At 63.0% G+C, this 223,635-nt stretch carries 224 protein-coding genes, 3 tRNA genes and 1 pseudogene (2 of these 228 cut by a window edge); 113 read left to right on the plus strand and 115 right to left on the minus strand.

What is annotated here, in order from left to right:
* Nucleotides 1–84: the 3' portion of a glutathione S-transferase gene (locus EP376_RS07765; protein ID WP_203330975.1), read on the plus strand. It extends 627 nt beyond the left edge of the window; 84 of the gene's 711 nt are visible here — the last part of the coding sequence; the start codon falls outside the window, past its left edge; its stop codon occupies nucleotides 82–84.
* Between the two features lie 75 nt (nucleotides 85–159).
* Nucleotides 160–1,665 carry a YifB family Mg chelatase-like AAA ATPase gene (locus EP376_RS07770; protein WP_127654997.1) on the plus strand — a complete coding sequence of 502 codons (1,506 nt, stop codon included), beginning with the start codon at nucleotides 160–162 and terminating at the stop codon, nucleotides 1,663–1,665.
* A 9-nt stretch (nucleotides 1,666–1,674) separates the two neighbouring features.
* Here EP376_RS07770 and gshB read toward each other — a convergent pair whose 3' ends face one another.
* The 3 genes from gshB to rsmI all read right to left on the minus strand — a co-directional run bounded on the left by gshB (nucleotide 1,675) and on the right by rsmI (nucleotide 3,992).
* Entirely contained in the window at nucleotides 1,675–2,616 is a 942-nt protein-coding gene (gene gshB, locus EP376_RS07775) for a glutathione synthase (RefSeq protein WP_127654998.1), read from the minus strand.
* 84 nt (nucleotides 2,617–2,700) lie between these two features.
* Nucleotides 2,701–3,096, minus strand: a complete 396-nt coding sequence (locus EP376_RS07780) for a YraN family protein (RefSeq protein ID WP_127654999.1) — start codon at nucleotides 3,094–3,096, stop codon at nucleotides 2,701–2,703.
* Nucleotides 3,097–3,131: 35 nt separating this feature from the next.
* The gene (gene rsmI, locus EP376_RS07785) at nucleotides 3,132–3,992 is read right to left on the minus strand and encodes a 16S rRNA (cytidine(1402)-2'-O)-methyltransferase (RefSeq protein WP_127655000.1); all 861 of its coding nucleotides are present in this window, start codon (nucleotides 3,990–3,992) and stop codon (nucleotides 3,132–3,134) included.
* Nucleotides 3,993–4,106: 114 nt separating this feature from the next.
* Here rsmI and EP376_RS07790 point away from each other — a divergent pair, with 114 nt between their 5' ends.
* Nucleotides 4,107–5,294, plus strand: coding sequence for a penicillin-binding protein activator (locus tag EP376_RS07790; RefSeq protein ID WP_127655001.1), 1,188 nt, complete (start codon nucleotides 4,107–4,109; stop codon nucleotides 5,292–5,294).
* The gene (locus EP376_RS07795) at nucleotides 5,257–8,076 is read left to right on the plus strand and encodes a [protein-PII] uridylyltransferase (RefSeq protein ID WP_127655002.1); all 2,820 of its coding nucleotides are present in this window, start codon (nucleotides 5,257–5,259) and stop codon (nucleotides 8,074–8,076) included. Before EP376_RS07790 ends, EP376_RS07795 begins: the two co-directional genes overlap by 38 nt.
* 18 nt (nucleotides 8,077–8,094) lie before the next feature.
* Here the strand turns inward: EP376_RS07795 and EP376_RS07800 are convergent, their stop codons facing one another.
* Nucleotides 8,095–9,060: an endonuclease/exonuclease/phosphatase family protein gene (locus EP376_RS07800; protein WP_338068384.1), complete on the minus strand. Its 966-nt coding sequence runs from the start codon at nucleotides 9,058–9,060 to the stop codon at nucleotides 8,095–8,097.
* A gap of 60 nt (nucleotides 9,061–9,120) precedes the next feature.
* Between EP376_RS07800 and murJ the strand changes: the two genes are divergently transcribed.
* Nucleotides 9,121–10,686 (plus strand): murein biosynthesis integral membrane protein MurJ, encoded by a 1,566-nt coding sequence (gene murJ, locus EP376_RS07805; protein ID WP_127655003.1) that lies wholly within the window; start codon nucleotides 9,121–9,123, stop codon nucleotides 10,684–10,686.
* Here the strand turns inward: murJ and EP376_RS07810 are convergent, their stop codons facing one another.
* Nucleotides 10,687–11,370, minus strand: coding sequence for a rhomboid family intramembrane serine protease (locus EP376_RS07810; protein ID WP_127655004.1), 684 nt, complete (start codon nucleotides 11,368–11,370; stop codon nucleotides 10,687–10,689).
* A gap of 106 nt (nucleotides 11,371–11,476) precedes the next feature.
* Between EP376_RS07810 and trpS the strand changes: the two genes are divergently transcribed.
* The 19 genes from trpS to EP376_RS07905 all read left to right on the plus strand — a co-directional run bounded on the left by trpS (nucleotide 11,477) and on the right by EP376_RS07905 (nucleotide 29,583).
* Complete coding sequence (trpS, locus tag EP376_RS07815; RefSeq protein WP_127655005.1) at nucleotides 11,477–12,496, plus strand: tryptophan--tRNA ligase; 1,020 nt, start codon at nucleotides 11,477–11,479, stop codon at nucleotides 12,494–12,496.
* A gap of 251 nt (nucleotides 12,497–12,747) precedes the next feature.
* On the plus strand, nucleotides 12,748–13,623 hold the full coding sequence (locus EP376_RS07820) for a branched-chain amino acid aminotransferase (protein ID WP_127655006.1): 876 nt from the start codon (nucleotides 12,748–12,750) through the stop codon (nucleotides 13,621–13,623).
* A complete protein-coding gene (locus EP376_RS07825; protein ID WP_127655007.1) occupies nucleotides 13,620–14,675 on the plus strand; it encodes a hypothetical protein in 1,056 nt (351 codons plus the stop codon). Before EP376_RS07820 ends, EP376_RS07825 begins: the two co-directional genes overlap by 4 nt.
* The gene (locus EP376_RS07830) at nucleotides 14,672–15,736 is read left to right on the plus strand and encodes an AbrB family transcriptional regulator (protein ID WP_127655008.1); all 1,065 of its coding nucleotides are present in this window, start codon (nucleotides 14,672–14,674) and stop codon (nucleotides 15,734–15,736) included. The genes EP376_RS07825 and EP376_RS07830 overlap by 4 nt, the downstream gene beginning before the upstream one ends.
* 70 nt (nucleotides 15,737–15,806) lie before the next feature.
* Nucleotides 15,807–16,262 (plus strand): universal stress protein, encoded by a 456-nt coding sequence (locus tag EP376_RS07835; RefSeq protein ID WP_127655009.1) that lies wholly within the window; start codon nucleotides 15,807–15,809, stop codon nucleotides 16,260–16,262.
* 117 nt (nucleotides 16,263–16,379) lie between these two features.
* Nucleotides 16,380–16,940, plus strand: a complete 561-nt coding sequence (locus EP376_RS07840) for a NifU family protein (protein WP_127655010.1) — start codon at nucleotides 16,380–16,382, stop codon at nucleotides 16,938–16,940.
* Nucleotides 16,941–17,066: 126 nt separating this feature from the next.
* A complete protein-coding gene (gene tsaB, locus EP376_RS07845; protein ID WP_338068385.1) occupies nucleotides 17,067–17,918 on the plus strand; it encodes a tRNA (adenosine(37)-N6)-threonylcarbamoyltransferase complex dimerization subunit type 1 TsaB in 852 nt (283 codons plus the stop codon).
* Nucleotides 17,836–18,168, plus strand: a complete 333-nt coding sequence (locus EP376_RS07850) for a GNAT family N-acetyltransferase (RefSeq protein WP_338068386.1) — start codon at nucleotides 17,836–17,838, stop codon at nucleotides 18,166–18,168. Before tsaB ends, EP376_RS07850 begins: the two co-directional genes overlap by 83 nt.
* 168 nt (nucleotides 18,169–18,336) lie before the next feature.
* On the plus strand, nucleotides 18,337–19,332 hold the full coding sequence (locus EP376_RS07855) for a BMP family lipoprotein (protein WP_127655012.1): 996 nt from the start codon (nucleotides 18,337–18,339) through the stop codon (nucleotides 19,330–19,332).
* 69 nt (nucleotides 19,333–19,401) lie between these two features.
* Nucleotides 19,402–19,770 (plus strand): nuclear transport factor 2 family protein, encoded by a 369-nt coding sequence (locus tag EP376_RS07860; RefSeq protein WP_127655013.1) that lies wholly within the window; start codon nucleotides 19,402–19,404, stop codon nucleotides 19,768–19,770.
* Complete coding sequence (locus tag EP376_RS07865) at nucleotides 19,767–21,371, plus strand: ABC transporter ATP-binding protein (protein ID WP_127655014.1); 1,605 nt, start codon at nucleotides 19,767–19,769, stop codon at nucleotides 21,369–21,371. The genes EP376_RS07860 and EP376_RS07865 overlap by 4 nt, the downstream gene beginning before the upstream one ends.
* A 73-nt stretch (nucleotides 21,372–21,444) precedes the next feature.
* A complete protein-coding gene (locus EP376_RS07870) occupies nucleotides 21,445–22,545 on the plus strand; it encodes an ABC transporter permease (RefSeq protein WP_127655015.1) in 1,101 nt (366 codons plus the stop codon).
* A 4-nt stretch (nucleotides 22,546–22,549) separates the two neighbouring features.
* Nucleotides 22,550–23,686 carry an ABC transporter permease gene (locus tag EP376_RS07875; RefSeq protein WP_127655016.1) on the plus strand — a complete coding sequence of 379 codons (1,137 nt, stop codon included), beginning with the start codon at nucleotides 22,550–22,552 and terminating at the stop codon, nucleotides 23,684–23,686.
* Between the two features lies 1 nt (nucleotide 23,687).
* The gene (locus tag EP376_RS07880; RefSeq protein ID WP_127655017.1) at nucleotides 23,688–24,488 is read left to right on the plus strand and encodes a purine-nucleoside phosphorylase; all 801 of its coding nucleotides are present in this window, start codon (nucleotides 23,688–23,690) and stop codon (nucleotides 24,486–24,488) included.
* A 74-nt stretch (nucleotides 24,489–24,562) separates the two neighbouring features.
* Nucleotides 24,563–25,474 (plus strand): sulfite exporter TauE/SafE family protein, encoded by a 912-nt coding sequence (locus tag EP376_RS07885; RefSeq protein WP_127655018.1) that lies wholly within the window; start codon nucleotides 24,563–24,565, stop codon nucleotides 25,472–25,474.
* The gene (locus EP376_RS07890; RefSeq protein ID WP_127655019.1) at nucleotides 25,474–26,232 is read left to right on the plus strand and encodes a TIGR02186 family protein; all 759 of its coding nucleotides are present in this window, start codon (nucleotides 25,474–25,476) and stop codon (nucleotides 26,230–26,232) included. Before EP376_RS07885 ends, EP376_RS07890 begins: the two co-directional genes overlap by 1 nt.
* A 273-nt stretch (nucleotides 26,233–26,505) precedes the next feature.
* Nucleotides 26,506–27,273, plus strand: coding sequence for a helix-turn-helix transcriptional regulator (locus tag EP376_RS07895; protein WP_127655020.1), 768 nt, complete (start codon nucleotides 26,506–26,508; stop codon nucleotides 27,271–27,273).
* 102 nt (nucleotides 27,274–27,375) lie between these two features.
* Complete coding sequence (locus tag EP376_RS07900) at nucleotides 27,376–28,011, plus strand: acyl-homoserine-lactone synthase (RefSeq protein WP_127655021.1); 636 nt, start codon at nucleotides 27,376–27,378, stop codon at nucleotides 28,009–28,011.
* 42 nt (nucleotides 28,012–28,053) lie between these two features.
* Nucleotides 28,054–29,583, plus strand: coding sequence for an ATP-dependent DNA helicase (locus EP376_RS07905; protein ID WP_127655022.1), 1,530 nt, complete (start codon nucleotides 28,054–28,056; stop codon nucleotides 29,581–29,583).
* A 6-nt stretch (nucleotides 29,584–29,589) separates the two neighbouring features.
* Here the strand turns inward: EP376_RS07905 and ccrA are convergent, their stop codons facing one another.
* On the minus strand, nucleotides 29,590–30,870 hold the full coding sequence (gene ccrA, locus EP376_RS07910) for a crotonyl-CoA carboxylase/reductase (RefSeq protein WP_127655023.1): 1,281 nt from the start codon (nucleotides 30,868–30,870) through the stop codon (nucleotides 29,590–29,592).
* Between the two features lie 121 nt (nucleotides 30,871–30,991).
* Nucleotides 30,992–32,392, minus strand: coding sequence for a 1-acyl-sn-glycerol-3-phosphate acyltransferase (locus EP376_RS07915; protein WP_127655024.1), 1,401 nt, complete (start codon nucleotides 32,390–32,392; stop codon nucleotides 30,992–30,994).
* A gap of 174 nt (nucleotides 32,393–32,566) precedes the next feature.
* Between EP376_RS07915 and EP376_RS07920 the strand changes: the two are divergent.
* From EP376_RS07920 to EP376_RS07935, 4 genes and pseudogenes are all read left to right on the plus strand, one after another.
* Nucleotides 32,567–34,552 (plus strand): annotated as a pseudogene (locus EP376_RS07920) (methylmalonyl-CoA mutase family protein); the annotation flags it as partial.
* A gap of 133 nt (nucleotides 34,553–34,685) precedes the next feature.
* A complete protein-coding gene (locus EP376_RS07925; RefSeq protein WP_127655026.1) occupies nucleotides 34,686–35,027 on the plus strand; it encodes an H-NS histone family protein in 342 nt (113 codons plus the stop codon).
* Between the two features lie 4 nt (nucleotides 35,028–35,031).
* A complete protein-coding gene (gene deoD, locus EP376_RS07930) occupies nucleotides 35,032–35,736 on the plus strand; it encodes a purine-nucleoside phosphorylase (RefSeq protein ID WP_127655027.1) in 705 nt (234 codons plus the stop codon).
* A 227-nt stretch (nucleotides 35,737–35,963) separates the two neighbouring features.
* Complete coding sequence (locus EP376_RS07935) at nucleotides 35,964–36,299, plus strand: hypothetical protein (RefSeq protein ID WP_127655028.1); 336 nt, start codon at nucleotides 35,964–35,966, stop codon at nucleotides 36,297–36,299.
* Nucleotides 36,300–36,371: 72 nt separating this feature from the next.
* On the opposite strand, the gene EP376_RS07940 is transcribed toward EP376_RS07935, so the two are convergent.
* The 12 genes from EP376_RS07940 to EP376_RS07995 form a co-directional block, all read right to left on the minus strand.
* Nucleotides 36,372–37,151 carry a succinate dehydrogenase iron-sulfur subunit gene (locus tag EP376_RS07940; protein WP_127655029.1) on the minus strand — a complete coding sequence of 260 codons (780 nt, stop codon included), beginning with the start codon at nucleotides 37,149–37,151 and terminating at the stop codon, nucleotides 36,372–36,374.
* Between the two features lie 136 nt (nucleotides 37,152–37,287).
* Nucleotides 37,288–38,058 carry a methyltransferase domain-containing protein gene (locus EP376_RS07945; protein ID WP_127655030.1) on the minus strand — a complete coding sequence of 257 codons (771 nt, stop codon included), beginning with the start codon at nucleotides 38,056–38,058 and terminating at the stop codon, nucleotides 37,288–37,290.
* Nucleotides 38,058–38,351: a hypothetical protein gene (locus EP376_RS07950; protein WP_127655031.1), complete on the minus strand. Its 294-nt coding sequence runs from the start codon at nucleotides 38,349–38,351 to the stop codon at nucleotides 38,058–38,060. Before EP376_RS07950 ends, EP376_RS07945 begins: the two co-directional genes overlap by 1 nt.
* Nucleotides 38,348–39,076: a class I SAM-dependent methyltransferase gene (locus EP376_RS07955; RefSeq protein WP_164744890.1), complete on the minus strand. Its 729-nt coding sequence runs from the start codon at nucleotides 39,074–39,076 to the stop codon at nucleotides 38,348–38,350. The genes EP376_RS07950 and EP376_RS07955 overlap by 4 nt, the downstream gene beginning before the upstream one ends.
* A gap of 17 nt (nucleotides 39,077–39,093) precedes the next feature.
* A complete protein-coding gene (sdhA, locus tag EP376_RS07960; RefSeq protein ID WP_127655033.1) occupies nucleotides 39,094–40,902 on the minus strand; it encodes a succinate dehydrogenase flavoprotein subunit in 1,809 nt (602 codons plus the stop codon).
* The gene (locus EP376_RS07965) at nucleotides 40,902–41,336 is read right to left on the minus strand and encodes a hypothetical protein (protein ID WP_127655034.1); all 435 of its coding nucleotides are present in this window, start codon (nucleotides 41,334–41,336) and stop codon (nucleotides 40,902–40,904) included. Before EP376_RS07965 ends, sdhA begins: the two co-directional genes overlap by 1 nt.
* Nucleotides 41,333–41,704, minus strand: a complete 372-nt coding sequence (gene sdhD, locus EP376_RS07970) for a succinate dehydrogenase, hydrophobic membrane anchor protein (RefSeq protein ID WP_127655035.1) — start codon at nucleotides 41,702–41,704, stop codon at nucleotides 41,333–41,335. Before sdhD ends, EP376_RS07965 begins: the two co-directional genes overlap by 4 nt.
* A gap of 13 nt (nucleotides 41,705–41,717) precedes the next feature.
* Complete coding sequence (gene sdhC, locus EP376_RS07975) at nucleotides 41,718–42,101, minus strand: succinate dehydrogenase, cytochrome b556 subunit (RefSeq protein ID WP_127655036.1); 384 nt, start codon at nucleotides 42,099–42,101, stop codon at nucleotides 41,718–41,720.
* Between the two features lie 221 nt (nucleotides 42,102–42,322).
* Nucleotides 42,323–43,357, minus strand: coding sequence for a MaoC family dehydratase (locus tag EP376_RS07980; protein WP_127655037.1), 1,035 nt, complete (start codon nucleotides 43,355–43,357; stop codon nucleotides 42,323–42,325).
* The gene (locus tag EP376_RS07985) at nucleotides 43,354–43,557 is read right to left on the minus strand and encodes a DUF1737 domain-containing protein (RefSeq protein WP_127655038.1); all 204 of its coding nucleotides are present in this window, start codon (nucleotides 43,555–43,557) and stop codon (nucleotides 43,354–43,356) included. The genes EP376_RS07980 and EP376_RS07985 overlap by 4 nt, the downstream gene beginning before the upstream one ends.
* A 3-nt stretch (nucleotides 43,558–43,560) precedes the next feature.
* Nucleotides 43,561–44,106 carry an NnrU family protein gene (locus tag EP376_RS07990; RefSeq protein ID WP_127655039.1) on the minus strand — a complete coding sequence of 182 codons (546 nt, stop codon included), beginning with the start codon at nucleotides 44,104–44,106 and terminating at the stop codon, nucleotides 43,561–43,563.
* Nucleotides 44,103–44,945 carry an HpcH/HpaI aldolase/citrate lyase family protein gene (locus tag EP376_RS07995; protein ID WP_127655040.1) on the minus strand — a complete coding sequence of 281 codons (843 nt, stop codon included), beginning with the start codon at nucleotides 44,943–44,945 and terminating at the stop codon, nucleotides 44,103–44,105. Before EP376_RS07995 ends, EP376_RS07990 begins: the two co-directional genes overlap by 4 nt.
* A 283-nt stretch (nucleotides 44,946–45,228) precedes the next feature.
* On the opposite strand from EP376_RS07995, the gene EP376_RS08000 reads away from it, so the two are divergent.
* From EP376_RS08000 to EP376_RS08055, 12 genes are all read left to right on the plus strand, one after another.
* A complete protein-coding gene (locus tag EP376_RS08000; RefSeq protein ID WP_127655041.1) occupies nucleotides 45,229–45,552 on the plus strand; it encodes a hypothetical protein in 324 nt (107 codons plus the stop codon).
* Nucleotides 45,553–45,716: 164 nt separating this feature from the next.
* Entirely contained in the window at nucleotides 45,717–46,679 is a 963-nt protein-coding gene (gene mdh, locus EP376_RS08005; protein ID WP_127655042.1) for a malate dehydrogenase, read from the plus strand.
* A 143-nt stretch (nucleotides 46,680–46,822) separates the two neighbouring features.
* Nucleotides 46,823–48,025, plus strand: coding sequence for a hypothetical protein (locus EP376_RS08010; RefSeq protein ID WP_127655043.1), 1,203 nt, complete (start codon nucleotides 46,823–46,825; stop codon nucleotides 48,023–48,025).
* A 160-nt stretch (nucleotides 48,026–48,185) separates the two neighbouring features.
* A complete protein-coding gene (gene sucC, locus EP376_RS08015; RefSeq protein ID WP_127655044.1) occupies nucleotides 48,186–49,379 on the plus strand; it encodes an ADP-forming succinate--CoA ligase subunit beta in 1,194 nt (397 codons plus the stop codon).
* Between the two features lie 205 nt (nucleotides 49,380–49,584).
* Entirely contained in the window at nucleotides 49,585–50,919 is a 1,335-nt protein-coding gene (locus EP376_RS08020) for a hypothetical protein (RefSeq protein ID WP_127655045.1), read from the plus strand.
* 77 nt (nucleotides 50,920–50,996) lie between these two features.
* Nucleotides 50,997–51,881, plus strand: a complete 885-nt coding sequence (gene sucD / locus EP376_RS08025; RefSeq protein WP_127655046.1) for a succinate--CoA ligase subunit alpha — start codon at nucleotides 50,997–50,999, stop codon at nucleotides 51,879–51,881.
* A 75-nt stretch (nucleotides 51,882–51,956) separates the two neighbouring features.
* Nucleotides 51,957–54,911, plus strand: coding sequence for a 2-oxoglutarate dehydrogenase E1 component (locus tag EP376_RS08030; RefSeq protein ID WP_127655047.1), 2,955 nt, complete (start codon nucleotides 51,957–51,959; stop codon nucleotides 54,909–54,911).
* A 1-nt stretch (nucleotide 54,912) separates the two neighbouring features.
* Complete coding sequence (gene odhB / locus EP376_RS08035; RefSeq protein WP_127655048.1) at nucleotides 54,913–56,127, plus strand: 2-oxoglutarate dehydrogenase complex dihydrolipoyllysine-residue succinyltransferase; 1,215 nt, start codon at nucleotides 54,913–54,915, stop codon at nucleotides 56,125–56,127.
* A gap of 83 nt (nucleotides 56,128–56,210) precedes the next feature.
* Nucleotides 56,211–56,600: an MAPEG family protein gene (locus EP376_RS08040; RefSeq protein WP_127655049.1), complete on the plus strand. Its 390-nt coding sequence runs from the start codon at nucleotides 56,211–56,213 to the stop codon at nucleotides 56,598–56,600.
* Nucleotides 56,601–56,694: 94 nt separating this feature from the next.
* Nucleotides 56,695–58,083, plus strand: a complete 1,389-nt coding sequence (lpdA, locus tag EP376_RS08045; protein ID WP_127655892.1) for a dihydrolipoyl dehydrogenase — start codon at nucleotides 56,695–56,697, stop codon at nucleotides 58,081–58,083.
* A gap of 914 nt (nucleotides 58,084–58,997) precedes the next feature.
* Entirely contained in the window at nucleotides 58,998–60,077 is a 1,080-nt protein-coding gene (locus EP376_RS08050) for a sensor histidine kinase (protein ID WP_127655050.1), read from the plus strand.
* Complete coding sequence (locus EP376_RS08055) at nucleotides 60,074–61,681, plus strand: HD domain-containing response regulator (protein WP_127655051.1); 1,608 nt, start codon at nucleotides 60,074–60,076, stop codon at nucleotides 61,679–61,681. Before EP376_RS08050 ends, EP376_RS08055 begins: the two co-directional genes overlap by 4 nt.
* Nucleotides 61,682–61,767: 86 nt before the next feature.
* On the opposite strand, the gene EP376_RS08060 is transcribed toward EP376_RS08055, so the two are convergent.
* The 6 genes from EP376_RS08060 to EP376_RS08085 all read right to left on the minus strand — a co-directional run bounded on the left by EP376_RS08060 (nucleotide 61,768) and on the right by EP376_RS08085 (nucleotide 67,765).
* Nucleotides 61,768–62,781, minus strand: coding sequence for an ABC transporter ATP-binding protein (locus EP376_RS08060; protein WP_127655052.1), 1,014 nt, complete (start codon nucleotides 62,779–62,781; stop codon nucleotides 61,768–61,770).
* 10 nt (nucleotides 62,782–62,791) lie between these two features.
* A complete protein-coding gene (locus EP376_RS08065; RefSeq protein ID WP_203330977.1) occupies nucleotides 62,792–63,823 on the minus strand; it encodes a zinc-binding dehydrogenase in 1,032 nt (343 codons plus the stop codon).
* Between the two features lie 21 nt (nucleotides 63,824–63,844).
* Entirely contained in the window at nucleotides 63,845–64,663 is an 819-nt protein-coding gene (locus EP376_RS08070) for a carbohydrate ABC transporter permease (RefSeq protein ID WP_127655053.1), read from the minus strand.
* Complete coding sequence (locus tag EP376_RS08075) at nucleotides 64,660–65,520, minus strand: carbohydrate ABC transporter permease (protein ID WP_127655054.1); 861 nt, start codon at nucleotides 65,518–65,520, stop codon at nucleotides 64,660–64,662. The genes EP376_RS08070 and EP376_RS08075 overlap by 4 nt, the downstream gene beginning before the upstream one ends.
* 76 nt (nucleotides 65,521–65,596) lie before the next feature.
* The gene (locus EP376_RS08080) at nucleotides 65,597–66,877 is read right to left on the minus strand and encodes an ABC transporter substrate-binding protein (RefSeq protein ID WP_127655055.1); all 1,281 of its coding nucleotides are present in this window, start codon (nucleotides 66,875–66,877) and stop codon (nucleotides 65,597–65,599) included.
* A 66-nt stretch (nucleotides 66,878–66,943) separates the two neighbouring features.
* The gene (locus tag EP376_RS08085; protein ID WP_127655056.1) at nucleotides 66,944–67,765 is read right to left on the minus strand and encodes a sugar phosphate isomerase/epimerase family protein; all 822 of its coding nucleotides are present in this window, start codon (nucleotides 67,763–67,765) and stop codon (nucleotides 66,944–66,946) included.
* A gap of 268 nt (nucleotides 67,766–68,033) precedes the next feature.
* On the opposite strand from EP376_RS08085, the gene EP376_RS08090 reads away from it, so the two are divergent.
* A complete protein-coding gene (locus EP376_RS08090; protein ID WP_127655057.1) occupies nucleotides 68,034–69,809 on the plus strand; it encodes an ABC transporter substrate-binding protein in 1,776 nt (591 codons plus the stop codon).
* A gap of 97 nt (nucleotides 69,810–69,906) precedes the next feature.
* On the opposite strand, the gene malG is transcribed toward EP376_RS08090, so the two are convergent.
* The 4 genes from malG to EP376_RS08110 form a co-directional block, all read right to left on the minus strand.
* On the minus strand, nucleotides 69,907–70,797 hold the full coding sequence (gene malG / locus EP376_RS08095; RefSeq protein ID WP_127655058.1) for a maltose ABC transporter permease MalG: 891 nt from the start codon (nucleotides 70,795–70,797) through the stop codon (nucleotides 69,907–69,909).
* Nucleotides 70,798–70,808: 11 nt separating this feature from the next.
* A complete protein-coding gene (malF, locus tag EP376_RS08100) occupies nucleotides 70,809–72,338 on the minus strand; it encodes a maltose ABC transporter permease MalF (protein ID WP_127655059.1) in 1,530 nt (509 codons plus the stop codon).
* An 87-nt stretch (nucleotides 72,339–72,425) separates the two neighbouring features.
* Nucleotides 72,426–73,586 carry a maltose/maltodextrin ABC transporter substrate-binding protein MalE gene (gene malE, locus EP376_RS08105; protein ID WP_127655060.1) on the minus strand — a complete coding sequence of 387 codons (1,161 nt, stop codon included), beginning with the start codon at nucleotides 73,584–73,586 and terminating at the stop codon, nucleotides 72,426–72,428.
* A 27-nt stretch (nucleotides 73,587–73,613) separates the two neighbouring features.
* Complete coding sequence (locus EP376_RS08110; RefSeq protein ID WP_127655061.1) at nucleotides 73,614–75,254, minus strand: alpha-amylase family glycosyl hydrolase; 1,641 nt, start codon at nucleotides 75,252–75,254, stop codon at nucleotides 73,614–73,616.
* A 152-nt stretch (nucleotides 75,255–75,406) separates the two neighbouring features.
* Between EP376_RS08110 and EP376_RS08115 the strand changes: the two genes are divergently transcribed.
* The 3 genes from EP376_RS08115 (at nucleotide 75,407) to EP376_RS08125 (ending at nucleotide 78,729) form a co-directional block, all read left to right on the plus strand.
* On the plus strand, nucleotides 75,407–76,456 hold the full coding sequence (locus EP376_RS08115) for a substrate-binding domain-containing protein (RefSeq protein ID WP_127655062.1): 1,050 nt from the start codon (nucleotides 75,407–75,409) through the stop codon (nucleotides 76,454–76,456).
* The gene (locus EP376_RS08120) at nucleotides 76,447–77,526 is read left to right on the plus strand and encodes an ABC transporter ATP-binding protein (protein ID WP_127655063.1); all 1,080 of its coding nucleotides are present in this window, start codon (nucleotides 76,447–76,449) and stop codon (nucleotides 77,524–77,526) included. Before EP376_RS08115 ends, EP376_RS08120 begins: the two co-directional genes overlap by 10 nt.
* Nucleotides 77,527–77,928: 402 nt before the next feature.
* On the plus strand, nucleotides 77,929–78,729 hold the full coding sequence (locus EP376_RS08125; protein WP_127655064.1) for a hypothetical protein: 801 nt from the start codon (nucleotides 77,929–77,931) through the stop codon (nucleotides 78,727–78,729).
* A 724-nt stretch (nucleotides 78,730–79,453) separates the two neighbouring features.
* On the opposite strand, the gene EP376_RS08130 is transcribed toward EP376_RS08125, so the two are convergent.
* The 3 genes from EP376_RS08130 to EP376_RS08140 form a co-directional block, all read right to left on the minus strand.
* Nucleotides 79,454–79,530, minus strand: a tRNA-Arg gene (locus EP376_RS08130).
* Nucleotides 79,531–79,595: 65 nt separating this feature from the next.
* Nucleotides 79,596–80,231 carry a hypothetical protein gene (locus EP376_RS08135; protein ID WP_127655065.1) on the minus strand — a complete coding sequence of 212 codons (636 nt, stop codon included), beginning with the start codon at nucleotides 80,229–80,231 and terminating at the stop codon, nucleotides 79,596–79,598.
* Nucleotides 80,232–80,353: 122 nt separating this feature from the next.
* Nucleotides 80,354–80,665, minus strand: coding sequence for an ETC complex I subunit (locus EP376_RS08140; protein WP_127655894.1), 312 nt, complete (start codon nucleotides 80,663–80,665; stop codon nucleotides 80,354–80,356).
* A gap of 238 nt (nucleotides 80,666–80,903) precedes the next feature.
* Between EP376_RS08140 and uvrB the strand changes: the two genes are divergently transcribed.
* Nucleotides 80,904–83,087, plus strand: a complete 2,184-nt coding sequence (gene uvrB / locus EP376_RS08145; RefSeq protein WP_127655066.1) for an excinuclease ABC subunit UvrB — start codon at nucleotides 80,904–80,906, stop codon at nucleotides 83,085–83,087.
* 65 nt (nucleotides 83,088–83,152) lie between these two features.
* On the opposite strand, the gene EP376_RS23590 is transcribed toward uvrB, so the two are convergent.
* The 3 genes from EP376_RS23590 to EP376_RS08160 all read right to left on the minus strand — a co-directional run bounded on the left by EP376_RS23590 (nucleotide 83,153) and on the right by EP376_RS08160 (nucleotide 84,343).
* The gene (locus EP376_RS23590; protein ID WP_164744891.1) at nucleotides 83,153–83,404 is read right to left on the minus strand and encodes a hypothetical protein; all 252 of its coding nucleotides are present in this window, start codon (nucleotides 83,402–83,404) and stop codon (nucleotides 83,153–83,155) included.
* A gap of 22 nt (nucleotides 83,405–83,426) precedes the next feature.
* Complete coding sequence (locus EP376_RS08155) at nucleotides 83,427–84,017, minus strand: rhodanese-like domain-containing protein (protein ID WP_127655068.1); 591 nt, start codon at nucleotides 84,015–84,017, stop codon at nucleotides 83,427–83,429.
* Nucleotides 84,018–84,112: 95 nt separating this feature from the next.
* Nucleotides 84,113–84,343 (minus strand): TFIIB-type zinc ribbon-containing protein, encoded by a 231-nt coding sequence (locus EP376_RS08160; RefSeq protein WP_127655069.1) that lies wholly within the window; start codon nucleotides 84,341–84,343, stop codon nucleotides 84,113–84,115.
* 117 nt (nucleotides 84,344–84,460) lie between these two features.
* Here EP376_RS08160 and EP376_RS08165 point away from each other — a divergent pair, with 117 nt between their 5' ends.
* Both EP376_RS08165 and EP376_RS08170 read left to right on the plus strand, forming a co-directional pair.
* The gene (locus tag EP376_RS08165) at nucleotides 84,461–84,895 is read left to right on the plus strand and encodes an excinuclease ABC subunit B (protein ID WP_238928694.1); all 435 of its coding nucleotides are present in this window, start codon (nucleotides 84,461–84,463) and stop codon (nucleotides 84,893–84,895) included.
* A 58-nt stretch (nucleotides 84,896–84,953) separates the two neighbouring features.
* Nucleotides 84,954–85,631 (plus strand): hypothetical protein, encoded by a 678-nt coding sequence (locus tag EP376_RS08170; protein WP_127655070.1) that lies wholly within the window; start codon nucleotides 84,954–84,956, stop codon nucleotides 85,629–85,631.
* Nucleotides 85,632–85,637: 6 nt separating this feature from the next.
* Here the strand turns inward: EP376_RS08170 and EP376_RS08175 are convergent, their stop codons facing one another.
* The gene (locus tag EP376_RS08175) at nucleotides 85,638–86,360 is read right to left on the minus strand and encodes a c-type cytochrome (RefSeq protein ID WP_127655071.1); all 723 of its coding nucleotides are present in this window, start codon (nucleotides 86,358–86,360) and stop codon (nucleotides 85,638–85,640) included.
* 173 nt (nucleotides 86,361–86,533) lie between these two features.
* Between EP376_RS08175 and EP376_RS08180 the strand changes: the two genes are divergently transcribed.
* Nucleotides 86,534–87,445 (plus strand): MBL fold metallo-hydrolase, encoded by a 912-nt coding sequence (locus EP376_RS08180; protein ID WP_240652444.1) that lies wholly within the window; start codon nucleotides 86,534–86,536, stop codon nucleotides 87,443–87,445.
* Nucleotides 87,446–87,515: 70 nt separating this feature from the next.
* On the opposite strand, the gene hemA is transcribed toward EP376_RS08180, so the two are convergent.
* The 13 genes from hemA to EP376_RS08245 all read right to left on the minus strand — a co-directional run bounded on the left by hemA (nucleotide 87,516) and on the right by EP376_RS08245 (nucleotide 99,100).
* Nucleotides 87,516–88,745 (minus strand): 5-aminolevulinate synthase, encoded by a 1,230-nt coding sequence (gene hemA, locus EP376_RS08185; protein WP_127655072.1) that lies wholly within the window; start codon nucleotides 88,743–88,745, stop codon nucleotides 87,516–87,518.
* Nucleotides 88,742–89,170, minus strand: a complete 429-nt coding sequence (locus EP376_RS08190) for a DUF302 domain-containing protein (protein ID WP_127655073.1) — start codon at nucleotides 89,168–89,170, stop codon at nucleotides 88,742–88,744. Before EP376_RS08190 ends, hemA begins: the two co-directional genes overlap by 4 nt.
* A 62-nt stretch (nucleotides 89,171–89,232) precedes the next feature.
* On the minus strand, nucleotides 89,233–90,501 hold the full coding sequence (locus EP376_RS08195; RefSeq protein ID WP_127655074.1) for an NAD(P)/FAD-dependent oxidoreductase: 1,269 nt from the start codon (nucleotides 90,499–90,501) through the stop codon (nucleotides 89,233–89,235).
* Nucleotides 90,502–90,523: 22 nt separating this feature from the next.
* Complete coding sequence (locus tag EP376_RS08200) at nucleotides 90,524–91,183, minus strand: c-type cytochrome (RefSeq protein ID WP_127655075.1); 660 nt, start codon at nucleotides 91,181–91,183, stop codon at nucleotides 90,524–90,526.
* A 1-nt stretch (nucleotide 91,184) separates the two neighbouring features.
* Nucleotides 91,185–92,456, minus strand: a complete 1,272-nt coding sequence (locus EP376_RS08205; protein WP_127655076.1) for a c-type cytochrome — start codon at nucleotides 92,454–92,456, stop codon at nucleotides 91,185–91,187.
* A complete protein-coding gene (gene soxC, locus EP376_RS08210) occupies nucleotides 92,440–93,705 on the minus strand; it encodes a sulfite dehydrogenase (protein ID WP_127655077.1) in 1,266 nt (421 codons plus the stop codon). Before soxC ends, EP376_RS08205 begins: the two co-directional genes overlap by 17 nt.
* A 26-nt stretch (nucleotides 93,706–93,731) precedes the next feature.
* On the minus strand, nucleotides 93,732–95,426 hold the full coding sequence (gene soxB / locus EP376_RS08215; RefSeq protein ID WP_127655078.1) for a thiosulfohydrolase SoxB: 1,695 nt from the start codon (nucleotides 95,424–95,426) through the stop codon (nucleotides 93,732–93,734).
* A gap of 78 nt (nucleotides 95,427–95,504) precedes the next feature.
* Nucleotides 95,505–96,362: a sulfur oxidation c-type cytochrome SoxA gene (gene soxA / locus EP376_RS08220; protein ID WP_127655079.1), complete on the minus strand. Its 858-nt coding sequence runs from the start codon at nucleotides 96,360–96,362 to the stop codon at nucleotides 95,505–95,507.
* A 25-nt stretch (nucleotides 96,363–96,387) separates the two neighbouring features.
* Nucleotides 96,388–96,717 carry a thiosulfate oxidation carrier complex protein SoxZ gene (gene soxZ / locus EP376_RS08225; RefSeq protein ID WP_127655080.1) on the minus strand — a complete coding sequence of 110 codons (330 nt, stop codon included), beginning with the start codon at nucleotides 96,715–96,717 and terminating at the stop codon, nucleotides 96,388–96,390.
* A 23-nt stretch (nucleotides 96,718–96,740) separates the two neighbouring features.
* Nucleotides 96,741–97,160 carry a thiosulfate oxidation carrier protein SoxY gene (gene soxY / locus EP376_RS08230; protein WP_127655081.1) on the minus strand — a complete coding sequence of 140 codons (420 nt, stop codon included), beginning with the start codon at nucleotides 97,158–97,160 and terminating at the stop codon, nucleotides 96,741–96,743.
* A gap of 23 nt (nucleotides 97,161–97,183) precedes the next feature.
* Nucleotides 97,184–97,669: a sulfur oxidation c-type cytochrome SoxX gene (gene soxX, locus EP376_RS08235; RefSeq protein ID WP_127655082.1), complete on the minus strand. Its 486-nt coding sequence runs from the start codon at nucleotides 97,667–97,669 to the stop codon at nucleotides 97,184–97,186.
* A 94-nt stretch (nucleotides 97,670–97,763) separates the two neighbouring features.
* Complete coding sequence (locus tag EP376_RS08240; RefSeq protein WP_127655083.1) at nucleotides 97,764–98,333, minus strand: thioredoxin family protein; 570 nt, start codon at nucleotides 98,331–98,333, stop codon at nucleotides 97,764–97,766.
* A 20-nt stretch (nucleotides 98,334–98,353) separates the two neighbouring features.
* Complete coding sequence (locus tag EP376_RS08245) at nucleotides 98,354–99,100, minus strand: cytochrome c biogenesis CcdA family protein (protein ID WP_127655084.1); 747 nt, start codon at nucleotides 99,098–99,100, stop codon at nucleotides 98,354–98,356.
* Here EP376_RS08245 and EP376_RS08250 point away from each other — a divergent pair.
* The 4 genes from EP376_RS08250 to EP376_RS08265 all read left to right on the plus strand — a co-directional run bounded on the left by EP376_RS08250 (nucleotide 99,099) and on the right by EP376_RS08265 (nucleotide 104,013).
* Nucleotides 99,099–99,569 (plus strand): thioredoxin domain-containing protein, encoded by a 471-nt coding sequence (locus EP376_RS08250; protein ID WP_238928695.1) that lies wholly within the window; start codon nucleotides 99,099–99,101, stop codon nucleotides 99,567–99,569. The genes EP376_RS08245 and EP376_RS08250 overlap by 2 nt on opposite strands.
* A 21-nt stretch (nucleotides 99,570–99,590) precedes the next feature.
* Nucleotides 99,591–99,974, plus strand: coding sequence for an ArsR/SmtB family transcription factor (locus EP376_RS08255; protein ID WP_238928696.1), 384 nt, complete (start codon nucleotides 99,591–99,593; stop codon nucleotides 99,972–99,974).
* A 57-nt stretch (nucleotides 99,975–100,031) separates the two neighbouring features.
* Nucleotides 100,032–101,084 (plus strand): YeeE/YedE family protein, encoded by a 1,053-nt coding sequence (locus EP376_RS08260; RefSeq protein ID WP_127655085.1) that lies wholly within the window; start codon nucleotides 100,032–100,034, stop codon nucleotides 101,082–101,084.
* A 322-nt stretch (nucleotides 101,085–101,406) separates the two neighbouring features.
* The gene (locus EP376_RS08265) at nucleotides 101,407–104,013 is read left to right on the plus strand and encodes an ATP-binding protein (RefSeq protein ID WP_127655086.1); all 2,607 of its coding nucleotides are present in this window, start codon (nucleotides 101,407–101,409) and stop codon (nucleotides 104,011–104,013) included.
* Nucleotides 104,014–104,325: 312 nt separating this feature from the next.
* On the opposite strand, the gene EP376_RS08270 is transcribed toward EP376_RS08265, so the two are convergent.
* Nucleotides 104,326–104,401, minus strand: a tRNA-Ala gene (locus EP376_RS08270).
* A 113-nt stretch (nucleotides 104,402–104,514) separates the two neighbouring features.
* Nucleotides 104,515–104,841 (minus strand): TIGR02300 family protein, encoded by a 327-nt coding sequence (locus tag EP376_RS08275; protein ID WP_127655087.1) that lies wholly within the window; start codon nucleotides 104,839–104,841, stop codon nucleotides 104,515–104,517.
* 146 nt (nucleotides 104,842–104,987) lie between these two features.
* On the opposite strand from EP376_RS08275, the gene EP376_RS08280 reads away from it, so the two are divergent.
* Nucleotides 104,988–105,677 (plus strand): M48 family metallopeptidase, encoded by a 690-nt coding sequence (locus EP376_RS08280; RefSeq protein ID WP_127655088.1) that lies wholly within the window; start codon nucleotides 104,988–104,990, stop codon nucleotides 105,675–105,677.
* A gap of 32 nt (nucleotides 105,678–105,709) precedes the next feature.
* Nucleotides 105,710–106,360 carry a GntR family transcriptional regulator gene (locus tag EP376_RS08285; protein ID WP_127655089.1) on the plus strand — a complete coding sequence of 217 codons (651 nt, stop codon included), beginning with the start codon at nucleotides 105,710–105,712 and terminating at the stop codon, nucleotides 106,358–106,360.
* Between the two features lie 26 nt (nucleotides 106,361–106,386).
* Here EP376_RS08285 and EP376_RS08290 read toward each other — a convergent pair whose 3' ends face one another.
* On the minus strand, nucleotides 106,387–107,292 hold the full coding sequence (locus EP376_RS08290; RefSeq protein ID WP_127655090.1) for a LysR substrate-binding domain-containing protein: 906 nt from the start codon (nucleotides 107,290–107,292) through the stop codon (nucleotides 106,387–106,389).
* 116 nt (nucleotides 107,293–107,408) lie between these two features.
* On the opposite strand from EP376_RS08290, the gene EP376_RS08295 reads away from it, so the two are divergent.
* Nucleotides 107,409–108,353 carry a homocysteine S-methyltransferase family protein gene (locus tag EP376_RS08295; RefSeq protein ID WP_127655091.1) on the plus strand — a complete coding sequence of 315 codons (945 nt, stop codon included), beginning with the start codon at nucleotides 107,409–107,411 and terminating at the stop codon, nucleotides 108,351–108,353.
* A gap of 6 nt (nucleotides 108,354–108,359) precedes the next feature.
* Here the strand turns inward: EP376_RS08295 and EP376_RS08300 are convergent, their stop codons facing one another.
* Nucleotides 108,360–109,625: a glycerate kinase type-2 family protein gene (locus EP376_RS08300; protein ID WP_127655092.1), complete on the minus strand. Its 1,266-nt coding sequence runs from the start codon at nucleotides 109,623–109,625 to the stop codon at nucleotides 108,360–108,362.
* A 135-nt stretch (nucleotides 109,626–109,760) separates the two neighbouring features.
* On the opposite strand from EP376_RS08300, the gene EP376_RS08305 reads away from it, so the two are divergent.
* A tRNA-Met gene (locus EP376_RS08305) sits at nucleotides 109,761–109,837 on the plus strand.
* 41 nt (nucleotides 109,838–109,878) lie between these two features.
* Here EP376_RS08305 and EP376_RS08310 read toward each other — a convergent pair.
* The 3 genes from EP376_RS08310 to hemC form a co-directional block, all read right to left on the minus strand.
* Nucleotides 109,879–110,283: a hypothetical protein gene (locus EP376_RS08310; RefSeq protein ID WP_127655093.1), complete on the minus strand. Its 405-nt coding sequence runs from the start codon at nucleotides 110,281–110,283 to the stop codon at nucleotides 109,879–109,881.
* 29 nt (nucleotides 110,284–110,312) lie between these two features.
* On the minus strand, nucleotides 110,313–111,716 hold the full coding sequence (gndA, locus tag EP376_RS08315) for an NADP-dependent phosphogluconate dehydrogenase (RefSeq protein WP_127655094.1): 1,404 nt from the start codon (nucleotides 111,714–111,716) through the stop codon (nucleotides 110,313–110,315).
* Nucleotides 111,717–111,788: 72 nt separating this feature from the next.
* Nucleotides 111,789–112,727: a hydroxymethylbilane synthase gene (gene hemC, locus EP376_RS08320; RefSeq protein ID WP_127655095.1), complete on the minus strand. Its 939-nt coding sequence runs from the start codon at nucleotides 112,725–112,727 to the stop codon at nucleotides 111,789–111,791.
* A 91-nt stretch (nucleotides 112,728–112,818) separates the two neighbouring features.
* Between hemC and hemE the strand changes: the two genes are divergently transcribed.
* Entirely contained in the window at nucleotides 112,819–113,853 is a 1,035-nt protein-coding gene (gene hemE / locus EP376_RS08325) for a uroporphyrinogen decarboxylase (RefSeq protein ID WP_127655096.1), read from the plus strand.
* Nucleotides 113,854–113,936: 83 nt separating this feature from the next.
* Here hemE and hemF read toward each other — a convergent pair whose 3' ends face one another.
* Complete coding sequence (gene hemF, locus EP376_RS08330) at nucleotides 113,937–114,824, minus strand: oxygen-dependent coproporphyrinogen oxidase (RefSeq protein WP_127655097.1); 888 nt, start codon at nucleotides 114,822–114,824, stop codon at nucleotides 113,937–113,939.
* A gap of 100 nt (nucleotides 114,825–114,924) precedes the next feature.
* Between hemF and EP376_RS08335 the strand changes: the two genes are divergently transcribed.
* Nucleotides 114,925–115,308, plus strand: a complete 384-nt coding sequence (locus tag EP376_RS08335) for a hypothetical protein (protein ID WP_127655098.1) — start codon at nucleotides 114,925–114,927, stop codon at nucleotides 115,306–115,308.
* A 9-nt stretch (nucleotides 115,309–115,317) separates the two neighbouring features.
* Here EP376_RS08335 and EP376_RS08340 read toward each other — a convergent pair whose 3' ends face one another.
* From EP376_RS08340 to clpS, 3 genes are read right to left on the minus strand one after another with little or no spacing between them, the layout of a single operon-like run.
* Nucleotides 115,318–116,127 (minus strand): SDR family NAD(P)-dependent oxidoreductase, encoded by an 810-nt coding sequence (locus tag EP376_RS08340; RefSeq protein WP_127655099.1) that lies wholly within the window; start codon nucleotides 116,125–116,127, stop codon nucleotides 115,318–115,320.
* A 10-nt stretch (nucleotides 116,128–116,137) separates the two neighbouring features.
* A complete protein-coding gene (locus EP376_RS08345; RefSeq protein WP_127655100.1) occupies nucleotides 116,138–117,133 on the minus strand; it encodes a class I SAM-dependent methyltransferase in 996 nt (331 codons plus the stop codon).
* A 25-nt stretch (nucleotides 117,134–117,158) separates the two neighbouring features.
* Nucleotides 117,159–117,497 (minus strand): ATP-dependent Clp protease adapter ClpS, encoded by a 339-nt coding sequence (gene clpS / locus EP376_RS08350; protein WP_127655101.1) that lies wholly within the window; start codon nucleotides 117,495–117,497, stop codon nucleotides 117,159–117,161.
* Between the two features lie 96 nt (nucleotides 117,498–117,593).
* Between clpS and EP376_RS08355 the strand changes: the two genes are divergently transcribed.
* Together EP376_RS08355 and EP376_RS08360 are read left to right on the plus strand one after the other, a co-directional pair.
* Nucleotides 117,594–118,286, plus strand: a complete 693-nt coding sequence (locus EP376_RS08355; protein WP_127655102.1) for an HAD family hydrolase — start codon at nucleotides 117,594–117,596, stop codon at nucleotides 118,284–118,286.
* A 252-nt stretch (nucleotides 118,287–118,538) separates the two neighbouring features.
* On the plus strand, nucleotides 118,539–120,056 hold the full coding sequence (locus EP376_RS08360) for a serine hydrolase (protein ID WP_420837121.1): 1,518 nt from the start codon (nucleotides 118,539–118,541) through the stop codon (nucleotides 120,054–120,056).
* Nucleotides 120,057–120,065: 9 nt separating this feature from the next.
* Here EP376_RS08360 and EP376_RS08365 read toward each other — a convergent pair whose 3' ends face one another.
* From EP376_RS08365 to EP376_RS08385, 5 genes are all read right to left on the minus strand, one after another.
* A complete protein-coding gene (locus EP376_RS08365; RefSeq protein WP_127655103.1) occupies nucleotides 120,066–121,670 on the minus strand; it encodes an ABC transporter ATP-binding protein in 1,605 nt (534 codons plus the stop codon).
* 46 nt (nucleotides 121,671–121,716) lie between these two features.
* The gene (locus EP376_RS08370) at nucleotides 121,717–122,895 is read right to left on the minus strand and encodes an ABC transporter permease (protein ID WP_127655104.1); all 1,179 of its coding nucleotides are present in this window, start codon (nucleotides 122,893–122,895) and stop codon (nucleotides 121,717–121,719) included.
* Complete coding sequence (locus EP376_RS08375) at nucleotides 122,895–123,974, minus strand: microcin C ABC transporter permease YejB (RefSeq protein WP_127655105.1); 1,080 nt, start codon at nucleotides 123,972–123,974, stop codon at nucleotides 122,895–122,897. Before EP376_RS08375 ends, EP376_RS08370 begins: the two co-directional genes overlap by 1 nt.
* Nucleotides 123,975–123,983: 9 nt before the next feature.
* Complete coding sequence (locus tag EP376_RS08380; RefSeq protein WP_127655106.1) at nucleotides 123,984–125,900, minus strand: extracellular solute-binding protein; 1,917 nt, start codon at nucleotides 125,898–125,900, stop codon at nucleotides 123,984–123,986.
* A 203-nt stretch (nucleotides 125,901–126,103) separates the two neighbouring features.
* Nucleotides 126,104–126,622, minus strand: a complete 519-nt coding sequence (locus tag EP376_RS08385; RefSeq protein ID WP_127655107.1) for a c-type cytochrome — start codon at nucleotides 126,620–126,622, stop codon at nucleotides 126,104–126,106.
* A gap of 118 nt (nucleotides 126,623–126,740) precedes the next feature.
* Between EP376_RS08385 and EP376_RS08390 the strand changes: the two genes are divergently transcribed.
* Entirely contained in the window at nucleotides 126,741–127,580 is an 840-nt protein-coding gene (locus EP376_RS08390; protein ID WP_127655108.1) for a prephenate dehydratase, read from the plus strand.
* 6 nt (nucleotides 127,581–127,586) lie between these two features.
* Here EP376_RS08390 and EP376_RS08395 read toward each other — a convergent pair whose 3' ends face one another.
* The 3 genes from EP376_RS08395 to nudC form a co-directional block, all read right to left on the minus strand.
* Entirely contained in the window at nucleotides 127,587–128,783 is a 1,197-nt protein-coding gene (locus EP376_RS08395; RefSeq protein ID WP_127655109.1) for an alpha/beta hydrolase, read from the minus strand.
* Between the two features lie 99 nt (nucleotides 128,784–128,882).
* Complete coding sequence (locus tag EP376_RS08400; RefSeq protein WP_127655110.1) at nucleotides 128,883–129,359, minus strand: SRPBCC family protein; 477 nt, start codon at nucleotides 129,357–129,359, stop codon at nucleotides 128,883–128,885.
* 65 nt (nucleotides 129,360–129,424) lie between these two features.
* Nucleotides 129,425–130,396, minus strand: a complete 972-nt coding sequence (nudC, locus tag EP376_RS08405) for an NAD(+) diphosphatase (RefSeq protein ID WP_127655111.1) — start codon at nucleotides 130,394–130,396, stop codon at nucleotides 129,425–129,427.
* 124 nt (nucleotides 130,397–130,520) lie between these two features.
* Here nudC and EP376_RS08410 point away from each other — a divergent pair, with 124 nt between their 5' ends.
* The 4 genes from EP376_RS08410 to EP376_RS08425 all read left to right on the plus strand — a co-directional run bounded on the left by EP376_RS08410 (nucleotide 130,521) and on the right by EP376_RS08425 (nucleotide 136,493).
* The gene (locus EP376_RS08410; RefSeq protein WP_255519446.1) at nucleotides 130,521–132,380 is read left to right on the plus strand and encodes a 5'-nucleotidase C-terminal domain-containing protein; all 1,860 of its coding nucleotides are present in this window, start codon (nucleotides 130,521–130,523) and stop codon (nucleotides 132,378–132,380) included.
* Complete coding sequence (locus EP376_RS08415) at nucleotides 132,331–133,023, plus strand: HAD family hydrolase (protein WP_164744892.1); 693 nt, start codon at nucleotides 132,331–132,333, stop codon at nucleotides 133,021–133,023. Before EP376_RS08410 ends, EP376_RS08415 begins: the two co-directional genes overlap by 50 nt.
* Nucleotides 133,024–133,110: 87 nt before the next feature.
* Nucleotides 133,111–134,124, plus strand: a complete 1,014-nt coding sequence (gene deoC / locus EP376_RS08420; RefSeq protein WP_127655114.1) for a deoxyribose-phosphate aldolase — start codon at nucleotides 133,111–133,113, stop codon at nucleotides 134,122–134,124.
* A 29-nt stretch (nucleotides 134,125–134,153) separates the two neighbouring features.
* Nucleotides 134,154–136,493, plus strand: a complete 2,340-nt coding sequence (locus tag EP376_RS08425) for an aldehyde dehydrogenase family protein (protein ID WP_127655115.1) — start codon at nucleotides 134,154–134,156, stop codon at nucleotides 136,491–136,493.
* A 44-nt stretch (nucleotides 136,494–136,537) separates the two neighbouring features.
* On the opposite strand, the gene EP376_RS08430 is transcribed toward EP376_RS08425, so the two are convergent.
* From EP376_RS08430 to EP376_RS08470, 9 genes are all read right to left on the minus strand, one after another.
* On the minus strand, nucleotides 136,538–137,167 hold the full coding sequence (locus tag EP376_RS08430; protein WP_203330978.1) for a DUF1523 family protein: 630 nt from the start codon (nucleotides 137,165–137,167) through the stop codon (nucleotides 136,538–136,540).
* A gap of 22 nt (nucleotides 137,168–137,189) precedes the next feature.
* A complete protein-coding gene (locus EP376_RS08435) occupies nucleotides 137,190–137,450 on the minus strand; it encodes a hypothetical protein (RefSeq protein ID WP_127655116.1) in 261 nt (86 codons plus the stop codon).
* Nucleotides 137,451–138,848 (minus strand): DUF6638 family protein, encoded by a 1,398-nt coding sequence (locus EP376_RS08440; protein WP_127655117.1) that lies wholly within the window; start codon nucleotides 138,846–138,848, stop codon nucleotides 137,451–137,453. It lies immediately after the preceding gene.
* A 118-nt stretch (nucleotides 138,849–138,966) separates the two neighbouring features.
* Complete coding sequence (locus EP376_RS08445) at nucleotides 138,967–139,302, minus strand: hypothetical protein (protein WP_127655118.1); 336 nt, start codon at nucleotides 139,300–139,302, stop codon at nucleotides 138,967–138,969.
* A gap of 34 nt (nucleotides 139,303–139,336) precedes the next feature.
* Nucleotides 139,337–139,690, minus strand: a complete 354-nt coding sequence (locus tag EP376_RS08450; protein WP_127655119.1) for a hypothetical protein — start codon at nucleotides 139,688–139,690, stop codon at nucleotides 139,337–139,339.
* The gene (locus tag EP376_RS08455) at nucleotides 139,687–140,346 is read right to left on the minus strand and encodes a hypothetical protein (protein ID WP_127655120.1); all 660 of its coding nucleotides are present in this window, start codon (nucleotides 140,344–140,346) and stop codon (nucleotides 139,687–139,689) included. Before EP376_RS08455 ends, EP376_RS08450 begins: the two co-directional genes overlap by 4 nt.
* A 37-nt stretch (nucleotides 140,347–140,383) precedes the next feature.
* The gene (locus EP376_RS08460; RefSeq protein WP_127655121.1) at nucleotides 140,384–142,327 is read right to left on the minus strand and encodes an ATP-binding protein; all 1,944 of its coding nucleotides are present in this window, start codon (nucleotides 142,325–142,327) and stop codon (nucleotides 140,384–140,386) included.
* Nucleotides 142,328–142,471: 144 nt separating this feature from the next.
* Nucleotides 142,472–143,602 (minus strand): hypothetical protein, encoded by a 1,131-nt coding sequence (locus EP376_RS08465; RefSeq protein ID WP_203330979.1) that lies wholly within the window; start codon nucleotides 143,600–143,602, stop codon nucleotides 142,472–142,474.
* Between the two features lie 168 nt (nucleotides 143,603–143,770).
* Complete coding sequence (locus tag EP376_RS08470; protein WP_127655122.1) at nucleotides 143,771–144,052, minus strand: hypothetical protein; 282 nt, start codon at nucleotides 144,050–144,052, stop codon at nucleotides 143,771–143,773.
* A gap of 39 nt (nucleotides 144,053–144,091) precedes the next feature.
* Here EP376_RS08470 and EP376_RS08475 point away from each other — a divergent pair, with 39 nt between their 5' ends.
* A complete protein-coding gene (locus EP376_RS08475; protein ID WP_127655123.1) occupies nucleotides 144,092–144,370 on the plus strand; it encodes a hypothetical protein in 279 nt (92 codons plus the stop codon).
* A 135-nt stretch (nucleotides 144,371–144,505) separates the two neighbouring features.
* Here EP376_RS08475 and EP376_RS08480 read toward each other — a convergent pair whose 3' ends face one another.
* Together EP376_RS08480 and EP376_RS08485 are read right to left on the minus strand one after the other, a co-directional pair.
* Nucleotides 144,506–145,582 (minus strand): coiled-coil domain-containing protein, encoded by a 1,077-nt coding sequence (locus EP376_RS08480; RefSeq protein WP_203330980.1) that lies wholly within the window; start codon nucleotides 145,580–145,582, stop codon nucleotides 144,506–144,508.
* A 102-nt stretch (nucleotides 145,583–145,684) separates the two neighbouring features.
* Nucleotides 145,685–146,251 (minus strand): DUF1285 domain-containing protein, encoded by a 567-nt coding sequence (locus tag EP376_RS08485; RefSeq protein WP_127655125.1) that lies wholly within the window; start codon nucleotides 146,249–146,251, stop codon nucleotides 145,685–145,687.
* 81 nt (nucleotides 146,252–146,332) lie between these two features.
* Here EP376_RS08485 and EP376_RS08490 point away from each other — a divergent pair, with 81 nt between their 5' ends.
* Genes EP376_RS08490 through EP376_RS08505 form a run of 4 tightly spaced genes read left to right on the plus strand, consistent with a single transcriptional unit; the run spans nucleotide 146,333 to nucleotide 153,176 of the window.
* The gene (locus tag EP376_RS08490) at nucleotides 146,333–147,340 is read left to right on the plus strand and encodes an AAA family ATPase (protein ID WP_127655126.1); all 1,008 of its coding nucleotides are present in this window, start codon (nucleotides 146,333–146,335) and stop codon (nucleotides 147,338–147,340) included.
* Complete coding sequence (locus EP376_RS08495; RefSeq protein WP_240652445.1) at nucleotides 147,337–148,212, plus strand: DUF58 domain-containing protein; 876 nt, start codon at nucleotides 147,337–147,339, stop codon at nucleotides 148,210–148,212. The genes EP376_RS08490 and EP376_RS08495 overlap by 4 nt, the downstream gene beginning before the upstream one ends.
* A gap of 43 nt (nucleotides 148,213–148,255) precedes the next feature.
* Nucleotides 148,256–151,069 (plus strand): DUF4159 domain-containing protein, encoded by a 2,814-nt coding sequence (locus EP376_RS08500; RefSeq protein WP_127655127.1) that lies wholly within the window; start codon nucleotides 148,256–148,258, stop codon nucleotides 151,067–151,069.
* Between the two features lie 37 nt (nucleotides 151,070–151,106).
* Nucleotides 151,107–153,176 (plus strand): hypothetical protein, encoded by a 2,070-nt coding sequence (locus EP376_RS08505; RefSeq protein ID WP_127655128.1) that lies wholly within the window; start codon nucleotides 151,107–151,109, stop codon nucleotides 153,174–153,176.
* 8 nt (nucleotides 153,177–153,184) lie between these two features.
* On the opposite strand, the gene EP376_RS08510 is transcribed toward EP376_RS08505, so the two are convergent.
* Nucleotides 153,185–153,556, minus strand: a complete 372-nt coding sequence (locus tag EP376_RS08510) for a hypothetical protein (RefSeq protein WP_164744893.1) — start codon at nucleotides 153,554–153,556, stop codon at nucleotides 153,185–153,187.
* A gap of 146 nt (nucleotides 153,557–153,702) precedes the next feature.
* Here EP376_RS08510 and EP376_RS08515 point away from each other — a divergent pair, with 146 nt between their 5' ends.
* The 6 genes from EP376_RS08515 to EP376_RS08535 all read left to right on the plus strand — a co-directional run bounded on the left by EP376_RS08515 (nucleotide 153,703) and on the right by EP376_RS08535 (nucleotide 159,249).
* Nucleotides 153,703–155,154, plus strand: a complete 1,452-nt coding sequence (locus EP376_RS08515; protein ID WP_127655129.1) for an FAD-linked oxidase C-terminal domain-containing protein — start codon at nucleotides 153,703–153,705, stop codon at nucleotides 155,152–155,154.
* A 2-nt stretch (nucleotides 155,155–155,156) separates the two neighbouring features.
* The gene (locus tag EP376_RS08520; protein WP_127655904.1) at nucleotides 155,157–156,284 is read left to right on the plus strand and encodes an FAD-binding protein; all 1,128 of its coding nucleotides are present in this window, start codon (nucleotides 155,157–155,159) and stop codon (nucleotides 156,282–156,284) included.
* Nucleotides 156,281–156,409 carry a hypothetical protein gene (locus EP376_RS23515; protein ID WP_255519445.1) on the plus strand — a complete coding sequence of 43 codons (129 nt, stop codon included), beginning with the start codon at nucleotides 156,281–156,283 and terminating at the stop codon, nucleotides 156,407–156,409. Before EP376_RS08520 ends, EP376_RS23515 begins: the two co-directional genes overlap by 4 nt.
* A 1-nt stretch (nucleotide 156,410) precedes the next feature.
* Entirely contained in the window at nucleotides 156,411–157,727 is a 1,317-nt protein-coding gene (glcF, locus tag EP376_RS08525; protein WP_127655130.1) for a glycolate oxidase subunit GlcF, read from the plus strand.
* 78 nt (nucleotides 157,728–157,805) lie between these two features.
* Complete coding sequence (locus EP376_RS08530; RefSeq protein WP_127655131.1) at nucleotides 157,806–158,618, plus strand: trypsin-like serine peptidase; 813 nt, start codon at nucleotides 157,806–157,808, stop codon at nucleotides 158,616–158,618.
* A 160-nt stretch (nucleotides 158,619–158,778) separates the two neighbouring features.
* Nucleotides 158,779–159,249: an Hsp20 family protein gene (locus EP376_RS08535; RefSeq protein ID WP_127655132.1), complete on the plus strand. Its 471-nt coding sequence runs from the start codon at nucleotides 158,779–158,781 to the stop codon at nucleotides 159,247–159,249.
* Between the two features lie 264 nt (nucleotides 159,250–159,513).
* Here the strand turns inward: EP376_RS08535 and EP376_RS08540 are convergent, their stop codons facing one another.
* Entirely contained in the window at nucleotides 159,514–159,786 is a 273-nt protein-coding gene (locus EP376_RS08540) for a hypothetical protein (RefSeq protein WP_127655133.1), read from the minus strand.
* A 102-nt stretch (nucleotides 159,787–159,888) separates the two neighbouring features.
* Between EP376_RS08540 and EP376_RS08545 the strand changes: the two genes are divergently transcribed.
* Nucleotides 159,889–160,800: a LysR family transcriptional regulator gene (locus tag EP376_RS08545; RefSeq protein WP_127655134.1), complete on the plus strand. Its 912-nt coding sequence runs from the start codon at nucleotides 159,889–159,891 to the stop codon at nucleotides 160,798–160,800.
* A gap of 41 nt (nucleotides 160,801–160,841) precedes the next feature.
* Here the strand turns inward: EP376_RS08545 and polA are convergent, their stop codons facing one another.
* Nucleotides 160,842–163,640, minus strand: coding sequence for a DNA polymerase I (polA, locus tag EP376_RS08550; RefSeq protein WP_127655135.1), 2,799 nt, complete (start codon nucleotides 163,638–163,640; stop codon nucleotides 160,842–160,844).
* 194 nt (nucleotides 163,641–163,834) lie between these two features.
* Between polA and EP376_RS08555 the strand changes: the two genes are divergently transcribed.
* Nucleotides 163,835–164,350 (plus strand): hypothetical protein, encoded by a 516-nt coding sequence (locus EP376_RS08555; protein ID WP_127655136.1) that lies wholly within the window; start codon nucleotides 163,835–163,837, stop codon nucleotides 164,348–164,350.
* Between the two features lie 41 nt (nucleotides 164,351–164,391).
* Here EP376_RS08555 and EP376_RS08560 read toward each other — a convergent pair whose 3' ends face one another.
* Nucleotides 164,392–164,862 carry a GNAT family N-acetyltransferase gene (locus EP376_RS08560; protein ID WP_127655137.1) on the minus strand — a complete coding sequence of 157 codons (471 nt, stop codon included), beginning with the start codon at nucleotides 164,860–164,862 and terminating at the stop codon, nucleotides 164,392–164,394.
* A complete protein-coding gene (locus tag EP376_RS08565; RefSeq protein ID WP_127655905.1) occupies nucleotides 164,859–165,056 on the minus strand; it encodes a zinc-finger domain-containing protein in 198 nt (65 codons plus the stop codon). Before EP376_RS08565 ends, EP376_RS08560 begins: the two co-directional genes overlap by 4 nt.
* Nucleotides 165,057–165,193: 137 nt before the next feature.
* Between EP376_RS08565 and EP376_RS08570 the strand changes: the two genes are divergently transcribed.
* Nucleotides 165,194–166,135, plus strand: coding sequence for an ABC transporter ATP-binding protein (locus EP376_RS08570; protein WP_127655138.1), 942 nt, complete (start codon nucleotides 165,194–165,196; stop codon nucleotides 166,133–166,135).
* A 98-nt stretch (nucleotides 166,136–166,233) separates the two neighbouring features.
* Here the strand turns inward: EP376_RS08570 and EP376_RS08575 are convergent, their stop codons facing one another.
* Together EP376_RS08575 and EP376_RS08580 are read right to left on the minus strand one after the other, a co-directional pair.
* Nucleotides 166,234–166,599: a histidine triad nucleotide-binding protein gene (locus EP376_RS08575; protein WP_127655139.1), complete on the minus strand. Its 366-nt coding sequence runs from the start codon at nucleotides 166,597–166,599 to the stop codon at nucleotides 166,234–166,236.
* Between the two features lie 11 nt (nucleotides 166,600–166,610).
* Nucleotides 166,611–168,188: a DUF5928 domain-containing protein gene (locus EP376_RS08580; protein WP_127655140.1), complete on the minus strand. Its 1,578-nt coding sequence runs from the start codon at nucleotides 168,186–168,188 to the stop codon at nucleotides 166,611–166,613.
* A 155-nt stretch (nucleotides 168,189–168,343) separates the two neighbouring features.
* Between EP376_RS08580 and EP376_RS08585 the strand changes: the two genes are divergently transcribed.
* Nucleotides 168,344–169,162 carry a sulfotransferase family protein gene (locus EP376_RS08585; RefSeq protein ID WP_127655141.1) on the plus strand — a complete coding sequence of 273 codons (819 nt, stop codon included), beginning with the start codon at nucleotides 168,344–168,346 and terminating at the stop codon, nucleotides 169,160–169,162.
* 102 nt (nucleotides 169,163–169,264) lie between these two features.
* Nucleotides 169,265–169,966, plus strand: coding sequence for a hypothetical protein (locus EP376_RS08590; protein WP_127655142.1), 702 nt, complete (start codon nucleotides 169,265–169,267; stop codon nucleotides 169,964–169,966).
* Here EP376_RS08590 and EP376_RS08595 read toward each other — a convergent pair.
* Together EP376_RS08595 and nth are read right to left on the minus strand one after the other, a co-directional pair.
* A complete protein-coding gene (locus EP376_RS08595; protein ID WP_127655143.1) occupies nucleotides 169,959–170,951 on the minus strand; it encodes an adenosine kinase in 993 nt (330 codons plus the stop codon). The two genes, EP376_RS08590 and EP376_RS08595, sit on opposite strands and share 8 nt — an antisense overlap.
* A complete protein-coding gene (nth, locus tag EP376_RS08600) occupies nucleotides 170,948–171,592 on the minus strand; it encodes an endonuclease III (RefSeq protein WP_127655144.1) in 645 nt (214 codons plus the stop codon). Before nth ends, EP376_RS08595 begins: the two co-directional genes overlap by 4 nt.
* A gap of 87 nt (nucleotides 171,593–171,679) precedes the next feature.
* On the opposite strand from nth, the gene EP376_RS08605 reads away from it, so the two are divergent.
* The 3 genes from EP376_RS08605 (at nucleotide 171,680) to EP376_RS08615 (ending at nucleotide 174,171) form a co-directional block, all read left to right on the plus strand.
* Complete coding sequence (locus EP376_RS08605) at nucleotides 171,680–172,513, plus strand: methylated-DNA--[protein]-cysteine S-methyltransferase (RefSeq protein WP_127655906.1); 834 nt, start codon at nucleotides 171,680–171,682, stop codon at nucleotides 172,511–172,513.
* A gap of 124 nt (nucleotides 172,514–172,637) precedes the next feature.
* Nucleotides 172,638–173,294 (plus strand): YiaD family glycine zipper/OmpA-like lipoprotein, encoded by a 657-nt coding sequence (locus EP376_RS08610; protein ID WP_127655145.1) that lies wholly within the window; start codon nucleotides 172,638–172,640, stop codon nucleotides 173,292–173,294.
* 103 nt (nucleotides 173,295–173,397) lie between these two features.
* Complete coding sequence (locus EP376_RS08615; protein WP_127655146.1) at nucleotides 173,398–174,171, plus strand: FadR/GntR family transcriptional regulator; 774 nt, start codon at nucleotides 173,398–173,400, stop codon at nucleotides 174,169–174,171.
* An 82-nt stretch (nucleotides 174,172–174,253) separates the two neighbouring features.
* On the opposite strand, the gene EP376_RS08620 is transcribed toward EP376_RS08615, so the two are convergent.
* From EP376_RS08620 to EP376_RS08640, 5 genes are all read right to left on the minus strand, one after another.
* The gene (locus tag EP376_RS08620; protein WP_127655147.1) at nucleotides 174,254–174,817 is read right to left on the minus strand and encodes a F0F1 ATP synthase subunit B; all 564 of its coding nucleotides are present in this window, start codon (nucleotides 174,815–174,817) and stop codon (nucleotides 174,254–174,256) included.
* Entirely contained in the window at nucleotides 174,814–175,386 is a 573-nt protein-coding gene (locus EP376_RS08625) for a F0F1 ATP synthase subunit B' (RefSeq protein WP_127655148.1), read from the minus strand. Before EP376_RS08625 ends, EP376_RS08620 begins: the two co-directional genes overlap by 4 nt.
* An 80-nt stretch (nucleotides 175,387–175,466) precedes the next feature.
* Nucleotides 175,467–175,703, minus strand: coding sequence for a F0F1 ATP synthase subunit C (locus EP376_RS08630; RefSeq protein ID WP_127655149.1), 237 nt, complete (start codon nucleotides 175,701–175,703; stop codon nucleotides 175,467–175,469).
* A gap of 43 nt (nucleotides 175,704–175,746) precedes the next feature.
* On the minus strand, nucleotides 175,747–176,505 hold the full coding sequence (locus EP376_RS08635) for a F0F1 ATP synthase subunit A (protein WP_276317300.1): 759 nt from the start codon (nucleotides 176,503–176,505) through the stop codon (nucleotides 175,747–175,749).
* Complete coding sequence (locus EP376_RS08640; RefSeq protein WP_127655150.1) at nucleotides 176,495–176,845, minus strand: AtpZ/AtpI family protein; 351 nt, start codon at nucleotides 176,843–176,845, stop codon at nucleotides 176,495–176,497. The genes EP376_RS08635 and EP376_RS08640 overlap by 11 nt, the downstream gene beginning before the upstream one ends.
* 231 nt (nucleotides 176,846–177,076) lie before the next feature.
* Here EP376_RS08640 and EP376_RS08645 point away from each other — a divergent pair, with 231 nt between their 5' ends.
* Nucleotides 177,077–177,418: an ArsR/SmtB family transcription factor gene (locus tag EP376_RS08645; protein ID WP_127655151.1), complete on the plus strand. Its 342-nt coding sequence runs from the start codon at nucleotides 177,077–177,079 to the stop codon at nucleotides 177,416–177,418.
* Here the strand turns inward: EP376_RS08645 and EP376_RS08650 are convergent.
* Entirely contained in the window at nucleotides 177,415–178,323 is a 909-nt protein-coding gene (locus EP376_RS08650) for a DMT family transporter (RefSeq protein WP_238928697.1), read from the minus strand. The genes EP376_RS08645 and EP376_RS08650 overlap by 4 nt on opposite strands.
* Nucleotides 178,320–179,195 (minus strand): LysR family transcriptional regulator, encoded by an 876-nt coding sequence (locus tag EP376_RS08655; RefSeq protein WP_127655152.1) that lies wholly within the window; start codon nucleotides 179,193–179,195, stop codon nucleotides 178,320–178,322. Before EP376_RS08655 ends, EP376_RS08650 begins: the two co-directional genes overlap by 4 nt.
* A 246-nt stretch (nucleotides 179,196–179,441) precedes the next feature.
* On the opposite strand from EP376_RS08655, the gene EP376_RS08660 reads away from it, so the two are divergent.
* From EP376_RS08660 to trmD, 13 genes are all read left to right on the plus strand, one after another.
* The gene (locus tag EP376_RS08660; protein WP_127655153.1) at nucleotides 179,442–179,795 is read left to right on the plus strand and encodes a DoxX family protein; all 354 of its coding nucleotides are present in this window, start codon (nucleotides 179,442–179,444) and stop codon (nucleotides 179,793–179,795) included.
* A 196-nt stretch (nucleotides 179,796–179,991) separates the two neighbouring features.
* On the plus strand, nucleotides 179,992–181,494 hold the full coding sequence (ffh, locus tag EP376_RS08665) for a signal recognition particle protein (protein WP_127655154.1): 1,503 nt from the start codon (nucleotides 179,992–179,994) through the stop codon (nucleotides 181,492–181,494).
* A 100-nt stretch (nucleotides 181,495–181,594) separates the two neighbouring features.
* Nucleotides 181,595–182,188, plus strand: a complete 594-nt coding sequence (locus EP376_RS08670) for a GNAT family N-acetyltransferase (protein WP_164744894.1) — start codon at nucleotides 181,595–181,597, stop codon at nucleotides 182,186–182,188.
* On the plus strand, nucleotides 182,185–182,688 hold the full coding sequence (locus EP376_RS08675) for a GNAT family N-acetyltransferase (RefSeq protein ID WP_127655156.1): 504 nt from the start codon (nucleotides 182,185–182,187) through the stop codon (nucleotides 182,686–182,688). Before EP376_RS08670 ends, EP376_RS08675 begins: the two co-directional genes overlap by 4 nt.
* The gene (locus tag EP376_RS08680) at nucleotides 182,685–183,194 is read left to right on the plus strand and encodes a GNAT family N-acetyltransferase (RefSeq protein ID WP_127655157.1); all 510 of its coding nucleotides are present in this window, start codon (nucleotides 182,685–182,687) and stop codon (nucleotides 183,192–183,194) included. The genes EP376_RS08675 and EP376_RS08680 overlap by 4 nt, the downstream gene beginning before the upstream one ends.
* Nucleotides 183,191–183,715: a GNAT family N-acetyltransferase gene (locus EP376_RS08685; RefSeq protein WP_127655158.1), complete on the plus strand. Its 525-nt coding sequence runs from the start codon at nucleotides 183,191–183,193 to the stop codon at nucleotides 183,713–183,715. Before EP376_RS08680 ends, EP376_RS08685 begins: the two co-directional genes overlap by 4 nt.
* On the plus strand, nucleotides 183,712–184,230 hold the full coding sequence (locus EP376_RS08690; protein ID WP_127655159.1) for a GNAT family N-acetyltransferase: 519 nt from the start codon (nucleotides 183,712–183,714) through the stop codon (nucleotides 184,228–184,230). The genes EP376_RS08685 and EP376_RS08690 overlap by 4 nt, the downstream gene beginning before the upstream one ends.
* A gap of 41 nt (nucleotides 184,231–184,271) precedes the next feature.
* Nucleotides 184,272–184,808 (plus strand): GNAT family N-acetyltransferase, encoded by a 537-nt coding sequence (locus tag EP376_RS08695; RefSeq protein ID WP_164744895.1) that lies wholly within the window; start codon nucleotides 184,272–184,274, stop codon nucleotides 184,806–184,808.
* Entirely contained in the window at nucleotides 184,805–185,101 is a 297-nt protein-coding gene (locus tag EP376_RS08700; protein WP_127655161.1) for a chorismate mutase, read from the plus strand. Before EP376_RS08695 ends, EP376_RS08700 begins: the two co-directional genes overlap by 4 nt.
* 43 nt (nucleotides 185,102–185,144) lie before the next feature.
* The gene (gene rpsP, locus EP376_RS08705; RefSeq protein ID WP_127655162.1) at nucleotides 185,145–185,519 is read left to right on the plus strand and encodes a 30S ribosomal protein S16; all 375 of its coding nucleotides are present in this window, start codon (nucleotides 185,145–185,147) and stop codon (nucleotides 185,517–185,519) included.
* Between the two features lie 60 nt (nucleotides 185,520–185,579).
* A complete protein-coding gene (rimM, locus tag EP376_RS08710; protein ID WP_127655163.1) occupies nucleotides 185,580–186,086 on the plus strand; it encodes a ribosome maturation factor RimM in 507 nt (168 codons plus the stop codon).
* Nucleotides 186,087–186,146: 60 nt separating this feature from the next.
* Nucleotides 186,147–186,962, plus strand: coding sequence for a hypothetical protein (locus EP376_RS08715; protein WP_127655164.1), 816 nt, complete (start codon nucleotides 186,147–186,149; stop codon nucleotides 186,960–186,962).
* A 64-nt stretch (nucleotides 186,963–187,026) separates the two neighbouring features.
* Nucleotides 187,027–187,848 (plus strand): tRNA (guanosine(37)-N1)-methyltransferase TrmD, encoded by an 822-nt coding sequence (gene trmD, locus EP376_RS08720; protein ID WP_127655165.1) that lies wholly within the window; start codon nucleotides 187,027–187,029, stop codon nucleotides 187,846–187,848.
* 4 nt (nucleotides 187,849–187,852) lie between these two features.
* Here trmD and EP376_RS08725 read toward each other — a convergent pair whose 3' ends face one another.
* On the minus strand, nucleotides 187,853–189,148 hold the full coding sequence (locus EP376_RS08725; protein ID WP_127655166.1) for an FAD-dependent oxidoreductase: 1,296 nt from the start codon (nucleotides 189,146–189,148) through the stop codon (nucleotides 187,853–187,855).
* A 251-nt stretch (nucleotides 189,149–189,399) separates the two neighbouring features.
* On the opposite strand from EP376_RS08725, the gene rplS reads away from it, so the two are divergent.
* The 3 genes from rplS to EP376_RS08740 all read left to right on the plus strand — a co-directional run bounded on the left by rplS (nucleotide 189,400) and on the right by EP376_RS08740 (nucleotide 191,265).
* Nucleotides 189,400–189,792: a 50S ribosomal protein L19 gene (rplS, locus tag EP376_RS08730; RefSeq protein WP_127655167.1), complete on the plus strand. Its 393-nt coding sequence runs from the start codon at nucleotides 189,400–189,402 to the stop codon at nucleotides 189,790–189,792.
* A gap of 11 nt (nucleotides 189,793–189,803) precedes the next feature.
* Nucleotides 189,804–190,025 (plus strand): 50S ribosomal protein L31, encoded by a 222-nt coding sequence (gene rpmE / locus EP376_RS08735; RefSeq protein ID WP_127655168.1) that lies wholly within the window; start codon nucleotides 189,804–189,806, stop codon nucleotides 190,023–190,025.
* 277 nt (nucleotides 190,026–190,302) lie between these two features.
* Complete coding sequence (locus EP376_RS08740; protein WP_127655169.1) at nucleotides 190,303–191,265, plus strand: acetyl-CoA carboxylase carboxyltransferase subunit alpha; 963 nt, start codon at nucleotides 190,303–190,305, stop codon at nucleotides 191,263–191,265.
* A 15-nt stretch (nucleotides 191,266–191,280) separates the two neighbouring features.
* Here EP376_RS08740 and EP376_RS08745 read toward each other — a convergent pair whose 3' ends face one another.
* Genes EP376_RS08745 through EP376_RS08760 form a run of 4 tightly spaced genes read right to left on the minus strand, consistent with a single transcriptional unit; the run spans nucleotide 191,281 to nucleotide 194,254 of the window.
* Nucleotides 191,281–191,880 (minus strand): pyridoxamine 5'-phosphate oxidase family protein, encoded by a 600-nt coding sequence (locus EP376_RS08745; RefSeq protein WP_127655170.1) that lies wholly within the window; start codon nucleotides 191,878–191,880, stop codon nucleotides 191,281–191,283.
* A 40-nt stretch (nucleotides 191,881–191,920) separates the two neighbouring features.
* Entirely contained in the window at nucleotides 191,921–192,655 is a 735-nt protein-coding gene (locus EP376_RS08750; protein WP_127655171.1) for a lysophospholipid acyltransferase family protein, read from the minus strand.
* 22 nt (nucleotides 192,656–192,677) lie between these two features.
* The gene (locus EP376_RS08755; protein WP_127655172.1) at nucleotides 192,678–193,583 is read right to left on the minus strand and encodes a cell division protein FtsX; all 906 of its coding nucleotides are present in this window, start codon (nucleotides 193,581–193,583) and stop codon (nucleotides 192,678–192,680) included.
* The gene (locus EP376_RS08760; protein WP_127655173.1) at nucleotides 193,580–194,254 is read right to left on the minus strand and encodes a cell division ATP-binding protein FtsE; all 675 of its coding nucleotides are present in this window, start codon (nucleotides 194,252–194,254) and stop codon (nucleotides 193,580–193,582) included. Before EP376_RS08760 ends, EP376_RS08755 begins: the two co-directional genes overlap by 4 nt.
* A gap of 159 nt (nucleotides 194,255–194,413) precedes the next feature.
* On the opposite strand from EP376_RS08760, the gene EP376_RS08765 reads away from it, so the two are divergent.
* Nucleotides 194,414–195,277 (plus strand): zinc-ribbon domain-containing protein, encoded by an 864-nt coding sequence (locus tag EP376_RS08765; RefSeq protein WP_127655174.1) that lies wholly within the window; start codon nucleotides 194,414–194,416, stop codon nucleotides 195,275–195,277.
* A gap of 13 nt (nucleotides 195,278–195,290) precedes the next feature.
* Here EP376_RS08765 and EP376_RS08770 read toward each other — a convergent pair whose 3' ends face one another.
* The 5 genes from EP376_RS08770 to argH form a co-directional block, all read right to left on the minus strand.
* Nucleotides 195,291–197,888 carry a TIGR02302 family protein gene (locus tag EP376_RS08770; RefSeq protein ID WP_338068387.1) on the minus strand — a complete coding sequence of 866 codons (2,598 nt, stop codon included), beginning with the start codon at nucleotides 197,886–197,888 and terminating at the stop codon, nucleotides 195,291–195,293.
* 52 nt (nucleotides 197,889–197,940) lie between these two features.
* The gene (lysA, locus tag EP376_RS08775) at nucleotides 197,941–199,206 is read right to left on the minus strand and encodes a diaminopimelate decarboxylase (RefSeq protein WP_127655175.1); all 1,266 of its coding nucleotides are present in this window, start codon (nucleotides 199,204–199,206) and stop codon (nucleotides 197,941–197,943) included.
* 69 nt (nucleotides 199,207–199,275) lie between these two features.
* On the minus strand, nucleotides 199,276–200,451 hold the full coding sequence (locus tag EP376_RS08780) for a sugar-transfer associated ATP-grasp domain-containing protein (RefSeq protein ID WP_127655176.1): 1,176 nt from the start codon (nucleotides 200,449–200,451) through the stop codon (nucleotides 199,276–199,278).
* 128 nt (nucleotides 200,452–200,579) lie between these two features.
* Nucleotides 200,580–200,897: a DUF2834 domain-containing protein gene (locus EP376_RS08785; RefSeq protein WP_127655177.1), complete on the minus strand. Its 318-nt coding sequence runs from the start codon at nucleotides 200,895–200,897 to the stop codon at nucleotides 200,580–200,582.
* 106 nt (nucleotides 200,898–201,003) lie between these two features.
* The gene (gene argH, locus EP376_RS08790; RefSeq protein ID WP_127655178.1) at nucleotides 201,004–202,398 is read right to left on the minus strand and encodes an argininosuccinate lyase; all 1,395 of its coding nucleotides are present in this window, start codon (nucleotides 202,396–202,398) and stop codon (nucleotides 201,004–201,006) included.
* 27 nt (nucleotides 202,399–202,425) lie between these two features.
* Here argH and EP376_RS08795 point away from each other — a divergent pair, with 27 nt between their 5' ends.
* Nucleotides 202,426–203,025: a TlpA family protein disulfide reductase gene (locus EP376_RS08795; RefSeq protein WP_127655179.1), complete on the plus strand. Its 600-nt coding sequence runs from the start codon at nucleotides 202,426–202,428 to the stop codon at nucleotides 203,023–203,025.
* A gap of 2 nt (nucleotides 203,026–203,027) precedes the next feature.
* Here the strand turns inward: EP376_RS08795 and EP376_RS08800 are convergent, their stop codons facing one another.
* The gene (locus EP376_RS08800) at nucleotides 203,028–203,585 is read right to left on the minus strand and encodes a YqgE/AlgH family protein (protein ID WP_238928698.1); all 558 of its coding nucleotides are present in this window, start codon (nucleotides 203,583–203,585) and stop codon (nucleotides 203,028–203,030) included.
* A gap of 116 nt (nucleotides 203,586–203,701) precedes the next feature.
* On the opposite strand from EP376_RS08800, the gene EP376_RS08805 reads away from it, so the two are divergent.
* Complete coding sequence (locus EP376_RS08805) at nucleotides 203,702–204,499, plus strand: protein-disulfide reductase DsbD domain-containing protein (protein WP_127655181.1); 798 nt, start codon at nucleotides 203,702–203,704, stop codon at nucleotides 204,497–204,499.
* On the opposite strand, the gene EP376_RS08810 is transcribed toward EP376_RS08805, so the two are convergent.
* The 4 genes from EP376_RS08810 to EP376_RS08825 form a co-directional block, all read right to left on the minus strand.
* A complete protein-coding gene (locus EP376_RS08810; protein ID WP_203330981.1) occupies nucleotides 204,496–207,867 on the minus strand; it encodes an efflux RND transporter permease subunit in 3,372 nt (1,123 codons plus the stop codon). The two genes, EP376_RS08805 and EP376_RS08810, sit on opposite strands and share 4 nt — an antisense overlap.
* 3 nt (nucleotides 207,868–207,870) lie before the next feature.
* On the minus strand, nucleotides 207,871–209,346 hold the full coding sequence (locus EP376_RS08815) for an efflux RND transporter periplasmic adaptor subunit (RefSeq protein WP_127655182.1): 1,476 nt from the start codon (nucleotides 209,344–209,346) through the stop codon (nucleotides 207,871–207,873).
* A gap of 106 nt (nucleotides 209,347–209,452) precedes the next feature.
* On the minus strand, nucleotides 209,453–209,995 hold the full coding sequence (gene moaB / locus EP376_RS08820; protein WP_127655183.1) for a molybdenum cofactor biosynthesis protein B: 543 nt from the start codon (nucleotides 209,993–209,995) through the stop codon (nucleotides 209,453–209,455).
* A gap of 36 nt (nucleotides 209,996–210,031) precedes the next feature.
* On the minus strand, nucleotides 210,032–210,847 hold the full coding sequence (locus EP376_RS08825) for a uracil-DNA glycosylase (protein WP_127655184.1): 816 nt from the start codon (nucleotides 210,845–210,847) through the stop codon (nucleotides 210,032–210,034).
* 136 nt (nucleotides 210,848–210,983) lie between these two features.
* On the opposite strand from EP376_RS08825, the gene EP376_RS08830 reads away from it, so the two are divergent.
* The 5 genes from EP376_RS08830 (at nucleotide 210,984) to EP376_RS08850 (ending at nucleotide 215,147) form a co-directional block, all read left to right on the plus strand.
* Nucleotides 210,984–211,958, plus strand: a complete 975-nt coding sequence (locus EP376_RS08830) for an aspartate carbamoyltransferase catalytic subunit (protein ID WP_127655185.1) — start codon at nucleotides 210,984–210,986, stop codon at nucleotides 211,956–211,958.
* A 128-nt stretch (nucleotides 211,959–212,086) separates the two neighbouring features.
* Nucleotides 212,087–212,647, plus strand: a complete 561-nt coding sequence (locus EP376_RS08835; protein ID WP_127655186.1) for a hypothetical protein — start codon at nucleotides 212,087–212,089, stop codon at nucleotides 212,645–212,647.
* Nucleotides 212,648–212,750: 103 nt separating this feature from the next.
* A complete protein-coding gene (gene pyrC, locus EP376_RS08840) occupies nucleotides 212,751–214,043 on the plus strand; it encodes a dihydroorotase (RefSeq protein ID WP_127655187.1) in 1,293 nt (430 codons plus the stop codon).
* Entirely contained in the window at nucleotides 214,036–214,647 is a 612-nt protein-coding gene (plsY, locus tag EP376_RS08845; RefSeq protein ID WP_127655188.1) for a glycerol-3-phosphate 1-O-acyltransferase PlsY, read from the plus strand. Before pyrC ends, plsY begins: the two co-directional genes overlap by 8 nt.
* The gene (locus EP376_RS08850) at nucleotides 214,644–215,147 is read left to right on the plus strand and encodes a hypothetical protein (RefSeq protein ID WP_127655189.1); all 504 of its coding nucleotides are present in this window, start codon (nucleotides 214,644–214,646) and stop codon (nucleotides 215,145–215,147) included. The genes plsY and EP376_RS08850 overlap by 4 nt, the downstream gene beginning before the upstream one ends.
* A gap of 27 nt (nucleotides 215,148–215,174) precedes the next feature.
* Here EP376_RS08850 and EP376_RS08855 read toward each other — a convergent pair whose 3' ends face one another.
* From EP376_RS08855 to EP376_RS08870, 4 genes are all read right to left on the minus strand, one after another.
* Nucleotides 215,175–216,545 (minus strand): glutamate--cysteine ligase, encoded by a 1,371-nt coding sequence (locus EP376_RS08855; protein WP_127655190.1) that lies wholly within the window; start codon nucleotides 216,543–216,545, stop codon nucleotides 215,175–215,177.
* Between the two features lie 111 nt (nucleotides 216,546–216,656).
* Nucleotides 216,657–217,187 (minus strand): hypothetical protein, encoded by a 531-nt coding sequence (locus EP376_RS08860; RefSeq protein WP_127655191.1) that lies wholly within the window; start codon nucleotides 217,185–217,187, stop codon nucleotides 216,657–216,659.
* Nucleotides 217,180–218,019 carry a GNAT family N-acetyltransferase gene (locus EP376_RS08865; protein ID WP_127655192.1) on the minus strand — a complete coding sequence of 280 codons (840 nt, stop codon included), beginning with the start codon at nucleotides 218,017–218,019 and terminating at the stop codon, nucleotides 217,180–217,182. The genes EP376_RS08860 and EP376_RS08865 overlap by 8 nt, the downstream gene beginning before the upstream one ends.
* Nucleotides 218,016–218,753 (minus strand): 16S rRNA (uracil(1498)-N(3))-methyltransferase, encoded by a 738-nt coding sequence (locus EP376_RS08870; RefSeq protein WP_127655193.1) that lies wholly within the window; start codon nucleotides 218,751–218,753, stop codon nucleotides 218,016–218,018. Before EP376_RS08870 ends, EP376_RS08865 begins: the two co-directional genes overlap by 4 nt.
* 12 nt (nucleotides 218,754–218,765) lie before the next feature.
* Between EP376_RS08870 and ubiA the strand changes: the two genes are divergently transcribed.
* From ubiA to EP376_RS08885, 3 genes are read left to right on the plus strand one after another with little or no spacing between them, the layout of a single operon-like run.
* Complete coding sequence (gene ubiA, locus EP376_RS08875; RefSeq protein WP_127655911.1) at nucleotides 218,766–219,728, plus strand: 4-hydroxybenzoate octaprenyltransferase; 963 nt, start codon at nucleotides 218,766–218,768, stop codon at nucleotides 219,726–219,728.
* A 56-nt stretch (nucleotides 219,729–219,784) separates the two neighbouring features.
* Nucleotides 219,785–221,704, plus strand: a complete 1,920-nt coding sequence (locus EP376_RS08880) for an OmpA family protein (protein WP_127655194.1) — start codon at nucleotides 219,785–219,787, stop codon at nucleotides 221,702–221,704.
* A 22-nt stretch (nucleotides 221,705–221,726) separates the two neighbouring features.
* Complete coding sequence (locus EP376_RS08885) at nucleotides 221,727–222,056, plus strand: hypothetical protein (RefSeq protein ID WP_127655195.1); 330 nt, start codon at nucleotides 221,727–221,729, stop codon at nucleotides 222,054–222,056.
* 22 nt (nucleotides 222,057–222,078) lie between these two features.
* On the opposite strand, the gene EP376_RS08890 is transcribed toward EP376_RS08885, so the two are convergent.
* Nucleotides 222,079–223,038: an L-threonylcarbamoyladenylate synthase gene (locus tag EP376_RS08890; RefSeq protein WP_127655196.1), complete on the minus strand. Its 960-nt coding sequence runs from the start codon at nucleotides 223,036–223,038 to the stop codon at nucleotides 222,079–222,081.
* 158 nt (nucleotides 223,039–223,196) lie between these two features.
* Here EP376_RS08890 and EP376_RS08895 point away from each other — a divergent pair, with 158 nt between their 5' ends.
* A protein-coding gene (locus tag EP376_RS08895) for an acyl-CoA dehydrogenase (RefSeq protein ID WP_127655197.1) crosses the window boundary here: on the plus strand, nucleotides 223,197–223,635 show its beginning. Its footprint extends 1,265 nt past the window's final position; 439 of the gene's 1,704 nt are visible here — the first part of the coding sequence; it begins with the start codon at nucleotides 223,197–223,199; the stop codon falls past the right edge of the window.

Raw genomic sequence — 223,635 nt, forward strand, 5'->3', positions numbered from 1 at the left:
CTGAGCGTCTATGATCAACCGTTCGAGGCCGGGCCCTTCCCTGCGCCCGCATCGATTGCGGCCCGCGATGTCGAGACCCGTTAACCCTCTCTCACCGCTGTTAACCATTCGCTAACCACGCGGGCGATACACCGGACGCAAGAGTTAGCGGAGAGGGCGATGGGGTCGCAATCCTATACCGTCGCCTTCGAAGGCGTCGAGGCGCGGATCGTCGAGGTTCAATGCGCCGTCAGCCCCGGTGTGCCGGCTTTTTCGATCGTGGGGCTACCCGACAAGGCCGTGTCCGAAGCCCGCGAAAGGGTCAAGGCCGCGCTGAATGCCCTTGCGATCGCGCTTCCGTCCAAGCGGATCACCATCAACCTCGCGCCCGCCGACATGCCCAAGGAGGGATCGCATTTCGATCTGCCGATCGCGCTGGCCCTGCTGGCAGCCCTCGATATCGTTCCTCACGAGGAGGCGGCCCGCACGGTCGCGCTGGGGGAATTGTCGCTCGACGGAACGATTCAGCCTGTTCTGGGCGCCCTGCCCGCCGCCATGGCCGCCGCCGAAGAAGACCGCATGCTTCTGTGCCCCCGCGCCTGCGGCGCCGAGGCGGCATGGGTCGGCGCGGCCGAAGTCATTGGCGCGGGCAGCCTGTCGGAGGTGATCCGCCACTATACGGGCGCGCAGATCATCCTGCCCGCCGCGCCGGGCGAGATCACCGCCGATCCCGGCGCGCGCGACCTGCGCGACGTGAAGGGGCAGGAACGGGCCAAGCGCGCGTTGGAGATTGCCGCGGCAGGGCGTCACCACATGATGATGGTGGGCTCTCCCGGGTCGGGAAAATCGATGCTGGCGGCGCGTCTGCCGGGGCTCTTGCCGGAATTGTCACCGGCGGAGGCGCTGGAAACCTCGATGATCCATTCGCTTTCCGGCCTGATCGAGGATGGCGGGATCAGCCGCCTGCGGCCATTCCGCGAACCCCACCACACCGCGTCGATGGCCGCGATCGTGGGCGGCGGCCGGGGTGCGAAACCGGGGGAGATATCGCTGGCCCATAACGGGGTTCTGTTTCTTGACGAATTGCCGGAATTCTCACGCACGGTGCTCGAGACACTGCGCCAGCCGATCGAGACCGGCGAGGTGATGGTCGCGCGGGCGAATGCCCATATCCGCTATCCCTGCCGGTTCATGCTGATCGCAGCGGCCAATCCCTGCCGCTGCGGATATCTGGCCGATCCCGCCCGCGCCTGCGCCCGCGTTCCGCATTGCGGCGAGGATTACCTCGGGCGCATCTCCGGCCCGCTAATGGACCGGATCGACCTGCGGGTCGACGTGCCGCCCGTCTCTTATGCCGACCTCGATCTGCCGGCGTCGGGCGACGATTCCGCGACCGTTGCCGAACGGGTCGCTGCGGCCCGCGCGCGCCAAACCGAACGATATGGTGAGATGGGCCGGGTCCGGTTGAATTGCGACGCGGAAGGCGGCCTTCTGGAAGAGGTCGCGCGCCCCGACAGCGAAGGACGCGACCTGCTGACCCGCGCCGCCGACCGGTTCGGCCTGACGGCGCGCGGCTATCACCGGGTCATGAGAGTGGCGCGCACGATCGCCGATCTCGATGGCAGCGACGCGGTCCTGCGGCCCCATATCGCCGAGGCGATCAGCTACCGCGTGACCGGCGAATAGGCCTCTGCCCTATGCGCAACGGGCCTCGATCGCCTGCCAGATCTTTTCGGCCACGTTGATCCCATCAAAGCGTTCAAGCTCCTGGATCCCGGTGGGGGAGGTCACATTGATCTCGGTCAGCCACTGGCCGATCACATCGATCCCCACGAAAATCTGCCCCTTCTCCCGCAGAAGAGGACCGATCCGATCGCAAATCTCGCGGTCGCGGTCGCTCAGTGCGATCTTTTCCGGACGGCCACCAACATGCATGTTCGACCGTGTTTCACCGCTGGCGGGCACACGGTTGATCGCGCCGACGGGCTCCCCATCGACCAGGATCACGCGCTTGTCGCCGGCCGAGACGTCGGGCAGGAATTTCTGGACGATCAGGGGTTCGCGGTTGATGCCCGAGAACAACTCGTGCAGCGAGGCGAGGTTGCTGTCGGAATGGGCCAGCTTGAACACCCCCGCGCCACCATTGCCATACAGGGGCTTGAGAATGATGTCGCCATGCCTGTCGCGGAAGGCGCGCAGCGTGGCCAGATCGCGGGCGATCGCGGTGGGCGGCGTCAGGTCGGGGAAATCGAGGACCAGCAGCTTTTCGGGATAGTTCCTCACCCAGAACGGATCATTGACCACCAGCGTCTTGCCGCGCAGCCGATCCAGAAGATGGGTCGTGGTGATATAGCCCATGTCGAACGGCGGATCCTGACGCAGCCACACCACGTCGAAATCGGCCAGATCGACCTCGGTTTCGGGGCCGAGCGTCGCGTGATCGCCCTTGACCCGGCGCACCTCGAGCGGCCAGCCACGCGCCACGATCCGGCCCTCGACATAGGCGAGCCGGTCGGGCGTGTAGTAGAACAGGGAATGCCCGCGGGCCTGCGCCTCTTCGGCGATGCGGAACGTGCTGTCGGCCTCGATGTCGATCGGGCCGATCGGATCCATCTGGATGGCAACGGAAAGCGGCATGAAGGTCCCCTTCTGGGCAGGTCTGATGCTGCCCTAGATGGCCCAAGGCCCCGCCCGTTGCAATCCTGCCCGACGCGGCATCCCTCAGTCGTGACCGATCGCGTTCTCCAGAATGCGGACCTGACCCGATTGGTTGACGAGGCCCACATCGAACCGCATCGGCGTCAGTTCACCCAAGGGCTCCGTCCCCGCGAATTCCGCGGCGGCGGCCAAAATGCGGGCGGCCTGACGCGGGGTGAGATGCCGGGCAGCACTGTCGAAGGAGCGGCTTTTCTTGACCTCGACGAAGATGAGTTCGTCCCCGTCACGCAGGACAAGGTCGATCTCTCCGCCCTGCCCGCGCCAGCGCCGCGCACAGACAGCGATGCCGCGCCGCGCATAGTCGCGTTCCACGATGTCCTCGGCGGCAAGGCCCGCCTGATATCCAACGCGGCCCCGGTCAACGCGCGATCTGTGCCTATGGTCCTGCTCGATTTGCATCCCCGAACCATGCGCGATCCGGAGTTAAGCGCGGCTTAATCCTTCTTCGAGAGTTCGAGCGCCATCTGATAGACATCGCGTCGGGGAACTCCCATCGCGCCGGCGACCATGTTGGCCGCATCCTTGACCCGCATCGTGCGCAACGCGTCTTTCAGGGCTGCGCGCAGATCGTCCTCGCCCGTGACCTCGGTTTCGCCTTTTCCCAAAACGATGACGTATTCACCCCGGGTCTGACCTTCCGCGAGTTGCGTGGCCAAGGTGCCGATCGGTCCGCGGATCACCTCTTCGAATTTCTTGGTCAGCTCCCGGCAGATCGCGGCAGGCCTGTCGGGGCCGAGGATCTCGGCCATCCGGGCGACTGTTGCCGCCACGCGATGGGGGGATTCGTAAATGACAAGCGTCATCGGCAAATCGCGCAATTCCGTGATTTCCCGGTCACGCTGCGTGGCCTGGGAAGACAGGAACCCGATGAAGGCGAACCGGTCGGTCGGAAGCCCCGCGACGGCGAGGGCGGCCAGCACGGCCGAGGCGCCGGGGGCCGCATGAACAGGCACCTCCGCCGCGATCGCCGACCGGGCAAGCGCATAGCCCGGATCGGCAACAAGCGGCGTGCCCGCCTCGGAGACATAGGCCACCGACTGGCCTTCGGACATGCGCGAAACAAGGTCATCGCGCACCGAGGGAGCGGAATGATCGTGATAGGCGACGAAGCGGCGCCCCTTGACCGCGACACCGTGGATTTCCATCAGTCTCCGGGCCGTTCTGGTATCTTCGGCCGCGACGATATCTGCGCCCGCCAGAACATCCAGGGCCCGCAGGGTGATATCGCGCGCCGTCCCGATCGGCGTCGAAACGAGATGCAGACCGGCGGAAACAGGCTTGGTTTCTGGAATCATATCTGGACCCGGGCTGCCTCCCGTTTATGATGCGGAAGTTGTGAACGGGCCTGAAGATGCCCGGTGGCGGGACAACAACGAGCCCGCTGCGTCACCTAAGGGGAGTGATTGTACATGTTTGCCCGATTGATTGGCCGCCGCAAGGTCACGGCCCGACTTTTCGCCGTTTTGTCGCTTGCGTGGATCAGTGCCTGTGCGCCCGTCCCGATTGCCGGGACCGGAGGCAACGAAGGCCCGCGTATCGACCCGGGCGCGCCGGTGCGCGTCGCGCTGATGGTGCCGGGCGGCACCGGGGATGCGACAAACGATTTCCTCGCCAAGACACTCGAGAACGCGGCCCGGCTGGCGATTTCGGATCTGCAGGGCGTCCAGATCGATCTGAGGGTCTACAACACAGGCCCCGATCCGCAGCAGGCGACCGATGCGGCGTTGCTGGCCCAGTCCGAAGGCGCGCAGATCCTGCTCGGCCCCCTGTTCGCCGATGCGGCCAATGCGGCAGGCCTTGCGGTTGCGAATTCCGGGATCAATGTTCTGGCCTTCTCGAACAATCCCACGATCGCCGGTGGCAACGTCTTCATCCTTGGGCCGACGTTCCGAAACACCGCGGCACGGCTCGTCAGCTATGGCCGGACCCAGGGGATCAACTCCTATGTGATCGCGCATTCCGATGATCTTCAGGGCAATATCGGCCGGGATTCGATCTCGGCCGCGATCAACCAGGCCGGTGCATCGCTCGCTCGGGTGGAAAGCTATCCCCTGAGCCAGGACGGTATCCTGTCTCGGGCCAGTTCGATCGCAGCAGCGGCCAATGCGTCGGGCGCGGACGCGATCTTTCTGACGGCAGGCGTCAACGCCGATCTTCCGATCCTTGCAACCGCGCTTCCCGAAGCCGGTCTGAACCCCGAGGTGGTGCGCTATGTGGGCCTGACCCGCTGGGATGTCGCACCGCAGGCGCTGGCCCTGCCGGGCCTGCAAGGCGGGCTTTTCGCGCTGCCCGACCGGAACATGGCGGCGAATTTCGCGGCCCGTTATGGTCAGGCCTTCGGCGAGGCGCCGCATCCTCTGGCAGGTCTCGCCTATGACGGGATCGCCGCTATCGGGGCGCTTGTCGCGCAGGGCAATGCGAATGCACTGACACGCTCGGCCCTGACGCAGGGACAAGGGTTCCAAGGCACAAACGGGATCTTCAGGCTCTTGCCAGATGGTACCAACGAACGCGGCCTCGCGGTTGCGACGATCCAGAATAACCAGGTGGTCATACTTGATGCAGCCCCTCGAAGCTTCGGCGGCGCCGGTTTCTGAAACCGGCCCCTCGGGCAACCCGCAAGACCTGTTCGCGCCGGATAGCCTGATCTGTCCGGCGCAGGACATTTTCGACACCGTTGCAACCGCGGCGGAGATCGAAGCAGCCCTTGCCGATACGTCCGATCCGGCCGAGATTCGCCGCGCCGTCGTGTCGATCATATCGCGGGCGCGCAAATCCGGCATGGCGGCAATCGCCGAGGCCTTTTCCGCGGATCCGACAACATCGCGACGCGCGACCAGCTCGTATTGCTGGCTCACCGACCGGATCGTCGAGACCGTATTCAACTGCGCAACGACGCGACTGCACCCGATCCATAATCCGACGCAGGGCGAACGGCTCGCCCTTGTGGCGGTGGGGGGCTACGGACGTGGCGAGATGGCGCCGTCATCCGATGTCGATCTGCTGTTCCTGACGCCCTACAAGGTGACGCCCTGGGCAGAAAGCGTCGTGGAGTCGATGCTCTACATGCTGTGGGACCTTCGGCTGAAGGTGGGGCACGCGACCCGGACGGTGAAGGATTGCCTGCGCCTTGCGGGCGAGGATTACACGATCCGGACCAGTCTGGTGGAATACCGATACCTGCTGGGCGACCGGGCTCTTGCGACGGAGCTGAAGGACCGGCTCCGCAAGGACCTTTTTGCCGCGTCGGCGGGCGATTTCATCGAAGCCAAACTTGCCGAGCGGGCGGAACGGCACCGCAAGCAAGGCGGCCAGCGCTATGTGGTCGAGCCCAACGTCAAGGAAGGCAAGGGTGGCCTGCGCGATCTGCAATCGCTCTACTGGATCGCGAAATACATCTATGGCGTCGAAAGTGCCGCCGAACTGGTGGGACAAGGCGTCTTCCGGCCCGACGAATACGACACGTTCCGCGAGGCGGAGGATTTCCTCTGGGCAGTCCGGTGTCACCTGCACCTGATCACGGGGCGCGCCACGGATCAGCTGACCTTCGACATGCAGGTCGAGGTGGCTGGCCGCATGGGCTATGCCGACAGCGGCGGGCGCCGCGCGGTCGAGCATTTCATGCAGGATTACTTCCGTCATGCCACGCGGGTGGGTGAACTTACGCGGATCTTCCTGACCGCACTCGAGGCCAATCACACCAAGTCGGAGCCGATGCTGACCCGGCTGTTCACCCGGCGCAAGAAGGCCAAGCCGCCCTACGCGATCAAGCAGAACAGGATCACGGTCGAGGACGAGAAGGAATTCCTGTCCGATCCGCTGAACCTTCTGCGCCTGTTCGAAGAGGCGCTGCGCACGGGCACGCTGATCCACCCGGATGCCATGCGTCTGCTGTCGGCCAACCTCGACCTGATCACGCCCGAGGTGCAGAACGACCCCGAGGCCAACAAGATATTCATCGGGCTGCTGCTGAAACACGGCAACCCCGAGCGCGCCCTCAGGCGGATGAACGAACTGGGGATTCTGCCGGCCTTCATCCCCGATTTCGCCCCGATCGTGGCGATGGTGCAATACAACATGTACCATTCCTACACCGTCGATGAGCATACGATTCAGTGCATCTCGAACCTCAGCCAGATCGAGAGGGAGGAACTGGTCGAGGAATTGCCGATTGCCAGCGGTATCCTGCGGGCCGGGATCAATCGCCGCGTGCTTTACGTGGCGCTGTTGTTGCACGACATCGGCAAGGGCAGGCCCGAGGACCACTCGATCGTGGGCGCCCGGATCGCACGCAGGCTCGGGCCCCGGCTGGGCCTGAACAAGAAGGAATGCGAAACGGTCGAATGGTTGATCCGCTATCACCTGTTGATGTCGGATATGGCCCAGAAACGCGACATCGCGGAGCCGCGCACCGTCCGCGACTTTGCCAAGGCAGTGAAAACCCGCGAACGGCTCGACCTGCTGACCGTGCTGACGGTCTGCGATATCCGGGGCGTCGGCCCGAATGTCTGGAACAACTGGAAGGCGGCACTTCTTCGCGCGCTGCATCGCGCAACGGTCCATGCGCTGGAAAACGGGCTTGAGGATATCAATCGCGAAGCGCGCGAGGTCGAAGCCAAGAAGGCCCTGCGTGATAGGCTCGAGGATTGGGATCCAAAGGATCTGCGGCAGGAGACGTCACGCCATTACGGCCCCTATTGGCAAGGCCTGCCGCTTGAGGCGCATGTGATCTTTGCCGGTCTTCTGAACGGGATCAGCGACACCGAAGTGCGCATCGACCTCAAGCTCGATCCTGACCGCGACGCGACGCGGGCCTGCTTTGCCATGGCCGATCATCCCGGGCTGTTCAGCAGGCTGACTGGCGCGCTGGCGCTGGTGGGTGCGAATATCGTGGATGCCCGGACCTATACATCCAAGGATGGGTTCGCGACCGCGATCTTCTGGATCCAGGACGCCGACGGCGCCCCGTTCGAGGAATCGCGCCTGCCGCGTCTGCGCAAGATGATCCAGCGCATCCTTGCCGGAGAGGTCATCGCCAAGGAGGCGCTCAAGGATCGCGACAAGATCAAGAAACGCGAGCGCGCTTTCCAAGTCCCCACGTCGATCACGTTCGACAATGACGGATCGGAGATCTACACGATCATCGAGGTCGACACGCGCGACCGCCCCGGCCTTCTGTATGATCTGACCCGCACGCTTGCCGATGCGCATGTCAACATCGCCTCGGCCGTCATCGCGACTTACGGCGAACAGGTCGTCGACACCTTCTATGTGAAGGACATGTTCGGCCTGAAATATCATGCGGAATCCAAACAGAAATCGCTTGAACGCAAGCTGCGTGATGCAATCTCGCGCGGGTCCGAACGGGCGCAGGAATAGGGCGGCGGGACACGCGCCTCAGCGCGGCAGCGACACATCCACCAGAACGGGATAGTGATCCGTCGGCCATTCGCCCTGAAACTGGCGGCGCAGAACAGCCGGCGGTTCGGGGAATGTCAGCGGCGGCGTCGCACCGATATGATCGATTGCGCCAAATAGGTTGATACCCCGATCGAAATGGTAGGTCGCCCCGTCAACCGGTGCGAATTCCAGACCGGCGCGGCTCAGTATCTCCTGTGTTTGTGAACCGTGGCGGGCATTGAGATCGCCCAGCAGGATCACCGGCAGGCCTTCGTCGAGGAATGGTTGCAACCTTTCCACCACGAGTTCCGCTGACAAGAGCCTGTTCGACCGGCTGGAATACTCGAAATGGACATTCATCACGAGGAATTCGGCGCCATTCGTCTCGCGGAACCTCGCCCATGAGGCGAAGGCCGGAAACGAGCCGTTGAAGGTTCGCGAATAGATCACGTCGGGCGTGTCGGAGAAGAAGAACCAGCCCTGATTCAGCATCGTCAGCCGGGCCGTCCTGTAAAGGATCGGCTGGGTGGACGGAAACATCGATGGATCCCCGACTGCGGCCGCCGCATAACCCGGGTTCTGATCCAGCAGGTAGGTCAATGTCAGGTTCTCAGAGCTTTGATGCCCGCCCCCAAAACTCTCCATTTCCTGAAACCCGATCACGTCGGCATCGACCGTCTTGAACGCCTCGTCGAGCGGCGCCTTGCGCCGTTCCCAGTCACCGAGCGACCACGGCCCCGTATCCCGACGCACCACGATGTAATGCACGTTATATGTCGCCACGCGCAGCGACCCAGGCGCCGGATCGGGAACCGGATCATCCCCTGAATTCGAGATATGCAGCGCACAGGCGACGACCGAAAGCAGGGCCACCAGAACGAAAAAACCGCGGAACAGCCGCCTGAGAAGAACCATCATGGCCCCGTGATAGCGGATCGGACGATCCAAGCCCATATTGGCCATAGAGCTTGGCTGTCGAGACGAGTAAGGTCTGCGTGAACGAGCAGGCAGGCCGGTAGGCACGTGAAACCCATTTCTCTGATTCGTGGATTCGTGACCGTGGGCGTCTGGACGCTGCTGTCACGGATCCTTGGCTTCGTGCGCGACATCATGATTGCCGCGTTTCTCGGCGCGGGTCCGGTGGCCGAGGCGTTTCTCATCGCCTTTTCGCTGCCCAACATGTTCCGCCGGTTTTTTGCCGAAGGCGCCTTCAACATGGCGTTCATCCCGATCTTTTCGAAGAAACTCGAAAAGAATGACGGCGCGGGCGAATTCGCGCGGGATGCCTTTGCCGGGATGGCGCTGCTGCTCACCGGCTTTACCGCGCTTGGCGTGATCTTCATGCCCGGGCTGGTCTGGCTGATGGCCAGTGGCTTTGCCGAGGACAATCGCTTCGACCTTGCGACGCAATATGGCCGGATCGCGTTTCCCTATATCCTGTTCATCTCGCTCTCGGCCCTGATCTCGGGCGTTCTGAACGCGACGGGGCGGTTCATGGCGGCGGCGGCGGCCCCGGTCCTGCTGAACGTGATCTTTATCACGGCCGTGATCGCGGCGATCCTGACCGGCGCGTCCGAGGCCGCGCATCCCGATCGGGTCATCGGCATGACGCTGGCCTGGGCCGTGCCCGTCGGCGGGATCGCCCAGTTGGCCCTTGTCTGGCTGGCCGCGCGTCGCGCCGGATATGATTTCAGGCCCCGACGTCCCCGTCTGACGCCCGACCTGAAACGACTTGCGGCAATCGCCGCCCCCGCCGCGCTGGCGGGCGGGGTGGTGCAGATCAACCTTCTGATCGGCCGGCAGGTCGCCAGCCATTTCGATGGCGCGGTCGCATGGCTCAGCTATGCCGACAGACTCTATCAACTGCCGCTGGGCGTCGTAGGGATCGCGATCGGTGTGGTCCTCTTGCCTGATCTGTCGCGCAGGTTGGGTGCAAACGACACTGCGGGCGGGCGCGACGCGTTCAACCGCGCGGCCGAAGTCACGCTTGCCCTGACGATCCCCGCCGCGGTCGCGCTGATCGCGATCCCGGTGCCGCTGGTGTCGGTCCTGTTCGAACGGGGCGCCTTTACCTCTGACGACACCGCGGCCACCGCTCTGGCCGTCGCGGTCTATGGGCTGGGGCTTCCGGCTTTTGTTCTGCAAAAGGTTCTGCAGCCGCTCTATTTCGCGCGCGAAGACACGAGGCGGCCGTTCTTTTTCGCCGTGGTGGCGATGCTGATCAACGCGGCCCTCGCCGTCGGGCTGGCCTCGGTGATCGGCTATCTTGGTGCGGCCTTCGGCACGACGCTCGCAGCCTGGGCGATGGTCGTGCTGCTTTGGCGGGGGTCGCGGGGCATGGGGGATGCGGCGGTCCTGGACGATCGGTTCCGTCGCCGGTTCTGGCGCATCCTGGTGGCCTCGGCGGTCATGGGTGTCGTCGTCTGGTGGCTTGCCGCGGGCATGACGCTCCTGCTGGGCGCGGCCACGATCCGCTACGCCGCGCTCCTGTTCCTGGTCGTCGTCGGCATCGTCACCTATTTCGGGGTCGGCCAGCTTGTGGGCGCGTTCCAGATCTCGGAATTCCGATCGGCCATGCGTCGGCGCTGATCACCCGCGCTGGCGCAATCGGGCCAAGAGCGCGGGCCAGCCGCCGGGCGCCACCATCGGGCACAGGATCAGGCCGGTGACAAATCCGGTGACATCGGCGATCCAGGTCGGGCTGCCCCCGAAGAGAAGCCCGAACAAAAGCTGCAGGAACAGCAGGAACCCGATCAGGCGGAACGCCATCCACTGGTTCTTGCCCGCCTGCCCCAGCCGCAGCCAGAGCAGATAGGTAAAGGCCCCGATCAGGCCATAGATCGCGGGGTATGCCCCCACCAGCGTCAGGTTCGGGGTCACGACCCAGCCATAGACGAAAGCCCCCGCCACCGACGACGCGACAAACAAGGCGAGCACGCCGGCATAATGCACGGTTTCGCCCACGAATTTGCCCAGCGCCAGCAAGAGAGCCGCGGCAAACAGCGCATGGGTGAACGTCGCATGAACGAAAGCATAGGTCAGGAACCGGCGCCACAGGTCGGGATCGCGGGCCCCGCGTTCGATCGTGTATTCCCAGACCCGCGGCGAAAACCCGTAATCCGAGATGGCGTTGATCCGCCACCCGATCCCGGTTTCGCCGCCGAGGATCCCCCGATCGGCAAGGCTCAGGACAATCTCGATCCCGAAGAGCGCGACGGCAAGGATCACGACAACGGGCGGCAAGGGGTTCACCGGGCTGATATCGTCGTCCATCACACTCTCCTGCCTGCCTTGCCCCGCCGGTTGACGGGCCTTTGGCCTATGGGTATGCGAGCCGGGTTGCAAGTTCCAGAACCTTGGCATGAACGGAGCCAAAACCATGACCGCCCCGCAATTCACACCTCGCGTCTTTTCCGGGATCAAGCCCTCGGGCGGGCTTACCCTGGGCAATTATCTCGGCGCCATCAAGCGGTGGTCGGACATGCAGGACGACGGGTACGACAGCACGATCTATTGTGTCGTCGATCTGCACGCGATCACGGTCTGGCAGGACCCGGCCGATCTGCGCGATGCGACCTATGAGGTCGCGGCCGGTCTTCTGGCGTCGGGCATCGATCCGTCGCGGTCGATCCTGTTCAATCAAAGCCAGGTTCCAGAACATGCGGAGCTGGGATGGATATTCAACTGCGTGGCGCGCGTTGGCTGGATGAACCGGATGACCCAGTTCAAGGAAAAGGCTGGCAAGAATGCCGAAAAGCAAAGCCTTGGTCTTTATGCCTATCCGTCGCTGATGGCTGCAGACATCCTGTTGTATCATGCGACCCATGTGCCAGTGGGCGAAGATCAGAAGCAGCATGTCGAACTGACACGGGACATCGCGCAGAAGTTCAACAATGACTACGGCGTCGACTTCTTTCCGCTCACCGAGCCGGTCATCGAAGGCCCTGCAATGCGCGTGATGAACCTGCGCGATGGCACCAAGAAGATGTCGAAATCGGGCGAGTCGGACATGGAGCGGATCAACATGCTCGACGATGCCGACACGATCTCCAAAAAGTTCAAGAAGGCGCGCACCGATCCCGAGCCGCTGCCAGAGACGCTCGAGGGGCTGAAGGACCGCCCCGAGGCGCGCAACCTGGTCGATATCTATGCGGCCCTGTCCGACACCACGCCCGAGGCCGTCATCACCGAAAATGCCGGCGCGGGCTGGGGCCAGTTCAAACCGGCGCTCGCCGATCTGGCGGTGGCCAAGCTGGGCCCGATCTCGGACGAGATGCGCCGACTGATGGATGACAAGGCCGAGATCGAGCGGCTCCTGCGGACCGGTTCCGACAAGGCACGCGAGATCGCATCGCCCATCCTCAGGCGGACCTACGAGATCGTGGGCCTCGTCCGGTAACAAGACATCGGCGCCCGCCCCCGGGGCGGCGTCATACCGATGTTACGGGAATCGGTGAATGAGGCGAAGGTCCATGCCCCGGACCAGCCGGCGTCTCCCCAGTTACCGTGCCGGCATGACGGCTGGTCCGCACCCCACTGTCCCGCGTTGCGGGTGCGGACCATTTCCCGGCAAAGGTTGATCGCCGGGTCTGGACGTTGGCGCCGCCCTCGCCTAGCTTCGCCCGGTTCCCAAAGGGCAGGAGGCACGGGATGGCAACAGGCCAGAACATCCGCACCTATTTCGAGGGTAGCTGGATCGAGGGAGACGCCCCGATCATGCGGGCGGCCGACCACGGAAGCTGGCTGGGCAGCTCGGTGTTCGACGGAGCCCGCTGCGTCAACGGCCTTGTCCCCGACCTTGAACCCCATTGCGCGCGCGTCAACAGGTCAGCCGAGGCGCTGATGCTGCGGCCAACCGTCTCGACCGACGAGATGGTCGAGATCGTGAAAGAAGGGCTGGCTCTCTACCCCAAGGAAGCTGCGGTCTATATCCGGCCGATGTACTGGGGGATCAATGGCGACGTGACGGCCATCGTGCCGCAACCCGACGAGACGGGCTTCGCGATCTGTCTCGAGGAAATCCCGATGGCACCGACCGAGACCGCAGCCACGCTCGGCCGGACGAGGTTTCGCAGGCCCGTTCTCGAGGATGCGGTCGTCAATGCGAAGGCGGGCTGCCTGTATCCCAACAATGCGCGCATGCTGGTCGAGGCGCGATCGCGGGGCTTTACCAACGCACTTGTCGCCGATGCGATGGGCAATGTCGCCGAAACGGCGACGGCCAACATCTTCATGGTGCGCGACGGGGAGGTTTTCACGCCGATCCCCAACGGCACCTTTCTGGCCGGCATCACCCGGTCGCGACACATCGCGAACATGGCCGCCGATGGCATCGCCATTCATGAAACCGTCCTGTCGTTCGAGGATTTCGAAACGGCCGACGAAGTCTTCATGACCGGGAACATGAACAAGATCACCCCGATCAAGGCATTCGAAGACAACACCTATGATGTCGGCCCCAACGGCAATCCCATGACCCGCCGTCTGAGAGAGATGTACTGGGACTGGGCTGCCTCCACCGCGTGATCGCGCGGGCCGCGCGCCTTGCCCTGCGCACCGTGCCGACGGGGCTGAGCGTTCTGATCCTTGTCTGGGTCATCTCGACCAACCCCTTCGCCCGGCCGATCGCCGATGCGACGACTGATCAGGTGATGCGCTCTCTGGACCTTGCGATGCAGGGCACGGTGACAGGCGACTGGTTCGACAGGGAACTGGCATTGGCGCTGGACGCAAAGGACCTCGACCGGGTGGATATCGTCACCATATCGGCGACCGGGCAGGGCATCGCCCCCACGCCCGAGCAGGCCCGAGCCATCGATGCGCTGCGGGCCGAAGAGGGCGGCTTTCTGGCCCAGTCGCGCGATTGCCTGATCTGCATGGCCGATATCGAGGAGTGTCCGTCTGTCCGGCTGATCGCGATCTGCGCGATCCCGTTCGAGCTGACACCGGGCGGCGATATCAACGCGTTGCGCAGGGTCGCCGTCGATTATGCGGCCGGCGAGGATGTCGACCGGATCGAGCTGTCCCTCGCTCTTGTCGGATTGGGGGCGACGAGCCTCGTAATCGCCACGGGCGGCAGTTCCCTGACGATCAAGGCGGGCGCGACGGTGCTTCGGCTGGGGCGCAAGCTGGGCTCCCTGTCGCCGGCCTTTCTGGCGCGGCTGCGCGATCTGGCGGATATCCCGGTGCGCGTTTCCGCCGTCCCGGGTCTGATCTGGGGGACACGCACGTTGGACGATGTCACCGATACTGCACGTCTGGCCGCGCTGGGTGCCGTAGCCGCCGATATTGGCCACGTCGCGAGCCAGACCTCGCTGTCCGATACGATCCTGCTCTTGCGCCATGTGGACACGCCCGGGGATGCCACGCGGCTGGCGAAGCTCGCGGATGCCGCCGGCCCCGAGACCCGCCAGATCGTCGATGTCATCGGGCCGGGGCGTGCCATGCGCGCCACCCTCAGGCTGGCGGACGAGGCGATCGGCGCGGCCGTCGCGCTCTGGCTGGCCGCAGGGCAGCTTCTGGCTTCGCTCGGCGCGATGCTGGCCCGGCCCCTGTTGCGACGGATGATCCGGCCATGACGCATGACTGGCCCATCGCAGCCCGGCTCGCACTTCTCTTCGCGCTGACGGCGCTTGGCTCGGGCGTGGGCATCCTGATCAACCTGCCGGTTCCATTGCTGACGGGATCGGCACTGGCCACCACGATCGCCTGCCTGATCCGGCTGCCGGTGACCTTTCCGAACCGGCTGCGCGATGCGGTCTTTCTGGTCACCGGTGTGACGATCGGGGCGGGTGTCTCGCGCGAATCGCTGGCGGCCATCGTCACATGGCCTCTGGCCTTCGCTCTTCTGTGCCTCACGCTTCTGGCGATGATGGTGGTGGGGCAGAAGGCGCTGGCCTTCACGCTGGGAACAACCCGGGCCCCGGCCCTTCTGGCCAGCGCACCGGGTCATCTGAGTTTTGTCATCGCCTTGGGCGAGGAATCGCGGATCGACACGCGGCAGATCGCCATCGTCCAGACCGTGCGCGTCCTGTCCCTGACATTGATCGTGCCCTTCGCGGCGCGGATGGGCGGGATCGAGACGGGGATCGGCCTGACCCCGGTCGGCACGGACCCGGTCGAGATGAGCCTTGTGCTGACCGCGATCTGCATTGCGCTCGCCCTTGTGTTCAGCCCTGTGCTGCGCCGCATCCATGCGCCGGCCCCCCTGCTGTTGTCGGGCATGATCGTAGGGGCCATCGCCCGGGTATCGGACGTGGCGCCGGGCGGGCTTTCGCATTTCATCGCCTATCCGGCGCTGGCGCTGATCGGGGCGCTGATCGGATCGCGGTTCACCGGGATCACGTTCCGCGACCTGGGCCGCACCGGCCTGTCCGGACTGACGATCACCGTGATCACGGCGGGCTTTGCGGCGGTTGCCGCCGTCATTGCCGCGCCGATCGTGGACATGCCTCTGGCCCATGTTCTGGTCGCTTTCGCGCCGGGGGCGCTGGAAACCATGGCGGTGATGGGCGCCGCGCTTGGGGTCAATCCCGGTTTCGTGGCGGCCGCACATGTCCTGCGGCTTCTGTTTCTGTCGGTGGCGGTTCCGATCATGCTGTCCCGCGCCCGACGCCGCGATGCCGTCTCCACGGCATAGCAGGTGCAATGCCCGTTGCGGGACGCCCCCTCATCGGCCAGAGTGAGCTGTGCAGGAGTGTGGAGGGATCATGCGGAAATTCCTGGTCGTTCTGGATGACAGCAGGGAGTGCCTGAACGCGATGCGGTTCGCCGCCATGCGCGCGGCCCGGACCGGCGGCGGGGTTGCGATCCTGTCGATCATCCCGCCTGACGAATTCAACCACTGGATCGGCGTTGGTGAGGTCATGCGCGAGGAATCTCGGGAACGGATTCACGCCCATTACGAGGTCTTCGCCAAGTGGATGCGCGACAAGCAGGGGGTCGATCCCGAACTGGTGATCCGCGAGGGAGAAGCCGTCGACGAGATCATCGCCCATGTCGGCGAGGATTCCGAGATCGGCGTGCTGGTTCTGGGTGCCGGAACCGGCCGCAAGGGTCCCGGACCTCTCGTGACGCAGCTGACCAAGAATGCCGGCGCGCTTCCGATCCCGATCACGATCGTGCCGGGCGACCTGAGCAAGGAACGGCTCGAGGCGATCACCTGACAGGCACGGCTGCGGCGCTGGCTATTGACCCACGCTTAGTTTAGAATAGTTCCAAGTCTTGACGCAGCGCCGTCTCGGGCGCATATTAGTTTCCTGACAAAAACGCTAGGGCACCTCATGTTCATCCAGACCGAATCCACGCCGAACCCGGCCACGCTGAAGTTTCTGCCCGGTCAGACCGTTCTTGAAATGGGAACCGCTGATTTCGCCTCTGCCGAAGCTGCCGCCCCGTCCCCGCTGGCGCGGCGCATCTTTGCAGTCAACGGTGTCGAAGGGGTCTTTTTCGGGACCGATTTCGTCACGGTGACAAAGGCCGATGCGATCGACTGGGATCATATCAAGCCCGCCCTGCTGGGGGCGATCATGGAGCATTACCAGTCGGGCCAACCCGTCATCGAGGGTGAACAGGCGGCCTCTGGCCACGCCGATCACAGCGGCGAAGACGCCGAGATCGTCACCCAGATCAAGGAATTGCTCGACACGCGGGTCCGCCCGGCCGTGGCGCAGGACGGTGGCGACATCACCTTTCACGGCTTCGATCGCGGCGTCGTCTATCTGCATATGCAGGGGGCCTGCGCCGGTTGTCCATCGTCCACGCTGACGCTCAAGATGGGGATCGAGAACCTCTTGCGCCACTACATCCCAGAAGTGGTCGAGGTGCGGCCCGTCGCCGCCTGACCCTCTCGCGCTGAAACTCATGCCATGGGCCATCCGTCATCGGGTGGCCCTTTTCATGTCGGGGCCCCGGCACGGGAAGAACAGGTCCCGTTGCGCGGCGAGGCAAGTCCCGCCATAAGCCTGCGCATGATCCTCGCCTTCGACACTTCCGGCCAGTATTGCGCCGCGGCCTTGCTGCGCGGTGAGGACGTCATGTGCTCCGTGAGCGAAGACATGTCACGCGGTCAGGCCGAGCGGTTGATCCCGCTTCTCGAGGAGTGCCTCGCGACGGCCGGGGCAGAATGGAGCGGTCTGAATGCGCTCGCCGTAGGTATCGGGCCGGGAAACTTCACGGGAACGCGGATCGCAGTCTCGACAGCGCGGGGGCTGGCGCTGGCGCTTGGTATCCCTGCCGTGGGCGTCTCGATGTTCGAGGTGGTGGCGCTGGATCAGGACGCCGAGGCGTCTCTCGTTCTCCTGCCTGCCCCACGCGACCGGGCCTATGCGCAGCTCTTGATTCGAGGGGAGCCCGCCAGCGATCCCCTGCTGATCAATCCCTCGGAGCCGCCGGACGATCTGCCGATGGGCCGCGCCAAGACAGTCGTTGGCCACCGCGCATCTGAGCTTGCACGTCTTCTGGAACTGGATGCCATCGACGTGGAACCGACGAACATGCCTGACCGGGCCGACCGAATCGCCCGGGTGGCGGCACGGCGGCTATCGGACGGAACGGTCAGCGTCGGACGACCGGCCCCGCTCTATGTCCGGCCCGCAGACGCAGCGCCGCCATCGGACCCCCTCCGGTCATCCTCGACCCATGACGCCCGAGGCGATGTCAGAGCTGCATGGACGGGCCTTCGCTTCAGAACGGGGATGGTCGCCCGACGAGTTCGCGGCCCTCCTGTCAGGGCGCGGTGTGCATCTTGTCACCCGCGACGGTGCGTTCCTTCTGGGCCGCGCGATCGCGGGCGAGGCCGAGATACTGACACTGGCGACTGATCCGCGGTCCCGCCGCAAGGGATTGGCCCGGGCCATGTTGCGCGATTTCATGGACATAGCCCGTGACGCGGGCTGCGACCGGCTGTTCCTCGAGGTGGCGCGGGACAACGGACCGGCGCTTGCGCTCTATGCGGGCGAGGGCTTCGCCCGGATCGGTACACGGCGGGGATATTTCTCACGGGACGGGCGCGCGCCCGTCGATGCCATCATGATGGAACGCGTCATCGGCGCTGAAAGCGAGTGCGAATGATGAATACTTCCGCAAGGGCAGCCCCGTGACAGCCAAGAATCGGTTGACCCCCCTGCCCCACCATTGCCTTATTCAGACATGGACTGCCGCGCGGCCCCGGCTGCGAACAAGGCAGGCTTGAAACAGCGGGGACAAGTCCCCGTTTACCGAAGTCCTTGGGAGACACACATGAGCCTTATGAAGACATTCCTCGGCGCATCTGCCGCGCTGGCCCTGACCGCCGGTGCCGCGCTCGCCGACCCGGCCGTCATTTTCGACCTTGGCGGCAAGTTCGACAAATCGTTCAACGAATCCGCTTTCAACGGCGCAACCCGCTGGGCCGAAGAGACCGGCGGTTCCTTCGCCGAGGTCGAGCTTCAGTCGGATGCACAGCGCGAGCAGGCCCTGCGCCGCTTTGCCGAGGCCGGCAACAATCCGATCGTGATGGCGGGCTTCTCCTTCGCGACGCCGCTGTCCGAAGTGGCAGGCGATTATCCGGATACCAGCTTTGTCATCATCGACGGTGTGGTCGACGCGCCGAACGTGCGTTCGATCATCTTCTCCGAACATGAGGGCTCCTACCTCGTGGGCATGATGGCCGCGATGGCCTCCGAGACCGGCACTGTCGGTTTTGTCGGCGGCATGGACATCCCGCTGATCCGCAAGTTTGCCTGCGGCTATGCCCAGGGCGTTGTTGCCGTCAACGGTGACGCCACCGTCATCGCCAACATGACGGGCACCACCCCCGCGGCCTGGAACGACCCGGTCAAGGGGTCCGAACTGACACTGAGCCAGATCAGCCAGGGCGCCGACGTCGTCTATGCCGCCGCCGGCGGCACCGGTATCGGTGTGCTTCAGACGGCCGCCGACGAAGGCATCCTGTCGATCGGTGTCGACGCCAACCAGAACTACCTGCATCCGGGTCAGGTTCTGACCTCGATGATGAAGCGCGTGGACAACGCCGTCTATGACAGCTTCTCCGCTGGCATGGACGTGCCCACCGGTCTTGAAGTCTGGGGTATCGCGAACGAAGGCGTAGGCTATGCGCTGGACGAGTTCAATGCCGATCTCGTGACTGCGGAGATGCAGACAACCGTCGACGAGGCCGCCGCGGCCATCGCCGCGGGCGAACTGTCGGTTCACGACTATACCTCCGACGAAAGCTGCCCGGCCCTGACCTTCTGATCGGGCCACAATGACGCAGAGACTGCGCCGGGCGACCGGCGCAGTCTTGTTTCGGGAAAGACCGATGCCATGACGACCGCCATCCACACCTTCTTTTCGGCCTGGGCCATGAGCGATGACACGGAACGCGGTGCCGCGATCCACGCGGCCCTTGCCGAAGATGCGCGGTATGCGGATCCTCGGTCGTCGGGCGTCTTGACGGGACCGGACGAGATCGGCGCCTATGTCGCCGCGTTCAGTGCGAATGCGCCGGGCTGGTCGGCGCGGGTCGTCGCCTCCAGCGCCACGGCCGACATGGTTCGCGCGACGGTCGCATTCGGCGGCACGGGGCCGGACGGGTCCGACATGGTGCAACACGGCCAGTATTTCGTCCGCGTCGACGATGCCGGCAGGATTGACGAAATGGTAGGTTTCGCCGGCATGGGAGCCCCTGAATGAGCGCAGCGCCAGCCATCGAGCTGAAAGGCATTTCAAAGGCTTTCGGCCCAGTTCAGGCGAACAAGGACATTTCGATCCGGGTCATGCCCGGAACCATTCACGGAATCATCGGCGAGAACGGCGCCGGAAAATCGACGCTGATGTCGATCCTTTACGGGTTTTACAAGGCCGATGCGGGCGAGATCTTCATCAATGGTCAGAAGACCGAGATCCCCGACAGCCAGGCCGCGATCGCATCCGGCATCGGCATGGTGTTCCAGCATTTCAAGCTGGTCGAGAATTTCACCGTTCTGGAAAACATCATCCTCGGCGCCGAGGACGGCGCGCTTTTGCGTCCGTCGCTGGCCAAGGCACGGGACGAGCTGAAATCGCTGGCCGAAGAATACGGGCTGAACGTCGATCCCGACGCGGTGATCGAGGATATCGGCGTCGGCATGCAGCAGCGGGTCGAGATCCTCAAGGCGCTCTACCGGCAGGCGGATATCCTGATCCTGGACGAGCCGACCGGCGTTCTGACACCGGCAGAGGCCGATCAGCTGTTCCGCATCCTCGAACGGTTGAAGACCGAGGGGAAGACCATCGTCCTGATCACGCACAAGCTGCGTGAGATCATGGATATCACCGACACGGTCAGCGTCATGCGCCGGGGCGAGATGACGGCAACGGTCAAGACGGCCGACACATCGCCACCGGAACTGGCCGAGCTGATGGTCGGGCGAAAGGTTCTTTTGCGGGTCGAGAAAGTGCCGGCAAAGCCCGGTGAAAAGGTCCTCGAGGTGCGCAACCTCAACGTCACGGACGACAAGGGCGTGCACCGGCTGAAGAACGTGAGCTTTGACGTTCGGGCCGGCGAAATCCTCGGCATTGCCGGCGTGGCGGGCAATGGCCAGTCCGAATTGCTCGAGGTGCTGGGCGGATATGAGGAGGCCACCGGCACGATCCGCGTCAACGGACAGGAAATCGACCTGTCGGGCGCGCATTCCGATGGCCAGTCGCGCCGCGCCCGGGGCATCGCCCATGTCCCCGAAGACCGGCAGCGCGAAGGCCTGATCATGGATTTCTTCGCATGGGAGAATACCGCCTTCGGCTATCACCATGATCCGGCCTACCAGCAATCCCGTCTTCTGATGGACAACAACGCGATCCGCGAGGAAACCGCCGCGAAGATGGAACGCTTCGACGTGCGCCCCCCCAATCCCCAACTCATGGCCAAGAGCTTTTCGGGGGGCAACCAGCAAAAGATCGTGCTGGCCCGCGAGATCGAGCGGAACCCCGACCTCCTGCTTGTGGGGCAACCGACGCGCGGCGTCGACATCGGGGCGATCGAATTCATCCACCAGCAGATCGTCGCGCTGCGTGATCAGGGAAAGGCGATCCTGTTGGTCAGCGTCGAACTCGACGAGATCGTGTCCCTGTCGGACCGGATCGCCGTGATGTTCGATGGCCAGATCATGGGCGAACGCCTGCCCGAAGAGACCAACGCGCAGGAGCTGGGCCTCTTGATGGCCGGGATCACCGATACCGACCGGCCTCACAGCGTCGCGGAAATCGAGGAAAACCTTGCCAATGCCGGCGTCGGCCGCGCCGAGGTCGGAGATTGAAGATGATCATGTTCCCTGAAATCCAGTGCCGAAACCGACAGGACATGCGTCTTGCCATGGGAGCCAAGTCGTAATGCAGAAAATGCCTGCCTGGGCCGATGTTGTCCTGATCCCGCTGATTTCGGTTCTCCTGGCTTCGATCATCTCGGCCATCGTGATCCTTGCGATCGGGGAAAACCCCTGGGCCGCGCTCAAGCTGATGGTGTCGGGTGCGGTCGGCTCCTCCTACGGGTGGGGCTATACGCTGTATTACGCGACGAATTTCATCTTTACCGGGTTGGCCGTCGCAGTCGCCTTCCACGCCCGTTTGTTCAATATCGGGGGCGAGGGGCAGGCCATGTTGGGCGGCCTTGGTGTCGCCCTGATCTGTCTGTACATTCCCTGGCCGCACTGGACGCTGGCGCTGTTGTTCGCAACCGCCTCATCCGCGCTATTCGGGGCGTTGTGGGCCGCGATCCCGGCCTATCTTCAGGCGACGCGAGGCAGCCATATCGTCATCACGACGATCATGTTCAACTTCATCGCCTCGGGGCTTCTGAACTACCTTCTGGGCAACCAGCTGAAACCCTCGGGCCAGATGGAGCCTGCAACGGCCAGCTTTCCCGAACCCGCCCATCTTCCGACGCTCAATGATATCGCCGGGCTGTTCGGATCGGATCTGTTCCGGTCCACCCCGGTAAACGTGACGCTTCTGATCGGGCTGGTGGCCTGTGTTCTGGTCTGGTTCCTGATCTGGCGCACCCGGCTGGGATATGAAATCCGCGCCTATGGCCATTCCGAAAGTGCCGCGCGCTATGCCGGGATCAGCCCCAACCGGATCATCATGATTACCCTTCTGATCTCGGGTGGGCTTGCCGGCATGATGGCGATCAACAACGTGATGGGCGAGGCCGAACGGTTGGTCCTGAACGCGGTCGAGGGGGCGGGGTTCATCGGGATCGCCGTGGCCCTGATGGGCCGAAACCACCCGGTGGGCGTTCTGATGGCCGCGATCCTCTTCGGGTTCCTCTATCAGGGCGGCGCAGAGCTTGCGCTCTGGACCTCGATCCCGCGCGAATTGATCATTGTGATCCAGGCGCTGGTGATCATGTTCACAGGCGCGCTCGACAATCTGGTGCGCTGGCCGCTGGAGCGGGTCTTTGCCGCCACCCGATCGACGAGGGGGGCGGAGTAGGATCATGGAGTTCCTGACGATCATCCAGATCGGCGATTCGACCATCCGTCTTGCCATTCCTCTTCTGCTTGCCTGCCTCGCGGGGCTGTTCTCGGAACGTGCGGGCATCTTCGACATCGGCCTCGAGGGAAAGATGCTGGCAGCGGCCTTTCTTGCGGCCGCGATCTCCTTCGTGTCTGGCTCGGCATGGATCGGGCTCTTGGCGGGGATCACGATCTCGATCCTGTTGTCGATCATCCACGGGCTTGCCTCCATCACGTTCCGGGGCAATCAGCTGATTTCAGGGGTTGCGATCAACTTCCTTGCCGCAGGTCTCACGGTTGTCGTGGCGCAAAGCTGGTTCAGCCAGGGCAGCCGGACACCCCAGCTTTCGGGGTCCGCACGGTTCGAGCCGATTGTCCTGCCCGGCGCCCTGTCGCGGATGCGCGAGATCATGGAAGCTTCGCCCATGGCGCAGCTGTATTCGGAGCTGATCTCGGGCCACACGATCATCGTCTATATCGGCTTTCTCGCCGTTCCGCTGAGCTGGTGGATCCTCTACCGAACCCGGTTCGGCCTCAGGCTTCGGGCTGTGGGTGAAAACCCGGCCGCCGTCGATACCGCCGGTATTTCGGTCGTGCGGCTGCGCTTTGCCGCGGTCGCCATCGCGGGCATCCTGTGCGGCATCGCCGGTGCGTATCTGTCGACCGCGCTTCAGGCGGGCTTTACCAAGGACATGACGGCAAACCGGGGCTTTATCGCGCTGGCGGCGCTGATCTTCGCGAAATGGCGGCCGTGGTATGCGATGGGCACCTGCCTGTTGTTCGGCTTCTTCTTCGCGATCGACAACCGGTTCCAGAACATCCAGATGCCGGCCCTGTGGTTCGTGATCATCTGCGTGGCGCTGGCCGCGGGAATGCTGTTCTACGCCATCCGGCGGACCCGTCTGGACATGGTCGTTCTTGGCGGTTTCGCCGTCGTGCTTCTGGCCGTGGCCGTTGCGGTGGTCTTCGGGACCGAAAGCCTTTCGGCGGGCATCAAGCTGCCCACGCAGCTGACCCAGTCGCTGCCCTATATCCTGACGGTCGTCGTTCTGGCGGGGTTTGTCGGCAAGGCGATCCCACCGCGCGCCGGTGGCGAAGCCTATGTGAAGGAACGCTAGAATGGATGTCCACGAGCTTGTCGCGACGATACGCGGGCGCGCGGGCGACGCGCCCGTCCGGATCGGGATGATCCTTGGGTCAGGGCTGGGGCATCTGGCCGACGCCGTCGACGGAACCGCGATCTCTTATGCCGATCTGCCGGGCTTTCCCCATGCAGGTGTTTCGGGGCACAACCCGAACCTTGTCGTCGGCACGTTAGAGGGCCAGCAGGTCGCCGTTCTGGGCGGTCGCGCGCATTACTATGAAAAGGGTGATCCGACGGCGATGCGCCGGCCTTTGGAGGTTCTCAAGGCGCTGGGGGCGGAGATACTGATCGTGACGAATGCGGCGGGGTCGATGCGACCCGACATGCCGACCGGGTCGATCATGTGCCTGAACGATCATATCAACTTCTCTGGTCTGAACCCCCTGATCGGGGAGCCCACCGACAACCGCTTTGTTCCGATGACCGAGGCCTATGACGCCGATCTGCGCCGCAGGCTGCACGCTGCGGCTCAGGCTGCGGACGAGACGCTCCATGACGGGGTTTATGCGTGGTATTCCGGCCCGTCGTTCGAAACACCGGCCGAAATCCGAGCGATCCGGATGCTGGGCGCGGATGCGGTGGGCATGTCGACCGTGCCCGAAGTGATCCTCGCCCGGTTTCTGGGCCTGCGCACGGCGGCGATTTCGACCATCACGAACATGGCCGCAGGCATGAGCGACGAGGCCATCAGCCACGAGCATACCAAGGCGATGGCACCGATCGGTGCAGCCCGGCTCGAAAAGGTCCTGCGCGGCGCGCTTCGCGATCTGGACTGATCAAAAACTCCGGACTGGGGGCTGGACCTCGCGGTCATGGGGTGTTTCTTGGGAAGGAAGGAACGGGAAACCGAATGCAAATCTACCTGCCCATTGCCGAAGTATCGGTAAACGCCTTTCTTCTGTTTGGCTTGGGCGGACTGGTGGGCATCCTGTCGGGCATGTTCGGCGTGGGTGGCGGATTCCTGATGACCCCGCTTCTTTTCTTTGTCGGTATCCCGCCCGCGGTCGCAGTTGCGACCGAGGCGAACCAGATCGTGGCTTCGTCATTCTCGGGCGTTCTTGCACATTTCAAACGACGAACGGTCGATCTTCGGATGGGCACCGTGCTTCTGATCGGGGGCCTGTTCGGAGCGGCCCTTGGCGTGGTGGTGTTCAACTACCTCAAGTCTCTGGGACAGGTCGATCTGCTGGTGCGCCTCTGCTACGTCGCCTTTCTTGGCATCGTGGGCGGGCTGATGTTTCTCGAAAGTCTGCGGGCCTTGCGCAACACCGCGCGCGGCGGTGCGCCAAAGCGCCGGCGGCACAACTGGGTCCACAACCTGCCGTTCAAGATGAAGTTCCGGGTCTCGGGGCTTTATATCTCGGTCATCCCGCCGCTGCTGGTCGGAGTTCTGGTGGGGATACTTGCCGCGATCATGGGTGTGGGCGGCGGCTTCATCATGGTGCCCGCGATGATCTATATCCTCGGCATGCCGACGAAGGTCGTGGTCGGAACATCGCTGTTCCAGATCATCTTTGTCACCGCCTTTACCACACTGCTGCACGCGACCACGAACTATACCGTGGATATCGTTCTGGCCGTCCTGCTTCTGGTGGGGGGCGTGATCGGCGCACAGATCGGAACGCGGATCGGGTTGCGGCTCAAGGCCGAACAGCTGCGCATCCTCTTGTCCGGGATCGTTCTGGTGGTCTGCGGAAAGCTGGCGCTTGATCTGCTGATCCAGCCGCAGGAGCTTTATACTCTGGGGGCTTCGGATCACTGATGCGCCTGATCGCGATCATGTGTCTTCTTCTGGCGACCCTGCCCGCGCGGGCCGAACAGGTCGTCCTCGGGCTGAGCCAGGACGAAGTCGCGATCACCGCCACGTTCGAAGGCGACGAGATCCTGATCTTTGGTGCGATCCAGCGTGAAACGCCGATCGATGCGGAAAGACCGCTTTCGGTCGTCATAACGGTCGAGGGCCCGTCGTCGCCTATCGTTGTGCGCCGCAAGGAACGGCGGTTCGGCATCTGGGTGAATACCGATGCGGTCGAGGTCGATGCGGCCCCGAGTTTCTATGCGGTGACGACATCGGGCCCGCTGGACGAGGTCCTCACCAATACCGAGAACCTCCGCCACAACATCACGATCGATCGTGCCGTCCGGTCGCGTGGCGCACCGATGAACATCACCGATTCAGAGGCCTTCAGCGAGGCGCTGATCCGGATCCGCGAAAGATCGGGGCTCTACAAGCTGATCGAGAATGGCGTCGACCTTGAGGAGCAGACGCTTTTTCACACCAATGTATCGCTGCCGGCCAACTTGACCGAGGGTCACTACGAGGCCCGCATCTTTCTGACCCGCGAAGGCGAAGTCGTCGATGTCTACAGGACACCGATCGAAGTGCGCCGTGTCGGGATCGGCCAATGGCTGTTCGCATTGTCGCGCAGCCAGCCGCTCCTCTACGGGCTCATGTCGCTGGCCATCGCGATCGCCGCAGGCTGGAGCGCGTCGAAGGTGTTTTCAGCGCTCAAGCGCTGAGATGCCCTGCCCCCCCAGATCCGGTGGGAAGAATTGCGCGAAGAGATCCTTTACACCCAAGATGCTACCATAGGTTGTTAATACTTCATTAACTTTCGAAGCAGAGAGTGAACATGGGACATAGATGGATGATCGACGTACTCGACGACCTGCGAACCTACGCGGTCAAGAACGACCTGCACCGCCTTGCGGAGCATATCGGACAGACCGTGCAGGTCGCACTCGAAGAGGCGGGACCGGTGAAGGAGGGAGCCCCCGTCGGGCTATATGTGAATGGCGCTGGACCTCGAAGGCTACCTGATCGACGTGGAACGCGCCCGGGGGCTTGAGGATATCCAGACGCTGATCCTCCACCTTCGGGATCAGTATGGCGTCGATCACATCGTCTATCACTGGGTGTCGTCCGACGGTGAGCAGTATGGCTGCGGCACATACAGCCCCGAATGGGCCCAACGCTATGTCGACAAGGACTATCTTCGTGTCGATCCGGTCGTGATCGGCTGCTTTCAGCGGTTCCACCCGGTCGATTGGCGCAAGTTGGACTGGTCATCCAAGGCAGCCCGCGCCTTTCAGGCAGAGGCCCGGGACTACGGTGTCGGGCGACAGGGCTTTTCGATCCCCGTCCGCGGGCCGAACGGCCAGTTCGCGCTTCTCACGGTGTCGCATGATTGCGACGACGAGGCATGGGATGCCTTCACGCTCGCCCATCAGCGGGAACTCATCCTGATCGCGCATTACTTCAATCTCAAGGCGCTGGAACTGGAACACGCCCGCGCGCCGGAACCCATCAAATCCCTGTCTCCCCGAGAGGTGGATACGCTGACATTCCTCGCGATGGGATACAGCCGCGGTCAGGTGGCCGACATGCTGTCAATCTCGGAACATACGCTGCGCGCCTATATCGAAAGCGCCCGGTTCAAGCTGAACGCCGCCAACACGACACATGCGATCACCCGGGCCATAACCGAAGGTCTGATCGTCGTGGGCGGCACGTCGAGGGCCGCCGACGGCGGTTGGCCCGGGCGCCGCACCCCAAGCTGAATCCCGCCTTCCCCGACGCGCAACACGCTGTGCATTCGCAGGCTGTTAACCTAGCCGAACCTACCGTTCCCCTGCTTAACGCGTCGAACAGGGAGCGATATCTTGCTGCGCTATGTCTATGGGTCGGACCTGTCTGACCACCCCCGGCTTACCGACACTATGTTCCGCGATCGGGCGACCCAGTTCCGCGACCGGCTGGGCTGGGAGGTGACGGTTGATCCGAATGGCTGGGAACAGGACGAATATGACGGCCTCGACCCCCTCTATGTGATCTGGGAGACGCCATCCGGCCGACACGGCGGGTCGATGCGCTTTCTGCCGACGACCGGCCAGACGATGATCAACGATCATTTCCTCGGCCTGACCGACGGCGCCGCGATCCAGAGCCCGTTCATCTGGGAATGCACGCGGTTCTGTCTTGCCCCCGAGGCGGGCGGCCGGATCGCGGGCGCCCTGATGGCCGGCGGGGGGGAGCTGATGCGCGCCTTCGACGTGACCCATTTCGTTGGTGTCTTCGATCAGAGGATGAAACGGATCTACCGCATGATCGGCTCTGCGCCCGACATTCTGGGCGAGGCCGGTTCAGGGCGCGACAGGATTGCCGTCGGCCTGTGGGAATACGATGCCGCCGACCGGCTGCGGGTGCTGGACCGTGCCGGTCTCACACCCGAGCAATCCGAACGCTGGTTCGAGCAGAGCTTTGGCCGAAAGGTCAGGGAAATGGCCCTGACAGGCTAGCACCGCTGGCCTTGGACCGTGGGGGCGGCTAGGGTCGCGCCCATGAATATCGCGCTGTCTCCCACCCTGTCCGACGACCAGGCCGAAGCCTGGGATATGGCGACCTCGGCGCTGCGCGAGGCGGGCATCGATCTGGATGACAGCCTTCTCAGTTCACCCCGGACCGGCAAGCAAAGCACCATGGCCATCATCGGCAAGGCCGGGTCGGGCAAGACCATGCTTCTGGCGTCTTTGACCAAGGCCCTGAGCGAGGCAGGCGTCGATATCGTCTCGGGCGACTGGGAGGGACGGCGCAAGAAGGATCGCCGCACGCTGGCTGTTCTGGCGCCCACGAACAAGGCGGCTTCCGTCCTGCGGGGCCACGGCGTTCCGGCCACGACGATCCACCGCATCCTTTATACGCCGGTCTATGACCCGGAATACGAAAAGATCGCCGAATGGCTGGCAGGTCAGGGCGACCGGCCCGAGATCGAGGGCCTGACCGACACCGCGCTCGACCGGGCCTGGGCCTCGTACCAGATCAACACCTCGGTGCCGGCAGCTCTGGCCGCGGCGGGACTTCGGGGATCGGATTTCATCACCGGATGGAAACGGCGCGAAGAGCCTTTGGACGTGGGCTTCATCGATGAAAGCTCGATGCTGGATGCGCGCCAGTTCGAGGATCTTCAAGAGATTTTCCCGACCCTGATCCTGTTTGGCGATCCGGCCCAGCTGCCACCCGTTCAATCCGAAGGCGGCATGGTCTTTGAAACGCTGCCCGACAGCCGAAAGATCGAGTTGCATCGCGTGCATCGACAGGCGGCTGACAACCCGATCCTCGATCTGGCGCATGCGCTGGCCGATCCCGCGCTCGATTTCGCCGGGTTCGAGGATATGGTCCGCGATATCGCGACCCGGGATGAGCGGGTGCAGGTCGCCCAGCGGGTCGAGGCCGACCTGATGGCCCGGTCCCCGGTTCTGGTCTGGCGCAACGCCACGCGGATCCGCCTGATCCATGCCTTTCGCGCGGCCTATGACGCGCCGTCGGACGAATTGCTGCCGGGCGAGCCCCTGATCTGCGACGGGATCGAATTGCCCCTGAAACACCGCAAGAAGCGGCTCGACCTCGAGGCGCGGGGCCTGATCAAGGGGGCGCAAGCGATCTATCTGGGGCCCGGGCGCAAGCCTGGATTCTCGAGGCTTCATGTCTTTGGCGCCGAAGACCCGCAGATATCGGCAGCCTCGATCGTCAAGATCGAACAGGAAGCCGACGAAGAACCCTTCATTCCATTCGCCGCGCGGATGGGGGCCACGTTCCTGCACGGCGCGGCGGTCACGATCCACAAGGCGCAGGGCTCTCAATGGGGTGTGGTGCAGGTCTTTGCGCCCGACATCTATGCCGCGGCCCGGATGGGACGGGTAGAGGCCGGTCAGCCGTTGTGGAAACGGCTGACCTATGTGGCGATCACCCGCGCGGAACGGGAATTGCGCTGGGTCGTGCGATCCATGCTGGCCAAACCGAAAGAGCCGCTGACAATCGATGATCTGTCGGCGCCGGCAGCCCCCCTCACCCTTTCGGCCGAGGAGGGCTGAGGGGCGTCAATTGCCTTCGGCGATCGCGTCTTCGAAGGTCCGCAGCCCAACCTTGGGCGACTGCACCAGAACGGCCATGTTGCCCGGCTTGTGTTCATTGCGACGCATCTTGGTATGGGCGGCGGGGATCTGCGCCCATTCGAAGACCTCCGACATGCAGGGATCAAGGCGCCGCTCAAGCATCAGCTTATTGGCGGCGCTGGCCTGCTTGAGATGCGCGAAATGGCTGCCCTGAAGGCGCTTTTGATGCATCCACATATAGCGGACGTCGAAGGTGCAGTTGAACCCGGTGGTGCCTGCGCAGATCACGACCATGCCGCCCTTCTTGCACACGAAGGTCGAGACGGGGAACGTGCTTTCGCCGGGATGTTCGAACACCATGTCGACGTTCACGCCCTTGCCGGTGATGTCCCAGATCGCCTTTCCGAAGCGGCGGGCCTCGTCGAACCATTCCTTGTATTCTGGCGTGTTGACCGTGGGCAGCTGGCCCCAGCAATTGAAATCACGCCGGTTGATGACGCCTTTCGCGCCCAGACCCATCACGAAGTCGCGTTTGTCCTCGTCCGAGATGACGCCGATCGCATTGGCACCTGCCGTATTGATCAACTGGATCGCATAGGATCCCAGTCCGCCGGAGGCGCCCCAGACCAGAACGTTCTGACCCGGCTTGAGGTCATGGGGTTCGTGCCCGAACAGCATCCGGTAGGCAGTGGCAAGCGTCAGCGTGTAGCAGGCGCTTTCTTCCCATGTCAGATGCTTGGGCCGCGGCATGAGCTGCTGTGCCTGAACACAGGTGAACTGTGCGAAAGAGCCGTCCGGGGTCTCGTAGCCCCAGATCCGCTGCGAGGGCGAATACATCGGGTCGCCGCCATTGCACTCCTCGTCGTCGCCATCGTCCTGGTTGCAGTGGATCACAACCTCGTCGCCAACCTTCCAGCGCTTGACCTTGTCCCCGACGGCCCAGACGATCCCGGACGCATCCGAACCCACGATCGCATAGGGCGCCTTGTGGACATCGAAGACCGAGACGGGCTGACCCAGCGCGGCCCAGACGCCATTGTAATTGACGCCCGCGGCCATGACCATCACCAGCACTTCGTGGCTGTCAGGCTTTGGCACGTCGACCTCTTCGACCATGAAGGCCTGTTCAGGCTCACCGTGGCGTTCGCGACGGATCGTCCAGGCGTGCATCTTGGCCGGTATATGGCCCAGCGGCGGCATTTCACCGACCGCATAAAGGTCTTTGATCGCGGCGGTGGGCTGCGGGATGTCTTGATCGAGGGCCATGTCAGTCTCCATTGGGTCCACCCTGTGCGGCGTGCTGCGGTGCAGAATCGGGTTCGTTGCCACGGTGATATAAATCACTTCGCAACTTTGCAATAGATGTGAGGCTCAAAACGTAATAAAATTACTTTGCTGGCGCAGAAAGTCGCTGAGGATCGGCGGCAGGGCCGGGTTCAGGCATGTGCTGCGCGATCGAAGCCGCATAGAAATCCACGATATCGTCGGCCCCGTCGGCAACGAAGATGGCCGCGCCGTCGCGGCGGATCAGGCCCCGATCCGACAGGATCCGAAGCGCATCATCCTTGATTTCACCAACCTCTCGCTGAGGGAGATTGGCTTGGGTCTCTTTCAGGCGCTCCAGCAGGGCCGCGAGCTTCTCTTCGATTTCCTGGTCGGTGAGGCCCGGGTGCGCGCGCAATATGGTGCAGACAAGGGGCACAGGCAGGACAGGGACCACGCGTTTGACCTCCTGCATCAACTCGGTGCCGAGCGTTTCGAGCGAAACCGGGCCATCGGCCATCAGCGCAGACAGGGAGACAGGCCGCCCGAACCCGACCGACGCCGTGCCGAACCCCCGAAAGCGGCCGGTCAGCCGTTTGGCAAAGTGCCCGCCAAGCCCACGAAGCACCGTCCCGATCGGTGGGCGAAAACGGCGCCTTCCACTCTTGCCGGCGGCGATAAGGAACTTGTCCTCCAGCACGTGATCGTAATTCAGCGCGACGGGCACAAAGATCACGTCACGGCCGTCCGGGCTCCAGCCTTCGACGATATAGCTCAGAAGACCAAGCTTGGGCTCTGCGGTCCGGCCATCGAGGCTTAGCCCGCCTTCCGGGAAGAACGCCTGCGTCACGCCGCCTCGGACCGCCATCTGAACATATCGCGCAAGAACCCGGCGATAGAGCGCCGAACGGTTGCGGCGCCGGATGAAGTAGGCGCCCATGGCCCGGATGACGCTGGACAGCGGCCAGACACGCGCCCATTCGCCGACGGCGTAGGACAGGGCTGACGACCGACTGACCAGATAGGTCACCAGAACATAGTCCATGTTCGACCGGTGGTTCATCACGAAGATGACCGCCGCGTCCCGGTCAACCCCGTCCATGCTGGTTCGGTCGAACTGCCCTAGCCGGATGCGGTAGAGCGATTTCGACAACCACCGTGCGAGCCGTGTGCCGATGGTGAAATAGGCGGTCGCGGAAAAGGACGGCACGATCTCGCGGGCATAATCGCGCGCCTTTTCAAAGGCGACATTCTCGGGCACACCCTTTTCCCGCGCATATTCAACGATCGCTTCGGCGACAGAAGGATCATAGATCAGGCGTTGGATCATGTCGTGCCGGCGGGCCAGCTTGAACGGCTCGAGCGGTCGGTCCAGCCGTTCGTTCAGACGGGCCACCAGCCGCTCTGCCCGCTTGCGGAAAAACCACCGGACAGAGGGAAACAGAAAGTGCGACGCGAAGGTCACCGCGGCGAAAAGAAGGATCAGGATCAGGAGCCAGAGCGGCAGGGTGACACTGCGAAACATGTCCCGACGCTTGCAGCATTCCCATCAGTGGTAAAGACCGAAGCGGCGCGGCTTGCACGGCTGTTGTGGCAAGTCGGTGTCTCATTTCCACAACGCCGCAGCGCAGCGAATTGACAGCGGCACAAAATTTCCCTAGGGCTTCAATCCGAGTAATAAAATTACCCTCCGCTCTTTCGAGGTAGGACAATGACTGAACGCGACCGCCCCTGGCTTATCCGGACTTATGCCGGCCACTCGACCGCAGCCGCCTCAAACGCGCTGTATCGGTCAAACCTCGAAAAGGGGCAGACCGGGCTGAGCGTGGCCTTCGACCTGCCGACCCAGACAGGCTATGACAGCGACCACATCCTCGCGCGTGGCGAAGTCGGCAAGGTTGGCGTGCCGGTGGCGCATCTGGGCGACATGCGGACCCTCTTCGATCAGATCCCGCTCGAGAAGATGAACACCTCGATGACGATCAACGCGACGGCACCGTGGCTTCTCGCGCTTTACATCGCGGTGGCCGAAGAACAGGGCGCCGATATCTCGAAGCTTCAGGGAACGGTTCAGAACGATATCATCAAGGAATACCTCTCGCGCGGCACATATATTTGCCCGCCAGAGCCTTCCTTGCGGATGATCACCGACGTCGCCGCCTATACACGGGTGCACCTGCCCAAGTGGAACCCGATGAATGTCTGTTCCTATCACCTGCAGGAAGCCGGCGCGACGCCGGAGGAAGAACTGGCCTTCGCCCTCGCCACGGCACAGGCGGTGCTTGATGATCTTCGCGGCAAAGTCGATGAAGCCGATTTCCCGGCAATGGTGGGCCGAATCTCGTTTTTCGTGAACGCGGGCATCCGTTTTGTCACCGAGATGTGCAAGATGCGCGCCTTTGTCGAGCTTTGGGAAGAAATCTGCGAAACGCGCTATGGAATCACCGATCCGAAGTTTCGCAGGTTCCGTTACGGCGTTCAGGTCAACTCCCTCGGGTTGACGGAACAACAGCCGGAAAACAACGTTTATCGCATCCTGATCGAAATGCTGGCCGTTACGCTTTCAAAGAAAGCGCGGGCGCGGGCTGTGCAATTGCCGGCATGGAACGAGGCCCTTGGCCTGCCCCGGCCATGGGATCAGCAATGGTCTATGCGGATGCAGCAAATTCTGGCCTATGAAACGGACCTTCTGGAATACGACGACCTTTTCGATGAAAATCCGGCGGTCGATCGCAAAGTCGCGGAGTTGAAAGCCGGGGCCCGGGCGGAACTGGCGCAGATCGATTCCATGGGCGGCGCCGTCGGCGCGATCGAATACATGAAGTCGCGCCTTGTCGAAAGCAACGCCGCGCGCATTTCCGCAATCGAAAACGGCGAAACCGTCGTGGTCGGCGTCAACAAATGGCAGGCCGGAGAAGCCTCTCCTCTGGTCACGGGGGACGGTATCGCAATGGCGGCCGACCCCGAGGCCGAGGCCGATCAGCTTGGCCGCCTGTCGGCGTGGCGCGAGGCCCGCGACCCGGCCGCTGTGGCCAGCGCCCTTGGGGAATTGCGGGCAGCCGCGCGCGATGGACGCAACATCATGGAGCCGTCGATCCTTTGCGCCAAGGCCGGCGTGACAACAGGCGAGTGGGCGGGCGTCGTGCGGGCCGAGTTCGGCGAATACCGTGCGCCGACCGGCCTCAGCCCGAATCCATCGAACCGGACAGAGGGGCTCGAGGAACTGCGTGAACGTGTCGATGCCGTCAGCGCCCGACTTGGCCGACGCCTGACGTTCCTGATGAGCAAACCGGGCCTTGACGGACATTCCAACGGAGCCGAACAGATCGCAGCCCGCGCGCGCGATTGCGGAATGGACATTTCCTATGACGGAATTCGCCTAACTCCTGAAGAAATCGTGGCTCGCGCCAAAGAGGTGAGACCTCATGTCATCGGCGTTTCGATACTTTCGGGATCGCACATGCCATTGATCCGCGACCTGATCGCGGCACTTAATTCGGCGGGTTTGTCGGACATTCCGGTCGTGGCCGGCGGGATCGTTCCGGAAGCAGATGCCCGAGAATTACGCAAGATGGGCATTTCCGAGGTTTACACACCGAAAGATTTCGAGTTGAACACCATAATGGCCGACATTGTATCTCTGGCCGATCCGGATCGCCCGACCGAAACCGTGGCCGCCGAGTAAGAAGGCGGACGTTTGTTAGAGGAAAGTCATTTTTAGGGCTCGCCGGCGCTGGGATTCACGGCCTTCTTTAGAGGCGGAGCATGCGGGCTATGTGAACCTGCAGCCCGTCAGTGAAACCAGTGGAGTAGTGGGAATGTCTAAAGACCTGAATGCATTGACGCGCGAAGAACTTATGGATCACAAGAAATCCCTCCAGAAGGAAATGAAAGCCGTAGAAAAAGCGCTTTCGACCCTGAAGGATCGCGAAAAGAAAGCAGCCCTCGCCGCGGCGGAAAAAGCTGCGGCCGAACATGGCTTTTCTCTTGCGGAACTTGCTGGTGTCGGTGGACGCGGCGGGAAAACAAAGACGATCTCGGCGCCGAAATATCGCAATCCAGCCAACCCCGACCAAACGTGGACGGGCAGGGGCCGCCGCCCCGATTGGATCCGCGATGCGATCGACAATGGTGAAGATCTCTCGAAGTTCGAGATCTGATCCTGTGACGATCCATATCGGCGCGAAGGCCGGCGAAATCGCCGAGACTGTTCTGATGCCCGGCGATCCCTACAGGGCGCGCTGGGCAGCACAAACGTTTCTCGACGATGCAAAGCTCGTCAACGAAACCCGAGGAATGCTGGGTTTCACCGGAACATGGCGGGGCCACAAGGTCACGATCCAGGGGTCCGGGATGGGTATGCCGTCGCTGTCGATTTATGCAAACGAGCTGATCCGGGATTACGGCGCGCAGACGCTGATCCGGATCGGCTCATGCGGCGCAATGCAGCCCTCTGTTGCCCTGCGCGATATCATCCTTGCGATGACGACCTCGACCGTCTCGACCCCGTCTCTCGGCATCTTTCGGGAATTGAACTATGCGCCGCATGCGGATTTCGACCTTCTGCGCAAAGCCGCCGAGGCTGCCGCGAGGATCGGGGTGAAAACCCATGTCGGGGGCATCTATTCCTCCGATACATTCTATGACGAGCGGCCGGACCTCAACGACCAACTCACCCGTCACGGTGTATTGGGCGTCGAGATGGAGGCCGCGGAACTTTATACCCTTGCTGCACGCTATGGCAGGCGCGCATTGGCGGTTCTGACCGTAAGCGATCACCTGGTCACGAAAGAAGAGCTTCCCGCGGAAGACCGGGAACAAAGCTTTGGCGACATGGTCGAAGTCGCGCTGAGCGCTGCCTTCGGCTGACCTCGCGGTACGTTTGCCAACGCCTGTTTCAAGCAGGTGCGAGGCACCTGTGCTCAAGACGCCACGCTGTCCCGCGCATCTGTCGTCAACCCCGCTGCGGGTCAAAGGTTTCTCAAACCATCGTGACTGATCGGGGGGTTTTCTGTTCCACGATGGACCACAGATCTGGGTCATCGACGGCGGGCATGTCCCGCCAGACGAAACCAAGACAACGAAGGAGGTCCTTCATGTCCATCAAGATTCTTACCGCCGCCGCAGCACTTGCCGCGTCGACCGCAACGATCGCATCCGCTGACGTCAACTATTTCAGCGTGGTGACCGATCTTGATTCCGCCAATACGCTTGAACTCGGCACCGTCCGCGCCGAAGCCGATGGTACGGTCGAAGTCTATGACTTCCGGGCGGGCGAACAGCGTGATCTGCTTGGCAGCACCGAGGTCTTTGCCGGTGCCAACAGAGACGTGCGTGTCGAGGTTCCGGTGGCACCGATGTTCGACGTTCTCGCCGTGCTCAAGGTAAACGGCGAAGTCGTTGACATGCAGGTGATTGACATCAACAGCTGACCCAAGGTTCAGCTGACCGAAGGGCCCGCCTTATCGGCGGGCCCTTTTTCGTTTCGCCCTTCGATCTGTCCGTCAGACGACGCGTTCTATCATCATCTTCTTGATGTCGGAGATCGCCGCCGCGGGGTTCAGGCCCTTGGGACAGGTCTTGGCGCAGTTCATGATCGTATGGCACCGGTAGAGCTTGAACGGATCTTCGAGATCGTCCAGTCGTTCACCCGTCGCCTCGTCGCGGCTGTCCACAAGCCAGCGATGTGCCGCCAGCAGGGCCGCCGGACCAAGATATCGGTCGCCGTTCCACCAGTAGCTGGGACAGGAGGTCGAACAGCAGGCGCAGAGGATGCATTCGTAGTGGCCATCCAGCTTTTCGCGATCAGCGACGGACTGGCGCCATTCCTTGGCCGGCGGGTTTGTCTTGGTCTCGAGCCATGGCTTGATCGAGGCGTGCTGCGCATAGAAATGCGTCAGGTCGGGGACAAGATCCTTGACGACAGGCATGTGCGGCAAGGGATAGATTTTGATATCGCCCTTGATCTCGTCCATGCCGTAGATGCAGGCCAGCGTGTTGATCCCGTCGATGTTCATCGCGCAGGATCCGCAGATGCCCTCGCGGCAGGACCGGCGGAAGGTCAGCGTCGGATCGATCTCGTTCTTGATCTTGATCAGCGCATCGAGAACCATCGGACCGCAGGTTTCCATGTCGACGAAATAGGTGTCGAGCCGGGGGTTCTTTCCGTCATCCGGGTTCCAGCGATAGATCTGCACCTTGCGCAGCTTTGTGGCCCCTTCGGGTTTGGGCCATGTCTTGCCGGTCGTCATCCGGCTGTTCTTGGGCAGCGTCAGTTGGACCATTTCAGGCTCCTTCCATCGTCTCTGGAGTGATTTGCGAGGGTCGGACCGATCGCCATCGGCGCCGGGGCGACCCTGCCTGCAATTTCATCGATGCGTTCGGCCGGGCGGTGTGCCAGACCATGGGCTATGCGAAACGTCATTTCTTGTGGCCCTCCGGCTTGGTGGCGACAAAGATCGTCTCGCCCCGCATGAGGCCGTATCTCAGCACATCGGGTTCGACGGCCGTATATTCGGCAAGCTCGAATCCTGCGGCGCGGATCCTGTCTCTCAGGTCGCGGCCATACATCCGGACGTGGTCACCCTGGCCGAAATGCAGAATCCGGTCCGCGGATGTCGTGACATCGGGGTTCTCATAGGTGCGTTTCCATCCCTCGACGATCGGCGTCATGAGGATGACGATCCCACCCGGACGGGCAAGGCGAAACATCTCGGCCAGAGCCTTGGCATCATCGACATGCTCGATCACGTGGCTGCAGATGATTCTGTCATATCGCGCGCCATCAAGGCCGGTGTCTTCGATGTTGACGTGATGCATGACCTTGCGACGCGGGCTCAGGTCAGCGGTTTCATAGCTGCCGACCATGTCGCGCAGATATCCCGACAGCTGCACCTCGGGCGCGAAGTGCAAGACGTTGTGCGACGGTCGGAACAGATCGAACCGTTCGGCAAAAAGGTAGAGCAGCCGGTGCCGTTCAAGCGAATTGCATTTCGGGCACCGTGCGTCGATGCGCGGCGGGTTTCCGAACGCGGTGAACATCCCGAAATACCCGCACAGAGGGCAGTCGCGCGGGGTCACGCCGCGGGCGGCCTTCCGGAACCGGTTGATCTGTTTCATCGCGGCGGTGTTGATCGCCTCCTGAAACTCGTCCGTCTGATCGACCTTTTCGGTCTGCACCTTGTCCTGCATCACAGCTCCGGCGGCCTGAATGGCGCCTGCCCCGTCAGGTTCCAGACACAGTCGGAATACACCGCAAGCGGATCCTTCCCGAGGAGGAAATCGCTCGTGATGCCGATCTCGAGGCCGGCAAAACCGCCGGTGTTCGAGTTCACGCCAGCCGTCACCGTGCCCGTGGGCCCCTGTGCGGCGCGGGCGCGTTCCTCGCATTCGCGGGCGGCCTCCTCGGGATCGACGGGGACGGGCGTGCAGGCGGCTGCAAGAGCCAGCAGGATCATCATCGCGCTCAGACGAGAAAAGCTCATGCCACACCACCCCAAAGATCAAGGAATCGTTCTGCCGGCTGCATGTCGAGCGTCTCCTTCAGATCCTCTCGCCGGGCCGGATCAAGCTCGGTCGTGAGGTAGGCATCGACGATGGCGTCGTAATCCGAGGCCAGACGATCGGACGTCGGATCAAGCCCGCGCACGATGGCAAGGCCGGTAGGCCGGGCATCAAGGATATCGACCGTTAGGTCGGGGCGACGGTCACGCAGGATTTCGGTCATCTTCCAGACATCACCCGTCCAGGCCCGGGTCTTCGACTTGTCCCATTCGCGGGCGGACGACGCCACACCGATGGGCACCACGTCATGCAGGATGATGACCCCGTCGCGGGACATGATCCGTTCGACATTGATGAAGTCGCGCAGCACGAATTCGAACAGGTGCATCCCGTCGATGAAGGCCAGATTTATCTTGGCGCCCAGCGACGCAATCTCGCCAGAGGCAAAGACGTCATCGCTTGTCTGCCGAAACAGGTGCAGCGCAGGTTTGTTGTCCCAAACAGGTCCGGCGATCTTGAAATCGGGGTCGATGGCAATCGACCGGCAGGTGGCCAGCGCAAGGCTTGCGCCCCGATCCGTCCCGATCTCCAGATACCAGTCGGGAGCCACGAGCGTCTGAAGACGCTCGAGGCAATCGAGGTAATGCGCCCCGGCAGGCGCAGGCCACCCCTCTTCGGGGACGGGGCCCCTGGGGGTCTTGTCCATGCCGGGTGCCGCCTGCATCAGTAGACCCGCGCCTTCGGGGCGATTTTCTTCAGGTCGATCCCCCCCTCTTCGGTCTTGGTCAGCGGATCAAGATGGACCGGCCGGTAGGTCAGCGTTGTCTTGGTGTCATCGACAACGGCCAGCGAATGCTTGCGCCAGTTCTTGTCGTCGCGATCGGCATGATCCTCGTGCGCATGGGCCCCGCGGCTTTCCTTGCGGGCCTCGGCGCTCACGATGGTGGCAAGCGCGTTGGGCATGAGGTTCGTCAGCTCAAGCGTTTCCATCAGATCGGTGTTCCAGACAAGGCTCCGGTCGGTGACCTTGATGTCGGCCATCTTGCCGGCGATCGCCTCCATCTTCTCCTTGCCTTCGGCAAGCGTCTTGTCGGTGCGGAACACGGCGGCGTCCTGCTGCATGGTCTTCTGCATCTCGAGCCGCAATTCCGCCGTCGGCGTGGCGCCATCGGCATGGCGCAGCGCATCAAAGCGGGCAAGCGCCTTGTCGACGCTGGCCTGGTTCGGGGTGGGCACGGCGCTGTCGGGATCGACGACCTCGCGCGCACGGATCGCGGCGGCGCGGCCAAAGACGACAAGGTCGATGAGGCTGTTGGACCCAAGGCGATTGGCGCCGTGCACGCTTGCACAGCCCGCCTCGCCAACGGCCATCAGACCGGGTGCGATGGCGTCGGGGTCCTTGTCGGTCGGGTTGAGAACCTCACCCCAGTAATTGGTCGGAATGCCGCCCATGTTGTAATGCACGGTGGGAAGCACCGGGATCGGTTCCTTCGTCACGTCGACGCCGGCAAAGATGCGCGCGGATTCCGAGATGCCCGGCAACCGCTCGGCCAAGGTGGCGGGCGGCAGATGGTTGAGGTGCAGGTGGATGTGATCGCCATCCTTGCCCACGCCCCGACCTTCGCGGATTTCCATCGTCATGCAGCGCGAGACGACGTCGCGCGAGGCGAGGTCCTTGTAGGTGGGCGCATAGCGTTCCATGAACCGCTCGCCCTCGGAATTGGTGAGATAGCCTCCCTCGCCCCGTGCGCCTTCGGTGATCAGGCAGCCCGCGCCGTAGATACCGGTCGGGTGGAACTGCACGAACTCCATATCCTGCAGCGGCAGGCCCTGACGTGCGACCATGCCGCCGCCATCGCCGGTGCAGGTATGGGCGGAGGTGGCCGAGAAATAGGCGCGGCCATAGCCGCCTGTCGCCAGAACCGTCATCTTTGCGGCAAAGAGGTGAAGCGAACCGTCATCCAGCTTCCAGCACAGGACACCCTGGCAGACACCATCTTCGCCCATGATCAGATCGATGGCGAAATACTCGATATAGAATTCGGCCTTCTGCTTGACCGACTGACCATAGAGCGTGTGCAGGATCGCATGGCCGGTGCGGTCGGCCGCAGCACAGGTGCGCTGAACCGGCGGGCCTTCGCCGAATTCGGTCGTGTGCCCGCCGAAGGGACGCTGGTAGATCTTGCCCTCTTCGGTCCGGGAAAACGGCACGCCGTAATGCTCCAGCTCATAGACCGCCTTGGGCGCCTCGCGGGCGAGGTATTCCATCGCGTCGGTGTCGCCCAGCCAGTCTGACCCTTTGACGGTGTCATACATGTGCCATTGCCAGTGGTCGGGCCCCATGTTCGACAGGCTGGCCGCGATGCCGCCTTGCGCCGCAACCGTATGTGACCGGGTCGGAAACACCTTGGAGATACAGGCCGTCTTGAGCCCCTGCTCGGCCATCCCGAGCGTCGCCCGAAGGCCGGCGCCCCCGGCCCCCACGACAACGACGTCGAAGGAATGGTGTTCGATCGGATAAGCTTCCGTCATCAGTTCTTCCCTATTTGCGAGGCCATGGTGCTCATCGCGCTGCATATTTCCAGATCGGTCTCGAGCGCGGTCGATCCCGCGATGATCTCTCCGGAGGCTGCGAAATTGCTTTCGAACCGGGCGATGTAATCACCCGAAGCAATGGCCGAGAATTGGTAGGCCGCTGTCAGGCCCATCTCCATGTCGGCGTCATCCGCGGCGTGGGCCACGGCGGACGCGAGGATCAGGTCTTCGTAGGCGGTGTTGATCTGCGCCCAGGCCTGCGCCCCGAACTCGGCCTCGGATCCGCGCCCCATAAGCGCCTCGTAGAAGCCGGCACAGGTGCCGAACGCCTGGCTCCATGCGTCTTGCTCGATCAGCTGGGGCAGAGGGTCAGGCTGCTGGGCCACAACGGGGCTCGCCACGAGGCAGAGAACCGCACAGATGTGCTTCACAATGCGATCCTCGCCAGAGCAAACACACCGGTCGCGGCCGCCGCATAGCTGAGGCAGGTCATGCCGATGATCAGCGCCTTGCGGGCAAAGCCGTGAACGTAATCCTCGATCAGGACCTGCACACCGCCCTTGAAGTGGTAGAAACCGACGAGGATGGTCAGGATCGCCACGACTGCCGGAAACGGGCGGGCATAATAGACGAGCGCCTCGTCGTAGCCCATGCCCAGCGCCCGGCCGAAGGTGAAGATGAAAAGCGGGACAAGCCCGACCAGAGCCACCGAAGACACGATCATGTGCCAGTGATGCATGGTGCCGGATTTCGCGGACCCGAGCCCCGAGGCGCGTTTGCGGTCGGTCATATACCTCATGCTGCGTTCCCTTTCACAAGACGATGACGACGAAGATCGTCAGCAGGACAGAGGCGATCACGCCGCCCATCGCAAACCGCTCGGACGCTTCGACATCCAGCATCCGGCCTGAATCCCAAATCAGGTGCCGGACGCCGAAGATCAGGTGATACCAGACGGCCCAGACGCTCAGGAACATGACCAGATCGCCGAACCAGCTGCGCACGAAGCCATCGGCCCGGGCGAAAGCCTCGGGCCCCGTGGCCAGCGCGATGAACCACCAGACCACCATCAGCGCCGCCACGATCAGTGCGTTGCCCGTCAGTCGCGTGACGATGGAGGACATAGACGTCCATTGCGGGCGATAAATCTGCAAGTGCGGAGATAGAGGGCGATTGCCCCTGTTTACATCGGCCATCTGAATTCCCTTTGTCGCGGTCGGCTAACCGCCCTGTCAGGTTCCCTGTGCCGTTTTGTTATCATCTTTTGAAGCCATGTCACACGATCCGGCGCCTGAAATCTGCGCCGAATTGTCCTGATTTTGCAGAAAATTGCCGATTGTGATCACACAAAACTTTTCCGTGATCACAAAATTTGGACACCCGTGATCGACTCGCTTTTGCATGCACCGGCGCGGCATCACAAAGGCATCAGCGCCCAGTAATCGAGGTCGAGCAGAACTTCGGGCAGGTATTTCCCGTCGTCACCGCGAAGAGCAAAGGGCGTGGCCCCATCCTTCACGGCGACAAGGCGCAGGCGCAGCGCACCGACGCCCGGAGCCGGCGTTTCGGCCTTGTCGAGGACTTCGGACCACGCGCGCACGGTGTCGCCCGCGAAACAGGGATTGGCATGGGCCCCGGCATTGAGCCCGACGATCATCTGCGCATTGGCCAACCCGTTGAACGACAACGCGCGGGCCAGGCTGATCACATGGCCACCATAGATCAACCGCTTGCCGTCGGGCCGGGCGGTGGCGTCGAAATGGACCTTGGCCGTGTTCTGCCACAGACGCGTGGCCATCATGTGTTCGGCCTCTTCGATGGTGACGCCATCGACATGGTCGATCTTTTCGCCGATCTCGTAGTCGGCCCAGCGGTGCGGCTCTCCGGCGAGGGTGAAATCATAGGCGCTGAAGTCCAGCTTGGGCGGAATGGCCAGCGCGTCGGGCGCAACAACGGGGGCAAGGTCGGGAACCACGGGCGCGGGCGCGGGGGCATCCGGATTGGCTTTGCGGACCATGACCCAGCGCACATAGGACAAAAGCTCCTCGCCGCGTTGATTGCGGCCCGTGGTGCGAACCCAGACAACGCCGGTCTTGCCGTTCGAGTTCTGCTTCAGGCCGATCACCTCGCTTTCCGAGGTGATGGTATCGCCCGGCCAAAGGGGTGTGAGCCAGCGACCCTCGGCATAACCGAGATTGGCGACGGCGTTCAGCGACACATCCGGCACTGTCTTGCCGAAGACCGTGTGAAAGGTCACGAGATCATCGAGCGGGCTGAACGGCAGGCCGCAGACCTGTGCGAAGGCATCCGAGGAATGAAGCGCGTGCCGCGCGGGATAAAGCGCATGGTAAAGCGCGCGCTCCCCCATCTTGATTGTGCGCGGCACGGCATGGCGGATCACCTCGCCCAGCCGGTAATCCTCGAAAAAGCGGCCCGGATTCGTCTTGCTCATTGCTGCCCCAGCTTCATGTCGGGGCTGTATGCGCCCTCGATCTCCTTGGTAACGGCCTGACCGCAGCGCATGACCCCGTTGGCGTGATCATAGGCGTATTGCGGATCGCCATGAAGAACCCAGCCTTTCGACAGGGCCTCGCTGACCTTGTGGCAAAAGGCCGAGGTGTCATCCTCGGTCAGGAAACGATAGATTTGCATCCCCTACCCCCAGGGCCGGTAGCCAAGCCAGTTGTGGATCAGCATCACGATCACCACGACAACGACCGTGGCGACGATCGCCTTGATCTCGGACGAGGCGGGAATGTCGTGGGCCGGCGTCCAGTCCGGTTCGGCCCGGTTGATGAGGATCACCTCGACGACCGCCCATGCCAGAAGCCCGCCGAACAGGATGAACGAGGCCAGATCGCCATTCACCAGCAGATGCGCCACGGCAAAGGTCTTGACCGCGGTCAGCTGGGGGTGGCGGATCTTCGTCGTGATCCATGTCTTCGATCCACTGGCTGCGAACAGGTAGAACGCAAACAGCATCAGCAGATTGTTGATCCCGACCAGTGCCGGGCTGCGGCCCCACCAGAACGGCCCGTCGGCCATCCGGTAGCCGATCACCATCAGGACGACACTGGCCAGAAGAATAAGGGCGATGGGGCCCCTGCCCTTGTCGCCCATGCGGGCACGGGCATCCGGTGCGACCCGCTTGAACAGATGCGCAGCCGACCAGAGAAGAACACCGAGAATAAGGAGGATCATGACGCGTCCAGTTCTGCAATTGCTTGAGCTTTGGCAAGCGTCGCCCGCGCGGTGACGATATGCAAGTTCTCTACGATCTTTCCGTCGAGGACGGCCACGCCCTGCCCTTCGGCCTCGAACGCTGCGATCTGCCTGCGGGCAAGGTCGATTTCTTCGGCGTCCGGGGCGAATGCAGCATTCGCGATGGCAAGCTGCGCCGGGTGGATCAGCGTCTTTCCGTCGAAGCCGAAGTCCCTGCCCTGCGCGCATTCAGCGCGCAGACCCTCGTCATCCTTGAAGGCGTTGTAGACCCCATCAAGCGCGACCACGCCGCCCGCCCGCGCTGCAAGCACACAGGTCTGCAAAGCGGTGATCAGCGGCCCGCGATCGGCGGCACCGCGCACACCCAGATCCTTGGCAAGGTCATTGGTCCCGACCACGATCCCGTCGAGACGCGGATGCGAGGTGATATCGAGCGCGTTCAGGATGCCGCGCGGCGTTTCCATCATTGCCCAGATGCCGATATCGGGAAGCAGGGCCGCGACGGCTTCGATCTCGTCCGGGCCATTCACCTTGGGCAGTAGAACCGCGTCGCAATCCATCTCGGCCACCGCCGTGATATCATCGTCGCCCCATTCGGTCTCCGATCCGTTGACCCGCACGATCCGCGCCCGCGCTCCATAGCCGCCCTTGTAAAGCTCGGCCGCAAGCGTGGCGCGGGCCGCTGCCTTTTCCCCAGGGCTGACCGCATCCTCGAGATCAAAGATGATCGCGTCAGTCGACAGGCTGCGCGCCTTGTCAAGCGCGCGAGGCTTTGAGCCGGGAATATAGAGAGCGGAGCGATAGGGACGATTGGTCATTCTGGGCCTCGAAATAAACTTGCGCGGAAAAGGCCAGAAATTCCCGGATGTTTCAAGCTCAATCTCGCCGCATCGCAGCATCAAGACGGCAGGCCGGTGTTGCGCAGGACCTGACGCACGGAGCGTTAACCATTGTTTGGCAGGCTGCGCGGACAGTTTGCCAAACAGAAAAGCCGCGTCGACAGGCCTCCGACTGAGGATGGTGAAAGCGGTTTCGCCGAAGTCCTCCGACAACTCCTGTGGCCGCATCCGCGTGATTCGGCCCCGACAACCGAGGTTTCTCATGATTGTCTCGCGAATTGCCCGCCCCCTGTCTGCGCTGGTCCTCCTTGGCCTCGCGGCGTCCCCCGCGCTTGCCCAGCAGACCAACCGAAATTGCGCGCCCCATGCCATGGTGGTCGAGCGACTGGCCTCTGGTTACGGCGAATCCCGTCAATCCATCGCGCTGGGGGCCAACAATGCCGTGGTCGAGGTCTTTGCCTCGCTCGAGACCGGCACCTGGACGATCACGGTTACCGCCCCGGGTGGGCTCACCTGCCTCGTGGCCTCCGGCCTTGCCTATGAGCAGGTCGCCGAAGGTCTGCCAAATACCGATCAGGGTGCCTGAAAAGACGATGCTTTTCGCCCCTCCGCCCAGCCCTGCCGGGCCGGGAGGCCACCGTCTGGCCGGACAATGCGCCGTGATGCTGCAGCGCAGCAGGCTTGCGCGACCGCGTCGCAGGGTTTAGGAGCAGGCCCGATCCAGTATGCAAAGGATAGGACCTTTTCACCATGGCCAGACCCAAGATTGCCCTGATCGGCGCCGGTCAGATCGGCGGCACGCTCGCCCATCTTATCGCCCTGAAAGAACTGGGCGACGTCGTCCTTTTCGACATCGCTGAAGGAATTCCGCAGGGCAAGGCGCTCGACATCGCCGAAAGCGGCCCTTCCGAAGGCTTTGATGCGACCCTCAAGGGCACCAATGACTATGCCGATATCGCGGGCGCCGACGTGTGCATCGTCACGGCCGGTGTGCCGCGCAAGCCGGGCATGAGCCGGGATGACCTGCTGGGGATCAACCTCAAGGTCATGAAGGCCGTGGGCGAAGGCATCAAGGCCAACGCACCCGACGCCTTTGTCATCTGCATCACCAATCCGCTGGATGCGATGGTCTGGGCCCTGCGCGAATTTTCGGGCCTGCCGCATTCGAAAGTCTGCGGTATGGCCGGCGTTCTCGACAGCGCCCGGTTCCGCCATTTCCTGAGCCTTGAATTCAACGTCTCGATGAAGGACGTGACGGCCTTTGTTCTGGGCGGCCACGGCGACACGATGGTGCCGCTGACCCGGTATTCGACGGTTGCGGGCATCCCGCTGCCCGATCTGGTCGAGATGGGCTGGACAACGCAGGACAAGCTCGATGCCATCGTTCAGCGCACCCGCGACGGCGGCGCCGAGATCGTGGGCCTTCTCAAGACCGGGTCGGCCTTCTACGCGCCCGCCACCTCGGCGATCGAAATGGCCGAAGCCTATCTGAAAGATCAGAAGCGGCTTCTGCCCTGCGCCGCCTATGTTGACGGTGCCTATGGGCTGAACGGCTTCTACGTTGGTGTGCCCACCGTGATCGGTGCCGGAGGCATCGAGCGTGTGGTCGAGATCAAGATGGACAAGACCGAACAGGCGATGTTCGACAAATCCGTCGACGCCGTGAAGGGCCTTGTTCAGGCCTGCCAGGGGATCGACGAGTCACTCGCCTGATCCTGACCAGACGCTTACGAGACAAGGCCCGGCACCTCGATGTGTCGGGCCTTTTTCGTGGCCCGACCCCGGCCCGGCAAAGCGAGACTTGCCAAATCCTCGCGCGGGGGCGAGGCTTGGGGCACGAACGAAAGGACGCACACATGGTTCGCACCGCTGCCCTTGCCCTCGTCGTCTCAGGCCTTCTGTCCACCCAGGCCGCCGCCCAGTCCGACATCAGCGACATGATCGCCACCGATGGGCTGGCCCGGACCGAAGACGTTCTTGCCGCCTTGCCATCGCCGACCCCGACCGAGCTCTTCGCGCTTGGGGGCGTCCGGTTCCTGGGCGGGATCGAGGCCGCTCTGCAGGCGCGCTGGCAGGTGGGGCTCGACAGTGACCTGTTGCGATCCCTTGGCATTCCGCTTCTGCGCCTGCCGATTGCGCCGAATCCGTCGCCGGATGTCTTCCGGCCCGAGATGATCGACGCCATCTTTGCCGCGGCCTCCGCCGACATGACCGAGGCCGCCCGGACGCTGGACGGGCTTGAGGGCGAGGTTGCCCTGCCGATCGACATCGCCGACCTGTGGTTCGATGTGAACGCCAACGGGACAAGAGACATGGGCGAAGGCGTGATCGAGATCGCGGGCTTCGCTTTGGGCGGCGGCTTCGGCGCGGCACCGGAAGCCGTGACCATTCGCTTTGATACCGCCGACGTCTCCTGGCTGCGCGCCTATGCGCATCTGCTGGCCGGTATCAGCGACACGATCGGCGCAATCGGCCCCACCGATCCGATCGCCCGGGTGATGGAAACGGCGGAGGGGTTCTTCGCGGTTGCCGGCCCGCCGCAGCCGTTGGTGCCCTACAGCATCGCCGCCTACCAGACCGAGGTGGATCTTGTCGCGATGATCATCTTCGCGCTCGAGCAGACGCCTGATCGAACGCTGTCGCAAAGTGCCCATGGCCATTTCCTAGCGATGATCGAGGACAACCGGCAGTTCTGGAGCGAGGTTGCCCGCGAGACCGATGATGACGCCGAATGGATCCCGAACAAGAGCCAGGCATCGGCCCTCGGCCTGCCCTTCCCGCCCGAAACCGGGACCCGCTGGCTTGCCGTTCTGGCCGATGCCGAACGGGTCCTGAAGGGGGAATTGCTGATCCCATATTGGCGGCTCGGCCCCGGGGCCGGGCTGGATCTGGGCGCCATGTTCATGGACCCGCCGGCCCTCGACCCCGTGGGCCTGATCCAGGGCGAAACCCTTCTGCCCTATGCGCGGCAGGGCCCTCTGGCCAACATGGCGTCGCTGCGCCAGTTCGAGGCGATGATCGGCGGAAACGCCGGTCTCTACATGGTGATGCTGAACTGAAGGGTTCGAAACGAATCGCTCCCAAGGAGAATGTGATCACACATTTTCGGGGCGTGATCACAAATGTCGGTTTTTCGGGCGAAACGGGAAAAGACCGTTTTGCTGTTGCTTTGCGTTGTGATTGAACGGGCGAAACCCAAGTCACAACCGAGGCTCCGATATGAACATCCACGAATACCAGGCCAAGGCCCTGCTCCGCTCCTATGGTGCCCCGGTCAGTGACGGTCGTCCCGTCATGCGCGCCGAGGAAGCCAAGACGGCTGCGGGCGAACTCGACGGGCCGCTCTGGGTCGTGAAGGCGCAGATCCATGCCGGTGGTCGCGGCAAGGGATCGTTCAAGGAGGAACGCGCCGGAGAGGCGGGTGGCGTTCGCCTTGCCAGATCGGTCGAAGAGGCCGCTGACGAAGCCAAGAAGATGCTGGGTTCGACCCTTGTGACCAAACAGACCGGTCCGGCCGGCAAACAAGTGAACCGCATCTATATCGAGGACGGATCGGGCATCGAGACCGAGATGTATCTGGCCCTTCTCGTCGATCGTCAGACCAGCCGCGTCTCGTTCGTCGCCTCGACCGAAGGCGGCATGGATATCGAGGAGGTCGCGGAATCGACACCCGAGAAGATCCTGTCGTTCAGCGTGGACCCCGCGACGGGCTACCAGCCCTATCACGGCCGCCGCATCGCATTCTCGCTCGGGCTCGAAGGTCCGCAGGTCAAGCAATGCGTCGCGCTGATGGGCACGCTTTACAAGCTCTTCACCGACAAGGACATGGAGATGCTGGAGATCAACCCGCTGATCGTCACGGACAAGGGTGACCTGAAATGCCTCGATGCCAAGATGGGCTTTGACGGGAACGCGATCTACCGCCACGCCGACATCGCCGCGTTGCGGGACGAGACGGAAGAGGATTCCAAGGAGCTTCAGGCCTCGAAATACGACCTGAACTACATCGCGCTCGATGGCGAGATCGGCTGCATGGTGAATGGCGCCGGCCTTGCGATGGCCACGATGGACATCATCAAGCTCTATGGCGCCGAACCTGCCAACTTCCTCGACGTAGGCGGCGGCGCGACCAAGGAAAAGGTCACCGAGGCCTTCAAGATCATCACCTCGGATCCGAACGTGAAGGGCATCCTCGTGAACATCTTCGGCGGCATCATGCGTTGCGACGTCATCGCCGAAGGCGTGGTCGCCGCCGTCAAGGAAGTGGGCCTGAAGGTGCCGCTCGTCGTCCGGCTTGAGGGGACCAACGTCGAAGAGGGCAAGGCCATCATCAACAATTCCGGCCTCGACGTGATCGCGGCCGACAACCTCAAGGACGGCGCCGAGAAGATCGTGAAAGCGGTCAAGGGCTGAACATGACTTTCGGGACACTCCTGATCGGCCGCCTTAACCCGCGATTCAGGCGGGATGGACAAGGATCGGGGCGGAGGCAATCAGCCTCCGTCCTGTTTCGCGCTGAAGGAGTTTCCGATGCCATCAAGAGTGTTGCGGCTGTCAATCACAACCTGTCTTCTGGGGCTGGCGGCAGCCTGCGGTCCTGCCCCAAATTACGAGGCGGATGCCAATCGGGCCGCCTGTTCACCGGATTACGGGAGCTTTTACGACGCAGCCGGCAATCTGCCGGTACGTTGCTCGGCGCAGACGATCTTGCCCTACTAAGCCGGACGGAAGGGGGTGCGCCATGACCGCCCCCGCCCGTCAGCCCGGCCCCCGCAAGGCAATCGTTCACATCGGGATGCCCAAGACAGGGACGACCTCGATCCAGTCCTGGCTTTACGGAAACCAACGAGAACTATCCCGTCAGGGATTCTTCTTCCAGCGGCTACCTCTTACCCGGGCGCGACCAAACGAGCATGCTGAAGTCGTCGTCTGTCAATTCGACAGGGCGGGCATTCTCATGCCGAACCGGATCCTGCGATACATCTACCAGATCGATACGATCGAGGATCAGCGCGCCGTCGCGACAGAATACACCCGAATATTCGGCAAGGCCGTTTCGAGCGCTGATGAGCAGACTGTCATTCTTTCTGTGGAAGATGTGGGCGGGATGACCCGGACCGAGGCTGAGGTCAAAGGGCTCGAAGACTGGCTGGGTCAGTTTTTTGACGAGATCAGCTACGTCATCTATTTTCGCCGGCAGGAAGATTGGCTTGTCAGCGCCTACTCGCAGCATGTGAAAACGGGCGGCACACAAACGCTCCGGAAGTTTTTCGAGAAGCATAAGAGGCGGAACTACTTTCGGCTTCTTCGGCCCTGGATTGCGGTCGTCGGCCGCGATCGGATAAAGGTTCGGCTCCTTGAGAAGGACATGCTCTATCAATGCGACCTTCTGGCCGATTTCGCGCAGGTCGTGGGGATCGATCCCACGAGCATGAAACCCGTGCCAAGGAGCAACGAAGCGCTTGCCCGAGCGCCGGCAGAATACCTCCGTGTGCTTAATTCCGATCTCAAGAAGAGCGGCTCGAAATACCCGCTTAACGAGCCAGTCTACCACGGCCTGATCAGGTTCCTGAACGACAGCTTCAGCGACGGTGACAAGATCTGCCTGTCTCAGGAACAGATCGAGGAGATACGCACCCTCAACGCGAGGTCGAACGAAAGTCTGCGGGCGACATTCTTCCCCGACAGGGCCGATCTATTTCCACCACGCGCGGCAGCACCGAACAGGATACCCCCCGTCGCGGCGGAGGATGTGGCGCGCATTGGTGTCGCTATCCTGAGGGCCAAACATGATGGCAAGCTGAAGCGAAGAGGCGATCTTCGCCGCCAGTCGGATCGCGACGTGCGCGGCAAGCCCCGGCTCTATCAGCGGGCCTGGCGGCGTCTGAAGGAACGTCATCCGGCGATTGCCGCACGCATCGCACCGATCATTGGGCGCGAGGTCAATCAATGACCGGGTTCGCAACGCCTAACGAACAAGTCCAGTCCACCGCCCCGAGCGGCACAGAATAACGAAGGAAACGCATCCGCATGGCCATTCTCATCGACGAAAACACCAAAGTCATCTGCCAGGGGTTCACTGGCAGCCAAGGCACCTTCCATTCCGAGCAAGCGATCGACTACGGCACCAAGATGGTGGGCGGCGTGACACCCGGAAAAGGCGGGCAGGAGCATCTGGGCCTTCCGGTCTTCAACTCCGTCCATGAGGCGGTGGCGGTCACCGGCGCGAATGCCTCGGTCATCTACGTTCCGCCGCCCTTTGCCGCCGATTCCATCCTCGAAGCGGTAGACGCTGAAATCCCGCTGGTCGTGTGCATCACCGAAGGCATTCCCGTGCTCGACATGATGCGGGTGAAGCGCGCGCTTGAAGGATCTGCCACGCGGCTGATCGGGCCCAACTGCCCCGGTGTCATCACGCCCGGCGCCTGCAAGATCGGCATCATGCCCGGCCACATCCACAAGCGCGGCTCGGTTGGCGTCGTGTCCCGCTCGGGCACGCTGACCTACGAGGCCGTCAAGCAGACGACCGACAGCGGGCTTGGTCAGTCGACCGCCGTGGGCATCGGCGGCGATCCGATCAAGGGGACGGAGCATATCGACGTGCTCGACATGTTCCTCGATGACGACGAGACCCAGTCGATCATCATGATCGGCGAGATCGGCGGCACCGCCGAGGAAGAGGCCGCCGAATTCCTCGCTGAGCAGCGCAAGAAGGGCCGCTGGAAGCCCGTTGCGGGCTTTATCGCGGGCCGCACGGCACCCCCGGGCCGTCGCATGGGCCATGCCGGTGCCATCGTCGCAGGCGGCAAGGGCGATGCGGAATCGAAGATCGAGGCCATGAAATCGGCCGGCATCATCGTCGCAGACAGCCCCGCCACGCTGGGCGAAGCGGTCCTGGAAGCGATCGGAAAGTAAACGATGGGCGCCGCCCTGCGGGGCGACACCTTGCACCAACGCGGGAATGACCACGCATTCACTGGAGGTCCACTCATGACAGATCAAAGCCCCAACGACGTCTTCCACGCCTCCTCGTTCCTGCAGGGGCACAATGCCGATTACATCGAGGCGCTCTACGCGAAATACGCCGACAATCCCGGTGCGGTGGATGAAAGCTGGCGTCAATTCTTTGCCTCTCTGGGAGACAGCGCGGCCGACGCCAAGGCAGAGGCCGCGGGCCCGTCCTGGGCGCGGGCCGACTGGCCGCCGGTTCCTTCGGATGAGCTGACCGCGGCGCTTGATGGTCAGTGGCCGACCGAGGCCAAGGCCGCCGGCGACAAGATCAGGTCCAAGGCCGAAGAGAAGGGTGTCACCCTTTCGGAGGAACAGGTCCGGGCGGCGGTGCTCGATTCGATCAGGGCGCTGATGATCATCCGCGCCTATCGGATCCGGGGTCACCTTGTGGCCGATCTCGATCCGCTGGGGATGCGCAACAACGCCCTGCATCCCGAACTCGATCCCGCGTCCTATGGCTTTACCAAGGCGGACATGGATCGGCCGATCTTCATCGACAACGTCCTCGGGCTCGAGGTTGCGACGATGAACGAGATCGTGGCGCTTGTCCGGCGCACCTATTGCGGCACTTTCGCGCTCCAGTATATGCATATCTCCGACCCGGAGCAGGCCGCCTGGCTCAAGGAACGGATCGAGGGCTATGGCAAGGAGATCCAGTTCACCAAGGAAGGCCGGAAAGCCATTCTGAACAAGCTGGTGGAGGCCGAGGGCTTCGAGAAATTCCTGCATGTCAAATACATGGGCACCAAGCGGTTCGGCCTTGATGGCGGTGAGGCGCTGATCCCCGCGATGGAACAGATCATCAAGCGCGGCGGCGCGCTGGGTCTGAAAGAGGTCGTGATCGGTATGCCCCACAGGGGCCGCCTGTCGGTTCTGGCCAATGTCATGGGCAAGCCCTACCGCGCGATCTTCAACGAATTCCAGGGCGGCAGCTTCAAGCCCGAAGATGTCGATGGATCGGGCGATGTGAAGTATCACCTAGGCGCATCGTCGGACCGTGAATTCGACGGCAACAGCGTCCACCTGTCGCTGACCGCGAACCCGTCTCACCTCGAGGCCGTGAACCCGGTTGTCCTTGGCAAGGTCCGGGCCAAGCAGGAGCAGCTGGCCGATCACGATCGCAAACAGGTCGTGGGAGTTCTGCTGCACGGTGACGCGGCCTTCGCGGGGCAAGGTGTGGTGGCCGAGGGCTTTGGCCTGTCCGGCCTCACGGGGCACCGCACCGGCGGGACGATCCATATCGTGGTCAACAACCAGATCGGCTTTACCACCGCCCCCGCGTTCTCGCGGTCGTCGCCCTATCCGACCGATATCGCCCTGATGGTCGAGGCTCCGATCTTCCACGTCAACGGCGACGATCCGGAAGCCGTGGTGCACGCGGCCAAGGTCGCCACCGAATACCGCCAGAAGTTCGGCAAGGACGTGGTCATCGACATCATCTGCTATCGCCGCTTTGGCCATAACGAGGGGGATGAACCGATGTTCACGAACCCCGGCATGTACAAGCGGATCAAGTCGCACAAGACGACGCTGACCTTGTATACCGAGCGTCTGGTGAAGGACGGACTTATCCCCGAGGGCGAGATCGAGGATATGAAAGCCTCGTTCCAGGCCACGCTCAACGATGAGTTCGAGGCCGGCAAGACCTACAAGCCCAACAAGGCCGACTGGCTCGATGGCCGGTGGTCGCATCTGGACCGGGAAAAAGACAAGTATCAGCGCGGCCAGACATCGATCTCGCCCGAGACGATGGCCGACATCGGCCGCGCCCTGACCCATGTGCCGGACGGGTTCAACCTGCACCGCACGGTGAAACGGCTGGTGGATTCGAAAGCCGAGATGTTCGAAAGCGGCAAGGGGTTCGACTGGGCAACCGGTGAAGCCCTCGCCTTCGGCTCTCTTCTGACAGAAGGATACCGTGTCCGCCTGTCGGGTCAGGATTCGACGCGCGGCACATTCTCGCAGCGGCACTCGGCCTTCATCGACCAGGAAAACGAGGCGCGGCACTATCCGCTCAATCACATCCGCGAAGGTCAGGCGCATTACGAGGTCATCGATTCGATGCTTTCGGAATACGCGGTGCTGGGTTTCGAATACGGCTATTCGCTGGCCGAACCCTCGGCGCTTGTCCTGTGGGAGGCGCAGTTCGGCGACTTCGCCAACGGTGCACAGATCATGTTCGACCAGTTCATCTCGTCGGGCGAGTCGAAATGGCTCCGGATGTCGGGCCTCGTGTGCCTGCTCCCGCATGGCTATGAAGGTCAGGGTCCCGAGCACAGCTCCGCCCGGCTGGAACGGTTCCTGACGATGTGTGGCGGCGACAACTGGATTGTGGCCAATTGCACGACGCCTGCGAACTATTTCCACATCCTGCGCCGGCAGCTTCACCGCACCTTCCGCAAGCCGCTGATCCTGATGACGCCGAAATCGCTTCTGCGGCACAAGCTCGCGATTTCGGATGCCGACGATTTCACCACCGGGTCGAGCTTTCACCGGGTTCTGTGGGATGATGCGCAGAAGGGCCATTCCGATACCCAACTGAAACCCGACGATCAGATCCGCCGCGTGGTGATGTGTTCTGGCAAGGTCTACTACGACCTGCTTGAGGCGCGCGACGAGGCGGGGATCGACGACATCTACCTGATGCGGATCGAGCAATATTATCCCTTCCCGGCGATCAGCCTCGTGAAAGAGCTGGAACGGTTCAAGAGCGCCGAAATGGTCTGGTGTCAGGAAGAGCCCAAGAACCAGGGCGCGTGGTCGTTCATCGAACCCAATGTCGAATGGGTGCTCAGCCGGATCGGCGCGACGCATCAACGGCCCACCTATGCCGGGCGGCCTGCTGCCGCCTCCCCCGCCACAGGCCTTGCCTCGCAGCACAAGGCCCAGCAAACCGCGCTCGTCAACGATGCGCTCGATCTTGAAGGAAACTGAAATGAGCACCGAAGTCCGCGTCCCGACGCTCGGGGAAAGCGTCACCGAGGCCACCGTTGCAACCTGGTTCAAGAAGCCCGGCGATAGCGTGGCGGCCGACGAAATGCTGTGCGAGCTGGAAACCGACAAGGTGACGGTCGAGGTCCCCTCGCCCGTCGCCGGCACCCTGAGCGAGATCGTCGCAGGCGAAGGCGAAACGGTGGGGGTCGACGCCCTGCTGGCGCAGATCGCCGAAGGCGAGGCCGCACCCGCGCCGGCCGAGGAAGCCCACGCAAAGGAAGAGGCGCCAGCGAAGGAAACCGCACCGGCCGCCGATGCATCGGCCCGCGACGATGTGGAAGACGCGCCATCGGCCAAGAAACTGATGGCCGAGAACGACCTCAAGGATGGGGACGTTCAGGGCACCGGCAAAGATGGTCGGATCATGAAGGAAGATGTGCTCAAGGCGCTGTCGCAGCCCAAGGCCGCCGAAGCCCCGGCGCCCGCTCCGCGCGCGCCCGTCGCAGCCTCCGATGCCGACCGCGAAGAGCGGGTCAAGATGACCCGTCTGCGCCAGACCATCGCCCGACGCCTGAAAGAGGCGCAGAATACCGCCGCGATGCTGACCACCTATAACGAGGTGGACATGACCGGCATCATGGAATTGCGGAACGAATACAAGGACCTGTTCCTCAAGAAGCATGGCGTGAAGCTGGGCTTCATGTCGTTCTTCACCAAGGCCTGCTGCCACGCCCTCAAGGAAGTCCAGGACGTCAATGCCGAGATCGACGGCGATCACGTCGTTTACAAGAACTATGTCCACATGGGCATTGCCGTGGGCACGCCGACCGGGCTTGTCGTCCCGGTGCTGCGCGACGCCGACCAGAAAAGCTTTGCCGAGATCGAGAAGGAAATCTCCGATCTCGGGATCAAGGCGCGGGACGGCAAATTGTCGATGGCCGATATGCAGGGTGGGTCGTTCACGATCTCGAACGGCGGGGTCTATGGCTCGCTCATGTCCTCGCCGATCCTGAACCCGCCGCAATCGGGCATCCTCGGCATGCACAAGATCCAGGAACGGCCGATGGTCGTGAACGGTGAGATCGTGATCCGTCCGATGATGTATCTTGCGCTGAGCTATGATCACCGGATCGTCGACGGCAAGGGCGCCGTGACCTTCCTCGTCCGCGTCAAGGAGGCGCTGGAAGATCCGCGCAGGCTGCTGATGGATCTGTGAACGGGGCGCGGCGGGGTATTCCACCCCGCCCTACCCCCAAACTCTTGGTGCGGGTGTAACCCCGCCCTCCGGCAGGAATTCGTATGACTCCCGAGCTTACCGCCCTTGTTTTCGCAACCCTGCTGCAGGTTGTGCAGTTCACGATCTATTCCGTTCTGGCCAACCGTCAGGTCGGGAAAGAGACGGCGCTTGGCCCGCGCGACGAACCCATTCATCTGAAGGGCTATGCCGGCCGCGCGCAGCGGGCGATGAACAACCACTTCGAAGGGCTGACGCTTTTTACCATTGCCGCGATCGTGGTGTCCTACGCCGACAAGGGAACGGGGCTCACCGCGGCCTGTGGCTGGATCTACGTGGCAGCCCGGGCGCTGTATGTGCCGGCCTACATCTTTGCGCTGGCGCCCTGGCGCTCCTTGATCTGGTTCGTGGGCTTTGGCGCGACCCTGCTCATGCTCCTCTCCACGCTCATCTGAAACCGACAACCACTTGCCACTCGACGCATGCTGCGTTCGAATGACCGCCGACAATGGGCAGACCCAGCGGCAGAACACGAAGGGAAAGACACTCATGGCCAATTACGACCTTATCGTCATCGGCTCGGGCCCGGGCGGATATGTTTGCGCGATCCGCGCCGCGCAGCTCGGGCTCAAGGTTGCCTGCGTCGAGGGACGCGAGACGCTGGGCGGCACCTGCCTGAACGTGGGCTGCATTCCGTCAAAGGCATTGCTGCACGCCTCTCACCAGTTGCATGAGGCCGAGCATAATTTCGCGGCGATGGGGCTCAAGGGAAAGGCGCCCACCGTCGACTGGAAACAGATGCTGACCTACAAGGACGACGTGATCGGCCAGAATACCAAGGGCATCGAGTTTCTGTTCAAGAAGAACAAGGTCGACTGGATCAAGGGCTGGGCCACGATCCCCGCCGCGGGCAAGGTCAAGGTCGGCGACGACACGCATGAGGCCAAGAACATCGTGATCGCCTCCGGGTCCGAGGCCGCCTCGCTTCCGGGGGTCGAGGTCGATGAAAAGACGATCGTCACCTCGACAGGTGCGCTCACGCTGGGCAAAGTTCCGAAAACGATGGTCGTCATCGGCGCAGGTGTGATCGGGCTCGAGCTTGGCTCCGTCTATGCGCGGCTGGGTGCCGAGGTCACGGTCATCGAATATCTCGACGTGATTACCCCCGGCATGGACAACGAGGTTCAGCGCAGCTTCAAGCGTATCCTCGAAAAGCAGGGCCTGACCTTCGTGATGGGCGCCGCCGTGCAATCGGCGACGACCAAGGGCGGCAAGGCCACCGTGACCTACAAGCTGAAGAAAGACGACAGCGAGGCCACGATCGAGGCCGATGCCGTCCTGCTGGCGACGGGTCGCAAACCCTATACGCAGGGGCTCGGCCTCGACGATCTGGGTGTGAAGATGACGGATCGCGGACAGATCGCGACCGATGGGCACTACGCCACCTCCGTGGCCGGGGTCTATGCGATCGGTGACGCGATCGAGGGACCGATGCTGGCCCACAAGGCCGAAGACGAGGGCATGGCCGTGGCCGAGATCCTCGCCGGTCAGGCAGGCCATGTGAATTACGGCGTGATCCCCGGCGTGATCTACACCCATCCCGAGGTGGCCAATGTCGGCAAGACAGAGGAACAGCTCAAGGAAGACGGCCGCGCCTACAAGGCGGGCAAGTTCGCCTTCATGGGGAACGGGCGCGCCAAGGCCAACTTCGCGGCCGACGGCTTCGTCAAGATCCTCGCCGACAAGGAAACCGACCGCATCCTTGGCGCCCATATCATCGGCCCCGCGGCCGGCGACCTGATCCACGAGATTTGCGTTGCCATGGAATTCGGCGCCGCGGCCGAGGATCTGGCCCGCACCTGCCATGCGCATCCGACCTATTCCGAAGCCGTGCGCGAAGCCGCGCTCGCCTGCGGCGACGGACCGATCCATTCGTGATCGACAAGCGGGGCGGTCCTGCACCGCCCTGCCTGATTTCCGGCGGGAATGACTGGCGATCCGGGAGGGTCTCGAACCCTCAGCCCGCTGGCTGGAACGGGCCAGTCGTCGGCTGTCCTTCCGTCCCCGCAAGTTTCCTATACGGGGACCGATGTTTCCTGACTATCGAAGCCTTCAGCGGTGCCACCCGCGTCGTGAAACATCAGTGGGCGCAAGAAACTTCTTCGAACCCAACGAGCGAAAGAAGCCAGACTGACGAGTTTCGATCGATACTCTTGATCCCCCGGGGCAGGGCCTAAGCGGTCCGGACTGAGGTTCCCAGAGTTCCTCTTCCCATTCATCCAACGCGTCGCACTGCATCGTCGAGGTCCCTGTCCCTTTCGGGGAAGATGGACAGGATGAAAACCTCAGACGCGAAAGATACACTGCTCCTCCAAAGGATGCAGCCCCTCCATCTTACTCAACAATACAGTAATCAAGCGCGAAATTCTCATTTCGTGATCCACCGGAGACTTCTTTGGCGCTCAATACCCAAATGCTCCAAAGAAATGCCGAGGCCAGTCGTCAAAACACCCTGCCGCCGAGAAAGCTTTCGGACCGCTGTTTCCCGAAAACACTCCGGGACCCGCGGCAAACTCAACACAAACTCGACGACCGCTTTCCCTAGACAGCGAACGGCCGCCGGCTCCGCCACACCCTCAAACTGCGCAAAGAACAAGCCTGTTGCCTTGCGGCTCAAAAAGGCTATTTCGTCGCCTCTTAGAAAAATACTACTCCAAAGAGCAGGAAAAGTCGTTGCAGGTCCCTCTGATAGTCAGCCGCACTTCCCGGGAACCACTCCCGGAGTCTGAGCGCAGAGCTTCAAAAACACTCGAACGAAGCAAATCTCTTGGCTTTGCCCCGATCGATCCGATATGAAAATGAACGACGCAATTTCTAAAATCGACGGTCGATCAATATTCTTGATCGATGCGTCCGGCAAAATCCTTGGTACAAGCAAACCGGCACATGACTCTCTTGCTAATTTTCGGCACTCAGTAAGCACTATACATACGGTTTTTCCGGGAGTTGTGGACGAACTTTTCAAGGCATTGGCAGATAGCACTGGATCAGACGCCACCGTAACAAGAACCGATGAAGAGTTCTGGATCGTCGATCTGCACAACAAGACCTACTGGCTTGAACGCAAAGATATAAGCGCACATCGTTCGAGAGAGATCGAGCTCTTGCAACTGAAGAAATTGATTCGTAAGGTCGAAGAGTTAGCATCGCTGGGCGATATGGTGGCACAGATTTCCCATGAAATTAATACGCCGCTGGGGATCTGCATAACGAGCACCTCACACCTCGCGGATAAGGTGCAATTCTTGGAAGAAGAATTCTCCAAAGGCTCCCTAACACAAAGCGGAATGCGCGACGCATTGGCGACAGCCCAAAAAGCGATCAGGTTGACCAATTCGAACCTCGCACGCACTTCCAAGATTATCAACGGCCTCAGGAGCCTTTCGCAAGACACACGTCGTCACGACAAAGAAAAGCTGGTTCTGCATCAATATGTGGACAATGTAACATCACAGATCAATCCTCTGCTCGAAAAAGGGCGAGTTGACCTGGAACTCTCCATACCAACAGATATCTGGATTTATGAAAGCCCGAGCACCTTATCTCAGGTCTTTTCAAATTTGATTGTCAATTCACTACGACATGGCTTCGCGCAACGCCCCGCAGATTTGCAACCCAAAATCTCCATTTCTGCCAAAGCGCAGAACGAATGGGTCGAGGTGACATATTGCGACAACGGGTCTGGAGTCCCCGATCATGTTCGCCCCCATATATTCGAACCTTTCGTAAGCGGTGGGCTGGATAGTGCATCGACGGGCCTGGGTATGTCGATCATTCGTGAAATCGTCCACGATAGATTTGGCGGTGAGGTTGACTTGCCCGAGAGTTCGGACGGCTTCAAGTTTCGGTTTACAATGAGGCGATATCTATGAGCGACGAACTTGTCTCATTTGCTCCGGATCGGGGCTCTGAGGAAACTCACATATACAAGCCTTGGAAAGTCTTGATCGCCGATGATGATGACGAAGTTCATACGATTACAAAATTAGCATTGAGCGATTACCGATACCTCGGTCAGCCAATCGCCTTCCTGGATAGTTACAACAAGCAACAGACGGTGCAAATTCTTCGAAGCAATACTGATATTGCGTTGGTTCTCCTGGATGTTGTGATGGATGGGCCAAGTTCGGGTCTGGAAATTGTAAAATACATCAGGGAAACTTTAGGAGATTTCACGACACGTATTGTTCTCAGGACCGGGGAGCCGGGTTCTGCGCCAGAGAAGGAGGTCGTGACAAAATATGATATCAATGATTATAAAGAAAAGACGGAACTGACGGCAACAAAACTCTTTACGACCGTTCACACTTCAGTACGAAATTACTGCAATATCCGCACGATTTCCGCCAGCAGGGCCGGTTTTACGAAGATTATCAGCGACGCCGCAGACCTTTACCGCCTCAATGAACACCGCGCCTTTATACAAACGGCGATTGCGCAATTTGTTAATCTCATGCAGGCCAATCCAGACGTTGTCTTGTTGAAATCAGATGGCGCTCCTGACGCTGCGGCGTTTTGCCTGGACTTTCCCAGAACAGATATCAAGTCCATTGCCGGCACCGGCCGCTTCAGCGGACTTCCCGAGGATCACGCGGAAACGCTGTTGACTGACGCTCAGTTGAACACTGTGCTGACAGCATCGGTTCAGAACCGGACCATAATCGAGGACGGTTCGCTTGCATGCGCATTCACGTCTGAGCGATTGGGCACGTTCGTCCTCTTCTTCGAAGGTTTGGGAATTCTGGAGAACTTCGACCATTCCGTTGTGAACGTTTTTCTGAGTCACATCTGCCGCGCCATGGAGCATTCGAATCTGCAGAATGAGCTCAATGAGACGCAGGCAGAGATCATTAACAAGTTGGGTGAGGTCGTGGAGTTTCGCTCTGCCGAGACGTCCGTTCATGTTTCTCGGGTGTCTCGTATCACCAGAATTCTTGCCACTTCGCTCGGGTGGTCGCATGACGATGTTCATGACATGAGCATTGCGGCAGTTCTTCATGATGTGGGCAAGATTGCGATCAGAGACCACATCCTGACAAAGCCGGGAAAGTTAACTCCCGAGGAATTCAAGGAAGTCATCCAACACACGACGAATGGACATGCTCTTTTGCATGAATCTTCTCGTGCTGTCATGCAGCTGGCCGCAAGAATCGCACTTGATCATCACGAAAAATGGGATGGCACCGGCTATCCGAATGGCAAGATGGGCTCAGATATCTTCCAACCTGCGCGGATAGTTGCGGTTGCAGATGTTTATGACGCGCTGCGCTCTGAACGCGTTTACAAGGCAAGCTGGAGCCGGAAAGAGGCGTTTGAACACATTGTCTCCAATAAGGGTAAGCATTTTGATCCCCTCGTTGTTGAGCACTTCATTCTTAATGAGGAAGTCATCAACTCTCTGTTCTCTTCCGATGACGACTCCTGGAAAGCTTTGCAGTGGAGTCGAAATGGTGTGAGCCTAAGACCCGAAGGCTAGTGTCCATCCGGGTTGGAGCGCCAGTTATTAATTGACGACTGCCGGGCGAGCGTTGGCTCGGGTGCGTAGCTGTCATCATGATCGCGCTAGGCTTGTTCGACCATTGCGCGGCCAGTGGCGTCGAAGCGGTGAACCCGCCCCGCGACAGGGACGACTGAGACATTGGTCTGAGCGGGCAAGTCCTTCTCCCCGTCAAGACGAACGGTCAAAGGCTCTTCCTCGCCGATATCGACGTAGAGAAAGCTGTCCGCGCCGAGTTGCTCGGAATGAATGGCTGTCCCTGTCCAATCACCTTCCGAAGAACTGAGCCTCAGATGTTCAGGCCGGACGCCGATTGTCTTGGCTCCATATCGGGCGGCGTGTTCACCATGTAGGACGTTCATCGTCGGTGACCCGATGAACTGGGCCACGAAGAGGGTCGCGGGCGAATGATAGAGGTCCATCGGTGCGCCGACCTGCTGCACTTCACCGTCCTTCAGCACCACGATCCGGTCGGCCATTGTCATCGCCTCGACCTGATCGTGTGTGACGTAGATCATCGTCGTTCCGGGCAGTTCGTCCTTCAGCCGCGAGATCTCCAGCCTCATGCGAAGCCGCAGTGCGGCGTCGAGATTGGAGAGCGGCTCGTCGAACAGGAACACCTTCGGGTCCCGCACGATCGCCCGCCCGATCGCCACGCGCTGGCGCTGTCCGCCGGACAGCTCCCTCGGCTTGCGGTCGAGGTAGGGTTCGAGATGCAGCATCTTGGCTGCCGCCTCGACAAGTCTCTCGCGCTCGGCCTTCGGGCGTCGGGCAATCTTGAGGGAATACCCCATGTTCTGCGCGACCGTCATATGCGGGTAGAGCGCGTAGGTCTGAAAGACCATGGCGATGCCCCGCTTTGACGACGGCACATCGTTCATGCGCTGACCGTCGATTTCGAGGCTGCCCGCGGTGATGCTTTCAAGCCCCGAGATCACCCGGAGCAACGTCGACTTGCCACAGCCTGACGGGCCGACGAAGGCAACGAACTCGCCGGAACCTATCTCGAGGTCGACGTTCTTCAGCACGTCGGTTGCGCCGAAGCTCTTGCAAAGACCCTTGATGCGAATGTCGGACATCGGCTCGGCCTCAGCGCAGGAAGACGGCTTTTTCCGTCTCCCGGTTGTCGAACATGCGGAATGCGGTCTCGGCCTCGGCAAGATCGAAGGTATGGGTGGCCAGCCGTTCAAGATCGACATCATGGGTCCGGATGAGCGAGAGGATATCGTCGTATTCGTCGATCGAAAAATACCACGAGCCGAACACGGTCAGCTGTTTTCGGATCATGTGGTCCGACGTGCGGATGCGGGTTTCGGCGTTCTCACCGACCAGAGCTATCCGGGCCATCGGCGCGGCACAGTCGAGCGCCATGTCATGCGCGGCGGGCTGGCCGGAACAGTCGATCGCACCCGTCAATCCCTCGCCGCCCGAGAATTCACGGATCGCTTCGGCTGCGTTCCTGTCGCGCGGATCAAGGACAAGGTCCGCCCCGAGGTTACGTGCAAATGTGCGCCGCTCCTCGATCGGGTCGAGGGCCACGACGCGGCCACCCATCGCCTTGGCCGCCAGCGTGCCAGCCGCGCCCATCGGCCCGAGGCCCCAGATGCCAACGGTGGACAGGCCAGTGACACCGACCTTGCGGCAGGCCGAGAACAAGGTGCCGAAGGCGTCGGTGGATATTGCGGCGGCGAGGTGAGACATGCCCTTGGGCGTCTTGAGCAGGTTCCTCGCGGGGACCTTGAGGAATTCGGCATTGCCGCCGTCCATCGTGAAGCCGAGGCACTTCCACTTGCGGCAAAGGTAGAAGTGGCCGGTGCGACAATGCTGGCAGGCGCCGCACCCGACCCCAAGATAGACGGCCACGTTATCGCCCTCGCCAAATTCGGTCACCGCCTCGCCGACTTTCACCACGGTTCCCGCCGGTTCGTGGCCGCAGATGAACTGGTTACTGTCACCGCCCGAGATGACTGCGTCGCCGTAATAGAGCGACAGGTCAGAGCGGCAGATACACGAGGCGTGGATTTCGACCAGCACCTCATCGGGGCCGGGCTCGGGCACCACGACGGTGCGAACTTCGACTTGCTTGTTTCCAGGAAGGAAGACGGCGGTCATCTTGGCCATGTAGGGAACTCCGGGTTCGGGTTATTTGACTGCGCCGGCCGACAGGCCGCGCACGAAAGAGCGCTGGAGGAGAAGGAACAGAAGCACTAGCGGCGCGAATGCGATGAGGCCCGCCGCAGCGATCCCGCCATAGTCGACGCCATAGCGCCCCTGCAGGCTTGCCGCGCCGACGGTGATGGGCTTCAGCGTCTCGGTCTGAAGCACGACGAGGGGCAGCAGGTATTCCTGCCATGAAAACAGGAACACGATCAGCATCAGCGACATCAGGCCGGGGCGAACGACCGGCAATACCACGCCCACGAACGTTCGGATCAGGCTGGCCCCGTCCATGGTGGAGGCTTCGATCAGTTCGTCGGGGACGTCCTGCATCACGGTGCGCATCATGAAGACGGAGAACGGCGTCAGCAGCGCAGCCTGCGGCAGGATCACGCCCAGCCGGCTGTCGATCATCCCGAGCGCCTGAAGATTTCCATAAAGCGCGACGATGACGGAAGGGGCCGGGACTACCAACCCCGCCAGGAACAGGGCGAACAGCACCTCGCGCCCGCGGAACCTTATCTTCGCGAAGGCGAAGCCCGCCAAAGGTGCGGTCAGCAGAACGATGATGGTGACGCTGACCGAGATCACCACAGAGTTCCAGAAATAGGTGGAAAAGCCGCTTTCGGACCACACTCGACGGAAGTTTTCGAGATTGAGCGGCCAGGGCAGCGTCAGCGGTCCGGCGAACAGGTCCGCCTCGCTGCGCATCGAGGCGAGCACGACGAGGTAGACCGGGGCAAGCGAATAGATCGCAAAGATCGCGAGGACGAGGGTCTGGATTGGGCGGGTGGTGGGTTTCATCTCGACCTCAACAGCCAGAAGCTCAGCGAGGCAAGGCTGAGCACGATGACGAGAAGGACGACCGACAGGACGGCGGCATAGCCGAAGTCGCCAACGAGGAAGAAGGTCTTGTAGACATGCGTGGTCAGGACCTCGGTCGCGTAGCCGGGACCGCCCTGCGTGGTCACCCAGATCAAATCAAAGAAGCGCATCGCCTCGATCGCGGCATAAAGCCCGAGAAAGAGCGTCGAATTTCGCAGCAGCGGCACGGTGATATCCCGGAACTTCGCGCCCCAGCCCGCGCCGTCGATATCGGCCGCCTCATAGAGGGAGGGGTCGATGGACTGGATCGCCGCAAGGTAGATCACGACGCAGAAGCCGAAGAACGTCCAGGCGCCGACCACGTTGAGCGAGAACAGAGCCGTCGACTCCTCGGCGAGCCACGCATGGGCGAACTGGCCGAGGCCCAGGATGTCCAGACCGTAATTCAACAGGCCGAAGATCGGATTGTAGATCCAGCCCCAGATGATCCCCGCAACGACGAGCGGGATGGTCCGCGGTATGAAATAGATCGCAGCAAGCGCGCGCACAGTGTTCGGCCGCCGCTCGGCGAGGATCGCGGAAAGCAGCAGACCGGCAAGAAGAGGAAAGGCAAGCGTCAGGACAACCCAGACGGCGTTGTGCCACAGGGCAGCCCAGAACACGGAGTCGGTTCCAAGGCGCGCGAAATTTGCAAACCCGACGAATTGGTCGAGCTGACCGCTGTCCCACGAAAAGAAACTGTAGCCCACGACCTGGGCGATCGGCACGGCCACGAAGGCGAGATAGAGGATTAGCGCGGGCGCGAGGAACCAGTAGGCGGTGCGGGGCGAGTGCATGGGTCTTCCTCGTACGGACGAATTGGGCGGGCGGACAAATCCTGGCGGGCCGGACGCGCCGGCCCGCCAGGATTGCTCAGGGTATCCAGCGATCCCCGTTGGCGACCGCGGCCTCCCATGCGCTCTGCATCGCCTGCAGGAACTCTTCGGGCGTCGTGTCGCCACCGGCGAGGCGCTGCAGCTCGGGATAGAGAACCTGCGTCACGCTTTCAGGCAGCGTCGTGTGAAGGTCGTAGAAGTTGCTCTCAGGCGTCGCGAGGCCCTGCTCGAAGAAGGAGTGGACCACCGGGTGGGCACCCCATTCGGCAAGTTCCTCGGGCGTGGTGCCGATCGGCACGGTATAGCCCTTTTGCACCCAGACCCGCTGGCTTTCGTCGCTGACCAGACAATCGAGATAGGCCGCCGCCGCTTCCCTTGTGGCCTCGTCGGCGCTGGCCGAGAGCTGCCATTGCGACCCTTCACCCCACATCGTTCCGGGCGCGACGCCATCCGCGATCGGCGGCAGCATGAACACCCCGAGCGCGATGTTGTCCGACCCGCGGATCATGTCCTGGATCACCCAGGTCCCCGTTATCGTCATCGCGGCGCGGCCCGACAGGAACAAGGCGTTCGCCTCGTCATAGCCGACGCCGTTGAAACCGCGGGGGAACCAGCCGTCTTCGGCCCAGTCCTGAAAGACCGTCGCCGCCTGAAGGAACGCCTCGTTCGTCCAGGGCGTATCGCGGAAGAAGACGTCCTCTTCGACCTGCTTGCCGGCGGTGAGGCCGAGGATCAGCGAAAAGGTGTTGGTGGCCGGCCAGCGATCCCGATTGCCGAACGCGATGGGGACGACGCCGGCCTCCTTGAACGCGTTCGCCGCTGCGACGAATTCATCGTAGGTCGTCGGGACCGCGATGCCATGCTCTTCGAACAGAGCCTCGTTGTAATAGACCCCCATCAGGTCCTGCTCCATGGGCACGCCATAGAGGCTCCCGTCATAGGAGTTGCGCCCGCGATAGAAGTCGTTGACATGCTCCCAGCCATATTCGGCATAATATTCGTCGAGCGGCGCCAGTGCGCCGGTGCGTGCATAGCCCGACAACACCGATGCGGCGGGCCACGTATAGGCAAGGTCGGGCGTCTTTCCTGCCGCCACGGCGAGCCGGTAGCTGTCCCGGATGCCGATCGACGGTGCGACGGTGCGCAGGATCTCGGCGCCGCCCAGCGCTGGCGCGCATGTCTGGATCAGTTCGTCCATGGCGGGTCCGGCGGCGGTGATGCCCGCCTGCGAGAACTGGTCCCACTGCGTGACGACCGTCTCGGCCGCAACCTGGGTGGCCGAAAGGCCGATCGTTGCCACGACTGCAATTCGTTTCATGTCTCTCTCCCTTTTGGGTTGGTTTCCTGCAGCCCCGCCCGGCACGCACCGGGAGGGGCCGTGATCTCAAAGGATGGTTTTGAGGTAACTGAGCGCGCGTCGGGCCAGATCGTCAGGCTCGACGTTGCGGCGGTTGAAGCCGATCTCCATCGTGAGATAGCCCTCGTAATCGTTGGCCTTGAGCGCTTCGATCAGGGACGGGTAGTCCACAACGCCGCTCCCGGGCGGTTCGCGGTTCACGTCTGCAAGGTGGATGTGTTTCAGCCGCGACCCGAGACGATGGACGTAATCGGTGGGCACTTCGTTGCGGTAAAGCGTGTGATAGGTGTCGAACATCGCGGCGACGTTCGGGCGGTCGACCTGCTCGATGATCTCGATGAGGTCGTCACAACTGTCGATCAGGTTGCTGTCGGACGAGGTCGGCTCGACGGCAATCGTCAGGTCCTGTCCGGCGTGGTCGGCGATCTGTTCCAAAGCGGCGGCGCTCCAGGCCCAGGCCTGCCGCCGGTCGGTGCCGAAGATCTGCCAGCCCGCGACATACATCAACGTCGGTGCGCCCCATGCGTGGCAAAGGTCGGCAACCTTCTTGTACTGATCGATCGCGGCTGCACGCTCGGCCAGGTCGGGCGAGGCGACGTTGAATCCGGGGCCACCACCCGGCGCCGGCAACATCGACGAGCAGGCGATCCCGTTGTCGTCCAGCAGCAACCGGATTTCATCGATCCGGTCACGGGTGAGGTAGTCCGGAAACGCATGCGGCGCGGCAGCCCCGATCTCGATCCCGTCATAGCCGATACGCGCGAGACGCCGAATGACCTCGTCAAGCGGGTAGGCAGGAACCCAGACCGGAAAGCTCGAATAGACCCAAGTGTTGAACGACAGTTTCATTCCTGCTCCTTTCAGTCGGCAAACGTCTGGCCGCGCTCCCGGGACGGAAGCAGCGTCGAACGTGCCCCTGGAAGGCCGCTCGGAACGTCAGCGTCGATGCGATGCAGCAAGAAATATGGATCCAGCGGGACGCGCATATCCCGCAATTCGTCCAGATTGGACAGTTGTCATGCCTCGGGGCCATTGCCTGCGTCCAAAGTAGACCTGTAGCTTGGAAGGGCAGACAAGCTGGGCCCGGTCAGCTTGTCCGATCTGGACGGAGGCCACAGTGAAGAAGGTCAGCAACCCACCCACTGCCGCGTCTCTTCCGCCCGAAGGGCCCTACGAGATCGACGGCACGACGGAACCGCAGCGCGTCCGGGACGAACAGGTGCGCTTCGCCGAATTCGTCGACCGCTTCCATTCCGAAGCCGAGAGCATTCTCAGGCTCGGCGCCGGACAGAAAGAGATGCGGATCGTTCTGCATCTGGTCACCTCGCACTTCGATGGCAAACTCGTCACCACCTCGTCCCTCGCGGCGGCGTCCGGCATGTCATACGGCACCGCCCTGCGCACCATCGACGCGATGACAGGGCGTGGCATGATCGTGCGACGGGAGCGGACGGCCTCGGGTCGATCCCATTCGCTGCATCCTTCGAGTGATCTGCTCCGGTGCTGGCGCGAGTTTGCCTTTCGCGGCGAGAAGCTGATCAAGACGGCCCTTCTGGACGACCCGCCTCCCCGGGCCAACCGCAGCCGCTCGGAAGATGCGCTGCTGCTGCCGCCTCCGGCTGTGCTGACTTCGAAGCTCCAGCTTGGCAAGGGCTTGCGCGTCCTCGTGCATTCCGACCCGACCTTCATGGCAATGCTCAATCTCAAGCGGCAGTTCGAAATGATCCTCGGGACGAGCATCGAAAGTCGCGCCCTTTCAATCGACCGGCTGCGCGAGGAACTCATTCGCAACAGCGAGCGCGCGGTGTCCATGTATGACATCGTCGCCGTCGATCTGCCTTGGATTGGCGAGATGGCGGAAGAAGGGCGGCTCCTGCCGCTCGACCGGTTGCTGGAGGATTCGGACTTTGACCAATCCGACATCTATTCCGACGCCTTGGCCAGCTCTTGCTGGAAGGGGCGACAGTACGGCGTCCCCATCATGGTCTCGGGGGAACTGCTGGTCTACCGGACCGATCTGCTTGCCGAAGCCGGTCTCGCTCCCCCGCAAACGACCGACGAATTGCTGGAGGTGGCCCGGGCGCTCCACCAGCCGGCGGCGGGACGCGCCGGGATCGCATGGAACGGCGGCCGCGGCACAGCGCTTGGCCACACCTTCCTGATGCTCATGGCCGCCTTCGGTCAGCCCGTTCTGGACCTTCCGCGAACGGACGAAGGCTTCGACTATGCTGCGGCCGAAGGTGCATTCCTTCGCCCGATGTTCGACAGCGAAGCCGCGGCGCGGACGGCGGAATTCCTGCTCAGCCTGCGCGATGTCGCGCCGGACGACGTCCTTCGGATGACCTGGTATGACCGCGCGAAGGCCTATGCCGAGGGCCGGACGGCCATGGCCTATTCTCACTCTCTGCTGGCTCCGGTCTACGAACTGGATCGCTCATCGCCCGCATACCGGACGACCGGCTACGCAGCGCACCCGACTTTTGCAGAGAGCCGACCGATTGTGCCGATGGGGGGCTACTCACTGGCCATCCCGTCGAACATCTCTGCAAGAAGGGTTGATGCGGTCTGGCAAGCATTGCAGGCGATAACCACCGCCTCGGCGGCCAAGATCTACATGACCAACGGGAGCCTGGCGAGCCCACGACGCTCGGTCAGCCTTGACCCGGAGGTTGCCGCCCTCTCGCCAATGATTGCGACCGTCGACCAGATGGAAGCTCAGGGTTACCTGAAGATGTGGCCTCGCGCTCCACTGCCGGGCATTGCGGAGATCATAGCAATCGCGGGTGAGGAATTCCACGACATGCTGCTCCAGAAACAATCGAGGGCCGAAGCAACCCGCGCGGCCCAACGGCGCGCCGTGGATGCCTTGGCAAGGGTGCGCCCGCAAGTCTAGCGCCTGATCATGTCAGAACGCTGGTCGGCCCTCTGCCCTGCCTCAAGCCGGGTTTGTCTGTCAGGACCGGATGACCCAGGTTACCGGGGCCTGAGCTTCACCCCTTGACCGCTCCTTCGCTGAGTCCTCTGACCAGGTAGCGCTGAGCTATCAGGAACACGACCGTGATTGGCAGTCCCGACAGGATGGCGGCGGCGGCAAAGTCGCCCCAGAGATACCGGAACTCGTTCAGGTAAAGCCGCGCTCCGACGGCGAGCGTCATCTGACTTTCCGAGCGGATCAGGACCGAGGCCACGGGATAGTCGTTGATGAAGCCAATGAAGGACAGAACGAACACCACAGCCATGATCGGCACGGCGAGCGGCAGGAATACATAGCGGAAGGTCTGCCACGGCGTCGCCCCGTCGATTGCCGCAGCATTGTCGAGCGCGCGGTCGATGGAATCGAAATATCCCTTGATCGTCCAGATATGGAGGGTCACGCCCGACAGGTAGATCAGGATCAGCGCCACGTGGCTGTCGAGCCCGAGGATCGGCGCGACCTCGCCCAACGCATCGAAGATCGCGAAGATCGCGACCAGCGCGAGCGTCGTGGGAAACATCTGGATCAGGAACAGACCGTCGAGCATCGCGGCCTTCCCCCGCATACGGATCCGGCTGAACGAATAGGCCGAGATCGTGGCTATGGCCAGAACGCCAAGCCCCGCTATCACACCCACCTTGATAGAGTTCCACATCCACAGAAGAACAGGGTACGGCGGCGAGATCACCTGCCCGTCGGCCCGTCTGTAGTCGAAGCCGAAAGCCAGCACCCAATGTTCAAGCGTCGGGTTCTCGGGGATGAGGGAACCGACCGAGAAATTGCCTTCCCGAAAGCTGATCGACAGGACCATCAGGAACGGGAACATGATCAGCGTCAGGAAGATCAGCAGGAATCCATGTGCGAGGATCTTCTTGATCCGGAGGTCGCGGGGGCGTTCGACGATCATGATCAGGGTCCTCAGGCGGGCTGGCCCGACCGGCGCGAGGCCGCCCGGCGCATGGCCACGAAATTGGCATAGCTGATGACCGCGACCACGATGAAGATGATCAGCGTGATGGCACCTGCGAGCCCGAATTGCTGCCCCGCATTGTCGAAGGCGAGCCGGTAGGTGAAAGAGGCCAGGATATCGGTCTGTCCAGCGGGGATCACCGTTCCGGGGATATCCGGCAGCCCCCGTGTCAGCAGGAAGATCAGCACGAGATTGTTGAAGTTGAACGCGAAGGCCGCGATCAGCAGTGGCAGGAAGGGCGGAAGGATCTGCGGCAAGGTGATGGTGAAGAACACCCGCACCGAGGAGGCCCCTTCGAGGGCCGCTGCTTTCTTGTGATCCTCCGGCACGGCCTGAAGAAAGCCCATCGCCAGCAGCATCATGTAGGGATAGCCAAGCCAGACATTGACGATGACCACCATTGTCCGGGCCAGGTTTGCATCGGTGAACCAGTTGGGACGGATGCCGAACAGCGCCTCGAGGATCAGGTTGATCTCTCCGAAATTCTGGTTGAACAGCCCCTTGAAGACGAGGATCGAGATGAAAGACGGCACCGCGTAGGGCAGGATCAGCAGGACCCGATAGACAGGTTTGAAGCGCAGATGCTCCCACTGGAGGATCACCGCGAGGAGCAGACCGACCGAAAAGCAGAAGAAGACCGAGAGCGCGGCGAAGGTAAAGGTCCAGACGAAGATCGACAGCGTCGGACCCCGGATGCCTTCGGAAGTGAAAATCCGTTCGAAATTGGCGGTGCCGATATTCACCCGCCAGCCGGGCGGAACCTGATCACCCTCGGGGGTCTCGAAGAAACCGGTGTCGTGGTTGGCGGTCAGGACAGTGCCGTCACTGCGGGTCAGTTCGCCTTCTCCGGTCTGGACAAACTCAGGAACCACAGAGGCGAAGGTGCGCACACCGGCATTGCGGATTTGCTGGCCTTCGGGCGTCTCGAGTATCAGTTGGCCAAGGCCCTCGCGCAGCTGGATCGCCTCGCGCCGTTCGAGGAGAGCATCGGGCTCCGGCGCAGGCGACAAGCTCACCGTCGCTTCCTCGGTCAGAGAGACAGGCTCCGACAGTAGCCCGCTTTCCGGCAGCCAGATCCGGTATGCGTCACCATCCGCCGCGACGGCAAAGGGCTGCTCGGTCGATTGATCGACCGTGCTACGGGATGTCAGCACCTCGACGGTGCGCTCATACGTGAGCAGGTTGAACGAGCTGTAATTCGTGAAGCCGATCCAGATCGTGTAGACGACGGGAAAGGCGATGAAGATCAGAACCGCCGCGATGCCCGGCAGAATGAACCGGGTTCCGTAGAACCTCTCGGAACCGAAGACCAGCGCGAAGGCCCCGGCCAACGCAAGCAGGATGGCCCCGAACAGGGGCTGCCCGAGCGTGTAGAGCGAGAATGCCGCCCACAGGAGGCCCGCCGTGATCACAGCGACAATACCGAACCGAAGCCATGGGCGCGGCGCGGGCGGGGCAGAGAATTCGGCGGTGGTCATCTTCAGGCTCCGTCTGCGGGCCGGTCCCGGCACGCTTGGTCACCGGGGCCGGTTGGGCGGCGGCCGAAGCCGCCGCGCAGCGATGGATCAGTTCTCGCCCAGAATTCGGGCAGCAGCGTCGTTCAGCGCCGTCTCGGGGTCTTGCGCGCCCGAGGTGATGTTGGTCAGCGCGGGGCCCATCGCGGCCCAGAATGCGCCCATCTCGGGGTTGGACGGCATTGGAATGCCCGAGGCGGCGACCTCAAGCATGCCGCTGATATTGGCATCGTCCTGTGCCGACGCAGCCGAGGCATCGGCCAGTGCACCCAACGCACCATTCGCGTTCCAGGTGGCAAGCCCATCGTCCACGAGAAGGTAGTTCTCGAGAAGTTCGGCCGCGAGATCGGCATTGGGCGAGGCCGCATTGATCGCCATCGCCTGAACACCGAGGAAAGGCGGGGAGCCTGCACCATCAACCGACGGGATCGGCGCAACCGCGAAGTTGATGCCCGAGTCCTTCAGGCCACCCCAGGCCCAGGGCCCGTTCAGCACCATCGCGACTTCGCCCTTGTTCATCGCGCCGTCCATGACGCCATAGTCGACGCCAGCAGGCATCACGCCCTCTTCGATCAGGCGCTCGAGCATGGCGGCGCCAGCGATGGCGCCCTCGTTGTTCACTCCGGTGGCGGAGCCATCATAGCTGCCATCCACCTTTTCGAAGGCAAAGCCGCCATTCGCCATCAGAAGGGGCATGGTGAAATAGGTGTTGTTGTAATCCCAGAGGATCTTCTGCCCGTCGAAATCCATTGCCAGCAGCTCTTCGAACGAGGCGGGGGGCGTCTCGATCAGGTCTGTGTTGTAGATCAGGTGCACGGCCTCGACGCTGACCGGATAGCCCCATGTCGCGCCATCGAACGTCACCGCATCCATGGTGGTGCCGAGAACGCCGTCAGCCCAGGCGGCCGAAGGCTGAACCTGCGCGATCAGGCCGCCCGAAGCCCATTCGCCGAACCGGTCATGCGCCCACATCACGATATCGGGGCCATCGCCGGTCGAGGCCGCCTGCTGGAATTTCTGCGGCAGGTCGGGATCGACGACCTCGACTGTGACCTCGATGCCGTAATCGTCGACAAAGGGTTGCACCGCCGCTTCCAGAGCGGCCTTGTCGCGGTTTGCACCGGTCCAGATCAGGAGCGTGCCGTCTTCGACGGCATAGGCGGGCATTGCAGTGCCCAGAAGCAGGGCCGCAATGGTGATGGTCTTTTTCATGTGGGTCTCCTCCCGGTGGTAGTGTCGTCAGTTCGCGGCGACGGCCGCTGTTGGCCGCAGGGACAGATCCCCTTGGTGTTGAAGATAGGCGTAGCCGTTTCCCGGTAGGCTCAGCCCTTCTCCATCGAGCGTGGCTTGAGATGGTCCGACGATCTCCGCCGCCCCCTCGAGGTCGAAGCGGGCGCCGTCCTTCGAGAGGTTGAAGATGCAGGTCAGGCTCTGGTCGGGCGCGTCCCTGCGGAACGCAAGGAAGGGTTCCGGCAGGTCGATGAAGGTCGTCTTTCCTTCGGTCAGGGCGGGGTTCGCCTTTCGAAACGCGATGATCTCGCGGTAGTAATGCAGGATGCTGTCGTTCTGCGCCTGTTGCAGGTCGACCGCATGGGCGAGCTGCGGTTCCTTGACAGGCAGCCAGGGCGTGCCGGTGGTGAATCCACCGTTGGGCGCTTCGGCCTCCCATGTCATGGGGGTGCGACAACCGTCCCGGCCCTTGACCGCGGGCCAGAAGCGGATCGCGGGCGGGTCGGTCAGCTCGTGATATTCCATTACGGTCTCTTCCTGGCCCAGCTCTTCGCCCTGATAGATGCCGATTGTGCCCTCGAACGCCATCAGCATCGACGCCGACATCCGGGCCATGCTGTCGTGATCGACGGCGTGGTCAGCCCAGCGGGACGGATGGCGTGGCACGTCATGGTTCGAGAATGACCAGTAAGGATGCCCGTCGGGCGCCCCTCTCTGAAAACCGTCAATGCAGCCGCGGAAATGCCCGGCGCTGAAATCGGGGCCGAGCATGGCGAAAGAATAGCACATATGCAGCCGCTTCGTGCCGGCGGTGTACTCAGCCATGATCTCGATCGAGCGATCGCCCATCTCGCCCACTTCGCCGACCATCATGATGTCGTCATACTGATCGGTCAGCGCGCGCAGGCGCTCGAGGAAGCCGAGGTTCTCGGGTCGGGTCTTGTTATAGATGTTCCTCTGCATCCCGTAGAGATCGGTCGCCATGACCTGCGGCCGGGTGTTGGCCGGCGGGTTCGAGCGCAGTTCCTGATCGTGGTAGTAGTAGTTCACCGTATCGAGCCGGAACCCGTCGAGCCCCCGGTCGAGCCAGAACTTGCAGGTATCGAGGATCGCATCCACCACGTCGGGATTGTGGTAGTTGAGGTCGGGCTGCGAGGCGAGGAAGTGGTGCAGGTAATACTGCCCGCGGCCTGCGTCGAATTCCCAGGCCGGACCGCCGAAATGGCTGTGCCAGTTCGTGGGCGGGCTGCCATCGGGCAGCGGATCGGCCCAGACATACCAGTCGGATTTCGGGTTGTCGCGGGAGGCGCGGCTTTCCGTGAACCACGGATGCTGGTCGGACGTGTGGCTCAGCACCTGATCGGTGATCACCTTGAGGCCTAGATCATGAGCACGGGCGATCATCTCGTCGAAATCGTCCAGCGTGCCGAAGATCGGATCAACGTCGCAGTAATCCGACACGTCATAGCCCATGTCACGTTGCGGCGACTTGAAGATTGGCGACAACCAGATGCAGTCGACATCAAGGGAGGCAACGTGCGGCAGGCGGCTGGTGATCCCCTTCAGGTCGCCCACGCCATTGCCGGAGGAATCCATGAAGGAGCGTGGATAGATCTGATAGATGATCGCGTCGCGCCACCATTCCCGCATGTCGACTACTCCCTCTCGGTACGATTCGGCGAGACATATAGCAGCGGTTCAAATATTTTCAAAACGATTTAATTTGACATTTCCACTGTATTTCGCAGATTAACCGGCCTATAGAAAATCGAGTCTCGGCAATTGCTGCAAGCGATTTTGGAATGATCACGCTCAAGGACATCGGGGATGAGCTGGGGTTGTCGCCCGCCACCGTCAGCCGTGCGCTGAACGGCTTTCCGGAAGTGTCGCTCAAGACCCGCGAGCGGGTGCAGGAAGTGGCCGAACGGATGGGCTACCGGGCCAACCGCTCGGCCCAGCGGCTCGTGACGGGGCGTTCGGGCATGGTCGGCATGATCGTGAAGACGAGCCCCGATCTCCGCGCCGACCAGACCTTCATGGAAGTGCTGGTTGGCATGTCGGCGGCCCTTGCCGCCCGGGATACGGACCTCGTTCTTGCCGTCGATCAGGGACACGATCCGATCGAGGCCTATCGCCGGATGCTGAGCCGCGACATGCTGGACGGTTTCATCCTTAACGCGCCAGTGATGGACGACCCCAGGGTCAACTTTCTCAAGGCCGAAGGTATCCCTTTCGTCGTTCACGGGCGGGATCGGCTGGATGCGGATTACCCATTCTACACCATCGACAATTACGCGGTCGCCGCCGAATCCGTGCAGCTTCTCGCAGCGCTTGGCCACAAACGCATCGCCTATCTGAACGGGGCGGAGCCCTACAGCCACGTTGCGCGTCGACGTGCCGGATATCTGGGTGCGATGGCTGCCGCCGGACTGCCCGTCATCGACGGGGCACACACCAACGACGCGCCATCGGAGGCGGCGGGCTACAGGCAGGCACTCTCGCTCCTGGCGGGACAGCGCGGCACGCCGCCTACCGCGATCATCTGCAGCTCGACCTTGCTTGCCGAAGGCGTGATGCGCGCCGTGCGCGATCGCGGCCTTTTGGTGCCGGGCGACCTCTCGGTCATGGCCCATGACGATGATCTGCCCTTGTCGCGGGCGATCAGTTTCTCGCCGGCGCTTACCGTCACACGGGCACCTTTGCGCGATGCCTGCGTTCCTTTGGCCAATGCGCTGGTCGACCTCATCGGCGGGGGAAACCCCCTGTCCCTGCAATCCCTCAACAGGGCCGAATTGATCGTCCGTGATTCCACAGGCCCGGCACCAGCAAACGGAACAGACCCTTGGCCCTAGATTCCCCTGCCCCCGCCACTGCGCTGTCGACCCTCGACCTCGTGAAATCCTACGGTGCCGTCGATGTCCTGCACGACATCAACATCACGATGCGACAGGGCGAATTCCTTGTTCTCGTCGGCCCGTCCGGTTGCGGCAAATCTACGCTCCTCAATTGCATCGCAGGGCTGGAGGAGATCACGTCCGGCACGCTCTCGATCGCGGGCCGCGATGTGACGAACGAGCCCCCGAGGGATCGGGATATCGCGATGGTTTTTCAATCCTACGCGCTCTACCCGACAATGAGCGTCAGAGAGAATATCGGCTTCGGCATGAAGATCCGCGGCGTTCCGAAGGCGCAGGCACAGGCCAAGATCCAAGAGGTCGCCCAGCTTCTCCAGATCGACCACCTTCTCGACCGAAAGCCCAGCCAGCTCTCCGGCGGGCAGCGCCAGCGGGTCGCGATGGGCCGCGCGCTGGTCCGTGACCCGAAGCTCTTTCTCTTCGATGAGCCGCTGTCGAACCTCGATGCGAAACTGCGGGTCGAGATGCGGGCCGAGATCAAGCGACTGCACCGCACGACGGGCGCCTCGATTGTCTACGTGACCCATGACCAGATCGAGGCCATGACGCTCGCCAGCCGGATCGTGGTGTTGAAGGGCGGATACGTCCAGCAGATCGGTACACCCGCCGAAATCTACGACACGCCCGCCAATACATTCGTCGCCGACTTCATGGGCAGCCCACCGATGAACCTGTGCCCGGGCACCGTTGCAGGCGGGGCTCTGCACCTGGGGGACGACAGGATCGATCTGGGCGATCTGGCTGCGCGGTTGCCGGCCAATGTCATAGCAGGTATCCGCCCCGAGCATCTGTCGCGGAGCGAGACGCCCGATCTGAGCGTCACGCCGATCATGATCGAGAACACCGGTTCCGAATGCTATGTCCAATTCGAGTTGGCGGGGAAAACGCTGACGGCCAAACTGCCGGGGCGTCTCGACGAAGAGAGCATGGCCCCGATCGGCCTCGCATTCGACCGCAGCAGAATGACCTTCTTCGACACCGAGACCGACGCTCGGATCGAGGTCTGAGAATGTGCGCAGTCAATGACCAACCCGGAACAGGACTGTGCCGAAGTGGTCTGCGCACCACGCAAAACGGCCCTCGGCCTCGACATCAAGGCCCTCGGATCGCGGAACTTGGGCTTAGGGCTGGGCCCTATCGTCACCCAGAAAACGGATTATCTTTGCGGGGCAGTCACAGTGCTAGAGTTAGTGAGCCAAATACCGGTGGTCGCGCTACGCATGAGGCACTCCGGGGATAGCCATAACTACCGGCTATCGTTGGGGTTTCGAATCCAGAAGTGAGCAGCAAGAAGGCGCATAATTCTGACAATCCTCTCTTGGATCAACTTTAGAAAGGAGATCGAAGCGGAAGAATTTTTGAACCGGACCCCCGTCGGCTCATTTCGCCAACCAGATAGGGAGTTTCTAATGACTGCAAAAACAATCCTCACTGCCGTTTCCACTCTGGTTCTGTTGTCTGCATGCGTTAGCTCCGGAGGCGGAGAAACGGATACCTCAGTCGAGGCGGGCGATGTGATCGACGCAACTGGCACTGGGCTGATAATTACAATTGATCATGCCTATGATACGGGAGCAGTCCTCGGCTCTTTTGAAAATGAAAATGGCTATGGTCAAACCTACCGGAGCGACCCTCAAGATATCGCAGCAGATCCGGGCTCGACGCGCGGTGCGGGCATTACAACCGGCAATCGGACAGACTATGCCGTGACGGCGAGCTCTGCTGATTTCGACAGGGTTGGCACGAGGTATCAGATTTCGATCAACGATGGGACAGAGGCCGCATCTTCCCAAATAAAATATGACGTTGATGGTCCCAACTTGGATATCGCGGTTTTCGGGAGCCCGCTGACAGATATCCCATCCGGAACCATCGTATACGGCGAGTCGGCGGATAATGCGGCGTTCCTCCATCTCGGCGACGAGACTGTAGATATGGCGTTTACATTCACAGCTGACCTGGATGGGGGAACAGCAACCCTATCCGCCGATAACGGGAGCCATGTAATCGACGGCGGGGTGATCGAAATCGACGCGGCTTCAGGCATTTTCTATGGAACCGATGCTGAGCTAGGTCCGACAGGTGAAACCGTATCTGGTGTCGTGAGTGGAGCCCTATTCGGGACGGAGGCAGCCGGTGTGGCTGGCATGGTGTTTAGCACCGATGAGGCCGCACCCTCCGTCACTGCCAATTTCGTTGGGAATTACTAATCACAACGAAGCTAGTAACCGCTGGCGCCATAAGACCAACACCCAAGGGCCAATCAGCAGCGACGCCCCCCCCTTGTTGGGGGGCATCAGGCCAATGATCCGCGGCACAGCACTGAAAAGCCTAGGAGGTCCTTGCCAGTGCGCGATGAGAGCAATTCTTACTTCGGCGACGTGGCGCGCGATACCCCCAAAGCTAATGGTGTCATTGGACCGCGGTTCGCGCTTGTTGCGTCTTGATCCTTGAACCGGTGGCCCTAACCCGCGAGCGCTGTCCCGAAGACGAGGCCTGAACCTCCTTCAGCATCTTCGATGAGGAAGAACGTGGACCTATGGCATCAAGTCTTGGACCTTTGGACACGCACCTCCGAGCGATTGGCACTGACCTTGGACAGCCCTGCCATCAGGCAAGCAAACCGAAACGAAATCACCAAGCGCTGCCTGCAAGCTTCAAAACAGTAGAGGTCGAACGTCATGCCGCAGGGGGTGGTTTCAGGGGGATGGAGGCTGGTTCTTTGACCGCGGACCGAAGACGAAAGGCTCAAGGAACCCCCTTGAAACATATGGCATCTCTTCGATTCTACTTAGTCTGGGAGATTTGATCTTGCCATCAAAACCAAACGTTATTCCCGCTTCGGTGGAAGCTAAGTGAAAGCCAGACATCACACTAGGCTAGCGAAATTAATCGCGCTACCTCTTCTAGATAATGGTCTTGATACGGTTTCTCTGGCGATCCGGGAAGGACTCGAACCCTCAGCCTGCTGATTAGAAGTCAGCTGCTCTATCCAGTTGAGCTACCGGACCGCTGGCAGGGTTTTTGCGCGACCGGGTGGCGAGGCGCAAGTCAAATGTATCGTTTCCGCGGACTCTCAGGCTCGCAGGGCCACCCGCTCCAGCCGCGCAGAGACGATCCGGGCGGCCTCGCTCTGCCCGTCGGGCAAGTCGGGATCGGTGGCCGAAATCTCGAGCATGTTTCGCAGGGACGTACCTTTCAGCCAGTTGAGCAACGCCGTGCGCTGGGTCTCGGGCGCTGCCCGGAACGGTGGCAGATCGAGCAGATCGACACCGCCAAAGCTACGCAGCAGGGCCTCGGAGAAGGCCCCGACTGTCGCCGGTTCGTCGAACAGGTCCTCAACACCGGTCAGGATCGCCTCGGCCCGTATGCCACCCGCCAGCAGGAGCACGAGCGGATACAGCAGGTCCGCCTCTGACGCGTCTGGGTTGGCGGCAACCGGCCAGGCCCGCAGCAGGGCCATTGCCCAAAGCTCGTATGCTGCCTGTTGCTCGGGCGACAGGAAATCAGGATGCCCGGCGATCGCCGCGCCGAAACGGCGCAACTCGCTCACGGCGCGGAAATCGTCGACCGGTTCGCCGGAAGCGAGGAGTTCCATGTACCGGGGTAGCAGGGCCCGAAGGTCAGCAAGGTCGCCCGGAATGTCGTGGGTGGGATGGGTGTATTCGCGGATCAACCACGCCGGCATTGCATCGCAAGGTGTGGCGATCATCCGGGCGCGCGCCTTGGGCGACATGCAGACAGGGCAGATGCAGACCTCGAAACGCGGTGAGAGCCGCGATCGTCCGAACGCCTTTCAGGCGTCGGCGACGGCGTCTTAAAGCGCGCCGGAAATCAGTGCGTCCAGGCACCACGACGGTTGGTGGCGAAGTTCTCGCCATAGCCACCGGGGCGGATATTGGGCTTGCGGGTCTTGGGCTCGGACACGATCGCGTCGATCCCGTGATGCTCTGCATATTCCAGCGCGGCCTCCTTGGTGGAGAAGGTCATCTTCACCTGAGCCTGCGTGTCGGCAGAAGAGGTCCAGCCCATCAGCGGATCGACTTCGCGGGCCGTCTGCGACGGGAATTCCAGAACCCAGTCATCCGTCTTCGCGGTGCCGGATTGCATCGCTGTCCGGGCCGGTTTGTAGATTCGCGCGCGCATCATCCATCCTCGTCATCTGACCACCTGCCTTATCGGGGATTTCGCCCGCCCCGGCAAGGGGCGGGGCACCCGGATCAGGCCATCGGGTCGGCCCTGCCCTGCAGATATGGGGACACGATCGCGGACTGCAACGGCCCCCAGACAGGGCTGTCGGCCTGCTGACAGGACGATGTCAGCAGGCGGGGTTGCACCGGGGCAGTATTGCGCCATCTATGAAGGCGCAGGAAGGAATCGTCCCATGCACAACAATCGCCCCGATCACATGCCCGTCATGAACGCCGCCCCCGGACGGCGCGAAAAGCTGGAAGGCGGGCGCAGGTTCAAGATGGTGACCGAATTCAACGCGGCCGGCGATCAGCCCATCGCGATCACCGAACTGGCCGAGGGCATCCTGAGCGGCGAGCAGAACCAGGTTCTTCTGGGGGCAACGGGGACGGGCAAGACCTTCACCATGGCCAAGGTCATCGAAGAGACCCAGCGCCCGGCAATCATTCTTGCGCCCAACAAGACGCTTGCCGCCCAGCTTTACGGCGAATTCAAGGGCTTCTTCCCCGACAACGCGGTCGAATACTTCGTCAGCTACTACGATTACTACCAGCCCGAGGCCTATGTCCCGCGGTCGGACACCTATATCGAGAAGGAATCCCAGATCAATGAACAGATCGACCGGATGCGCCATTCGGCGACCCGGGCGCTTTTGGAACGGGACGACGTGATCATCGTGGCCTCGGTTTCGTGCATCTATGGTATCGGCTCGGTGGAAACCTATTCGGCCATGACGACCGACCTGATCGCCGGAAACGAATACGATCAAAGGGCGGTGATCGCCGATCTGGTGGCGCAGCAATATCGGCGCAACGATCAGGCGTTTCAGCGCGGCTGTTTCCGGGTCCGTGGCGACAGCCTCGAGGTCTGGCCCGCGCACCTTGATGATCGTGCCTGGCGGCTGTCGTTCTTTGGCGAAGAACTGGAGGCGATCACCGAGTTCGACCCCCTGACAGGGGAAAAGACGGACCGGTTCGACAAGGTGCGCATCTACGCCAATTCGCACTATGTCACGCCGCGCCCGACGATCAAGCAGGCGATCATCGGCATCAAGGAAGAACTGCGAAAGCGGCTTGATCAACTTGTCTCGGAAGGCAAGCTGCTTGAGGCGCAGCGTCTTGAACAGCGGACGAATTTCGATCTCGAGATGCTCGAGGCGACAGGCGTGTGCAACGGGATCGAGAACTATTCCCGATACCTGACCGGCCGCGCGCCGGGCGAGCCACCGCCCACGCTTTTCGAATTCATCCCCGACAATGCGATTGTCTTCGCCGATGAAAGCCATGTGTCCGTTCCGCAGATCGGCGGCATGTATCGCGGAGACTACCGGCGGAAATTCACACTGGCCGAACACGGTTTCCGCCTGCCCTCATGCATGGATAACCGCCCTCTCAAGTTCGAGGAATGGGATGCGATGCGACCGCAATCGGTGTTCGTCTCTGCGACGCCCTCGGCGTGGGAGCTGGAACAGGCGGGCGGTGTCTTCACCGAACAGGTCATCCGGCCCACGGGCCTGCTTGACCCGGTCATCGAGATCCGGCCCGTCGAGACGCAGGTCGATGACGTCATGGATGAAATCCGGCGGGTCTCGGCCGCGGGCTACCGGACGCTTGTCACGACTTTGACAAAACGCATGGCCGAGGACCTGACGGAATACCTGCACGAACAGGGCATTCGCGTGCGCTACATGCATTCGGATATCGACACGATCGAAAGGATCGAGATCCTGCGCGACCTGCGGCTTGGCGCCTTCGATGTGCTGATCGGGATCAACCTGCTGCGGGAGGGCCTCGACATCCCCGAATGCGGTCTGGTGGCGATCCTCGATGCCGACAAGGAAGGGTTCCTGCGATCCGAGACGTCGCTGATCCAGACCATTGGCCGGGCCGCGCGGAATGCCGACGGTCGGGTGATCATGTATGCCGACCGGATCACCGGATCGATGGAACGCGCGATGGGCGAAACGGACAGGCGCCGCGCAAAGCAGATCGCTTACAACAAGGAACATGGGATCACGCCCGCCACAGTGCGCAAGAATGTCGAAGACATTCTGGCAGGCCTCTACAAGGGCGATGTCGACATGAACCGCGTGACTGCCAAGGTCGACAAACCGATGGCGGGGGCAAATCTGCAGGCCGTTCTCGAAGGCCTCAGAACGGATATGCGCAAGGCGGCGGAGAACCTCGAATTCGAGGAGGCCGCCCGGCTCCGGGACGAGATCAAGCGGCTTGAAACCGTTGATCTGGTCGTGGCCGACGACCCCCTCGCCCGTCAGCAGGCGGTGGAGAAGGCCGTGGAAGACAGCGCCAAGGCTTCAGGCCGGTCAACCGCCGGTCGTGCCGGGCAACGCGGCGGTGTCAAACGACGCAAACGCTAGCGTTTACTCCGCTTTAACCAGCACGGTGCAGAATTTCGGTCATGTTGGATCGAAACTCGCCCCTGTCACCCGAGAATTGGCTTTCTGATCTGTTTGAGTCCAAGGCCGTGCAGCAAGGGGCGGTGATCCGGCGCAAGGCGCGAGACGTAGAACGGTTTGCCGGTATGGACCGGTTTCTTGCCGAGATCGATCGGCGCGGTTTCCAGGTTCTGGAAAATGCCGGTCAACTGGTGATTTTCTGCAACCGTGCGCCGATCCGCCGGATCGCTCCGAGGGAGACGCTTTCTTGAAAAGAAAGCGCGTCGAAATCTTTTCAAGATTTCGGTCCCCTATCTGGCGTCACTCACCTCCGGTGATCGTCAGGCCAAGCATCTGCCAACTTTGCATTCCGCCCCGATAGTAGCTGATGTTTTCTGCGGGAAAGCCCGCCTCGATCATATTCCGCGCCGCGGTCGGCGATTGCCCGCACCATGGGCCGTTGCAGAACAGAACGACCTGGGGCAACGCGCCTTCGCAAATCCAGCCGTCGAAATCGATCTCGCAGCCGAGCTCTCCCAGACGATCGGCCGCCTCGTTATAGGGCACCGAAATCGCACCGGGAATTGTCCCGGCTTCGAATTCCGGACGGACCCGACCATCGATCACGAGGGTTTCGGGGTCCTGAAGCGCGGCGATCACTTCCAGTTCACCAACCGGCGTCACGCCTTCGGCCGGGACCATCGGCTGGATGCAGAAATTCGGACAGGGCCGCGCGATACGGGCGAATTCGCCCTCGATCACCGCGTCCTGATCCTGAATGCGCGAGATCTCGACTTCGCCGCTGGGCGTCTGCACGACGGCAGAGGCCATGTCGCGCGTGATGTTCACATCTTCGGCTTGAGCCGCACCGGTGAGCCCGAGAACCAAAATGCTTGTTGCGAATGTCTTCATGATGAGTGTCCTCCTCGCACGGCCCATCGAACCAGACGGACATCGCGCTAAATTACATGAACACATTCGCATATGTTTGTTGTTCTCGCAACAGGTCAGAAGTCGAACAACTCATCCAGAAACCCGCCGCGCTTCTTCTTGCGGGGACGCTCGTCGTATCCACCGCGATCCTGCGGGGGCGGAGGCGGCGCCTGAACACTCCTCTCGATGATCTTGTCGAGTTCACCACGATCGAGCCAGACGCCACGGCATTGCGGGCAATAGTCGATCTCCACCCCGTTTCGATCCGCCATGACAAGGGTTGTTCCATCGACCGGGCATTGCATCGTGACATCTCCTTTGTGTGATTCACTTCGGAGATGGGAATGTTTTCTGCGCGATCAAGACGGCGCCCGGCAGGGCGGCATCTGGTCACAGGTCGACAGGGCACTAGGTTCACGGTGATGAAGATGATGGCCGCCTTTCTTGTCTTGACGCTTTCGACCCCGGCATCGGCCTGGGAATTCCGGGCGATCCCGATCTGCACCCTCGACCATGCTACGGATCAGGCACAGGTCAGGGTCACGTTCGACCCGTCGATCCCCGAGTACGCGATTGAACTGACCCTGACCGACAGGCCCTGGCCCGATACATCGCCTTTCGGAATCCGGTTCGAAGGGTCGCGCCCCAACCTTATCATGACCGACCGACATGCCCTGACGGATACCGGGCGCACCCTGACTGTGCGCGACAGCGGGTTCGGGAACGTCCTCGACGGGCTGGCATTCAACGACGTTGCTATTGCCCTGATCGGAGACGAAGCCGTTGCCATCCCCCTTGACGGAGCGGCAGAGCCTGTCGCCGCCTTTCGCGCCTGCATCGCCGCGCCAAGCGTCTGAACCCCGGCCTCTCGACAGTTAACGAGATGTTAACCATGCTCGGCAAGCGTGGGACAACATGCGACGGTTCGCCTTTCTCATTGCCATATTCTGCCTTTGGGTTGCCGGCGGAAAGACGTCGCTCGCCGGTGCCTGGCCACGTGAGGAGGGCACATTCTTTGCGGCGGCGGGTGGCAATGTGGTTCTTTTCGGGGATGCGGCGCGGCCGGTCTATTACGATCCGACGCTCTATCTGGAATACGGGCTTACACCGCGTATCACGCTCGGCATTGATGGCTACACCGCAGACAAGGGCACGGCGGGAAGCCTGCTTGGATTTGCACAACTCAGCTTTGGCTCGCTCGACCGTCCGTCCAGAACCGCGGTATCCGTGGCCGCGGGTTTGACAAGGATACCCACCGGCGCCACTGACCAGACCTTCCGGTTGGGGCTGCACTGGGGGCGGGGTGCGGATTGGGGCTGGGTGTCGACAGATTACGCCATGACCTTCGGCTCCACCATCGGCAAGTTCCAGGAGAAATTGACCCTGACCTCCGGCTATCGTTTCAACGACACGTGGACAGGTCTCCTGAGCGCCGAAGCCGGCCTTGGGCTCGAGCTTGATTTCTATGCCAAGATCAGCCCCTCTGTCGTCTATCACCTGAATGATCGCGTCAGCCTACGGGCCAGCTATACGCAGGCCCTGACTGGCGATGGTGGCGGTGCGGCCGGCCTGCAGGCATGGTTCAACTTCTGACCCGGGCTATTGAGCCTGCGCAAAGTATTCGGCCAAAGACACGATCTCCTCGTCAGACATGCGGGCGACGGCAAGCTGCATCTGGGCATTGGTCCGCGCCCGCGCACGGTATTCGAACAGAATCGTGATCATCCCATCCCGGGGCCAGCCGTTCACACCCGTCCCGCCGGCGTCCCACGCGCCCTGGTGACAGCCCGCGCATTCGAAGGACAGAAACTCCCCATAGGCCAAGTCCCCCTCCATCGCGAGAACCGCCTCGGGCACTTCGACTTCGCCGATGGCGGGTGGCGGAGGCAGGGTATGTGTCCGCAGGAAGGTCAGCAGATCATTGCGATCCTGTTGGGCGGCAACAACCGGGTGTTCGACTGCATATCCGGGAAACAGGGACACCGGGTCGGAAAGATAGGCGTGCAATGTCTCTCTTTCCCAGATCGTGCCCTGGGCGCCCGCCTGCAACAGCAGGTCGGAATAGTCGAACCCCTCGACCGAGGCGATTGTCCGACCGAACATCTCTTGCAGATGGGGTCCGGTCGTATGTTCGGCATCTACGCCGATCTGGTGACAGGCGGTACAATTGTCGAACAATTCCCGGCCCGCCACTGCATCGCCGCCGCATTGTGCCGCGATCTCGTCGGGGTCGGTGATTGTGAGATCAAGCTCCTGCGCCTGCGCCGGGACAGACAGGACCGAGATCGCACAAGCTGCGACCAGACCGGTAACAAAACGCATATCAAACTCCAGAATACCAAACGTGCAATGAACTTCAGGAGCCGTTCTAGCGCATCTGCCGCGATTTCAAACTACCGGATTTCCGGCGGGTCGTCCCGGGCAGGGCGAGGTTCGGATTGCGTTCGGGAACGCAACAACATATTCTCATTACATAATGTGAATGGGAGGAAGACGTGAACAGACGCCGCTTCATGCAAACGGCCCTCGCTGGTGCACCTGCCCTGGCACTGCCCTGGCTCCCCACGAAGACCGTGGCCCAGATGATGGTTGGCGGGGGAACGCTGACGACAGTTTCGGATGGCTATCTCGCCTTGCCACGCAGTTTCGTCATCGGCGACCTGTCCGAAGACGATGCCGTGCCGATCATCGAAGAGGCCGGGTATTCGATGGAGGATTTCCGCAGCCCCTGCAACCTCGCGGTCTGGCAGAAGGATGACATGACCGTGCTGTTCGACGCAGGATCGGGCCCCGATTTCATGCCGTCGGCCGGCACGCTGTGGGACTCGCTCGATGCCGCGGGGCTGACGCCCGATGACATCACCCACGTCCTGATGACCCATGGGCACCCTGACCACATCTGGGGCATCATCGACGATTTCGACGAGCCGACGTTCTATTCCGCCCAACATTTCATGGGCGGCAGGGAACATGACTATTGGATGGATCCGAACACCATCAACACGATTGGTGAGGCCCGTCAAAGCTTTGCCGCCGGCGCGCTGCGCCGGTTGGATATCATCGGCTCTGACATGGCGCTTTTCGGCGACGGAGACGAGGTCGTGCCCGGCATAACGGCCGTTGCGACGCCGGGGCACACGCCCGGTCACATGGCGTTCCGGATCGCGGATGGCGGTCAGACCGCCCTCGTCGTGGGCGATGCGATCGGCAATGGTCATCTGGCCCTTGCCCGCCCGGAATGGGTCTCGCCCGCAGATCAGGATGGCGCAACGGGGATTACCACCCGCATGACCCTGCTCGAGGAGCTTTCGGCAAGCGGAGAGACGATGGTCGGCTTCCATCTGCCCGAGGGTGGGATCGGCAAGATCGCATCCGTGGCGGAGGGCTACACCTTTACGCCCGCCTGACAAGTTCTGGCCAGAACGAACAAGGGCCCGCCATCGGCGGGCCCTTGTTTCATCGGGGCAAACCCTAAACCTATTGCGCCGCCATCGGCACACGGGCCAGCTGACATTGCTCCCAAAGCGCGCCCAGCACGGACAACAGATGGGCGATGTCCGCCTCGGAATGCACGGGCGACGGCGTGATCCGCAGCCGTTCGGTGCCCTTGGGCACGGTGGGATAGTTGATCGGCTGGATGTAGACCCCGTGATCGCGCAACAGCACGTCCGAAATCCACCGGCATTTGACCGGATCTCCGACCATGACAGGGATGATATGGGAGGGGTTCTCGATATGCGGGATGCCCATGCGATCCAGCCCGGCACGGACCTCGGCGACCTTGGCCTGCTGTGCCGCGCGCTCGGAGGCCGACGCCTTGAGGTGCCGCACGCTGGCCAGCGCGCCTGCAGCCACCGCCGGGGGCAGCGCCGTGGTAAAGATGAATCCGCTTGCGAAGGACCGGACGAAGTCGACCAGCGCGGCGGACGCCGCGATATAGCCGCCGACCACGCCGTAGGCCTTGCCCAGCGTGCCCTCGATGACGGTCAGCCGATGCATCAGCCCTTCGCGCTCGGCCACGCCGCCGCCTCGCGGACCATACAGGCCCACCGCGTGAACCTCGTCGAGATAGGTCATCGCGCCGTATTTGTCGGCCAGATCACAAATCTCGGCAATCGGGGCGATATCGCCGTCCATGGAATAGACCGATTCAAAGGCGATCAGCTTGGGCGCCTCGGCAGGAAGCGCGGCAAGGTGCCGCTCCAGATCGGCAAGGTCGTTATGCTTCCAGATGATCCGGTCCGCCTTGGAATGGCGGATGCCTTCGATCATCGAGGCATGGTTGAGACTGTCAGACAGGATCACGAGACCGGGGATCTTCGCCCCCAACGTGCCCAGCGTCGCCCAGTTCGACACATAGCCGGAGGTGAACAGCAAGGCCGCCTCCTTGCCATGCAGATCGGCCAGCTCGGCCTCCAGTTCCACATGGGCGTGGGTCGTGCCGGAAATATTGCGCGTCCCGCCAGCGCCGGCGCCGGTCCGGTCAAGCGCCTCGTGCATCGCGGCCAGAACATCGGGGTGCTGGCCCATGCCGAGATAATCGTTCGAACACCAGACCGTGACATCGCGTTCATTATCGCCATCGCGGTTGAGCGCGCGCGGAAAGGCACCCCGCTTGCGTTCCATATCCGCGAAATGGCGATAATTCCCTTCGTCTTTCAGACGATCCAGCTCGGCACGGAAATATGCGTCAGGCGTAAAGCTCATTCTCCGATGGCCTCCATTACGATTTCTTCCAGCAGGTCTTCGACGACCTGCATGGCACCATCGGGATAGTCCCGGTGCCCGATCAGCACCTCATCGCCCATCTCTGTGACGAAGATTCCATAGGGGCAATGCTGAATGTTCATGGGATCGGCTTCCATCACTTCGCGGCTCACGACAGCCGAACAGAAGAGAAAGACATCCGCCTGGGAAAAAATCATCTCATCCGAACCGACATCCTCACCGGTCCGGTTGAGCATCTCGCCCACATGGCTGGTATAGTCGATGACGAGCCCTCTGCCGATAATGGCATTCTCCACGGCAAAGGTTGCATCGTCGAACGCCCCGTCAAAGGCATGGATGATCGGGTCATCCGCGAAAGCCGGACCGGACAACAGGCAGAGCGCTGCGGCGAGATGGATTTTCATGTCATGCTCCCTTTCACTTCGGGCATTACGGGCCGGGTTTCCCCGGCCCGCCATGATCTAGATCAACCGAACATGTCGCTGACGATCGCGTCGTACCAACCAAGGCTTTCCTGATAGGTCTGGGCGCGCACTTCCGCGGTCTCGTCGGTCTGGCTGACAAAGCCGCCGGTGCTGGCGATCTTTTCTTCGGTCGGCTCGTAGGCCGCGCCGACCTTCACACCGTCTTCGGTGTCGATCAGCGACCAGCAGGTGTTCGAGAACCGCGCCGGGAAGACCCGGCTGCCGGTCAGTTCACCCACCACGGCATTGGCACAGACCTTGGCCTGGCTGTTGGCCGAGAAGCCGGATTTCGGCATGTCGCCCTGCGCCGCCGAATCGCCCAGCACGTGAATCGCCGGATCCATCTTCGAGGTCAGCGCGAAGGCCTCGACAGGGGCCCAGTTGCCATCGGTCACGCCGGCATCATGGGCGATCTTGCCCGCCCGCTGTGCCGGGATGACATTGCAGACATCGACATTCTCGACCACGCCGTCGATCGTCACGGTCATCGCCGCCGGGTCGACCTCGACATTGGCACCGCCGAAATCCGGGCCGATGCGTTCGATCATCCCCGAATAATGCCGTTCCCAGCCCTGCTCGAAGAGGCCCTGCTTGGAAAAGCCTTCCTTCGGATCGACGATCAGGATCTTGGCCGTCGGGTTGGTCTGCTTGAGTTGGTGGGCCACCATAGACACCCGCTCATACGGTCCCGGCGGGCAGCGATAGGGGTTCGGCGGCGCGACCATGCAATAGGTGCCCCCCTCACGCATGGACATGACCTGCGCCTTGAGCAGTTCGGTCTGCGATCCGGCCTTGTAGGCATGCGGCATCGCGTTCTGCGCCGAGACGTCCCAGCCGGGAACAGCGCCGTCGACAAAATCGATGCCGGGGCTGAGGATCAGCTTGTCATAGGGCACCGACCCGCCACCTGCGAGCGCGACGGTCTTGGCGTCCCGGTCGACGCCGACCGCCCAGTCATGAACCACGTTGATCCCGTATTCGGACGCCAGCGTGCCATAGGAATGGCCAAGGCTCTCCATCGTGCGGAAGCCGCCGATATACAGGTTGGAAAAGAAACAGGTGTAATACGTGCGCGTGGGCTCGATCAGGGTGACGTTCACCTGATCGCCACCATCACGGGCGATGTAACGTGCCGCCGTCGCACCGCCTGCGCCGCCACCGATCACGACCACGTTTGGCGTGCCATGAGCGGCCCCCATTACCATCGGCGCCGACATCACACCGACGCCGGCTGCTGCCGAACCTATGAAACTCCGTCTGTTGATTTTCACATGAACCTCCCGGTTTTAGCCTTCATTGGGCCTTTTGAAAAAACACGGCGAGCGAGGCGATTTCCTCGTCCCCCAACCTACCCGAAACCATTTCCATCACCTGATGCGTGCGCTCTCCGGACCGGTACTCCACCATAGCAGTAACAAAGAGCTCAGGATCAAGTCCTTCGATCTTCGGTATTCCGGCGTCCCCCGCCGCATGGCAGGCGGTGCATTCCGCTGACAGGTATTCTCCGTAGGCCATGTCCGGCGCAACGGCGAGGACGGCCGCAGCTTCGGGGCTCAGCTCAAAGGGGATGGCCACTTCCTCCGCCTCGAAACTGGCCAGATAGGCAATGAGATCAGACCTTTGCTGACTATCAGCCATCCCCCGATAAGCCATCCGCGTGCCGGGCATAGTACCTTGCGGATCCTCGATATAGCGGCTGAGCATATCGACATCCCAAACCAGCCCGGAGGCACCGATCGCGGACGAATAGCGGAACCCCTCGATCGCGCCTGCGGCCCGACCAACGATCCCGGTAAGGTGAGGGCCCGCCCGGTTGCGGGCCCCTTCTCCGATTTCGTGGCATGTGGCACAGGCCCTGTAGAGTTGCTCTCCAGCTTCGGGATCACCCATCGGCTGGGCGATCGCCATCGCTGGGATGAACCCGAATAACCCGGTCACAAGCGCCAAACGCATATCAGCCTCCTTCGGCGGTCAGATAGGCGATGAGGGCCGTGATCTCCTCCTCGCTCCGCAGACCGGCGAAGGCCATCTTCGTCCCGCGCATGTAGCCGCGCGGATCGGCGAGGAAGGCGGCCATCTCGTCTTCCGACCAGACACGCCCCTCTGCACCGGCCTCCGCCATGACATTTGAGTAGCGGAAATCCTCCATCACGCCAATGCCGCGGCCCATGATGCCGTTCAGATGCGGACCGGTCCGGTTGACCGCACCCTCGCCGATCTGGTGGCAGGACGAGCAGCGGCGGAACACGCCTTCCCCTTCGGCGACAAGAGCCGGATCGACAGAAGCGGTCGTCACCATCTCTTCCGCCGGGGCCTCTTCGGCCTCGGCCATCTCGGCCTCGGGTTCCGCGGTAGCCTCGGTCATCGGCTCGGCGGCGGTTGGCGTGACATTGGTCGGATCGTCCGGCGTCACATCGAGAACCATGGCGCGTGCCGTGATCTCGACGCTGTCCTTGCAGTTTTCCATGCAAGGCTCTGCCGTGAAGGCCGGGTATTCCGCCTCGGCCCGGTCATCCATGAAGAACCCGCCCGCGTTGGGCATCACCACTTCGGTGAAGTTCTCGTTCGACAGGGTGAAGTCGTCATCAACCACGTAGTTGGAATAGAGGATATAGGCGACCAGCGCATAGACCTCGTCATCCGTCAGGCTCTGTGCTTCGCCAAAGGGCATCGCCCGGTGGACGTAATCCCAGACGGTCGAGAGGTAAGGCCAGTAGGAACCGACGGTCTTGACCGGATCGTCCGAGGCAAGACTGCCCTCGCCGCCCGCGATGACTGGCCAGCGGCCCACGGCCTCACCGAAATCGCCGTGACAGGCGGCGCATTTCTCGATCCAGATTTCCTCACCCGTCCAGACATCGCCCGAACCGACAGGCAGACCCTGACCATCGGGGCGAATATCGATATCCCAAGCGCTTACCTCTTCCGGCAGGGCCTCGCGGCCCAGCGCATAAGAAACACCGAGCGGTGCGGGGGCACCGCTGTCCGACGGGCCCGCTGTCGCGGCGACCGCTTGCAGGGCCGCGATCTCTTCGGCGGCACGGGCAGCCTCTTGGGCGATGCGCTCCTCTGCGGCGGCGGCGCGCGCCTCGGCCGCGGCGGCCTGCTCCATGGCAAGGGCCGCTTCCTGAGCGCGGTAGTTCTTCATCGGGATCGCGTAGGCTGCGCCCAGGACCAGACCGACCCCCCCAATGGCAGGCGCGAAGATGTTAAGAAATTTCGACATTTTCAGCGACTCCCTGCTCGTTCACGTACCAGGTCTGGATACCGTTATTGTGGTAGATCGAATTCTCGCCGCGAATCTCGCGCAGCATGTCCTTGGTGGGCTGCACATATCCGGTGGAATCATGCGCCCGGCTTTGCAGCAGAAGAGGCGAGCCGTCCCACTCGAATTCGAAATAGAAGCGGTGCATCGACTTGGTGAAGCTGGGCCCCGACATGCGCGCCATGTGCCAGTTCTTGCCCCCGTCGATGGTGACATCGACGCGCGGGATGGTGCCCCTGCCCGACCATGCGACGCCGGTGAGAACCGTCGGCCCCGGCCCGTGGGTGAGCGGCGCCTGAGGGCTCGGATTGGTGATGACGGACTTGGCGTCCATCTCCCATGTGAACCGCCGGGCCTGCCCGTTTTCCAGCAGGTCGGTGTATTTCGAGGTTTCCTCGCGGTGGTGCCACGGCTCGTCGCCCACTTCGATGCGGCGCAGCCATTTGACCCACATGTTGCCTTCCCAGCCCGGCACGACCAGCCGGACGGGATAGCCCTGTTCGGGGCGCAGCGCCTCGCCGTTCATCTTGAAGGCGACAAGGCAGTCGTCGAGCGCCTTTTCCATCGGGATCGACCGGGTCATGCCGGCGGCGTCTGCGCCTTCGGGCAGGATCCATTTTCCGTTCGTCTTGACTCCGGCCTGTTCCAGCAGGATGCGCAGCGGGATGCCCGTATACATGACGTTGTGGATCATGCCGTGGGTGAACTGGCAGCCGTTAAGCTGGGCGCCGCGCCATTCCATGCCCGTGTTCGCCGCGCATTCAAGGAAGTAGGCATGGTTCTCCCGCGGGAAACGCATCAGATCCTCGAGCGTGAAGACAAGAGGCGTGTCCACCAGACCATTGATCATCAGCCGGTACATGCCGGGATCGACCTCGGCCACACCACCATGGTGCCGTTCGAAGCACAGGCCATTGGGCGTGATGATGCCGTCAAGCTCGTGCAGCGGCGTGAAGTTGATCGACGACACAGTGTCGGCGGTCAGCCATTCGACGTTGCGGCGGACCACATGCGCCTCGTGCGGCGACGGCACGCCGTAGGGGGCTGCATCCACGCCCGGGCCCAGGTATTGCGACCAGGGTTGCTGGCTTATGTCCGTAATCGCGGGATCGCCCGCTTGCGCCGCCACCTTTGTCGCGGCCACCGCACCACCTGCGGCCAGCGCTCCGGTCAGGAACCTGCGGCGGGACGGATCGGTTCTGTCTGTCATGTCCGGTCTCCTCGTCCTGTGGTGGCCTAGCCCGCCACCACCTCGACACTTTGATTTGGATCGATATTCACTGTGCCCTGCTTGCGGATGTGGTTCTCGACCACCTCCCAGATGGGCGGGCCTTCGGTGCCCTCGTTCACGCTCGCCCAGCCAGAGACGATATACGTCTTGCCCGGATCGATCCGTTCGCCTGTCTTCAGCAGCGTCATCTCGGTGATGCGTTCGCCCTGCGGCTTGGAGATATCGATCCGGTAGCCCATGCCGCCGATGCGGACCATGTCGCCGCCCTGCTGATAATAGGGATCGGGGTTGAACAGGTTGTCGGCCACGTCCTCGATGATCGTATGGAGGAATTCGCCCGTCATCTCGGACCGGTAGGCGTTGGGATAGCTCATCGCGGTGGCGTTGAAGATATCCTCGCGGGTGATGTCGCTGTCGGGCATCACGGTCGGACCCCAGCGGAAGCCCGGGCTCAGCGCGATGTCGGCCTCGCGTTCCTCGATCAGCGCATTGCAGATCAGGTCATCCCATGTGCCGTTGAAATTGCCGCGCCGGTAGAGGAGCGATCCGCTTTGTCCGATGACCTCGGACATTTCGTCGGCGAAGGGCGCGCGGATCTCATTCACGAGTGCGGTCATCTCCGGGTCCGGCGCGATCACGTCCGAGAAGATCGGGATCAGCCGGTGGGTGATGCCTTTCATCCCGCCGTCACGCACATCGAGGTCGATGCGGGAGACGAACTTGCCGTTGCTGCCCGACGCAATCAGGAAGGTGTTGTTCACCTGAACGGGCTCGGGGATTGCGTCATGGGTGTGGCCGGTCAGGATCACGTCGATGCCATCGACATTGCCGGCCATCTTGCGATCGACGTCAAAACCGTTGTGCGACAGGACCACCACAAGTTCCGCCCCGGCGCCCCGCGCCTCGGCCACAACCTCGGCCATGCGCTCCTCGCGCACACCAAAGCTCAACCCCGGGAACATCCAGCCCGGATTGGCGATCGGCATATAGGGGAACGCCTGTCCGATCACCGCGACCTGCACACCGCCGCGTTCGAACATCTTGTAGGGTTCATAGGCAGGCTCGTCCCATTCGGCGTCAAAGATATTGGCGCCGAGGAAGGGATGGTTCAGCTCGTTTTCGACGATCTGGGTCAGCCGGTCGATGCCGAGCGTGAATTCCCAGTGGGCCGTCATTGCATCGGTGCCGAGCGCGTTGAACAGGCGGACCATGTCCGCCCCTTCCGTGCGCAGAGCCGGGAGAGAGCCCTGCCACGTGTCGCCACCGTCGAGAACAAGGGCATCCTCGCGCTCGGCCTTGATCGCCTTGACGACGGTGGAAATCCTGTCGAAGCCGCCCATCTTGCCGTAGCCGCGGGCCAGTGCGACGAAATCGTCATAGGTCAGCGCGTAATCCATCGCGCTGCCCTTTTCGATGCCGAACATCTGCCGGAAATCGGCTCCTGTCACGTGGGGCGGTTTGCCCCCCACATCGCCCACGCCGAGATTGATCTCGGGTTCGCGGAACCAGATCGGCTGGGTCTGGGCATGAATGTCGGTAATATGGACAAGCGTCACGTTGCCGGGGCCACCCGTTCCGATCAGGTCATCCTGCGTGAGGGCCTGTTGGGCGGACAGTCGGGACCAGTTGCCAAAGCCGGATGCGCCATACAGCGCAGAAGCAGCGATGGAAGCCTGCAGGAAATGACGGCGGGAAATCATGGCGTTCTCACATTCCTTTGTTTGAATGCGTAAGAGGGTAAAAGGCCCGCGTGCCTTGCGGAACGCGGGCCTTCAGGATCAGTTGCGGACGGCGGGGCCTTCGACGGACAGACCGTTGCCACGCGACATGACATAAAGCTCGAGCGCGACGAATTCGGGGCTGCCAACCGCATAGGTTTCGGCCCGTGTGTCGCGGATGCAGCCGCGGAACCGCGAATGAACCGAGACAAGCCGCGCATCCTTGAGCCGGTAGGTCGGGAAGCCTGTCAGCATGCCCATGCTCAGGTGGTCGGCGCGGATGTAGTTGTCATAGTTGTCTTCGTGACAATTCGCGCAGCTCAACTCGAGCTGACCGGTGCGGGTGTAGTAGAGGTCCTTACCCATTTGCCACGTCTCCTGAGCCGGACCGTCGATCGCGATGTCGACGATCTCGCCCCGGCCGGCCCACGAAATCAGGCCCGACATGTTGATCATCTCGGTGGAATTGTAGCCCCACGGCTCGGCGCCCATCCGTTCGGTGATGCATTCGTTGACCTGCATCTCGACGGTCTGGACCTCGCCATGTTCCTCGTCCCACTGGGGATAGGTGGCCCGCACGTTCGACAGGCTTTCGGGCCCGTCATGGCAAGAGGCACAGCTTTCGCCATCGGCCCCCATCGCGGTCGTGAAGTCGCTCATCGCGGATTCGACGCCCAGCATGCCGGGGTTGTCGAAATCATCCATCTGCATGGCCTGCGTCTCGGTCGAACGGAATGTCCAACCCGACCGGACGACCGACATGTAGTCGAGGTGATCAGCCGCAGGGGCCTGTGTCACGATGTTCAGGTCGCCATTGATGACCAGTTCATCGTTGATGATGTCCTGCGCCTGCGCAAGGCCGGCGACAAGCACGCCTCCCGTGGCAAGAAGCCCGGCGAACAAGGTTCTTTTTGTCATTGCTTTCCTCCCTCCCTGTGCCGGATCAGCCGACGGCGATATCCTTCGCATCCTCGTAGACAGACCCGTCATCGTCGTACCAGGTGAACGTCATGGTGCCCGATTCGGGGATCAGGGCCTGGAACTCGAAATAGGGATTGGTCGAGATCGCGGGCTCCATCGTCACGTCGATGATCGTCTCGCCGTTATAGGCGGCCACGAAGCGGTTGATGATCGAGCGGGGGATCGTGTTCCCGTCACCGTCACGGCGCTGGCCGCTTTCCATCGGGTGGCTGATAAGCGTCTTGATCGATACGACTTCGCCAGCTGCCGCGGAATCCGGAACGCGAACGCGGGGTCTCACATTGTCTGCCATTGTTCTGTCTCCTCTGTTCTCGTTCAGCCGCCGCAGCCGCCGATGGTCACTTTGACTTCCTGACGGGCCTGCACGAAGCTGCCATCAGACATCCGGGCGATAGCCATCACATCCTGGGTTCCGGCAAGGCGGATCCGGGTGGAGGCAAATTGCTCTCCGGCCATCGGTCCGAAATTGATGGTCGCGACACCAGGTGTCGGGTTACCGGTCGCGAGGATCACGATCGCCTCGGCGCCCGGGGCGCTGACTTCGATCGGAACCGTGTTGCCGTTCTCGGCGATCTCGGGCGCGGTCAGCGTGATGCCGCCTTCGCCCATATCCGCACCACCGGTGAAGGCCGCGATGGCGTCTTCGGTCGCTGCATGAACGATCTTCGGCAAGAACATTCCCGCCGTAAGCGCACCCATGCCGAGCACGAGAGAATCTCTGCGAGTAAGGGTCATTCCTTCTCTCCTCCTTGGGAAAATCAGTCGTAATACGTGTCGAGCGTCATCAGGTAGGCGATGACATCTTCGATATCCTGGGCCGACAGAAGCGGCGGAAGTTCACCGTCGGCAGCCTTGCCGGTGAAGGCATCGCCGGGCCGGATATAGGGGCCCACATGGTAGAAGGCGGGCATGATCGAATCCGGGAACGTGTTCTTGGCGTTGACCATGATCCCGCGAAGCTGCTCCGGGCTCCAGCGTGTCGCGACGCCGTCAAGCGACGGTCCGACCTCACCGTGGAACGGATGATCCTGCAGGTCGGTGACCATGTGGCATGCGATGCAATTACCAAGGCCGCGATTGGTCATCACTTCGACGCCACGCTCGGGGTTCCCTGCAACGCCGGTCAGCGACTGGGCTACCTCGCCGTATTCATCGAAGACGACGGCCGCCGGCGAAACGGTTTCCGCAAGAACCGGAGCGGCCAATACGATCGCTGCCACAGCAAATGTATGCTTGATTTTCATTTCTCCTCCCTCAGAGCCGTTTTCTGGCCTCGGTCCGAGGATAAGCACAGCATACATTTGCATGCAACATAATATTTGCTTTTATGAATGTATATCAGTCCGACGCGGTCCGCTCCGCCAGCACGCGCGCGAGGTACTTCTGAAACGGCTCGTCGGTGAGGTACAATTCCTCGTTGACCCATGTCAGAAGGCTCAGCGTCGTTCCCTTCTCGAAGGCCCCGGGCATCGTGGCGACAGAGGCCTCCGCCGCTGTAAGCCCCTGATCTACCTCGTGTGGAAAGAACATGATCGTAGGCGTGAAGAGTGCGCCCCATCGGCGAACGATATCCTTTTCCGCCATGACCTCGCCGTCGAAGTCGGTGACCTCGAGATCCCCAAACATATTGAGCTGAACGACGAAGAAATTTTCCCGGATGTAGGCGTCGATCGCGGGGTCTGGAAACACCTCTTCGTGCATGCGGGTGCAGTAGATGCAGCCGCGCTGTTCGATGATGACCATCATCCGGAGGCCCTGTGATTCGGCCTCGGCGAGGTCCTCTCGCAGATCGAGGAACGTCTCGCGCAGCCAGTCGGGCTTGTGCAGGCCGTCGTCACCCAGCTCGGTCGCGCCCGCGGTCACGGCCCAGCAGGCCGTCAGAATGGAAAACAGAACGGTTCGGATCATGTCGCGTCCTTTCAGGAGGTTCAGCCGATCCGCATAAAGATCGGGAAGGTCTCGATCATCCATTGCGCGATGGCATTGATGGAGTTGGTTGCAATCAGAAGGCCGAAGGTCACCAGAAGCACGCCCGTCACCTTTTCGACGACACCCAGATGGCGGCGAAACCGCGCCATGAAGGATTGGAACGGGCCGACGAACATGGCCGCCAGGATGAACGGAAGCGTCATTCCGACGCCATAGGCGAACAGAAGCCACGCCCCCCGTGAGGCGGTCTCGGTCCCTGCGGCCGTGAACAGGATCGCGGCAAGGACCGGGCCGACGCAGGGCGTCCAGCCGAAGGCGAAGGCAAGACCGACGACATAGGCCATGGGCAGGCTCAGCGCCGCGGTATCGCCCGGTTCGGCCCGGAATTGCCGGTAGAGAAACCCGATCCGCAGGATGCCAAGGAAATGCAGGCCCATCACGATGATCAGCCCGGCGGCGACATAGCGCAGGACATCGAACCAGTCGCGCAGCGCCTGCCCCGCGAGCGAGGCCGAAGCGCCAAGCGCCACGAAAACGGTGATGATCCCGGCCGCGAAGAACATCGCCCCGAGAATTGCGCGCCCCTGGATGAAGGAGCCGGTCCTTCCGGCGCCACCCCCGGCAACCTGGGCGGTGCCCGTCCCGGCGAGATAGCCAAGGTAGAACGGAACCATCGGAAGGATACAGGGCGACAGGAACGACAGCAGACCCGCAAGAACGGCACCGCCAAGAGTGACGTCAAACATGCGATCCTCCCTCAAGAAACTTGTATATTCAAATATTCATTTTATCATAAGTGTGGTGGTTCACGTCAATCAAAATAAGGCCGATCCGATGCGGCGCCTTTTCAGGACACTGGTCCTTGCGCTTGGTCTTGCCCTGTCGGCCGCCGGGATGGCGCGCGCCGAATTTCGCCTTCTGATGATCGAGGAGGCGGGCTGCATCTACTGTCAGCGCTGGAAGCAGGAGGTCGGACCGGAGTTTCCGATCACGCCCGAGGGGCAGGCCGCACCGATCAAGATGATCGATATCAGGTCGGACGAGATCGATACCTATGACCTTTCATCTCGGCCACGCCTGACGCCCACTTTCATCCTTGTGCAAAACAAAGTGGAACTTGACCGGATTGAAGGCTATCCTGGAGAAGACTTCTTTTGGGGTTTGCTCGGTCTGATGTTGGAAAGAGCTGAAATCGACCTAAGTCCCCAAGGGTAAATCCTACAGATCGAGACGGTTATGACTGCTACCTCCGCCACCGACGTCGACATGGATTTCCGTGCGGATTCGCTTCCTGTCATTGACGACGGAACGAGCGAGGAAGACCTTGATCGCATGGCGCAGGAGGCCTGCACTGCGGCAGATTTCCTGAAGGCGCTCGGCCATGAAGGACGACTGATGATCCTGTGCTACCTTTGCACGGGTGAAAAATCCGTCAGCGATCTGGAGCGTCTGCTCTCTGCCCGGCAGGCCGCCGTGTCGCAGCAATTGTCGCGTCTCCGGCTGGAAGGTCTGGTCGATGCGCGCCGCGACGGAAAGAATATCTACTACAGCTTGACGGATCATCGCGCACGTCAGATCATTTCACTCGTCTATTCGCTTTTCTGCAACGCCGAGAAGTGATGGATAACCCGGTAGAGGCGCCTTAGCCAACCTGCCTCCCGGGTCAGGGAGGAAGACATGATCGACGTATTCGGCGAAAGCTGGACCCTTGTGCTGTTCGGATTTCTGAGCGGCCTCGCCCTTGGCGTTGCGGCCAGAGCCGGCAAATTCTGCACCTTGGGTGCACTTGAAGACTGGCATTATGGCCGCTCGTCCACCCGGTTGCTGATGTGGGGAGCGGCGCTTGGCTTTTCCATTCTGACGGTGTTCGCCCTTGCCGATGCCGGTCTCATCCGGATCGAGCAGAGCCTCTATCTGACCACGACGTCCGGTCTGCTGGCCGCAATCCTCGGCGGGCTGACCTTTGGCGTCGGGATGGCGCTATCGGGCAATTGCGGATACGGCGCGCTGGCCCGCCTGGGCGGCGGCGAAATGCGATCATTCCTCATCGTGATCGTCATGGGGCTAGCCGCGATGGCCACGATCTCGGGACCGCTGGCGCCGCTGCGCGTCGCGCTTTTTCCCCTTCAGCCGATCGATCCCGCGTCAGCGGGGATCGCGCATGGGATGGCCGCGCGGACAGGTGTGGACATCGAACTTCTGGGCATGACCATCGGGGGCCTTGTGCTTGCGGCATCGGCCTATCTTGCCCCTGACAAACGTGTCTTGTGGGGTCTGGTCGTTGGCGCCGCGATCGCCGCCGGCTATGCTGGCACGTCCTATGTGGCGACACACGGGTTCGATCCCGTCGAAATCCGCTCTCACAGTTTCGCCTCGCCGGTGGGCGAATCGATGATCTACCTCATGTTGTCGAGCGGGCTGACACCGGGCTTCGGCATAGGTTCGGTCGCGGGTGTCGTGACCGGTGCGATCCTCGGAAGCTTCGGGATGCGCAGTTTTCGGTGGGAAGCCTGTGACGATCAGCGCGAATTGCGCCGTCAGCTGACCGGGGCGGCGATGATGGGCGTGGGCGCCGTCGTCGCAATGGGCTGCAGTATCGGTCAGGGTCTATCGGCCTTTGCCGTGCTTGGCGTCACCGCGCCTGTGGCCCTTGCGTCGATGTGGGTCGGTGCCTTTCTAGGATTGCGCTACCTCATCGAGGGACGGATTCTGCCAACCGCAGCCGAGTAATCCACCCCGGCGGTCCGGGTCTCCGAATCAGACTGACAAGGGCCGTGGCGAGAGGACGGCGGGGCTTATCTGTCCAAAAATGGCCCTTGAACGCGCCGCCTTCCGCTGCCATGCAATCGTTTGTGTCATGGGCTTATACTTTCGTATCATTCCGAGGCAGATGTGGTGATCGAAACCATACCAGACGAACGAATCGGTTAAGTCCTATGTGCAAGACTATCGCAGCCCATGGCACAGGAGGGTTTGAATAGTGAAAGCCGAAAGCGAAATCCCCCTAGACGGGCCCCAATCGCCAGCCCGACAAGACAGGTGATCTCGCGCGATGCTGGACAGGTTCATCGCGAATTTCGACGCAATCAGGCGGCTCATGGCCTTCTTGGCCGTGATGATGATCCTTGCCATCATCTATTTCGCCGACGATGTGCGGGAACAGCTTAGTCTGTTGGCAACCGCCTCCTCCGACAATGTGCAATGGACCCTGTCGCAGGCCGAAGTCGAAGCCAAGGCCCTCGAGACAGAGGCCGCGGTTCAGCACCTCGCCGAGGAGCCTGATCTGTCAGAGGTGCGCATAAGATTCGACATCCTCTACAGCCGCGTCGCCACGCTGAAGGAAAGCGCGGTCTATGCCAGCCTCCGGGTCGATCCCCGTGTGGAAAGTTCGACAGAACGGCTTGATGCATTTTTCGAACGGACCATTCCGATCATCGACGGTCCGGATGCCGACCTGAGGGAGTTCCTTCCGGAACTTGCCATTTCCGCAAATCAGGCACATGCGGATTTGCGCCAGTTCGCCATCGCCGGGATCGAGATTTTCTCCCGACTCAGCGATGACCGTCGCCGCAGCGTCTCAGGCACATTGATCGATATCGCCCTCTTGTCGGCGATGCTGTTCCTGGCCTTCATCCTTCTGATCTATCTGCTCCTCAGCGTCCTTGAACGCATGGAAGTCACCGCGAACAACCTGCGCCTTACCAAGGATCGCATGCAGACCATCGTGGACAATTCGCTCGACGCGATCGTCGTCACGGATCTTGAGGGGCGTATCGTCGAATTCAACCGCGCAGCAGAACGCATCTTCGGCTATTCACAGGAGACGGCTCTTGGTCGCCCGATGGGGGAACTGATCGTTCCCGAACACCTGCGCGACATGCATGAACGGGGGATGGCCCGCTACCTTGAAGGGGGAGAACGCCATGTGATCGGCAAGGGTATCGTCCAGCTGGACGCCCTGCGCGCCTCGGGCGAAGTCTTCCCCGTCGACATCGCCCTTGCCGCTGCCGAATCATCGGATGATCACCTGATCATCGGGTTCATGCGCGATATCTCCAAACGGCTAAAAGCCGAGACCGAACTTCGCGAGGCGCGCGACCGTGCCATCGCCGGGGAGAAATCCAAGGCCGAGCTTCTTGCGGTGATGAGCCACGAAATGCGGACACCGCTCAACGGGATGCTGGGCACGCTCGAACTGATCGACGCGGACGGGCTCGATGATGCGACGCAGCACTACCTCGAGATCATTCGCAAGTCGGGCAACATGCTTCTGGGTCACGTGAACGACGTTCTCGAAATCTCGCGCCTCGACGCCGACAAGTTGCGGATCGACGCCCGCCGCTTCGACCTTGTGGCCCTTCTGCGCGAAGTCATCGACAGCCAGGATGCCCGCGCCCGGGAAAACGGCAATGTCATCACGCTGACCCCTCCGGATTCGAGCCTCCACCATGTCTGGGGAGACGAGGGCCGCATACGCCAGATCATGGTCAACCTTGTCGGGAACGCGGTGAAATTCACGGCAAACGGAACGATCACGCTCGAGGCCGAATGCCACGACGGACTGGACGATGTGGAAATCCGCGTCATCGACAGTGGAATCGGAATTCAAGAAGAGGATATCGACCGCATCTTTCAGGACTTCGTCACGATCGACGCCTCTTACGGGCGGTCCTCGGGGGGCACCGGGCTCGGTCTGGGCATCTCTCAGCGACTTGCACGGGCTTTGGGCGGTGAACTTGGCGCCGAAAGCGAACCGGGCGATGGCAGCGTGTTCTGGCTGCGTCTGCCACTGGCCCCCGACAGCGCAACGCAGCTGTCCACCAACGCCGCTGAACATGTCGAGCCGGAGGCGGCCCCGGCCGCGCCGGCGCTGCCGCCGCTCCGGGTCCTGCTGATTGAGGATAACCCCATCAACAGGCTCGTCGCGCGCGAAATGCTCGAACGCGACGGCCATAGCGTCGTCGAGGCGCATGACGGGCGCGAAGGTGTCGCCGCCGCACATGACGGTCAGTTCGACCTGATCCTCATGGATATCTCGATGCCGGGGCTTGATGGCCTCGAAGCGACGGAAATGATCCGCGCCGATCCGGCGATCAATAGCGATATCCCGATCATCGCCACGACAGCGCATGCCCTGCCCGACGAGATCCGACGCTTTCGCGACGCAGGCATGACCGACATTCTGGTCAAGCCCCTGCGCCGCCAAGAGCTGCGCCGAATCCTCGGCGCCGCAACCAGGACGCATGACGGCATTACTGATCTGGGGGATGCGGCCGATCAGGCCGATCAGGCGATGCTGGAACTTCTGGACATGGAGCAGGTGATGGCGTTGAGCAGCACCCTGCGACCTGAAAGATACGCTGCTGTTCTCAGGGATTTTCATACCGAGGCGCGGGCGTTCCAGGCCAGCCTTGCCAACCTGCCCGCCGGCGGAGCCGATCCTGAACGTATCGCGAACGAAGCCCACAGAATGGCTGGATCAGCGGCGGTATTCGGAACCCGCAGGCTGAACGATCTTCTGGTCCAGATTGAGGACGCCGCCCGGGCCCGCGATCCGCTCGACCGGTTCGGCAAAGACCTCGAGCAATGCTGGAGCGAGACGGAAGCTGCACTTGCCCGTGCGGGCGCACTTCAGGAAACGGGGAGCGCTGACGCCTGAAGCGAGCCCAACCGGCCAACCGGGTCTTGCCACCGGTCTGACGCCTGCCATGGATCACCTGATAGCGACGATCTTCATCGCGGCGCCTTGTATCGGCCCAATGGATCCGCGGCTCACCAAGATTGCCCGGATGAACCGCCCTCCCTGAACGGGTGGCTTCCACCGCCCGATCTGAGCTGGATCGTCACCGCCACCGGTGGCGAACGGACCCGGGCAAGCGGCTCTCAAGCCCTGATCAAGTAAGACCTGGAGCATGACGCTCAACGCCAGTCTTCGGCGTCGGCTGAGCACAATTGGAAAAGCAGTTGGATTTGGTGGAGCCTAGGGGAGTCGAACCCCTGACCTCTTGCATGCCATGCAAGCGCTCTCCCAACTGAGCTAAGGCCCCTGACCGTTCCGCTCTCTAAGCGGCGCAGAAGGCGAGATCAAGGGAAAATCGACCCCGCCCGTCGCGAAAATCACAGGCGCGCGAAAGTGGTTTTCGCGCGACCTGTCGAAGCATCAATCGTCGTCGTCAGCGCTGACGTCGGCGATGTCATCGAGAGACACATCATCGTCGTCATCGTCATCATCAAGCACGTCATCGCCCAGATCGGCATCGGTGTCGTCGTCGTCGATCAGCAGATCGCCATCTTCTTCGACCTCGGTTTCCTTGGCCTTCTTGCTCTGGGCATCTTCGGCATCGGCGACCATCGTCCGGCTCTTGCCGGTTTCGATGTTGACCACCTCGCCGGTATAGGGGCTGATGATCGGGTTGGCGTTCAGGTCATAGAACCTCTTGCCCGTTGTCGGGCAGACGCGCTTTGTTCCCCACTCTTCCTTGGGCATAGGGTCTTCCTTTGTTCCTTGTCGCCGGATAACCGGCCTGACCTTGCGGGCGATCCGCGTCCCCTGCCATAAGCATGGAAGGGTGTCAAAGCATTTGGCGCGGCTTTTGCCGTCGGGGTTCCGCATTGACGGAACAGAGAGGTGATATGGGGCGTTACAGGTTGTCGGGCAACCCCCCGATCGAGGTCGAAATGAGGCGCTCGGGCCGGGCCCGGCGGCTGTCTCTGCGCGTCTCGCAGCTGGACGGAAAGGTGACGCTGACCTTGCCTGCCCACCTTGCCGAACGCGAAGCCATCGCCTTTGCCGAGGATCGGGCCGATTGGATCCGCGGTCATCTCGACCGGGTCGAAGACACCGTGGCTGCGGCCTTTGGCAGCCGGATCCCGATCGAGGGCGAAGCGGTCACCCTGATCCCGGGTCCTGGTCGCAAACCGGAACTGGCCGGCGCCTCGCTGATGCTGCCTGACGATCCCGCACGCGTTGGCGCGCGCGCGCAGGCCTTTCTCAAGACGCTGGCCCGCGAACGGCTGGCACGGGCCTGTGATCGCCACAGCGCGGCCCTCGGGCGGCCCTTCGGTCGGCTCAGCCTGCGGGACACGCGATCACGGTGGGGCTCGTGCACATCGCGGGGTGATCTGATGTTTTCGTGGCGCCTTGTCATGGCGCCCCCTGAAATCCTCGACTACGTCGCCGCCCACGAAGTGGCGCATCTGGCCGAACACAATCATTCCCCGGCATTCTGGGCGGTGTGCGGCCAGCTTTGTCCGGAGTATGCACGCCACCGCGCATGGCTCCGTCGCGACGGCCCATCCCTGCATCGATATCGTTTCGATTGACCGGCACGCATTTCGTGATCACAAATGCAGGGATGAAAGCATTGCCACGATCCAGCGACACGACCGGCTCGGCGCATGACAGGGTCTACAAGTCCCTGCGCACCCGCATCATGCATGGCGAATTGGGCCCCGGCGAGGCGCTGACCCTGCGCGGCATCGGCAAGCAATACGACGTGTCGATGACACCGGCGCGAGAGGCGATCCGGCGACTGGTTGCCGAAGGTGCGCTGACGCTGTCGTCGTCGGGCCGCGTGGCAACGCCGGAATTGTCGAACGAGCGGATCGAGGAACTGGCGTCGTTGCGCGCGCTGCTGGAGCCGGAACTTGCCTCGAGGGCTCTGCCCCGCGCGCATCTCGCGCTGATCGACCGGCTGGAGGACATCAATCTCAGGGTCAGCCAGATGGTCGCCCGACATGATGCCACGGGCTATATCCGGATGAACCTCGAGTTTCACCGGACCCTCTATCTGAGGGCACAGGCCCCGGCGATCCTTGCGATGACCGAAACGGTCTGGCTGCAACTCGGTCCCACCATGCGGGCGCTCTACGGGCGCCTCAACCGCTCCGAGCCGCCCTACCATCACAAGCTGATCATCGCGGCGCTCAAGGCAGGCGATGAGCCGGGGCTTCGGCTTGCCGTGCGCACCGATACGACCAAGGGTCTTCGGATGCTGAAGAACTGAGCATCGGTCGCCACGGGAAATCTGCTCTAGTCGGCAACCGTTTGGGGAAGAACCTCGGCCACCTCACGCAACCAGTCGACAAAGGCGGCAAGCGCCGGGTTGGGGCGTGTCCGGGCAGTTACAACGTAGATACCCTGGGGCCGTTTCACCCGGATCGGCGACAGGCAGACAAGTCGCCCGGCATCTTCATCAATGGCGGTCATCCGGTGATCCGCAAGGATCGCAGCCTGCCCCGATAGCGCCGCGTCGAACATGAAAGCCCGGCTTTCGTGTCGGGTCAGATTGAGAGCCACAGCGATATCCTCGCCGGCCTCATCGGCCCAGGCGGCCCAGTCCTCGGGCCAGCACCGCGCATCGGCAAGGGGCAGGCCAAGCACCTCTGCGGGCGTCAGCGGCAGAGACCGCCCTTCGACCAGTTGGGGGGCACAGACCACGCGCAGCGTATCTCGGAACACAAGGTGGGCAGTCAGCCCCTCCCATTCACCGTCACCATAGCGAACCGCGGCATCGAACCCCGAAGTGCCGAGGTCGACATAGTCGAACGACAGGCTCGGTTCGACGGTGATCCCGTCATGTGCAGCGTGAAAGGCATCCAGCCGTGGCAGAAGCCAACGATTTCCGAAGAAGGGAGCAACGGTGATCCTCAACGTCCGGTTCTTGCCATGACTGCGAAAAGGCTCCACCGCCTCTTCCATCAGATCAAGGGCGTCGCCCAGCTTGGCGGATAGCAGGCGCCCGTCTTCGGTCAGGGTTATCTTCCTCACCTGCCGGTGAAAAAGTGACCGGCCCAGCACCTCCTCAAGCGCCTTGATCTGGTGACTGACAGCCGTTGGCGTAACGCAAAGCTCGCGTGCGCCGTCCTTGATACTGCCCAGACGGGCGGCGGCCTCGAAAGCCCGCAACTGGTTGAGAGAAGGGAGCTGACGCGCCATGTCTCCATACCTGAGATCTTCTTGATCATCGATTCAGGAATGGTCGTTTGTCAAGAAAACCGGCCGGAACCTAGGCTTGGGGTGATCCCGACAGGACCCAGAGAAAGGACAGGACAATGCCCCGGACCGAGCCCACGCTTCCTCATCAAAGCAAGGATATCTTCCTGACAGATGGCGGCACCGAAACCTGGCTACTTTACAAGCGTGGTTTCGAATTGCCGCATTTCAGCGCCTTTCACCTGCTGAACGATCCCACCGCGACAGCAGCGATCCGGGAATACTACCGATCCTTCGCCGATATTGCCGTCCGGAGGGGAACGCCATTCATATTCGACAGCCTGACCTATCGCGCCAGCCGCGACTGGGGGCAGCTTCTGGGATATTCCGACGCCGGACTGGCCGAGATGAACGAACGGTGCCTCGACCTCTATCGCGAGATTGCCGTCGAGGCGGGCCTGCCCCAGGAACAGACCGTCATCAGCGGCTGCATCGGCCCCAAGGGCGATGCCTACAAGACCAACGCGACCCTGACCGCCGACGCCGCAGAGGCCTATCACGCCGAACAGATCGCCACGTTCAAGGCCGCAGGCGCCCATATCGTGACAGCGCTGACGCTCAATACCAGCGCCGAGGCGATCGGAATTGCCCGCGCGGCACAATCGGCAGGCATTCCTTCGGTCATCGCCTTCACGCTCGAGAAGGATCGCAATCTCCGCAGCGGCGAAACGCTCCGCGAGGCGATCGAGACGGTAGATGCGGCAACCGGTGCGGCACCGGCCTACTACATGATCAATTGTTCCCACCCTGTCGATTTCGGACCGGCCCTTGAACAGGCGCCGTGGGTCAATCGGATCGGCGGGTTGCGCGCCAATGCCTCGACCCTCGATCACGGCACCCTATGCCAACTCGGCCATCTCGAAGAGGGCGACCCGAACGAATTGTCGCGCCAATATGCCGATCTCCGGGACAGCTACCCGGCGATAAACGTCTTCGGCGGATGCTGCGGCACGGATCATGTTCATGTGGACAAGATCGCCGGCGCGCTTCTCGTTGCGGCCTGAAAGGGACTATCCCGGGCGCGGCTCGATCAGGATCGCGCGGAAATCGTTGACGTTGGTCAACGTGGGGCCGGGCACGACCTGGTCCCCAAGCTTGCCAAAGAATGTGTGCGCGTCGTTGCGGGCAAGGGCATCCCCCGCATCCGGACCCCGAACCAGCGTATCGGGCCCGATGATCGCCCCGGCCACCTCGGCTGCCCCATCGACGCCATCGGTGTCGCAGGCGATGGCGTGGATGCCCGGCGCGCCCTGCAGGGCAACGGCAAGCGCGAGGGCATATTCGGCATTGGGCCCGCCCACGCCATCGCCCCGCCGCGTCACGGTCAACTCCCCCCCCGACAGCAGGAGGAGCGACGGATCGCCGGGCGCCATCGCCCTCTGCCGGTCAAGAGCAAGCCGGGCATGACGTGCCGCCACATCGCGCGCCTCGCCCTCGATTGCGTCTCCGAGGATCTCGGCCACACAGCCGGCCTCTCGCACCATCGCGGCGGCCGCATCGAGCGATTGCGACGGTGCGGCAATGATCCGGTTCTCGACACCGGCAAGGCGCGGATCGCCCGGCGGAACGGTCTCGTCCCCGTGAGCGAGGTAGTCGGCCACCGCGGGCGGCACCGTCACGTTCCATGTCGCCAGTGCCCGTGCCGCGCGCGCCGCATCGCCCTGATCCCCGACCGTGGGTCCCGACGCGATGTCGCCAGGATCGTCGCCCGGCACGTCCGATATCATCAGGGCAAGCATACGCGCAGGCGCAGCCGCCGCGGCCAACTTGCCGCCCTTGACCGCAGAAAGCTGTTTGCGGATGCCATTGATCTCTCCGATCGGGGCGCCCGAGGCCAGAAGACCGGCCGTCACGGCCTGCTTGTCCGCCAACGTCAGCCCGTCAGCAGGCGCGCACAGCAGCGCCGAGCCGCCGCCCGAGATCAGGGCCAGAACGAAATCTCCCTCTCCCAATCCCTGCAACAGCGAGAGCATCCGTCGGGTCGCGGCGATCCCAGCCTCATCCGGTACGGGATGCGCGGCCTCCACGATCTCGATCCCGGCGCAGGGGCGGGCATAGCCATAGCGCGTGATGACAAGGCCGTCGCAAGGCCCCCAGACCGATTCGACCGCCTCCGCCATCCGGGCCGAGGCCTTGCCCGCGCCAATGACGATCACCCTTTCGGGGCGCGGCGGCAGAACACCGGGGATCACCTGCATCGGATCGGCCACCTCGACCGCCCGGTCGAACAAATCGCGCAAGAACCCCGCTTGCCCGTCTGGAAAGGGAGCGCCCATAACCCGCCTCTGATGCAAGTGTCTGCCCGGCCGAAGATTGACCCAGCGGCCCGGCGAGGTCCAGCCCGGACGGATCGGCGCATTTCCCGTTTGACATGGGTCACCTGGCACAGTATCGGACCTCCCGTTGCGTATGGCGTGGTAGCTCAGCTGGTTAGAGCACAGCACTCATAATGCTGGGGTCGGCGGTTCAAGTCCGCCCCACGCTACCAACACCCTCCAAACAACCCGCGCGCATTGCGCAGCGCTGGCCTCAGGGCTGGCTGCGCCGGTAGGTCTGCAGCCGCATGGAGCGGGTGCCATCGGGGCGATTGTGAAACTGCAGGACATTGAGGATCGTCCCGTCGCGGCTGGCCCGGCGGTGGGCATAGGATACCTCGATCCCCGAGTTGTAGGCGTGCGAGATGAGCTCGCAGTTATCCTTGATATGGAATGACGCCTTCATGCCGACTTCGCCCGCCTCGCGGATCGCCCCATCGGCCATCCCCGTGAATTCAACGTGATGCGGCGTGCCATCTGCATCTTCCCAGTCGATCAGCAAGGTGAGTTCCTTGTCCTCGACCGAGATCCGGTAATGGCCCGAAGAAGGCGGCGCCCCTTCATCGCAATGGGACAATTCGGGGATCAGGGTCCAGTCCCCCTCGAATGGATAGCTCATCGTCAGCCTCCCGCCGGTTGAACGGCGTCTCAGTCTTCTGCCCAGGGTCCGTGACGATCCTTGGTGCCATCGTCAAGCCGGGCAAATCCGTGCCAGCCGAAATAGTCACGCTGCCCCTGGATCATGTTGGCTGTGCCGCGCCCGGTGCGCATGGTATCGAAATAGGCCAGTGCCGCCGACAGGGCCGGCACGGCGATTCCGGCGCCGGCGCCGATGGCCACGACAGCCCGCAGATCGGCATGGGTCTTCTTCAGCCAATCGGCAAAGAACGGTGCCGCGATCAGCGACCTGCCCGGCGCCTCGTCCAGTGCGGTCGCCATATCATCGAGCATGGCTGACCGGATGATGCAGCCTTCGCGCCAGACCCGCGCGATGGCAGGGCCATCCAGATGCCAGCCGAACTGATCAGATGCCGCCCCGATCATCTGGAAGCCCTGCGCATAGCACAGGATCTTGCCTGCGATCAGCGCGTTCTCAAGCGTCTCGAGGGGAAGCGTGTCCGCCGCGATGCGCGTCGGGCCCGGGCCGTAGATATCTTCGAGTGTGGCGCGTTCTTCGCGCCGGGCCGACATGTTGCGCGCCGCGACCGCGGCCTCGATCACCGGGATCGGCGCGCCCAGATGCTGTGCCTCAATCGCCGTCCAGCGGCCGGTTCCCTTCTGGCCCGCCGCATCGACGATCACATCCAGAAGCGGCCCGCCGGTGGCAGCATCATCAGTGCCTGCGACGATGCCCGAAATCTCGGTCAGATAGGATTGCAGCGGCCCCTCGTTCCAACGATCGAAAACCTTGCCGATATCGGCGGCGTTCATGTCCAGCCCGTCACGCATCAGGCCATAGGCTTCGGCGATCAGCTGCATATCGGCATATTCGATGCCGTTGTGTACCGCCTTGACGAAATGGCCCGCGCCCTCTTCGCCAAGCCATGCCGCACAGGGCGATTCTTCGAACTTCGCCGCGATCGCCGTCAGAACCCTTTCGACGCGATCCCAATGCTGTTTCGGTCCGCCTCCCATGATCGACGGGCCGTGCCGCGCGCCCTCCTCGCCGCCCGAGACGCCGATGCCGAGGAACGGATGGCTCAGCGCGCGCATGCGCCGATTCGTGTCGTGAAAATTGGCGTTGCCCGCATCGATGATCAGGTCGTCAGGGCCCAGATGCGGGGCCAGAGCCTCGATCTGATCGTCGACCGCCTGCCCGGCCGGGACCATCAGGATGATCGCGCGCGGCGCGGCAATGGCCGCTACGAATTCGGCAAGCGTCTCTGTCGGGGTGATCCTGTCGGCCAGGCTCCCCGCCTCGGCTACGAAATCATGGGTCTTGGATGCCGTCCGGTTCCAGACCGCGATGGAAAATCCCTTCTCGGCGATGTTCAGCGCAAGCGCCGATCCCATCGTTCCCAGACCGACAAGCCCGATTTCCGCAGTCGCCATGCTCATTCTCTCCCGCTGAAGCCCGGGGAGAATAGAATCCGGTCGTGCGCCGATGTAAAGCCAATGACCGGCTCAGCCGAAGAAGCCCGGCCCCGCCCGCCGCAAGAGCCCCTCGGCCATGATCCGGCCGATCTCGGGGCCATCGGTGATCAGGCCCTCGGCCTCATCCGACAGCACCTCCGATCCGTCGGTGCGCAGGATCTCCCCTCTCAGGCGAAGACGATCACCGTCGAGTTCGGCCAGACCGGCGATCGGCGTCTCGCACGATCCGTCGAGCGCCGCGAGAAAGGCTCGCTCGGCCGCCAGCCTCTGGCCCGTGGGGCCATCATGGATCGCGGCAAGATGTTCTGCCGCGCGATCATCCGACATCCGCCGTTCGATCCCGATGGCCCCCTGCGCCACGGCGGGCAGCATCTCGTCGGGCTCGATCGGTGTGTAGGGAACATCCGACATCCCGAGGCGGTTCAGCCCCGCCGTCGCCAGGAATGTCGCGACCGCGACATTCTCGCTCAGCTTGCGCAGCCGTGTCTGCACGTTGCCCCGGAACTCGACCACGTTCAGATCGGGCCGCCGCGCCAGAAGCTGGGACCTGCGCCTGAGGCTCGAGGTGCCGACAGTCGCGCCCTGAGGCAGATCGGCAAGCCCACCCTCGCCCAGCGTGACGAAGGCATCGCGCACATCCTCGCGGGGCAGGTAGGTGTCGAGGATCAACCCGCCGGGCTGTTCCACCGGCATGTCCTTCATCGAATGAACGGCGATATCGATGCTGCCATCGAGAAGCGCCTCTTCGATCTCGCGCGTGAAAAGTCCCTTGCCGCCGATTTCCTTCAGCGGCCGGTCCTGGACGGCGTCACCCGTCACCTTGATGACCACGATCTCGAAGGCGGCCTCCGGCAAACCGTGGGCGGCCATCAGACGGGCGCGGGTTTCATGTGCCTGCGCCAGCGCCAGCGGGGATCCGCGGGTGCCGATGCGCATCGGTTCAGTCGGGGTATATGCTTGTCCAGTCATCAGTCACCGTCTTAGACTTGTAAACCAAACCTGACAACTCTCTTGACTTGCCAACGGCGGGCTGAGACGACGTTTCCAAAGAGGAGCATCCATGGCCCAAGACAAACTGATCCTTCGCGCACTTGCCGGTGAAACCCTGCCCACCCCCCCCATCTGGATGATGCGGCAAGCGGGCCGCTATCTGCCCGAATACCGCGCAACCCGCGCCGAGGCCGGGGATTTCCTGTCGCTGTGCTATAATTCCGAACTGGCCGCCGAGGTGACGCTTCAGCCGATCCGCCGCTACGGATTCGATGCCTCGATCCTCTTCGCCGATATCCTGCTTCTGCCGCAGGCTCTGGGTGTCGACCTGTGGTTTGTCACCGGTGAGGGGCCGCGCATGTCAACCACGACTGACATGGATGGCGTCAAGGCGCTGAAGCCCGCGGATGCGATCCATGACCACCTCGCCCCGGTCTATGAAACGGTGCGGATCCTCGCGCGCGAATTGCCGTCCGAAACGACGCTGATCGGTTTCGCCGGTGCGCCCTGGACGGTCGCAACCTACATGATCGGCGGGCGCGGCACGCCCGATCAGGCACCAGCCCATGCGCTCAAGACCGAGGATCGCGCCACGTTCGAGGCGATCATCGACCTGCTGACCGACGCCACGATCGAATATCTTTCGGCCCAGGCCGAGGCCGGCGCGGAATGCGTGAAGCTTTTCGACAGCTGGGCAGGTTCGCTCAAGGGCCACGACTTCGAGGCCTATTCACTGGAACCGATGCGCAAGATCACCGCCGCACTCAAGGCCCGGCATCCGGGCCTGCCCGTGATCGCCTTTCCGCGCGGCGCGGGCGAACGCTTCGCCGGAACACATGCGGCCATCGGCGCCGATTGCATTGCGCTCGACGATGGCGTGTCGGCCGAATGGGCGGCGGAACATGTCCAGAAAGACGGCTGTGTGCAGGGCAACCTCGCCTCGTCGCACATGGTCACCGGGGGCGATGCGCTCGTGTCGGAGACGCGCGCCATCGTGAAAGCCTTCTCCGGCGGGCCGCATATCTTCAACCTCGGCCACGGCATCACGCCCGATGCGGACCCGGAAAACGTTCAGCTTATGATTGACACCATCCGAAACGGCTGACCCGGCACTTTACGGGATGGCGGGCGGGGCGATGGGCCTTTTTCGGCCCGAGCGTCGCACCGCCATCCCTTATCAAAAGGGCATCAGATCCATTTGGCCAGCGGCGGCAGGCTCATCAGGACGGCATTGGCGTCATGCCCGGTCTCGAGCCCGAACTTCGTGCCCCGGTCATAGACAAGGTTGTATTCGGCATAGAGCCCGCGATGAACAAGCTGCGCCTCCTTGTCAGCCTCTGACCAGCCCTGAACCCGACGCTTTTCGACCAGCGGAACAAAGGCCGGCAGGAAGGCCCGGCCGATATCCTGTGTCAGCGCGAAATCGGTCTCCCAGTCGCCGGTATTGTGGTCATCCATGAAGATGCCGCCGACGCCGCGCGCCCGTTTGCGATGCGGGATATAGAAATACTCGTCCGCCCATTCCTTGAGCCGCGGATAATGCGCCTCACCATGGGGATCGAGATGCGCCTTCTGGGTCGCGTGGAAATGCGCCGTGTCTTCGTCATATTCGATGCAGGGGTTCAGGTCCGATCCGCCGCCGAACCACCATGCGCCGGGCGTCCAGAACATACGGGTGTTCATGTGGACGGCGGGTACATGCGGGTTCTGCATATGCGCCACGAGGCTGATGCCGCTGGCCCAGAACCTCGGATCCTCTTCCATGCCGGGAACGCCGCGGGCCGCCATGGCCTTCTGCGCGCGTTCCCCAAGCGTGCCATAGACGGTCGAGATGTTGACACCGACCTTCTCGAAGACACGGCCGCCACGCATGACGCTCATCAGCCCGCCGCCCGCATCGCTGCCGTCGTCCGAGGCGCGGCGCGTCTCCGTCACTTCGAACACCGCGGGCGCGGCCTCTGACAACGGTCCGGTGTCGTGGCTTGCCTCCAGCCCCTCGAACGCCGCGACGATCTGATCCCTCAATTCCCTGAACCAACCCGACGCGCGGGCCTTTTCTGCGTCCATCGCCGTCATCTCGCCTCTGATCTCCGATTGCTATTGCATAGCAATGGCTCCTAGCATCGTTTCCGTCAGGCCACCACAATTGGCTGACGGACAAGATCGGAGTTCTCACATGCGTCGCGCCCTGTTCCTACTTCCCCTGCTCCTTGCGGCCTGCGCCACGCCCCGCGAGCAGTGCATCAACGACGTGACCCGCGAATCGCGGGTTCTGAGCGGATTGATCGCCGAGACGCAGCAGAACATCACCCGGGGCTATGCCCTCGAGGAGGTTCAGGACGTTCGGGTAATCCGCACGACCTGCACCGGCACCAACGAAGATGGCAGCACCTTCACGTTCCCATGTGAAGAAACCCAGACATTCGAGCGCAATGTGCCCGTGGCAATCGACCTGAATGCCGAACGGGCCAAGCTCGACTCGCTTCTAGAACGACAGGCGCAGCTTCAGCGGTCGACGGATGCCGCCATTCAGCAGTGCATCGCCGCCTATCCGGAGTGATCGGTCGCGCTAATGCGCCGGAACGCAGGCCGGGTCGATCAGGGTCCGGCCGCCGTCCACGGTCAGGATCTGCCCGGTGACAAAGGCCGAGGCGTCAGAGGCAAGGTATTGGACCGCATCCGACACCTCACCCGGGCCGGCGATCCGCTTGAGTGGTGTGTGATCCACGATCTCTTCCCGCATCTCGCGGTCGTCGCGCAGTGCGCCCTTGAGGCTGGCGCTCATGACGCTGCCGAAGGCCACGGCGTTCACCCGGATGCCCTTTGGTGCAAAGGCCACGGCCAATGACCGTGTCATCTGGTCCATCGCGGCCGAGCTGACCGAATAGGCCAGCAGATCGGGATGCGCGCGGCGCGACGCGATGGACGACAGGTTGATGATCGAACCGGCCGAGGTCGGATTTTCCTCATCCTCGACCTGCTTGATCATCCGCTTCGCCGTCGCCTGGCTCAGCCTGAGCGCTGTCATCATGTTCTGCTCGAGCAGCGTCGAGACACTGAAATCATCCGGGTCCAGAGGGTCGGTCTTCAGGACCTGCCGCGAGGCGTTCACGAGGATATCGACCTGATCGAAGGCATCGACCGTCAGCGACAGCAGATTGGCGATCGTCAACTTCTCCCTAAGATCGCCGGCGAAGAGGCGGACATGTCCGTCTTCGTCATCGACCAGCCCCTCGACCTCGTGGCGCAGGGCATCTTCGTCACGGTCGGCAAAGACGACATTCGCACCCGCCTCGACGAACCGTCGCGCGATGGCAAGACCCACCCCGTGGGCGGCACCGGTCACGATGGCCGTCTTGCCTGCAATGGAAAAGGACATCTGTCTCTCCTCAGCGGCGCCGGCCGCGGTCTCGCTTGGGCCGCGCGGCACGAAAAATCTTGAACGCCGAATCGCCGCCCGCCTCTTCGACGGTGGTGAAGGCCTCGCGAAGGGCGGCCTCGTAGGGCAGATGGCGGTTCGCCACAAGCCAAAGCTCCCCCTGCGGCGACAGGAGCCGCGCCGCCGCCGCGATGAACGCCTCGCCTAGCGAGGGTTCGGCCTTGCGGCTTGTGTGGAACGGCGGATTGCAAACGACAGTATCGAAGGGCTGATCGGCGGTGAAGTCTCGCGCATCGGCCCAATGGAACGCGGCCCTGTCGTCGGTGATGTTGAGCCGTGCGCAATCCAGCGCATCGGCCTCGGCCTCGACCAGATGGACCTGTTCAACCGTGTCCCGCGTCAGAACCTGTGCTGCAAGATATCCCCAGCCCGCGCCCAGATCGGCAACCCGTGCACCTAGTTTCGCAGGCAAAGTCTCGGCCAGCAGAACAGATCCCCTGTCTGTGCCATCCTCGGAAAAGATGCCGGGCTGGATGTAATAGCCCTGCGGGCCCTTCTCCGGGCCCTCATGGGCCCAATCTGCGAAATCGGCAGCCGTGGCTGTGAATGCGAACAGACGGCCATGCGCCTTGGTGATGCTGGGCATCTCGCCCAGACGGCTCCTGATTTCGCGAAACAGGCCGTCAACGCCATCTGTCTTGGCGCCATCGACGACGATCGCCCCGCCCAGCGTGGCAGCCTTCGCGACAAGCGCGCGGGCCTGCCGCTTGGATCGGGGGACCACGACGATCGTCAAGGCCGCGTTTTCGGTGGAACGGGCAACCTCGAACCCCATCTCCGACCAGAAATCGGCATCGGGTCGAAACCCGTGGATGATCCGGGTTCTGTCTCGCGGAAGATCTGACAGGTCATGGCCGACCGGTGGCCGGATCACGACGATGTCCCCATCCTCGGGCAGGGAAAGAAAGCCCTCGGAGAGGGCCGTGCTCAGGCGAGATCTGGCCATGGCAGGACGGCACCGAAACGGTGCCTTACTCCTTTTCCATCGTGCATTGCAGCGGGTGCTGATGCCGCTGGGCGAAATCCATCACCTGCGCCACCTTTGTCTCGGCAATCTCGAAGGAAAAGACACCGACGACGGCGATCCCCTTCTTGTGGACCGTCAGCATCAGTTCAAAGGCCTGAGCATGGTTCATCCCGAAAAACCGCTCGAGAACGTGCACGACGAATTCCATCGGCGTGTAATCGTCATTGAGGATAAGGACCTTGTAGAGGGGCGGACGCTTTGTCTTTGTACGGGTATCAAGCTTGACCCCGACATCGTCGTCACCCCCGGTCCCCTCAGACATCATGTAGAAATCGGCGCGCATGATCGCTTTCGTTTTCTTAGGGTGATCCGTCTCGTGCAGAGCTTTATATAATCTCATGAGGCTCTGTGAAAAGCCCGCATTTGGCAAGGATGCAACATGAAACAGTTCGAGGGCTGGACGATCGGTTTCGATGCGGACGACACGCTTTGGCATAACGAGAGATTCTTTCAACTGACGCAGGCGCGATTCGCGGATTTGCTGAGGGATCATGCCGACGCCGATCACCTGTCGGACAGGCTTCTTGCCGCAGAACGGCGCAACCTCGGCCATTATGGCTATGGCATCAAGGGATTCGTCCTGTCGATGATCGAGACAGCGATCGAAGTGACAGAAGAACGTGTTCCGGCCTCGGTGATCTCCGAACTGATCGCCGCAGGTCAGGAGATGCTGGCGCACCCGATCGAGCTTCTTCCCGGCGTCGAAGAGACGATCGTGTCGCTCAAGGGATCCGCAGGGCTTATCCTCGTGACGAAGGGCGATCTTCTGGATCAGGAACGCAAGCTGGCCCAATCGGGCCTGGGCGATCATTTCGACCGGGTCGAGATCGTCAGTGAAAAGACCGCCCCGACCTATGCCCGCATCTTTCAGGGGCGTGACCGTGCGGTGATGGTCGGCAATTCCCTACGTTCCGATATCATCCCTGCGATCGAGGCCGGGGCACACGGGATCCATATCCCGCATGATCTGACCTGGGAAATGGAGAAGGCCGATGCACCCTCGGGCCACCCGCGATTCCACCGGATCGAGACGATGACGGCGCTGCCGGAATTGCTGGACAAGATCGCCTGACGGCCACAATCCTGCCGCAATCGTGACCCGGCCCGCCGCATGTTGCGTGTCGACGCGGAAACGCGCCCACATATTGCGCAGTTGCATGAGAGTCACGCCTAAAGTTCCTGAAATTAGGGTATTTTCTGCCTTCGCAGGTCGTGTTAGTTTTTGTTCAAATCATAAGGTGCCTCCAAAAAATCGGCACCATGAGGCAGTACAAGGGCAAACGACGTGATAGGTCGTATCGGACAAGCAGCCCGACTCGGGCTCATGTTGCTATTCATGATGCTTGCGGGGGCATTGGCGCCAACGGCCGGATGGTCAGCGCCATTTGCAGCCATGGTCATGGACGCGCGCACAGGCGAGGTTCTGCACAGTCAGAACGCCGAAACACGCCTGCATCCCGCATCGCTGACAAAGATGATGACGCTCTACATCGCCTTTCAGGCGGTCAGCCGGGGTGAAATCGATCTTGATACCGAGGTGCGCATCACCTCGGCGGCGGCGGCCGAACCGCCGTCAAAGATCGGGCTTCGGGCCGGGCAGTCGATCCGCCTGCGCTATCTGATCCGCGCTGCGGCCGTGAAATCGGCCAACGATGCCGCAACCGCGATCGGGATCGCGATTTCGGGATCGGAAGAGGCCTTCGCGGCCCGGATGAACGCGACCGCCCGGGCGATGGGGATGACGCAGACGAACTTCATCAACATGCACGGCCTGACCGAGAGCGGTCACATGTCGACGGCACGCGACATGACGATCCTCGGGCGCCACATGATCTACGACTTCCCGCAATATTATAACCTGTTCTCACGCCGGACGGCCGATGCGGGCATCGCAACGGTCCGCAACACGAACCGCCGCTTTCTCGACAGCTATGAAGGTGCCGACGGAATCAAGACGGGCTTCACCAATGCCGCCGGGTTCAACCTCGTGGCCTCGGCAGAACGCAATGGCGTGCGGATCATCACGACGGTCTTTGGCGGAACATCCTCGGCCAACCGCAATGCCCGCGTGGCCGAATTGATGGACCTAGGGTTCCGCGAAGCACCCAGACGGGCAAGGGTTAGCGCCCCGGACGCGCCCGATGCCTATGTCACGCAGGCGCCCGAAATCGTGGTCGGCAACAACATACCGCGCGGCCCTGTGGCGCGCACGATCCGCGTCTCCGGCCTTGTCGAGCGCGCGCTTCGCCCACAATCGAGACCGGTCGCGACCCCCTCCCCAGAACTTGTCGCCTCGACTACCGCCGCCATCGACGACGCGCTGGCGATGGCCCTCGCGGCGCCGATGGAAGACCCGGCCCCGCCAGAAATTCCTGACGCCACGAAATTCGCCGATGCCACCTCGGTGGCCGCCGGAGCCGACGCAGCCGCCACCGAAGAGACCGTGATCGCAGCGGCCACCCCGCTCGCGCCCGAAGTCGTCGAAGTGACACCGCCGGTCCGGCCTGCCGAAATCATCATGACGGCCGAGGCCATTGCCCCCGCCGAGGCTGCGCCCGCGCCGGAACCCGAGGTCGTGACCCGGGTCTCCACCTCCGGCGGTCGCTACTGGGGTGTGAATGTCGGTCGCTTCCCGAATCGGGGCGAGGCCGAACGCATCCTGATCCAGGTGGCGCTGGCAGAACCCGGCGCTCTCAACGGCGCCCTGCGCCGCGTGATCCAGCGCTCGGGGGGATTCGACGCGAATTTCATGGGCCTGACCCGGGAAGATGCCGACATGGCCTGCCGCAGGCTTCAGGCGCGCGGGACCACCTGTTTCATGATCGGAACGGACGACAGCTAGATCAGGGTCTCAGGCTGATTGGGGCGGCTCGACGAAGGCCGCCTCCATCAGGGCCTTGGTATAATCCGATTGGGGATTGTCGAAGATTTCGACCGCATCGCCGTGTTCGACCACGTCCCCATTGCGCATCACCATGACCTTGTGGCTCAGCGCGCGCACGACCTTCAGGTCGTGGCTGATGAAGATATAGGCCAGCCCGAATTTCACCTGCAACTGCCGCAAAAGCTCGACGATCTGAACCTGAACCGTCATGTCCAGAGCCGATGTCGGTTCGTCCAGCACCATCAGCCGGGGCCTGAGGATCAGGGCACGCGCGATTGCGATCCGTTGCCTCTGGCCGCCCGAGAATTCGTGGGGATACCTGTCCATCATGATGGGGTCGAGGCCGACCTCCTGCATGATCTCGGCCACCATTTCGCGCCGGTTGCGGCCCGGCTCGACCCCGTGCACGCCCAGGCCTTCGGCAATGATCTGTTCCACCGTCATGCGCGGGCTGAGGCTGCCGAACGGGTCCTGAAACACGATCTGCATATCCTTGCGCACCGGGCGCAGCTGTCGTTGTGACAAGCCGTCGAGCCGCTTACCCTGGAACAGGATCGGACCCTCGGACCCGATCAGCCGCATGATGGCAAGCGCGAGCGTCGTCTTGCCCGACCCCGATTCGCCGACGATCCCGACCGTCTCTCCGGCCCGGACCGAAAGCGTCGCCGCGTTGACGGCCTTCACATAGCCCGCCGTCCGTTTCAACAACCCCCGATGGATCGGGAACCAGATCCGCAGGTCTTCGGTCTGGGCAATCAGTTCGGCGCCCGCCGGCACGGGTGCCGGGCGCCCCGCCGATTCCGCCGACAGAAGCATGCGGGTATATTCGTGCTGCGGCGCGCTGAAAATCTGCTCGGTCGGTCCATGCTCGACAATTTCGCCATCCTTCATGACACAGACTCGATCGGCAATCCTGCGCACGATCGTCAGATCATGGGTGATGAATAGCATCGACAGGCCTTGGCGCGCCTTGAGATCGGCCAACAACTCTAGGATCTGGGCCTGGATCGTCACGTCGAGCGCGGTGGTGGGCTCGTCCGCGATCAGAAGCTCGGGATTGTTGGCCAGCGCCATGGCAATCATCACGCGTTGCCGCTGTCCGCCGGAAAGCTGGTGCGGATAAGCTGTCAGCCGGTCTTCGGGGTCGCGGATGCCGACCTGTGTCAGAAGCTCGATAATCCGGGTCCGGACCGCATCGCCGCGCAGGCCCTGATGCAGCTCGATCGATTCGCGCAACTGCTTTTCCAGCGTGTGCAGCGGGTTCAGAGAGGTCATCGGTTCCTGAAAGATGAACGAGATGTCGTTGCCGCGTACCTCGCGCAGGGCAACGTCGTCGGCGTCGATCATTTCGCGCCCGCCATAGGTAACGGAACCCGAAACCTCGGCATTGTCCCCCAGAAGCTTGACCGTCGACAGCGCCGTGACCGATTTGCCCGAACCGGATTCGCCGACCAGGGCCACGGTCTCTCCCTTGCCCACATCGAAGGATACGCCACGCACGGCAGGGATCAGGGTGCCATCCTGCCGGAAGGCCACCCGAAGATCGCGCACGTTCAGAACCGAAGCGCTCATGCCGGCCACACGCGCGCAACAAATTTACCTAAATTTGTTTCACGCCTCATGAGAACGTCTTTCTGGGGTCGAACGCGTCGCGGACGCCCTCGAAGATGAACACCAGCAGCGACAGCATGATCGCGAAGGTGAAGAACGCGGTGAACCCGAGCCACGGCGCCTGAAGGTTCTGCTTGGCCTGCAAGGTCAGCTCACCCAGCGAGGGGGCCGAGGACGGCAGGCCGAAGCCCAGAAAATCCAGAGACGCCAGCGTCGCGATTGCGCCCGTCACGAGGAAGGGCAGCATCGTGACGGTCGCCACCATCGCATTGGGCAGCATGTGGCGGAACATGATCACGCGGTTCGACACGCCCAGCGCGCGCGCGGCGCGCACGTATTCGAAATTCCGCGCCCGGAGGAATTCCGCGCGCACCACTCCCACCAGCGCTGGCCATCCGAACAGCACTGTCAGGAACACGATGAGCCAGAAACTTCGCCCAAGGATCGCGAAGATGATGATGATCACGTACAGCGACGGCGTGCCAGTCCAGATCTCGATGAACCGCTGAAACAGCAGGTCCGTCCAGCCGCCGAAATAGCCCTGAACGGCACCCGCAACGATCCCGATGACCGACGATGCCGCCGTCACCACCAGCGCAAAGAACACCGACAGGCGGAAGCCGTAGATCACCCGGGCCACCACGTCGCGTTTGGTGTCGTCGGTGCCCAGCCAGTTGGTCTCTGATGGCGGCGCAGGGGCCACGCCCGGCACATCGACAACCGTGTTGTAGGAATAGGGAATGATCGGCCAGATCATCCAGCCCGCATCAAAGCCCTCGTAGGGCAGGTCTTCCCCGTTGGCGACCGCCTCGATCAACCCGTCGGGGTCGTCAAAGCATTCCACCAGACCGCCCGTGACGATCAGGCATTGGACTTCCGGGTCTGAATAGCCGGCCTCCGTGGGGAAATCGCCGCCGAAATCCTGTTCGGAATAGAAGGCAAAGACCGGCATGCGCAGGTCGCCCCGGTAATTCACGAGGATCGGCTTGTCGTTGGCGATGAATTCCGCGAACAGCGACAGCACGAACAGGAAGGTGAAGATCATCAGCGACCAATAGGCCCGACGGTTGCGCCGGAAATTCCGCCAGCGGCGTTCGTTCAACGGGGAAAGCCAGCGCCGTTTGGGCCGTTCGGGGCTCGGCGGCGGGGTCTCGGGCGTCGGGTCGGGATATGCGATCTCTGCCATCAGCCTCTGCTTTCGAAGTCAATGCGGGGATCGATGAAGACATAGGTCAGGTCGGTGATGATCCCGATGATCAGACCCATGAGCGAAAAGGCAAACAGCGTGCCGAACACGACCGGATAGTCACGCGCCACCGCCGCCTCGAAGCCCAGCCGTCCCAGCCCGTCCAGCGAGAACAGCGTCTCGATGATCAGGCTGCCGCCGAAGAACACACCGATGAACAGCGCCGGAAAGCCCGAGATGACGATCAGCATCCCGTTGCGGAACACATGGCCATACAGAACGCGACGTTCCGACAGGCCCTTGGCGCGCGCGGTCATCACGTATTGCTTCTTGATCTCGTCGAGAAAGCTGTTCTTCGTCAGAAGCGTCAGTGTCGCGAAGGCCGAGATCGTCGAGGCAAAGACCGGCAGGGTGATGTGCCACAGGTAGTCCAGGACCTTACCGATCAGGCTCAGGTTTTCCCAATCGTCCGAGGTCAGCCCGCGCAGCGGGAAGATGCGCCAATAGCTGCCGCCCGCGAACAGCACGATCAGCAGGATCGCGAACAGGAACCCGGGGATCGCATATCCGATGATGATCGCCCCGGATGTCCATGTGTCGAAGGGCGTGCCGTCCCTGATCGCCTTGCGGATACCCAGCGGGATTGAGATGAGATAGGCGATCAGCGTGGACCAAAGGCCAAGCGTGATCGACACCGGCATCTTCTCCAGCACCAGATCGACGACCGACACCGACCGGAACCAGCTCTCACCAAAGTCGAAGCGGATGTAATCCCACATCATATTCAGGAACCGCTCGACCGGGGGCTTGTCGAAGCCGAATTCCCGTTCAAGTTCGGCGATGAATTCCGGGGGCAGTCCGCGGGCACCAATATAGTCGCTGTCACTCTCCGTTTCGGCCGCCAGCTCCGATCCGCCGCCGGCGATCGTCTCGAACACATCACCGCCGCCTTCCATGCGGGCGATGATCTGCTCGATCGGCCCGCCCGGGACGAACTGGATCAGCGTGAAGTTGATGATCATGATCCCCAGAAGCGTGGGGATCACGAGCAACAAGCGTCGGAGGATATAGGCACCCATGATCCTGCCTTACTGGAAGGCGCCTGCCGCCTCGAGTTCGGCCGCGGCGTCTGCGTCATACCACCAGAAATCCAGCTCCCCGAGGGCCAGCGGCGGCAGGGGTTCGGGATAGCGATACATGTCGTAGTACGCGATGGTATGCGTGTTCTTCTGCCATTGCGGGATCCAGAACCCTTCGGCCCGAAGCACACGGTCCAGCGCGCGCGTCGCAGTGGTCAGTTCTTCTAGGCCCTCCGCCGCGATCACCACGTCAAGAAGCTGGTCGACCCCTTCGGAGCGCAAGCGCATCAGGTTGCGGGAACTGTCATCCGCCGTTTCCGAGCCGAACCACTGGCGCAGGCCGGTGCCGGGCTCGTAACCCTGACCGAGCGAGTGGTTCACCAGATCGAAATCACCCGAACGGCGACGCTCGATATATTGCGAGGTATCCACGCGGTCGAGCGTGGCCTGAACGCCAAGGCGTTCGAGGTTCTCGATGACGGGGTTCACGATACGGTCGAATTGCGGCGAGAATTGCAGGAAAACGGCTGTCAGAGGCTCCCCGTCCTTGCGGCGAATGCCGTCTTCGCCGGCCACCCAGCCGGCCTCGTCCAGAAGCGCAGAGGCTTGCCGCAGAAGGCCACGGTCCAGCGGCCGTTCCGTCGTCGAGGAGACATAGGGCATCACCGCCGGTTCTGTCAGGATCGACGCGGGCAGCAGGCCGTCATCGACCAGCGGCTGAAGGATTGCGATCTCCCCCTCGCTGGGCAAGCCTTCGGCGCGCAGGTCCGAATTGTCCCAGAACGAGGTCGGACGGTCATAGATGCCGTAGAACAGGCTCTCGTTCATCCATTCGAAGTTGACCATCATGTTGATGGCCTGACGAACGCGGTTATCCTGCCATTTTTCGCGGTCGAGGTTGAACACAAAGCCCTGCCCCGATCCGATCGTCCCGTCAGGCAGTTCCGCCGTCACGACCCAGCCGTTTTCGACGGCGGGGAATTCGTATCCCGTCGCCCATTGCAACGAGCTGTTCTCGTTGCGGAAGGTATAGGCGCCGGACTTGAAGCCCTCGAACGCGGCCGAGCTGTCGGCGAAGTATTCGACGCGAATCTCGTCGAAATTGTTGCGCCCGGTGTTGATCGGATGCGCCGTGCCCCACCAGTCGGGATTGCGGTCGAAGACGACACGCCGGTTCCAGTCGACCTCTTCCAGAACATAGGCGCCCGTGCCCATGAAGGGCGCCTTGGCGACCTCGTCGATCCGGGCTTCGGTTTCCTCGAACCACGCCTTGGAAAAGACCGAGGTGCCCCCGGCAAAGCCGATCACGTCGCGGCGTGGCGCGTCTTCGGTGAAGGTGAACTTGACCCGGTAATCGTCCAGAACCTCGACCTCCGAGATGAACTGGCTGACCACGTTGCGGTATTCCGCGATCCCCTGCTCCTGAAACAGGTTGAAGGTAAAGGCGACATCTTCGGCCGTCATGGGCGTGCCATCGGCAAAGGTCACATCCTGCCGCATGGTAAAGATCACCCAGTCAAGGCTTTCGGGATATTCCATCGTCTCGCACAGGTAGCAGTACGACCCATAGGGATCGTCTGCCGTCGATGTCAGAACGCTTTCATAGGGCAGCGTTGCCAGCGTCACCGTGGAGCCTTCGCGGGCATAGGGGTTGAAGCTGTCGAACGATCCCTGCGACCACAGCGCGATATCGCCACCCTTCGGCGCGTCCGGGTTCACATAGGCCAGAATGTCGTCGGGCCCGTACTTCAGCTCGCCGAAATTGGTGTAGCCGTGACTGACGATCGTCTCGCCGTCCTGCGCCCAGGCGCCCTGTGAGGCGAGGCCCGCCGCAACGGCAAGCGCCGCACCGATCGACCAGTATCTCCAATCAGACGCGACTGCGTTTGTCCGTGATTGCGTTGCACAGGCGGAACGATCTGACATGAGGCTCTCCGACGTTTCTGATGACGTGATCTCGCTACAGATAAGGCTAAAGACCGATTTGGCGAATGTGCAAGTTGCGAATGTGTTAACTCACGGCAACGTTGCTGCATGAAATCCGGTCGTTCTGCACGAAAACGCCGCCCGCGCATGCATCGGGGCGGCGTCGTGACCATGCACCGGGCCGGGCCCGGGGCCTTGAATGACTAGCCGTCGAGGCTGTCGAGATAGGCGATCAGGTTGGCCCGATCCTCGGGATCGCGCAGACCGTTGTAGCTCATCGATGTCCCGGGGGCGTAACCTTTGGGATCCTCGAGGAAGGCGTTCAGGTTTTCCGGGGTCCAGACATCGGCGGCCTCGGACAGGGCACCGGAGTAGTTGAACCCTTGCGCAGCTCCGACATCGCGGCCCACGACGCCGTGCAGGTAGGGGCCTGTGCCGTTCTGACCGGCCTCGACCGCGTGACAGGCGCGGCAATTGCGGAACACCGCTTCGCCGGCATCCGCGGTCGCGGCGGCATAGAGCTCTTCGAACGGGACCTCGACCACTTCGGCCACCTCTTCGCCATCCCCGCCTTCGACCTCGATCACATAGGCCTGCTCTTCGTCGTAGTGGCCACCGGAACCGTGATAGATCAGCTCGGCCGCCCAGCCGCCAAGAAGAAAGATCAGAAGCGTGCTGCAAAGGCCGCCGACGATCTTTGTCATGGTCATTGTGTCGAACATGTCGCGTTCCATTCCCGTTCGCAAATTCGCGGCTATCTATCCGCTTACTTCGCCGGAAAGCAAGGTGTAGAGGCGCGACCAAATGCCCGTTTTCATGGCAGGCAGGAGGAAAGGACCTATGGCGAAACGAATTGCGTTCCAGGGAGAGCTTGGTGCCTATGGCCATCAGGCCTGTGTCGAGGCCCGTCCGGGGTTCGAACCACTGCCCTGCCACAGCTTTGACGATGCCATCCGCGCGGTGCGCAGCGGCGAGGCCGATCTGGGGATGATCGCTGTCGAGAATTCGACCTATGGTCGGGTTGCGGATGTGCATCACCTGCTGCCGCAAAGCGGGCTGCATATCGTCGATGAGGCCTTTGTCAGGGTCCATATCAACCTGCTGGCAAAGCCGGGGGCCCGGCTCGAACAGATCGAAACCGCCTCTGGCCACACGGTGATCCTGCCGCAATGCGCGACATTCCTGCGGCAGAACTCGATCACGCCGCGTGTCAGCCCTGACAATGCGCGCGCCGCGCGTGATGTCGCTTCGGGCGACGACATGACGGCCGCTGCGCTCGCGTCAGAGTTGGCCGCCGAAATCTATGGTCTGGACGTGCTGGCCCGCAATATCGAGGACCATGACAAGAACACGACCCGGTTCCTTGTCATGGCCCGGGATATCGACCTGAACCGCCGCGGCGACCATGGCATGGTCACCAGCTTTGTCTTCCGGGTGCGCAACATCTCCGCCGCGCTCTACAAGGCGATGGGCGGATTCGCGACCAATGGCGTGAACATGACCAAGCTGGAAAGCTATATGGTCGGCGGAAGCTTTCACGCCACCCAGTTTTTTGCCGAGGTCGAAGGCCATCCCGATGACCGCAACCTTCAGCTTGCCCTCGAAGAGCTCGATTACTTCACCGATATGGTAAAACTGATGGGCGTCTATCCCGCTTCGCCGCGCCGCAAGGAAGACTAGACTGGCCTAGTCCGCGGCACCGGAATGCCGATCGAGGAACGCGGTCGTGGCGGCAAAGACCCGCTCATAGGCGGGTTCGGTCGGGATGAAGAACGTGTTCGAGCTGTCGACCTCGAGGAATTCGGCGCCGGCAATGCCTGCCGCGATTTGCCGCCCTTCCGCCGCGGGATGCACCGCACCCATCCGCGAATGGATAACCAGCGTTGGCGCCTCGATCCGTGCCAGATCGGACCGCACATCGACCGTATCGAGTATACGACGCTGCAAGAGTGCGGCCTGCGTCGATCCGGTCTGCGCGATCAGCCGGATCAGCTCGGTCGTTTCCTCGGCGCTGGACATAGGCTGCACCATCGTGGCCCAGGCCCGCATGAACCCGTTGTCCGGGTCTCCCCAGCCACCGCTGTTCAGGAGCGAGATGAACGGATCGTTCTCCGCCGCCTCTGGCGCGTTTTCCCTCAAAGACCGGCCCCGCGCGTAGCCATTGTGAAACACGAGGCACGACACCCGTTCCGGGTGGGTCGCCGCGAACCTGATCGCGAATGCCGATGATTGAAGCGTGGCCACGATGGGAAACCGCGTCAGACCGGCCGCATTCGCCACCGCAAGAAGATCGTCGACATGATTCTCGAACCGGTCCCCGGGCTTGAGGGCGTCAGACAGGCCTGCCCCCCGGATATCGTAACGCACCAGACGATAGCGTTCTGCATAGGCCATGATATGCGTGTGCAGGAGCCGGCTGCCCCAATCCTGTTCCAGATGCGACAGGTGATGCCACGTGTAAAGAAGTGGCGTCCCCTCGCCCGCGGTCGACCAGGCGATGCTGGCGCCGTCGGCAGAGCTGGTGTAGCGGATCGTCTGCTGGATGGCGGCCGGAGCCAGTGGTTCAGAGGGCTGGAGATGCTCCACCTCGGCCACCATCTGAAACCCGCGCCGCTGAACCGTCCGAATGATCCTTTGTTCGCTGCCACTATCCCCCACGGCCTTGCGGGCGGCATTGATCCGGGCGCTGATCGTCGCCTCCGACACGATCCGGCCACCCCAGACCGCATCGATCAGGTCGTCCTTCGAGACAAGGTTTCCGGCATTGGAGGCAAAAAGGCGCAGAATATCGAATACTTGCGGCTCAACCGGGATCGTCTGCCCGTTCCGCACAAGGCGGTGGGCCGTTTCGTCCAGCGTCATTCCGGCAAAGGAATAGATCATGGCAATGTCCAGCGCACCCCGACGTCATCAGACTAAAGACCCACAGGCAGGACTGGCAAGGATTTGACGATCACCCTTGGATTGCCATCCGACTGCGGACTAGGACCCGGCCATCCGCCGGGCATGTTTATCCGCGACCTCGGCCGCGAATTTTTCAACGCGGTTGCTGAAGCGTCCGTTCAACGTCGATCTCGCGACCTTGAGCGACTGGAGCATCAACTTGGCCCCGAGGTTCTTGGCGCTGAGCGTCATCGTGACCGAAAGGCGCGTTCGGCCCTTCGATAACGGCAACAGATCGACGACCAGATCCGCATCGATGGTCGAGGCGACGGATTGCACGCGATAACCGTTCGGACGGTCGAACTCGGTGATTTCCGCCGAGATGTGCCTGTCCTTGCCCCGGAAGCTGAAGGTGATATCCCAGCCGACACCGATGCCTGGATGGTCAATCTTGTCCCTGCGTTGGATATCGGCACCGCGCCTCAGGGCCTGCCGCTCAAACGACGTGAAATTCGTGACTTCCTCGAAGACAAATGCGATCGGCGCCTCGATATCCTGACGTGTGCTGAATTCCATACCTGCCTCTGCCTGACTGCTTTACTTGGGATTATGCGCCCTGACGGAGCAAGGTCAATTCAAACTCAGTCCAGCCGGTCGGCCAGCCAGTTTTCGAGCAGAAATCGTGCAATTGCCCCCGGTCTTGCCGGCTTGATCGTATCATCTTCGTTCCGGAACGCAGCGGCCAGCCTCTCGCGGCTGACCCAAAGCGCGTGTTCGATTTCCTCGGGATCGACTTCGATCTCGCGGCTTGTCGCATGGCCCATGCAACCGAACATGAGCGAGGCCGGAAACGGCCAGGGCTGAGAGGCGAGATAGGACACCGACCCCACCTTGACCGCCGTTTCCTCGAACACCTCGCGACGAACCGCGGCCTCGAGGCTTTCGCCCGGCTCGACGAATCCGGCAAGCAGAGAATACATGCCCTCCGGCCAGCCGGGGCTGCGGCCCAGCAGAACATCATTGCCGTTGAGGATCAGCATGATCACGACCGGATCGGTTCGCGGGAAATGATGACCGCCGCAATCCGGGCAGACCCGCTGCCAGCCGGCCATCTCGATCCGGCTCCGGCTGCCACAGCGCGAACAGAACCCATGCGTCTGATGCCAGCCGAGCACCGCCTTGGCCGATGCCGCAAGCTCGGCATTGCGTGGATCGAGACGGATCATCACCGCGCGCAATTCGGCGAACCACATGTCATCGCCGATGTCGGGATGATGCTGCTCGCTGGGATCAAGGAACAGGCCAAGCGTCGACAGGTCGACATCCTCGGGGTTCCAGCGCGAGATATCGGCCGCCCATACCGGCCGTCCCTCGTCGAGACCGAGAAAGACCGGCGGCTCCACGGCATCCTCCAGCGCCTCGTGACCCGGTTTGAGCCAGCCCAGCGCGATATCGTCGCCGGCGCGTGTGACAAGCGGTTTGCCCCGCCAGAACGGGACAATACCGGCATCGTCCTGCAACATCAGCGAGGCAAGCGTGTCTGGCCGGGATCTCAGATCGGCACGCCGATCAAGTGCGGAGCCACCGAAGGTGACCGTCTCTGCTATCTTCATGGCATTGAATTGACACGATCCGAGGGAAACCGCAATTTCTCACGAATGGTTTTCCAAACCATCGACATTCGCACAGAAAAAGGTTTAATCGCCCATAGGTTGAAAATACGTACGGACATCCTGCTTGAACTCGGATACGGATCGGAATCGGGACGCTGATCGACCATCGGCACGTCTTCGCATCCTCGCGACGACGGATCTGCACATGCAGTTCGCACCCCATGACTACCTGTCGGATCGCCCCGCTCCGGGACGCGGACTTGTGTCGGTTGCGAAACTGTTCCGACGACTGACACGGGATTTCCTGTCGTGCCCCGGGACAGCCGTGCTGCTGGTCGATAATGGCGATGCCTATCAGGGCAGCCCGGTGTCCGACGCCGTCCAACTGGGGCACGACCGGGTTCATCCGATGATCGCCGCCATGAACGACATGGGCTATGACGCGGTGACCCCCGGCAACCATGACTTCACCTTTGGCCTCGACTTCATCGACGATCTGACCAGAAGCGCGCATTTTCCCTTCGTGTCGTCGAATATCGTCCGCACCAGTGACCCGTCGGGGCGGCAGGGTTCGCCGGGCTTTGTGCCGCTTGCGCTGATCGACAAGACGATCACCGCGCCCGACGGGGCCAAACGGGTCCTCAAGATCGGGATCGTGGGCTTCGCGCCGCCCCAGACCGTGGAATGGGAAAGCTTCTCCGTCGGGTCCGACCTCCACGGATGCGACATCGTCGAGACCGCACGCCAGTTTGTGCCGCGCCTGCGCGAGGCCGGGGCCGATATCGTGGTGGCGCTGGCCCATTCCGGTATCGCGGCAGCCGCGGACCCCGACGTTAAGGAAAATGCCGTGGCCCAGCTTGCCTCCGTCGGTGGGATCGACGCGATCGTCGCGGGCCACGTCCACAGGGTCTTTCCGGGGCCAAGGTGGGACGACCTTGCCGATGCGGATCCGGTTGCCGGGTCCATATGCGGCATCCCTGTCGTGATGCCGGGCGCCTATGGCTCACATCTTGGGCGGGTGGATCTGGACCTGTCGCATGATGGTCAGGGCTGGAAAGTCAGCGGTTTCGAATGCAGCGCCGAACCGGTCGAGGCCGCCGACGACGATCTGGCCAGGCTGGATATCGCTCCGATCGGGCAGGTCGTGGCCAGAACGCACGAGGCGACGTTGCGATTTATCCGCCGTGAGGTGGGTCATACACCGGCGCCGATCCACTCCTACTTCACGCTGGCCGCCCCCTGCAGCGCCCTGTCGGTCACGGCCCGCGCTCTCGAAAGGTTTGCCCGGCAGGAGACGTCGCTCGCCGACGCGGGCTTGCCCCTCTTGGCCGCGGTCTCTCCGTTCCGGGCCGGTGGCCATGGTGGGGTGGCCGGATATGTCGATATTCCGAAAGGCCCCCTTCTCTTGCGGCATGCGACAGAGCTTTATCCCTTTCCCAACGACCTCTGCGCGATCGAGTTGGACGGCGATCAACTCCGCCGCTGGCTTGACCATGCCGCACGGATCTTTGCACGGATCGAACCCGGCGGGCACGACCAGCCCCTGATCGACCCCCAGGTGCCGCCCTACCAGTTCGACGTGATCCATGGCCTGACCTACGAGATCGACCCCACACGTCCGACCGAGCGGGTCCGCAACATCCGTCTCGCCGGCGGCCGGGCAATCACCCCGACAGACCGTGTCATTGTGCTGACCAACAGCTTCCGAGCAAGCGGCGGCGGCGGCTATGCCGAGGCACGTCAGGCCCGGTCCGTCACGCGGCTGGAGGCCCCGATCATCGACATCCTCACCGCGTATTTCAGCCTCGCCGAATTCGATCCCACGCCGCAAGAGGTCTGGCGTTTCGCGTCGATTCCTGACACCTCTGCCTCGTTCTTGAGCGGATGCGGGTCGACAGCCCATGTCAGCGATATTGTGGGAAGGTCAATTCGACATGCGGGATCAACTGACAACGGGTTTCAACGCTTCGTCCTCGATTTCTAGGCCGTCGTCATTCGATGCCGTGATCTTCGATCTCGATGGCACGCTGATCGACACCGAGGTGCTGTGCAATGAAACCGGCGTCGCCGCCTGTGATGCGCTTGGCCATCCCGTGGGGTTGGATTTCTTCGAAACCCTCGCTGGCATCGACGACAATCGCCGCGCGGAACTGATCGCCGAGCAGACCGGCAGATCGCTGGATCGGGCCGCTTTCTTCGCCGAATGGGACAGGCTGTGCGAGATCCGCTTTGACGCCGGCATCCCCCTGAAGCCGGGCGTGCCCGAGGTGTTCGAACGCATCCGCCTGCACGGCCTTCCGATGGCGATCTGCACCTCAAGCCGCCGAAACATGGCGACCGCCAAGATCAGGGGCGCCGGGTTCGGTCATTTCTTCGGCGCCGTCATCACGGTCGAGGATGCCACTTCGCCCAAGCCCCATCCCTCCCCCTACGAGGTGGCGGCGGCGGCCCTGGGCGCTGCGCCCGACCGGTGCCTTGCCTTCGAGGACAGCGAAACAGGCGCCAGTTCGGCACGTGCGGCGGGCATGACCGTGGTTCAGGTGCCCGATCAGCACGCGACCGACGGCGTTCACGCCCATCTCGTTGCCGCCACCCTCGCCGAGGGACTGGCCGCCTTCGGGTTCTAGAACGCGTCTTCCGCGATTTTACCGTATGGTAAAACTTGTCTCGTCCGCTGACCCATGCGACGGTTCGCGCGATCAACGGAGATACCGATGGCCCGCACACAGACCGCCCCGGACAAGTCCGGGTCCACCACCACGGATAACCAGCTGCCCCAACTGCACGAGCCGCGCAATCCCGGCATGCCGCTTGATCTGGACTGGGTGGCAAACGTCAGGGTGAACACCTCTGCCGTGGAACGCCGCGCCGCGACACTTCCCGGGCGCCGGTCGGTCAAGAAGGACTGGCAGGCGGCATGGCTCTGCAAGGCAGTCTCGCTCATCGACCTGACCACCCTGTCGGGCGACGACACCGCAGGCCGGGTGCAAAGGCTCTGCGCCAAGGCCCGCCAGCCCGTCTCGCCCGACATCCTGTCGGCCATCGGGATGGAGGGGCTGACCACCGGCGCCGTCTGCGTCTATCACGAGATGGTGCCTGTCGCCGTCGAGGCCCTGAAGGGCTCCGGCATCCCGGTGGCCGCCGTCTCGACCGGGTTTCCGGCGGGGCTGTCGCCCTTCCGGCTCAGGGTCGAGGAGATCCGCGAAAGCGTCGCCGCCGGTGCAGACGAGATCGACATCGTGATCTCGCGCCGCCATGTTCTGACCCGCAACTGGCAGGCGCTCTACGACGAGATGGCCGAATTCCGGGCCGCCTGCGGCGATGCCCATGTGAAGGCGATCCTTGCCACGGGCGAGTTGGGCACGCTGCGCAACGTGGCCCGCGCCTCGCTCGTCTGCATGATGGCGGGCGCCGATTTCATCAAGACATCGACCGGCAAGGAATCGGTCAACGCCACCCTTCCGGTGACGCTGACGATGTTGCGCGCGATACGCGAATACGAAGACAAGACAGGGATCAAGGTCGGTTACAAGCCCGCGGGCGGCATTTCCAAGGCCAAGGACGCACTGGTCTATCTCGCGCTCGTCAAGGACGAGCTGGGCGACCGCTGGCTCAGACCCGATCTCTTCCGTTTTGGCGCCTCATCGCTTCTGGGCGATATCGAACGCCAGCTCGACCACCATGTCACCGGCGCATATTCCGCCGGATGGCGCCACGCGATGGCCTGACAGGGGCATATCGGACAAGGACCCGAACGATGACCATCAAGCAGATCTTCGAGACGATGGAATACGGCCCCGCCCCCGAAAGCACGGCTGAGGCAATGGCCTGGCTCGAGGCGCGAGGCCACAGTGCCGCGCCGTTCATCAACGGGGACTGGGGCCCGGCGCGCGACGATTTCGAGAGCCGCAACCCCGCCACCGGAGAGCGCCTCGCCGGCATCACCCGCTGCACCGCCGACGAGGTGGCCCGCGCCGTCGATCATGCCCGCGCCGCGCAACCGGCATGGGAGGCGTTGGGCGGGCATGGCCGCGCCCGTATCCTTTATGCGATCGCGCGGGGCATGCAGCGCAATTCCCGACTTCTGGCGGTGATGGAAAGCCTCGATAACGGCAAGCCCATCCGCGAAAGCCGCGACATCGACGTGCCGCTGGCGATCCGGCATTTCTATTTCCACGCAGGCCTTGCCCAGCTTCTTGAAAGCGAACAGCCCGGGATGCGTGCCCATGGGGTCTGCGGCCAGATCATCCCGTGGAACTTTCCGCTTCTGATGCTGGCATGGAAGGTGGCACCCGCGCTGGCGGCCGGAAACACGGTCGTGATCAAACCGGCCGAATATACCACCCTCTCGGCGCTCGTCTTTGCCGAGATCGCACAGGCCGCAGGCGTGCCGCCCGGTGTCCTGAACATCGTCACCGGCGAAGGTGAAACCGGGGCCGCACTTGTCGATCAGCCCGTCGACAAGATCGCCTTTACCGGTTCGACCGAGGTCGGCCGCCATATCCGCAAGGCCACCGCCGGGCGCGGCATTCCTCTCACGCTCGAACTGGGCGGCAAGTCACCCTACATCGTCTTCGACGACGCCGATCTCGACAGCGCGGTCGAGGGGCTGGTGGATGCGATCTGGTTCAATCAGGGGCAGGTCTGCTGCGCGGGATCCCGGCTTCTGGTTCAGGAGGGCATCGCCGAGGACTTCCACACCCGGCTGCGCGCCCGGATGGACAAGCTGCGCATCGGCGACCCGCTCGACAAATGTATCGACGTGGGCGCAATCGTCGATCCGGTTCAGCTTGACCGTATCCACTCGCTCGTCGCTGCCAATACCGAAGGGCAAACCCATGTCGCGGCCTGCGCGCTGCCCAATCAGGGCTGCTTCTATCCACCCACGCTGATTACCGGGCTGTCACCCGCCTCGCCCCTGATGCAGGAAGAGATTTTCGGCCCGGTCCTTGTCGCCACGACCTTCCGCACGCCATCCGAGGCGGTGGCGCTGGCCAATGACACGCGCTACGGGCTTGCCGCCTCGGTCTGGTCGGAAAACATCAACCTTGCCCTCGACATTGCACCGAAACTGGCAGCCGGCGTCGTCTGGGTGAACGGGACGAACATGTTCGACGCAGCCGCCCCGTTCGGTGGCGTCCGTGAAAGCGGTTTCGGTCGCGAGGGCGGATGGGAAGGGCTGGCCGCCTATCTTCGCCCCGCCGTCGATCCCGCCTCGCTTGCTCCGATCCCGGCGCATAAGGGCAACGGCGCGACGGCGGGTCCGCTCGACCGGACGGCAAAGCTCTATATCGGGGGCAAGCAGGCCCGGCCTGACGGCGGCTATTCGAAGGCGGTCTTTGGCCCCTCGGGCGTCAGGCTTGGGGAAGTGGGCCTTGCCAACAGGAAAGACATCCGCAACGCGGTAGAGGCTGCGCAGGCGGCAAAGGCCTGGTCGCGGACCACCGGTCACCTTCGGGCGCAAATCCTCTATTACATCGCCGAGAACCTGTCGGCCCGCGCCGGCGAATTCGCAGCCCGGATCGAATCGATGACCGGGCAGGACGGCGCGGAGGAGGTCGATCTTTCGATCCGCCGGCTGTTCACCTATGCGGCATGGGCAGACAAATTCGACGGTCAGGCCCACGGCGTGCCGATCCGGGGCGTGGCGCTGGCCATGCGCGAACCCACCGGCGTGATCGGAGTGTTCTGCGCCGATGAGGCACCGCTTCTGGGTCTGGTGTCGGCCTTTGCGCCGGCGATCGCCATGGGCAGCCGCGTCGTTGCAGTCGCGAACGAACCGTTCCCGCTGGCCGCCACCGATTTCTATCAGGTTCTGGAGACATCTGACGTGCCGGCCGGCGTGGTCAACATCCTGACCGGCTCGCATATCGAGCTTGCGGCACCGCTTGCCGGGCATCACGACGTGGATGCGGTCTGGTCGTTCTCGTCGTCCGACATCTCGGCCACGGTGGAGGACTTATCGGCCAACAACCTCAAGCGCAGCTGGGTCAATAACGCCCGTGCCCGCGACTGGCATGGACCCGAAGGCGAGGGCCGTCCGTTCCTTGATGCCGCGACCGAGGTCAAGACGATCTGGATCCCCTACGGCGAGTGATCCGTCACCCTCGCCGCCCGGGGGTCCGTCCGAAAGTCAGCCGGTCAGGACTTGCGCCGCCACGAGGCCAGCCAGCGCGAGACACCTGCCTTCTGCTCGTCGATGGCGGCGTCGACCTGCTGCATCCGGGGCGTGATCCGGCGCGCCTTGAAACGACGCCAGCGCACGAGGATCGCCCAGACCAGGGCACCAAGGATCGTCAGGACAACAATGTTGAACCACGGGATCAGCCGGATCTCGGGATCGTCGATGGGCCGGATCGTGATCGCGTTTGGAAAGATCGTCAGGTAACGCACCCTCCAGCCGTAATGCATTATCACCGCCCATTGCGGATTATCGGCGGTCGAGATCAGATCCTCGGCCTCGGCCTGAAGATCGGAGCTGTCGAACTTGAAATAGGGCGGCCAGATCCAGCCCGTATCCTCGTTGCGATAGACATAGACGTTGCCGTTGCGGCGCACGGTGTTGATCAGCCGAAGATCCCGGGTCGGCTGCTCGGCGTTGCCGCTGTCGGCCTGGGCATAGAACATGCGGTTGAGAGGCGTGAAATCGGTTCGGATCACCTCGGTCGAGACGACCCGGACGACATCCCGGTCAGGCAGCACGTAGGTCAGGAAGGCGACGAAGACACTCCAGAAGACGATCCGCCATGTCCATTTCAGATAGCCCAGCATGATGCCTCTCCCCGGCGGTGTCTCAATAATTGACCAGATAGATAATGGTGCCGACGATGGCCACCGGAATGATATAGACAGCCAGTATCAGTCGCCGCCTCAAAGATCCGTCGTAATCGGCAAGCCCCTCTTTCACGAACGCGTCGCGATCGCCCTCGCGGATTTCCTCGTCCCACTCGCGTTCCAGCTTGTCCCGCCGGACCGCCCGTGAATAAAGCGAAATCGACACATAGATCACCGTCAGAACGACAAAGGCGACAACGAAAAGCCTGATTACACCCATCTACCTGTCCCGTTCCCGTTTGACTGCGCCCCACGGCCCGACCAGCTCGACCAGATCGTCCCGTGGCACCGGTGGTGGCCCGCCGGTCTTGTCCCACGGAGAATTCACCGCCCGGACCGGGTTGTCCATGCCCTCTTCGTGACCGAAGAGCGCCTCGCGCGTTCCGGCCTTGTCGACCATGTATTCGCGATGGAGGAAATCGGCGACATAGGCCTTCTTGGGTTCGGGCCAACCGGCATATGCCCTGTAGAAGGCCTCCTTGTGGCAGATGAACAGCTGCCGGATGTCGAGCGGGGACAGTTCCGACAGCAGCATGTTCACCAGATCGGCATCAGGCACGTCGCGGGCCCGGAGCGTATAGAAATAGGCGGGATGCTCGCTGTCGATATGCGGCCAGTCGCCCCCCTCTTCGGCCCAGCGGACAAGGGCCGCCAGCCCCTGCCAATCCGGCGGAAGGAGTTTCGCGAACCGCCGCCCCAGAAGGCGCAGGTCCCTTCGGGTCGCCCCTTCGAGGTCTTCGCCCATGATCGCGGCGACTTCGGCCACGATGAAATCCATCTTCTGGCGCAGGATCGCGGCCGCATCGATCCCTCGAGCCGTGACGATCGGCTCGACAAGACCGTTTTCCTCGAGGAATTTCGCGATCGCAGACCGATCACGAAACCGCAGAACCCGGTCGATCGGCAGATCGCCAAGGTCGCGATCCGGGTCTGCGGAGATGACGGCGGGCGTGTCGACGCCGCGAAACAGGTAGATGCCGCCAAACAGCGACGTCCAGTAATTGTCCTGATCGAACCACATCTCTTTCAGTTCGACCGGATTGCGCGTCACATCGCCGGTTTCGCGGGCCAGTCCGATCATCTCGGCGATCAGAACATCGTCCCACCAGGCATCACGTTCGGTCTTGAACCGGTCGATCATCTCGCCAAGCCGCGCGGCGGTGGCGACCGTGCCGGATGTCGTATCGGCCTCGATCCGGACCCTGCGAATGTCGAACAGCCGCCTTGGCGTTTCGGCGAGGTAGACCGAATTGACCAGTTCACCGGCAACGGCATCGCGGGCCGTCAGGGCAAACAGCTGGGGCTCGTTCTCGTTGATGAATTTCTTCAGGATCCCCCGCGAGGTCGAAAACGACGCATTCAGCAGCGGCGCGGATTTCTGATCCGTCGTCAGCAGGATGAATTGCCGGTTCACACCCGCCTGATTGAGATAATGCAGATCGCCCAGCTCATCCCCGATTTCGGGCGAGAACCCAGAAATATCGATGTGAAAATCGCTCTGGGTCGTCTGCTTGCCCGTCAGATGCTTGAGCGATCGGTTGTAGCGTTCGACCAGAACCGGGCTCTGGATATGGATCAGGTTGCCGAACATCAGCCCCCGTTCGATCAGCCGCTTCATGTGCGCACCCTCCACGAAGCGCTGCAGACACCATGGGTCCGGCCGATCTGCAAACACGCCCGCATCTTGGCCCCGACCTCTGCACGTCGGGCATCTGACAGAAAGATCGTTACAGGCATCACCACGTCTCCTCGACCCAATGCTTGGGCAATCCCGCCACGCTCAGGATCATGATCGGCCCCCACAGCAGGGCCGAGATCAGGCCCAACCGACCGAAATGCACGACGACATCTGCCAATCCGCCGGACAGAACAGCCTCCATCGGCACGCCGCGCACGAGGTAGAGCCCCACAAAAAAGGACGACCCCACAAGGAACATGATCACCGTCGAAACAAAGGCGAGGATCAGCAGCGGTTTCACACCTTCCGGAAAGACAAGGCTCAACCCCCGGGGCACCAGCCAGCCCACCAACGCAAGAACGAGCGCGGGAAGAAGAAGACCGTCGGCAATCATTGCGTGGGTTCCCTTTCTGCGTTGATCGCACAGGTTAGTCACCGGCGCCGCGTTCCCGCAGCCAGAGCTGTGCACAGCGCACCGTCAACACCGGAATATATACCGCCGGGGCGATGATTACGACCGTTGCGAGCAAAACCTCGGGCCCGGCCCAGCGCGCGCCTTCGCCCCCGAAGACCGAAGCTTGCAGACTGGCGATCAGATAGACCAGTGGCAGGCTGACCAGGGTCAGGGCGACCGCGCCATAGGCAAACCGTCGCCCCGCATCCCGACCGGGACGCTCCGTCGCGGCAACCGCGGCCGGTATCCGCCAGCCGAGACTGACCATCACGGCGATCCAGACGGCCCAGGGCAGATAGGCCGCCGTGAACTGGAACAGGCCGCTCAAACCCTGCCCCGTTTCTTCCAGGCATCATGCCCGGAGATCACGGCTGACGCGATCAATGCGGCACACAGGACAGTGCCCACCAATGTATCGCCCTCCCAAAGGGCGCCCTTGGCAAACAGCGCGAGCACCGCAAGGCTCAGAAGCACGCGCTCAACCATCACAAGCCGGGTTTCCTCCTCCTGCCGGGAGGCGATCCAGACATCGAACGCCCACCACGCCACCAGTGCCAGCGCCGGCCAGAAAGCGGTGACGCGGGGGCTGTCGATCATCGCAGGCACGTTCCATCCGAATGCCGCATAGGCCGACCACAGAAGATGCAGGACAAGAAGCCAGAGCCCCAGCGTCCAATGCGACCGCCATGTCCGCCATGCCTTGGCCGACCGGTTGCGCGACCAGAAGCCATAAAAGGCGGGCATCAGGATCAGCATGGCCGCCCAGGCCAGATAGGCCGATTGACGCAATGCCAGATCCGAGGCCGGATCACTGGCGGAGGCCAGCTCCGTCCGCCCCTGCCACGCCACATCGCGCCACCACCACGCCGCGCCGAACGCCAGAACGATCAGGAAGGCCGCCCGGATGACAGCCCGCGTCCAGGCCTGTTCTTCCGCTTCGGCCTGAAGCTTCTTGCCCATGATCGACTTGGCCGGGCCCTTCACTGTGAACCGCCTTCGTCCGTCGATGTTGTCGGCCCGCTCATTGCGGCCCGTCTCTCAGGGCAAGGTAGCGGCGCTTGGCCTCCTCGGTCAGTCCGTATTCACGCACCATCTTCTTGATGGCTTCTTCATCGGACTTGTCGGCATAGCGGAATTCGCTGTCGGCGTATCGGTTGATCTCCTGGATCACCATCTCGACGGTGATCTCGCGGCGCAGTTCGGTGATCATACGCAGCTTGGTGTCATAATCCTTGAAGATAAACAGATCGGGGTTCTCCATCCATTCATCGGGCAGTTCGAAATCCATCGACCTGACCTTGATGGCATCGGTAATGTTCTTGATCGCGCGCCCGGTAAAGCGCGGATCAGCCTCCTGGATACCCTTGAGATAGGTGCCGATCTTGGCAATCGTGTCGAGCTTTCCGATCCGGTCTTCGGTCTTCTCCCAGACGGCGACGAGCCCTTCTTCCTTGGGGCGATTGTGACTTTCGAAACTCGCGGCAACGGCCTTCTGGATCTGCTGCGCGGCAAAGACCTCGTGGTCCCCCAGCGGAATGTCGTGATTCTTGCCCAGAAGAAGCGCGAAGATATCGATGTAATCCTCGCGGGTCTGTGGCCCGTCGACAAGGAACCGCGCGCCCGCCCTCTGGCGCAGCGCGTCATCGACGTTCTCGGGATAGTTCGAGAACATGCCAAAGGTGCAGTTGCCCCGCACGACGGTGTTGGCGCCCGCGAAGGCATCCATCAGCACGGAGGTGATTTCCAGCTGACCCGCGCTTGATTGCCGGTCGCCGCGCTTGCCCGCCAGCATGTCGATATCGTCGATCGTGCCAAAGCCGATCACCTGCGGGTCGATGATGGTGTTGATGAAACTGCGCGCGTTCTGACCGGATTTTCCCTGATAGCTGTCGATATTGTCGGTGCTGAGGTTCTGATACCGGAAGGTATAGCCCGCCACCTGGCAGTAATCGTTGATCAGCCCGGCCATCATCTGGATCAGCGTCGTCTTGCCGGTGCCCGGCGCACCGTCGCCCATGAAGGTGAATATGAACCCGCCCAGTTCGGCAAACGGGTTCAGCCGCCGGTCGAAATCATAGGCCATCAGCATCTTCGACAGGCGCAGCGCCTGGTATTTGGCGATGTGGTTGCCGACGACCTCGTGCGGCTTCTTAAAGGTCATGGTCAGGGTGGTGCTCTTGGCCTTCAACGACGGCGCGAACCCCCGGATCACAAGGCCGTCGGCCTCCACCTTCCAGCTGGCCGAGGTAAAGGCATCCAGGTCCGTGGCGGTTCCGGCGCGCGCAGCGGCCTTGCTCATCAGCGCTTCGGCAAAGGCCAGAACGGTCGCGACAAGACGCGGCTCGGTTGTGGCAAAGGCCGAGATATCGGCCTCGAGTTCCCACAAGGCGCCGTGAAGGGCCAATTGCCCGTTCTCGGTCAGCACCTCTTCCAGATCGCCGATCTCGACCTGTTCCTCCGTGGCATGCGAGGCCAGAAGGAAGGCCACGGCATTGCCGAACACATGCAGCGTGATCAGCGCCTCGGCCGTCAGCAGGGCCGAGAAGTCACGCGATTTGTCGGACGGCAAAGCCCCCTCGAGGTTCAGCCGCTTGAGATCGGCCAGCCCGGTGCTTTCGGCGAATGTCTCAGAGATGGCGAGCGCGATGGAGATGGCCCGGTGGAGCGCCGTCTGCACGGCCGCCTGCACCGGCGAGACGAGACCCGTCCCTCCCTCCATCTCGGCAATGGCCTCGAGGATATGGACACCTTCGGCGCGCCGCGTCCTGCGGGTGACAAGCCCCGGTGTCGTCGACCGGAACGCCCGCCGACCTCCGATCCCCGGAGAGCGCTCCGGCGCGGCATTCCCCGCGGGCTTCGCGATACGCGGCGCGTGATCGAAGCCGTCCAGCAGGTCCAGCGCGGCGGGATAATGCTTCACGATATCTTCTTCGCGAAGTTCCATGAAATCGGCGGTCTCACTCATCGCACCAGATCCTCCACTTTGGGCACCATGGGGCGCCTGTCATCTTTTCCCGATCGCTGCCGAAGCAGGCATCGGCCGCCTGCGGCCGACAGGGGGCATCGCCCCCTTCCGCCAAATTTCGCGAAATTTGGCCGCCCCCCCGCATCACCGATAGCTCAGAACCCGACCGCCCGACCCCACCACGAACTTGCGCACATCGGCGAAACCCGGCGGGTTCAGCTCTGACAGCGCCTGAAAGGGTCGCTCGGGCAGGATGATCGCGCGTTCCATCCGCGTGGCGCCGGTTTCCGCACCGCGACCGGCAAAGGGATCAAGCGCGAAAATCTGCCGCTCGACACTGCCGAACCAGCCGGACTTTTCCTTCTCCGATCGCTCGCTGACCAGCTCTTCCTCGGTCCAGACCAGCGCCCAGTCTTCGCCGGGCGGTGCCTTGGCCTGGGCCAGAACATCGCGGATCGGTCCGGTTTGACGGGTGAAGGCATGGCTGTACATCGGCCCGATGTGAAACCGCCTCAGCCGCGTCGGGTGCAGATCGTCGAAATCCTTGTCGAACCCTGTCGCGATCGTCAGCAGCTTGAGCCCGGCCACAGCCTGGCTCATCAGGTGGGCCTGCGTTTCCGGCCAGCGCCGCTCGTCCTTGGGAAGGCCCGTGCGACCGGAATCCTCAACCTCCATCAGGTAGATGACGGGCAGGTTGATCGTGCTGTCATAGACCGCCCAGCGCAGCAGGTATCGGCGCCGGTCATCACCGTTGTTGCCAAGCCAGGTGGCCTCGGGATCATTGCGGGCCCAGAACAGCCCGCCCTTGCGAAGCTCCTCGTAATAGAGCCGCTGTGAAAGGGCATATTGAAGTTTCGACGGGATCTGCCGCTCCGACAGGATCACCTTGACCATTTCGTCCTTCAGCCGCTCTTCGGTCGGCATGCCCGACAGGTGCCGTTCGGCCTGTTGCGCGTCGTTGGCCATCTCGAGGAGTTCGTGAAACACCGGAAAGCCACTTTCGACACGGTCGAAGGTCAGCTTTCCGGCATGGGGAAACCGGCCGGAGAAATGGTACTTATGGGCAAGCGCCCTGAAACTCAGCCCCAGCGCCAGAAGATATCGGGCCAGCGCATCGACCTCGCGTCGATTGAGGTGCCCTTCGCTTTCCATGCGGCCGGCAACCCGGGCCAGATGCCCGGTGATCGCATCGAACTTGCCGAAATACCGGCGCGTGACCCGGGTGTCCTCAAGATCGAAATGATCGGCTGGCAATGATTTATCGACCTCAGCCACCGGCCTCTCCCGCTTTGCTGCCGCGCCTCGTCGGCAGGCTTGCCCGTCTGGTGCCAAGTTGGGCGCGCGATCGGGCGAAGCCCCCGAAGCCCGAGGGGGTCAGGGCCTTATCCCCCCCGACACTTACCTCTCCGAGACACTTAACCCGCGCGGTTTCTCCACCGACATTCATGATGTCACCCGCGCGCATCGTGACCGGCGCGACACTCCGTCTGAACTGACGCGATCCACGCAGCGATACATATTCCGCCGCAGGGTGCCGCGCATCCAGTAGGTGATCGAGATATAGTCCCGACCGTCCACGAAGGACGATGAACTCAGCAATTCCGCGCCATCCTCGGCAAGCACCGCGGTCGTGACATCGTCCGCACGTTCCCAGTCCGCGTCCTGCGCAGCCACAGGCGGGGCCAGGACAAGCAGGGCCGCCAGTATAAGCTTCTGCCGCGTCAAATCGTTCGACTCATGGTTTATGTCTCGCGGCGTTCATCAATGGCCGCACCGGAGCAGGAGCATGACCTCCGCGCACCTCTCCCCTGTTGCGGAGCGCCCGGCCTGTCCAAATCAATCTCCACCGTCACAGCCGCCGTCGCTTCTGCCATCGTGATGGAAATCTCCGCCGGGTCTACCCTTGCCTTCGGGGCCGATTATGCCCGCAACCAGCACCGCGATGAACCCGGCAACAAGCGCCGAACCATACCAACCAAGGCCTACCGCGATCATCGCAATGAAGAGGCCCGTGATTATCGCCAGACCGGCGAGTTGGTGTGAATCAAGTCGACGCATGTGGATCCCCTGCATCCATTGAAGGTGCAACATCCGGCGGGGCACAGGCGCAGCCCGCCCTCATGCCTTTCGGCGCCCCGATCGGCGGCGTGCCTCGAGACGGTATTGACCTCGCAAACCTCACGCTCCGTAAAGATTGCTGTCGTGTTTTTCGACGATCTTCTGGAACCGCCGCATGAAACGCTCGTCGGCCTTTGCCTTCTGCTCCAGCACCTCGCGCGCAAAGACCATGTGATCCTCATGCGCCTCCATCATCTCGGCCATGCGCGTATTCGTGGCGGACCCGATGGCGGCCATGGCGGTCTGTGCTTCCTGATCCGTCTTGACGCCGATCTCGTTGATCCGGTGAGCCACGTCCTGCTGCTGCGCGGTTTTCAGTGATTTCGACAGGGCGTCATACAGGACGACGCGTTGCTTGGTGTCCGTCTGCAGCTTGTTGATCAGCACCATCTGCGTCGCGGCCTGGTTCTGAAGGCTGTCGATCCAGGTCTTGCCCTTCTCGATATACCGTTCCAGCGTCTGGGACTTGGCAAGCTTGACCTGCTCCTGCTGGACCAGTTCGTTGTAGCGGGTGTTGATCTCCGCCAGTTCGCTTTCAAGCCGGGTGCGCGTGGCGGCGTCCTGTTCGACGCTGATCTTGTTTTCCAGCTCGATGATCTTTGGATCCAGAGCCAGCACCTCGGCCCGCACCGATTCCAGTTCGGCCACGGTGGTCTCGCGTTCCTGCAAGGTGCCGGTCAGGTTCGTCTCGACCTGCTCCTTCTGTTCGTTCAGCATGTTGAGCTGATTTTCCAGAAGCTTCACGATGGTGTCGGATTTGGAAATCAGGTCCTGCAACTTGTCGTCGATCGACGCGGTTCTCATGCGTTCCTGACGCATCGAATCGGCCTTCGCGGAAGAGAACACGCCAACAAGGGTTTCCCAGCCTGTCTTGTTCCGCATCTCGTCGAAATCCTTCGAGAATCCAGCGGTCACATCATCGAGGCCCATGATCAATTCGGCGATGTTGGCGTTCATCACCTCGGTGTGGGCGTGAACATCCTCAAGCGAGGCATTCTCGATATCGACAGCAATATCCGACCCTTCGGCCATCTTCTGCCGGGCAATCTCGATACGGCTGGTCAGTTCCGAAATCTTGGACTGCGCCTCGGCGACCTGTTGCTGGCTTTCGCGGATCTGGGAATCGAAATCGGCCATTTTAATCCTCGCAAGAATGACGAAACGCTTTGGACCGCACGATAACGCGGATTGTTGGGCTGCGGGAAGGCGAAAATCTGCCCGCTTGCGCGGGCAAGAGGATCAGACGTCCAGCTCGGCGCTCGGGATGATGGGAAAGAATTCCCCGCCGGACCGGATGCCGAACCAGTCACGACCTTCATGGGCTTCGGTCACCCCAAGTTCGACAAGTCGGTAAAAACTCTTTCGGTCGATCAGCGCCTCGAGGTTGCGGCGGATCAGGACATAGGGCGAAGGCTCGCCGGTTTCCGGGTCGCGCGTGACGCGGATCGGGTGATCCGGGCCGGCGATGGCCCTGTCCCCGACATTGGTGACGAACTCGAGCCCACCCACGACCGGATCGAAATCCACGGCCACGAACGGCGCGTCGTCAACGGTGATCCCGACCTTTTCGACTGGCGTTACAAGGAAATAGCGATCACCATCCCTCCGGATGATCGAGGAAAACAGCCAGACCAGCCCGGGCCGCCCGATCGGCGTGCCAAGATAGAACCATGTCCCGTCACGGGCGATCCGCATATCCAGATCACCGCAGAAGGGGGGATCCCATTTCTCGACCGGTGGCAGGCCCTTTCCCGCCGCCGCCTTGGCCGATGATGCGATGCTTTCCGCCGATGGTGTCACGATCATGTGTCGCTCTTCTTTTTTGCCATTTTGGCTGGGCGCGATATCTGCTGGAATAGCGACTATAGTGGTCAGGAGAAAAATGTCATGACGTCAGACACCGATTTGGTTGCCGAGATCGAGGCGCTGGGTGACCGGCTTGCCACCGCGCGAGCCAGCATCGCGCGCCGTTTCATCGGCCAGGAGCGGGTTGTCGATCTGACGCTGACCTCGCTGATCTGCGGGGGCCACGCGCTTCTGATCGGGCTTCCGGGTCTGGGCAAAACGCGACTTGTCGACACGCTTTCGACGGTGATGGGGCTGCATGGCAACCGCATCCAGTTCACGCCCGACCTGATGCCCGCCGATATCCTCGGCTCCGAGGTTCTGGAAACCGCGGCTGATGGCAGCCGGGCGTTCCGGTTCATCGAAGGGCCGATCTTCTGCCAGCTCCTGATGGCCGACGAGATCAACCGCGCCTCCCCCCGGACCCAATCCGCACTGCTACAGGCGATGCAGGAACGCGAGGTCACGATCGCAGGCGAACACCGGCCGCTTGGCGCGCCGTTCCACGTTCTGGCCACGCAGAACCCGATCGAACAGGAAGGCACCTATCCCCTGCCCGAGGCGCAGCTTGACCGGTTCCTTGTTCAGATCGACGTGCCCTACCCTGACCGGGATGCCGAACGGGACATCCTGTTCGCCACGACCGGTGTCGAAGATGCCAAATCCGAAGCAGTCTTTACCGCCGACGAGCTGATCGCCGCACAGGCGCTTCTGCGTCGGATGCCGGTGGGCGAGGCCATCGTCGAGATGATCCTCGATCTGGTCCGTGCCTGCCGCCCCGGAACGCCCGACGCGCCCGATTACGTGACCAATGCCGTCAGCTGGGGCCCGGGCCCGCGCGCCGCACAGGCCCTGATGCTGGCCGTTCGGGCCGAAGCGTTGCTGTCGGGCCGGCTCGCCCCCTCGGCCGAGGATGTGCGCAAGCTGGCCTCGCCCGTGCTGTCGCACCGGATGGCGCTTGGCTTTGCGGCCCGCGCCCGCGGCGAAAGCCTGTCGGGCGTGATCGACCGCATCGCCAACGAAACGACCCGGGTCGAGGCCGCCGCGTGACCGAGGCCGACGCCCCGCTTCAACTTCGCTCGGGCGCCGAGGCCCTTGCCGCACCACTGCCCCCCCTTCTGGCAGAGGCGGAGCACCTCGCGCGCAACGTTCACATGGGCGAACACGGCAGGCGTCGCGCCGGTCTGGGTGACCTGTTCTGGCAATACCGGCCGGCGCAGGATCATGACGAGGTCCGGTCGATCGACTGGCGCCGTTCGGCACGCTCCGACGGCGCCTTCGTTCAGGACAAGGAATGGCAGGTCGCGCAAAGCGTGACGATCTGGGCCGATGACGCGGCGTCCATGTCGTTCGCCTCGCGCTCTGAGCTGCACAGCAAGGCCTATCGCGCCCGGCTTCTGGGTCTTGCGACCGCGATCCTGTTGTCGCGGGGCGGCGAACGCGTGGGCCTGCCAGATCTTCCGCCCCGCAGCGGCCGGGCGCAGATCGCCCGCATGGCCGCCCGGTTCACCGAGGACGGCACCGGCGATTACGGGCATCCCGATGCACGCGGCATGGCATCCCATTCACGCGCGCTGTTCCTGTCGGATTTCCTCGGGCCCCTCGAGCCGGTTGAAGAGGCGCTGACATCGGCCGCCGACCGCGGCGTGCATGGCGCGATCGTGCAGGTCCTCGACCCGGCAGAAGAGGCGTTTCCCTTCGACGGCAGGACGATCTTCGAAAGCATGGGCGGCACCTTCGTTCATGAGACGCTCAAGGCCGGGGACCTGAGGGAGCGCTATATTCAGAGGTTAGCCGAACGCAAGGAACGGCTTCTGGCGCTCAGCCGGCTGACCGGATGGCAGTTCCTCAGCCATCATACGGGCGATCCCGCGGCGCCCGCGCTCATGTGGATTTTCAACGCGATGGAGCGGCGGCTATGACCTGTCCGACCGTATCCGGACCGGAAAGGGATGGTTTTCCCCGATGTTGACGCTTGGTCCGATTGCCTTCACGGCGCCTTGGCTCCTGCTTGGGCTCGCGGCGCTTCCGATCCTGTGGCTGCTGTTGCGGGCAGTGCCGCCCGCGCCGATCCGCCGCCGCTTTCCCGGCGTCGCACTCTTGCTGGGATTGCGTGACGACGAAAGCCAGTCCGACCGAACGCCATGGTGGCTTTTGCTCTTGCGGATGGTGGCGGCAGCGCTTGTCATTCTGGGCTTTGCCGGCCCGCTTCTGAATCCGCAGACGGAACGCACAGGATCGGGCCCCCTTCTGATCCTGACCGACGCGTCCTGGGCCGACGCACGCGGCTGGCCTGACCGCTCCGCCCGGATCGAGGCTCTGCTTGTCGAGGCCGGTCGGGCAGGGCGGCCGACCGCGCTTGTCGCGCTGACGGATCTGCCGCCGGGCGCCCCGGAATTCCGCGCCGCCGAGGCCACGTTGCTGGACCTGCCCTCCACCGGCCCCGCGCCCTTCGCCCCCGGCTTCGACGAGGTCATGGCCTGGTCCGAGACTTTCGAGGGCAGTTTCGACACCTACTGGATATCCGACGGGCTCGACCGGGAAAGCCGCGACCCGCTTCTGACGGCGCTGCGCGACCGGGGCGATGTGACGGTGTTCCAGTCTCCGCGACGGACCCTCGCCCTTAGGCCCGCGCGGTTCGATGCCGGCGATATCCTCGTCGAGGCGATCCGGACCCCTGTCGGCGATGCCTTCGAGACCGAGGTGGCCGCGATCGGCCTTGATCCTGCAGGAATCGAACGCCGTCTGGCCACTGCGCCCGCGATCTTCGAGCCGGGCGAAGGTACGGCCGAGGTCGTCTTCGACCTGCCACCCGAGCTGCGCAACCGCATCTCGCGGTTCGAAGTGACGGGGATCTCCACCGCCGGTGCGGTGACGCTGGCCGACGATGCGCTTCGGCGGCGCGAAGTCGCGCTGATCGCGGGGTCGAACGAACGCGAAGGGCTGGAGCTTCTGTCGCCCACCCATTACCTCGAACAGGCACTGGCGCCTGTCGCCGACCTGATCGACGGCACGATATCGGACGTGCTGCTCGCCAATCCCGACGTGATCATTCTGGCCGATGTGGCGGGCCTTGCCGCCGGCGAAGACGAGGCCGTTCAGGAGTGGATCGAAGCCGGTGGATTGCTTGTCCGGTTCGCCGGTCCCCGGCTGGCCGGTAGCGATCTGGCCCGGACCGAGGAACACCCCCTTCTGCCGGTCCGGCTCCGCGCCGGCGGGAGGTCGGTCGGTGGCGCCATGAGCTGGGGAGAGCCCAAGGCACTGGCGCCCTTCGAGGAAGACAGCCCCTTCTTCGGACTGGACGTGCCCGACGATGTCTCGGTGACGGCGCAGGTCGTGGCGCAGCCCGATCCGACGCTGGCCCAGCGCGTCATCGCGCAACTCAGCGACGGAACGCCGCTTGTCACCCGCAAGCCGCTTGGCGAGGGGCAGGTCGTCCTGTTCCACGTGACAGCCAACGCCGAATGGTCCTCGCTTCCACTGTCGGGCCTGTTTGTCGACATGCTCGAACGGCTTGCCGTCTCGACGCGGCCCGCCGCACCGACGGTCGAGGATCTTGCAGGCACGATCTGGGTCCCGGAACTTGTGCTGGATGCCCGGGGCAATCTGGAACGGATCGACACGCTGACAGGCGTAGAAGGCGAACGGATCGCGACCGCGCGGCCGGGCCCCGACCTGCTCCCCGGTCTCTATACAGGCGAAGACAGGCGCCTTGCTGTGAACGCGGTTGCCTCGGACGACGTTCTGTCACCCGCGCTCTGGCCCTCTGACGTGACCGTCGAAGGGCTTGAACTGACAAGCGAGACAGACCTGAAAGGATGGATTCTGGCTGGTGCTCTGGCCCTGCTGCTCGCTGATATCGTGGCCTCGCTTGCGCTTTCGGGGCGGCTGCGCGGGCCGCGTGCCGGCATCGCCGTGGTGCTCGCCGCCCTGTTCCTGACGGGCGCCCCGGAGGCCGCGCAGGCGCAAGACACGGCCCCCGCTCTGGGCGGGGCAGAGAGCGCCGGCCCCGATGCCGACGACGACCTTTTCGCGATCAGCGCGACGCGCGAGGTTATCCTCGCGCATGTTCTGACCGGCGACGCGCGGGTCGACCAGATCGCCGAAGAGGGGCTTCTGGGCCTGTCGATCGCGCTCTTCCGCCGGACGGCGGTCGAGCCGGCTCTCCCCGTCGGGATCGACATCGAAGAGGACGAACTGGCCTTCTTCCCGATCCTTTATTGGCCGGTGACCGCCGGGCAACCGATCCCCTCGCGCGAAGCCTATGCCAAGCTGAACCGCTACCTCCGCTCCGGCGGGATGATCGTGTTCGACACCCGCGACGCGGATATGGCGGGGTTCGGCTCCGGCTCGCCGGAGGGGCGCAAGTTGCAGGCCCTCGCCCGGCCACTGGATATCCCGCCGATCGCGCCGATCCCCGAAGATCATGTGCTCACGCGGACCTTCTACCTGCTTCAGGATTTCCCGGGCCGCTATGCCAGCCGTGACATCTGGGTCGAGGCCTCGCCTCCGGATGCAGAACTGGCCGAGGGCATGCCGTTCCGCGATCTCAACGACGGGGTGACGCCTGTTGTCATCGGCGGGAACGACTGGGCCTCTGCCTGGGCCACCGACGAATTCGGAACACCGCTGTACCCCGTCGGCCGCGGCATGGCGGGCGAACGTCAGCGCGAGATTGCGATGCGGTTCGGCATCAACCTCGTGATCCATGTCCTGACCGGCAATTACAAATCCGATCAGGTCCACGTCCCGGCGCTTCTGGACAGGCTGGGCCAATGACCGACCTTCACACCCTCGCGGGAGCACCTGGCAGGACATGACAGAGACCATTCTCTTCGACCCGCTGCTGCCCCTTCCGTTCCTTTGGGCCGCCTGCGCGATCGCCGCGCTTTTCGTGATCCTCGCCGTCTGGCGGGGCTTGGCCGGCTGGTGGCTGCGCGGGCTCGCGGCCATCGCGCTCCTTCTGGCCGTCGCCAATCCGTCTCTACAGCAGGAAGAGCGTGAACCGCTGACCGACATCGTGATCGCTGTCGTCGACGAAAGCGCGAGCCAGCGTGTCGCGGACAGGCCCGATCAGACCCAGACTGCCCTTGATGACCTGCGCGCGGCCATCGACCGGCGCGGCAACACCGATCTGCGGGTCGTGCGCGTGGGCGACGACGACGGCGATGGCGGAACGCTTCTGATGCAGGCCATGTCAGAGGCGCTGGCCGAGGAACCCCTTGGCCGGATCGCGGGCCTTGTCCTGATCACCGATGGCCGGGTCCATGACATCGCAGCCACCCCGGACATGCCGGCCCCGGCCCATGTTCTGCTGACCGGCCAACCAGACGATTGGGACAGGCGGCTTATCGTGCGCAACGCGCCCGCCTTCGCGATCCTCGGCGAACCCGTGAGCCTGACGCTCAGGCTTGAGGATCAGGGCGCCGCGCCCGGCACCGCCGACACCGCCCCTCTTGAGATCGCGGTCGACGGTGGGCCACCGTCCCGGTTCGAGGTGCCTCTGGGCGAGGATGTCGAACTGCCGATCACCCTGCCCCATGGCGGAATGAACGTCCTGCAATTCTCTACCCCCGTGGTCGAGGGTGAACTGACGGACCGCAACAACGCCGCCGTGGTGCAGATCAACGGCGTGCGCGACAGGCTGAGCGTTCTGCTTGTCTCGGGCGAGCCCCATCCCGGCGAACGCACATGGCGCAACCTTCTGAAATCCGACAGCGCGGTCGATCTGGTGCATTTCACCATCCTGCGCCCGCCGGAAAAGCAGGATGGCGTCCCGGTGGACGAATTGTCCCTGATCGCCTTCCCCACGCGGGAGCTGTTTATCGAAAAGATCGAAGAATTCGATCTGATCGTCTTTGACCGCTATCGCAGGCGCGGGATCCTGCCGTCGATCTATTTTGAGAACGTCGTGAACTACGTCCAGAACGGCGGGGCCGTGCTCGTGTCGGCCGGCCCGGAATTCGCCGGCGCCGAAAGCATCCATCGCTCGCCCCTTGGCTTTATCCTGCCGGGCGCGCCGACGGCCCGTGTGGTCGAGGAAGGGTTCCGGCCCGGGCTCACCTATATCGGGGAACGGCATCCGGTGACCGCCGCGCTGGATCCATCAGCCATCAACCCGGGTGAGGACGGGCCGGACTGGGGCCGCTGGTTCCGCCTGATCGACGTGATTGCCGAACCCGAAGCCACGGTCGTCATGACCGGGCCGGACGAGCGGCCGCTTCTGCTGCTCGACCGGGTGGGCGAGGGGCGCGTGGCGCTCTTGGCGTCGGATCAGTCATGGCTGTGGGATCGGGGCTACGAAGGCGGCGGGCCACAGCTTGAACTGCTGCGCCGTCTTGCCCACTGGATGATGAAGGAGCCGGAACTCGAGGAAGAAAGCCTTTGGGTCGAACCCGCGGGCCAGACCATGCGGATCATCCGCCGGACGCTGGACGAAACCGTGCCCGAAGTATCGGTCATCGGCCCCGATGGGTCAGAGACGATCCTGACACTCGAAGAGGTCAGCCCCGGCCGGTTCGAGACATTGTGGGAGGCCCCCGAAATCGGGCTTTACCGCCTGACAAACGGCGAAGAGGAAGCGGTGATCGCCCTCGGCCCTGCCGCGCCGAAGGAATTCGAACAGACCATCGCCGATGGAACCCTTCTGGGCGAGGCCGTGGCTGCATCCGGCGGGTCGGTCAACGCCCTGTCAGACGGCATGCCGTCTCTGCGCGACGTCGATCCCGGGCGGCCGGCCTCGGGACGCGGATGGATCGGGTTCACCCCGCGCGATGCCTACCTGACGGCCGATATCTCGATCCGTCCGTTCCTTCCGGCATGGGCACTGCTGCTGATCGCTTCGGCCCTGATCCTGGGTGCCTGGCTGCGCGAAGGGCGCCGCTGACCTCACGTCTACCGCAGGGCGACCGGCGTCAACTCCGGCGCCCAGCCATCGACCAAACAGCGCGCCCGAATAAAGACCTGCCCGGTTCCCGCCGGGATCGCGACACCGCTCAGCGACCGGGTGAAGGGCTGTTCGTTCACATGCGGATGCAGGAGTTCACGAAACCCGAGCCGGTTTCCCGCGGCATCGACGACTTCCCAGCCGTCGGCATAATGATCCCAGCCGGTATCGGGATGGGAAATCGTGACATCGAAGCGCCAGCCCGATGCCCCTTGGCTGGCCATGACGTCTTCGACCTTGGCAAAATCCGCCATCGCCATGCCCCCCGTTGTGGTCATCGCAAGGATGATCGTCAGGTTTCGGATCGTTTTACTGAGCATTCCGGACCTCCTGTCATCCTGCCTAGCATGGGCTTTTGATGCCAGAGGAGGCAATTTCCCGTGATCGAAAGCGGGTCTGCGCCGACCTTGCGGCTTGCTTGAACATGAAATTGGTAATATCTTTTTACCAATAAGGAGGATCACCGATGGAAATGCCCGCCCCGGACGCCCGCGTCATGGCCAAGACAGCCCGCATCGTCGAACGCCTGCAATCCGTCCTCCCCGCGGATGCCGTGATCCACGACCCGGCAGAGACCCGCGCCTATGAATGCGACGCGCTGACGGCCTATCGCTGCCCACCGCTTTGCGCCGTCCTTCCCGCCTCGACGGAAGAGGTCTCTGCCGTCATGAAAATCTGTCACGAGGAGGGCGTCCCCGTCGTGCCGCGCGGTTCGGGCACATCGCTCGCCGGGGGCGCCCTGCCGACGGCCGATTGCGTCATCCTCGGCGTGTCGCGCCTGACCGACGTGATCGAAACCGACTATGCCGACCGGATCATCCGCGTTCAGACCGGCCGGACAAACCTGTCGGTCACCGGCGCGGTCGAAGCAGACGGCTTCTTCTACGCGCCGGACCCCTCGAGCCAGCTTGCCTGCGCCATCGCAGGAAACATCGCGATGAATTCCGGCGGTGCGCATTGCCTGAAATACGGGGTCACGACCAACAACCTCATGGGGGTGACGATGGTCCAGATGGATGGCACCATCGTCGAGATCGGCGGCGCGCATCTTGATCCCTCGGGCCTTGATCTGCTTGGCGTGATCTGCGGCTCGGAAGGGCAGCTTGGTGTCGTGACAGAGGCCACGCTGCGCATCCTGCCCAAACCCGAAGGCGCCCGCCCGGTTCTGATCGGATACGACAGCAACGAGGTCGCAGGGCGGGTCGTCTCCGACATCATCAAGGCGGGCATCCTGCCCGTCGCCATCGAGTTCATGGACCGCCCCTGCATCGAGGCCTGCGAAGCCTTTGCAAAGGCGGGCTATCCCATGTGCGAGGCGCTTCTGATCATCGAGGTCGAGGGCTCGGACGCGGAGATCGACCATCAGTTGGGGCTGATCAAGGACATCGCGAACCGGCACGACCCGGTCGAGTTGCGCGAGGCGGCTGACGCGGATGAAGCCGCCCGCATCTGGCTGGGCCGGAAATCCGCCTTTGGCGCGATGGGCCAGATCAACGATTACATGTGCCTCGACGGGACGATCCCTGTCGACCAGCTGCCCTATGTGCTGCGCCGGATCGGCGAAATGTCGAAGGAATTCGGACTTGAGGTCGCGAATGTCTTTCACGCGGGCGATGGCAACATGCACCCGCTGATCCTTTACAATGCGAACCTGCCCGGACAGCTGGAACTATGCGAAGCCTTTGGTGCGGCGATCCTGAAACTGTGCGTCGAGGTTGGCGGCTGCCTGACCGGCGAACACGGCGTCGGGATCGAAAAGCGTGACCTGATGACGGATCAATATGCCGAGATCGACCTCGAGGCGCAAATGCGGGTCAAGGACGTCTTCGATCCGTCCTGGCTCTTGAACCCGGCAAAGGTGTTCCCGCTGGCCAGCAGCGCCGCACGGCGCGCCGCACCGGCCGAAACGGGAAGATGATGATGAACGTCTCGAACGAAGCGGAACTGGTCGAGGCGATCCGGACTGCCAACGGCCCGCTCCGGATCATGGGCGGCGGCACACGGGGCGCGACCGGCGCGGAAGGCGCGCCCTTGTCGGTCGCCGGGCTGAACGAAATTTCGCTTTATGAACCGGGCGCGCTGACGATTGTGGCCGCAGCTGGAACGCCGATCTCCACGATCGAGACCGCGCTCGATGCCGGCGGGCAACGGCTGGCGTTCGAACCCATGGATTACAGGGCCCTTCTCGGCACCACGGGCGAGCCGACACTTGGCGGCGCGGTTGCGTCGGGCGCCTCCGGGCCGCGCCGGATCGTCGTGGGGGCGGTACGGGATTTCTGTCTTGGCGTGCGGTTCGTGGACGGGTCGGGCAACATCATCAAGAACGGCGGCCGCGTGATGAAGAACGTCACCGGCTATGATCTGGTGAAGCTGATGGCCGGATCGCGCGGCACATTGGGCGTTCTGACAGAAGTCGCGCTCAAGGTCCTGCCAAAGCCAGAGACGGAAGCGACGCTGATCCTGCACGGTCTGGATATTGCTTCGGCGGTGCAGGCGATGTCGGCCGCGCTGGGATCACCGTTCGAGGTGACCGGAGTTGCGCATTTCCCCTACAGCGCAGGCGACGATCCCGCGACGATGATCCGCCTCGAGGGGTTCGAACAATCCGTCCGATACCGGACCGGCGCCCTCAAGGACCTGCTCGGACACTATGGCGAGATCAGCATCGTCGAAGGCGTGCCAAGTACGACCGGATGGACCCGGACCCGCGATGTCGACATGTTCGCGGATACGCCGGGCGATGTCTGGCGGATTTCGGTCAGGCCATCGGAGGCACCGGCGATCATCGCGCAGATGGGCGACGGGGTGCGCGTGACGCTCGATTGGGGAGGCGGGCTGATCTGGGCCCTTGCCCCGGAGGGGACAGACCTGCGCGCCGCTCTGGGGCCGATCAACGGCCACGCGACACTGGTCCGCGCCAGCGCGGCGACTTTCGCAGCGATCCCGGCCCTGCCCCCCGAACCCGCGCCGCTGGCCGCGATTTCGGAAGGTCTCCGGTCCCGGTTCGATCCCCGCGGGCTTTTTTCACCGCGCAAGGTCGACGCATGACCAAGGCGGCACCGACATTCCTCAACGCGCCTGCGCTTGCGTCGTTCACGCGGGCGGCTCTTGGCCGGGTGGCCCGTTTCGGCATAGGCGCGACATCTCTCAATCTGGCACTGGCGGCACGCTGACATGCAAACGACCTTCACACCCGAACAGCTGAAAGATTCCGGCACCGCGCGCGCCAACGAGATACTGCGCGCCTGCGTGCATTGCGGGTTCTGCACGGCGACCTGCCCCACCTATCAGGTGCTTGGTGACGAACTCGACAGCCCGCGAGGCCGCATCTACCTGATCAAGGACATGCTCGAGAACGAGAGGGTTCCCGATGAAACGACGGTCAAGCATATCGACCGCTGCCTGTCCTGCCTTGCCTGCATGACCACCTGTCCGTCGGGCGTGCATTACATGCACCTCGTGGACCATGCCCGCGCCTATATCGAAAAGACCTACAAACGCCCGCTTTCGGAACGGGCGCTGCGCTGGGTGCTGGCGCAGATCCTACCCTATCCGATGCGGTTCCGCATTGCGCTTCTGGGGGCCAAGATCGGTCGTCCCTTCCGCAAGCTGGTGCCCGATGCCCGCCTGCGCGCCATGCTCGAGATGGCGCCCAAGACCATTCCGCCTGTCAGTCGCAACGACGATCCGCAGAGCTTCGCGCCCGTCGCGCCGCGGAAGAAGCGTGTCGCGCTGATGACGGGCTGCGCGCAGCGCGCGCTCAACACCGATATCAACGATGCCACGATCCGCATCCTGACCCGGCTCGGCTGCGAGGTCGTCGTGGCCGAAGGCGCCGGCTGCTGTGGTGCGCTGACCCATCACATGGGCAAGGAGGCACAGGCCCACGAGACCGCCGCCCGAAACATCCGCGCCTGGACGCGCGAGATCGATGGCGACGGCCTTGATGCGATCGTGATCAACACCTCGGGCTGCGGCACCACGGTCAAGGATTACGGACACATGTTCCGCGACGACCCTCTCGCCGCGGATGCCACCCGGGTTGCCGAGCGCGCGATGGATATCTCGGAACTTCTGATGCAACTCGACCTGCCCCAAGGGGCGGACAAGGGCCTCACTGTGGCCTATCACGCGGCCTGTTCGCTGCAGCATGGACAGCAGATCAAGACCTACCCCAAGGATTTGCTGAAACGGGCAGGATTCAAGGTCGCAGAGCCGCGCGACAGCCATCTGTGCTGTGGATCGGCGGGCACCTACAACCTGATGCAGCCCGAGATTTCGGGCCAGCTGAAGGCCCGGAAGGTCGGCACCCTCGAAGCGCTGACGCCCGACGTGATCGCAGCGGGCAATATCGGCTGCATGATGCAGATCGGGGGCGGCACCGACATCCCGGTCGTTCACACCGTCGAATTGCTGGACTGGGCCACGGGCGGCCCGGCCCCACGGGCGTTGCACGACACCGACACGGCCGTCCCGATTTTGTCGTCCTGACCTCTTGCCGCGGATTTTTCGCCCAACTTCCGCCCCAAGCGGGGTATAGGTGGGAAAGAAAGCGTCGGGAGCGGTCACGTGTATTCCAGAGTTCTTGCGGCTGCGGCCGTCATCGCGGGACTTGCGGTCCCGGCACTCGCCCAGACCGCGAACCTGTCCGCGCTTCAGACCGGGGATGATGCCCGCGGCTGGGAGGCTGTGGGCCGGCTGGATATCGATGGCAAGGGCTTCTGCACGGGCGCCCTGATCGCGCCCGACATCGTCCTGACCGCGGCGCATTGCCTGTTCGACAGCACGACCGGTGCCCGGATCGACGCGACCCGGATCGAATTTCAGGCCGGGCTTCGCAACGGCAGGGCCGCTGCATATCGCGATGTCGCGGAAGCGGTGATCCCGGCCAGCTATACCTTCGACGGCAATGTCTCGAGCGGCATGACCCGGCAGGACGTCGCCCTTCTGCGCCTGACGCAGCCGATCCGGCTGGCCACCATTGCGCCTTTCGAAACGGTTGATGCTCTGCCAAGCGGTTCGCAAGTGGGCATCGTCTCATACGCGCATGACCGGGCCGAGGCGCCGTCGATCGAACAATCCTGCGATGTTCTGGGCCAACAGGACGGTGTTCATGTGATGGCCTGTTCCGTCGATTTCGGTTCGTCGGGTGCGCCGATCTTTCTGATCGAGGATGGGCAGGCGCGGATCGCCTCGGTCGTTTCGGCCAAGGCCTTTCTCGACGATCAGCGCGTCGCGCTGGGAACCTCTCTGGCAGAGCCTCTGGCGGAACTGATGGCCGAATTATCCACCGGCATGGGCCGGTTTCAGGCCGCCCCCACGGTGCGAGTGATCGGCGGGGGTGAACGGGCCGAGACCGGCGCGAAATTCGTTCGTCCCTGACGAAGTCTCGCGATCCTCAGGGGCCCACGCGCGTCAGGCCTTGAAACCGCGAAATCCCGTTCCCAAATTCAGTGTCACAGGGTGCCAGACGGGCCCTGTGTTCCGGCCTGTCCCATGAGGGAAGGCCAATAAACTGGTATCGCTCAATGGAGGATCACCCATGCGAAGCTTTGATCTTGCACCCCTGTATCGCGCCACTGTCGGCTTTGACCAGGTCGCCGACCTGATGGATCGCGTGATGTCCAACGATATGGGGCAATCGAACTACCCCCCCTATAATATCGAAAAGACCGCCGATGACGGCTGGCGGATCTCGATCGCCGTGGCCGGCTTTTCGGACGCAGACCTGACGGTTGAACTGCGCGAAAACGCGCTGTTCGTATCGGCCCGCAAGCCCGAAGACGCCGACGAAGGCCGGACCTACCTGCATCGCGGCATCGCCACGCGCGCGTTCGAGCGCCGGTTCCATCTGGCCGATCATGTCCATGTCACGGGCGCCAGCCACGAGAATGGCATGCTCCATATTGATCTTGTGAAGGAAGTGCCCGAAGCGCTGAAACCTCGCCGGATCGAGATCGCCAGCGAGACGGTGGCCCGAAGCAACCTTGTCGAGGGCGAAACGGTCAACTGACCCACCTGCCGGACAAGCTCCGGCGAATGATCGAAGGGCGGCAATCTTGCCGCCCTTCTTTCGTGTCCGGGCCCGGGACCGGCAACCGGTGCTGCATGCCCCGTCCTGCCTTGGGCTATCCCCAGTGGATCGAGGACCCGAACGACGAATACCAATGCCTCTGGTACTGATAGTCGAAGTCGTAACCTCGGGGCGCCGGCTCTTCATCGCCAAGCACCTGATTTTCCGAGCGGAAGAACCGCGTCCAAAGCGCCAGCAGGACCATCACGCATCCTCCAGGAAATAGCTCAGCTGCTCCAGGAACCCGTAGCGGCGCATATGCGCGTCGCCCTCGGGCGTGCGGGAGGCGGCGCGCAATCCGTCAAGATCGTGAACCTTGCCAAGAATGGCCACCTGGTTGGGATCGTTGGGATCGCGGAGAATGCGGGGCACCTCGGCATAGGCGCCAAAGATTTCGCGGTGCTCTGCCTCCCATTGCGCGATGCGGTCGGGCGTGGGAACCTCCGAGATGCGGGCGATGGAGATCATGGTCGTCATGGCTGCTGTCCTTTCCAATTTGCTGATGGGAGGAGCATTGCCGAAGTTCGATTGCGTGATAACATGCGATCTATTGCGATCATAATCTCATGAGATCGAACAATGATCGACCAACTTCGCACCATGGCGATCTTTCAGGCCGTCGCCGAGACCGGCTCGTTCCGTGGTGCCGCAGGTCGGCTGGGCCTGTCCCCATCCGTCATCAGTCACCATGTCTCGTCGCTCGAGGCCGATCTGGGGCTCCCGCTGCTCTACCGGTCGACCCGGCGCATTTCCCTGACGGATGCGGGACGGGAGCTACTCGAAGCCAGCCAGAAGATGAGCGCGGCAGCAACCGAGGGCCTGATCGCGATCCAGAAACGGCGCAATCAACCCGAGGGCACGCTCACCATCACCACGAACACGGCCAGCGGGCATTGGCCCTATTCCCAGTTCTATGCTTCGTTCAGCAAGGCCTATCCGAAGGTGCGCCTGTCGATGCATATCAGCGACACCGCCGTCCCCCTGGAAGGATCGGAATTCGACGTCGCGATCCGGGGTCGCATCGACGACCTCGACGACAGCAGCTACCGCGCCCGCAAGCTGACCGAGATCGAAATCTGTCTCTTCGCGCATCCCGATTACGTGCGCAGCAGGCCCCCGCTCAGAACGATTGACGACCTCGGCGACTGGGATTTGATCCGGTCCAATCGCGGGTCATGGATGACCGGGGCGACACAGATCGATGGCACCGCCCCGAAGACCGAACCGCGCACGCTGATGATTTGCGACAATTACGCCATGGCCCGCGCTTTCGTCGACGAGGGGCTTGGCTTCATGGCAGAGACGCGCCCCCTCGTCGAAAGGGATTTCCGCGAGGGGCGGCTTGTCGAACTGCTTCCCCACCTGAAATTCAGGCCGATCACCGTTCATGCGGTCTATCCGGCCAATGCACCGAAAGACGGTTTGGCCCGGCTGTTCGTGGATCACCTGACGAAGAACTGGCCATCACTCGCCGGGGCAGCCGCCGGCTGAGCCGTCACACGGCCAGCGACAGAGGTTTCAGACCGTTCGGCCTAATGCGCCTCTGCCCAATTGTCGCCTGAGCCCGCATCGACCGACAGCGACACGTCCAGCTTCACCGCCGGATCTGCCGCGCCTTCCATGACATCGCGGGCGCGGGCGACAAGGTCGTCCACCGCGCCGTCCTCGACCTCGAAGATCAATTCGTCATGCACCTGCAACAGCATCTTTGCCGGCAGGCCCTCGATCGCGTCATCCATTCGCACCATGGCCCGGCGGATCACGTCGGCGGCCGTGCCCTGGATGGGGGCGTTGATCGCGGCGCGGCGCGCGAAACCGGCCCTTGGCCCCTTTGCGCTGATCTCGGGGGTGTGGATCTTGCGGCCGAACAGGGTCTGGACGTAGCCATGCTCCTTCGCGAAGGCGATGGTGTCGTCCATATAGGCGCGGATGCCGGGGAAGCGTTCGAAATAGCGATCGATGAAGCCCTGCGCCTGATCGCGCGGGATGCGCAGGTTGCGGGCCAGACCGAACCCCGAAATGCCATAGATCACGCCGAAATTGATCGCCTTGGCCTGACGACGGATATCCGGCGTCATCTCGTCCAGCGGCACATCGAACATCTCGGACGCGGTCATCGCGTGAATATCCAGCCCGTCTCGGAACGCCTGTTTCAGGGCGTCGATTCCGGCGATATGGGCAAGGATGCGCAGTTCGATCTGGCTGTAGTCGAGGCTGACCAGTTTCTTGCCCGGCTCTGCGACAAAGGCTTCGCGGATGCGGCGGCCCTCTTCGCTGCGCACGGGGATATTCTGCAGGTTCGGATCGGTCGAGGCAAGCCGCCCGGTGTTGGCGCCCGCGATGGAATAGCTGGTGTGAACGCGGCCCGTGTCCGGGTTGATATGTTCCTGAAGCGCGTCGGTATAGGTCGATTTCAGCTTGGATAATTGCCGCCAATCAAGAATGCGGCGCGGCAATTCGTGTTCCGTGGCAAGGTCCTCAAGAACATCGGCCCCGGTGCCATAGGCCCCCGTCTTGCCCTTCTTGCCCCCCTCGAGACCCAGTTCATCAAACAGGATCTCGCCCAGCTGTTTGGGGCTGCCCACGTTGAACGTCCGGCCGGCAAGTTCATGGATCTCGGCCTCGAGGCCCGCCATCTTCTGGGCAAAGGCGTTCGACATCCGGCTGAGCGTGTCACGATCAACCCGGATGCCCGCCATTTCCATTCGCGCCAGCACCGGAACAAGCGGGCGTTCCATCGTCTCATAAACCGTCGTCACATGGGCCTTGTGCAGCCCCGGCTTGAACGTCTTCCACAATCTCAGCGTGATATCGGCGTCTTCTGCGGCGTATTTGACGGCCTCTTCCACCGGAACCTTGTCAAAGGTGATCGCGGATTTTCCGGTGCCGATCAGCGATTTGATCTCGATCGGAAGGTGACCAAGATACCGTTCGCTCAGTTGATCCATGCCGTGATTGTGCAGCCCGCCGTGCATGGCATAGCTCATCAACATGGTATCGTCGATCGGCGCGACATTGATGCCATAGCGCGCCAGGATCTTGGTGTCGTATTTCAGGTTCTGTCCGATCTTGAGGATGCTGTCGTCCTCCAGAACAGGGCGCATCATGTCGAGCACCTCATCGAGAGGCATCTGCCCCTCGGCAAGTTCGTCAGACCCGAACAGATCGTCAGACCCGTTCTGCTTGTGCGCAAGCGGCACATAACAGGCGGCTCCGGGTTCGACAGAAAGACACAGGCCGACCAGATCGACCACCATTTCGTTCAGGCCCGTGGTTTCGGTATCGACGGCCACGTAACCTGCCTCGCGGATGCGATCGATCCAGACCTGAAGCGCGGCCCTGTCGGACACGCATTCATAGACGCCGTGATCGAAGGGCACATCCTCGACGGGCGCCTCCTCCGTATCGGCCTGCGCGGGCGGCTCTGCCACCGCAGGCGGCTCGACACCCAGCCTGTCGGCGATCCGCCGCGTGATCGTGCGAAACTCCATCTCCGAGAGAAAGGCCAACAGCGTCTCGGGATCGGGGTCGCGGACTTCGAGATCGTCGAGCCCGAAGTCAAGTGTCATGCCGCGATCCAGCTGAACCAGACGCTTCGACAATTCGATCTGCGCGCGATGGTCGATCAGGGTCTGCCTGCGCTTGGGCTGCTTGATCTCTTCGGCGCGGTCCAGAAGCTCCTCGAGCGTGCCGAATTCGTTGATCAGCAGGGCGGCGGTCTTGATGCCGATGCCCGGCGCGCCGGGCACGTTGTCGACGCTGTCACCGGCCAGCGCCTGCACATCAACGACCCGCTCGGGGCCCACGCCGAATTTCTCCTTCACGCCCTCGCGGTCGATCCGGCGGTTCTTCATCGGGTCGAGCATCTCGACCCCGTCGCCCACCAGCTGCATCAGGTCCTTATCGGAACTGACGATCGTGACCCGCCCGCCGGCATCGCGGGCCTGACAGGCCAGCGTCGCAATGATGTCGTCGGCCTCGAAACCCTCCATCTCTTCACAGGCGATGTTGAAGGCGCGCGTGGCCTCGCGCGTCAGCGGGATCTGCGGGCGCAGGTCTTCGGGCATCTCGTCGCGGTTGGCCTTGTACTGATCGTACATGTCGTTGCGGAACGTGTGCGATCCCTTGTCAAAGATCACGGCAACATGGGTGGCAGCATCGGCCCCGTTGTTCCCCTCCACATACCGCTGAAGCATGTTGCAAAAGCCCGACACGGCTCCCACGGGCAGGCCGTCCGATTTCCGCGTCAGCGGCGGCAGCGCGTGATAGGCGCGAAAAATGAAGGCCGATCCGTCGATCAGGTGCAGGTGACAGCCCTTGCCGAATGCCATGCCGGACTCCTCGCTCTAGACTGGGCAGGTTGTGGCACGGATTGCGGGGGCTGACCAGCCACCTAGAGCGGTGACGGCCCTGCGCTGGACATGGCCGGGGATCTCCTTCCGCCCCGAAATTGGCCCATTGCATCCCTCAATTCGCCTGCCTTCCGGATCACCGTGGCAGAACGTCCCGGTCAAGAGTTTCCATCATGCAAGTTCCTCATTCCAACCGCAAAGCCGCGCCGTCCAAAGCGCTCAAAGGCCTTCTGACACAGATCGTAATCGCAGGACCCGGCGCAGTTCTCGCGGCCCTCTACCGGCTCTTGCGGGAGGCACGTCGCAAGAGCCCCGGATTGGCCTGCACCTATTGCGGCTCCGGTTTGCATGATGACGGACACAACTGCACGAATTGCGGAGCGCCAAGCCCCCCGCCGCCACCCGAACCTGTCGTTACCGGACCGTCGACAACCGTTTGGGTGGCGACCCTCGCGCTGTGGTCGATGGGCGGCTTTGCGGGGCTGCATTGCCACGCGGCGCGGCGCCACTGGCGCGGCCTCATCTACCTGGCCGGCTTCTTCTGTATCTTCTTCGTGGCGACGTCCTACGATATCACGGCGCCCGGCCCTGCGTTCAACGGACAGGCCATCCTCTGGATCGGCATCGCGCTGACACTGCTGTGGGCCTATGACGGCGTGCAGATCATGCGAGGGCGCTTCATTCGCTGATGCCGGGGACCTGCATGTCTGGCGACATGCCACCTCGTAGGTCAGAGCGTTTTCCGGAATTCCCAGACCGGCAACTCGAACGTTCCACCGGGGATTTCGACCGCGCCCATGCGCTGCCCGATGTTCTGCCAGCCCGCCTTGGCATAAAATCGGGCGGCCCTGTCATTACCGACAGTGCAGATCAGCCGGGGCCTGCGGATGTCCCGTTCTGCGAATTCGGCCTCGATTACGGCCATGAACGTCCGGGCCAGCCCGGTGCCCCGCGCATGCCCGGCCAGATAGAACTGATCCAGCTCATCGTCGATCAGGGCGGCAAAGCCGGTCGGGTCTCCGACGGGGCCGGTCACCAAGACATTCGGCCATTTTTTGTGCAGGCGCCGCGTAAAGACAACCCGTGTCCGATGACGGATAAGTTCGTCGGGCGTGATCGCCAGATGGGCGAACCGCCAGCCATCGTGCCAAAGATCGGTGATCACCTCGGCTTCGGCAGGTTCGGGCCGGCGCAGGCTCAAGTGTCGGCGACACTTTCGTGGATGAACCGCTTGTCGCAATAGCCGCAATCAACCCAGCCATAGGTCGGGTCCACGCTCATCCAGACACGTGGATGCCCAAGCGCCCCCTCGCCCCCGTCACACGACACCCGCCAGGTCGAAACGACCTCCTCCGACGGGGCGGGATATGCGATACGCACCTCGGCAAGGGGCATGTCAGGGGTCTTGGTTTCGGACATAAAGCAGAACCTTCTGAGGTTGAATCGAGGACGAAAGCGGCCTAGACGCATGGGCGTTATCGCAGCTTGCCCCCGACCGGGCAAGGCCCGAACGCCCCTGCCGGAGTAGCGCAATGCCCGACCAAGCCATCGAAATCGAAGGCCTGAAGAAAACCTACCGTCCCTCTGCCAAGGCCCCGGCCAAGACGGCGCTTCACGGTGTCGATCTGCAAATTCCGCGCGGGTCGATCTTCGGGCTTCTGGGGCCGAACGGCGCCGGCAAATCGACGATGATCAACATCCTCGCGGGCCTCGTCGTGAAATCGGCAGGAACGGTGCGGATCTGGGGCTTCGATCAGGATGTGAACCCAAGGCAAAGCCGGGCGGCGATCGGGGTGATGCCGCAGGAACTCGTCCTTGATCCGTTCTTCACGCCGCGCGGCGCGCTCGAGGTTCAGGCCGGGCTTTACGGTGTCCCTCGGGCCCAGCGCCGGACGGACGAGATCCTCGATCTGATCGGGCTGGCGGACAAGGCCGATGCCTATGCCCGCTCTCTTTCGGGGGGGATGCGGCGCAGGCTTCTGCTGGGCAAGGCGCTTGTCCACAGCCCGCAGATCCTCGTACTCGACGAACCGACGGCCGGCGTGGACATCGAACTGCGCAACATGCTCTGGGCCAATATCCGCAAGCTGAACGAAGAACGGGGGATGACGATCATCCTGACGACACATTACCTCGAAGAGGCCGAGGAAATGTGCGACGAGATCGCGATCATCAACCATGGCCGTCTGATCACCCGCGACACGACCGCCAACCTGCTACAGCGCATCACCGGGAAATCGATGATCGTCGTGCCTGACGGCAATGCCACGCCCGGGGACCTGCCGCCCGGGATCACCTTCGAGACGCGGCCCGACGGCGCGCTGGCCTTTCACTATGACCAGCGCACCATGACGGCCGGGCAGGTTCTTGACCACATCCGCGACGCGAACATCCGCATCGCCGACGTCCGCACCGAAGAGGTGGATCTCGAACAGGTCTTTCTCGCGCTCACATCCGATACGCCTGCGGCCTGACGCTTATCGTCTCGCCAAGACGGCCCACGCCACAGCGCCCTTGGCGGTGCCCCGCGAGACAGGGCGAATGCGCCGGAGGCGCTCCGTTCCGAAACCGCTCAGCTCTGCACGACAAGGGGGCCCATGCGACGGCCTCCGAGGATGTGCAGGTGGAAATGCGGCACCTCCTGCATGCCGTCATCTCGGGTGTTGGCAATCGCCCGGAACCCACCCTCGACACCCGCGATGCGGCACACCTCGGCGACCGCCCGGAAGAATCCGGTTTGCTCCTCGGCGCTGGCCTCTGCCGCGAAATGATCGAGGCTGACATAGGGGCCCTTGGGGATCACAAGGACATGCACCGGCGCCTGAGGGCTGATGTCTTCGAAGGCCAGCGCATGATCATCCTCGTAGACCGTCTTGTTGGGTATCTCGCCGCGCAGGATCTTGGCGAAGATGTTCTGGTCGTCATAGGTGAATTCCATGGTCTGGCCCTTCAGTCGGAAAACAGGAACGGTGTCTCGGCGATCGTGGCGGCGACATCCTCGCTGACGGACAGGAACTCCGCAATGGGCGGGGTGTTCTCTACCGGCGTCGCCAATTCGCGCACGCGGCCGTGGTTCGGGAAATGCGCGTCCCGGATACGGTCGCTTTCATAGACGACGTCATAGCGGATCGTCGGCATCAACTGCACCAGCGTCTCGTACGGGGTCATCTCGCCGGCCAGCCCCACCCTCTGGGCGTGACCGAACAGGTATTCATCGGTGAATTCGCATTCGATCTCGAGCAGTCGGGTGGTGGACCGGTCGGAAAAGAAATCCTGCATCAGGTCGATCGAGGCCGTGTCGAGGCAGATGATCAGGCGGTCGGTCTCGTAGAAGTCGAACAGCATCCGCATCAGCGCACGCCTGTGGCGTGTCCGCTTGGCGATGGTCGTCTGGATCCCGCCCAGATCGGGAAGCGGCGTTTCCTCCTCGTTGAAGAGATAGTCCACCGCCGGGATATTCGTCGAATGCTTGATCGACCCGACAAGCCGTTTGGCCACATGCCATTTCTTGCAGGCCACGATCAGAAGTTCGCGTTCCCGGCCAAGTGACGTGTCCTTTTCCCAGAACCGCGGGGCGAACCGCCTGCCGATCCGGCCCCGCCCCGTGAGAAAGTCGAACAGGCGGCGGCCTTCGTTCGATATCTTGAAATCATCACGCTCGGACGCATAAAGCCGCCCAAGCCGCCGCTTGAGTTCCTTGGCCTCGGGGCTGATCTTGCGGGCAAAGATGTAATCCTGGCTCAACAGCAGATCGTAGTGATCGTTGTAGAACGTCACCGGCATCCCGTAGTCGGTGAACATCAGGAAGGTCAGGGTCCGGGTCCGGATCTCGGCATTCGGAACGATATGGCGCACGAGCGTCTGGAAGAACGTCTCATCCGGGATCCAGGTCGTGCGGAAGAACCGCTTGATATCGCGGCGGCGGTCCAGAAGCTCGAGGATCGATTCAATCGTGTTGCGACGCAGACACCACCACTGGCTCCCGATCATGACCTGTATGTCCGGCGGGACCTCGCGCTTGAGCCCAAGTCGCCGTTGTGTCCAGAAGCTCCAGTAGAACAGTTTTTTCTGGGTGCGTTCGTTGAACCAGTGTCGATAAATCAGCCGTTCTTCCTTCAGACCGGTCTTGATCCAGTCGCTTTCGATGAAATCGAAGCTTTCAATGTAATCGACATCCTCGGCATCGAGGAATTCATGCGCATAGCGGGCGGACTTGATCGCCATGCAATCGCCGGAAACCATGTAGAAATGGGTGGCGCGCGGAAAGGCCTTCACCGCGGCCTCGACGGCATAGAGGGTCGCCTGAACCAGGCTCCATTCTCCCCAGCCGCATTTGATCCGGCGCCGTGCAAACGTCACATTCGGGTTGTTCGCCAAGGACTTGCGTATCTTGTCGAAGGCCGCCTTTGGCGCACGCGCGTCAAAATGGATCGATATGAAATCTCCAACGGCCGTCAGCTGCTCGGCCTGCTGGATGATCGCATCGGGGTCTTTGTGACACAAAAGAATGAAGGCGATTCTTGCCAAGTTCGAAACCTACTGCCCGTCTGTGCGAGATTGTTTTCTCTTGATAGCGTGAACGCCCGTTGAATAAACAGGGTTTGTTTGTATTTTTGAACCAGTGAGTGAAGCGGCCCCGTGTTTCGAAGGGTCGGAACAACAAAAAAATCGGAGGCGGCAGCATGGGCTTTCCCGGAACCTGGATGACGGAGAGCGAGAGCGTCGTTTATCGTGTCGTTCCGAAATGTGCCTGTTCGACGATCGGGCAGATCATGTTCTACTCCGACCACGGAGAGTTCTATGATGGCGATATCCACGACGCCACGACCGGTCTGCACAAATGGGCCATCGATGCGAGCCAGGGGCCGATCACCCGCAACGTGACCAACCAGTCAAGCTTTGCCTTCACCTGCGTGCGCAATCCCTACACACGGATCCTGTCATCCTTCTTCGACAAGATTTGCGGCATTCAGCGCAACGGGAAACGGTATCGCGGCAACCTCGTTCCTCTGTTGATCCAGAAATACGGGATCGAGGTCGGCTCGCCCGAGGATGATTTCCAGTTCGACCAAATCAAATCCTTCAGGCGGTTCCTGCTTTTCGCGCGCGATACGATCCGCTGGCGCAAGCCGATGGATCCCGACATCCACTGGTCGGCCATGTCCGGCCACATCTCGACCTTCATCGTGAACGGCGGCCGCTACAACAAGATCTTCTGGACCGAAAGCTTCAACGACGGGATGCAATCCGTGCTCGACGCGATCAAGACGCCCTACCCTGTCGATCTGGATCAGATCCCGCGTTTCAACGAAAGCGAAGGCCACGGCCCAAAGCGCGCGCATCCGGTCGAGGATTACTTTGACGACCTGTCGATGCATCTTGTCTACGAGATGTACAAAAGGGATTTTCAGCTTTTCAAATATGATTTCGAAGACCCGTCCAACAAGATGCCCATCGCAGAGATCGACCTCGACGAGGTACACGCCAAGTTGGAGAATTAAGGCACTGGGTCCCGCTCGAAGGCCCCGCCGGCCTGCAAGTCCTTTTGGGGTGGAACTATTTGATTCCACCACTATTTCATTCGTAGTTAAGGAGTTTCCGGAATGACAGTCGTTCTGATTCTGGGCAGCGGGCCGAACGTTATCGAGAGCCGGCACTGGCCTCGGGACCTGTTCGATACCATCGTCACGATCAACAATGCCTGGGCCGTGCGCCCGGACTGGGATGTCCTGATCCACCCCGAGGATTTCCCGACCGAACGCCGACCGGTCGATGTGGACACCAGCCAGACGATCATCACGGCAAGGGAATTCGTGCCGGCGCAAAATGCCTTTGGCGGTTTTGTCTATGCCGGGGGCACGATGGCGTTTACCGCAGGATACTGGGCGCTTCATGCGCTGCGGCCCGATGTCGTGGCCTTCATGGGCTGCGACATGGTCTATGCGACAGGGCCGCAGACCCATTTCTATGGCAAGGGCGAGGCGGACCCGCTCCGGCCCGATATCTCGCTTCGCTCGCTCGAGGCGAAATCCGCCCGGTTCGAGGCCTTCTCAGCCGAGCAGGGCTGCGCCGTCGTGAACCTGTCTTCTGATCCGTCGCGCCTGACGTTCCCGCGTGCCACGCCCGAGGCTGTGGCGGACACCACCCCGCGTTCGCCGGTTGCAGACCGCGTCAGCGAGGCCCTCGCCGCCGAAGAGGCGGCCGGCTATTTCGTGGAAAGTGGCCGCTACTGGGAAGAAGAGGATCGTTTCGATCCGGCCGTCATCGACCGGATCGACGCACTCTGGCTTCGCGCCTTCAGTTAAGCCCATGCCTTTCGAACAGGGCGTGAAGGTCCGCTTCGGGCCGCGCCCCGATATGGCTGATGATCTCGGACGCCGCGACACATCCGATCCGGCCGCATAGCTCAAGGCTCCGCCCCTCGGTCAGCGCCCAGAGGAAGGCGCCTGCGAAAAGATCGCCCGCGCCCGTCGCATCGACGATCTCGGTGGGGATCGCCGGGGCGTGCCACCGGTCGCCGCCAGACAGGATATGCGCGCCGTTCTCGCTGTCGGTGCAGGCGAGGATCTCGACCTCGGTTGCCGCCTGCGCAAGAGCCGCGTCAAAATCGTCCGTCTGATACATCGACAGAAGTTCCGCCCGATTGCAGAACAGCAGATCGACCCCGTCGACGATCATCTGGCGAAACGCATCCCTGTGACGCTCGACACAGAACGGGTCCGACAGGGTCAGCGACACCCGCCCACCGGCGCCCTTGGTCGCACGGATGGCCTTGGCAAACGCCTCGTGACTTTCGGGGCCGTCAAAGCGGTACCCCTCGAGATAAATCCATTCGGCGTCGGCCATCTGCGCATCGTCGATGTCCGACGGCTCCAGAAATTCGGTCACGCCCAGATAGGTGTTCATCGACCGCTCCCCGTCCGGCGTGACAAGCACGATGCAGCGGCCCGTCTCGTGTTCGGCGGATTTGGGTGCCAGAGGCGTGTCATAGACCGCCCCTTGCGCGCGCAGGTCATGGGCAAAGATGCCGCCAAGCTGATCGTCCTTGACCTTGCCAACATAGGCCGTCCGGCCACCCAACTGGGCAATGCCGGCGATGGTGTTGGCTGCCGATCCGCCCGAGATTTCCTTGGCAGGCCCGATCCGGGAATACAGGTCCACCGCGCGATCCATGTCGATCAGTTGCATGATGCCTTTTTCGATCCCGGCTTCGGATAGGAACCCCTCATCGGCCCGGGCAAGGATATCAACCATGGCATTCCCGATGCCGACCACCTGAAACTTCTTCATAAATTCTTGTCCTCGAATTTGCAGATATCTCTAATGATGCAGGCCGCGCATTTCGGCTTGCGGGCAACACAGACATAGCGCCCGTGCAGAATCAGCCAGTGATGAGCGTGCAGCTGGAAATCGGCGGGCACATTGTCCTCGATCGCACGTTCGACCGCATTCACATCCTTGCCCGGCGCGATCCCCGTGCGGTTGCCGACGCGAAAGATGTGGGTATCGACGGCCTGTGCCGGTTGCCGCCACCACATGTTCAGAACCACGTTCGCCGTCTTGCGCCCGACACCCGGCAGGGATTGCAGCGCCGCGCGTGAATTGGGGACCTCGCCTCCGTATTCCTCGACAAGGATACGGCTCAGCTTGATGACGTTCTTGGCCTTGTTCCGGAACAGGCCGATTGTCTTGATATGCTCGATCACCCCGTCTTCGCCGAGATCGAGCATCTTCTGCGGCGTGTCGGCCAGCTCGAACAGCTTCTTCGTCGCCTTGTTCACCCCGGCATCCGTGGCCTGCGCCGAAAGCGCGACCGCCACGACGAGCGTGTAGGCGTTGACGTGATGAAGCTCTCCCTCCGGTTCAGGCTCTGCCGCCTGAAACCGAGAGAAGACCTCTCGCATCTCGTTGTATCCAAGCTGTTTTGCCATCGGAAAACTCTATGCCCGCATGACCGGATCGGCGCAATGCGCAATATCCGGGTCGCGGCGGCTTGCGGGTCCGCCTATCCTGCCGGCATGGATCAGGAAGACGCATATCATTACCAGGTTGTCCGCCGCGCCATCGATGTCATCGACGCAAGCGGCCCCGAGATGCCCTCGCTCGACGCGCTGGCGGCAGAACTGGGCCTGTCGCCCGCCCATTTCCAGCGCGTCTTTTCGCGTTGGGTCGGCGTGTCGCCCAAGCGGTATCAGCAATTCCTGACACTGGGCCACGCCAAGACATTGTTGCGCGACAGGTTCACCACGCTCGAAACCTCGCTGTCGCTGGGGCTGTCGGGCAGCGGGCGCCTTCATGATCTGTTCATCCGGTGGGAGGCCATGAGCCCCGGCGAATTCGCACGGGCCGCCGAGGGTATCATGATCCACCACGGTGTCTTTTCAACGCCCTTCGGCCCTGCCCTCGCCTATGGCACGGATCGCGGGTTGTGTGGTCTGGGCTTCCTCTCCGATCGGGACGAGGCCGAGGCGCGGGCCGACCTCGAGGGGCGCTGGCCGGGCGCACGCTTCGTCGAAGAGCCGAATGCCCTGTGCAGCTGGGTCGAGGCTGCCTTTGCCCAGTCGGGCGACACGGCGTTGCATGTCATCGGCGCGCCGTTCCAGATCAAGGTCTGGGAGGCGCTGCTGTCCATCCCGTCCGGGCATGTAACGACCTATTCCAGCATCGCAGAGGCCATCGGCAACCCCGCCGCCATTCGCGCTGTCGGAACGGCCGTGGGCCGGAACCCGGTCGGGTTCCTGATTCCCTGCCACCGCGCGATCCGGAAATCCGGCGCTCTGGGCGGCTATCACTGGGGTTTACCGGTCAAGCGCGCGATGCTTGCATGGGAATCGGCCCGGGCAGAGGCCTGAACCGGCGGGTTTCGGCGCGGTCATTCACCAACAGTCTTGCGTTATTGGATATCAGGTGGGATTCCTCGATAATTCGAGCAGACGGCGCGGTCATGTCCGCGCGCCATAAGATGGAATGAAACCAATGATTCAGTTCAAACTCCCGGTCGCCGCATTCGCCGCGATTTCCGTTCTTGCCTTGTCGGCCTGTGAGCCCGTCCCGGGCCAGGAAAACACGAACCTGCAACGCGGCGCCGCCGTGGGGGCCGGGATCGGTGCCGTCGTCGGTGCGTTGTCCGGTGACAGCACGCAGGAGCGGATCGAAAACGCCGCCATCGGCGCGGTTGTCCTTGGTGGTGCGGGTGCCATCGGCGGGACCTTGCTCGACCGGCAGGAAGCCGAACTCCGCAACCAGCTGGGCAGCAATGTCGGCATCCAGAACACCGGGGATCAGCTGATCGTGAACCTGCCGAACGACATCCTGTTCGCGGTCGACAGCGCAACCCTCACCGGGCAGCTTCAGTCCGATCTGCTGACAGTCGCCCGAAGCCTGAACAACTATCCCAACACGCGCGTGACCGTCGAAGGCCACACCGACAACACCGGCTCGGCCGAATACAATCAGGACCTTTCCGAACGCCGGGCGCAATCGGTGGCCTCGGTGCTGATTTCCGGCGGGGTCTCGCCGTCGCGGATCACCTCCATCGGGCGGGGTGAAAACGCACCCGTCGCGTCCAACCTTGATTCCGCCGGCCGCGCGCTCAATCGCCGGGTCGAGATCATCATCACGCCGACGACCTGATCCTTGCAGACGGGGCCACTGATAGGTGGCCCCGTCCTGCCTGCTTGGCAGCCCCGGGCATTGGTCATATGATTTGACCAATTCGCCAAGGACGGCCCATTCCATGCCATTCGAGAAAATCCAGCCGGAAAAGCTGTCGCAAGGCGTCGTGCGCCAGATCGAGCAATTGATCCTGCGCGGCATCCTGCGCCCCGGAGAACGTCTGCCCGCCGAACGTGAACTGGCCGAACGGCTGGCTGTCTCGCGCCCCTCGCTGCGCGAGGCCTTGTCCGATCTTCAGGAACGGGGCCTTCTGGAAAGCAGGGCGGGTGCCGGCGTTTTCGTGGCCGATGTTCTGGGCTCGGCCTTTTCGCCCGCGTTGATCCGGCTCTTCGCGAGCCATGACGCGGCTGTCTTCGACTACCTGTCGTTTCGCCGCGACATGGAGGGGCTTGCCGCCGAACGCGCGGCGCGCCACGGCACCGAAACCGACCTGAAGGTGATCGACACCATCCTGCAAAAGATGGAAGCCGCGCATCAGAAGCGGAACCCGACCGACGAGGCCGAGCTGGACGCGGAATTCCACCTCTCGATCATCGAGGCCAGTCACAACGTCATCATGCTCCACATGATGCGGTCGATGTACGACCTGCTGAAGGAAGGCGTGTTCTACAACCGTCAGATCATGTTCAAGCAGCGGATGACACGTGACATGCTTCTGGATCAGCACCGCGCGATCAACGACGCGCTGCAAGCCCGTGATCCCGAGGGGGCACGCGCCGCGGTCTCCCGGCATCTGGATTTCGTGGAACGCGCCCTGTCAGATCAGCAGAAGGCCGAGCGCAACGAAGAGATCGCGCGCAAACGGCTGGACCACGTCTCGGGCAGCCAGCTCTAGGAACCGGCGCCCTGAACAACGAACGCCCCGACCTTTCGATCGGGGCGCACGCAACTCACTGCTGGACTGTCGCCGCTGCTGTTCAGTGCAGCTTGGCTTCGACGGTGGCGATCGCTTCGTCGATCAGCTTGGACCCGGTGGCGGCCGTCATCTGGGCTGCCACCACGTCACGAGCGGTTTCGGTCGCGACCATGATCGCGCGGTCCCGGACCGCCTTGATCGCGGACGCTTCGGCGCTGGCAAGCTGGTCTTCAGCCGCGGCAAGCCGCCGCTCGACCGAGGCCCGGATATCCGTCTTGGCCTGCTCGGCTGCGCGGTTGGCCTCGTCGCGGGCATTTGACACGATACGATCGGCCTGTTCCTGCACTTCCTTTTGCTTGCGCTCATAAGACGCCAGCAGGGCTTGCGCCTCTTCGCGAAGCTGGCGGGCCTCGTCCAGTTCGGCCTGGATACCCTCGGCGCGCTTGTCCAGCATGCCGCCAATCAGGGTCGGCACCTTGAAGTAGAACAGCACCCCGATGAACACGATGAACGCGATCAGAACAACAAAGTCGGTATTGGCCAACGAGAAGAAGGGCTTGTCACTTGCCGCGAAAGCGGGGCTGGCCGATGCGACAAGGGCCGCGGCGATCAGAATGGATCTCATGCCGAACCTCCTTCCACACGGGCCGATACGGCCTTCTTCACCGATGCATCGTCTGCCGTGCCGCCAAGCGCCTCGATGAGGGCTTTCGCGGTTTCCGTCGCGACTTCGGCGACGCTTTCGGTCGCGCTGTCCCGAATGGCGGCGATAGCCTTCTCGCTTTCCGCGGTGCGGGCTGCGATCTCGGCATCGGCCTTCTTGAGCTCGTCGTCGAGTTCGGCCTGAATACCGGCTTTGGTCTCGGCCACGATACGATTTGCCTCGGCGCGTGCATCAGCAAGCGCCTTGTCATAGGCCGCTTCGGCCTCTGTCGCGCGCTGTTTCAGCTCTTCGGCTGCCGCCAGATCGTTGGTGATCGTGCCCGCACGCTCTGCCAGGATCGCCCCGATACGCGGCAGGGCCACGCGCGACAGGATCAGGTAGATCACCACCAGCGTAACCAGCAACCAGAAGATCTGGTTGGGGAAGGTGGAAAAATCGAGCTGCGGCAACCCGCCGGACGACTCAGCCGCGGCATGTGCCGCGTCAGCGCCTTCCAACAGCTCTTCGGCTGGTATGTTTTCGTCCGCCATGCGGCCTCCTCAAACCTGATCAGATCCTCCCGACCCCCGCGATCAGGCGGGCGCCGGGACACTAAGGATCGTCGAAGGTCTTAGACGGCGAACATCAGCAGAAGCGCAACGAGGAACGAGAAGATCCCCAGGGCTTCGGCAAAGGCGATACCGATGAACATCGTGGCGGTCTGGCCACCAGCGGCGGAGGGGTTCCGCAGCGCGCCGGACAGGAAGTTGCCGACGACGTTACCCACACCGATTGCCGCGCCGCCCATACCCATACAGGCCAGACCCGCGCCGATGTAGGCACCCATTTGTACGATGTCACCTTCCATGAGAACTCTCCTTAGATTTTGGAATTGGTGTGAAGCAGGATCATCAGTGGTGCGGATGCAGCGCATCCTTGAGATACACGCACGTCAGAATTGTGAAGACGTAGGCCTGGATGAAGGACACGAGGACCTCCAGGGCATACATTGCAGTAATCGCCAGGATAGAGAACGGTGAGATCGCGAGAACGGCGGCGAAAGCCGCGAAGACCTTGATCACCGCGTGGCCGGCCATCATGTTGCCGGCAAGACGGATGGAATGGCTGATCGGCCGGACGAAGTAGGAAATCACCTCGATCAGGGCGAGAACCGGCCGAAGCGCCAGCGGCGCCGAACTGATCCAGAACAGGCTCAGGAACCCTGCGCCGTTCTTGACGAAACCGATAACCGTCACCGCGAGGAACACGCCCATCGCGAGGACAGCAGTTACAGCGATATGACTTGTCGTCGTAAAGGCCATCGGGATGAGGCCCACGAAATTGGCGAAGACGATGAACATGAAGATCGTCATGATATAGGGGAAGTACTTCACCCCATCCTTGCCGGTCACGTCCTCGACCATCTCGTAGATGAAGCCATAGGCAAGCTCGGCAATCGACTGCGACCGGCTCGGCACGACCTGACGCTGTCGCGTGCCCATGACCAGCAACAGGATTACGCAGAGCACCGAAATCGCCAGCCAGAGCGTCACGTTCGTCGGCGTATACCAGTGAACCGCACCGTCTCCGAAAAGCGGCTTGACGATGAATTGGTCCATCGGGTGGAACGTAAGAGCCGATCCCCCTTCTGCGTTCGTTTCAGTCGCCACGTTTCTTGCCCTCGTCTTCTGCAGTCTGACCCGACTGCGCGTTCTGTATTTCCTGAGCCGATCTCAGCATCGTCTTGATGCCCGCGATCAGCCCCAGCAAAATGAACAGCACCAGAAAGAGAGGCATCGTTCCAAAAAAGGAATCCAGCCCGTATCCGATGCCGAAACCGATCCCAAGACCGGCTACAAGCTCTATCACCATCCGCCAGGCCAGGTGGGCCTGAGAATAATGCTCCTCCATGTGCGGCTTCGCCTCGGGTTGCCCCTTCAGCGCGTTGATCCGCTTTTCAAGATCCGCGAGTTTCGCGGCATTGTCGGCGGCATCGGAACGGTCGGACATGGTCCTTCTGCCCTCACACAAGATGGCTTGGTGCTAAGCGGGGGCGCTTACAGAGTCAAGCGGCGCTAGGTCGCAGACCGAACCACCCTAACACACTGACATATATTAGGATTTCCTGAGATCTCCCAAGGCGATCATACGCGCCCGACCTCCGGATGCATCGCAAGGCGCCACAACGCGATATTCAACCATTCGGTTGACGTTCTGATACGCCGGGCGCTAACTCGCCGCATGGCAGCCTCTCTCGATACCGTGTTTTCCGCACTGGCCGATCCGACGCGGCGCGCTATCCTGTCGATGCTTCTCGAGGATGACATGGCGGTCACGGACGTGGCCCACCCGTTCGAGATGTCGCTTGCCGCGATCTCGAAGCATCTGGGCGTTCTGGCCGAGGCCGGTCTGATCAGCCAGGAAAAACGGGGGCGGGTCAAATGGTGCAAGTTGGAGCCCGACGCCCTGCGCGAGGCCTCGGTCTGGATGCAGGGCTTTGGCCAGATGGAGGGCATCGATCTGGATGCCTTCGAACGCTTCCTTGAAACCGAACTGGAAACCGGGGCCGAAGATCACGTCTAGCCGTCATCCCGCAACAGCAGGACAAGCGACACAAGCGTCGTCGCAAAGCCGAGCGACACCAGCAAAGGCGGCGCGCCGCGGCCCAGCCCCAACTCGATCAGGATGACCCAGCTGGGCGTGAGATAGGTATAGGCCATGACCTTGGCCGACGGCAGCCGCAGCGCCGCATATTGGATCAGCACGAAGGTCGCCGCGCTGGCAAAGACCGTGACATAGAAGATCGTGATCCAGACAATCAGCGGAAGGTTCAGCCAATCCGTCGCGAGGATCGCAGGAAATCCCCAGATCGACACCAGAACCGCGCCCCCCAGCATCGTGCCGAAGGTAAAGATCAGCGCGCTTTCCCCACGGTTCAGCAACCGCACCAGCGGCGTGTAGATTGCGTGAGACACGCAGCCGATGAAATAGACCGCCTCGCCGCGGCCCACATCGAACCTGAGCATCGCCGACAGATCCGCCCGAAAGATCACCCATGTGGCCCCGATCGCCCCGATCACGAGGGCAAGCGCCATGCGACCTGTCAGCCTTTGTCGCAAAAGAAACCACCCGAACAGCGCTGTCATCAGCGGCGTCAGGGTAAAGACGGCGGCGGCACTGACGGGTTGGGCCGTCTTCAGCCCCTCGAACATCAGGACGAAATAAGTGCCGAAGACGCCGCCCAGAACCAGATAGCGCCACGGCGCAGAAAATGCGCCGCGCGGCACGCCGCCCGTCGCCATGACCGCAGCCGCGATGATCACCGCGGCCAGCCAGAACCGAATGGCGTTCAGCGCCGAGGGAGCGATTTCGTTCGCGGCCATCGCGCCGAGTGAAAAAGATCCGGCGACCAGCGCCGAGAACAGCAGCATCGCCAGATGTCCGCGAAGCTGGTCCGCATCCATGGGACGCGATGTCCGGGTGGTCATGTCCAGCCCTTGGCCGCGGACTTGAGCACCTTGAGAAAGCTTTGAACCTTGGGCGAGCGGTGAAGATCGACATGTGTCACGATCCAGATCGGCGAGCCCCATTCCTCGATCGGATCCACGACCTGGATCAGGTCGTCCTCTTCCGCGATCATATCGACAGCCATGAAACCGATCCCCGCCCCGACCCGCACGCCCGCCGCAAGGCCACGGTCATCGTTCGCGCGAAAGACGATCTGTTCGGCGCTCACATTCTCGGAAAGCCAGCGATAGAAAGGTGCCCTGTTCTCCTGACCATCAGTGCCGACAAAGACGTGCCCCTCCAGATCGTCGATCGACTTTGGCCGCCCATACCTTGCGACATAAGCCGAGGATGCGGCCATCGCCATCGGCTGGACCATCAGCTCCTGCACGACATTGTCGGGGTCCTCGGGGCGCGCGCCGGCCCGGATCGCCACATGCGCCTCGCCATATTCAAGCCGGAACAGACGCGCGCCCGTGAGGAACCGCACGATCAACCCGGGATGCTGCGCCTGGAAATCGGCCAGAACCGGGACCAGTTTGTTTGTAAGATGCGGCAGCGACGTCACGACCAATTCACCACTCACGCCTTCGCCCTGCCCCTTGATCCGACCCGCCAGCTGGGTGAACTGGTCATCGGTCGCCTGTGCGACGAGGAACAGATCCTGTCCCGCCTCGGTCGCCGTATATCCGCGCGCGTGACGCTGGAACAGCTTTACGCCCAGCCGGGATTCCAGCGCGTCGATATGCCGGATGACCGTCGCGTGGTGCACGCCCAGCGCCTCGGCCGCGCCGCTGACTGTGCCGCAGCGGGCCACCTGAAACGCGGTGCGCACTTCATCCCAATTTTCCAAGACCTGCTCCATCTGTGCAAATCGCCACAGTTTGATACAGAAGTCCTACAAGCCGTTCGGAAATGCAAGAACGGCTCGGCAGGGATCTGTTCCGGGGATCGCGCTCTCGATCGCACCCCGATGCAGTCAGCTGTGTGCGCCCTGCAGCCTGCCGCAGTTCCGCACATCGCCTGTGCCCTGGCCCCGAATTGCCTGTGGGCGCAATATCCACCCAAGTGAGGTGAAGCATTCTCACAAGAGGTCGCCATGTCCCGTTCCCTTCCCGATATCGCCATTCTCGCGGTTCGTGTTCTGCTCACTCTCGCGTTCGGGGCTGCCGGCCTCTCAAAACTTGCCGGTGTCGACATGATGGTCGGCACCTTCGACCAGATCGGCTGGGGCCAGTGGTTCCGCTACGTGACCGGTGCGATCGAGGTCGGGAGTGTTGTCCTGCTGTGGATACCCGGGCTTCAGCTTCTGGGGGCCGGGCTTCTTCTGTGCACGATGATCTGCGCAGTCCTGTTTCACCTTTTCCTTCTCGGGCCGTCTGCGGTTCCGGCCCTCGTTCTGGGCCTTCTGTGCGCGATCCTGGTCTGGCGCCATCGCCCCGCGGCGGCCTGAGGCCGACTAACGGCGGCGCCGGAATTGACTCGCCGGCGCCCCCTCGCTAAAGACAGCCAATCCCGGAAGTGAGACAGCTTCCGGTCCCCGGATGACCGGGGATCGCCCCCCGTCAGCGAGCATTCGCCCACGGGGGCGTTTGTCGTTTGGCCGCCCTGCCCCCATCTTCGGGCAAAAGGGCAAAAGGAGCGAAGTGATGTTTGAGAACCTCAGCGAACGGCTGTCTGGTGTTTTCGACAGGCTGACCAAGCAGGGCGCGCTGTCCGAGGACGACGTCAAGACGGCGTTGCGCGAGGTCCGCGTGGCGCTGCTTGAGGCCGACGTCTCGCTCCCCGTCGCGCGCGATTTCGTCAAGGCGGTCCAGGACAAGGCCACCGGACAATCGGTCACGAAATCGGTCACCCCCGGCCAGCAGGTCATCAAGATCGTCCATGACGAACTTGTTCACGTGCTGTCCGGCGACGAAGACCCGGGCAAGCTCAAGATCGACACGCCGCCGGCACCGATCCTGATGGTGGGCCTTCAGGGCTCGGGCAAGACGACGACGACCGGCAAGCTGGCCAAGCGACTGAAAGAGCGCGAGGGCAAGAAGGTCCTGATGGCCTCGCTCGACGTCAACCGCCCCGCTGCCATGGAACAGCTTCAGATCCTCGGCGCGCAGATCGGTGTCGACACGCTGCCCATCGTGAAGGGCGAAGACCCGATCGCCATCGCAAAGCGCGCCAAGACGCAGGCCTCGCTTGGCGGCTATGACGTCTATTTCCTCGACACCGCCGGCCGGCTTCAGATCGATGCCGAGCTGATTCAGCAGGCCGCCGATGTGCGCGACGTCGTCAACCCGCGCGAAACGCTTCTGGTCGTGGACGGCCTGACCGGTCAGGTCGCCGTCGAGGTCGCCGAGGAATTCGACGACAAGATCGGCGTCTCCGGCGTCGTGCTGACGCGGATGGATGGCGACGGCCGCGGTGGCGCGGCCCTGTCGATGCGCGCCGTCACCGGCAAGCCGATCCGCTTTGTCGGCCTTGGCGAAAAGATGGACGCGCTGGAAACCTTCGAGCCCGATCGCATCGCGGGCCGCATCCTCGGCATGGGCGACATCGTGGCCCTTGTCGAAAAGGCGCAGGAAACCATCGAGGCCGAACAGGCCGAACGGATGATGAAGCGCTTCCAGAAGGGTCAGTTCAACATGAACGACCTGAAGATGCAGCTTGAACAGATGATGAAGATGGGCGGCATGGAAGGCATGATGGGCATGATGCCCGGCATGGGAAAAATGCAAAAGCAGATGGAGCAGGCAGGCTTTGACGACAGCATCCTGCGCCGCCAGATCGCGCTCATCAATTCGATGACGAAACGCGAACGCGCCAATCCCGCGCTTCTTCAGGCCAGCCGCAAGAAACGCATCGCCAAGGGTGCCGGGCTCGAAGTGTCGGAGCTGAACAAGCTGATCAAGCAGCATCGCCAGATGGCGGACATGATGAAGAAGATGGGCCGCATGGGTAAGGGCGGCATGATGAAACAGGCCATGCGCGGCATGTTCGGCAAGGGCGGCATGCCCCCCGGCGGCATGCCCGACATGAATGACCCCAAGGCGCTGGAAGAGGCCGCAAAGGCACTTGGCGGTGGCCGGGGTGGGCTTCCCGGTCTGGGCGGCGGTGCCCTGCCCCCGGGGCTCAGCGGCTTCGGCAAGAAGAAATGACATCCCTGCCTGATCTTTGCCGGAACACGCCACCGGTCGACCGCCGCCAGACGCGGCGTCGTCGCCCGCTGTGCGTCGCCCCGACACTGGCTGCATGGACATGCGCGGCAGCGCTCCGTTCGGTGACCGCACCGTGAGGGATCTTGCCGACCATATCCCCACGCTGGAAACCCGGCGCCTGATCCTGCGCGCGCCGCGGATGACGGACATGGAGCCTTTCGCGGCCTTCCTCGGCTCGGAACGCGCCGCGTTTGTCGGCGGACCGGTGACGGACAATGGGACCGTGATCCGCGCCTTCGGTCATATCGCCGGGCTTTGGGTCCTGCGCGGGTATTCCTGCTTCGTGGCCGAGAAGAAGGGCACGCCGGGCGGGATCGGCCTGTTCGGCCTGTGGTATCCCGTGACCTGGCCCGAGGCCGAGATGAGCTGGTCGATCTGGGACGCCCGCGCCGAAGGGCGCGGCTATGCCGCGGAGGCGATGCGCGCGGTCATGCCCTGGTCTTTCCGCAGGGCCGGGATCGCGTCGGCGATTTCCGTCATCGATGCCGCCAACCACGCCTCCCGCCGTCTGGCCGAGACGCTGGGCGCCGTGATCGACGCCAGTGCGACGCTCGCCGCCAACAGCCCGGATTCGCCGTTCTTTGAGGCGGACGAGGATCATGTCGTCGTCTACCGGCACCGGAGCGCGGCATGATCCGGATCGAGACTCAACGGCTTGTTCTGGTGCAGCCGCACCTGCGCCATCTGCCCGCCTTCACGGCCTTCAAGGCCTCTGACCGGGCGGCGCGGATCGGCTGGGATGAGCCGGAATACCTTGCCTGGCGCGAGTTCACCTCCATCGCGGGCCATTGGCAGCTTTACGATTGCGGGCCCTTCGTTGCCGAAACGCCTGACGGGCGCCCGGTGGGCACGTTCGGTGGATGGTTGCAGGCCGGCGCGGAAGAGCCAGAGCTGAAATGGACGCTCTGGTCCGATGACGACGAAGGCCGGGGGCTGGCCCAGGAAGCCGCAAGCGCCGCGCGCGACTGGCATCTGGGTGACGCGGGCTGGACCAGCGCGGTCAGCTACATCAACCCCGCCAACACGCGCTCCGCCGCGCTGGCCCGCAGGCTCGGCTGCGAAAAGGACGGCCAGGAGGTCTATCCAAGCGGAACGACAGTCGATGTCTGGCGCCATCCGGTGAGGGCGGCATGATGATCCCGACGCTGACCACCGAAAGGCTGACGCTTGGCCCGTTCACGATGGCCCATTACGAGGCGTTTGCCGCCTTTGCATCGGGCGAGCGGTCGACCCATCTGGGTGGCCCGAGCACCGATCCGCGGGATGCGTGGGACAGCTGCATGATCCATCTGGGCCACTGGGCCGCGCGCGGCTATGGCGGGTTCTTCGCCACGGAAACGGCGACGGGCGCCCCGGCCGGGCGGATTGCCATCTGGCACCCGATCACCCTCGATGAGCCCGAACTCAGCTGGGTGATATTCGATGGCTACGAAGGGCGTGGCCTTGCCGCCGAAGGGGCCATCGCGGTGCGGGACTGGGCCGCCCGGCAAGGCCTGCCCGCGCTTGCAAGCTACATCGCCTCTGACAACGACCGCTCCATCTCGCTGGCCCGCAAACTGGGCTGCGTAAAGGAAGGCCAGCACACCTATCCAAGCGGCAAGACGGTCGATGTCTGGCGCCACCCGATGGGGGCTGCATGACCGAGATGCTGCACACCCGGCGCCTTGTCCTGCGGCGCCCGACCGGCGACGACTGGCCCGCTGCGCGCGACTTCTTCATGTCGGAGCGCGCCCGGGGCGTAGGCGGCCCCTTTGATCTGGGCCGCGCCTGGCGGAGTTTCGCGGCCGAAATCGGCCATTGGGATATTCTCGGCTATGGCATGTGGGCCGTGACCCTGCGCGGCGACGACAGGGCCGTGGGCCTGATCGGCCCTTGGTGCCCCGCCGACTGGCCCGAAACCGAAATCGGCTGGCTGATCTTCGATCCCGGCATCGAGGGCACCGGCATTGCGACCGAGGCGGCGCGTGCCGCCATCGATCACGCGTGGCGCGCGCTGAAGTGGGACACCGTCGTCAGCTATATCGCACCGGGCAACACCCGCTCGATCCGGCTGGCCGAAAAGCTGGGCGCTGCGGTCGATCCCGATGCGCCCCAGCCAAAGCCCCAAGAGCCCTGCCTGGTCTACCGGCACCCGAGACCGGAACCGGAGGTACTCGAATGATCGACATCCCCGTGATCGAAACGGCGCGGCTGCGGCTGCGCGCCCCCGAGGCCCGCGATTTCGAGGCCTATGCCGCGTTCCGTGCCTCTGATCGCGCCCGGCTTCTGGGTGGCCCCTATACGCGGGGTCAGGCCTTCGATCAGATCTGCTCGATCATCGGGCATTGGCATATGCGCGGCTTCGGCCGCTGGATGGTGGCCGACCGGGTCACCGATGCACCGCTTGGGATCGTGGGGCTTTTCTACCCCGAGGATTGGCCCGAGCCCGAAATCGCATGGTCCGTCTTCGAAGATGCGGAAGGCCAGGGCATCGCCGAAGAGGCCGCGCGCGCCGCACGCGCCCACGCCTATGACACTCTTGGCTGGACCACGGCGATCAGCCTGATCGATCCGGCCAATACCCGTTCGGTCGCGCTGGCCCAGCGTTTGGGCTGCAAGGATGGCGAAACCTTTGAACATGCAGCCTTGGGCACATTGCATATCTGGCGTCATCCCTCCCCCGAGGCCCTGTCATGACCGCGCCGTGGCTTTGTACCCCGACGGCCACTGCGCCGGCAATGCGCAGGCGGGCCATCCTCGCCGCGATTCCCCGGATCGTGACGGAGCGGCTGATCCTCCGCGCCCCCCGCGCCGAGGACTGGGCCGTGCTGGAGCCGATCTGGACCACCGACCGCGCCCGTCATATCGGCGGACCGATGGAGGCCGAGGACGGCTGGCTCGATTTCAACCAGATGATTGCAAGCTGGCTCCTGCGTGGCTTTGGCCCCCTGACCGTGACGCTGAAGGACACCGCCGAGGTGATCGGCATCGTGAGCCTCGATCACGAATGGGGCGATCCGGCGCCGGAGCTGGGCTGGCTTCTGATCGAGGCGGCCGAAGGCCACGGCTATGCCACCGAGGCCTCGCGCGCGCTTGCCGATTGGGCGGCTGCCGAACTTGGCCCCGACGGGGTCGAGATCTATCTCGACCGATCGCATGACAAATCCGTCCGTGTCGCGCACGCCATCGGCGCCGTGGAAAGCGGCGGCCACCCGCTGGACCCTGACCGCGTCGCGGTCTATCGCCTGACCCCCGACATGGGAGCCATGACATGACCGACCCTGCCATCCGCGCCGCCGAACTCCTCAAGGAACATCGCGAGTCGATCGACCGGCTCGACGCGATCCTTGTGTTCACACTGGCCGAGCGTTTCAAACACACTCAGGCCGTGGGCCAGCTCAAGGCGAAGCATCGCCTGCCGCCCTCGGATCCTGCCCGCGAGGATCGTCAGATCGCGCGGCTCACCGATCTTGCGAACCAGGCCGACCTCGACCCGGAATTCGCCAAGAAATTCCTGGCCTTCATCATCCAGGAAGTCATCAAGCACCACGAACAACACCAATCTTGAGGGGGTCCGCCCCCCGACCTGCCATTCAAAGGAGATCAACCAAATGGCTATGAAAATCCGGCTCGCCCGCGGCGGTTCCAAGAAGCGCCCCCATTACGCCATCGTCGCCGCCGATTCGCGCATGCCGCGCGACGGCCGCTTCATCGAGAAGCTGGGCACCTACAACCCGCTTCTGCCCAAGGACAGCGAAGACCGCGTCAAGATGGATATCGACAAGGTCAAGGCATGGCTCGACAAGGGCGCACAGCCCACCGACCGCGTCAGCCGTTTCCTCGAGGCCGCCGGCGTGATCGAGAAGAAGGAACGCGCCAACCTCAAGAAGGGCACGCCCGGCAAGGCCGCCCAGGAACGCGCCGAGAAAAAGGCCGCGCGCGATGCGGCCCCCGCCGAGGCCGCTGCCGAAGAAACCGCAGAATAATCCGGTATTCCGATACGGGCGGCCTCCGGGTCGCCCGCATCCCCCTGCAGGGTCTGGCTCATGACGGATGAACGTATCGTCGTCGGCGTGATCGCAGGCGCCTTTGGCGTTCGCGGTGACGTGCGGCTGAAGTCCTTTTGCGCGACACCCGAGGACATCTCGGCTTATGTGCCCCTCTGGACAAGCGATGGCCGCGTTTTCCCCGCGATCACCATCTCGGGGCAGACCAAGGGCGCCCTGATCGCCCGGGTCGACGGCATCTCGACAAAGGAAGAGGCCGATGCCCTCAAGGGGGCGGAGCTTCTGGCGGATCGGGATCGCCTCCCGTCGCTTCCCGATGACGAATACTACCATGCCGACCTGATCGGCCTGCCGGTTCACGACAGCGGCGGCACGCTTCTGGGCCATGTCCGGGCCGTGCAGAACCACGGCGCTTCGGACCTGCTGGAAATCCACGCGCCGGGGCAACGAACGACCGTCTTGCTGCCCTTCACGCGCGAGGCGGTTCCCACCGTCGATCTGGCCGCGGGCCGGATCGTGGCCGATCCGCCAGAGGGTCTGTTCTAATCGGTGGACATCGGCACAACCTGCCCTTGAAAAACCGGCCCGCGACTCCAGTCTAGGTTCATGGGCAGGCGCATCGTCATTCACCCGGGCTTTCACAAGACCGGAACATCCTCGATCCAGCAGTTCCTGTGGATCAACCGGGACAAGCTGTCGGACAGGCTTGCCATCCTTCAATTGCGGCACCTCAAGGAGCCTGCACGAATGTGCATGAGCTTTTCGCGCAAGCAGAACCCGCTTCTGCTGTCCGATCTGGTCGAGGAACTCGACAAGGTGCTGGCCGCTCAGGGCATCACACCCGACGATCCACGAGACATTCTTGTCAGCTGCGAGGCCCTTTCGGGCCATTGCCCCGGCTGGCCCGGCGTCATCGACTATTCCACCGCCCCCTTCACCGCGACGGTCCTTGCGGGCTATTTCGAGGAACGGTTCGAGGGGGCGGAGGTGATGGTTCTCTATACCACCCGCGATCCGGACGATTGGCTCTGGAGCGCGTGGCGCCATCATCTTGTCGGTCAGAAACTGACCGAGGATTTCGACGATTGGGCCCGGCGGCTTCGTTCGGCGGCGGATTTCGCGAAGATCATCACCGACGTGGCCGGCGCGATCGTCCCGGCGCAGGTCTTTTCCCTGCCGCTCGCGGATTCGACCCGGCACGAAAAGGGGCCGGGCGGCTCCCTGCTGGAGCTTTTCGATCTTCCCGATCAACTGCGCCAATCCCTGGAACCGGTCGGCCATGCCAATCGCGGCCCCGACGAGACGCTTTCGCGCGAATTGCTGTGGCTCAACCGCTCCAACCTCGGGGAACACAAGCTGCGCAAGCACAAGGCCCGTCTTCTGGAAGAGGCCGGCGTCGTGGGATGGGTCAAACCCGGCTGAGCGGCGCGCTTGGCACGGACCGGCAGACGCTTGCACTGTCCGCCGCTTCACCTATGACGGGGACATGAGCGATTCCGATCCATCAAAGCCCGCCCGTTCCATCGGGCGCAAATCCATCCGGCCCACGCTGGTGCCCCGTGACCTGATGTCGGAGGATCCCGAACTGGCCAAGGCATGGTCGGTGCAGGTGATCACGCTTTTTCCCGATGCCTTTCCGGGTGTTCTGGGGCAAAGCCTGACCGGCAAGGCGCTCAAGGACGGGGTCTGGCAGCTTCGCCCTATCGACCTGCGGCTCTACGGCGAGGGGAAACATCGCAACGTCGATGACACGCCCGCCGGCGGCGGCGCAGGCATGGTCCTGCGGGCCGACGTGGTAGGGCGGGCCCTTGCCGATGCGCGGGCGGCCGCCCGGGGCCGGACGCCGATGATCTATCTCTCCCCCCGCGGCAAGCCGTTCGATCAGGCGATGGCCCGCAACCTTGCACGGACCGACGGGGTGATCCTTCTGTGCGGCCGGTTCGAAGGGGTCGATCAAAGGGTCCTAGATCATTTCGGGATCGAGGAGGTTTCGATCGGGGATTTCGTCCTGACCGGCGGCGAGATCGCGGCACAGGCCATGATCGACGCCACGGTGCGGCTCTTGCCCGGGGTTCTGGGCAATGCGGCTTCGGTCGAAGAGGAAAGCCACTCGAACGGCCTGCTGGAGCATCCGCAATATACCCGCCCCGCTGAATGGATGGGCCAAGAGATCCCGCCCGTCCTCATGTCGGGCAATCACGGCGAGATCGCCAAATGGCGTCGCGCCCAGAGCGAGGCCCTGACCCGCGCGCGCCGCCCCGACATGTGGGTGCGCCACGAGGCCGAGGCAAAGCCTGCGAGGAAGTGACGGGCTAGGCCGGGGTCAGCGCCCTTCCACCGATCCCCCGCACCCCCTGACGGACGAGTTCTTCGACGACGCGCGCGCGGTCGACCGCCTGAACGGTGCAGCCGTCACGGATCGCAAAGGCCGCGGCAACGCCCGCTGCCTGCCCCATCGCCATGCATTGCGGCATTCCCCGGACCGAGGCAAAGGCCGTCGGATCGGCCGACAGGATTCGGCCCGCGAACATCAGGTTCTCGATCGTCTCGGGGATCAGGGCCCGCAGCGGGATCGTGTAATAGCCGCCTTCCTCGATCATCGCATCATGGGTCATCTCGGACCCGGCCCGCATCACGTCATCGATCGGATTGTCGCAGGCGACGATTCCGTCGGAGAACTTGCGCCCGCGTGCAAGGTCGGCCCCGCTGACCCGGATCATCCCCTGCAGCTTGCGGGTCTCGCGCACACCGACGGTCGGGCCGAGGCTGGCCATCCGCGCCTCCTCGAAGCCCGGAACATCGGCGCGCAGAAATTCGGCCAGCTGAAGACATCTGCGCCGTCCTTCCTGCGTGGCGGCGGAAATCTGGTCGGGCCGCGTCCCGTCGACCCCGCGCACCACGACCGAGTTGCAGAACACCGTGTCGCGATGGAACCCGCGCATCAGGTAGAGCTGGTGCAAATCCTCATGCAGCCTGCCCTCAGAGATGCCTTTCGCGGCAAAGCGCCGGAAATAGGGATCGGGCTCGGCAAAGACGCGATCCCAATCGGCGCCCAGCATGTGGAATGACAGGGTCACCGCCATCATGTTGCCCTTGCCGTCACCCAGTTCGAACGGCACTCCGGATTTGGCCGAGATATCGCCATCGCCCGACGCGTCGATGACCATGCCGGCCGCCATGTCGTGGACCCCGCCCCTGTCGGCATAGCGGATCGCGCCGATCCGGTCGCCGTTCATCACCGGTTCGATCGCCGTTGCCCCGAGGTGGACATGCACCCCGGCCTCTTCGAGCATCTCGAACATCGTGATCGTCGCGATGTCATGATCGTACTGAATCTCCGGTCCGAAATTCGCTAGCGTGCAGGGCCGCGCCTCGGCCGCCGGAGGCTGCATGGCGAAAAGCCGATTCGACAGGTCTTCCATCAACCCGCCGACGATCGTGCCCATCGGATAGGCCGCGCCCCACGGCATCCCGGGGCAGAAAGCCATGACACCACCGACCTTCGGCCCGGCCTCCAGCAGATGAACATCGAGCCCGGCGCGACCGGCCGCGACCGCCGCCCCGAACCCCGCCGTTCCCCCTCCGACGACAACGACATCTGCTTTCATCGGCCCCTCCTCATGCAAGCCAGACTTGGGTGACGCAGGATTAGGCCTGCGTCAATCGGATCGGCACGGATTCCGCCTTGATCGAAAGGGGCGCCCGGCCTATACGGCTCCATCTTCGATGGCCGGGGCGACTCGGCCGTCGGGTGTTGTGCGGGTTGGACTCGTACCAATAGCAAACAAGAGCGGTCCGGGCCTGAACCCGGATCAGACATCATCCGCGGGCAAACCGCGACGTAAAAGGAGTGGATCAGATGAATCTGATCGAACAGCTGGAGGCGGAACAGATCGCCTCCCTCGGGAAGACACTTCCCGATTTCAAGGCCGGCGATACCATTCGCGTCGGCTACAAGGTGACCGAAGGGACGCGCACCCGGGTCCAGAACTACGAAGGCGTCTGCATCAGCCGCAAGAACGGCGAGGGCATTGCCGGTTCGTTCACCGTGCGCAAGATTTCCTTCGGCGAAGGCGTGGAGCGTGTGTTCCCGCTTTACTCCACCAACATCGAATACATCGAAGTGGTCCGCCGTGGCCGGGTCCGCCGGGCCAAGCTGTATTACCTGCGCTCGCGCCGCGGCAAGTCGGCCCGGATCGCGGAAGTTTCGAACTACAAGCCCAAGGCCGACAAGGCCGGGGCCGAAGCCTGAGGAGAGACGAGATGAAAGACGGCATCCATCCCGATTACCACATCATCGACGTCAAAATGACCGATGGCACCGTGGTTCAGATGAAATCCACCTGGGGCTCGGAAGGCGACACCATGTCTCTCGAGATCGATCCCAGCTCGCACCCGGCCTGGACGGGTGGCGGCACCCGCCTGATGGACACCGGCGGCCGCGTGTCGAAGTTCAAGAACAAGTATGCGGGCCTGACCCTCTGATCCGCATTGCAAACGTCTCGGAAGGGCCGCCCGCTTGGGCGGCCTTTTTCGTTGGGCATCTGGATGATGGGCCAGCGGCATCTCTGACCAGGTGCTGCCGAAAACCGCGATCGACCGCCCGCCGGAGGCCTTGGTCAAACCGGACGGGACGGTTCAGATCGTGATGCCGGCCAGCTGACCACAAACGTGGATAGCTGCCGCCGACAGGTCAGCGCGGCGTTGCAACTTACCCGCTTGGCATCCTATATCAGCCCGAACCCGGACCATGTGAGGCGCCATGACAAATTACCTCGAATTCGAGAAAGCCCTTGCCGAAATCGAAGGCAAGGCCGAGGAACTTCGTGCCATGGCCCGGTCGAGCGAGGACATGGATGTCGAGAAAGAGGCCAGCGCCCTCGACAAGAAGGCGGCCGATCTGCTCAAGACCCTCTATTCCGATCTCAGCGCATGGCGCAAATGTCAGGTGGCGCGCCATCCTGACCGGCCCCATTGCCACGATTACATCGACGCGCTTTTCACGGAATTCACCCCGCTTGCGGGCGATCGCAACTTTGCCGATGACCTGTCGGTCATGGGCGGGCTTGCGCGGCTGAACGATCAGCCGGTCATGGTCATCGGCCACGAAAAGGGCAACGACACCAAGAGCCGGATCGAACATAACTTCGGCATGGCCCGCCCCGAAGGTTACCGCAAGGCGATCCGCCTGATGGATCTGGCCGACCGGTTCGGCATTCCCGTCGTGACGCTTGTCGATACGCCCGGCGCCTATCCCGGCAAGGGCGCGGAAGAGCGGGGCCAGTCCGAGGCCATCGCCCGGTCGACCGAGAAGTGCCTGTCACTGAGCGTGCCGCTGGTTAGCGTGGTGATCGGCGAAGGCGGATCGGGCGGCGCCGTGGCCTTCGCGACGGCCAACCGCGTGATCATGCTGGAACATTCGATCTATTCGGTGATCTCGCCCGAAGGCTGCGCCTCGATCCTGTGGAAGGATGCCGAAAAGATGCGCGAGGCGGCCGAGGCCCTGCGCCTGACGGCCCAGCACCTCAAGGAGCTGGGTATCTGCGACAAGGTCGTGATCGAGCCGCTGGGCGGCGCGCATCGCGACCCGCAGAAAGCCATCGACGATGTGGGCAAGGCGATCAGCGCGGCCCTTGGCGAACTGAGCAATATGGATGCCAAGGCCCTGCGCGACAATCGCCGGCGGAAATACCTGGGCCTCGGCTCGAAGGGGCTTGCGGCCTGATCGCAGTCGCCGCAGTCACCACATCCGTTCGCGGGCCTGTTCGGGATAGGTCGCATCATAGGTTTCGGCATCGAAACCGGCATCCCGCTCCTTGAGGAACTGGCCCGCCGTGGGCAGGCCCGCGCTGTCATCGCGCGACCACAGGCCCGCGCGCATGATGGCCTTGGCACATTGGAAATAGACCTCGCCAATGGTGATCACGATCACCGTCTTGGGATGCTTGCCATTCTGTTCGAAGCTTTGGGTGATCTCCGCATCCGCCGTCAGACGCGCAGTCCCGTTGACCCGCACGACAGTGCTTGATCCGGGGACCATCAGCATCAGGCTCACCCGCCCATCCCGGACGATGTTGCGCAGCGAATCGAGACGGTTGTTGCCCCGCCAATCCGGCATTTGCAGCGTCTGATCGTCGATGATCCGAACAACAGGGCCGTCCTCGCCCCGGGGCGATCCGTCCGTCCCGTCCGGCCCGACGGTCGTCAGAACACAGAAGCGCGCCGCGTCGATCCAGTCGCGATACAGCGGGTTGAGCCGATCAACGACCTTGGTGACCGCGCCGGAGGACGGAGCCCCGTAGATCGCGTCGAGTTCCGATACATCCATGATGCTGCGCATGAGTTCGCCTCTTGTTTGGGTCGCCGCACTGGCGACCGTCTCAGGCAGAGGGGTCGAAACCCGCCTCGGCCATCAGCTCATTCGACCGGGTCTCGACGACCTGTTCAAGCTCCTGCATGAACTCCGCCACGGGCTTGCCTGCGGTGATCCGGGGCAGAAACTCGACCACGGCGGTTCCCGGCGTCCGCATGATCCCGCGCTTTGGCCAGAACAGGCCCACATTGCAGGCCACCGGCACGCAATCCTGACCCAACTCGGTGTAAAGGACACCGGCCCCCACCTTGTAGGGCGCCTTCACACCGGGCGCGATCCGCGTTCCCTGTGGATAGATGATCAGCTGTCCCGGCGCGGCGTCGCCCGCTTTCACATCGCGGACCATCTGTTGAATCGCCTGCGTCCGCTTGCCCCGGTCGACCGGGACGCAGCCGATCATCTTTGCGTATTGGCCAAGGATCGGCGCGCGCAAAAGCTCTTTCTTCATGATGAACTTGCCCGCCGGAACGGCGCTGTAGATCATGATGATATCAAGGAACGACTGGTGTTTGGCCGCGATCAGAACCTCGTCCGTGGGCGGCGTGCCGCGCACCTCGGTGCGGATACCCACCATCCAGCGCGCGCTCCAGCGGACCCAGTCGACCCATGCATGACATGCGCGGATCGCACCTGCCCGACTGAACAGCGCCCATGGCAGAAAGATTAGTGCGACGGGCAGCATCATGAAATAGACCTGCCCCACGAAGACAAGGGATCTCAGCCACTGGATCGCATATCTCATCGGGCGGGCCTTTGCGGATGGGTCATGATTGTTCCTTGAGGCTGCGCAGCGCGGCCGAGCGCGTGGCAAAGAATGCGACGACCCCGGCCAGCGGGGGGATCAACAAGGGCAGGAGCCATCCCGTCCCCCGGAAACCGAGCCCGGTGAGAAAGCCGCCGGCAATATCCGCGCGTGGCAGCAGAAGGATGCCAAGAAGCCCTGCCAGCATGCCGATCGCGGCACCGGCCATCGCCCGAAGGGTGAACCTGCGGACAAAGGCCCGCGCGATATAGGCGTCCTGCGCGCCCACAAGGCGCAACACGCGGATCACCTGGGCATTGGCGGCAAGTGCGGCCTGAGCGGCCAGCGTGATCATCGCAGCCGTCGCCCCGCCGATCAGGACAAGCGACACGATGCCCAGCCCGCGCAGACGCGAGGCCGCCTCCACCAGCGGTTCGCGCCAGCGCGTGTGATCGTCCAGCACAGCGCCCGGCACCTCGGCCTGAAGCCGGGCCCGCAGGCCCGTCGGGTCATAGCCATCGCCCTCTTCGACGATCTCGATCAGTTGCGGGATGGGCAGTGTCTCAAGCGGCAGTTCGGCGCCGAACCATGGCGTCAGCAGATCGCGCTGTTCCTCGGTCGTGAGCGCACGCGCGCTGGCAACACCCGGTGTCGTCTCCAGCAGGCGAAGTGCCGCTTCGGTCTGGGGCCCAAGCTGGCCCGCCGGCGCCGAGATCCGCAAGGTCGAGGTGCGGGCCAGTTCCGCGGCCCAGCGATCGGCCAGACGGTCCGTCGCAAGGCTGAGTGCCAGCGCGAACACCGCGAGGAAAGCCATCGCCGCGGACGTGAAAACGGTCAGCGTGGCGGTAAACCCGGTGGGGGGGACGACGCGGTCGGCCTCCCGGTCGCCCACGACAAGAGCGATGACAGACGTCAGCCAGCCGCTCACAGATCCGCCCCCGCTGCCTGCAATTGCCGATCCTTGAGCCGCAGGACGCGGGCCTGAACCTGCGCCTTGGCGGCACGGATCAGGTTGAGGTCATGGGTCGCCACCATCACGGCCTTTCCCATCCTGTTCAGTTCCACCAGGAGCGTCAGAAGCCTTTGCGACATCTCCCAGTCGATGTTTCCCGTGGGTTCGTCCGCGATGATCACATCAGGCGAGGTGATGACCGCACGTGCAAGCGCCGCTCTCTGCCGCTCTCCGCCGGAAAGCTGCGGCGGGCGCTGTGCGGCCTGACCGCTCAGCCCGACCCACCCCAGAAGATCGGACAGGTTCGGCTCGATCTCGGCATGCCGGCCAGAGGCCGTCAGCGGCAGCGCCACGTTTTCCGACACCGGCAGGTGGTCGAGAAACTGGCAATCCTGATGAACCACCCCGATCCGGCGCCGCGACAGGGCCACATCGTCGCGCGTCATGTCGCGGACATCTTTCCCGAAAAGCGACACCGTCCCATGCGTCGAGATCAGTTCACCGTAGCAAAGCTTCAGGAAAGTCGTCTTTCCGGCACCCGACGGCCCGGTCAGGAAGTGAAACGAACCCGGCGCAAGGGTGAGGTTTATGCCCGCGAAAAGCTCGCCCCGGCCATAGGTATAGGCCACGTCCCGTAACTCGATCACCCCGGTGCCCCTTTGCGTTGCTGCCTCTCTTTGCCCAAATCTGCCACAGGTTTCAATCGAAGCACTTGATTGCAGCAGCAAAACTTGGCGTGACTCCGCCCAACTGCTACGATTTCGGAAAAAGCAGTCAGCTAGTGATACAGGCAAAGGACCGTCGTGATGCGACTAATCTGTCCGAATTGCGGTGCCCAATACGAAGTCGCCGATGATGTCATCCCGGCGTCGGGCCGGGATGTTCAATGTTCGAATTGCGGTCACACGTGGTTCGAAAGCCCCGGCGCCTCTGTCGCCGAAGAAGCCGGAGAGCCCGCGCCACGCATCCCCGATCCTCAGCCCGAGCCGGAACCGGAGCCCTGGCCCGAACCTGAGCCTGAGCCACAACCCGAACCTGTGGCCGAAATCGAAGACGACGAGCCCGACGAGGCTGAGCCTGACGTCGTGGTGCAGGAAAAGGGTCCACAACGGCGCGAACTTTCGCCTGAGATCTCTCGCATCCTGAAGGAAGAGGCCCAGCGCGAAGAAGCGCAGCGTCGCGCCGAAGCCGCCTCCATCGAAAGCCAGCCCGACCTTGGCCTCGACGCACCTGTCGACCGAGAGGAGCAATTGGCCGAGGAGGCGCGCAGGCGCATGGCACGGATGAGGGGCGAGCCTGCCCCCGCCATCGGTGCGGCCGTAACGGCGCAATCCGGCACCCGCAAGGAATTGCTGCCCGATATCGACGAGATCAATTCAAGCCTGCGTTCGGAATCCGAACGCCAGATCGACTCTCACGTTCCGGAGCCGGAACCCGAGGTCCAGCGGCGCAAGGGGTTTCGCTACGGGTTCAGCCTGATGCTGGTCATCGCGACAGTGCTTCTGCTGGCATACCTTTATGCGCCGCAGATCGCTACCCGCGTCCCTGCCCTGTCGGGACTGCTCGAGACCTATGTCGAGACCGCCGACCGGCTGCGCATCTGGCTCGATATCCGGGTTCAGGGACTACTCGAAAGCATGATCGGATCGGGCGAGACTGGCGGCAGCTGACGCCGGTCTCCCGTCAGAACCGTTCGAGCAGACGCCTGAGGTAATCAAGCTCGCCTTCGGGGCGTTCCTGTTCACCGGCGCGGCGGCGGATCTCGTCGAGGATTTCCTCGGCGCGGCGATAGACATCGCTGCCTTGCAGAAGGCTCTCTTCGGTTCCGAACTGGCCGTTGTTGCCCATTTGCCGCCCCAGAGGATCGCGGCGGGACGGTTCGACCTGTCCTTCGGCGCGGCCTTCCTGCTGGCCCTGACCCGGTTCGTTGTTCTGGTTCTCGGCCAGCGCTTCGCCAAGGCTCCGCATCCCGTCGCGCAGCGCGTTCATCGCCTCGGCCTGCTGGTCGATCGCCTCGGCCAGATCGCCCTCCCGAAGGGCGTCTTCGGCGTTGTCCATGGCACCTTCGGCGCGGCCCAGCGCGTCGCGGGCGGCCTCTGCCTCGTCGCCGCCGAGCGCCGGCAGATTGCCTCTTTGGCGCTCCAACTCGTCACGCAGGGCCTGTTGCCTGTCGGCAAGGCTGCCTTCGGGATCGGCTTCGCCGCCCTGACCCTGATCGGATTGCTGGCCCTGCCCGGAAGGGTTGTCCCCCGGACTTTGCCCCTCACCCTGCTGGCCGCCCTGCGGCTGCTGGCCCTGCTGGCCCTGCTGACCGGGCTGGTTCTGCGGCTGTCCGTTGAACTGCTCCTGCAATTCGCGGAAGGATTCGTCCGACAGCTGTTGCTGATCACGAAGCGTCTCGGCCAGATCCTGCATGGATTGCTGACCGGGCGATTGCGGTCCCCCCTCACCGTTTCCTTGCGTGACCTGAAGGTTCTCCATCATCTGGTTGAGCTGTTCCATCAGCTCCTGCGCCTCGGCCATCCGGCCTTCTTCCATCAGCTCCTGGATCCGGTCGAGAAGCGCCTGCAACTCGTCCTGAGTGATCTGCATCGAATTCTCAGAGGTCTGCGGCTGATCGGTGCCGTCGCCCTGCGGCTCGGCCTGTTCGGCCAACATGCGCATGTAATCGTTCATCGCATCGCGCAGTTCGTTCATCAGCTCGGCAATTTCCTCGTCCGAGGCGCCATTGCGCATGGCCTCGGCCAGACGCTCCTGCGCGCGGCGCAGGCGTTCGCGCGCATCGGCAAGCGTGCCTTCCTCAAGCTGGATCGCGAGGTCCCAAAGGGCCTCGGTGATCTCGGCCACGTCATCATCCGACAGGGCGCCTGCCCTGATCATCTCGTCCAGCCGGCGCAGCGTGAAATTCAGCCTCAGATAGGTGGTCTCGTTCGGGAAGAACCCCTCGGGTTCATGGGCCACGGCGCTCAGCATCTGCCAGACACGGCGGCCGTTCTCGCGCGACCACAGAAGATCCCGCCGCTGTTCGATGACGGCCCGCGCGATGGGCTGAAAGAACCGGCGACCCGGAAGGATCATCTCTTCGGGCGCAGCTTTGCCCAACTGCCCCTCTCCGTCCCGGACACTCAGCGTGACGGTAACAGGCAGGTTGGCAAAGGGATGTTCGCTGAAATCGTCGATCAGGGTCTCGGTGAACGCGTCTCGGTCGCCGGCAAACGGCATCGGCAGGTCGACGATCACCGGATCGCGCGGCTCGGGCGCGATCGCCAGGCCATGGACCCGCTCGACCGCGTCCAGATCGAGGGCGATCTCGGCCTGACCGGCGATCACCGCATAATCGTCGCTGGCCTCGAACGGCAGGGCCATTTCGCCCATGGCATCGGCCTCGACCGGGCCCGCAACGGCAACCGCCGGGGCCGCATCGTCGATCATCCGGATATCCCAGGATGCGCCGCCCTCGCCCTCGATGGCGAGGCTGCCGCTTTGGGCCACGGTAATCGTCGGCTGGGCCACGTCTTCGCCCGCAGCCTCGGCCTCGGGGTCGGGCACCGCGCCCGAGACGGTTTCCGAAATCGTCAGGCCGCTGTCTTCGCCGTAGATCCGGATCGTGATGCGGCTGCCCTCAGGCGTGACAAGAAGCCCCTCGGGAATGTCAGCCAGATACATCGAGGGCCGCCCGGTATAGGAGGGCGGCTCGACCCATCCTTCCCAGACCGGCCCGGTGGCGATCTGCTGGCCGGCCGCGGGCTGCGCCACCCCGACATCCGGCACCCGCCAGAGCGCGCCGAACAGAAACGCCGCCGCCAGAAGAAGAAGCGCGATGTATCGCAGACCGAACGGATCGCGGGACGCCACCTTGAGGTCGGGTTCGACCGCGCGCGCCTCGCGGCTACGGGTCGCCATGCGCGAAAGATGCGCCTCCCAGACCGCGCGGGAGGCCCCGTCGCCGCCACCAATGGCCAGCGTGTCATGCAGCGCCGCGATCGGACGGCCCGGCAGGCGGGCGTCGACACGGGCCTCTGCCTCCTCCCAGTTGGGAAGGACAAAGCGCCGAAAGCCAAAGCCCGCGGCAATTACCATCGCCGCGATCCAGACGACGGCCAGCCCGATCTGCCAGTTGGCGGTGATCTGTCCGGCCCATCCGGTCAACAGGACGGCAAGCCCTATGGCCACAATCGTCCAGAGCGGCCAGAAGCCGCGCACAACCTGTTCGGCGACCATGCCATACCGGGTCAGCCTGATCGGCCGTTCCAGGTGACTCAGGTCCGGGCGTTTATCCAATGGCGTAAGAGACAGAGCGACTCTCCCGTTTCATGGCCCTCAACATAGAGTGTCAGACCCATTCGGGAACCGTATCGCGCGAAATCATTTCTTCATAGGTGGGCCGCGGGCGGATAACCGCGAATTGATCACCACTGACGAGCACTTCCGGCACCAGCGGGCGCGAGTTGTATTCGCTGGCCATCACCGCGCCATAGGCGCCCGACGAACGGAAGGCGACGAGATCGCCCTGCGCAAGCCGTGGCATCGACCGGCCACGCGCAAAGGTGTCCCCCGTTTCGCAGACCGGACCCACGATGTCATAGGCATGGGGTTCAAAACCCGGAGCAGGCTCCACGACCGGGACGATGTCGTGATGCGCCTCATACATGGCCGGGCGGATCAGGTCGTTCATCGCGGCATCCACGATAAGGAAATCGCGATCCTCGCCCGATTTCACGTAGATCACCTGGGTCAGCAGGATGCCGGCATTGCCGGCGATCAGGCGCCCCGGTTCGATCTCGATCTCGCAGCCAAGATGGCCGACGGTCTTGCGGATCACATCGCCGTAGTCCAGCGGCAGAGGTGGCGCCTGATTGTCGCGGGCATAGGGAATCCCAAGGCCGCCCCCCAGATCCAGCCGGGTGATCTCGTGCCCGTCGGCGCGCAGCGCCTCGGTCAGGTCGGCCACCTTGCGATAGGCCGCCTCGAAGGGGTCCAGCTCGGTCAGCTGGCTGCCGATATGCACGTCTATGCCGATCGCCTTGATCCCCGGAAGGCGCGCGGCATGTGCATAGACCTCGCGAGCGCGGCTGATCGGGATACCGAACTTGTTCTCGGATTTGCCGGTCGCGATCTTGGCGTGGGTCTTCGCATCCACATCCGGGTTCACGCGCACGGTGATCGGCGCGACAACACCCAGCGCGGAGGCGACCTCGGACAGGGCCTCCATCTCGGGTTCGCTCTCGACATTGAATTGCCGGATCCCGCCGGTCAGCGCGATGCGCATTTCCTCGCGGGTCTTGCCTACGCCGGAAAAGACGATCCGGTCGCCCGGAACACCGGCGGCACGGGCGCGCATGTATTCCCCGGCCGAGACCACGTCCATCCCCGCGCCCGCATCGCCCAGAAGCTTGAGCACCGCCTGGTTCGACAGCGATTTCATCGCGAAACAGACAAGATGATCCATGCCTGCCAGCGCCTCGTCGAACAGCCGGAAATGGCGCAGCAGCGTCGCCGCCGAATAGACATAGACGGGGGTGCCCACCTCGGCCGCGATCTGGGCAAGCGGGACGTCTTCGGCCATCAGCTGGCCGTCGCGATAGAGAAAGTGGTCCAATGGAAATCCCCGACGAATGGCTTCGCCGGGGATACACCATGTCAGCCGGGAAACCCAAGCGTGAAAGCGTCACGCATGGGCCGGATCGGCCCCATCGAAACGGCTTGCGATCTTTTCGATCCGCGGACGCAATTCCTTGCAATAGATGCCGCGGCCTTCCGCGATCTGGTAGAGCGTGTGAAACGGGTTGGTGTTGCATTCCACGATCAGCGGCCCGTCCTTGCCCAGCGCGATATCGAAGCCGAGGATCCCGATCTTGGGCAGGGTATCATGCGCAGCCGTGGCGAGTTTGACGACCTCATCCCACATCGGGATGGCAAAGCCGTCAAAGGCCGCTCCGGTCGTCGGATGCGTGTCGAGCGTTTCCTGACGGATGCCGGTGCCGCGGCGCACGGTACGTATGGTCCCGTCATCGGGGTTGAGCGCGGCCAGCAGGCTCCCGTCCTGCCAGAAGTTGTCCGACATCGCGTTGGGCGCAGGCAGTTTCCAAAGGGCGTAGAGAAGGTTGGCCTTTTCACCGTCGTGAACGGTCACGACCCGCACTGTCCCCACGGCCGGCCCCGCGACGCGGGTGGCCTCCGGATGCTGCTCGACCACATGCTGGAAGGCAAAGCCGTCGGAATAATCCTCGATGATCTCGCGCGCGAAATCCGCGACCTTGATGGACTGGCCATTGCCGATCTTAAGCGTGTCGGTCGCCGCGTCAAAGCTGTCGATCCGGGCCGAGCCCACGCTGCGGGAGCCTTTGTCAGGCTTGGCGAACAATGGATAGACGGCCTTTTCGCGCAGAAACTCCGCCACAGCGGCCTCGTCATCGAGGTTCGGGATGTAGGAAATCTGCCCGCTGTACCCCAGCGTCGCCTGCGTCGTGGTGACGGACAGGTCCTTGGAGCGAAAATAGGCCTCGGCCAGCGCCTTGCGCATCAGGATCTGACGCTCGAGCTTGACCTCGTCGGCGTTGCTGAGCCGCTTGTTCAACTCGAGGTTCGCGTCGGACCCCACGAATTCGCACTTTTCTTCCATCGACTTGGACGGATCGAACAGACGCAGATCGTAGTAATCGTTGAAGCGGATGCCCTGTGCGCCATAGCGCAGCTTGAGCATATGGTAGAATTGGGTGAACGGGCTGACGCCCGACTGCTTGGCCGCGGCGGCGACAAGATCGGGCTTCGGCTCCGGCGGAGGGGGCGGGTCGGCAAGAAGGACCTTCTTGACGGGGTCGCTGGGTTTCGTCGGGCTCGTCATCCTTGGCGCTCCTCTGGCATGATCAGCTCATGCCGGATTTCTCGACCGTCAATCGGGCAAGAATGGGGCGACAACGAAACAATTTCCCGGTTTCCGGGGCGCCTTCCCCAGATGAGGAAACAATCCGATCAGGTGACCGGTCGGGTCCGGAGGAACAGGTAAAGCGGCAACCCGCAGCTGACCCCGATGCAATAGGTGGCGGGGATCGCGATCAGGGCCGACCAATTCTTGCGGGTGAAGGTCTCGGCGAGGATCCAGATCGTGAGCGTGATCGCCGCGATCGTCAGATCCCATGTCAGACCCGTCGTCGACCAGTTGACATACCATGCGTCGATCAGACCGCCCAGACCCGTTCCCTCGGCGCGCATATAGCCCAGGAAGTAATACATCGGGTGGATCGTGCCCCAGACCGCGAGGGCGAGATACAGCATCCGCAAGGCCGACATCAGAACACCTCGTTGGCGATTGGGGATCCGCCCGGAACGCTGGGCGGGCCATCCGCGCCGCAGGCCGACGCGAGGCCGAGGGTCAGGATGAGGGCGATCTTGCGCATCAGGTCAGGGCCGCTTTCCACCGGGCAATCTGTTCGCGCACCCGTTCGGGTGACGTTCCTCCATAGGAAATGCGGCTGGCAACAGAATTGTCCACCCCCAGAACACCGAAGACGGCCTCGGTGATCCCCTCGTGAACCGAGCGCATGTCTTCAAGGCTCAGGTCCGGCAGATCGCAGCCCTTGCCCTCGGCCATCGACACAAGGCTTCCGGTCACGTGATGGGCTTCGCGGAACGGCAGGCCCAGTTCGCGCACCAGCCAGTCGGCCAGATCGGTCGCGGTGGAAAAACCGGTGCCTGCCGAGGCAGCCATCGCCGCGCGCTGGGGAGACATGTCGCCGGCCATGCCCGCCATCGCGGCCAGCGCAAGCATGAGGTTGTCGGCCGCGTCGAAGACCTGTTCCTTGTCTTCCTGCATGTCTTTCGAATAGGCCAGCGGAAGGCCCTTCATCACCGTCATCAGCGCGACATTGGCGCCGAAGATGCGCCCGATCTTGGCGCGGATCAGCTCGGCCGCGTCTGGGTTGCGCTTTTGCGGCATGATCGACGACCCGGTCGACCAGCGGTCCGACATCTTGACGAAGCGGAACTGCGCCGAGGACCAGATCACCAGCTCTTCGGCAAGGCGGCTCAGATGCATGGCGCAGATCGAGCTTGCGGCGAGGAATTCGAGGGCGAAATCCCTGTCAGACACCGCATCCAGCGAATTGGCCATCGGCCTGTCAAAGCCCAGCGCCTCCGCCGTCATCTCGCGGTTGATCGGAAAGGACGTGCCGGCAAGGGCCGCCGCGCCCAGCGGACATTCGTTCATGCGCGCACGCGCATCCTCGAACCGGCCACGATCGCGCGAGAGCATCTCGACATAGGCCAGCATGTGATGACCCCAGGTCACGGGCTGCGCCACCTGAAGATGGGTGAACCCCGGCATGACCCAATCGGCCCCGGCCTCGGCCTGACCCAGAAGCGCTTTCATCAGCGCGGTGATCCCGGAGATCGCCGCGTCGCATTGATCGCGGACCCACAGCCGGAAATCCGTCGCCACCTGGTCGTTGCGGCTGCGCGCGGTGTGCAGGCGGCCAGCCGGTTCGCCGATGATTTCCTTCAGACGGGCCTCGACATTCATGTGAATGTCTTCAAGCGCGGTCGAAAAGGCGAAATTACCCGCCTCGATTTCTGACAACACCGTGAGCAGGCCTTCCCGAATGGCCTCGGCGTCCTTTTCTGTGATGATATCTTGAGCGGCGAGCATCGCCGCATGCGCCCGGGAGCCCGCGATGTCCTGTTCAGCAAGCCGCTTGTCGAAACCGATCGAGGCGTTGATCGCCTCCATGATCGCGTCGGGACCCGCCCCGAACCGGCCGCCCCACATTGCATTCGCGTTCGAATTGTCCGACATGTCGTCCCGTATCCAGAAGGTGTTCCAATGATGAAAGCCGTCATCCTGACTGCCGCCGCAGCGATCGGGCTCGCCGGTGGGCTATACTTGGCCTTGGGCAGCGGGGAAAGCCCTGCCAGCCAATCGACCGGGGTCGATCTTGCCGCGCTGGAGCCTTTGCGTCAGGGCGACATGGCGAAACTGCGCCTTGCGACAGCCGCCGGATCGGACACCGCCTTTACGGCGGAATCCGGGGGCGAGATGACGCTTGCCGAATTCGAAGGCAAGTTCACGCTGGTCAATTTCTGGGCAACATGGTGCGCGCCGTGTCGCGAAGAGATGCCTCAGCTGGCCGCTCTTCAGGATGAATTCGGCGGCGAGACGTTCGAGGTCGTCACCATCGCCACCGGGCGCAACGCTGTGCCTGCGATGCAGGCCTTCTTCGAAGAAATCGGCGTGTCGAACCTGCCGCTTCATCGCGATCCGGGACAGGCGCTTGCCCGGGATTTCGGTGTTCTGGGTCTTCCGGTGACGGTGATCCTCGATCCCGCGGGCCAGGAGATCGGCCGCCTTCAGGGTGAGGCCGACTGGGCCGCGCCCGAAGCCCGCGCCCTTGTCGCGGCGCTGATCGGGGCCGAGCCCGGCTGAGGTCAGGCCCGGCCGGACGTCGCCGAAAGCGTGACTGGATCGATGCCGAGCGATTTGACGGCTGCCATCCATTTGTGCTCGTTCGCGCGGCCAAAGACGATGTCGGACCTCGCGTCCGACGTCAGCCAGCCGTTCTGCGCGATCTCGGATTCCAGCTGACCCGGCCCCCAGCCTGAATAGCCCAGCGCAAGGAACGACGATTTCGGCCCCCGGCCCTGCGCAATCTCTTCGAGCACATCGAGCGTGGCCGTCAGCCCCATCTCGTCATTGACCATAAGCGTCGATTCGCCGGACTTGTAATCGGCCGAATGCAGAACAAAGCCGCGCGAATTTTCGACCGGTCCGCCGAAATGCACCCGGATATCCCGCATCCCGGGCTGTGCATCGATCTCCAGCTGGGTCAGCAGATCGGAAAACCGCACCTCGGGTGTGGGCTTGTTCACGATCAGGCCCATGGCGCCATCTTCGGAATGCGCGCAGACATAGACGACGCTTTGCGAAAAGCGGGTATCGCCCATTCCCGGCATCGCAATCAGGAATTTGCCGCTCAGATCGGACATGATATCACTCATACCACGATGATGTGATGCCTCGGGGCCACGTGCAAGGGGGGGACGGTGCCGGACTCTCACAGACGTGACTTCCATTTCAGGGCCCGAATGCCGACATCAGGATCATGATCAGGACACTTGCATTCGCAGCGGCGCTTGCCGCAGCCACCCCCGCTCTCGCAGACGAGATGCCGGACCTGTTGGCCGAGTTGGAGATTCTGCCCGGCTGGGAGTTGCAGAACGGAAACCTCATGGTCGGGTTTCAGTTCTCGCTTGCCCCGGGATGGAAGACCTATTGGCGCGCGCCGGGCGACGGCGGCATTCCGCCGCTGTTCGGCTGGTCCGGGTCGCAGAACGTGGCGGGCGTCCAGTTTCACTGGCCGGTTCCCGAGGTCTTCGATCAATCGGGAATGCGGTCGATCGGCTATAGCGACAGGATGGTCCTCCCGGTCGAGATCATCCGCAACGAGGCGGGTCCCCCGACCCATCTGGCAGGTCAGGTCGAGATCGGGGTCTGCGAGTATGTCTGCGTGCCCGTTCAGCTGACCTTCGACGTGGTGCTGCCCGACGACAGCCACAGGCATCCTGCCATCGTCGCGGCCCTGATCGACAGGCCCATGACACCGGCCGAAGCCGGGGTGGGCAGCGTCCGCTGCGAGATCGCGCCCACAAGCCGGGGCATGGAAATCACAGCGACGCTGGGCCTGCCGGCAATGGGCCCCGGCGAAGAGGTCGTCATCGAGGCGGGCGATCCGCTTATCTGGGTCTCGGAACCCGAGGTTCAGCGATCGGGCGGCACGTTGATGGCGCAGGCCGAGATGATCCATGTCGATGGCGGCGGCGTCACGATCGACCGGTCGGCCATGCGATTCACCGTTCTGGCTGATGGCCGCGCGGTCGATATCCGGGGCTGCACCGGCTAGGTGCGCGCGCCCCGGCGACCGAAGATCGCGCCTGCGATATAGATTACCAACAACCCGATCAGAACCAGCGCGAGATAGGCGCCCAGCGCCGGGCCGAAGCCAAAGCCTATCGCGGGCAACAGGTCGGCCACGACGGGCCATGCCTGCCCGTTGATCAGCACCGGCAGGACGATGGCCGCAAAGACCCCTGCCGACCAGAGCACCGCAAGCCGCGTCAGGCCCCGGATGCGCCGCGACGGTGCCCCCACGGCCCGCCGGGTCGCAGAGACCGCCCGTGCCCAGTCTTCCTGCATGGCCAGAAGCGACGGCACGATCATCAGGACAAGAACCATCCCGAAGGCCAGCCCGTAGACCAGCGTGATCACCGTGGGCTTGAGAAATTCCGCCTGCGTCGATCCTTCATATAGCAGGGGCGCAAGGCCCAGCACCGTCGTGGCCGTCGTAAGGAAAACCGGGCGCAGCCTGTCGGCGGCGGCGTCGATGATCGCGGGCCGCAATCCACGGTTTTCGGCATATTCATCGACCGTGGTCACCAGCACGATGGAATCGTTGATGATGATCCCGACCATGCCGATCAGCCCCACGACAGTGAACAGGGACATGGGCACATCCCACATGTAATGGCCGAAGATCGTCCCGACCAATCCGAAGGGAATGATCGCCATCACCACGATGGGCCGGGTCCAGCTGGCGAAAATCCACGCCAGCACGAGGTAAATCCCTACAAGACAGAGTATCAGGCCGCGCAGCGCGTCGTTCAGGAATTCGTTTTCCTGCTCGCTCAGGCCCGACATCCGCGTCTCGACCCCGAAATCCGATTCCAGCCGGGGCAGGATATCGCCCGAAATGCTGTCCATGATTTCGGTCGCCCGGGCCGCGTCGTCATCCTCGAGCCCTGCGGTGACGGAAATCAGCTGGATCCCGTTCTCGCGCCGGATCGTCGAAAAGCCCCGTTCCCGGCTGACCGTCACGATATCGGCCAGCGGAACGTATTGCCCGCTCGAGGCGCGCATCAGCGTCCGGTCGAGGAAATCGGCCGTCAATTCGTCGGCGGGCAGCTCGACCCGGACGGTGGCCGACCGCGCGCCCACCGGATAGCTGGCGGCCTCCACGCCGTTCAGCCGGCTGCGCAGGGTGCGGCCCAGATCATCGATCGTGAAGCCCAGCGCCTGCCCTTGCGGGGTCAATTCGAGGATCAGCTCGTCCTTGTCATAAGCCAGCGTGTCTTCGGCGCCCGACACCTCGGCAAAGACCGAGAGTTCGGCCTTCAGAGCCTCTGCCGCGGCCTTGAGCGTATCGGCATTGGCTCCGAAGATCTGGACGTCGATATCGTCGCCGCCCGGGCCGCTGCCCCAACTGCGGAAACTGACCGTCTCGGCCAGCGGATGCATCGGAATGGCTTGCTGAAGCTGCGTCACGAATTCGCGCGACGAATAGGGCCGCGAATCCGCGTCGATGAGCGAGATCGTGATCGCGCCAAGCTGGTAGGACTCCTTGGTATCGGCACCCGCAAGCCCCCGGCCCGAATTGCCGCCGATCTGCGCGATGGCGAATTCGATCGGGTTGTTGCCATGCTCTTCCTCAAGCTGGGCACCCAGATCCTCGGCCGCCTTCTGCATCATCTGCATCATCTCGAGGCTGTCTTCCCGCGTGGCGGAGGGCAGCATCGCGAAATTGCCCGTGACCGAGCCCTGTTCCGGTGCCGAGAAGAACCGCCACTGCACATCGCCCCGAACGAACAGCGTGACCTGGCTTGCCAGCGCAAGAATGGCGAGGCCGATCATCGGATAGCGCATCACCAGAACGAACGACATCAGCGGCTTGAACAGGGTTTCGCGGATCCACGAAAAGCCCCGGTTGACCTGCCGGGACGGCCAGTCATACCACCGCTCTTTCGCCCGGTGGGCCATGGCGTGGCTCAGGTGGTTGGGCAGGATCAGGAAGCATTCCACGAGGCTCGCAATCAGGATCGCGATCACAGTAAACGGAATGTCCGAGATCAGATCCCCGAACCGCCCCCCGATGATGACAAGACCGAAGAACGCGATCACCGTGGTCAGCGTCGCGGAAAAGACAGGCGTGAACATCCGCTTGGCCGCGTTTTCGGCCGCGACCACCGGCGGCTCGCCCAATCGGCGCGCGCGGAAGTCGACGTGTTCGCCCACAACGATCGCATCGTCGACCACGATCCCCAATGTCAGGATCAGCGCGAAGAGAGAGATCATGTTCAGCGTCAGCCCGAAGGCATACATGATCGCGATACCCGCGAACATTGCGACCGGGATACCGGCAGCAACCCAGAAGGCCGTGCGCGCACTGAGAAACAGGAACAACAACACGACGACCAGGCCAAGCCCGATCAGACCATTATCCAGCAAGAGCGCCAGCCGGCCCGAGATGGCATCGGCCCGCGAATTGACCAATTCAACGGTGACGCCCTGCGGCAATTCGGCTTCGAATTCGCGAACCACCTCGCGCACCGTCTCCTCGATCCCGATGGCGTCGCCCTGTGCGGATCGATCCACGCGTAGCTGCACGGCCGGGTTGGGCCCGACGAAATAGGCCTGATCCCGGTCGACACCCTCGACGGTGATCGAAGAGACATCACCGACGGTCAGGCTCGATCCATCGGCATTCTGTCGCAGCACTATCGAAGCGATGGCATCGGCGTCGCGCTTGGCAACCCCGGTTCTGACGCGTGCGTCGCCGGCATCGCCCGCGGGATCGGCATTGACCTCCTGCCCGATGGCGGAGGCGATTTCCGAAAGGCCGATGTCGTATTGCACGATCGAAAGGGACGACACTTCGACGATGGTCGAGGGCGCCGCGACACCCTGAACCGAAACCTGCGTCACGCCTTCGGAAAACAGTCGCACCGACAGGGTGTCGGCAAAGCGCGCCAACTGATCCACGCCAACCGGCCCAGACAGGACGACATCGGTGACCCGATCCGACCAGCCCCCGCGCCTGACCGACGGCTCGTCCGCATCGTCGGGCAGGTTCGAGATCGCGTCGACCGCCTGTTGGACATCCTTTTCGGCCCGCTCGATATCGTAGCCCGGCTCGAAATCCAGCGATACGCTGGCCCGCCCTTCGGTGGACCGGGCGTTCGATCCGGTCACACCTTGGACGGCCAGCAAAGCGGGCTCGAGGACCTGGACGATTGCCTCGTCGACGTCTTCCGCGCCTGCGCCATCCCAGCTGACCGAGACGGACAGCGAATCGACGACCACGTCAGGAAAGAACTGCGCCCGCATGTTGGGAAAGGCCACGACACCCGCCGTGAGCATCAAGACAAGGCACAGGTTCGCCAGCGTCCGGTGACGGGTGAAATAGGACAGGATGCCCTTCGAGATATCAGGCTGCATGGATCAGCCCCCCATCCGCGATTCGAGGCGATTGACCGTCTCGAGCGGAACCTCGTCCTGCTCGAGCTGTGCCAGAAGCCGTGTCTTGGCCTCGTCCGGCATCCGCTGGTTGCCTTCGACATAGGCCACGAGCCGCGCGCGCCGGTCGGGATCCAGCTTGACCATTTCCGGGATCGCCGGAGGCGCCGCCGAGGCGGTTTCCTCGCCCGTGGGCGCGCCGATCGGACGCACCTTAATGCCCGGGCCCAACAAGGGCGTGCGTGCGGCGACGGCCGAGCGCCCGGCAAACTCTCCGGCCCGGACAAGGACATCGTCCCCCTGCCGGCGGACGAGTTCGACTTCGGCCAGTTCCAGCCGGTCCTCTTCACCGAGAACGAGGATGGTGCCATCGGGGCCGAGTGCGGTCGCCGGAAGGCGTGCGATACCGTCGATGGGCGGCTCACGCACGGTCACGGACACGAAATCACCAGCGCGGAAGCTGGCGGCAGCATCGATCGCGGCAAAGATCAGGCGGCCCGTGAGGCCGTCACCCACGGTGGGGCTTTCGCGAACGATCCGGCCCGAGACCTGCAGATCGATCCCTTCGATATCCAGCCCGATCGCCACGTCGAGCGGCCGCAGGCGGCCGTCCTGATCAAGAAGCGTCGCATATTGCGCAGTCGAAACCCGCAGCGCGACTTCGAGCGCGTTCGGGTCGACCAGCGTCGCAACCTGTTCATTCGCCGTAATGCGGCTGCCCACACCAACGCCGACATTCGACAGGACACCGTCGAACGCGGCGACGATCTCTGTCCCCTCAAGGGTGCGGCGGGCCTCTTCGACGTTCAGGCGGGCCAGCGTGGTGCGGTTCACGTTCTGATCGATCAACGCCTCGGCCTGCGCGACGGCCTTGCGCCGGGCCAGAACGGTCTGGCGCGCGCTGCTGTCGGCCAGTTCGGCGGCCTCGAGTTCCGGCGCCGTTCCGATCCCGCGCGCCTGAAGATCACGCTGGCGCTGCAAGGCCGAGGCGCGGAGGTCTGCCTGCTCCTGCGCGGCAATCAGGTCATCGCGGGCGATCGAAAGATCGCGCTCGGCGTCGCGTTCGGCGGCCAGTGCATCGGCCAACTCGGCCTCGCGCCGGGCCAGATCGGCCTGCGCATCCGCCGGATCGACCCGAAGAAGGATTTCACCCGCCTCGACCCGACCGCCCTCGATCATCTGATCCGACACATAGACGACCGTGCCGCCCACGGAGCCCCGGATTCCCACCGTGTTGCGTGATCGGATTTCCCCGAAGACCTTGAGCTCCGGTGCGATCCTCTCGGGCTGCAGTTCGACCACGTTGACGGCGATCACCTGCTCGCGCTGGGGGAAGCTGCGCGGCTCGGCATTCATCCTGTCGGTCACGGCGCCAAAGACAAGGCTGCCCGCATACCCGATGATCGCCAGACTCAGCGAAAGGATGAAGACGCCCGTGAGGGCGCGGCGTAGAAATCGCATGTCGCGTTTGCTCCTTGGGGCAGGACAGGCGACGCGGCCGTTCAGCCCCCGAATTTGGTCTGTTCATGTTTTTTACGCATGAACCGCTGATTTACGTCAAAAAAAGTTATTTTCGCCTGAGATGTTCATCGAGGCGGGGCATGATCTCGACGAAATTGCAGGGTCTGTGCCGGTAGTCCAGCTGTTTGACAAGGATCTCGTCCCAGGCATCGCGGCAGGCCGACGGGCTGCCCGGCAGGGCAAACAGGTATGTTCCGCCCGCAACCCCGCCGGTGGCGCGGGACTGAACGGCGGATGTGCCGATCTTTTCCATCGAGATGATCGTGAAAATCGTGCCAAAGGCTTCGATCTCCTTTTCGTAGACATCGCGATGCGCCTCGACCGTGACATCGCGACCGGTCAGCCCCGTGCCACCGGTCGATATGATCACATCGATCCCGGGATCGGCGCACCAGCGGCGCAGCTGATCGGCGATCTGTTCACGATCATCGGGCAGGATCAGGCGCGCAGTGACCTTATGCCCGGCCAGTTGCGCCCGGTCGGCCAGCGTGTTTCCCGATTTGTCGTCTTCGGTCCGGCGTGTGTCCGACACGGTCAGGATCGCGATGCGAACCGGGATGAATTCCTTGTCTTCGTCGATCCGGGACATGTCGATTCCTATCGTCTGGACTCTCGGGTCCGGGTGTCAGTCAGCGCCGTCGAGCCGGGCCCTCAGGGACAAGAGATCGGCCCATGCCTCGCGTTTGGCAAGGGGTTGCCGCAACAGGTAGGCCGGATGAAACATCGGAAGGACAGGCCGCGACAGGGCCTCGATCCAGGTGCCCCTGATCCGGGTTATGCCTGCGCGACCCAGAACCGCCTGACAGGGCGTGTTTCCCATCAGGACGACAAGGTCGGGGGCAGCAAGCTCCACATGCCGTTCAAGAAACGGCAGCATCATGGCGATCTCACTGGCATCGGGCGTTCTGTTGCCCGGCGGACGCCATGGCAGGACATTGGTGATATAGACCGCCCGGTCTGCTCCCCCGGCCGAACGGTCCAAGCCTATCGCGTCAAGCATCCGGTCAAGAAGCTGCCCCGCAGCACCGACGAAGGGCTTGCCCCGAATGTCCTCTTCCCGACCGGGGGCCTCACCGATGATCATGACCCGCGCGGCGGGATCGCCATCGGAAAAGACGGTGTTTCGCGCGCCCAGTTTCAGCTCGCAATGGCCATAGGCTCCCATCGCGGCGGCAAGGCTGGGCAGATCCGTGGCCGATCCGGCCAGACGCCGCGCCTCGGCAACGGCCGCGGCCAGCTGCTCTCCGGGATCGGGCGCGGCGGGCCGCATGGGAACGGGCGGTCTCTGGTCCGGGGCCGACGGCGCGGGGCTGGCAGCCGGCGCGGGCTGCGCCAGATCATAGCGGTTGAGCGGCGCGTCGAGCATCGCCTCGTCGGCGCCCGCCTCGATCTGCCACTCCAGTGCCGCCCGGGCGGCGTGCCAGTCCATATCCGAATCCATGGCCAGAGGTTATGACGACGCGCCGCCGGGGGAAATCGCCAAGTTTCCGGCAGCGACCGTCACATCCCGGCCCCACGCGACTTGCCGCGCCCGGCCCGGACGATTATGAACCGCAAAGCCTGCAAGGAGTGCTGTGATGTCGTTCCGCCAAACCCATCTCCTCGGGATCGAACCCCTCCAGACCACCGAGATCACGACCCTTCTCGACCTTGCCGATCGCTATGCCGACGACAACCGGCGCGGCCGGACCCAGCGCAACGAGCTGGCCGGGCTGACCATGATCAACATGTTCTTCGAGAATTCGACCCGCACACAGGCCAGTTTCGAAATCGCGGGCCGGCGTATGGGCGCGGACGTGATGTCGATGGCGATGCAGGCCAGTTCGATCCGCAAGGGCGAGACGCTGATCGACACGGCGATGACGCTGAATGCGATGCGGCCCGATATCCTTGTCGTGCGGCACCCCCATTCCGGCGCGGTCGATCTACTGGCGCAGAAGGTCAATTGCGCGGTTCTGAATGCGGGCGACGGGCGGCACGAACACCCCACACAGGCGCTTCTTGATGCGCTGACGATCCGGCGGGCCAAGGGGCGGCTGCATCGGCTGAGCATCGCGATCTGCGGTGACATCGCCCACAGCCGCGTGGCGCGGTCGAACATCATGCTCCTTGGCAAGATGGAGAATCGCATCCGCCTGATAGCGCCGCCCACGCTGATGCCGTCGGGTGTTCAGGACCTTGGCTGCGAGGTGTTCGACGACATGGAACGCGGATTGCAGGACGTCGACGTGGTGATGATGCTGCGCCTTCAGAAAGAGCGGATGGACGGCGGGTTCATCCCGTCAGAGCGCGAATATTACCACCGCTATGGCCTTGATGCGCAAAAGCTGGCCTTTGCCAAGGAAGACGCCATCGTCATGCATCCCGGTCCGATGAACCGCGGCGTCGAGATCGACGGCACGATCGCCGACGACATCAACCGGTCGGTGATCCAGACACAGGTCGAGATGGGGGTCGCGGTCCGGATGGCCGCGCTGGACCTTCTGGCGCGCAACCTGCGCGCCGCGCGCGGTGCCGCCGCGCTCGAGGCCAACGGCGGGGTGATGGCATGAGTGGTGAGCCACCCCGCGATCCGAAGATGAGCGGCCGGATCGCGATGATCGCCCTGCTTGTCGCGCTGGGGCTTGTTCTCGCGATGATCCTGATCGCCGGCTGAGTGAGTGGCCACGGGGAACGACAGATGACGGCACCCGGGTGGGAAGGCATCCTCGATGAGGGCGAGGAAATCCTCTGGCAGGGGCGCCCTGCGCCGGGCATCGACTGGCGCGCCATGCTGAACGCTCATGTTTTCGTCGGTCTTTTCGTGGCCGGGTTCGGCGTGTTCTGGACGATCATGGCCGTGTCGATGATGGCCGGGGCCGGTTCGGGGCCGCCGCTCCTGTTTCGGCTGGTGTTCCCGCTCTTCGGTGTGGTCTTCGTCTTCACGGCGATGAGAAACGTCATGAAGAAGCCCCTCGATGCCTATCGGCGTCAGAAGGGCACCTTCTACACATTGTCGAACAAGGCCGCCTATGTCGCGACGGATATCGGCGGCAAGCGCAGCCTAGACAGATATCTTCTGGAGGACATGGACCGGCTCCGGCTCGTCGATGGCGCCCCCGGGTCGGTGATGTTTGGCACCACGTCGGATCAAGGCCGCGTGCCGGGATCGGGTGAGCCGGGCTTTCTGCGGCTGTCGGATGCGCGCGACGTCTTTGGCCGCGTGCGCGATGCGCGGGACAGGGTGGGTTCCGCGGGATGACCCGCGCATGCCCCGCCCCGGGTTGGCGCACTTGCCCCGGCCTTGCCCTTGGCCGGTATCCCCGGCTATGTGGCCGTGCACAGGCGATGGGCGAGGGAGCCAGATGACAACCACGATCTTTGCCAATGCCCGTCTTGTCGACCCCGAGGCCGCGGACGTCGCAGAAGGCCACCTTATCGTCGTCGATGGCCGGATCGCAGGCATATCGGACAAGATGCCCGATATCACCAGCGGCGCCGACGTGATCGATTGCGCGGGCTATCACCTCGCGCCGGGGATCGTCGATATCGGCGTAAAGGTCAGCGAACCGGGCGAACGGCACAAGGAAAGCTTCAGCTCCGCCGGACGCGCGGCGGCCGCCGGTGGCGTCACGACGATCGTGACCCGGCCTGACACCCTTCCGGCGATCGACACGCCCGAGGTTCTGGAATTCGTCGCCCGCCGTGCGACCGAGGATTGCGCCGTCAACGTCCTGCCGATCGCCGCGCTGACCAAGGGGCGGGAGGGTCGGGAAATGACCGAGATCGGATTCCTGCGGGACGCGGGCGCTGTCGCGTTCTCGGATTGCGACAACGTCATTACCGACACCAAGATCGCCAGCCGCGCCTTCACCTATGCCCGCAGCCTCGATGCGCTGGTCATCTGTCACGTTCAGGAACCGGGCCTCTCGGGCGGTGCGGCCGTGACCTCGGGCAAGTTCGCTTCTCTCAAGGGCCTGCCGGGCGTGTCACCGATGGCCGAACGCATGGCGCTTGATCGCGATATCGCGCTGATCGAGATGACGGGCGTGCGCTATCACGCCGACCAGATCACCACGGCCCGCGCCCTGCCCGCCCTTGAACGGGCGAAACGCAACGGGCTCGACATCACGGCGGGCGTCAGCATCCACCACCTGACACTGAACGAGTTGGACGTGGCCGAGTATCGGACATTCTTCAAGCTCAAGCCGCCACTGCGCGCCGAAGAAGACAGGCAGGCCGTTGTCGATGCCGTTGCGACAGGGCTGATCGACATCATCAGTTCGATGCACACCCCGCAGGACGAGGAAAGCAAGCGCCTGCCCTTCGAGGAGGCCGCGAGCGGTGCCGTGGCGCTGGAGACGCTGCTTCCGGCCGCACTCCGCCTTTATCACAACGGCGGTGTCGAGCTGACCACGCTGTTCCGCGCCATGACGCTGAACCCGGCCCGACGGCTTGGCCTCGATTGCGGGAGCCTGCGCGAAGGGGCGCCTGCCGATCTGGTGCTCTTTGATCCGAATGCTCCGTTCGTGCTGGACCGTGCGACGCTGAAATCGAAATCCCGAAATACCCCTTTTGACGGTGCCCGGATGCAGGGCAAGGTCATCGGAACCTGGCGCGCCGGGAAACGCATTTACGACGGACGAACAGATGCCTGATTTCATCACACCGACGTCTGGCCTGATCCTGTGGGCCGTTCTCGGCTATCTGATCGGGTCGGTCCCCTTCGGCATCCTTTTGTCGCGCGCCTTGGGCCTCGGCGATCTGCGAAAGATCGGGTCTGGCAATATCGGGGCGACGAACGTGCTGAGGACCGGCTCAAAGGGCGCGGCGGCAGCAACGCTTCTCCTTGACGGTGGGAAAGGCGCATTGGCGGTGATCCTTGCGCGCAGCTTCGCGGGTGAAGACGCGACGCAATTGGCGGCCGTCGCGGCCTTCCTCGGCCATTGCTTTCCGATCTGGCTGAGGTTTCGGGGCGGCAAGGGCGTGGCGACCTTCCTCGGGATCCTTCTGGCGACCAGTTGGCCTGTCGGGGTTGCAGCCTGTGCCACATGGCTCGTCGTGGCGGCGGCAAGTCGGTATTCTTCGCTGGCCGCGCTGGTTGCTGCCGGGTCTGCGCCGTTCTGGGCGATCTTCATGGGCACCGGAACGATCTTCGTGATGTGCCTCGTCCTGACTGTGTTGATCTATGTGCGCCACGCGGCGAACATCGGGCGCCTGAGGGCAGGAACCGAGACGAAGATCGGGGCGCGCGCATCATGAGGGCCCTGATCGGAGTGCTGGTCGCGCTGCTGGTGGCAACGCCGGCGCTGGCCGAGGGGCATGGCAGCCGCATCAAGGAGTTGCTCGAACTCGCCGAAGCGGAATGCCGGACCGAGGTCATGGCCGCTGATCCGCAATCGCCCATTCCGCATCTCGAAGTAGAGCCCTCTGCGATCACATGGGTCGATCTGGATGGCGACTGGGAAAAGGACGATGCCATCGTCGATTTCAACTACGTCTATTGTTCGCTGAACTATTCGCTCTGGCACGGAACCGGTGGCAGCCTTGTTCACCTCGTCATTGATGACGCAACCTCGCAGGCTTGGACGGGCGGGCGCTGGCAGTTGATCAGTTTCGGCGACACGCCACTATTTCTGCTGGGCCGTCATGGCACCTATTGCGACGGCTATGGCGCGCAGCCCTGCATTCAGGCGATCGCCTTTGCCAACGGCGCCTTCTCGACCGTCACGACGGAAGGCGGGCCCTATCCCTGGCCCTGATCCAACGGGCGATACCCTCGGCAGGGATCAGTAGCTGAACTCGGCGTAGATACGGCTCAGATCACCATCCCAATCGCCGTGATAATGCTCGAGCAATTCGTCGGCCGGGGATTGCCCGGATGCGACGGATTCCTTCAGCGCGTTCAGGAAATGGGTCTCATCGGGAACAAGCCCGCCTGCCCCCGGGCGCGCCCGCGCCCTGAGGCCCGCCTCGGCGATCTCCAGAACCTGACCCGCCAGTTCGAGCATCGAGATCCCGCCGACCTGACCGGCCAGCCCGTCCCGCGCGGCGACGAGGCGCATTTCATCGCGGGTTTCCGCGTCCCAGCCTTTGACCAGATCCCATGCGGCATCCAGCGCAGTCTGATCATAAAGCAGCCCGACCCAAAGCGCGGGCAAGGCGCAGAGCCTGCGCCACGGGCCGCCATCGGCTCCGCGCATTTCCATGAACTGCTTGATCCGGGCCTCGGGAAAGACGGTCGTCAGGTGATCGGCCCAATCGCTCAGAAGCGGGGTCTCGCCCGGCAGGGCGGGCAATTCACCCTTGAGGAAATCGCGGAAGGACTGGCCCAGCGCGTTGATATAGACGCCGTCGCGATAGACGAAATACATCGGCACATCGAGAACCCAGTCGGCCCATGCCTCGAAGCCGAAGCCGTCTTCGAAGACGAAGGGCAGCATTCCCGTCCGATCTGCATCGAGGTGTTGCCAGATGTTGGCGCGCCAGCTTTTGAACCCGTTGGGACGACCCTCGAAGAAGGGGGAATTGGAAAACAGCGCCGTCGCCAGCGGCTGCAGGGCCAGCGACACGCGCAGCTTCTGCACCATGTCCGCCTCGGACGAGAAATCGAGGTTCACCTGCACCGTGCAGGTGCGGCGCATCATCGCCGTGCCCATTTCGCCCACCTGCTGCATGTAGCCGTCCATCAGACGGTAGCGGCCTTTCGGCATCAGCGGCATGTCTTCATGGCGCCAGATCGGCGCCGCACCCAGCCCGATGAAACCGACACCAATCCTGTCAGAAACGGATTTCACTTCTTCGAGATGCTGGTTCACCTCGTCACAGGTCTGGTGGATCGTCTCGAGGGGCGCGCCAGACAGTTCAAGCTGTCCGCCGGGCTCGAGGCTGATGTTCGCGCCGTCCTTCTCAAGCCCGATCAGCTTGCCGCCCTCGGTCAGCTCGGACCAGCCGAACCTGTCGCGCAACGCCGACAGAACAGCAAGGATCGAGCGTTCGCCTTCATACGGCAACGGCCGGAGCGTATCCCGACAATAGCCGAACTTCTCGTGCTCGGTTCCGATCCGCCAATCTTCGCGGGGCTTGCAGCCCGCTTCGAGGAATTCGGCCAGTTGTGCGTGCGATTCGATCGGCCCGCCACCGGACTGAGGTATCGACATGGGTGCCTCCGTGGATGGCGACGTGAGTGGTTTTGCCGGAACGAGAGGTGGCCGAGAGGATGACAGAAGTCAATCACCCGAGCCTGCTCAATGTTGTGCGGGGTTGCAGGGTCAATGTCCGCCGATGCGCGGCACGTCAAGGGGTCGTCGGCGCCAGACAAGATGCGTCGCGCCTTCATGCGTCCGGCTTGCCGCGATCAACCGTTCGGTCCGCATGCCCGGCAGAGACGAGAAGGCATCGAACAGAACCTCCGCCCCTTCGGCATTCAGGGGGATGTCGAGGACTTCGCCCGCATCCGACCGCAAACGCCAATGGGGCGGAACCGCGTCGCCCGCGACCTCGAGCCCGATCACATCGTCAAGCGCCATCACACCGCCGGTCAAAGGGCCGAAATAGGCGATCTGACGTTCGGCCACCTGAACCACGCCCGGCCCGCCGGCACCGGGATGAAACCGAAGCCGCTGAACGGCGGCATATCCGAAGGCCATCGAGACGAGGACAAGGATCCATCCGATCCATGTCATGATCCCGATCGAGGTCAGCCCCCACCACAGGCCAAGCGAGGCACCGCCACTGGCCGCGATCACCTCGCGCCAGCGATAGAGCGCCTGCCGCGCCTCGGGACGAAGAAATTCAGCCATCCGCCGTCACCCTTTCTGACAGAAGGCACAGGGTCCAGTCACCGATCTGCTCGAATCCGATGGCCCTGTAGGCGGCCACCGCAGCCGCGCTCGCGGCGAACAGAATCGCCCGGCGGGCGCCCTTGTCGCGCGCCTCGGCCAGATGGAGAGCGACCGCGCGGCGCGCATGACCCCGACCGCGAAGCGGCGGAGGCGTGAACACTCCGCCGATCTGAACCGTATCCCCGGCTGTCGCATTGAATCCGGTGGTCGATAGCGGCGTGCCGTCTTCGATCAGGATGCGGTGCGAATCCGCAACCAGATAAGCTGCGTAGTCACGACGGGCGGTCTGAAAACTTGTTTCGGGGCTGCCGCCCAGAACCTCGATCTCGTAATCGGCGCGCCAGCTGATCATCTCGTCCTTGTCGGCCGCGTCCAGTGGATGCAACGCACCCGGGCCGTCGGGGACACTCAGGTGATCCAGGTTCAGCGCGAAATGCGGCTCGTCCCGGTCGAGCGTCGTGGGCCGGCCCGCCAGACCAAGCTCCGCCAGAAGCGCCCTGACCTGATCCGTCGGACCAATGCAGCCGCTGATCCAGCGGCCCGAAAGGCAGCGGGCAGCGGCGGCCCAGTCCCCGCCCGGCAGGGCCGGCAAGATCATCCCGCCCTTGCCAAGGGTCAGCACATCGGTGACACGCCCGTCCTGTTCCGCGATCCACATCCGGGGGGCATAGTCGTGATTCCCGTCAAGGCCGAACCTGTCGAGGTTCGACAGGGGAAACATCGCCCGGTCGATCATGCCCGTCAGGCAGGCACGGATCGCGGGGGTATCCTCCGGAACCGCACGTCTCACCGCCAGTCCCCGAGGCTCGCCTGCCAAAGTGTCAGCGCCGCCACCGCCGCCGTATCGGCGCGCAGGATCCGCGGGCCAAGCGAATACCGCAGAACGCTGCCCCGCAGGTCGGTATCGAGCCGGCGCCGCTCGGCCGGGGAAAATCCGCCTTCGGGCCCGATCAGGACGGCCCATGGGTCGCCGGGTCTAAACTGCTCAAGCCCCGGCGTCATGCCAGAACCTGCGGTCTCTTCGTCGCAATGAAGGATCATCCGCCCGCGATCCCAGTCATCGAGAACCTTGGAGAGTTTCTGAGGCTCGGCCACCTCCGGGACATAGGTGCCGCCGCATTGTTCCGCCGCCTCGATCGCATGGGCTTGTAGCCGGTCGACCCGGACCCGTTCGGAATTGGTGTAATCGGTCAGCACCGGCAGGATCCGCGCGGCGCCCAGTTCCGTCGCCTTCTCGACGATGAAATCGGTCCGGGCCTTCTTGATCGGGGCGAACAGAAGCCACAGGTCCGGCGGATCGAGTTGCGGCGCGCTTTGCGCAAGGCAGGTCAGCGCGCCGCGCTTGCGACCGGCCTCTGTCACACGGGCGGCCCATTCGCCGTCCCGGCCGTTGAACAAGCGCACCTCGGCATCGACACTCAGCCGCATGACCCCGAACAGGTAATGCGCCTGCCCGCCGTCGACGGGAACGGTTTGCCCCTGTGCCAGAGGATGATCTACATGAAGGCGAACGATCGAAGCCATGAGGCAGAGCATATGACCGAGGCAGGCCAGAGACCAGAGCAAGGCGAAGTCGCAGATGCCGTTCCCGGCAATTGGGTCGACACCCGCGCGCCCGCACGTGCCCGACCCTTTCTGCGGCTCAGCCGGGCCGACCGCCCGATCGGAACATGGCTCCTGTTGCTGCCATGCTGGTGGGGTCTGGGCCTTGCGATCGTGTCGACCGGCGAGGCAAGCCTCTCCGACCTGTGGATCGCCATAGGCTGCGCCATCGGGGCATTCCTGATGCGCGGGGCAGGATGCACATGGAACGACATCACCGACCGCGACATCGACGGCAGCGTCGCGCGCACCCGGTCTCGCCCAATCCCGTCGGGGCAGGTCACGACGCGGCAGGCGCTGGTCTGGGTCGTCGTTCAGTCGCTGCTGGCCTTCGGGATCCTGCTGACATTCAATCCGCAGGCGATCCTGCTGGGGATCATCGCCCTTGTGCCCGTGGCCATCTACCCCTTTGCCAAGCGGTTCACGTGGTGGCCGCAGATCTTTCTGGGGATCGCGTTCAACTGGGGCGCGCTTCTGGCCTGGACGGCGCATACCGGAAGTCTCGGTCTGCCGGCTGTCATGCTTTACCTCGCGGGGATCTGCTGGACGCTGTTCTACGACACGATCTACGCCCATCAGGATGCCGAGGATGATGCGCTGATCGGCGTGAAGTCGACAGCGCGATTGTTCGGAGACAGGACCCCACACTGGTTGCGCCGGTTTCTCGTGTCCTGCGTCATGCTGATGGGGCTGGCGGTCATCGCCGCCGCGATCGACGCCTCCGTGCTTGTTCTGGTTCTGGCACTGGGCGGGCCCTGGGCGATGGGCTGGCACATGGCCCTTCAACTGGGCCGGTTCGACCCCGCGAATGATGCAGGTCTGCTGCGGCTGTTCCGGTCGAACCGGATGGCCGGCTTCCTGCCTGTGCTGTTTTTCGCCGCCGCCGCCCTAGTGTGATTGAACCCCGTGGGCCTTGGGCCTAAGAGGTGGCAAGTCAACAACGTCGGGGCACGATGCGCCTGTCATCCCTCATGATCTCGTTGGTGGCCTTTGGTGTTGCCGCCGTCGGCGCCTTGCTGGCGGCGCGCTCCCTTGTGACGATCGTCGAGGAACGCTCTGTCATCGCGGTGCAAGAGGCGCTTGCCGATGCCAATCACGGATGGGCGAGCGTGATCGGTGACGGCCTGCAGATCGTGATGGAAGGCGAGGCCCCCTCCGAAGCGGTCCGCTTTCGGGCCATGACAGTTGCAGGGTCGATGGTCGATGCGAGCCGGGTGATCGACAACATGTCCGTCACCGCGACCGCAGCGATCGCACCGCCCAATTTCGCGATCGAAATTCTTCGCAATGACAGCGGAATCTCCCTCATCGGCCTGATCCCGGCATCGGTGGACCGTGACGCACTGGTGGCCCGGGTCGAGGCGCTGGCACGTGGTCTGCCCGTGGCAGATCTGCTTGAGGTGGCCGATTATCCGGAACCCGAACTCTGGGCTGCGGCGCAGGATTACTCGCTCGATGCGTTGCAGCGTCTGCCGCGCTCCAAGATCTCGGTTGCCTCGGGCCGCGTCGCTGTCACCGCGATCTCGGACAGCGCGGAACACAAGGCACGCCTCGAGGCCGAACTGTCACGCAGCATCCCCGAGGACGTGCGGGTCGACCTTTCTATTTCGGCGCCCCGACCCGTGATCACGCCCTACACGACCCGGTTCATCCTTGACGACGACGGCCCGCGTTTCGATGCCTGCGTGGCCGACACGCCTCAGTCACTCGACCGGATCGAGCGGGCCGCGGCGCAGCTTGGCCCGGTCAGCGCGGCAGGCTGCATCGAAGGGCTTGGCGCGCCGTCCCGCAGATGGGGTGACGCGGTCGTCATGGGCATCGATGCGGTCGGCAAGCTGGGCGGTGGTACGATCACGTTCTCCGATACCGACGTCGTGCTTGTCGCCGCACTCCAGACGCCGCCCGCGATCTTTGACGAAGTGGTTGGCGAATTGTCGAATGCCCTGCCCGACGTCTTTGCGCTTGACGCCACCCTGCCCAACCCGCCGAATTCCGCCGAAGAAGGCCCGGCGACATTCACCGCCACACTCTCGCCGGAAGGACAGGTCCAGCTTCGAGGCCGCGTGGCGGACGCGTTGATGAACCAGACACTCGAGAATTTCGCCCATGCGCAATTCGGAGCGGACGTGGTGACGATGGGCACACGGATCGTCGAGGACCTGCCGATGGGCTGGTCGGTCCGGATGCTGGCTGCCGTCGATGCATTGTCGGAGCTGTCGAACGGGGCAGTTGTCGTCACACCCGATATCATCACCGTGCGCGGCAACACCGGCAGCACGGGCGCGAACGGGCGGATTTCGCGGCTCCTGATCGAAAGGTTGGGCGAACAGGCCGAATTCGAGATTGACGTGACCTATGTCGAAGCGCTTGACCCGATCGCGGGTCTGCCTACGCCCGAGGAATGCGTCGACAAGATCCTTGGCCTGACCTCAGAGCGGAAGATCATCTTCGATCCGGGCTCGGCCACGCTGACCGCCGAGTCGGGTGCGCTGGTCGACGATATCGCCGAAGTGCTGCGGCGCTGTGCCGACCTCAAGCTCGAGATCGCGGGATATACGGACAGTCAGGGCCGGGATTCGATGAACCTCGACCTCAGCCAGCAAAGGGCGAATTCGGTTCTGGCCGCCCTGCGCGACCGGCGGGTGCCCGTCGGCTCGTTCGAGGCTATTGGCTATGGCGAAGCGGACCCGATCGCCGACAACGGAACCGAAGAGGGGCGCGAAGCAAACCGGCGGATCGAGTTTCGCCTGATCACCCCGGAACCGATCGAAGAGGTCACGACGGGTCTGGAAGCACTGGAAGAAGATCTGGCCGCCGAAATCGAGGCCGAAGCCGAAGAGGCGACAGCAGAGCCGGAAGCGGATGGTGAATAGGAATGCGCGTTAGGATCAGCACATGAACAGAACCGAGTTCATCATCGCAACGGCCATCGTGCTCTTCGTGGCCTTTGCCCTGGGCTGGTTCGCCAATTGGCTCGTCAACCGGTTCACCCGGGTGACCAAGGCCGAAATCGGTGAGCTGGACCGCATGGCCCAGTCTCTGCACGAGGCCGAGGAAACGCGAGATCAGGCAATCACCTATCTTCAGCAGCGCGAAGCCGAGCTGACCAACCAGATCAGCCAGACCGAGGCCGAATTGCGCGCCGCGATGGAGGGGCTGCGCGATGCGCGCCGCGAGGCCGAAGAACTGCGCAGCTATATCGAACGTCAAAGCCAGTCCAACTAGGCGACCCGGCCCGCGAGACGGCTCAGTCGCGGGGCGCGGCGGCCCGTCTGAGCCGGTCGTTGATCGCGGCACCCAGCCCGTCAGACGGGATCGGCGCGACGGCGATACGCTCGGCCCCGATCTCATCCAGATGATGCAGACAACCGAACAGACGGGCCGCGGCCTCGGTCAGATCGCCCGCCTCGGACAGGGTCAGATCGCCCCCTCCCGGACCAAAGCCCAGAAACACCTCGCCCGGTTCGGGCCGCGCAGCGTTGAGGCGCAATGTCCCGCGCGGTGCATAATGCGATGCCAGCTGGCCCGGGCTGTCCGGGCGCAGATCGTTCACCGGATCGGGCCGCACGGGCATCGCCCCGAGCGCGGCCGCCAAAGCCTCGGCCGGCACGCCGCCTTCGCGCAAGAGAACCGACGCGTCCCCGGTCAGCGAGAGGATCGTCGATTCGACGCCCACCTCGCAGGGGCCCGCATCCAGCACCGCGTCGATCCGCCCGTCCAGCCCCGACAGGACATGCGCGGCGCTCGTCGGGCTGACCCGGCCCGAGGGGTTGGCCGACGGGGCAGCAAGCGGCCCGCCAAAGGTGTTCAGAAGCGCGCGTGCGACGGGATGGGCGGGCACCCGAATCGCCACGCTCTCAAGACCGGCGGTCACCAGTTCCGACACGCCTGCACCGGGCCTGATCGGCAAGACCAGTGTCAGAGGCCCCGGCCAGAATCGCGCGGCGACGGCTTCGGCCAGATCGCCCATCACGGCGATCTCGCGGGCGGCGGCGATATCGGGGACATGGACGATAAGGGGGTTGAAGCGCGGCCGCCCCTTGGCCTCGAATATGGCGGCGACGGCGCGCCCGTCACGGGCGTCGGCTCCCAGCCCATAGACCGTCTCGGTCGGAAAGGCGACAAGACCCCCGGCCCGCAGGATGGCCGCAGCGCGCGCAAGGCCCGCCTCGTCGGGAACAAGCAGTTCGGTTCTGGCCGGTTTCATGACGTGGCGTTCCGGTTGCGGGTCGGGGCAAGTGGGCTAGGCTGATCGCATCATCAGGCGGTTCCGTCCGTAGTCCGCCGGCGCCATGATCACAAGTCCCCCGTTGGCGTGTCTGCCGCGCCCTTATTGTTGAAGACAGGCAGAAGGAGAGACCGGCCATGCCCTATCGCGCCCCTTTGGATGACGTCCGTTTCTTGCTCGATCACGTCTCGGGCTATGGTTCGATCGCGGCCACTGATCGGTTTGCAGAGGCATCGCGCGAAACGGCCGAGGCGATCCTTGGCGAAGCGGCGAGGCTATGCCAGGACGTTCTGAACCCGCTTCAGCGGGTTGGTGACACGGATCCCGCGCGCCTTGAGAACGGGATCGTGCGCACGCCGAAAGGCTTTGCCGACGGATACCGCGCCATTGCCGAAGGGGGCTGGATCGGCATGTCGGCCGATCCCGAATTTGGCGGCATGGGCCTGCCCGTGACACTCGCCATGATCGTGAACGAAATGATGTCATCGGCCTGCCTTGCCATTCAACTGGGCCCGCTGATGAGCCAGGGCCAGATCGAGGCGCTGGAACACCACGCCTCCGATGAAATACGCGCGC

The sequence above is a fragment of the Alexandriicola marinus genome (assembly GCF_004000435.1).
GTDB classification, from domain to species: domain Bacteria; phylum Pseudomonadota; class Alphaproteobacteria; order Rhodobacterales; family Rhodobacteraceae; genus Alexandriicola; species Alexandriicola marinus.

Excerpts from the sequence above, each read along its gene's own strand:
- rpmE (WP_127655168.1), top strand. The coding sequence starts at position 189,804 with ATGAAAGACGGCATCCATCCCGATTACCACATCATCGACGTCAAAATG.
- EP376_RS08590 (WP_127655142.1), top strand. The coding sequence starts at position 169,265 with ATGACAGTCGTTCTGATTCTGGGCAGCGGGCCGAACGTTATCGAGAGC.
- EP376_RS08135 (WP_127655065.1), bottom strand. The coding sequence starts at position 80,231 with ATGATCGCCACACCTTGCGATGCAATGCCGGCGTGGTTGATCCGCGAA.
- EP376_RS08075 (WP_127655054.1), bottom strand. The coding sequence starts at position 65,520 with ATGCACTCGCCCCGCACCGCCTACTGGTTCCTCGCGCCCGCGCTAATC.
- EP376_RS08715 (WP_127655164.1), top strand. The coding sequence starts at position 186,147 with ATGGGCAGGCGCATCGTCATTCACCCGGGCTTTCACAAGACCGGAACA.
- EP376_RS08250 (WP_238928695.1), top strand. The coding sequence starts at position 99,099 with ATGCGATCCTCCCTCAAGAAACTTGTATATTCAAATATTCATTTTATC.
- sucC (WP_127655044.1), top strand. The coding sequence starts at position 48,186 with ATGAACATCCACGAATACCAGGCCAAGGCCCTGCTCCGCTCCTATGGT.
- malE (WP_127655060.1), bottom strand. The coding sequence starts at position 73,586 with ATGAAAAAGACCATCACCATTGCGGCCCTGCTTCTGGGCACTGCAATG.
- EP376_RS07770 (WP_127654997.1), top strand. The coding sequence starts at position 160 with ATGGGGTCGCAATCCTATACCGTCGCCTTCGAAGGCGTCGAGGCGCGG.
- EP376_RS08240 (WP_127655083.1), bottom strand. The coding sequence starts at position 98,333 with ATGATCCGAACCGTTCTGTTTTCCATTCTGACGGCCTGCTGGGCCGTG.
- gshB (WP_127654998.1), bottom strand. The coding sequence starts at position 2,616 with ATGCCGCTTTCCGTTGCCATCCAGATGGATCCGATCGGCCCGATCGAC.
- moaB (WP_127655183.1), bottom strand. The coding sequence starts at position 209,995 with ATGTCCCGGATCGACGAAGACAAGGAATTCATCCCGGTTCGCATCGCG.
- EP376_RS08010 (WP_127655043.1), top strand. The coding sequence starts at position 46,823 with ATGGTTCGCACCGCTGCCCTTGCCCTCGTCGTCTCAGGCCTTCTGTCC.
- deoC (WP_127655114.1), top strand. The coding sequence starts at position 133,111 with ATGGCCCGCACACAGACCGCCCCGGACAAGTCCGGGTCCACCACCACG.
- EP376_RS08435 (WP_127655116.1), bottom strand. The coding sequence starts at position 137,450 with ATGGGTGTAATCAGGCTTTTCGTTGTCGCCTTTGTCGTTCTGACGGTG.
- argH (WP_127655178.1), bottom strand. The coding sequence starts at position 202,398 with ATGTCGGACAATTCGAACGCGAATGCAATGTGGGGCGGCCGGTTCGGG.
- EP376_RS08765 (WP_127655174.1), top strand. The coding sequence starts at position 194,414 with ATGCGACTAATCTGTCCGAATTGCGGTGCCCAATACGAAGTCGCCGAT.
- EP376_RS08160 (WP_127655069.1), bottom strand. The coding sequence starts at position 84,343 with ATGCAATGCCCGGTCGATGGAACAACCCTTGTCATGGCGGATCGAAAC.
- soxC (WP_127655077.1), bottom strand. The coding sequence starts at position 93,705 with ATGACAGACAGAACCGATCCGTCCCGCCGCAGGTTCCTGACCGGAGCG.
- EP376_RS08490 (WP_127655126.1), top strand. The coding sequence starts at position 146,333 with ATGACGTCAGACACCGATTTGGTTGCCGAGATCGAGGCGCTGGGTGAC.
- EP376_RS08670 (WP_164744894.1), top strand. The coding sequence starts at position 181,595 with ATGCGCGGCAGCGCTCCGTTCGGTGACCGCACCGTGAGGGATCTTGCC.
- EP376_RS08125 (WP_127655064.1), top strand. The coding sequence starts at position 77,929 with ATGACTGCAAAAACAATCCTCACTGCCGTTTCCACTCTGGTTCTGTTG.
- EP376_RS08395 (WP_127655109.1), bottom strand. The coding sequence starts at position 128,783 with ATGATCTATTCCTTTGCCGGAATGACGCTGGACGAAACGGCCCACCGC.
- soxY (WP_127655081.1), bottom strand. The coding sequence starts at position 97,160 with ATGACCCTTACTCGCAGAGATTCTCTCGTGCTCGGCATGGGTGCGCTT.
- EP376_RS08060 (WP_127655052.1), bottom strand. The coding sequence starts at position 62,781 with ATGTCCGACATTCGCATCAAGGGTCTTTGCAAGAGCTTCGGCGCAACC.
- EP376_RS08175 (WP_127655071.1), bottom strand. The coding sequence starts at position 86,360 with ATGCGTTTTGTTACCGGTCTGGTCGCAGCTTGTGCGATCTCGGTCCTG.
- EP376_RS08860 (WP_127655191.1), bottom strand. The coding sequence starts at position 217,187 with ATGGCTGAATTTCTTCGTCCCGAGGCGCGGCAGGCGCTCTATCGCTGG.
- EP376_RS08260 (WP_127655085.1), top strand. The coding sequence starts at position 100,032 with ATGATCGACGTATTCGGCGAAAGCTGGACCCTTGTGCTGTTCGGATTT.
- EP376_RS08065 (WP_203330977.1), bottom strand. The coding sequence starts at position 63,823 with ATGGCCAAGATGACCGCCGTCTTCCTTCCTGGAAACAAGCAAGTCGAA.
- ffh (WP_127655154.1), top strand. The coding sequence starts at position 179,992 with ATGTTTGAGAACCTCAGCGAACGGCTGTCTGGTGTTTTCGACAGGCTG.
- EP376_RS08850 (WP_127655189.1), top strand. The coding sequence starts at position 214,644 with ATGAGGGCCCTGATCGGAGTGCTGGTCGCGCTGCTGGTGGCAACGCCG.
- clpS (WP_127655101.1), bottom strand. The coding sequence starts at position 117,497 with ATGCGCGCCGATTTCTACATGATGTCTGAGGGGACCGGGGGTGACGAC.
- EP376_RS08340 (WP_127655099.1), bottom strand. The coding sequence starts at position 116,127 with ATGTCCTTTTCCATTGCAGGCAAGACGGCCATCGTGACCGGTGCCGCC.
- EP376_RS08695 (WP_164744895.1), top strand. The coding sequence starts at position 184,272 with ATGCGCAGGCGGGCCATCCTCGCCGCGATTCCCCGGATCGTGACGGAG.
- EP376_RS08345 (WP_127655100.1), bottom strand. The coding sequence starts at position 117,133 with ATGGCCAGATCTCGCCTGAGCACGGCCCTCTCCGAGGGCTTTCTTTCC.
- EP376_RS08355 (WP_127655102.1), top strand. The coding sequence starts at position 117,594 with ATGAAACAGTTCGAGGGCTGGACGATCGGTTTCGATGCGGACGACACG.
- hemA (WP_127655072.1), bottom strand. The coding sequence starts at position 88,745 with ATGAGCTTTACGCCTGACGCATATTTCCGTGCCGAGCTGGATCGTCTG.
- EP376_RS08020 (WP_127655045.1), top strand. The coding sequence starts at position 49,585 with ATGCCAATCGGGCCGCCTGTTCACCGGATTACGGGAGCTTTTACGACG.
- EP376_RS08205 (WP_127655076.1), bottom strand. The coding sequence starts at position 92,456 with ATGTCGAAATTTCTTAACATCTTCGCGCCTGCCATTGGGGGGGTCGGT.
- EP376_RS08805 (WP_127655181.1), top strand. The coding sequence starts at position 203,702 with ATGATCAGGACACTTGCATTCGCAGCGGCGCTTGCCGCAGCCACCCCC.
- EP376_RS08585 (WP_127655141.1), top strand. The coding sequence starts at position 168,344 with ATGGGCTTTCCCGGAACCTGGATGACGGAGAGCGAGAGCGTCGTTTAT.
- EP376_RS07880 (WP_127655017.1), top strand. The coding sequence starts at position 23,688 with ATGGATGTCCACGAGCTTGTCGCGACGATACGCGGGCGCGCGGGCGAC.
- sdhD (WP_127655035.1), bottom strand. The coding sequence starts at position 41,704 with ATGAGGTATATGACCGACCGCAAACGCGCCTCGGGGCTCGGGTCCGCG.
- EP376_RS08885 (WP_127655195.1), top strand. The coding sequence starts at position 221,727 with ATGAACAGAACCGAGTTCATCATCGCAACGGCCATCGTGCTCTTCGTG.
- EP376_RS07890 (WP_127655019.1), top strand. The coding sequence starts at position 25,474 with ATGCGCCTGATCGCGATCATGTGTCTTCTTCTGGCGACCCTGCCCGCG.
- EP376_RS08855 (WP_127655190.1), bottom strand. The coding sequence starts at position 216,545 with ATGTCGATACCTCAGTCCGGTGGCGGGCCGATCGAATCGCACGCACAA.
- hemF (WP_127655097.1), bottom strand. The coding sequence starts at position 114,824 with ATGACGGCGATGGACGCAGAAAAGGCCCGCGCGTCGGGTTGGTTCAGG.
- EP376_RS08245 (WP_127655084.1), bottom strand. The coding sequence starts at position 99,100 with ATGTTTGACGTCACTCTTGGCGGTGCCGTTCTTGCGGGTCTGCTGTCG.
- nth (WP_127655144.1), bottom strand. The coding sequence starts at position 171,592 with ATGGCAAAACAGCTTGGATACAACGAGATGCGAGAGGTCTTCTCTCGG.
- EP376_RS08645 (WP_127655151.1), top strand. The coding sequence starts at position 177,077 with ATGGCAGCCTCTCTCGATACCGTGTTTTCCGCACTGGCCGATCCGACG.
- EP376_RS08750 (WP_127655171.1), bottom strand. The coding sequence starts at position 192,655 with ATGAGATATGCGATCCAGTGGCTGAGATCCCTTGTCTTCGTGGGGCAG.
- EP376_RS08155 (WP_127655068.1), bottom strand. The coding sequence starts at position 84,017 with ATGAAGACATTCGCAACAAGCATTTTGGTTCTCGGGCTCACCGGTGCG.
- EP376_RS08430 (WP_203330978.1), bottom strand. The coding sequence starts at position 137,167 with ATGCTGGGCTATCTGAAATGGACATGGCGGATCGTCTTCTGGAGTGTC.
- EP376_RS08085 (WP_127655056.1), bottom strand. The coding sequence starts at position 67,765 with ATGAAACTGTCGTTCAACACTTGGGTCTATTCGAGCTTTCCGGTCTGG.
- trpS (WP_127655005.1), top strand. The coding sequence starts at position 11,477 with ATGACCGCCCCGCAATTCACACCTCGCGTCTTTTCCGGGATCAAGCCC.
- EP376_RS08535 (WP_127655132.1), top strand. The coding sequence starts at position 158,779 with ATGCGAAGCTTTGATCTTGCACCCCTGTATCGCGCCACTGTCGGCTTT.
- EP376_RS08745 (WP_127655170.1), bottom strand. The coding sequence starts at position 191,880 with ATGCGCAGCATCATGGATGTATCGGAACTCGACGCGATCTACGGGGCT.
- EP376_RS08625 (WP_127655148.1), bottom strand. The coding sequence starts at position 175,386 with ATGGCGGACGAAAACATACCAGCCGAAGAGCTGTTGGAAGGCGCTGAC.
- EP376_RS08050 (WP_127655050.1), top strand. The coding sequence starts at position 58,998 with ATGAAAATGAACGACGCAATTTCTAAAATCGACGGTCGATCAATATTC.
- EP376_RS07800 (WP_338068384.1), bottom strand. The coding sequence starts at position 9,060 with ATGGCCAATATGGGCTTGGATCGTCCGATCCGCTATCACGGGGCCATG.
- rimM (WP_127655163.1), top strand. The coding sequence starts at position 185,580 with ATGACGGATGAACGTATCGTCGTCGGCGTGATCGCAGGCGCCTTTGGC.
- EP376_RS08595 (WP_127655143.1), bottom strand. The coding sequence starts at position 170,951 with ATGAAGAAGTTTCAGGTGGTCGGCATCGGGAATGCCATGGTTGATATC.
- EP376_RS07830 (WP_127655008.1), top strand. The coding sequence starts at position 14,672 with ATGACGCATGACTGGCCCATCGCAGCCCGGCTCGCACTTCTCTTCGCG.
- malF (WP_127655059.1), bottom strand. The coding sequence starts at position 72,338 with ATGACCACCGCCGAATTCTCTGCCCCGCCCGCGCCGCGCCCATGGCTT.
- EP376_RS07865 (WP_127655014.1), top strand. The coding sequence starts at position 19,767 with ATGAGCGCAGCGCCAGCCATCGAGCTGAAAGGCATTTCAAAGGCTTTC.
- odhB (WP_127655048.1), top strand. The coding sequence starts at position 54,913 with ATGAGCACCGAAGTCCGCGTCCCGACGCTCGGGGAAAGCGTCACCGAG.
- EP376_RS08310 (WP_127655093.1), bottom strand. The coding sequence starts at position 110,283 with ATGAGCTATCCATTCGAGGGGGACTGGACCCTGATCCCCGAATTGTCC.
- EP376_RS08140 (WP_127655894.1), bottom strand. The coding sequence starts at position 80,665 with ATGCGCGCGCGAATCTACAAACCGGCCCGGACAGCGATGCAATCCGGC.
- ccrA (WP_127655023.1), bottom strand. The coding sequence starts at position 30,870 with ATGGCCCTCGATCAAGACATCCCGCAGCCCACCGCCGCGATCAAAGAC.
- EP376_RS07780 (WP_127654999.1), bottom strand. The coding sequence starts at position 3,096 with ATGCAAATCGAGCAGGACCATAGGCACAGATCGCGCGTTGACCGGGGC.
- EP376_RS08080 (WP_127655055.1), bottom strand. The coding sequence starts at position 66,877 with ATGAAACGAATTGCAGTCGTGGCAACGATCGGCCTTTCGGCCACCCAG.
- EP376_RS08070 (WP_127655053.1), bottom strand. The coding sequence starts at position 64,663 with ATGAAACCCACCACCCGCCCAATCCAGACCCTCGTCCTCGCGATCTTT.
- hemE (WP_127655096.1), top strand. The coding sequence starts at position 112,819 with ATGGCCCAAGACAAACTGATCCTTCGCGCACTTGCCGGTGAAACCCTG.
- EP376_RS08605 (WP_127655906.1), top strand. The coding sequence starts at position 171,680 with ATGGATCAGGAAGACGCATATCATTACCAGGTTGTCCGCCGCGCCATC.
- nudC (WP_127655111.1), bottom strand. The coding sequence starts at position 130,396 with ATGAAGATAGCAGAGACGGTCACCTTCGGTGGCTCCGCACTTGATCGG.
- EP376_RS08460 (WP_127655121.1), bottom strand. The coding sequence starts at position 142,327 with ATGAGTGAGACCGCCGATTTCATGGAACTTCGCGAAGAAGATATCGTG.
- EP376_RS08385 (WP_127655107.1), bottom strand. The coding sequence starts at position 126,622 with ATGTTCGACACAATGACCATGACAAAGATCGTCGGCGGCCTTTGCAGC.
- EP376_RS07940 (WP_127655029.1), bottom strand. The coding sequence starts at position 37,151 with ATGGTCCAACTGACGCTGCCCAAGAACAGCCGGATGACGACCGGCAAG.
- EP376_RS08700 (WP_127655161.1), top strand. The coding sequence starts at position 184,805 with ATGACCGACCCTGCCATCCGCGCCGCCGAACTCCTCAAGGAACATCGC.
- EP376_RS08780 (WP_127655176.1), bottom strand. The coding sequence starts at position 200,451 with ATGACGAGCCCGACGAAACCCAGCGACCCCGTCAAGAAGGTCCTTCTT.
- EP376_RS08795 (WP_127655179.1), top strand. The coding sequence starts at position 202,426 with ATGATGAAAGCCGTCATCCTGACTGCCGCCGCAGCGATCGGGCTCGCC.
- EP376_RS08870 (WP_127655193.1), bottom strand. The coding sequence starts at position 218,753 with ATGGCTTCGATCGTTCGCCTTCATGTAGATCATCCTCTGGCACAGGGG.
- soxX (WP_127655082.1), bottom strand. The coding sequence starts at position 97,669 with ATGAAAATCAAGCATACATTTGCTGTGGCAGCGATCGTATTGGCCGCT.
- EP376_RS07870 (WP_127655015.1), top strand. The coding sequence starts at position 21,445 with ATGCAGAAAATGCCTGCCTGGGCCGATGTTGTCCTGATCCCGCTGATT.
- EP376_RS08505 (WP_127655128.1), top strand. The coding sequence starts at position 151,107 with ATGACAGAGACCATTCTCTTCGACCCGCTGCTGCCCCTTCCGTTCCTT.
- mdh (WP_127655042.1), top strand. The coding sequence starts at position 45,717 with ATGGCCAGACCCAAGATTGCCCTGATCGGCGCCGGTCAGATCGGCGGC.
- EP376_RS08815 (WP_127655182.1), bottom strand. The coding sequence starts at position 209,346 with ATGCGATTTCTACGCCGCGCCCTCACGGGCGTCTTCATCCTTTCGCTG.
- EP376_RS07875 (WP_127655016.1), top strand. The coding sequence starts at position 22,550 with ATGGAGTTCCTGACGATCATCCAGATCGGCGATTCGACCATCCGTCTT.
- gndA (WP_127655094.1), bottom strand. The coding sequence starts at position 111,716 with ATGGCGACTGCGGAAATCGGGCTTGTCGGTCTGGGAACGATGGGATCG.
- polA (WP_127655135.1), bottom strand. The coding sequence starts at position 163,640 with ATGGCATTCGGCAAGGGCTGTCACCTGCACCTGATCGACGGATCGGCC.
- EP376_RS08110 (WP_127655061.1), bottom strand. The coding sequence starts at position 75,254 with ATGCGGGAATGGTGGCGCGACGCGATCATCTATCAGATCTATCCACGC.
- EP376_RS08685 (WP_127655158.1), top strand. The coding sequence starts at position 183,191 with ATGACCGAGATGCTGCACACCCGGCGCCTTGTCCTGCGGCGCCCGACC.
- EP376_RS08165 (WP_238928694.1), top strand. The coding sequence starts at position 84,461 with ATGAAGATGATGGCCGCCTTTCTTGTCTTGACGCTTTCGACCCCGGCA.
- EP376_RS07795 (WP_127655002.1), top strand. The coding sequence starts at position 5,257 with ATGCAGCCCCTCGAAGCTTCGGCGGCGCCGGTTTCTGAAACCGGCCCC.
- ubiA (WP_127655911.1), top strand. The coding sequence starts at position 218,766 with ATGACCGAGGCAGGCCAGAGACCAGAGCAAGGCGAAGTCGCAGATGCC.
- EP376_RS08880 (WP_127655194.1), top strand. The coding sequence starts at position 219,785 with ATGCGCCTGTCATCCCTCATGATCTCGTTGGTGGCCTTTGGTGTTGCC.
- EP376_RS08675 (WP_127655156.1), top strand. The coding sequence starts at position 182,185 with ATGATCCGGATCGAGACTCAACGGCTTGTTCTGGTGCAGCCGCACCTG.
- EP376_RS07935 (WP_127655028.1), top strand. The coding sequence starts at position 35,964 with ATGTCCATCAAGATTCTTACCGCCGCCGCAGCACTTGCCGCGTCGACC.
- EP376_RS08800 (WP_238928698.1), bottom strand. The coding sequence starts at position 203,585 with ATGTCCGATCTGAGCGGCAAATTCCTGATTGCGATGCCGGGAATGGGC.
- EP376_RS08500 (WP_127655127.1), top strand. The coding sequence starts at position 148,256 with ATGTTGACGCTTGGTCCGATTGCCTTCACGGCGCCTTGGCTCCTGCTT.
- EP376_RS08040 (WP_127655049.1), top strand. The coding sequence starts at position 56,211 with ATGACTCCCGAGCTTACCGCCCTTGTTTTCGCAACCCTGCTGCAGGTT.
- sucD (WP_127655046.1), top strand. The coding sequence starts at position 50,997 with ATGGCCATTCTCATCGACGAAAACACCAAAGTCATCTGCCAGGGGTTC.
- EP376_RS08830 (WP_127655185.1), top strand. The coding sequence starts at position 210,984 with ATGTCGTTCCGCCAAACCCATCTCCTCGGGATCGAACCCCTCCAGACC.
- EP376_RS07915 (WP_127655024.1), bottom strand. The coding sequence starts at position 32,392 with ATGTTTCGCAGTGTCACCCTGCCGCTCTGGCTCCTGATCCTGATCCTT.
- EP376_RS08200 (WP_127655075.1), bottom strand. The coding sequence starts at position 91,183 with ATGCGTTTGGCGCTTGTGACCGGGTTATTCGGGTTCATCCCAGCGATG.
- EP376_RS07955 (WP_164744890.1), bottom strand. The coding sequence starts at position 39,076 with ATGGACAAGACCCCCAGGGGCCCCGTCCCCGAAGAGGGGTGGCCTGCG.
- sdhA (WP_127655033.1), bottom strand. The coding sequence starts at position 40,902 with ATGACGGAAGCTTATCCGATCGAACACCATTCCTTCGACGTCGTTGTC.
- EP376_RS08375 (WP_127655105.1), bottom strand. The coding sequence starts at position 123,974 with ATGGGTGCCTATATCCTCCGACGCTTGTTGCTCGTGATCCCCACGCTT.
- tsaB (WP_338068385.1), top strand. The coding sequence starts at position 17,067 with ATGATCCTCGCCTTCGACACTTCCGGCCAGTATTGCGCCGCGGCCTTG.
- EP376_RS08170 (WP_127655070.1), top strand. The coding sequence starts at position 84,954 with ATGCGACGGTTCGCCTTTCTCATTGCCATATTCTGCCTTTGGGTTGCC.
- EP376_RS08575 (WP_127655139.1), bottom strand. The coding sequence starts at position 166,599 with ATGGAATTCACCTATGACGACCAGAACATCTTCGCCAAGATCCTGCGC.
- EP376_RS08630 (WP_127655149.1), bottom strand. The coding sequence starts at position 175,703 with ATGGAAGGTGACATCGTACAAATGGGTGCCTACATCGGCGCGGGTCTG.
- lpdA (WP_127655892.1), top strand. The coding sequence starts at position 56,695 with ATGGCCAATTACGACCTTATCGTCATCGGCTCGGGCCCGGGCGGATAT.
- EP376_RS07990 (WP_127655039.1), bottom strand. The coding sequence starts at position 44,106 with ATGATCCTCCTTATTCTCGGTGTTCTTCTCTGGTCGGCTGCGCATCTG.
- EP376_RS08540 (WP_127655133.1), bottom strand. The coding sequence starts at position 159,786 with ATGACGACCATGATCTCCATCGCCCGCATCTCGGAGGTTCCCACGCCC.
- soxA (WP_127655079.1), bottom strand. The coding sequence starts at position 96,362 with ATGACAAAAAGAACCTTGTTCGCCGGGCTTCTTGCCACGGGAGGCGTG.
- rpsP (WP_127655162.1), top strand. The coding sequence starts at position 185,145 with ATGGCTATGAAAATCCGGCTCGCCCGCGGCGGTTCCAAGAAGCGCCCC.
- EP376_RS08115 (WP_127655062.1), top strand. The coding sequence starts at position 75,407 with ATGATCACGCTCAAGGACATCGGGGATGAGCTGGGGTTGTCGCCCGCC.
- EP376_RS08300 (WP_127655092.1), bottom strand. The coding sequence starts at position 109,625 with ATGGGCGCTCCCTTTCCAGACGGGCAAGCGGGGTTCTTGCGCGATTTG.
- EP376_RS08615 (WP_127655146.1), top strand. The coding sequence starts at position 173,398 with ATGCCATTCGAGAAAATCCAGCCGGAAAAGCTGTCGCAAGGCGTCGTG.
- EP376_RS07985 (WP_127655038.1), bottom strand. The coding sequence starts at position 43,557 with ATGCAAATCTATCGTTTCCTGACCGAGGATGACACCTCGGCCTTTTGC.
- EP376_RS08475 (WP_127655123.1), top strand. The coding sequence starts at position 144,092 with ATGGCCGCACCGGAGCAGGAGCATGACCTCCGCGCACCTCTCCCCTGT.
- EP376_RS08255 (WP_238928696.1), top strand. The coding sequence starts at position 99,591 with ATGACTGCTACCTCCGCCACCGACGTCGACATGGATTTCCGTGCGGAT.
- EP376_RS08545 (WP_127655134.1), top strand. The coding sequence starts at position 159,889 with ATGATCGACCAACTTCGCACCATGGCGATCTTTCAGGCCGTCGCCGAG.
- EP376_RS08445 (WP_127655118.1), bottom strand. The coding sequence starts at position 139,302 with ATGATTGCCGACGGTCTTCTTCTTCCCGCGCTCGTTCTTGCGTTGGTG.
- sdhC (WP_127655036.1), bottom strand. The coding sequence starts at position 42,101 with ATGGCCGATGTAAACAGGGGCAATCGCCCTCTATCTCCGCACTTGCAG.
- EP376_RS08835 (WP_127655186.1), top strand. The coding sequence starts at position 212,087 with ATGACGGCACCCGGGTGGGAAGGCATCCTCGATGAGGGCGAGGAAATC.
- EP376_RS07905 (WP_127655022.1), top strand. The coding sequence starts at position 28,054 with ATGAATATCGCGCTGTCTCCCACCCTGTCCGACGACCAGGCCGAAGCC.
- EP376_RS08335 (WP_127655098.1), top strand. The coding sequence starts at position 114,925 with ATGCGTCGCGCCCTGTTCCTACTTCCCCTGCTCCTTGCGGCCTGCGCC.
- EP376_RS07895 (WP_127655020.1), top strand. The coding sequence starts at position 26,506 with ATGGCGCTGGACCTCGAAGGCTACCTGATCGACGTGGAACGCGCCCGG.
- EP376_RS08640 (WP_127655150.1), bottom strand. The coding sequence starts at position 176,845 with ATGTCCGACCGTTCCGATGCCGCCGACAATGCCGCGAAACTCGCGGAT.
- EP376_RS08000 (WP_127655041.1), top strand. The coding sequence starts at position 45,229 with ATGATTGTCTCGCGAATTGCCCGCCCCCTGTCTGCGCTGGTCCTCCTT.
- EP376_RS08725 (WP_127655166.1), bottom strand. The coding sequence starts at position 189,148 with ATGAAAGCAGATGTCGTTGTCGTCGGAGGGGGAACGGCGGGGTTCGGG.
- trmD (WP_127655165.1), top strand. The coding sequence starts at position 187,027 with ATGAGCGATTCCGATCCATCAAAGCCCGCCCGTTCCATCGGGCGCAAA.
- EP376_RS08510 (WP_164744893.1), bottom strand. The coding sequence starts at position 153,556 with ATGCTCAGTAAAACGATCCGAAACCTGACGATCATCCTTGCGATGACC.
- EP376_RS08810 (WP_203330981.1), bottom strand. The coding sequence starts at position 207,867 with ATGCAGCCTGATATCTCGAAGGGCATCCTGTCCTATTTCACCCGTCAC.
- EP376_RS07980 (WP_127655037.1), bottom strand. The coding sequence starts at position 43,357 with ATGAGCAAGACGAATCCGGGCCGCTTTTTCGAGGATTACCGGCTGGGC.
- EP376_RS08390 (WP_127655108.1), top strand. The coding sequence starts at position 126,741 with ATGGCGAAACGAATTGCGTTCCAGGGAGAGCTTGGTGCCTATGGCCAT.
- EP376_RS08280 (WP_127655088.1), top strand. The coding sequence starts at position 104,988 with ATGGGGCGTTACAGGTTGTCGGGCAACCCCCCGATCGAGGTCGAAATG.
- rplS (WP_127655167.1), top strand. The coding sequence starts at position 189,400 with ATGAATCTGATCGAACAGCTGGAGGCGGAACAGATCGCCTCCCTCGGG.
- EP376_RS23515 (WP_255519445.1), top strand. The coding sequence starts at position 156,281 with ATGACCAAGGCGGCACCGACATTCCTCAACGCGCCTGCGCTTGCGTCG.
- EP376_RS08370 (WP_127655104.1), bottom strand. The coding sequence starts at position 122,895 with ATGGCAGAGATCGCATATCCCGACCCGACGCCCGAGACCCCGCCGCCG.
- EP376_RS08295 (WP_127655091.1), top strand. The coding sequence starts at position 107,409 with ATGCCCCGGACCGAGCCCACGCTTCCTCATCAAAGCAAGGATATCTTC.
- EP376_RS07885 (WP_127655018.1), top strand. The coding sequence starts at position 24,563 with ATGCAAATCTACCTGCCCATTGCCGAAGTATCGGTAAACGCCTTTCTT.
- EP376_RS08555 (WP_127655136.1), top strand. The coding sequence starts at position 163,835 with ATGCAAGTTCCTCATTCCAACCGCAAAGCCGCGCCGTCCAAAGCGCTC.
- glcF (WP_127655130.1), top strand. The coding sequence starts at position 156,411 with ATGCAAACGACCTTCACACCCGAACAGCTGAAAGATTCCGGCACCGCG.
- EP376_RS08265 (WP_127655086.1), top strand. The coding sequence starts at position 101,407 with ATGCTGGACAGGTTCATCGCGAATTTCGACGCAATCAGGCGGCTCATG.
- EP376_RS08425 (WP_127655115.1), top strand. The coding sequence starts at position 134,154 with ATGACCATCAAGCAGATCTTCGAGACGATGGAATACGGCCCCGCCCCC.
- EP376_RS08520 (WP_127655904.1), top strand. The coding sequence starts at position 155,157 with ATGAACGTCTCGAACGAAGCGGAACTGGTCGAGGCGATCCGGACTGCC.
- EP376_RS07840 (WP_127655010.1), top strand. The coding sequence starts at position 16,380 with ATGTTCATCCAGACCGAATCCACGCCGAACCCGGCCACGCTGAAGTTT.
- plsY (WP_127655188.1), top strand. The coding sequence starts at position 214,036 with ATGCCTGATTTCATCACACCGACGTCTGGCCTGATCCTGTGGGCCGTT.
- EP376_RS08690 (WP_127655159.1), top strand. The coding sequence starts at position 183,712 with ATGATCGACATCCCCGTGATCGAAACGGCGCGGCTGCGGCTGCGCGCC.
- EP376_RS08380 (WP_127655106.1), bottom strand. The coding sequence starts at position 125,900 with ATGTCAGATCGTTCCGCCTGTGCAACGCAATCACGGACAAACGCAGTC.
- EP376_RS08485 (WP_127655125.1), bottom strand. The coding sequence starts at position 146,251 with ATGATCGTGACACCATCGGCGGAAAGCATCGCATCATCGGCCAAGGCG.
- EP376_RS08030 (WP_127655047.1), top strand. The coding sequence starts at position 51,957 with ATGACAGATCAAAGCCCCAACGACGTCTTCCACGCCTCCTCGTTCCTG.
- EP376_RS08620 (WP_127655147.1), bottom strand. The coding sequence starts at position 174,817 with ATGAGATCCATTCTGATCGCCGCGGCCCTTGTCGCATCGGCCAGCCCC.
- EP376_RS08650 (WP_238928697.1), bottom strand. The coding sequence starts at position 178,323 with ATGACCACCCGGACATCGCGTCCCATGGATGCGGACCAGCTTCGCGGA.
- EP376_RS08275 (WP_127655087.1), bottom strand. The coding sequence starts at position 104,841 with ATGCCCAAGGAAGAGTGGGGAACAAAGCGCGTCTGCCCGACAACGGGC.
- EP376_RS07925 (WP_127655026.1), top strand. The coding sequence starts at position 34,686 with ATGTCTAAAGACCTGAATGCATTGACGCGCGAAGAACTTATGGATCAC.
- EP376_RS07810 (WP_127655004.1), bottom strand. The coding sequence starts at position 11,370 with ATGGACGACGATATCAGCCCGGTGAACCCCTTGCCGCCCGTTGTCGTG.
- EP376_RS08610 (WP_127655145.1), top strand. The coding sequence starts at position 172,638 with ATGATTCAGTTCAAACTCCCGGTCGCCGCATTCGCCGCGATTTCCGTT.
- EP376_RS08190 (WP_127655073.1), bottom strand. The coding sequence starts at position 89,170 with ATGAAAATCCATCTCGCCGCAGCGCTCTGCCTGTTGTCCGGTCCGGCT.
- soxB (WP_127655078.1), bottom strand. The coding sequence starts at position 95,426 with ATGATTTCCCGCCGTCATTTCCTGCAGGCTTCCATCGCTGCTTCTGCG.
- EP376_RS08400 (WP_127655110.1), bottom strand. The coding sequence starts at position 129,359 with ATGGAATTCAGCACACGTCAGGATATCGAGGCGCCGATCGCATTTGTC.
- EP376_RS07855 (WP_127655012.1), top strand. The coding sequence starts at position 18,337 with ATGAGCCTTATGAAGACATTCCTCGGCGCATCTGCCGCGCTGGCCCTG.
- soxZ (WP_127655080.1), bottom strand. The coding sequence starts at position 96,717 with ATGGCAGACAATGTGAGACCCCGCGTTCGCGTTCCGGATTCCGCGGCA.
- EP376_RS08825 (WP_127655184.1), bottom strand. The coding sequence starts at position 210,847 with ATGGATTCGGATATGGACTGGCACGCCGCCCGGGCGGCACTGGAGTGG.
- EP376_RS07945 (WP_127655030.1), bottom strand. The coding sequence starts at position 38,058 with ATGCAGGACAAGGTGCAGACCGAAAAGGTCGATCAGACGGACGAGTTT.
- EP376_RS07950 (WP_127655031.1), bottom strand. The coding sequence starts at position 38,351 with ATGAGCTTTTCTCGTCTGAGCGCGATGATGATCCTGCTGGCTCTTGCA.
- EP376_RS07835 (WP_127655009.1), top strand. The coding sequence starts at position 15,807 with ATGCGGAAATTCCTGGTCGTTCTGGATGACAGCAGGGAGTGCCTGAAC.
- hemC (WP_127655095.1), bottom strand. The coding sequence starts at position 112,727 with ATGACTGGACAAGCATATACCCCGACTGAACCGATGCGCATCGGCACC.
- EP376_RS08890 (WP_127655196.1), bottom strand. The coding sequence starts at position 223,038 with ATGAAACCGGCCAGAACCGAACTGCTTGTTCCCGACGAGGCGGGCCTT.
- EP376_RS08285 (WP_127655089.1), top strand. The coding sequence starts at position 105,710 with ATGAAAGCATTGCCACGATCCAGCGACACGACCGGCTCGGCGCATGAC.
- EP376_RS07995 (WP_127655040.1), bottom strand. The coding sequence starts at position 44,945 with ATGACCAATCGTCCCTATCGCTCCGCTCTCTATATTCCCGGCTCAAAG.
- EP376_RS08785 (WP_127655177.1), bottom strand. The coding sequence starts at position 200,897 with ATGTCGGCCTTGCGGATGCTGTATCTCGCCCTCGCGGTCTGGGGCACG.
- EP376_RS07820 (WP_127655006.1), top strand. The coding sequence starts at position 12,748 with ATGGCAACAGGCCAGAACATCCGCACCTATTTCGAGGGTAGCTGGATC.
- uvrB (WP_127655066.1), top strand. The coding sequence starts at position 80,904 with ATGCACAACAATCGCCCCGATCACATGCCCGTCATGAACGCCGCCCCC.
- rsmI (WP_127655000.1), bottom strand. The coding sequence starts at position 3,992 with ATGATTCCAGAAACCAAGCCTGTTTCCGCCGGTCTGCATCTCGTTTCG.
- EP376_RS08365 (WP_127655103.1), bottom strand. The coding sequence starts at position 121,670 with ATGAGCGCTTCGGTTCTGAACGTGCGCGATCTTCGGGTGGCCTTCCGG.
- EP376_RS08290 (WP_127655090.1), bottom strand. The coding sequence starts at position 107,292 with ATGGCGCGTCAGCTCCCTTCTCTCAACCAGTTGCGGGCTTTCGAGGCC.
- EP376_RS08660 (WP_127655153.1), top strand. The coding sequence starts at position 179,442 with ATGTCCCGTTCCCTTCCCGATATCGCCATTCTCGCGGTTCGTGTTCTG.
- pyrC (WP_127655187.1), top strand. The coding sequence starts at position 212,751 with ATGACAACCACGATCTTTGCCAATGCCCGTCTTGTCGACCCCGAGGCC.
- EP376_RS08570 (WP_127655138.1), top strand. The coding sequence starts at position 165,194 with ATGCCCGACCAAGCCATCGAAATCGAAGGCCTGAAGAAAACCTACCGT.
- EP376_RS08055 (WP_127655051.1), top strand. The coding sequence starts at position 60,074 with ATGAGCGACGAACTTGTCTCATTTGCTCCGGATCGGGGCTCTGAGGAA.
- EP376_RS08740 (WP_127655169.1), top strand. The coding sequence starts at position 190,303 with ATGACAAATTACCTCGAATTCGAGAAAGCCCTTGCCGAAATCGAAGGC.
- EP376_RS07860 (WP_127655013.1), top strand. The coding sequence starts at position 19,402 with ATGACGACCGCCATCCACACCTTCTTTTCGGCCTGGGCCATGAGCGAT.
- EP376_RS08565 (WP_127655905.1), bottom strand. The coding sequence starts at position 165,056 with ATGCCCCTTGCCGAGGTGCGTATCGCATATCCCGCCCCGTCGGAGGAG.
- EP376_RS08440 (WP_127655117.1), bottom strand. The coding sequence starts at position 138,848 with ATGAAGCGGCTGATCGAACGGGGGCTGATGTTCGGCAACCTGATCCAT.
- EP376_RS07790 (WP_127655001.1), top strand. The coding sequence starts at position 4,107 with ATGTTTGCCCGATTGATTGGCCGCCGCAAGGTCACGGCCCGACTTTTC.
- EP376_RS08360 (WP_420837121.1), top strand. The coding sequence starts at position 118,539 with ATGTTGCTATTCATGATGCTTGCGGGGGCATTGGCGCCAACGGCCGGA.
- EP376_RS08680 (WP_127655157.1), top strand. The coding sequence starts at position 182,685 with ATGATGATCCCGACGCTGACCACCGAAAGGCTGACGCTTGGCCCGTTC.
- EP376_RS08480 (WP_203330980.1), bottom strand. The coding sequence starts at position 145,582 with ATGGCCGATTTCGATTCCCAGATCCGCGAAAGCCAGCAACAGGTCGCC.
- EP376_RS08515 (WP_127655129.1), top strand. The coding sequence starts at position 153,703 with ATGGAAATGCCCGCCCCGGACGCCCGCGTCATGGCCAAGACAGCCCGC.
- malG (WP_127655058.1), bottom strand. The coding sequence starts at position 70,797 with ATGATCGTCGAACGCCCCCGCGACCTCCGGATCAAGAAGATCCTCGCA.
- EP376_RS08415 (WP_164744892.1), top strand. The coding sequence starts at position 132,331 with ATGCGGGATCAACTGACAACGGGTTTCAACGCTTCGTCCTCGATTTCT.